This window comes from Sphingobium sp. 15-1, assembly GCF_013375535.1.
In the GTDB taxonomy this organism is placed as follows: Bacteria; Pseudomonadota; Alphaproteobacteria; order Sphingomonadales; family Sphingomonadaceae; genus Sphingobium; species Sphingobium aromaticivastans.
Window position 1 is genome coordinate 345,884 of sequence record NZ_JABXJG010000003.1, and the last position, 230,195, is coordinate 576,078.

At 59.7% G+C, this 230,195-nt stretch carries 205 protein-coding genes, 18 pseudogenes and 1 other annotated feature (1 of these 224 cut by a window edge); of the genes and pseudogenes, 117 read left to right on the forward strand and 106 right to left on the reverse strand.

What is annotated here, in order from left to right; translation table 11 throughout:
• The 3 genes and pseudogenes from HUK72_RS24605 to HUK72_RS24615 all read left to right on the forward strand — a co-directional run.
• On the forward strand, nt 1-415 hold the 3' portion of the coding sequence (locus HUK72_RS24605) for a conjugal transfer protein TraF (RefSeq protein ID WP_369806084.1). It extends 389 nt beyond the left edge of the window; only the last 415 of its 804 coding nucleotides appear in the window; the start codon falls outside the window, past its left edge; its stop codon occupies nt 413-415.
• A 65-nt stretch (nt 416-480) separates the two neighbouring features.
• A complete protein-coding gene (locus HUK72_RS24610; protein ID WP_176599461.1) occupies nt 481-1,881 on the forward strand; it encodes a conjugal transfer protein TraH in 1,401 nt (466 codons plus the stop codon).
• Between the two features lie 15 nt (nt 1,882-1,896).
• Nucleotides 1,897-4,680, forward strand: a pseudogene (locus HUK72_RS24615) (conjugal transfer protein TraG N-terminal domain-containing protein).
• Between the two features lie 7 nt (nt 4,681-4,687).
• On the opposite strand, the gene HUK72_RS24620 reads toward HUK72_RS24615, so the two are convergent.
• From HUK72_RS24620 to HUK72_RS24640, 5 genes are all read right to left on the reverse strand, one after another.
• The gene (locus HUK72_RS24620; RefSeq protein ID WP_176599149.1) at nt 4,688-4,891 is read right to left on the reverse strand and encodes a hypothetical protein; all 204 of its coding nucleotides are present in this window, start codon (nt 4,889-4,891) and stop codon (nt 4,688-4,690) included.
• A gap of 476 nt (nt 4,892-5,367) precedes the next feature.
• Entirely contained in the window at nt 5,368-5,625 is a 258-nt protein-coding gene (locus HUK72_RS24625; protein WP_255326004.1) for a type II toxin-antitoxin system VapC family toxin, read from the reverse strand.
• A complete protein-coding gene (locus tag HUK72_RS24630; protein WP_176599150.1) occupies nt 5,625-6,848 on the reverse strand; it encodes an IS256 family transposase in 1,224 nt (407 codons plus the stop codon). Before HUK72_RS24630 ends, HUK72_RS24625 begins: the two co-directional genes overlap by 1 nt.
• Nucleotides 6,849-6,869: 21 nt before the next feature.
• Nucleotides 6,870-7,085 (reverse strand): type II toxin-antitoxin system VapC family toxin, encoded by a 216-nt coding sequence (locus HUK72_RS24635; protein WP_218036276.1) that lies wholly within the window; start codon nt 7,083-7,085, stop codon nt 6,870-6,872.
• Complete coding sequence (locus tag HUK72_RS24640; protein WP_176599151.1) at nt 7,082-7,315, reverse strand: type II toxin-antitoxin system Phd/YefM family antitoxin; 234 nt, start codon at nt 7,313-7,315, stop codon at nt 7,082-7,084. The genes HUK72_RS24635 and HUK72_RS24640 overlap by 4 nt, the downstream gene beginning before the upstream one ends.
• On the opposite strand from HUK72_RS24640, the gene HUK72_RS27485 reads away from it, so the two are divergent.
• Both HUK72_RS27485 and HUK72_RS24650 read left to right on the forward strand, forming a co-directional pair.
• Nucleotides 7,314-8,048 carry an Arm DNA-binding domain-containing protein gene (locus HUK72_RS27485; protein WP_255326005.1) on the forward strand — a complete coding sequence of 245 codons (735 nt, stop codon included), beginning with the start codon at nt 7,314-7,316 and terminating at the stop codon, nt 8,046-8,048. The two genes, HUK72_RS24640 and HUK72_RS27485, sit on opposite strands and share 2 nt — an antisense overlap.
• Nucleotides 8,049-8,098: 50 nt before the next feature.
• Nucleotides 8,099-8,461: pseudogene (locus HUK72_RS24650) on the forward strand (helix-turn-helix domain-containing protein); the annotation flags it as partial.
• A gap of 112 nt (nt 8,462-8,573) precedes the next feature.
• On the opposite strand, the gene HUK72_RS24655 reads toward HUK72_RS24650, so the two are convergent.
• The 5 genes from HUK72_RS24655 to HUK72_RS24670 all read right to left on the reverse strand — a co-directional run bounded on the left by HUK72_RS24655 (nt 8,574) and on the right by HUK72_RS24670 (nt 13,445).
• Nucleotides 8,574-8,912 (reverse strand): transposase, encoded by a 339-nt coding sequence (locus HUK72_RS24655; protein ID WP_255326006.1) that lies wholly within the window; start codon nt 8,910-8,912, stop codon nt 8,574-8,576.
• A gap of 413 nt (nt 8,913-9,325) precedes the next feature.
• The gene (locus HUK72_RS24660) at nt 9,326-10,435 is read right to left on the reverse strand and encodes an IS110 family transposase (protein WP_176599464.1); all 1,110 of its coding nucleotides are present in this window, start codon (nt 10,433-10,435) and stop codon (nt 9,326-9,328) included.
• 108 nt (nt 10,436-10,543) lie between these two features.
• A complete protein-coding gene (locus HUK72_RS27080; protein WP_218036278.1) occupies nt 10,544-10,696 on the reverse strand; it encodes a hypothetical protein in 153 nt (50 codons plus the stop codon).
• Nucleotides 10,697-10,909: 213 nt separating this feature from the next.
• On the reverse strand, nt 10,910-12,139 hold the full coding sequence (locus tag HUK72_RS24665; protein WP_176599152.1) for an SRPBCC family protein: 1,230 nt from the start codon (nt 12,137-12,139) through the stop codon (nt 10,910-10,912).
• 43 nt (nt 12,140-12,182) lie between these two features.
• On the reverse strand, nt 12,183-13,445 hold the full coding sequence (locus HUK72_RS24670) for an aminoglycoside phosphotransferase family protein (RefSeq protein ID WP_176599153.1): 1,263 nt from the start codon (nt 13,443-13,445) through the stop codon (nt 12,183-12,185).
• 586 nt (nt 13,446-14,031) lie between these two features.
• Between HUK72_RS24670 and HUK72_RS24675 the strand changes: the two genes are divergently transcribed.
• The 4 genes from HUK72_RS24675 to HUK72_RS24690 all read left to right on the forward strand — a co-directional run bounded on the left by HUK72_RS24675 (nt 14,032) and on the right by HUK72_RS24690 (nt 16,694).
• Nucleotides 14,032-14,664, forward strand: a complete 633-nt coding sequence (locus HUK72_RS24675) for a TetR/AcrR family transcriptional regulator (RefSeq protein ID WP_176599154.1) — start codon at nt 14,032-14,034, stop codon at nt 14,662-14,664.
• A gap of 478 nt (nt 14,665-15,142) precedes the next feature.
• The gene (locus HUK72_RS24680) at nt 15,143-15,568 is read left to right on the forward strand and encodes an organic hydroperoxide resistance protein (RefSeq protein ID WP_176599155.1); all 426 of its coding nucleotides are present in this window, start codon (nt 15,143-15,145) and stop codon (nt 15,566-15,568) included.
• Entirely contained in the window at nt 15,565-16,077 is a 513-nt protein-coding gene (locus HUK72_RS24685; RefSeq protein WP_218036279.1) for a MarR family winged helix-turn-helix transcriptional regulator, read from the forward strand. The genes HUK72_RS24680 and HUK72_RS24685 overlap by 4 nt, the downstream gene beginning before the upstream one ends.
• A complete protein-coding gene (locus HUK72_RS24690) occupies nt 16,077-16,694 on the forward strand; it encodes a glutathione S-transferase family protein (protein ID WP_176599156.1) in 618 nt (205 codons plus the stop codon). Before HUK72_RS24685 ends, HUK72_RS24690 begins: the two co-directional genes overlap by 1 nt.
• Nucleotides 16,695-16,781: 87 nt before the next feature.
• Here HUK72_RS24690 and HUK72_RS24695 read toward each other — a convergent pair whose 3' ends face one another.
• Together HUK72_RS24695 and HUK72_RS24700 are read right to left on the reverse strand one after the other, a co-directional pair.
• Nucleotides 16,782-17,345 (reverse strand): nuclear transport factor 2 family protein, encoded by a 564-nt coding sequence (locus HUK72_RS24695; RefSeq protein ID WP_176599157.1) that lies wholly within the window; start codon nt 17,343-17,345, stop codon nt 16,782-16,784.
• 94 nt (nt 17,346-17,439) lie between these two features.
• Nucleotides 17,440-18,231, reverse strand: coding sequence for an NADPH-dependent F420 reductase (locus HUK72_RS24700; protein ID WP_255326050.1), 792 nt, complete (start codon nt 18,229-18,231; stop codon nt 17,440-17,442).
• A gap of 1,190 nt (nt 18,232-19,421) precedes the next feature.
• Here HUK72_RS24700 and HUK72_RS24705 point away from each other — a divergent pair.
• The 6 genes and pseudogenes from HUK72_RS24705 (at nt 19,422) to HUK72_RS24730 (ending at nt 26,032) form a co-directional block, all read left to right on the forward strand.
• Nucleotides 19,422-20,396 carry a hypothetical protein gene (locus tag HUK72_RS24705; RefSeq protein WP_176599159.1) on the forward strand — a complete coding sequence of 325 codons (975 nt, stop codon included), beginning with the start codon at nt 19,422-19,424 and terminating at the stop codon, nt 20,394-20,396.
• 238 nt (nt 20,397-20,634) lie between these two features.
• A pseudogene (locus HUK72_RS27090) lies at nt 20,635-20,874 on the forward strand (DUF427 domain-containing protein).
• 246 nt (nt 20,875-21,120) lie between these two features.
• Nucleotides 21,121-22,338 carry an aromatic ring-hydroxylating dioxygenase subunit alpha gene (locus HUK72_RS24715; RefSeq protein ID WP_176599160.1) on the forward strand — a complete coding sequence of 406 codons (1,218 nt, stop codon included), beginning with the start codon at nt 21,121-21,123 and terminating at the stop codon, nt 22,336-22,338.
• A 137-nt stretch (nt 22,339-22,475) separates the two neighbouring features.
• A complete protein-coding gene (locus HUK72_RS24720) occupies nt 22,476-24,740 on the forward strand; it encodes a TonB-dependent receptor (RefSeq protein WP_176599161.1) in 2,265 nt (754 codons plus the stop codon).
• A gap of 177 nt (nt 24,741-24,917) precedes the next feature.
• On the forward strand, nt 24,918-25,430 hold the full coding sequence (locus HUK72_RS24725) for a nuclear transport factor 2 family protein (RefSeq protein ID WP_176599162.1): 513 nt from the start codon (nt 24,918-24,920) through the stop codon (nt 25,428-25,430).
• 326 nt (nt 25,431-25,756) lie between these two features.
• Nucleotides 25,757-26,032: a hypothetical protein gene (locus HUK72_RS24730; RefSeq protein ID WP_176599163.1), complete on the forward strand. Its 276-nt coding sequence runs from the start codon at nt 25,757-25,759 to the stop codon at nt 26,030-26,032.
• A gap of 73 nt (nt 26,033-26,105) precedes the next feature.
• Here the strand turns inward: HUK72_RS24730 and HUK72_RS24735 are convergent, their stop codons facing one another.
• Nucleotides 26,106-27,011: an LLM class flavin-dependent oxidoreductase gene (locus tag HUK72_RS24735; protein ID WP_176599164.1), complete on the reverse strand. Its 906-nt coding sequence runs from the start codon at nt 27,009-27,011 to the stop codon at nt 26,106-26,108.
• A 62-nt stretch (nt 27,012-27,073) separates the two neighbouring features.
• Nucleotides 27,074-27,451, reverse strand: a complete 378-nt coding sequence (locus HUK72_RS24740) for an EthD domain-containing protein (RefSeq protein WP_176599165.1) — start codon at nt 27,449-27,451, stop codon at nt 27,074-27,076.
• A 652-nt stretch (nt 27,452-28,103) separates the two neighbouring features.
• Between HUK72_RS24740 and HUK72_RS24745 the strand changes: the two genes are divergently transcribed.
• Nucleotides 28,104-28,523, forward strand: a complete 420-nt coding sequence (locus HUK72_RS24745) for a nuclear transport factor 2 family protein (RefSeq protein WP_176599166.1) — start codon at nt 28,104-28,106, stop codon at nt 28,521-28,523.
• A gap of 88 nt (nt 28,524-28,611) precedes the next feature.
• Here HUK72_RS24745 and HUK72_RS27490 read toward each other — a convergent pair.
• Nucleotides 28,612-28,772 (reverse strand): annotated as a pseudogene (locus tag HUK72_RS27490) (IS481 family transposase); the annotation flags it as partial.
• A 96-nt stretch (nt 28,773-28,868) separates the two neighbouring features.
• Here HUK72_RS27490 and HUK72_RS24750 point away from each other — a divergent pair.
• Nucleotides 28,869-29,330: an SRPBCC family protein gene (locus tag HUK72_RS24750; protein ID WP_176599167.1), complete on the forward strand. Its 462-nt coding sequence runs from the start codon at nt 28,869-28,871 to the stop codon at nt 29,328-29,330.
• Nucleotides 29,331-29,411: 81 nt separating this feature from the next.
• On the opposite strand, the gene HUK72_RS24755 is transcribed toward HUK72_RS24750, so the two are convergent.
• The 3 genes from HUK72_RS24755 to HUK72_RS24765 are packed head-to-tail and all read right to left on the reverse strand — an operon-like array spanning nt 29,412 to nt 32,472.
• Nucleotides 29,412-30,158 carry an SDR family NAD(P)-dependent oxidoreductase gene (locus HUK72_RS24755; protein WP_176599168.1) on the reverse strand — a complete coding sequence of 249 codons (747 nt, stop codon included), beginning with the start codon at nt 30,156-30,158 and terminating at the stop codon, nt 29,412-29,414.
• Nucleotides 30,159-30,170: 12 nt separating this feature from the next.
• A complete protein-coding gene (locus tag HUK72_RS24760; RefSeq protein ID WP_176599169.1) occupies nt 30,171-31,241 on the reverse strand; it encodes a phosphotransferase family protein in 1,071 nt (356 codons plus the stop codon).
• Nucleotides 31,234-32,472 (reverse strand): acyl-CoA dehydrogenase family protein, encoded by a 1,239-nt coding sequence (locus HUK72_RS24765; protein WP_176599170.1) that lies wholly within the window; start codon nt 32,470-32,472, stop codon nt 31,234-31,236. Before HUK72_RS24765 ends, HUK72_RS24760 begins: the two co-directional genes overlap by 8 nt.
• A gap of 292 nt (nt 32,473-32,764) precedes the next feature.
• Here HUK72_RS24765 and HUK72_RS24770 point away from each other — a divergent pair, with 292 nt between their 5' ends.
• The 3 genes from HUK72_RS24770 to HUK72_RS24780 all read left to right on the forward strand — a co-directional run bounded on the left by HUK72_RS24770 (nt 32,765) and on the right by HUK72_RS24780 (nt 35,602).
• Nucleotides 32,765-33,712, forward strand: a complete 948-nt coding sequence (locus HUK72_RS24770; RefSeq protein WP_176599171.1) for an NAD(P)-dependent oxidoreductase — start codon at nt 32,765-32,767, stop codon at nt 33,710-33,712.
• A gap of 117 nt (nt 33,713-33,829) precedes the next feature.
• Nucleotides 33,830-34,924 (forward strand): NADH:flavin oxidoreductase, encoded by a 1,095-nt coding sequence (locus HUK72_RS24775; RefSeq protein ID WP_176599172.1) that lies wholly within the window; start codon nt 33,830-33,832, stop codon nt 34,922-34,924.
• 276 nt (nt 34,925-35,200) lie between these two features.
• Complete coding sequence (locus HUK72_RS24780) at nt 35,201-35,602, forward strand: putative quinol monooxygenase (protein ID WP_176599173.1); 402 nt, start codon at nt 35,201-35,203, stop codon at nt 35,600-35,602.
• Between the two features lie 176 nt (nt 35,603-35,778).
• Here the strand turns inward: HUK72_RS24780 and HUK72_RS24785 are convergent, their stop codons facing one another.
• Entirely contained in the window at nt 35,779-37,356 is a 1,578-nt protein-coding gene (locus HUK72_RS24785) for a class I adenylate-forming enzyme family protein (protein ID WP_176599174.1), read from the reverse strand.
• 403 nt (nt 37,357-37,759) lie between these two features.
• Here HUK72_RS24785 and HUK72_RS24790 point away from each other — a divergent pair, with 403 nt between their 5' ends.
• Nucleotides 37,760-38,509, forward strand: coding sequence for an NADPH-dependent F420 reductase (locus HUK72_RS24790; RefSeq protein ID WP_176599175.1), 750 nt, complete (start codon nt 37,760-37,762; stop codon nt 38,507-38,509).
• A 117-nt stretch (nt 38,510-38,626) separates the two neighbouring features.
• On the opposite strand, the gene HUK72_RS24795 is transcribed toward HUK72_RS24790, so the two are convergent.
• Entirely contained in the window at nt 38,627-40,765 is a 2,139-nt protein-coding gene (locus HUK72_RS24795; protein ID WP_176599176.1) for a molybdopterin-dependent oxidoreductase, read from the reverse strand.
• Nucleotides 40,766-40,931: 166 nt separating this feature from the next.
• Here HUK72_RS24795 and HUK72_RS24800 point away from each other — a divergent pair, with 166 nt between their 5' ends.
• The 21 genes and pseudogenes from HUK72_RS24800 to HUK72_RS24900 all read left to right on the forward strand — a co-directional run bounded on the left by HUK72_RS24800 (nt 40,932) and on the right by HUK72_RS24900 (nt 61,776).
• Complete coding sequence (locus HUK72_RS24800; RefSeq protein WP_176599177.1) at nt 40,932-41,798, forward strand: MaoC/PaaZ C-terminal domain-containing protein; 867 nt, start codon at nt 40,932-40,934, stop codon at nt 41,796-41,798.
• A 55-nt stretch (nt 41,799-41,853) separates the two neighbouring features.
• Nucleotides 41,854-42,780, forward strand: coding sequence for an SDR family NAD(P)-dependent oxidoreductase (locus HUK72_RS24805; protein WP_369806085.1), 927 nt, complete (start codon nt 41,854-41,856; stop codon nt 42,778-42,780).
• Nucleotides 42,781-42,784: 4 nt separating this feature from the next.
• Nucleotides 42,785-43,600 (forward strand): enoyl-CoA hydratase/isomerase family protein, encoded by an 816-nt coding sequence (locus HUK72_RS24810; protein WP_176599179.1) that lies wholly within the window; start codon nt 42,785-42,787, stop codon nt 43,598-43,600.
• Nucleotides 43,593-44,072: a hypothetical protein gene (locus HUK72_RS24815; protein WP_176599180.1), complete on the forward strand. Its 480-nt coding sequence runs from the start codon at nt 43,593-43,595 to the stop codon at nt 44,070-44,072. Before HUK72_RS24810 ends, HUK72_RS24815 begins: the two co-directional genes overlap by 8 nt.
• Entirely contained in the window at nt 44,069-45,229 is a 1,161-nt protein-coding gene (locus HUK72_RS24820; protein ID WP_218036280.1) for an acyl-CoA dehydrogenase family protein, read from the forward strand. The genes HUK72_RS24815 and HUK72_RS24820 overlap by 4 nt, the downstream gene beginning before the upstream one ends.
• 14 nt (nt 45,230-45,243) lie before the next feature.
• Nucleotides 45,244-46,227, forward strand: coding sequence for a thiamine pyrophosphate-dependent dehydrogenase E1 component subunit alpha (locus tag HUK72_RS24825; protein WP_176599182.1), 984 nt, complete (start codon nt 45,244-45,246; stop codon nt 46,225-46,227).
• Nucleotides 46,228-46,239: 12 nt separating this feature from the next.
• The gene (locus tag HUK72_RS24830) at nt 46,240-47,232 is read left to right on the forward strand and encodes an alpha-ketoacid dehydrogenase subunit beta (RefSeq protein WP_176599183.1); all 993 of its coding nucleotides are present in this window, start codon (nt 46,240-46,242) and stop codon (nt 47,230-47,232) included.
• A 1-nt stretch (nt 47,233) separates the two neighbouring features.
• Nucleotides 47,234-47,464 carry a biotin/lipoyl-containing protein gene (locus tag HUK72_RS24835; protein WP_176599184.1) on the forward strand — a complete coding sequence of 77 codons (231 nt, stop codon included), beginning with the start codon at nt 47,234-47,236 and terminating at the stop codon, nt 47,462-47,464.
• A 2-nt stretch (nt 47,465-47,466) separates the two neighbouring features.
• Nucleotides 47,467-48,219, forward strand: coding sequence for a 2-oxo acid dehydrogenase subunit E2 (locus HUK72_RS24840; protein ID WP_176599185.1), 753 nt, complete (start codon nt 47,467-47,469; stop codon nt 48,217-48,219).
• A gap of 45 nt (nt 48,220-48,264) precedes the next feature.
• Nucleotides 48,265-50,505 carry an acyl-CoA dehydrogenase family protein gene (locus HUK72_RS24845; protein ID WP_176599186.1) on the forward strand — a complete coding sequence of 747 codons (2,241 nt, stop codon included), beginning with the start codon at nt 48,265-48,267 and terminating at the stop codon, nt 50,503-50,505.
• A 28-nt stretch (nt 50,506-50,533) separates the two neighbouring features.
• Complete coding sequence (gene cofH / locus HUK72_RS24850) at nt 50,534-52,852, forward strand: 5-amino-6-(D-ribitylamino)uracil--L-tyrosine 4-hydroxyphenyl transferase CofH (RefSeq protein WP_176599466.1); 2,319 nt, start codon at nt 50,534-50,536, stop codon at nt 52,850-52,852.
• Between the two features lie 21 nt (nt 52,853-52,873).
• Nucleotides 52,874-53,518: an NADPH-dependent F420 reductase gene (gene npdG / locus HUK72_RS24855; RefSeq protein ID WP_176599187.1), complete on the forward strand. Its 645-nt coding sequence runs from the start codon at nt 52,874-52,876 to the stop codon at nt 53,516-53,518.
• Between the two features lie 259 nt (nt 53,519-53,777).
• The gene (locus tag HUK72_RS24860; RefSeq protein WP_176599464.1) at nt 53,778-54,887 is read left to right on the forward strand and encodes an IS110 family transposase; all 1,110 of its coding nucleotides are present in this window, start codon (nt 53,778-53,780) and stop codon (nt 54,885-54,887) included.
• 352 nt (nt 54,888-55,239) lie between these two features.
• Nucleotides 55,240-55,692, forward strand: a complete 453-nt coding sequence (locus HUK72_RS24865) for a transposase (protein ID WP_176599188.1) — start codon at nt 55,240-55,242, stop codon at nt 55,690-55,692.
• A 26-nt stretch (nt 55,693-55,718) separates the two neighbouring features.
• On the forward strand, nt 55,719-56,045 hold the full coding sequence (gene tnpB / locus HUK72_RS24870; RefSeq protein WP_218036281.1) for an IS66 family insertion sequence element accessory protein TnpB: 327 nt from the start codon (nt 55,719-55,721) through the stop codon (nt 56,043-56,045).
• 31 nt (nt 56,046-56,076) lie between these two features.
• Complete coding sequence (locus HUK72_RS24875; RefSeq protein ID WP_369806062.1) at nt 56,077-57,660, forward strand: IS66 family transposase; 1,584 nt, start codon at nt 56,077-56,079, stop codon at nt 57,658-57,660.
• Nucleotides 57,661-57,764: 104 nt separating this feature from the next.
• Nucleotides 57,765-57,947 (forward strand): hypothetical protein, encoded by a 183-nt coding sequence (locus tag HUK72_RS24880; RefSeq protein WP_176598934.1) that lies wholly within the window; start codon nt 57,765-57,767, stop codon nt 57,945-57,947.
• Nucleotides 57,934-60,003, forward strand: coding sequence for a recombinase family protein (locus HUK72_RS24885; RefSeq protein ID WP_176599189.1), 2,070 nt, complete (start codon nt 57,934-57,936; stop codon nt 60,001-60,003). Before HUK72_RS24880 ends, HUK72_RS24885 begins: the two co-directional genes overlap by 14 nt.
• Before the next feature lie 24 nt (nt 60,004-60,027).
• Nucleotides 60,028-60,252 (forward strand): annotated as a pseudogene (locus tag HUK72_RS24890) (transposase domain-containing protein); the annotation flags it as partial.
• A 228-nt stretch (nt 60,253-60,480) separates the two neighbouring features.
• Complete coding sequence (locus tag HUK72_RS24895) at nt 60,481-60,864, forward strand: hypothetical protein (RefSeq protein ID WP_176599190.1); 384 nt, start codon at nt 60,481-60,483, stop codon at nt 60,862-60,864.
• 45 nt (nt 60,865-60,909) lie between these two features.
• Nucleotides 60,910-61,776 carry a tyrosine-protein phosphatase gene (locus HUK72_RS24900; protein ID WP_176599191.1) on the forward strand — a complete coding sequence of 289 codons (867 nt, stop codon included), beginning with the start codon at nt 60,910-60,912 and terminating at the stop codon, nt 61,774-61,776.
• Between the two features lie 544 nt (nt 61,777-62,320).
• Here the strand turns inward: HUK72_RS24900 and HUK72_RS24905 are convergent.
• Both HUK72_RS24905 and HUK72_RS24910 read right to left on the reverse strand, forming a co-directional pair.
• Nucleotides 62,321-63,262 carry an IS110 family transposase gene (locus HUK72_RS24905; RefSeq protein ID WP_369806063.1) on the reverse strand — a complete coding sequence of 314 codons (942 nt, stop codon included), beginning with the start codon at nt 63,260-63,262 and terminating at the stop codon, nt 62,321-62,323.
• 26 nt (nt 63,263-63,288) lie between these two features.
• Nucleotides 63,289-63,930, reverse strand: a complete 642-nt coding sequence (locus HUK72_RS24910) for a TetR/AcrR family transcriptional regulator (protein ID WP_176599193.1) — start codon at nt 63,928-63,930, stop codon at nt 63,289-63,291.
• Between the two features lie 399 nt (nt 63,931-64,329).
• On the opposite strand from HUK72_RS24910, the gene HUK72_RS24915 reads away from it, so the two are divergent.
• The 5 genes and pseudogenes from HUK72_RS24915 to HUK72_RS24935 all read left to right on the forward strand — a co-directional run bounded on the left by HUK72_RS24915 (nt 64,330) and on the right by HUK72_RS24935 (nt 68,579).
• Entirely contained in the window at nt 64,330-65,280 is a 951-nt protein-coding gene (locus HUK72_RS24915; RefSeq protein ID WP_176599194.1) for an SDR family oxidoreductase, read from the forward strand.
• 77 nt (nt 65,281-65,357) lie between these two features.
• Nucleotides 65,358-65,744 (forward strand): nuclear transport factor 2 family protein, encoded by a 387-nt coding sequence (locus HUK72_RS24920; protein WP_176599195.1) that lies wholly within the window; start codon nt 65,358-65,360, stop codon nt 65,742-65,744.
• 120 nt (nt 65,745-65,864) lie between these two features.
• Nucleotides 65,865-66,251, forward strand: a complete 387-nt coding sequence (locus HUK72_RS24925; protein ID WP_176599196.1) for a nuclear transport factor 2 family protein — start codon at nt 65,865-65,867, stop codon at nt 66,249-66,251.
• A gap of 49 nt (nt 66,252-66,300) precedes the next feature.
• Nucleotides 66,301-67,050 carry a glucose 1-dehydrogenase gene (locus HUK72_RS24930; protein WP_176599197.1) on the forward strand — a complete coding sequence of 250 codons (750 nt, stop codon included), beginning with the start codon at nt 66,301-66,303 and terminating at the stop codon, nt 67,048-67,050.
• Between the two features lie 166 nt (nt 67,051-67,216).
• Nucleotides 67,217-68,579: pseudogene (locus HUK72_RS24935) on the forward strand (IS3 family transposase).
• Between the two features lie 694 nt (nt 68,580-69,273).
• Here HUK72_RS24935 and yghU read toward each other — a convergent pair.
• From yghU to HUK72_RS24955, 4 genes are all read right to left on the reverse strand, one after another.
• Nucleotides 69,274-70,149, reverse strand: coding sequence for a glutathione-dependent disulfide-bond oxidoreductase (gene yghU / locus HUK72_RS24940; RefSeq protein WP_176599198.1), 876 nt, complete (start codon nt 70,147-70,149; stop codon nt 69,274-69,276).
• A 67-nt stretch (nt 70,150-70,216) separates the two neighbouring features.
• Nucleotides 70,217-71,008: a hypothetical protein gene (locus tag HUK72_RS24945; protein ID WP_176599199.1), complete on the reverse strand. Its 792-nt coding sequence runs from the start codon at nt 71,006-71,008 to the stop codon at nt 70,217-70,219.
• Nucleotides 71,009-71,333: 325 nt separating this feature from the next.
• A complete protein-coding gene (locus HUK72_RS24950) occupies nt 71,334-71,936 on the reverse strand; it encodes a nuclear transport factor 2 family protein (RefSeq protein WP_176599200.1) in 603 nt (200 codons plus the stop codon).
• Complete coding sequence (locus HUK72_RS24955; protein ID WP_176599201.1) at nt 71,933-72,697, reverse strand: SDR family NAD(P)-dependent oxidoreductase; 765 nt, start codon at nt 72,695-72,697, stop codon at nt 71,933-71,935. Before HUK72_RS24955 ends, HUK72_RS24950 begins: the two co-directional genes overlap by 4 nt.
• Nucleotides 72,698-72,952: 255 nt before the next feature.
• Between HUK72_RS24955 and HUK72_RS24960 the strand changes: the two genes are divergently transcribed.
• On the forward strand, nt 72,953-75,148 hold the full coding sequence (locus HUK72_RS24960) for a molybdopterin-dependent oxidoreductase (RefSeq protein WP_176599202.1): 2,196 nt from the start codon (nt 72,953-72,955) through the stop codon (nt 75,146-75,148).
• Between the two features lie 514 nt (nt 75,149-75,662).
• On the forward strand, nt 75,663-77,939 hold the full coding sequence (locus HUK72_RS24965; protein WP_176599203.1) for a TonB-dependent receptor: 2,277 nt from the start codon (nt 75,663-75,665) through the stop codon (nt 77,937-77,939).
• A gap of 265 nt (nt 77,940-78,204) precedes the next feature.
• On the opposite strand, the gene HUK72_RS24970 is transcribed toward HUK72_RS24965, so the two are convergent.
• Nucleotides 78,205-79,140, reverse strand: coding sequence for an IS5 family transposase (locus tag HUK72_RS24970; protein WP_176599204.1), 936 nt, complete (start codon nt 79,138-79,140; stop codon nt 78,205-78,207).
• Nucleotides 79,141-79,309: 169 nt separating this feature from the next.
• On the opposite strand from HUK72_RS24970, the pseudogene HUK72_RS27495 reads away from it, so the two are divergent.
• The 8 genes and pseudogenes from HUK72_RS27495 to HUK72_RS25015 form a co-directional block, all read left to right on the forward strand.
• Nucleotides 79,310-80,256: pseudogene (locus HUK72_RS27495) on the forward strand (IS630 family transposase); the annotation flags it as partial.
• A gap of 1,049 nt (nt 80,257-81,305) precedes the next feature.
• Nucleotides 81,306-83,555 (forward strand): TonB-dependent receptor, encoded by a 2,250-nt coding sequence (locus tag HUK72_RS24985; protein WP_176599206.1) that lies wholly within the window; start codon nt 81,306-81,308, stop codon nt 83,553-83,555.
• A 188-nt stretch (nt 83,556-83,743) separates the two neighbouring features.
• Nucleotides 83,744-84,919: a serine hydrolase domain-containing protein gene (locus tag HUK72_RS24990; RefSeq protein WP_176599207.1), complete on the forward strand. Its 1,176-nt coding sequence runs from the start codon at nt 83,744-83,746 to the stop codon at nt 84,917-84,919.
• A 244-nt stretch (nt 84,920-85,163) separates the two neighbouring features.
• Nucleotides 85,164-86,258 carry a phosphotransferase gene (locus HUK72_RS24995; protein ID WP_176599208.1) on the forward strand — a complete coding sequence of 365 codons (1,095 nt, stop codon included), beginning with the start codon at nt 85,164-85,166 and terminating at the stop codon, nt 86,256-86,258.
• Nucleotides 86,259-86,448: 190 nt separating this feature from the next.
• The gene (locus HUK72_RS25000) at nt 86,449-87,570 is read left to right on the forward strand and encodes an SRPBCC family protein (RefSeq protein ID WP_176599209.1); all 1,122 of its coding nucleotides are present in this window, start codon (nt 86,449-86,451) and stop codon (nt 87,568-87,570) included.
• Between the two features lie 89 nt (nt 87,571-87,659).
• A complete protein-coding gene (locus tag HUK72_RS25005; protein ID WP_176599210.1) occupies nt 87,660-88,400 on the forward strand; it encodes an SDR family NAD(P)-dependent oxidoreductase in 741 nt (246 codons plus the stop codon).
• 749 nt (nt 88,401-89,149) lie between these two features.
• A complete protein-coding gene (locus HUK72_RS25010) occupies nt 89,150-89,347 on the forward strand; it encodes a hypothetical protein (RefSeq protein WP_066562783.1) in 198 nt (65 codons plus the stop codon).
• 105 nt (nt 89,348-89,452) lie between these two features.
• The gene (locus HUK72_RS25015; protein ID WP_255326009.1) at nt 89,453-91,408 is read left to right on the forward strand and encodes a recombinase family protein; all 1,956 of its coding nucleotides are present in this window, start codon (nt 89,453-89,455) and stop codon (nt 91,406-91,408) included.
• A gap of 23 nt (nt 91,409-91,431) precedes the next feature.
• On the opposite strand, the pseudogene HUK72_RS25020 reads toward HUK72_RS25015, so the two are convergent.
• The 9 genes and pseudogenes from HUK72_RS25020 to HUK72_RS25060 all read right to left on the reverse strand — a co-directional run.
• Nucleotides 91,432-91,873: pseudogene (locus HUK72_RS25020) on the reverse strand (IS3 family transposase); the annotation flags it as partial.
• A pseudogene (locus HUK72_RS25025) lies at nt 91,867-92,382 on the reverse strand (IS110 family transposase); the annotation flags it as partial. The pseudogenes HUK72_RS25020 and HUK72_RS25025, both read right to left, overlap by 7 nt.
• An 11-nt stretch (nt 92,383-92,393) precedes the next feature.
• Nucleotides 92,394-92,828 (reverse strand): hypothetical protein, encoded by a 435-nt coding sequence (locus HUK72_RS25030; protein ID WP_176599211.1) that lies wholly within the window; start codon nt 92,826-92,828, stop codon nt 92,394-92,396.
• 101 nt (nt 92,829-92,929) lie between these two features.
• The gene (locus tag HUK72_RS25035) at nt 92,930-94,141 is read right to left on the reverse strand and encodes an MFS transporter (protein ID WP_176599212.1); all 1,212 of its coding nucleotides are present in this window, start codon (nt 94,139-94,141) and stop codon (nt 92,930-92,932) included.
• A 50-nt stretch (nt 94,142-94,191) separates the two neighbouring features.
• Nucleotides 94,192-94,590 carry an EthD domain-containing protein gene (locus HUK72_RS25040; protein ID WP_218036282.1) on the reverse strand — a complete coding sequence of 133 codons (399 nt, stop codon included), beginning with the start codon at nt 94,588-94,590 and terminating at the stop codon, nt 94,192-94,194.
• A 455-nt stretch (nt 94,591-95,045) separates the two neighbouring features.
• A complete protein-coding gene (locus tag HUK72_RS25045) occupies nt 95,046-95,396 on the reverse strand; it encodes a non-heme iron oxygenase ferredoxin subunit (protein WP_176599214.1) in 351 nt (116 codons plus the stop codon).
• Entirely contained in the window at nt 95,393-95,803 is a 411-nt protein-coding gene (locus tag HUK72_RS25050; RefSeq protein ID WP_176599215.1) for a cobalamin B12-binding domain-containing protein, read from the reverse strand. Before HUK72_RS25050 ends, HUK72_RS25045 begins: the two co-directional genes overlap by 4 nt.
• Nucleotides 95,800-97,446 carry a methylmalonyl-CoA mutase family protein gene (locus HUK72_RS25055; RefSeq protein WP_176599216.1) on the reverse strand — a complete coding sequence of 549 codons (1,647 nt, stop codon included), beginning with the start codon at nt 97,444-97,446 and terminating at the stop codon, nt 95,800-95,802. Before HUK72_RS25055 ends, HUK72_RS25050 begins: the two co-directional genes overlap by 4 nt.
• A gap of 16 nt (nt 97,447-97,462) precedes the next feature.
• Nucleotides 97,463-98,863, reverse strand: coding sequence for an SRPBCC family protein (locus HUK72_RS25060; RefSeq protein ID WP_176599217.1), 1,401 nt, complete (start codon nt 98,861-98,863; stop codon nt 97,463-97,465).
• Between the two features lie 278 nt (nt 98,864-99,141).
• On the opposite strand from HUK72_RS25060, the gene HUK72_RS25065 reads away from it, so the two are divergent.
• The 3 genes from HUK72_RS25065 to HUK72_RS25075 are packed head-to-tail and all read left to right on the forward strand — an operon-like array spanning nt 99,142 to nt 101,872.
• On the forward strand, nt 99,142-100,302 hold the full coding sequence (locus HUK72_RS25065) for an acetyl-CoA C-acetyltransferase (protein WP_176599218.1): 1,161 nt from the start codon (nt 99,142-99,144) through the stop codon (nt 100,300-100,302).
• Nucleotides 100,302-100,736: a Zn-ribbon domain-containing OB-fold protein gene (locus HUK72_RS25070; RefSeq protein WP_176599219.1), complete on the forward strand. Its 435-nt coding sequence runs from the start codon at nt 100,302-100,304 to the stop codon at nt 100,734-100,736. The genes HUK72_RS25065 and HUK72_RS25070 overlap by 1 nt, the downstream gene beginning before the upstream one ends.
• Entirely contained in the window at nt 100,733-101,872 is a 1,140-nt protein-coding gene (locus HUK72_RS25075; RefSeq protein WP_176599220.1) for a thiolase family protein, read from the forward strand. Before HUK72_RS25070 ends, HUK72_RS25075 begins: the two co-directional genes overlap by 4 nt.
• Before the next feature lie 300 nt (nt 101,873-102,172).
• Here the strand turns inward: HUK72_RS25075 and HUK72_RS25080 are convergent, their stop codons facing one another.
• Nucleotides 102,173-102,940: an SDR family NAD(P)-dependent oxidoreductase gene (locus tag HUK72_RS25080; RefSeq protein WP_176599221.1), complete on the reverse strand. Its 768-nt coding sequence runs from the start codon at nt 102,938-102,940 to the stop codon at nt 102,173-102,175.
• Between the two features lie 94 nt (nt 102,941-103,034).
• On the opposite strand from HUK72_RS25080, the gene HUK72_RS25085 reads away from it, so the two are divergent.
• Entirely contained in the window at nt 103,035-103,835 is an 801-nt protein-coding gene (locus tag HUK72_RS25085) for an enoyl-CoA hydratase/isomerase family protein (RefSeq protein WP_176599222.1), read from the forward strand.
• 12 nt (nt 103,836-103,847) lie between these two features.
• On the opposite strand, the gene HUK72_RS25090 is transcribed toward HUK72_RS25085, so the two are convergent.
• Nucleotides 103,848-105,056 (reverse strand): acetyl-CoA hydrolase/transferase family protein, encoded by a 1,209-nt coding sequence (locus tag HUK72_RS25090; protein ID WP_176599223.1) that lies wholly within the window; start codon nt 105,054-105,056, stop codon nt 103,848-103,850.
• A gap of 143 nt (nt 105,057-105,199) precedes the next feature.
• On the opposite strand from HUK72_RS25090, the gene HUK72_RS25095 reads away from it, so the two are divergent.
• The 5 genes from HUK72_RS25095 to HUK72_RS25115 all read left to right on the forward strand — a co-directional run bounded on the left by HUK72_RS25095 (nt 105,200) and on the right by HUK72_RS25115 (nt 109,412).
• Nucleotides 105,200-105,652: a MaoC family dehydratase gene (locus tag HUK72_RS25095; RefSeq protein WP_176599224.1), complete on the forward strand. Its 453-nt coding sequence runs from the start codon at nt 105,200-105,202 to the stop codon at nt 105,650-105,652.
• An 11-nt stretch (nt 105,653-105,663) separates the two neighbouring features.
• Nucleotides 105,664-106,512 carry a CoA ester lyase gene (locus tag HUK72_RS25100; RefSeq protein WP_255326010.1) on the forward strand — a complete coding sequence of 283 codons (849 nt, stop codon included), beginning with the start codon at nt 105,664-105,666 and terminating at the stop codon, nt 106,510-106,512.
• Between the two features lie 2 nt (nt 106,513-106,514).
• Nucleotides 106,515-107,693, forward strand: coding sequence for an acyl-CoA dehydrogenase family protein (locus tag HUK72_RS25105; protein WP_176599226.1), 1,179 nt, complete (start codon nt 106,515-106,517; stop codon nt 107,691-107,693).
• A 140-nt stretch (nt 107,694-107,833) separates the two neighbouring features.
• The gene (locus HUK72_RS25110; RefSeq protein ID WP_176599227.1) at nt 107,834-108,400 is read left to right on the forward strand and encodes an SRPBCC family protein; all 567 of its coding nucleotides are present in this window, start codon (nt 107,834-107,836) and stop codon (nt 108,398-108,400) included.
• 145 nt (nt 108,401-108,545) lie between these two features.
• The gene (locus HUK72_RS25115) at nt 108,546-109,412 is read left to right on the forward strand and encodes an LLM class F420-dependent oxidoreductase (RefSeq protein ID WP_176599228.1); all 867 of its coding nucleotides are present in this window, start codon (nt 108,546-108,548) and stop codon (nt 109,410-109,412) included.
• Between the two features lie 314 nt (nt 109,413-109,726).
• Here the strand turns inward: HUK72_RS25115 and HUK72_RS25120 are convergent, their stop codons facing one another.
• Nucleotides 109,727-110,152 carry a nuclear transport factor 2 family protein gene (locus HUK72_RS25120; RefSeq protein WP_176599229.1) on the reverse strand — a complete coding sequence of 142 codons (426 nt, stop codon included), beginning with the start codon at nt 110,150-110,152 and terminating at the stop codon, nt 109,727-109,729.
• Nucleotides 110,153-110,361: 209 nt separating this feature from the next.
• On the opposite strand from HUK72_RS25120, the gene HUK72_RS25125 reads away from it, so the two are divergent.
• The 4 genes from HUK72_RS25125 (at nt 110,362) to HUK72_RS25140 (ending at nt 112,878) form a co-directional block, all read left to right on the forward strand.
• Nucleotides 110,362-110,874 (forward strand): SRPBCC family protein, encoded by a 513-nt coding sequence (locus tag HUK72_RS25125; protein ID WP_176599230.1) that lies wholly within the window; start codon nt 110,362-110,364, stop codon nt 110,872-110,874.
• A gap of 108 nt (nt 110,875-110,982) precedes the next feature.
• Nucleotides 110,983-111,444 (forward strand): transposase, encoded by a 462-nt coding sequence (locus HUK72_RS25130; RefSeq protein ID WP_176599231.1) that lies wholly within the window; start codon nt 110,983-110,985, stop codon nt 111,442-111,444.
• Entirely contained in the window at nt 111,441-111,794 is a 354-nt protein-coding gene (gene tnpB, locus HUK72_RS25135) for an IS66 family insertion sequence element accessory protein TnpB (RefSeq protein ID WP_176599232.1), read from the forward strand. The genes HUK72_RS25130 and tnpB (HUK72_RS25135) overlap by 4 nt, the downstream gene beginning before the upstream one ends.
• Before the next feature lie 64 nt (nt 111,795-111,858).
• The gene (locus HUK72_RS25140) at nt 111,859-112,878 is read left to right on the forward strand and encodes an IS66 family transposase (protein ID WP_369806065.1); all 1,020 of its coding nucleotides are present in this window, start codon (nt 111,859-111,861) and stop codon (nt 112,876-112,878) included.
• A gap of 250 nt (nt 112,879-113,128) precedes the next feature.
• Here the strand turns inward: HUK72_RS25140 and HUK72_RS25145 are convergent, their stop codons facing one another.
• On the reverse strand, nt 113,129-113,608 hold the full coding sequence (locus HUK72_RS25145; RefSeq protein WP_176599233.1) for an Lrp/AsnC family transcriptional regulator: 480 nt from the start codon (nt 113,606-113,608) through the stop codon (nt 113,129-113,131).
• A 217-nt stretch (nt 113,609-113,825) separates the two neighbouring features.
• Here HUK72_RS25145 and HUK72_RS25150 point away from each other — a divergent pair.
• Nucleotides 113,826-114,155 (forward strand): annotated as a pseudogene (locus tag HUK72_RS25150) (transposase); the annotation flags it as partial.
• A 17-nt stretch (nt 114,156-114,172) separates the two neighbouring features.
• On the opposite strand, the gene HUK72_RS25155 reads toward HUK72_RS25150, so the two are convergent.
• Nucleotides 114,173-115,804: a transposase gene (locus HUK72_RS25155; RefSeq protein ID WP_176596369.1), complete on the reverse strand. Its 1,632-nt coding sequence runs from the start codon at nt 115,802-115,804 to the stop codon at nt 114,173-114,175.
• Nucleotides 115,805-115,859: 55 nt separating this feature from the next.
• Here HUK72_RS25155 and HUK72_RS25160 point away from each other — a divergent pair.
• Nucleotides 115,860-116,927 (forward strand): annotated as a pseudogene (locus HUK72_RS25160) (IS1380 family transposase); the annotation flags it as partial.
• Here HUK72_RS25160 and HUK72_RS25165 read toward each other — a convergent pair.
• Both HUK72_RS25165 and HUK72_RS25170 read right to left on the reverse strand, forming a co-directional pair.
• Nucleotides 116,924-118,006: an IS630 family transposase gene (locus HUK72_RS25165; protein WP_176595971.1), complete on the reverse strand. Its 1,083-nt coding sequence runs from the start codon at nt 118,004-118,006 to the stop codon at nt 116,924-116,926. The pseudogene HUK72_RS25160 and the gene HUK72_RS25165 overlap by 4 nt on opposite strands.
• Before the next feature lie 253 nt (nt 118,007-118,259).
• A protein-coding gene (locus HUK72_RS25170) for an IS5 family transposase (protein ID WP_218036314.1) occupies nt 118,260-119,002 on the reverse strand; the annotation gives its coding sequence in 2 pieces (ribosomal slippage) (nt 118,260-118,691 and nt 118,694-119,002; 741 coding nt in all).
• On the opposite strand from HUK72_RS25170, the gene HUK72_RS25175 reads away from it, so the two are divergent.
• A protein-coding gene (locus HUK72_RS25175) for an IS3 family transposase (protein ID WP_176599234.1) occupies nt 118,995-120,223 on the forward strand; the annotation gives its coding sequence in 2 pieces (ribosomal slippage) (nt 118,995-119,283 and nt 119,283-120,223; 1,230 coding nt in all). The two genes, HUK72_RS25170 and HUK72_RS25175, sit on opposite strands and share 8 nt — an antisense overlap.
• Nucleotides 119,276-119,392: a sequence feature (AL1L pseudoknot), on the forward strand. It overlaps the preceding gene by 117 nt.
• A gap of 40 nt (nt 120,224-120,263) precedes the next feature.
• On the opposite strand, the pseudogene HUK72_RS25180 reads toward HUK72_RS25175, so the two are convergent.
• The 3 genes and pseudogenes from HUK72_RS25180 to HUK72_RS25190 all read right to left on the reverse strand — a co-directional run.
• Nucleotides 120,264-120,344: pseudogene (locus HUK72_RS25180) on the reverse strand (IS5/IS1182 family transposase); the annotation flags it as partial.
• 226 nt (nt 120,345-120,570) lie between these two features.
• Nucleotides 120,571-121,506, reverse strand: coding sequence for an IS5 family transposase (locus HUK72_RS25185; RefSeq protein WP_176599235.1), 936 nt, complete (start codon nt 121,504-121,506; stop codon nt 120,571-120,573).
• Nucleotides 121,507-121,611: 105 nt separating this feature from the next.
• Nucleotides 121,612-121,764, reverse strand: a pseudogene (locus HUK72_RS25190) (IS3 family transposase); the annotation flags it as partial.
• Nucleotides 121,765-121,998: 234 nt separating this feature from the next.
• On the opposite strand from HUK72_RS25190, the gene HUK72_RS25195 reads away from it, so the two are divergent.
• Entirely contained in the window at nt 121,999-122,571 is a 573-nt protein-coding gene (locus HUK72_RS25195) for a VOC family protein (RefSeq protein ID WP_176599236.1), read from the forward strand.
• 302 nt (nt 122,572-122,873) lie between these two features.
• On the opposite strand, the gene HUK72_RS25200 is transcribed toward HUK72_RS25195, so the two are convergent.
• Entirely contained in the window at nt 122,874-124,523 is a 1,650-nt protein-coding gene (locus tag HUK72_RS25200; protein ID WP_369806066.1) for an FAD-dependent monooxygenase, read from the reverse strand.
• A gap of 177 nt (nt 124,524-124,700) precedes the next feature.
• The gene (gene tnpA, locus HUK72_RS25205) at nt 124,701-125,120 is read right to left on the reverse strand and encodes an IS200/IS605 family transposase (protein ID WP_176596385.1); all 420 of its coding nucleotides are present in this window, start codon (nt 125,118-125,120) and stop codon (nt 124,701-124,703) included.
• A 301-nt stretch (nt 125,121-125,421) separates the two neighbouring features.
• Here tnpA and HUK72_RS25210 point away from each other — a divergent pair, with 301 nt between their 5' ends.
• Nucleotides 125,422-126,345, forward strand: a complete 924-nt coding sequence (locus HUK72_RS25210; protein ID WP_176599237.1) for an SDR family NAD(P)-dependent oxidoreductase — start codon at nt 125,422-125,424, stop codon at nt 126,343-126,345.
• Nucleotides 126,346-126,445: 100 nt separating this feature from the next.
• On the opposite strand, the gene HUK72_RS25215 is transcribed toward HUK72_RS25210, so the two are convergent.
• The gene (locus tag HUK72_RS25215) at nt 126,446-127,222 is read right to left on the reverse strand and encodes an SDR family oxidoreductase (protein WP_176599238.1); all 777 of its coding nucleotides are present in this window, start codon (nt 127,220-127,222) and stop codon (nt 126,446-126,448) included.
• A gap of 131 nt (nt 127,223-127,353) precedes the next feature.
• On the opposite strand from HUK72_RS25215, the gene HUK72_RS25220 reads away from it, so the two are divergent.
• The 4 genes from HUK72_RS25220 to HUK72_RS25235 are packed head-to-tail and all read left to right on the forward strand — an operon-like array spanning nt 127,354 to nt 131,545.
• Entirely contained in the window at nt 127,354-127,782 is a 429-nt protein-coding gene (locus HUK72_RS25220; protein ID WP_176599239.1) for a nuclear transport factor 2 family protein, read from the forward strand.
• A 3-nt stretch (nt 127,783-127,785) separates the two neighbouring features.
• Nucleotides 127,786-129,810 (forward strand): acetoacetate--CoA ligase, encoded by a 2,025-nt coding sequence (locus HUK72_RS25225; protein ID WP_176599240.1) that lies wholly within the window; start codon nt 127,786-127,788, stop codon nt 129,808-129,810.
• Nucleotides 129,811-129,833: 23 nt separating this feature from the next.
• Nucleotides 129,834-130,667 (forward strand): SDR family NAD(P)-dependent oxidoreductase, encoded by an 834-nt coding sequence (locus tag HUK72_RS25230; RefSeq protein WP_255326012.1) that lies wholly within the window; start codon nt 129,834-129,836, stop codon nt 130,665-130,667.
• A gap of 26 nt (nt 130,668-130,693) precedes the next feature.
• Complete coding sequence (locus HUK72_RS25235) at nt 130,694-131,545, forward strand: fumarylacetoacetate hydrolase family protein (protein ID WP_176599242.1); 852 nt, start codon at nt 130,694-130,696, stop codon at nt 131,543-131,545.
• 8 nt (nt 131,546-131,553) lie between these two features.
• Here HUK72_RS25235 and HUK72_RS25240 read toward each other — a convergent pair whose 3' ends face one another.
• Nucleotides 131,554-132,756, reverse strand: coding sequence for a CaiB/BaiF CoA transferase family protein (locus tag HUK72_RS25240; RefSeq protein ID WP_369806067.1), 1,203 nt, complete (start codon nt 132,754-132,756; stop codon nt 131,554-131,556).
• 47 nt (nt 132,757-132,803) lie between these two features.
• On the opposite strand from HUK72_RS25240, the gene HUK72_RS25245 reads away from it, so the two are divergent.
• Genes HUK72_RS25245 through HUK72_RS25255 form a run of 3 tightly spaced genes read left to right on the forward strand, consistent with a single transcriptional unit; the run spans nt 132,804 to nt 137,352 of the window.
• Nucleotides 132,804-134,012 carry an acetyl-CoA C-acetyltransferase gene (locus HUK72_RS25245; RefSeq protein ID WP_218036283.1) on the forward strand — a complete coding sequence of 403 codons (1,209 nt, stop codon included), beginning with the start codon at nt 132,804-132,806 and terminating at the stop codon, nt 134,010-134,012.
• A gap of 29 nt (nt 134,013-134,041) precedes the next feature.
• A complete protein-coding gene (locus tag HUK72_RS25250; protein ID WP_176599471.1) occupies nt 134,042-136,207 on the forward strand; it encodes a 3-hydroxyacyl-CoA dehydrogenase NAD-binding domain-containing protein in 2,166 nt (721 codons plus the stop codon).
• Nucleotides 136,195-137,352 (forward strand): acyl-CoA dehydrogenase family protein, encoded by a 1,158-nt coding sequence (locus tag HUK72_RS25255; protein ID WP_176599243.1) that lies wholly within the window; start codon nt 136,195-136,197, stop codon nt 137,350-137,352. The genes HUK72_RS25250 and HUK72_RS25255 overlap by 13 nt, the downstream gene beginning before the upstream one ends.
• Nucleotides 137,353-137,379: 27 nt before the next feature.
• On the opposite strand, the gene HUK72_RS25260 is transcribed toward HUK72_RS25255, so the two are convergent.
• Nucleotides 137,380-137,949, reverse strand: a complete 570-nt coding sequence (locus HUK72_RS25260; protein WP_176599244.1) for a TetR/AcrR family transcriptional regulator — start codon at nt 137,947-137,949, stop codon at nt 137,380-137,382.
• A gap of 195 nt (nt 137,950-138,144) precedes the next feature.
• Here HUK72_RS25260 and HUK72_RS27095 point away from each other — a divergent pair, with 195 nt between their 5' ends.
• The 10 genes from HUK72_RS27095 to HUK72_RS25305 all read left to right on the forward strand — a co-directional run bounded on the left by HUK72_RS27095 (nt 138,145) and on the right by HUK72_RS25305 (nt 147,546).
• On the forward strand, nt 138,145-138,288 hold the full coding sequence (locus HUK72_RS27095) for a hypothetical protein (RefSeq protein ID WP_218036284.1): 144 nt from the start codon (nt 138,145-138,147) through the stop codon (nt 138,286-138,288).
• A 131-nt stretch (nt 138,289-138,419) separates the two neighbouring features.
• Nucleotides 138,420-138,836 carry a transposase gene (locus tag HUK72_RS27725; protein WP_176599245.1) on the forward strand — a complete coding sequence of 139 codons (417 nt, stop codon included), beginning with the start codon at nt 138,420-138,422 and terminating at the stop codon, nt 138,834-138,836.
• A gap of 434 nt (nt 138,837-139,270) precedes the next feature.
• Nucleotides 139,271-140,470, forward strand: a complete 1,200-nt coding sequence (locus tag HUK72_RS25270) for an aromatic ring-hydroxylating dioxygenase subunit alpha (RefSeq protein WP_176599246.1) — start codon at nt 139,271-139,273, stop codon at nt 140,468-140,470.
• A 106-nt stretch (nt 140,471-140,576) separates the two neighbouring features.
• The gene (locus HUK72_RS25275) at nt 140,577-141,002 is read left to right on the forward strand and encodes a nuclear transport factor 2 family protein (protein ID WP_176599247.1); all 426 of its coding nucleotides are present in this window, start codon (nt 140,577-140,579) and stop codon (nt 141,000-141,002) included.
• Between the two features lie 55 nt (nt 141,003-141,057).
• Nucleotides 141,058-142,299 (forward strand): cytochrome P450, encoded by a 1,242-nt coding sequence (locus HUK72_RS25280; RefSeq protein ID WP_176599248.1) that lies wholly within the window; start codon nt 141,058-141,060, stop codon nt 142,297-142,299.
• Nucleotides 142,300-142,453: 154 nt separating this feature from the next.
• Nucleotides 142,454-144,823: a TonB-dependent receptor gene (locus HUK72_RS25285; protein ID WP_176599249.1), complete on the forward strand. Its 2,370-nt coding sequence runs from the start codon at nt 142,454-142,456 to the stop codon at nt 144,821-144,823.
• Between the two features lie 134 nt (nt 144,824-144,957).
• Nucleotides 144,958-145,740, forward strand: a complete 783-nt coding sequence (locus tag HUK72_RS25290; protein ID WP_176599250.1) for an SDR family NAD(P)-dependent oxidoreductase — start codon at nt 144,958-144,960, stop codon at nt 145,738-145,740.
• 17 nt (nt 145,741-145,757) lie between these two features.
• Nucleotides 145,758-146,468 (forward strand): hypothetical protein, encoded by a 711-nt coding sequence (locus tag HUK72_RS25295; RefSeq protein ID WP_176599251.1) that lies wholly within the window; start codon nt 145,758-145,760, stop codon nt 146,466-146,468.
• Nucleotides 146,469-146,665: 197 nt separating this feature from the next.
• Complete coding sequence (locus HUK72_RS25300; RefSeq protein ID WP_176599252.1) at nt 146,666-147,271, forward strand: cytochrome c oxidase subunit 3 family protein; 606 nt, start codon at nt 146,666-146,668, stop codon at nt 147,269-147,271.
• The gene (locus HUK72_RS25305) at nt 147,268-147,546 is read left to right on the forward strand and encodes a cytochrome C oxidase subunit IV family protein (protein WP_176599253.1); all 279 of its coding nucleotides are present in this window, start codon (nt 147,268-147,270) and stop codon (nt 147,544-147,546) included. Before HUK72_RS25300 ends, HUK72_RS25305 begins: the two co-directional genes overlap by 4 nt.
• Before the next feature lie 219 nt (nt 147,547-147,765).
• Here HUK72_RS25305 and HUK72_RS25310 read toward each other — a convergent pair.
• Nucleotides 147,766-148,254, reverse strand: a pseudogene (locus tag HUK72_RS25310) (transposase); the annotation flags it as partial.
• Nucleotides 148,255-148,268: 14 nt separating this feature from the next.
• Here HUK72_RS25310 and HUK72_RS25315 point away from each other — a divergent pair.
• The 3 genes from HUK72_RS25315 (at nt 148,269) to HUK72_RS27730 (ending at nt 150,386) form a co-directional block, all read left to right on the forward strand.
• Entirely contained in the window at nt 148,269-148,691 is a 423-nt protein-coding gene (locus HUK72_RS25315; RefSeq protein ID WP_176599254.1) for a tyrosine-protein phosphatase, read from the forward strand.
• Nucleotides 148,692-148,752: 61 nt separating this feature from the next.
• On the forward strand, nt 148,753-150,102 hold the full coding sequence (locus HUK72_RS25320) for an IS66 family transposase (RefSeq protein ID WP_176597181.1): 1,350 nt from the start codon (nt 148,753-148,755) through the stop codon (nt 150,100-150,102).
• A 44-nt stretch (nt 150,103-150,146) separates the two neighbouring features.
• Nucleotides 150,147-150,386 (forward strand): tyrosine-protein phosphatase, encoded by a 240-nt coding sequence (locus HUK72_RS27730; protein ID WP_369806086.1) that lies wholly within the window; start codon nt 150,147-150,149, stop codon nt 150,384-150,386.
• 133 nt (nt 150,387-150,519) lie between these two features.
• Here HUK72_RS27730 and HUK72_RS25330 read toward each other — a convergent pair whose 3' ends face one another.
• Nucleotides 150,520-150,804, reverse strand: coding sequence for a hypothetical protein (locus tag HUK72_RS25330; protein WP_176599256.1), 285 nt, complete (start codon nt 150,802-150,804; stop codon nt 150,520-150,522).
• A 210-nt stretch (nt 150,805-151,014) separates the two neighbouring features.
• Here HUK72_RS25330 and HUK72_RS25335 point away from each other — a divergent pair, with 210 nt between their 5' ends.
• The 4 genes from HUK72_RS25335 to HUK72_RS27520 all read left to right on the forward strand — a co-directional run bounded on the left by HUK72_RS25335 (nt 151,015) and on the right by HUK72_RS27520 (nt 153,471).
• Nucleotides 151,015-151,659, forward strand: coding sequence for a transposase (locus tag HUK72_RS25335; protein WP_218036285.1), 645 nt, complete (start codon nt 151,015-151,017; stop codon nt 151,657-151,659).
• 413 nt (nt 151,660-152,072) lie between these two features.
• On the forward strand, nt 152,073-152,396 hold the full coding sequence (locus tag HUK72_RS27510; protein ID WP_255326013.1) for a helix-turn-helix domain-containing protein: 324 nt from the start codon (nt 152,073-152,075) through the stop codon (nt 152,394-152,396).
• On the forward strand, nt 152,393-153,250 hold the full coding sequence (locus HUK72_RS27515) for an ISNCY family transposase (protein WP_255326014.1): 858 nt from the start codon (nt 152,393-152,395) through the stop codon (nt 153,248-153,250). Before HUK72_RS27510 ends, HUK72_RS27515 begins: the two co-directional genes overlap by 4 nt.
• A complete protein-coding gene (locus HUK72_RS27520) occupies nt 153,250-153,471 on the forward strand; it encodes a hypothetical protein (RefSeq protein WP_255326015.1) in 222 nt (73 codons plus the stop codon). The genes HUK72_RS27515 and HUK72_RS27520 overlap by 1 nt, the downstream gene beginning before the upstream one ends.
• Nucleotides 153,472-153,676: 205 nt before the next feature.
• Here HUK72_RS27520 and HUK72_RS25345 read toward each other — a convergent pair whose 3' ends face one another.
• The 7 genes from HUK72_RS25345 to HUK72_RS25375 form a co-directional block, all read right to left on the reverse strand.
• Nucleotides 153,677-154,891 (reverse strand): ATP-binding protein, encoded by a 1,215-nt coding sequence (locus HUK72_RS25345; RefSeq protein ID WP_176599257.1) that lies wholly within the window; start codon nt 154,889-154,891, stop codon nt 153,677-153,679.
• A gap of 58 nt (nt 154,892-154,949) precedes the next feature.
• Nucleotides 154,950-155,165: a PIN domain-containing protein gene (locus tag HUK72_RS27735; RefSeq protein WP_369806068.1), complete on the reverse strand. Its 216-nt coding sequence runs from the start codon at nt 155,163-155,165 to the stop codon at nt 154,950-154,952.
• Nucleotides 155,165-155,395 (reverse strand): type II toxin-antitoxin system VapB family antitoxin, encoded by a 231-nt coding sequence (vapB, locus tag HUK72_RS25355; RefSeq protein ID WP_176599258.1) that lies wholly within the window; start codon nt 155,393-155,395, stop codon nt 155,165-155,167. The genes HUK72_RS27735 and vapB (HUK72_RS25355) overlap by 1 nt, the downstream gene beginning before the upstream one ends.
• Nucleotides 155,396-155,577: 182 nt before the next feature.
• A complete protein-coding gene (locus HUK72_RS25360; RefSeq protein ID WP_176599259.1) occupies nt 155,578-155,823 on the reverse strand; it encodes a hypothetical protein in 246 nt (81 codons plus the stop codon).
• 75 nt (nt 155,824-155,898) lie between these two features.
• The gene (locus tag HUK72_RS25365) at nt 155,899-159,282 is read right to left on the reverse strand and encodes a DEAD/DEAH box helicase (protein ID WP_176599260.1); all 3,384 of its coding nucleotides are present in this window, start codon (nt 159,280-159,282) and stop codon (nt 155,899-155,901) included.
• 202 nt (nt 159,283-159,484) lie between these two features.
• Nucleotides 159,485-160,435: a sensor histidine kinase gene (locus HUK72_RS25370; protein ID WP_176599261.1), complete on the reverse strand. Its 951-nt coding sequence runs from the start codon at nt 160,433-160,435 to the stop codon at nt 159,485-159,487.
• Between the two features lie 162 nt (nt 160,436-160,597).
• Nucleotides 160,598-160,891: an integration host factor subunit beta gene (locus tag HUK72_RS25375; RefSeq protein ID WP_176599262.1), complete on the reverse strand. Its 294-nt coding sequence runs from the start codon at nt 160,889-160,891 to the stop codon at nt 160,598-160,600.
• A 46-nt stretch (nt 160,892-160,937) separates the two neighbouring features.
• Here HUK72_RS25375 and HUK72_RS27740 point away from each other — a divergent pair, with 46 nt between their 5' ends.
• The 3 genes from HUK72_RS27740 (at nt 160,938) to HUK72_RS25390 (ending at nt 162,487) form a co-directional block, all read left to right on the forward strand.
• Complete coding sequence (locus HUK72_RS27740; protein WP_176599263.1) at nt 160,938-161,201, forward strand: helix-turn-helix domain-containing protein; 264 nt, start codon at nt 160,938-160,940, stop codon at nt 161,199-161,201.
• Between the two features lie 148 nt (nt 161,202-161,349).
• Nucleotides 161,350-161,898, forward strand: coding sequence for a UPF0158 family protein (locus HUK72_RS25385; protein WP_218036286.1), 549 nt, complete (start codon nt 161,350-161,352; stop codon nt 161,896-161,898).
• Nucleotides 161,899-161,908: 10 nt separating this feature from the next.
• Nucleotides 161,909-162,487, forward strand: a complete 579-nt coding sequence (locus tag HUK72_RS25390; protein WP_176599265.1) for a hypothetical protein — start codon at nt 161,909-161,911, stop codon at nt 162,485-162,487.
• Nucleotides 162,488-162,796: 309 nt separating this feature from the next.
• Here HUK72_RS25390 and HUK72_RS25395 read toward each other — a convergent pair whose 3' ends face one another.
• Entirely contained in the window at nt 162,797-163,351 is a 555-nt protein-coding gene (locus tag HUK72_RS25395; protein ID WP_176599266.1) for a hypothetical protein, read from the reverse strand.
• 69 nt (nt 163,352-163,420) lie between these two features.
• Here HUK72_RS25395 and HUK72_RS25400 point away from each other — a divergent pair, with 69 nt between their 5' ends.
• Nucleotides 163,421-163,798, forward strand: a complete 378-nt coding sequence (locus tag HUK72_RS25400; RefSeq protein WP_255326016.1) for an HU family DNA-binding protein — start codon at nt 163,421-163,423, stop codon at nt 163,796-163,798.
• A gap of 118 nt (nt 163,799-163,916) precedes the next feature.
• Here HUK72_RS25400 and mobF read toward each other — a convergent pair whose 3' ends face one another.
• The 4 genes from mobF to HUK72_RS27745 form a co-directional block, all read right to left on the reverse strand.
• Nucleotides 163,917-166,979, reverse strand: a complete 3,063-nt coding sequence (gene mobF / locus HUK72_RS25405; protein ID WP_176599268.1) for a MobF family relaxase — start codon at nt 166,977-166,979, stop codon at nt 163,917-163,919.
• Nucleotides 166,980-166,982: 3 nt separating this feature from the next.
• Nucleotides 166,983-169,298, reverse strand: coding sequence for a type IV secretion system DNA-binding domain-containing protein (locus HUK72_RS25410; protein ID WP_176599269.1), 2,316 nt, complete (start codon nt 169,296-169,298; stop codon nt 166,983-166,985).
• The gene (locus HUK72_RS25415) at nt 169,288-169,578 is read right to left on the reverse strand and encodes a hypothetical protein (RefSeq protein ID WP_176593123.1); all 291 of its coding nucleotides are present in this window, start codon (nt 169,576-169,578) and stop codon (nt 169,288-169,290) included. The genes HUK72_RS25410 and HUK72_RS25415 overlap by 11 nt, the downstream gene beginning before the upstream one ends.
• A gap of 521 nt (nt 169,579-170,099) precedes the next feature.
• A complete protein-coding gene (locus HUK72_RS27745) occupies nt 170,100-170,198 on the reverse strand; it encodes a hypothetical protein (protein ID WP_369806087.1) in 99 nt (32 codons plus the stop codon).
• A 433-nt stretch (nt 170,199-170,631) separates the two neighbouring features.
• Between HUK72_RS27745 and HUK72_RS25425 the strand changes: the two genes are divergently transcribed.
• From HUK72_RS25425 to HUK72_RS25445, 5 genes are all read left to right on the forward strand, one after another.
• The gene (locus HUK72_RS25425) at nt 170,632-170,904 is read left to right on the forward strand and encodes a DUF6771 family protein (RefSeq protein ID WP_176598935.1); all 273 of its coding nucleotides are present in this window, start codon (nt 170,632-170,634) and stop codon (nt 170,902-170,904) included.
• 619 nt (nt 170,905-171,523) lie between these two features.
• Nucleotides 171,524-172,714 carry a DNA cytosine methyltransferase gene (locus tag HUK72_RS25430; RefSeq protein ID WP_218036287.1) on the forward strand — a complete coding sequence of 397 codons (1,191 nt, stop codon included), beginning with the start codon at nt 171,524-171,526 and terminating at the stop codon, nt 172,712-172,714.
• Entirely contained in the window at nt 172,711-175,227 is a 2,517-nt protein-coding gene (locus tag HUK72_RS25435; protein WP_176599271.1) for a hypothetical protein, read from the forward strand. The genes HUK72_RS25430 and HUK72_RS25435 overlap by 4 nt, the downstream gene beginning before the upstream one ends.
• Complete coding sequence (locus HUK72_RS25440) at nt 175,224-177,368, forward strand: hypothetical protein (protein WP_176599272.1); 2,145 nt, start codon at nt 175,224-175,226, stop codon at nt 177,366-177,368. Before HUK72_RS25435 ends, HUK72_RS25440 begins: the two co-directional genes overlap by 4 nt.
• A 19-nt stretch (nt 177,369-177,387) precedes the next feature.
• Entirely contained in the window at nt 177,388-183,213 is a 5,826-nt protein-coding gene (locus tag HUK72_RS25445) for a DEAD/DEAH box helicase (RefSeq protein ID WP_176599273.1), read from the forward strand.
• 3 nt (nt 183,214-183,216) lie between these two features.
• Here HUK72_RS25445 and HUK72_RS25450 read toward each other — a convergent pair whose 3' ends face one another.
• Complete coding sequence (locus HUK72_RS25450) at nt 183,217-184,134, reverse strand: HNH endonuclease (protein ID WP_176599274.1); 918 nt, start codon at nt 184,132-184,134, stop codon at nt 183,217-183,219.
• 344 nt (nt 184,135-184,478) lie between these two features.
• On the opposite strand from HUK72_RS25450, the gene HUK72_RS25455 reads away from it, so the two are divergent.
• Nucleotides 184,479-186,305: an AAA family ATPase gene (locus HUK72_RS25455; RefSeq protein ID WP_176599275.1), complete on the forward strand. Its 1,827-nt coding sequence runs from the start codon at nt 184,479-184,481 to the stop codon at nt 186,303-186,305.
• Between the two features lie 55 nt (nt 186,306-186,360).
• Here the strand turns inward: HUK72_RS25455 and HUK72_RS25460 are convergent, their stop codons facing one another.
• The 8 genes and pseudogenes from HUK72_RS25460 to HUK72_RS25495 form a co-directional block, all read right to left on the reverse strand.
• Nucleotides 186,361-187,164 (reverse strand): HEPN domain-containing protein, encoded by an 804-nt coding sequence (locus HUK72_RS25460; protein ID WP_176599276.1) that lies wholly within the window; start codon nt 187,162-187,164, stop codon nt 186,361-186,363.
• A gap of 128 nt (nt 187,165-187,292) precedes the next feature.
• Nucleotides 187,293-188,021, reverse strand: a complete 729-nt coding sequence (gene istB, locus HUK72_RS25465) for an IS21-like element helper ATPase IstB (protein WP_176595381.1) — start codon at nt 188,019-188,021, stop codon at nt 187,293-187,295.
• A complete protein-coding gene (gene istA / locus HUK72_RS25470) occupies nt 188,008-189,522 on the reverse strand; it encodes an IS21 family transposase (RefSeq protein WP_176597709.1) in 1,515 nt (504 codons plus the stop codon). The genes istB and istA overlap by 14 nt, the downstream gene beginning before the upstream one ends.
• A gap of 131 nt (nt 189,523-189,653) precedes the next feature.
• Nucleotides 189,654-189,839, reverse strand: a pseudogene (locus HUK72_RS25475) (nucleotidyltransferase); the annotation flags it as partial.
• Nucleotides 189,840-189,888: 49 nt separating this feature from the next.
• Nucleotides 189,889-190,218 (reverse strand): HigA family addiction module antitoxin, encoded by a 330-nt coding sequence (locus tag HUK72_RS25480; RefSeq protein WP_176599277.1) that lies wholly within the window; start codon nt 190,216-190,218, stop codon nt 189,889-189,891.
• A 9-nt stretch (nt 190,219-190,227) separates the two neighbouring features.
• Nucleotides 190,228-190,518 (reverse strand): type II toxin-antitoxin system RelE/ParE family toxin, encoded by a 291-nt coding sequence (locus tag HUK72_RS25485; protein WP_176599278.1) that lies wholly within the window; start codon nt 190,516-190,518, stop codon nt 190,228-190,230.
• Between the two features lie 73 nt (nt 190,519-190,591).
• The gene (locus HUK72_RS25490; protein WP_176599279.1) at nt 190,592-191,785 is read right to left on the reverse strand and encodes a site-specific integrase; all 1,194 of its coding nucleotides are present in this window, start codon (nt 191,783-191,785) and stop codon (nt 190,592-190,594) included.
• Nucleotides 191,782-193,095, reverse strand: a complete 1,314-nt coding sequence (locus HUK72_RS25495; protein WP_176599280.1) for a site-specific integrase — start codon at nt 193,093-193,095, stop codon at nt 191,782-191,784. Before HUK72_RS25495 ends, HUK72_RS25490 begins: the two co-directional genes overlap by 4 nt.
• Nucleotides 193,096-193,361: 266 nt before the next feature.
• On the opposite strand from HUK72_RS25495, the gene HUK72_RS25500 reads away from it, so the two are divergent.
• A complete protein-coding gene (locus HUK72_RS25500; protein ID WP_218036288.1) occupies nt 193,362-194,543 on the forward strand; it encodes a hypothetical protein in 1,182 nt (393 codons plus the stop codon).
• 55 nt (nt 194,544-194,598) lie between these two features.
• Here the strand turns inward: HUK72_RS25500 and HUK72_RS25505 are convergent, their stop codons facing one another.
• Nucleotides 194,599-195,735 (reverse strand): hypothetical protein, encoded by a 1,137-nt coding sequence (locus HUK72_RS25505; protein WP_255326018.1) that lies wholly within the window; start codon nt 195,733-195,735, stop codon nt 194,599-194,601.
• Nucleotides 195,736-195,739: 4 nt separating this feature from the next.
• Here HUK72_RS25505 and HUK72_RS27525 point away from each other — a divergent pair, with 4 nt between their 5' ends.
• Nucleotides 195,740-196,171 carry a hypothetical protein gene (locus HUK72_RS27525; protein ID WP_255326019.1) on the forward strand — a complete coding sequence of 144 codons (432 nt, stop codon included), beginning with the start codon at nt 195,740-195,742 and terminating at the stop codon, nt 196,169-196,171.
• A 308-nt stretch (nt 196,172-196,479) separates the two neighbouring features.
• Here HUK72_RS27525 and HUK72_RS25510 read toward each other — a convergent pair whose 3' ends face one another.
• On the reverse strand, nt 196,480-196,635 hold the full coding sequence (locus tag HUK72_RS25510) for a hypothetical protein (RefSeq protein WP_176599282.1): 156 nt from the start codon (nt 196,633-196,635) through the stop codon (nt 196,480-196,482).
• A gap of 404 nt (nt 196,636-197,039) precedes the next feature.
• Between HUK72_RS25510 and HUK72_RS25515 the strand changes: the two genes are divergently transcribed.
• Together HUK72_RS25515 and HUK72_RS25520 are read left to right on the forward strand one after the other, a co-directional pair.
• On the forward strand, nt 197,040-198,218 hold the full coding sequence (locus tag HUK72_RS25515) for a Fic family protein (protein WP_218036289.1): 1,179 nt from the start codon (nt 197,040-197,042) through the stop codon (nt 198,216-198,218).
• A 716-nt stretch (nt 198,219-198,934) separates the two neighbouring features.
• On the forward strand, nt 198,935-199,153 hold the full coding sequence (locus HUK72_RS25520) for a hypothetical protein (RefSeq protein ID WP_176599283.1): 219 nt from the start codon (nt 198,935-198,937) through the stop codon (nt 199,151-199,153).
• A gap of 110 nt (nt 199,154-199,263) precedes the next feature.
• Here the strand turns inward: HUK72_RS25520 and HUK72_RS25525 are convergent, their stop codons facing one another.
• The 14 genes from HUK72_RS25525 to HUK72_RS25590 all read right to left on the reverse strand — a co-directional run bounded on the left by HUK72_RS25525 (nt 199,264) and on the right by HUK72_RS25590 (nt 206,446).
• The gene (locus tag HUK72_RS25525) at nt 199,264-199,488 is read right to left on the reverse strand and encodes a hypothetical protein (protein WP_176599473.1); all 225 of its coding nucleotides are present in this window, start codon (nt 199,486-199,488) and stop codon (nt 199,264-199,266) included.
• A gap of 352 nt (nt 199,489-199,840) precedes the next feature.
• The gene (locus HUK72_RS25530) at nt 199,841-200,101 is read right to left on the reverse strand and encodes a CopG family ribbon-helix-helix protein (RefSeq protein WP_176599284.1); all 261 of its coding nucleotides are present in this window, start codon (nt 200,099-200,101) and stop codon (nt 199,841-199,843) included.
• Nucleotides 200,102-200,162: 61 nt separating this feature from the next.
• Entirely contained in the window at nt 200,163-200,741 is a 579-nt protein-coding gene (locus HUK72_RS25535) for a hypothetical protein (protein WP_176599285.1), read from the reverse strand.
• 186 nt (nt 200,742-200,927) lie between these two features.
• Nucleotides 200,928-201,914, reverse strand: a complete 987-nt coding sequence (locus HUK72_RS25540) for a DUF2493 domain-containing protein (RefSeq protein WP_176599286.1) — start codon at nt 201,912-201,914, stop codon at nt 200,928-200,930.
• 332 nt (nt 201,915-202,246) lie between these two features.
• Nucleotides 202,247-202,474 (reverse strand): hypothetical protein, encoded by a 228-nt coding sequence (locus HUK72_RS25545; protein WP_176599287.1) that lies wholly within the window; start codon nt 202,472-202,474, stop codon nt 202,247-202,249.
• Between the two features lie 128 nt (nt 202,475-202,602).
• Nucleotides 202,603-203,121, reverse strand: coding sequence for a DUF736 domain-containing protein (locus tag HUK72_RS25550; RefSeq protein ID WP_176599288.1), 519 nt, complete (start codon nt 203,119-203,121; stop codon nt 202,603-202,605).
• Nucleotides 203,122-203,444: 323 nt separating this feature from the next.
• On the reverse strand, nt 203,445-203,705 hold the full coding sequence (locus HUK72_RS25555; protein WP_176599289.1) for a hypothetical protein: 261 nt from the start codon (nt 203,703-203,705) through the stop codon (nt 203,445-203,447).
• A 148-nt stretch (nt 203,706-203,853) separates the two neighbouring features.
• Nucleotides 203,854-204,039 carry a hypothetical protein gene (locus tag HUK72_RS25560; RefSeq protein WP_176599290.1) on the reverse strand — a complete coding sequence of 62 codons (186 nt, stop codon included), beginning with the start codon at nt 204,037-204,039 and terminating at the stop codon, nt 203,854-203,856.
• 105 nt (nt 204,040-204,144) lie between these two features.
• Complete coding sequence (locus tag HUK72_RS25565; protein WP_255326020.1) at nt 204,145-204,291, reverse strand: transposase domain-containing protein; 147 nt, start codon at nt 204,289-204,291, stop codon at nt 204,145-204,147.
• 280 nt (nt 204,292-204,571) lie between these two features.
• On the reverse strand, nt 204,572-204,775 hold the full coding sequence (locus HUK72_RS25570) for a hypothetical protein (protein ID WP_176599291.1): 204 nt from the start codon (nt 204,773-204,775) through the stop codon (nt 204,572-204,574).
• 82 nt (nt 204,776-204,857) lie between these two features.
• Nucleotides 204,858-205,151 (reverse strand): type II toxin-antitoxin system RelE/ParE family toxin, encoded by a 294-nt coding sequence (locus tag HUK72_RS25575; protein ID WP_176599292.1) that lies wholly within the window; start codon nt 205,149-205,151, stop codon nt 204,858-204,860.
• Complete coding sequence (locus HUK72_RS25580; protein WP_176599293.1) at nt 205,148-205,414, reverse strand: CopG family ribbon-helix-helix protein; 267 nt, start codon at nt 205,412-205,414, stop codon at nt 205,148-205,150. Before HUK72_RS25580 ends, HUK72_RS25575 begins: the two co-directional genes overlap by 4 nt.
• Before the next feature lie 157 nt (nt 205,415-205,571).
• Entirely contained in the window at nt 205,572-205,847 is a 276-nt protein-coding gene (locus HUK72_RS25585) for a hypothetical protein (protein WP_176599294.1), read from the reverse strand.
• Nucleotides 205,844-206,446, reverse strand: a complete 603-nt coding sequence (locus HUK72_RS25590) for a hypothetical protein (protein ID WP_218036290.1) — start codon at nt 206,444-206,446, stop codon at nt 205,844-205,846. Before HUK72_RS25590 ends, HUK72_RS25585 begins: the two co-directional genes overlap by 4 nt.
• A gap of 162 nt (nt 206,447-206,608) precedes the next feature.
• Here HUK72_RS25590 and HUK72_RS25595 point away from each other — a divergent pair, with 162 nt between their 5' ends.
• Nucleotides 206,609-207,055, forward strand: coding sequence for a hypothetical protein (locus HUK72_RS25595; protein WP_176599475.1), 447 nt, complete (start codon nt 206,609-206,611; stop codon nt 207,053-207,055).
• A gap of 173 nt (nt 207,056-207,228) precedes the next feature.
• On the opposite strand, the gene HUK72_RS25600 is transcribed toward HUK72_RS25595, so the two are convergent.
• Nucleotides 207,229-207,783 carry a hypothetical protein gene (locus HUK72_RS25600; protein ID WP_176599295.1) on the reverse strand — a complete coding sequence of 185 codons (555 nt, stop codon included), beginning with the start codon at nt 207,781-207,783 and terminating at the stop codon, nt 207,229-207,231.
• Between HUK72_RS25600 and HUK72_RS25605 the strand changes: the two genes are divergently transcribed.
• Complete coding sequence (locus tag HUK72_RS25605; protein WP_176599296.1) at nt 207,772-208,455, forward strand: hypothetical protein; 684 nt, start codon at nt 207,772-207,774, stop codon at nt 208,453-208,455. The genes HUK72_RS25600 and HUK72_RS25605 overlap by 12 nt on opposite strands.
• On the opposite strand, the gene HUK72_RS25610 is transcribed toward HUK72_RS25605, so the two are convergent.
• The 7 genes and pseudogenes from HUK72_RS25610 to HUK72_RS25640 form a co-directional block, all read right to left on the reverse strand.
• Nucleotides 208,445-208,834, reverse strand: coding sequence for a type II toxin-antitoxin system VapC family toxin (locus HUK72_RS25610; RefSeq protein ID WP_176599297.1), 390 nt, complete (start codon nt 208,832-208,834; stop codon nt 208,445-208,447). The genes HUK72_RS25605 and HUK72_RS25610 overlap by 11 nt on opposite strands.
• A complete protein-coding gene (locus HUK72_RS25615; RefSeq protein ID WP_176599476.1) occupies nt 208,831-209,076 on the reverse strand; it encodes an AbrB/MazE/SpoVT family DNA-binding domain-containing protein in 246 nt (81 codons plus the stop codon). The genes HUK72_RS25610 and HUK72_RS25615 overlap by 4 nt, the downstream gene beginning before the upstream one ends.
• Before the next feature lie 190 nt (nt 209,077-209,266).
• Nucleotides 209,267-213,484 carry a strawberry notch-like NTP hydrolase domain-containing protein gene (locus tag HUK72_RS25620; protein ID WP_176599298.1) on the reverse strand — a complete coding sequence of 1,406 codons (4,218 nt, stop codon included), beginning with the start codon at nt 213,482-213,484 and terminating at the stop codon, nt 209,267-209,269.
• A gap of 74 nt (nt 213,485-213,558) precedes the next feature.
• Nucleotides 213,559-214,431 (reverse strand): toprim domain-containing protein, encoded by an 873-nt coding sequence (locus HUK72_RS25625; protein ID WP_176599299.1) that lies wholly within the window; start codon nt 214,429-214,431, stop codon nt 213,559-213,561.
• 343 nt (nt 214,432-214,774) lie between these two features.
• Nucleotides 214,775-215,185, reverse strand: a complete 411-nt coding sequence (gene vapC / locus HUK72_RS25630) for a tRNA(fMet)-specific endonuclease VapC (protein ID WP_176599300.1) — start codon at nt 215,183-215,185, stop codon at nt 214,775-214,777.
• Nucleotides 215,185-215,415, reverse strand: coding sequence for an antitoxin (vapB, locus tag HUK72_RS25635; protein WP_176599301.1), 231 nt, complete (start codon nt 215,413-215,415; stop codon nt 215,185-215,187). Before vapB (HUK72_RS25635) ends, vapC begins: the two co-directional genes overlap by 1 nt.
• 179 nt (nt 215,416-215,594) lie before the next feature.
• Nucleotides 215,595-216,472 (reverse strand): annotated as a pseudogene (locus HUK72_RS25640) (IS3 family transposase); the annotation flags it as partial.
• A gap of 2 nt (nt 216,473-216,474) precedes the next feature.
• Here HUK72_RS25640 and HUK72_RS25645 point away from each other — a divergent pair.
• A pseudogene (locus HUK72_RS25645) lies at nt 216,475-217,149 on the forward strand (IS630 family transposase); the annotation flags it as partial.
• 567 nt (nt 217,150-217,716) lie between these two features.
• A pseudogene (locus HUK72_RS25650) lies at nt 217,717-218,223 on the forward strand (FAD-dependent oxidoreductase); the annotation flags it as partial.
• Between the two features lie 93 nt (nt 218,224-218,316).
• Here HUK72_RS25650 and lpdA read toward each other — a convergent pair.
• From lpdA to HUK72_RS25690, 8 genes are all read right to left on the reverse strand, one after another.
• Nucleotides 218,317-219,729: a dihydrolipoyl dehydrogenase gene (gene lpdA / locus HUK72_RS25655; protein ID WP_176599477.1), complete on the reverse strand. Its 1,413-nt coding sequence runs from the start codon at nt 219,727-219,729 to the stop codon at nt 218,317-218,319.
• 72 nt (nt 219,730-219,801) lie between these two features.
• Nucleotides 219,802-220,932, reverse strand: coding sequence for a DUF2855 family protein (locus HUK72_RS25660; RefSeq protein WP_176599302.1), 1,131 nt, complete (start codon nt 220,930-220,932; stop codon nt 219,802-219,804).
• Between the two features lie 432 nt (nt 220,933-221,364).
• Nucleotides 221,365-223,428, reverse strand: coding sequence for a 3-hydroxyacyl-CoA dehydrogenase NAD-binding domain-containing protein (locus tag HUK72_RS25665; RefSeq protein ID WP_176599303.1), 2,064 nt, complete (start codon nt 223,426-223,428; stop codon nt 221,365-221,367).
• 22 nt (nt 223,429-223,450) lie between these two features.
• Nucleotides 223,451-224,596: an acyl-CoA dehydrogenase family protein gene (locus HUK72_RS25670; protein ID WP_176599304.1), complete on the reverse strand. Its 1,146-nt coding sequence runs from the start codon at nt 224,594-224,596 to the stop codon at nt 223,451-223,453.
• Nucleotides 224,597-224,666: 70 nt separating this feature from the next.
• On the reverse strand, nt 224,667-225,779 hold the full coding sequence (locus HUK72_RS25675) for an acetoin dehydrogenase dihydrolipoyllysine-residue acetyltransferase subunit (RefSeq protein WP_176599305.1): 1,113 nt from the start codon (nt 225,777-225,779) through the stop codon (nt 224,667-224,669).
• On the reverse strand, nt 225,776-226,786 hold the full coding sequence (locus HUK72_RS25680) for an alpha-ketoacid dehydrogenase subunit beta (RefSeq protein ID WP_176599306.1): 1,011 nt from the start codon (nt 226,784-226,786) through the stop codon (nt 225,776-225,778). Before HUK72_RS25680 ends, HUK72_RS25675 begins: the two co-directional genes overlap by 4 nt.
• A gap of 14 nt (nt 226,787-226,800) precedes the next feature.
• Nucleotides 226,801-227,772, reverse strand: coding sequence for a thiamine pyrophosphate-dependent dehydrogenase E1 component subunit alpha (locus HUK72_RS25685; RefSeq protein ID WP_176599307.1), 972 nt, complete (start codon nt 227,770-227,772; stop codon nt 226,801-226,803).
• Nucleotides 227,773-227,920: 148 nt separating this feature from the next.
• Nucleotides 227,921-230,164 (reverse strand): TonB-dependent receptor, encoded by a 2,244-nt coding sequence (locus HUK72_RS25690; RefSeq protein ID WP_218036294.1) that lies wholly within the window; start codon nt 230,162-230,164, stop codon nt 227,921-227,923.
• Nucleotides 230,165-230,195 lie beyond the last annotated feature (31 nt).

A 230,195-nucleotide genomic window follows, 5' to 3' on the forward strand; every position in this document is an offset into this window, starting at 1 on the left:
TCAGCGCCCGGTCAGCACGGTGGGCAAGCGCGCCTGGCTCGACAATCGCAAGGCCGATCGCGACGCGGTGCTCGAAAGCCTTAGCCAAAGATATGGCCTCTTCTATTTCTACGCCCAGAGCTGCGGCGCCTGCGATATATTCGGGCCGATCCTGCGGTCGGTCGCCGACAGCCATGGCATGGCGGTGATGGCCGTATCCATGGACGGAGGCCCCAATCGTGATTTCCCCAATTATGTGGTCGATGCCGGGCAGCGTGCGCGCATGGGTGTCCCCGGCAACGAAACGCCGGCGCTCGTCCTCTTCGATACCGCAACCCGGCGAACGATCCCGGTCGGGTTCGGCATGCTGAGCGCCGACGAGATCATGGATCGCATCTTCACGCTTACCAACACCAGGGTCGGGAGTGATTATTGATGGAGCAGGATAGCACGCGGGGCCCGGTGCGCCGCCTTCTCCGCGGTGCCGCATCGACGGTGACGATGCTCGCGGCCGCGCATTTCGCATTTATCGGCGTTGCCGACGCCAATGTCGCCTCGGAGATGAACAATTTCTTCAGCGAGGCGGGTGGCGCGGCGAATGTGACCGGCCCGTCGGCTTTCCAGGGCCAGTCCGCTGGCTATTATTCGCTGGGCAATGTCTGGACGCGCTTTCCGCAGAAAAGCGTCTCGCCGTTCAACCTGCAACTGCCCAGCGCCCGCGCGGGCTGCGGCGGTATCGACCTCTTCTCCGGCTCCTTCTCCTTCATCAATGCCTCGGAGATCGTGGCCATGTTGAAGGCTACCGCCAACAATGCGCTGGGATTTGCCTTCAAGCTGGCGATCGATTCCGTCTCGCCGGAAATCGGCAAGGTGATGGACGAGTTCAGCCAGAAAGCGCAGCTCTTGAACCAAATGAACATCTCCAGTTGCGAGACGGCGCAGGCGCTGGTCGGCGGCATCTGGCCTTCGATCGACACGGCGCGCGCGACGATCTGCGAGGCGGTCGGCAATTCCCAAGGCGTTTTTTCCGACTGGGCCGCCTCTCGTCAGGGCTGCAATAATGGCGGCAGCCGCGACAGCACGATTGCGGGCAATAGCGACGCAGCGATGAAGGATCAGCTGGTCGGCCAGGACCATAATTATACATGGGAGGCCCTCCAGAAATCCGCCAAATTTGGCGCGTTCGACCAGGATTTCTCGGAATATATCATGACGCTGGTGGGAACGATCGTCACTCGCGCGCCCACGGGCTCCAACAATGGCGGGAGCGTCGTCATGGTTGGGCCGGCAGAAGAGGCGGTCATCACCGCGTTGCTGGATGGCACGGCGGATGCACCGCCTGTGAAGGTCCTCAAATGCAATGACAGCAATTGCTATGATATCGGGGAAACGACGCTCAGCATCCCGGCGTCCGCGGCTTTGCGCCCGCGCATCCGGGACATGATCAGCGACATGAGCGCAAAGGCCCGGACCAACAGTGCGCTGACGGCGGCCGAGAAGCAGTTGCTCAATCTCGCAACCATCCCGCTCTACAAGATCCTGACCGTCCAGGCATTTGCCCATTATTCGTTGACGCAAGGGGAGATCGAGGCGCTCTCCGAGATCGTGGCGGTCGATATCCTGAACGCGATGCTCGACAATATTCTCGACCGGGTCGAGCAGGCGAAGGTCCATTATCAGACTGCCGACCAGGCCACCGCTGAGCAGTGGAAGGCGCAGATCGCCGCCACACGGCAAAAATTTGGCCAGCGCGAGGTGAAGCTCAGCAACAAGCTCCAACTCACCTATCAGGTCATCAACCGGAGCGTATTCCTGGAATCGACGCTGCAAAACTCCATGTCGCCGGGCATGGCGGCAGCCCTCAACTTCTCGCGCGGCCTTGGCGCGCAGGGCCTGAACTAGGAAAGGGCGCCGGCGATGCTGGAGGTCTTTACGGTCGGCGGCGGCGAATATCTCGTCAACAGCTTCAACGCCGTGGCCGCCTGGTCGGGGGGAGGGGGCTATCGCTCCATGATCCGCGTGGTCATGGTGATGGGGCTCATCTACTCCCTGTTCGTGGTCGCCTTCACCTTGAATTACAAGGCTTGGCTGAACTGGTTCCTTCAGTCGACGCTCATCTATATGTGCCTGATGGTGCCGACCGTCGACATCAAGGTGACGGACCGGATCAATCCCAGCCTGGCGCCGGCCACGGTCGCGAACGTCCCGCTCGGGCTTGGCATTCTCGCCAGTTTCACGACCCAGTTGGGAGACTATCTTACGCGGACGGCGGAAACCGTCTTCGTGATGCCCAGCGAACTCAATTACAGTAGCAACGGGATGGTCTACGGCGCGCGACTGTTCGATTCGACGCGCAATTTCAATATCCGCGATGCCGAATTCTCCGCCAATCTCGACCAATATATGAAGCAGTGCGTCTTCGGTGATATCTTGCTCAATCAGAAATCGCTGACGGATCTCGCCGAAGCCAGGGACCTTTGGGCGGCGATCGCCTCGGACGCGGAATCCCGGTCGCAGGAATATCTGGAGCGCAATGGCGGGACGGTCACTCCCTATATCGTGACGTGTAGCCAAGCCTACGCGCTGCTGGATAGCCAATGGACCATGATGATCAACGCCAACGCGAAGCTGTGGGGGCTGGAGCTGTATCCCAAGCTCAGCGATACGCTGGCCGAGGCCAAGCTCCGCCACGACATTCCCATCGTCAATCAGGCTTTCACCCAATCGAGCGACGGCTTTGTCGAAACGATGCGGCAGAATAGCGCGATCAATGCCTTCATGCAGGCCCGGAACAATATGAGCGGGAGCGCGATCGACGCCTTCGCGCAGACCCGCGCCGATATCCAGGCGCGCAACACCTATAACAGCATCGCGCAACAGGCGATGACTTGGGTGCCGATCCTGAACGTCGTGCTGACGGTCGTCTTCTTCGCGATGTTCCCGGTCATCTTTCCGCTCTTCCTGATGCCGCAGACCGGTGTGTCGGCGCTCAAGGGCTATGCGACGGGATTTTTCTATCTGGCCGCTTGGGGGCCGCTTTATGTGATCCTCCACATGATCTGCATGACGCGGGCCGAGGTGGCCGCCACAGGAGTTGCCAGGGGCGGGATGTCGCTTGGCACCTATGCGGGGATCGGCGCGGTGAATGCCGAAACCGCGACCATTGCCGGGTTTATGCTGATGAGCGTGCCGTTCCTGGCGGCAGGGCTCGCGAAGGGAGCGATGTCGATCGCGGGGCAGTCCATGTCGATGCTGGCTCCCGCGCAAAATGCTGCCGAGGCGGCGGCGCTGGAACAAACGACGGGCAATTATGCCTTCGGCAATGTAAGCTGGGCGAACCAGACATCGAACATGCGGCAGACGGGACAATGGAATATGGCGCCCAGCTATCAAGATGGGAGCGCATCCTTTGGCTGGCGGCATGACAATGGTGCGTCGGTCTCAAGTTTCGGCAACGGGGCCGAGGTGATCGACATGCATCAGGCCCTTTCCCGGCTGGATGTCGAGCCTCGTGCGAACGCCGGCTTTGTGTCTGAATTGCGCCAGCAGGCGAGTGTCGCGGAGAGGCAAGCCAAGGCTTTTGAAGCGGCGGCGTCGGACATACTCACCAGCACGCACACCAATCGCGGTGCGTTCGGCACGTCGAGCGAGCGCAGTTCCGGTTGGGACAGTGGCCGGGGACAAACGTCAGGAACGTCGATTGAGCGGTACGACCGCACCTCTGCGTCGAGTTCGCAAGGGATCGAGGAGAAATCATCGACGGGTCAGTCCCAAAGCCTGTCGCAGGGTCAGGAGCGATCCGCGAATATAATTGATAGCGTCAGCGGTCATGCAGGTTTGGGTGCAAGTGGCCCAGCGGGTGGCGGAAATGGCGGCCGCAGCTTTGGTTCGGGTAATTGCGGTATCACCGTGGGTCGTAATGGGCAGCAGGAAGAACGCCTTCGCTATGGGACGACGGATTAGCGGTCGTCAGATAATAGAAATTCTTCATCCGCCAGCTTCCGTGACGAACATTCTAATGGTGAGAATGCAAACGAAACCGATGGCACCTACGGCAAAAGCGGTGTCTTTGAACGCGCCTCGGCAACCACCTCCTCGTCGCAGAGCACCGAAGATGCTCTTTCACGAGCCCATTCGTATCAGGAGACGGCGCGAAAGCTTCATGAACTCTCGGAGCAACTCAGTCGCGATGCGAGTTATGCGGAAACCCACGGCATGCAGCTGAGTGCGAACCTCTCGCAGGAGCTCTCGGAATGGTACCGCGCGGAACAGACGCGTAACCCAGGCATGGGCGCCCCCGAATTGTGGGCTACGACCATGACAGACCAGCAACGCGATGCCAGAGGCGCGCTGATCAATGCATGGATGCAACATAAGCGGGCGGAAATTGGTAGCGAGGTGCGGGACTTCATTGACCGTCCTGATCTCGTCGATGTGCCGCACCGATCAATCGGCAGTTATGACGATGTGCGTTCGACCTATCATCCCCGCGGCGTGGCTCCCTTGGTGGATGGGCCGGGTTTAGGCGATCCCGATGCCGCTGGGCGGATCATAGATGAGGGTAAGGAAGTGATCGAAGTGGATCGTAAACGCGCCGAGACAAACCGCAATTCTGCTGTTCAAGGGTCTGTTGATGTCCAATCCGCCGTGAATGCTGGCATGGACAAAGGATTCTTCCACGACCCAGACTTGCGGAAGTAGCCTCGCTTCAAATTGCGAGCATCAGGTAAGCAAACAGCCCCGCGATTGCGACGATGGTGATCGAGTAACTGACCGCGCTGGCAAGGGTCACATTCCCGTTTTCGTCAATTGGGAGAGACATGGGCTCGATGCCATCATCGACATATTGGATGATGGGGCCACCGAGCCGATCCCTCGTCAGGGCGTACATGTCCATGTCTATCTTAAACATCGGCGCCTCCGAGTTTGACCTATAGGACATTCAGTGTTTAATTTCAATTTGATAGATCTGAACCGGACAGAAAAGTCTTTACGCCGCGTAAGCTCAGGGTCCTTCTATCCGGACTAGGTTTGATGCCGGGTTCGGGTGGTCAGTTTGACTTCCGCTGGCCTTTGCGGGGATTGACCTTGCTAATCTCTGCGTAAGATGCGGGGAATATCCCGCGAATGTCGATCATGACCCATATTCACTTGGCGAGATGAGCGGCCCAGTATCGAGGAAGAAGCCGGAGTGTGGACTGCCGAGGCAGCGGCTAACACGAAGCCGGGGGACGGCTTTGGCGCCCCCGAGCGGTGATTTTCTGGACCGGAAAGGAGAACGATCGATAAGATGGTATGCGAGCTGTTGCAGTCAAACTGCAGGGGCTGTGTACCCGGCTATAGGTGCAAGCGGATGAGAAGCAAGGCAGAGATGTTTTTTGTGGAGCGCTACCAGAGACGCTGGACGGCGAAGCTGTCGAACAAGGCCTCGTTAGAAACCAGCACCATGCCTTCGGCCAGCGCCTGCGCGATTAAGAAGCGATCGAAAGGGTCTTTGTGGGTGATGTTCATTTCGCCAGCGAGTCGGGCATGGTGGACGCTGATGGGCAATTCGGTGAACCCCTGTCCGGCGACGATGGCCTCAAAGTCCTGCGCCAGCAGCGCGGGACTGTCAGGAATTTCGTGTGCGACGAGGCGGTTGACCATCAGGCCGTCATGGCCCTGATGAAACGTTCGCCGAAGAGCACGGCAAATTGCGCCTTCGCCATGTTCCACTCACGCGGCGGCATTTTCCACTCTTTTTCCGATCGGTTCAAGATCAGATAGAGCAGTTTGGTTGCAGCCTCATCGTTGGGGAAATGCCCCCGCGCACGAACAGCGCGGCGAAGCTTGGAGTTCAAGGCCTCTATCGAATTTGTCGTATAGACGATCCGCCTGACCTCGTCGGGAAAGGCGAAAAACGGGATGACTTCGGGCCATGCCCGGCGCCAGCTCTGGCCGATGGCGGGATACCGCTGGCCCCAGAAGCTGGCTTCGAAGGCCGTCAGCGCTTCCTCGGCAGCTGCGGCATCGACGGCGCGGTAGATGGCCTTCAGGGCCGTTCCGAGCACCTTGCGGTCTTTCCACGCCACGAAATCCATCGAGTTGCGCAGCAGATGAACTATGCAGGTCTGGACCATCGCTTCGGGGAAAACGGCGGTGATGGCATCGGGGAAGCCCTTGAGGCCATCGACAACAGCCAGCATGATATCTTCGACGCCGCGGTTGCGCAGTTCGTTCATGACGCGCAGCCAGAATTTGGCACCTTCATTCTGTTCCAGCCACAGCCCGAGGACCACCTTGGTGCCGTCGGCCATGACGCCCAGGGCAATATGGATCGCCTTGTTGCGGACCATGCCCTCGTCGCGGATCTTGACCCGGATCGCGTCAAAGAAAACCAGCGGATAGGCAGGATCCAGGGGACGTTGCTGCCAGGCTGCGACTTCCTCAAGCACGGCGTCGGTGATCGTGCTGATCAGGTCGGGCGAGGCCTCAATGCCGTATAGTTCGCGCAGATGCCCGGTGATCTCCCGGGTGCTCATGCCGCGCGCATACATAGAGATGATCTTGTCGTCGAAGCCGGGGAAGCGTCGCTGATACTTGGCGATCAGCTGCGGATCGAAACTGCCGGCCCGATCGCGCGGCACTTCGATCTCGATCCGTCCCCCGTCGGTCGTCACCGTCTTGCGGCCATAGCCGTTCCGGCTGTTGTTCCCTTGCTCCTCCTGACCAAGATGGTGATCCATCTCCGCATTGAGCGCCCGTTCGGCAAAAGCCTTCTTCAATGTATCAAGCAGGCCGCCCTGGCTGAGCGCCGCCGCTGCGTCAGTGCCGGCAAGCAACTGATCGAGAATGTCGTTCGGTATCGAGGGTTCTTTGCGTCGTGACATACGGGGTCTCCTTGTTACCCATTATGCCTCGTCGCACACGAAATTCCTGACAGTCCCCAGCAGCGCCGCACCTGGCAGCTTGCCGATACGGAACTTGGTGGCAACTTCCATCGCCGAGGACGCGCTCACCGCAACAGAGTTGGTTTCATCGGCTATGGCTTCGCGGGCGCGGCGGCTCAATGCCTCGTCCCCTGCAAGCCACCAGATCAGCGCATGTGTATCAAGCAACAGCCTCAAGCGAGATTCCAGCCGCCCAGTTCATCGTCAGGCAGCGGCTCGTTGAAGCGTGCATCCATAGCGATCTTGCCTTTCATCGCCCCAAACACACGGCGGCCTTGCGGTTTCACAGGCACGAGGCGCACAACCGGGACAGAGCCTCGCGCGATCACCACCTCGCCGCCAGCCAAAGCATCAGCGATCAGGCGGGACAGGTTGGTCTTGGCATCGTGAACCGAAAACTGAGCCATGGGTATCTCCTTGGCTAACCGTATAGCTAACCACGCAGCTTTCGGCAAGAACCAACCCTCGCGTGCGGCGGGCAAGGGGATTGCGATGCTGTCGCATCGAGCCTGTAATAGCACACCCCACGCACCATATGGTGCATTTATGGAAAAAAGTACTGTAAAATCAAATTCTAACTCCATTTTTCTGCTCGGGAGTTCGACTGTTCCCGATGGTGATTGGGTCCCCCAAAACGCCCTGTTTCCCGAGGCTTTGGAGGCAAATGCGCCTAGCGATGATGGCCTTATGGTCCCCAATCGGCAAAACGCCGTTAAACGGACTTATCTCGACGGAAATTTTGCGCGGCGAAAGCTGCCGCTCCGCACGAGGGACTATTGCATCTGGGATGCAGAGTTGCCCGGCTTTGGCCTGCGTGTCCGGCCGACGGGTCGCTATTATTGGTGTGTCCGCCTCCGGCATCGCGGAACCCGAAAACGCGTTTCGCTGGGGCGCACCAGCGAAGTGGACGCGGAGACGGCTCGGGCCAAGGCGCGGCGCTTGCTGGCGGACGCAGCGTTGGACGGATTGCCCAAGCGGGCGGTGATCAAGGCCAGTCCCACAATGGCGGACTTTGTTGCCACCTATTGGTGCGACATGATCCGGCTTTGGAAGCCTTCCACCACCAAACGCAATCACGCTGCCTGGCGTCGGGATCTCGCACCCCATTTCGGGAAGATGCACCTAGTCACCTGGAACTGAAGTAAGTTATATTGTAGATTGATCCTGTCGGAACGACGGGAGCGAGCGAGATGGTGCGAGGTCGGCCTGTTGAGGCCCTGATTTTGACGGCGGACGAGCGTAGCTATTTGGAACGGCAAGTGCGGCGTCATCGGGTGGCGCGCTCGCTGTCGGAGCGTTGCCGTATTGTCTTGCGCTGCGCCGATGGCATGCAAAGCAAGCAGGTGGCCGGCGATCTTGGCGTGAGCGAGCGCACGGTCGGCAAGTGGCGCGCGCGGTTTTTGCACGATCGCATCGACGGTTTACTCGACGAGCCACGCTCCGGTCGTCCGCGCTCGATCGACGACGATGCAATGGCAGCGGTGATCGAACGAACGCTGCGAACGCTCCCTGCTGATGCGACCCACTGGTCGATCCGTTCGATGGCACCGGAAAATGCATCGCCGCCATAATCGGCGCTCACCAGCGCCGCCAGGGCATCAGGCCCTTTGCGAAAATCCACCGGGCGTGTCGCCACCATGACCCGCGTGCCCGGCCCGATCCCGATCACGGCTGTACCTGCAACGCCTGGATCACCGCCGCCACCAGATCGGCCTTAGCAGAACGTCCAATCCGAACGACGGCGCCTCCTACCTCAACCTCTATTGCGACATCGCTCGACAATGGCTTGGGACTGTCGGCCATGACCGGCACAAACTTCGGTTCCGCATTGCTGGTGGCCCGACCCGCTTCCAACGCATAGCGCAGCTCCCGGCGCCAAGTGTAGAGCAGCGACGTGCGAATATCGTGCTGGCGGGAGAACTCAGCGATGTTGCCGCAACGCGCCATCTCCCCGACTATCGCCAGCTTCTGCTCCAGCGTCCAGATCCGTCGCCGACCTGCCATGCTGCGGAGCACTTCAGGGCGGCGGATAGGCTCCAGATCAACTCCAGTGTGGGTGTCCAGTGCGCTCGTAAGGCTGTGGGCTTCCATACCGCCCACCGTCTGCCTCAATCACCACGCCGTGCAAGGTGGGTGGGAAACAGCGCTCTGATGTCCGCTGTCAACGCTTGAGGCGAGCGCCATGGGCCGCCGGATAGCGGGGCCTTGCAGATGATCGCGCATAGGTGGGGACAGGACCTGAAGGACGTCGGTGAACAAGCTCTGATGCGCGGGTTGGATACCGCAGTACCGATTGTGCGTCTTGGGGCCGTCCCAGTCTTACTGCGGGCGTCAGCCAATGGCTGGCCACAAAGCGTCTGACGGGCATTCCCCTGCCGTGGCCCTGCCCCCGCCTGTGCGCGCGGATGTTGAATCATTCAGGTTGGCTGCGCAGCCCGCCCAACTGACCACATGAAGGCGGCCAGTTCTCGCGCGACGGCCGTGCACACGACCGTTGTCCGCTTACCTCGGGCGCTCAACTTCCGATATCGTGATGTCAGCCGCGACTGTGCTTTCCAGGCGATCTCGCGCACCGCTGGCGAGAGCTGCTCATGGATGTAGAGTTTCTTCACGCCAATCTTCGGGGGGTGGCGATAGGTCCATGCACTTTCGACGAGCATGTGGCGGACGCGGCTGTTGCCGGCCTTGGTGATGCCGCCTCGCTTTACGGATGCTCCGGTCGATCGCTCGCTGGGCACCAGGCCGAGATAACCCATAAGCTGGCGTGGGTTTTCGAAACGCGTGATATCGCCCACTTCCGCAGCGAAGGTCACGGCAACGACGAGGTCAACGCCGCGCAACGCCTGTAAAGCCCGGACGAGTTGCTGAAGAGACCAACTCGGCAGAAATTCCTCGATCGCCTTCTCGATACGCCGGATGCGTTCGCCGGCGATCCGCACGGCATCGACCATCTTCTGCAATGCGATCTGATGGGCAGGATGATCGAATTGCTGTTCCTGAAGCCAGCGCATGTAGCGCATCGTCCAATGTGTCTTGCGCGGGTAAGTCCGGCCATGCTTGAGCATGAAAGAGGTGATGTGCTGGCGATGGACCCGGAGCGTCTCCACCGCCGCGGTTCGCGCTCGAACGAGATCCCGCATCGCCTCATGGTCCTCGTCAGGAACCCAGACCGCCGTAAGCTCGCCGGCGCGCAGCAATTTTGCAAGGCCGATCGCGTCGCGGCGGTTCGTCTTCACCTGGTCGCCAGGGCGGCGGGGAATCAGCGAGGGGGCCACGACCGTGCACTTATATCCCATCGAACGGATCAGGCGATAGAGACCGTAGCCGGTCGGACCCGCCTCATAGCAGAAATGTACGCAATCATGCTTGGCCGCGAGCCTCTTCACGACGCGGCGCATCGTCGCTTCACTGGCGTCAAACTCGCCCAGATAACGTACCTCGCCACAACGTGCACCGTCGGCGACGGCAATTGCGTTCCGCGCCTTTGCCACATCTATTCCGACGAAAACTTCTGTAGAATGCTCCACGGCTCGTCCTCCTGCGATGAGGATCGGCTCGGCCTCTCCGAGCAACCCTCGCCACCACAGTGTAGGGCGAGCCACCCTCAGCCAAAGAGCGGACATACGGTCTTACCTTCAGGGTCGTGTCCGCGGTGATTCTCTAATCGCCAAAGTCAAGTCTTCGATGAGTTTTGCGCGGTAGAGGTCGAGGAGGTCACGCGCTTCGCGGCGGCGGACTTCTAAGGGCGAGGCGACCTCGCGCTCCAGCGCCTTCACTTCATCAGCCACTCGGCCGGGACGCCAGCGCTTTAGCATAGACGTTTAAATCATGCCACACAATCGAAACGCCAGTACCCAGCGCCTTAATTTCGCTTTCCGCCTGTGGTCCGGATGCCGCTCGACCTATGGGGTCGAACGGCATCCGGACCAATCAAGAACGGTCAACGATGGCTGCGCTTCCGGTTCGATTGGCTCCGCATCCCCGTCAACGCACCGGCTTTATCATCCTACCGCCGACAAAGCAGGTTGTTTTGCGTCGCCTTCTGGTCCGTTACCGAAATACTCATGCAGCGACTCATGAAGGTGCTGCACTCCGATTTCATTACGGCCGATTACGAAATATTCCTGGCCTGGAGCCCTCAAATTATCCTGGGTGGTCTGAACCATGGGATAATCTTCAGTCCGGACTAGATTATGGGAATTGGCCGACCAGTTCCGGATTTCCTCTTCAAGCGGCGTGCCGACGAACTCGACATCGATCAGCGTGCGAGAGATTGTGATCGACTTGTCAGGGGCGTCACCTGGCCAGACCTGATTGGAGAAAATGCGCGTATGAGGCTCTCGACCCTCTGGACCGGAGGAAAATGCGGTGTCGCTGGCGAAGCTTATCTCCGTGCTGGGGAATAACGTAACCGCAATCTGCACATTGCGCCGCAGGTCCTCAATGGACGACGGATCGCACTCCCGGATGCCCAGCGCCGGCGTGTAAAAGCGCGTGTGAAGACCCATTTTCTCGAACTTCATGATCGATGGATACATGAAGGACGACAAGGTGGTGGGGTGCAAAGGCCCCAGATGATAGGATTCGCGGAACCCCTCGTCGGTCAGCTTCCAGTTCGCGGCGGGCATTTCTACGCGGCTGGCGAGCCTGTATCTGCCGTAATCGGCCTTTTCAATCGCTTCACTCATTTCAGGCCCGAGGAATTCATCGAGATCGAGCTTGACTCCGGGTGTCAATATTCCCCAGATGAGGCCCGCCCGCTCTTCGACGGGCAGCGCGATAAGTCCGAGGCAGTTTTTGTCGACCTCGCCAAAATTCTCCCTTTCCGCGATCGCTAGCAATTTGCCGTCCAGCCCGAAGGTCCAGGCATGGTAAGGACAGGTCATGCGCGGCCCGCTGCCGGAGCCATCTGGAACCACCTTGGCGCCACGATGCCGGCATGCATTGATGAACATCCGCACCTCGCCGGTTTTGAGTCGCGTTAGGACCACGGACACGCCCGCCCGCGTGATTGCCAAATAGCTTCCCGGTTCCGGCAGTTCACCCGAAAATGCCAGCATGGCTGGCGTCGTGCGGAACATCTCGACTTCCCGCTGCCAAAGATCGGGGTCGGTATATTCCTTCACCGGTATCTTCATCACGTCGTGTGCCAGCGTCGGCCCCTTCCGGTCCAGCAACTCAATAAGATTATCGTAATATGTACGGAGTTCCGAAAGTTCGTAACCGCGCATGATGTTTCTCCTTTCAGAAATTGAATTCCACTAACCAACAGACTTACGATGCGGAGCGTGCATGTCGTAAGTCTCCAACGTCAGGAGCCGAAGAGGACACGCGACCTTGGCCCCCATCGGCAACTTCAGGAATAAAGCTGTCAAGGCTTTCGAGATCATCGACAGCTGTCGCCAGACGGCCAAGGAAGCAAGCAATGCGGTGGTTCGCCGACGTGCTCTCGGGAATGTTTGGCGACGGGGTGACCTGGACCGTCCAATAGGCGAGAGCTGAGAGCATCTGTTGACGATACCAGAGGAATGCATCGTCCAGGGAGGGCACGGACGCCACGCCTCTCTCCCGCAACCGGTCGAGATAGCCGATCAGCAGGTCCCGTTCCCAAGCCCGTCGATTTTCTGGCGTCAGCCAAGTCCCAAAGCCATAGGCGAGGTCGCGAGACCAATGGCCAAGATTGGTGCCGCCCCAGTCGGTCAGCCCGACGCGATCGTCCGATGTGATATACCAGTTTCCTAGCTGAGTATCGCCATGGCAGAAGGTCGCCGGAAGCTGGTGATGCATTTCAACCGAGTCGAGCGTCCGCGGCCAGACTTCGGCAGCGCGTTTGAACAGCCGCGATGGGATCAGGTCCTGGGCGGCCAGAAATCCCTTATCGCAATAGGTTTCAAACTCGCTGGCGCGCAGCATGTCCCACATATCCGGCCAGCGAACGAAGCGGCCCTCCAGAATTTTGAAGGCGTCGGGATCTGAAAATGTCGCGTGCATGTTGGCGAGCAGCCGGGTCATGTCCTGCGCTCGTGAAAACGATATGTCCGTGTCCTCGGACATGAACGTGACTTGGCCTTGGACATCTTCGAACAAATTGATCGAATTGCCGCTTTCCATATCATAATTGCTGAACAGAGCTTCTATCACTTCAACGTCGAGACGAGGCCGAACGAAGTCATAGAAGTCCCCCTCCCGGTTGATGCTTTGATTGAGCGCATAGCTGATCCGATGGATCAGATGCTGAGACGCTTTGGCGAAGATGGAAGGAGGCAGGCCCAAGGCGCGACCCTGCTCGTTATATTCCAAGAAGATGCGGCGACGGTTGCTCGTTCCGTCGTCATTCTCGGACAGGCTGAAGCTCGTGACCGCCACCCCTGGCCGATCGGTATAGAGCACTTCGGTCAGCCATTCGGGCGTCATATGTTCGTAGCTGATCGGGATATCGTCGCGATGCACGGCCTTGCGATCGGCCGCCATGTCTTCCTCGTAGATCCGCGTCACACGAGCAACGATGTCTTCCCTTATCTTATCGAAATCTTTCACCTTCGGTCCTCTACACTCTCGGGAATATGGTCAGCCCGCGATCACACGAAACTGGGCAGAAATTGTCGAGGGCCGTGTATGGCTTGGCGCTGTCAGCAATTTCGGGGACGAGCCCGACCTAGCCCATGCAGCCCGCGATGCCGGCTTTGAGTGTGTATTGTTGGTCGAGCATATCGGTAAATTCCTAATACATGCGGGCCGGCAGTATATCGCCGGCCGAAAAATCGATCGGCTTCGCTTCGAGCAGCCGCACAGCGCGAGCCCCTCTGGCGTCGACGACATACCCCTCCCTCGCCTCAAGCCCGGAACGGCTCACTCTACTCAGTAGTTGGCCTCCTTGCTAATCGAGAGAGCAATTAACCTACACACATCATTCTGCTATAGGCGTGACATCAAACCGCATGAGCGATGTTTGCCGATCGCCGTGTGATTCGCTCCGATTTTAGCTACAACGTAACCCACCAAACCGTCAACTTATAAATGAACATTCATTTTATGTTGACGGTCGGTTGCGCTGCGTCCCCCGTATGATATGGCGAACTGCGAATTGATAAAGGTAGACAGCAGTGTCAGGGTTAGGTGTTTAATGGCTCGGTCTGCACAGGCAGAGTTGCGGAGCGAACAACGGGCAGCGCGTCGGCGAGCACAGATCCTCGATGCGGCTAGAGCTTGCGTCCGCGCTGAGGGCTTTCACGCGGCGAGTATGAGCCGCATCGCGGCAGCAGCAGGAATGACGGCTGGGCATATTTATCAATATTTCAAGAACAAGGAGGCGGTGATGTTTGCCCTCTCCGAGCTAGACTTTGAACAACTTATGCTCCACATCCGCCGAGCGGAGCCGCCCTCCGGCTGGAATGAAGATGTCATCATCGAGACGATCGTTGCTGAAATTCCTACGCTTCTTGACTATCACAGCGGTGCGATTGCGCTAGAAATTCAGGCGGAGGCGGGGCGCAACCCTAAGGTTGCAGACCTCGTCTCGCGCATCGACAGTCAGTTTAGAGACGAACTCCGTCGGATGCTGGCGCCTGTCATGGTGGGTCTATCAGACGAAGAAATTGTCGCGCGGACTGAGACCCTTCTGATCATGCTGAAAGCGACAGCGCTTTACGCGGTTACCCATCCCGTTGTCGATGTAGGTGCCGTGTCCTTAGGGTATAAACGCGCCTTACGAGGGCTGTTGTCACCGGCGACGTTGCCCCCGCCGATTGATAAATGACGCATCAGACCGTCTGGACATGGATCATCCGGCAGTTGCGAGCGTCCAAAACACTCTGACATTGGGCGCAGAAATAATTCACCTTCGGCCGCAACGTTCTATCCATCGTTACACGAGGCGCTCGTCGCGGTCTGGACGGAAAAGGCAGATAGGGTGCTGGGGGCGGCGACACGACGCCGCGCGGTCATCGCTGACCAATACCATGGACAATGCCAAGCGTTCTAAGGCTGCACGCCTTCTGTGATGGCGAGCATCCATGAGGGACCGGAAAATCCTGTCGTCGCCGGAGCGTGCCCGCAGGAAAAGCGTTCGAGGGGCGGAACGCTGGTCCGTGGTCCAGGCGATCAACGACATAGCCGGAATCATCGTCCGTGAACCTGAGGCTCAGTCTCTAAGTCTGAGAGAGACGAATTTCCATGGAAACTAGATTGCGCGCAATTAAATTGGTTACTATGTGGATCACGGAAGGAGTCTTACCATGAGCAAACTATACTCGACCACCGTCACCGCCGTCGGCGGCCGCACTGGCACTGTCAAAAGCGACGATGGCGTACTCGATCTGCAGCTCGCCCTACCTCAGGAACTCGGTGGCAAAGGTGGCGCGACCAACCCCGAACAGCTTTTCGCCGCTGGCTATGCGGCCTGTTTCGAAAATGCCGTAATCCACGTATCGCGCGGGCAGCAGGATAAGGTGAAGGACGACGATATCGAGGTGATCGGCACTGTCGGTATGGGGCAAAATGCTGAAGGCGGCTTTGAATTGTCGGTCGCGCTTGATGTCACGATCACAGGCATGAGCCAGGATGCCGCGCAGGCCGTGGTTGATGCGGCGCACAAAATGTGCCCCTATTCAAACGCCGTCCGTGGGAATGTCGATGTCGCCATCAGCGTGCATGTGAAATGACCGATCGCGGCATGAATGGTCCGGACGACGATGGTGACATGTTGCGTCTCGATCGTCAGGTCTGCTTTCCCATTTATGCCGCGTCGAACATGCTCAACCGGTTGTATCGGCCGGTGCTCGCCAAGCTGGAACTGACCTATCCGCAATATCTGGTCATGCTGGTATTGTGGCAGGATAATCCCCAGTCGGTGGGCTCGTTGGGTAATGCTCTGTATCTCGACAGCGGTACGCTCACGCCCTTGCTCAAGCGGATGGAGCAGGCGGGGCTGATCACCCGCACGCGCGATACCATGGATGAGCGGCGGGTGGCGATCGGACTGACCCGCAAGGGCCACGACCTGCGCGCCCGCGCCCTTGATGTTCCAGCGACACTGGCCGAAGGCCTTCATCTGTCGCTGGAAGATGCCCATATTCTTCGGGAAAGAGTGTCCGCTCTCATCGCGGCACTCAACGGCAAGGCGGCTTTGCCCCGCTCTCGCGCCCCTTCGCAAGCCAAGAGGGAAAAGTGATGCTGACGGTACATCATTTAGGAATTTCGCAGTCCGATCGCATTGTCTGGCTTTGCGAGGAACTGGGCCTGCCGTACGAGCTCATTCGATATGATCGTGATCCGGTCACCAAGATGGCGCCCCCAGCTTACAAGGCGCTTCACCCCTCGGGCACCGCTCCGGTCATCACCGATGGCGATGTGGTCCTGGCGGAATCAGCGGCGATCATCGACTATATCGTGGCGAAATTCGGCGACAATCGCCTCACCTTGTCGGCGCACGATCCAGAGTTTGCGCATTTTGTCTATTGGTATCATTTTGCTAACGGGTCGCTGATGCCGGCGATCATGGGTATGGCGTCGCCAGGCCCGATAGCCGATGTCATGAAAGCGCGAACCGATTGCGCTCTGGCCATGCTCGATGCGCATCTTGCCGATCGCATCTGGCTTGCCGGGGACAGCTTCACTGTCGCGGACATCATGATTGCTTTCCCGCTTACAACCATGCGTGAATTCATGCCGTACGATCTGTCGCCTTATCCGAACATCCTGGCCTATCTTGCGCGCTTAGGCGCACGTCCGGCGTTCAAGTCCGCCATAGCGAAGGCCGATCCTGGGCTGGAGATAAAGCTGAACTGATCGCATCGGCCGGATAAAGACGACGGGGCGGAACGATAGCGATCGTTCCGCCCCGCGTCATTCTGGCGAGAATCCTCGCCGAACGATTTACGAGCGCGGCACGGTATCTTGGTGCGGCGGACGGGCGGTCAGTGGGCTTCCAGACCAATCCTGATAGATTGGGTCGTCCGGATAACGCGCGCCCCAATTCGACATTTCGGGAACGCCGGAAATGGTCCAGTCCGTGGCGAATTTCCGCACGTCGCTCCAGTCCCAGATGCAGGTCCTGCGCAGGATTTTCCACACGCCGTCCCGCTTCTCGCACAGGTCACGATATCGGCCGCCGTGCATGAATGTGACATCCGGGTCCTTGAATGCGGAAACGCACAGGAACATGCTTTCCCGCTTCGCCATGTTGCCATCGATCTCGCACAGCACGTTGCTGGTGTGATGGCTGCAGGAATAGATCTTGTCGCGATACTGGCCCACCGCATCGGCCCATCCTGGACCATCGCCCATATAGCCGCCATGGTCATCGAAAGAATCCGGCCAATATGTGTCGCGAATACCTTCAATATCCATCCGGTCGGCTGCACGGCAATAAAGCATTAGATTGTCGTGCAGGCCTTTTTCGTCGTAAAGTTCCATCAACTGCGCGTCGGTGAGTGGCATGTTCCACCTCCTCAATATTAGTGTAAACGCTGCTAAAAGCGCGACAGGTCGCAACCTGTCGGCGGCCGGAATTTTCAGCCGGCCGCTTTCTTCTTCAGGCCGTCATCGACCGGTTGATTGCGATGATATCGTCATGCGACAATTCGGCATAGCGGGGGAAGACCTCCTGAAGAATCGCTTCTCGATTGACCGGCGCCTTGGCCTTGTCCGCCGACGCCAGGGCGGGTTCCAGTTCGTTGAGTGTCAATTCGGTGCAATATACCGGCGTTCCGGGCTGCTGCCGCCAGGAATCGGCCAGCGATCCCGAATCCACCGCGTCGAACCCGGTGTCATTCACCAGTTCGATGGCGACGCGCTTTGCCGCTGCGTCGTCGCCTGCGACTGGCAGGGCGATCCGCCCTTCCGCGCCCGCCGGTTTGCCCTTGTCAACAAGTGTCCCTGCTAGCACCGCGTTCCAGGCTTTGACGATCGGGCGGCCGATTTGCTTTGTCACCCAGACGCTCTCCGCGTCGCCCCCGTCAATCCCCTCCATCTGGCCGTCGCGGAACGGATAATAGTTTGAGGTGTCGATCACGACGACGTTGGCGGGAACGTCGGCGAGCACGGTCTTGAGGCTGGGATAGCTGAGGAAGGGGATGGACAGGATGATGACTTCGACATCCTTTACCGCATCTTCCTTGACGACCGTTTCGATGCCATCCACCTGCGCCAGCTCTGCAAGCGTCTCGGGACCCTTCGAATTGGCGACCTTCACGGCATGGCCTGCGCCGGCCAGCTTGCGAGCGAGCGTCGCGCCGATGCTGCCTGCACCGATAATTCCTATCTTCATGTCGGTTCCTTTAATGGCTACGGATGAATGTGATTGTTTTTTGCAATTGCCATGCAGTGCATCGCCATGATGACGCTATGCGCAGGCTCGAGTTTTTAAAGATCGCGGAACAGGCTATCTACTTCTGCTTTGAACCACAGGGGAATGTCGATCCTCGGTCGTGCAGAGCAAATATAAGGTCATGGGACCGATCCTCTGAATCGGCCCGTCATCGGGCCGATTTATCTATCTTGTTTTTCCGACATTTGAAAACCGCCGGTCCCTTGGACGCTTGTGCGAACAACAGCAGGGCAATCATCGGTCGTCGGTTAATAGTCGTACCTAAATCCTAGATCGGTTCCGCAATGTCAACATGAAAGGCTAGAGCACCTGGAGGAGGAACGCTCTAAGGCCGGAAACCGTGCATTTTCATGCCCAGGGGCGCCGTCTCCGCTGCCGCATCCCTGCCGCCCGCGATTAAATAAATGAGCAATCATTCATTGTTGACGTCCGTACGGGTAGAGCATACCAATGGGTCTAGCCAGCCGCGGTGATGAATCTCGGAGGGTGTAAATGCATCCACTATCCTTTCAGTTTCTGCCGGCGTTGCCAGCGCGAAACCGCCGATCGAACGAACGCGCGCTCTTCGCGAAACTGTGGCGCCAAGACCCCGTGAATGTCCTAAATCGGCAACTATTCGCACGGAATATTGCGCGAGAAACGGCAGGCGCAAGAGGGTCGGTGGAGATGCAATTATAGATTACCCGCGGGCGGCGGAGTTTTTGATGGCCGAAGTAAGCGGAAAGCCTTTCGGAACGTTGAAAAGGGAGAGGATTGATGAGGAAGGCTTTTGATGCGGTGCCTGCAACATCGATGCGCTGCGCGCGGATGGCTCTCATAGCCACGGGTGTGACCGGCATGAGTGGCCTTCGAGTAGAGCGCCACCGTGCCGGCGGGGCAGGCGACATCCTCTCATGGAAATGCGCCCGCGTCGGCGTCGGTCGGTGATACTATCATGATCGCTCAGCGTCGTTCGGTACGGCTTCAGGACGTGCCGGTCTCCATACCGCCGTCAGCCGAGAAGTCGCGCAGCGACCGGAGCTGCGCAACGTGCGCGATATCAAGGTGAGCTTCGGTGGGGGAGGGGGTCGGACCATTCTCGCTGCACCGGCCAACGCCGTCGCTTTCACGACTTGGCGCAAGCCATATAAGAATGATGTCCCTGCTGATGAATGTCAGACAGAAACGCTTTACTGAAAGGGTATGACATGACCACAATCCATGACGATCTTCCTCGTCCCGTTCCGCCGATCGCTCAGTTGCGGTACAAGGAAAATTTTTTCTTCATCATCACATGCCCCGAAGTAGGCGTATTCGGCGGAATGCATTTCAACACCGAACCGCTGTTTGGCCGGACGAAATTCCACTTTGATTTCCTGATCAACGGCGAACGCGTGACATATCATAATGTCGCTCCCATTTCCCCGTCCTTCGGCGAAGAACCGTTCGTGTCGGACGGCGTGGCGACGATGACTGTGCATGAATCGCACAAGCTGTTCACTATCGTCATGAAGACGCAAGACCTCACGCTCGACCTGAAGTTCGAAGGCCGCTTCCCTACCTTCGACTTCCACGTCTGCAAATTCGCCGCGCCTGAATTGACATCCTTCCGGGACGTTATGTCATTCGGCACCAACCTGCCGTACGATCATACCGAACAATCGATGCTGGTCAGCGGAACGGTGCAGCGTGGCGGGGACGATGCGATCGCGGTGAACGGCTTGGGCTATCGCGACCATAGTTGGGGGATGCGGGGCGACAACACCGTCGCGTGGCACACCTGGTCGGTCATCAACTTCCCCGATTATACGATTGCGCTCATGAACCAGCGCGCCTTGTACCGTTCGGGGCTTGAGGCCAAGGAAGGCTTCATCGTCGACGCGGCAGGCGCTCGGGTCCTGCGCAAGATCGAGATCACCGCGGCAGATTATTCGGCTGGGAATGTCCTTCCCGACCGCCTGCTGCTTGAAGGGACTGACGTGCTCGGCCAGGAATACCAGCTCGAGGCTGACGTCGCCGGGCGAATGGGTCATGTCGGCCTCATCCCCGAAGTGACGAACAGTAGCGCGCCCTATTCGGTCACGGACAATTTTTGCAACGTCAAGGATATCAAGACCGGTGCCTTGGGCCTCGGCCTGATCGAATTCGGCTTCAAGCCGGGCTGGGCTGACCCCTTCAAATAGACGGAGCGGGTCATGGATGAGGGATCGGCAGTTGCGCACCACCACCCTGCCGTTCCTTCCCGACCGATAAAGGATGGCCCTATGACGACCGACCTGTCGGGCAGGAGGACTAAGGTGCCGAGCGCGGATCACTCGATCGTCACGCGGCCCAACCCGCCTCGCGTGATCGTTAGGGTCGGCGACTTGAATCGCGGACACATTCGACGCCATTACCCTGATGGAAGCTTCCTATCCGCCAATGCAGTATATCCCGCGCCACGACGTGGATATGACGGCGCTTCGTTGATACGCAACGCTCAGCTACTGCCCCTATAAGGGCGAGGCGTCCTATTTCAGCATCCCCAGTGGCGGCGATCGCTTGATCGACGCGGCTTGGATATACGGGTTGCCCTATCCGGCGGTCCAATCGATCCAGGATCATCTGGCCTTCTACGCTGATCGCGTGGGCATGACGCGGCTGGCCGTTCCGATCGGCTGACAAGTGGAAGGGCAATGAGGCGCAGCTTTGTGAGAGGCGCGTGAACATGGTCGATATTTCGACCCGAAGACGGATCAGATCACCCTGGTTGCCCGCCGGTGGACTGGCTGAATAGCAAAAGAGCGGATATTTTTTTCAGTTGACTACCTTTGTCCGAATCCCTAGTACACGCCGATAGGATATGGGTACTAATAACTGGAGTTGTGCTGCGATGAGGGTGGCAGACCGTGACTGATGGAGTGTACGATGAGTGATCTTACCTATGCCGAAATGCGGTCGCTCTACGATGACCTCATGGAACTGGTCCGGCTGAAGCAGCCGACGATGGCGCCCGATGTCAAGCGACTGCCGGTCACGGAATATACGGACCCTGATCGCTGGCAGCGTGAAGTCAAACTGTTCCGGACGACGCCTCTCGTCATAGCGTTTTCTACCGAATTGTCGGAGCCTGGCAGCTATTGGGCGCGCACCATGGTCGGCGTGCCGATCTTGCTCACGCGGCAGAAGAACGGCGAAGTGCGCATGTTCCTGAACGCGTGTCGCCATCGCGGGGCGAAGGTCGCGGCCGAGGGGCAGGGCACGGCGGCGCGGCTCACCTGTATCTATCATGCTTGGAGCTACGGCCTGGACGGCAAGCTCCTATCCATTGCGGAACGCAATCTCTTCGGCGACGTGGACAAAGCCTGCCTTGGCCTTACGGAACTGGCTGTCGAGGAACGGGACGGCTTGATCTGGGGTATGCTGACACCCGGGCTTGCGCTGGATCTCGATGATTTTCTGGGTCCCGACATGGACGCCATGATCAGGAAGAGCCGCTTCGATCGCTTCCACATCGTCGATCGCATGGATTTGTCCGCCGCCAATTGGAAGCTTGCGTCCGAAGGCTATGCGGAATCCTATCATTTTATCAGTCTGCACGCGAAGAGCTTCGGGACGTTCGTATATCCCAACATCTTGAAATTTGATAGCTTCGGCCTGCATACGCGCTATCTGACGCCGGCGTTGGGAATCGAGAATTGTGATCCGACGTCAATGGACGATCTCAAGCGGTTTGTGCAGATCGCCTATACGCTGTTCCCCAGCATGGAGTTCGCGTTTGCCAGCGACACGGCCTTCACCGACCATGGCGGCGGCGACCGAGCGATCACCGAACGGCTGTTCGTCAATCAGGTTCTGCCCGGCGACAGCCCGGACAAGTCGATCACCTTGTCACGCACCATGGTCACGGAAGGCGGCCTTGCGCCTGACCGGGAAGCGGAAACCAGGAACTGGGCCAAGATGACGCACCAGACGGTCCGTGACGAAGATTATCCGGTCGTGCAAAGCAGCCAGGACACGCTCGATTGCGGCGCGCAGGAATATTTCACGTTCGGCCGTAACGAAATCGCGCTCCATCATTTCCACGATACGCTCCACCGTCTTCTGGACGAGGAAAGCGAAACCCCGCTGCAAGCGGCCGAATAAGTCAGCAAGCCGCGTTGCATCGTAACGAACGCCGCGGTCGCCCAGCGATCGCGGCGGAAATCATAATGCCTGAACGAATCGTTCGGCAATAAACGGGCGCCGGGGAGGCGCCGCCAATCAGCAAAATGGATAGGTTTATGACACACATTATGCGGGTGGCGCTTGCGCTCGGCACTTATCTCTCGACCGCAGCCTATGCGCAGGTCGTGCCTGACGCAGCGGCGGTCGAACCGGCAGCGTCAGGCACCGATACGGCCGTCCCCGGAGAAATCGTCGTAACGGCACAGCGCCGTACGGAACGGCTGCAGGACACCCCGATCGCGGTCACGGCCGTGACGGCCCAGGTGGTTCAGAGCCTTGGCCTCACCAACGTCATCGACATTGCGGCGGTTACCCCCGGCGCCAGCTTCAACTCTTCCAGCGGCGGCTTCTTCGCACCCCGCATCCGTGGCATCGGCGTGGATACCGTGTCGGTCGGCCTGGAAATGCCGGTCGCCATCTATGAAGACGGCGCATATCTCACCCGCAATCTGGCGCTGAACGAAATTCTCGAGAACTTCGACATCGGCAGCGTTCAGGTGCTGCGCGGGCCGCAGGGAACGTTGTACGGGCGCAATGCCACCGGCGGCGTGATCATCGTCAACAGCGCCGATCCGACCCCCCGCTTCGAAGGCCGCGTGCGGGCGGAATATGGCAATTATGATCATCAGCAGCTGAACGCGATGATCAACGTCCCCTTGGGCGAGGATCTTGCATTCCGCGCGACCGGCAGCTACAAGAAGGACGATGGGTTCGTTCACAACCTGAACACTGGCCAGGATGCGGGCGGTGGCCGCGCCTACAGCGTGCGGGCCAAGCTGCGCTGGCAACCGGGCAACGCCGACATCACGCTTGGCGGCCAATATTATAACACGAAATATGCGCTCGGTCCTTTGTCGACCCTCGGCCGCAAGGATTCGACCTGCTACGCATGCGTCCTTTCGCCGGGCATCGTTCGCCCCTCGACCGGTTTTTTTGAAACCGAAAACCGGACGTTCGTGCAGCCGCTTCGCACGGAATATATCGGCGTGAACCTCAACATGGTTTTCGATTTCGACACGTTCAAACTGTCGAGCACAACGACCTATCGCCGTCAGAAGTCCCGCGACAGCGGCGGCGACTCCGACGCGACGCCGCTGCCGCTGTTCGAATTCGCCGTTCCGGACTCGGGCGGCACGTCCTACACGCAGGACGTACAGGTCACCTCGACGCTCGATGGCCCGTTCAACTACCTGTTCGGCCTCAGCTATCTCCATGACAAGGGCTATCTCAACCCGAACTTCCTCGGTCTGGCATTCGGCGGTAGCGTCGATCCGGCGACGGCGCCCGGTTTCGATAACACGGCCACTACCAGCTCCTATGCGGCGTTCCTGGAGGGCTATTATCAGCTGACCGATCGCCTAAAGGTCACCGTCGGCGGGCGCTACACCTATGAAGAGCGCGGTGCGCACGGCTTTACCGACGCCGCGTTCGCCGCGGTTCTCGGCCTGCCGAGCAGCTTCTCGTTCGACCTCCAGACGTCACAGCGTGCGTTTACGCCGCGCTTCGTGCTGGCGTGGGACAATGGCCCGACCAACCTCTATTACAGCTTCACGCGCGGCTTCAAGGCGGGCGGCTTCCCGGGACCCTATATCTTCCCGGTCGCGCCGGTGCTGCCGGAAAAGATCTTCAGCCATGAAGTCGGCATCAAGCAGTCGCTGCTGGACAACCGGGTTCGCTTCAACGCAGCCGCCTTCTATTTCAAGAACAAGAACCAGCAGAGCCAGACGATCGACCTCAATTCCGGCGGGATCATCACCGCAAATGCGGGCGCGCTCGAAAATTACGGCATCGAGATCGAAGCGCAGGCGACGCCTATGGAGGGTCTCAACCTGGGCCTGAGCGGCGCATGGCAACATGCTCGCTACCAACCCTTCCGTGCGGCATCGCTGGTCTGTTTCGATCCCACCGGTCAATCCAATCTGGCCGCGCCAGGCGCCACTCTCTATCCCTGCACGATCGATATCACGGGCACGACGCCCCCTCAGGCGCCTGACTGGACCGGATCGTTCAACGCGAGCTATACATTCGCTGTTGGCTCTTGGAGCGCGTCGGTTTCTGGCCTCGCCCAGTATCGCTCGTCGATCAACTTCCTGCCGGCGGCAGGTGGAGAGTTGGGCTATGACCGCGACGGCGAGCGGTTCCTGGTCAATGCTTCGGGCTATGTCAGCCCTCCGGGCGACAATCTCCGCCTGGGCTTCTACGTGAACAATATCTTCGACAAGCATTACGCGACCCTGCGGTCTACCGCACAGCCTTATGGCACCTACTATGTCGCGGCTCGTCCGCGCACTTATGGGCTGCGTCTTGAATATAGCTTCTGATGAATGCTACGGTCTGCCCGGGATGCCCCTGCATCCTACGCAGACCGTACTGCCGTGATACGATCGGAGACTGTCGCTGCGGCGCGAGTCCACTACAACAACCATGCCGCGTCGTCCGATCGAGGAATCGCATAGGGAGATAAGCGAGCAGGGACAGGCACTGTGAGAGGATTTCATATGCAAGATGTCGGGCAGGTAAATAATTCGCTGAGCGATATTCAGGCGATAACCGACATCCTGCATCGCTATTGCCGGTCGATGGACCGGATTGATCGCCCAATGGGATACAGCATCTGGAGCGATGACAGTTTCGCCGATTATGGCGAAATTTTCCGCGGTTCCGGCCCGGAGTTCATCGATTGGGCCTGCGACCATCACAGCACTTTGGTGTCTACGTCGCATCAGATCTGCAACCCGATCATCAAGCTGATGGGCCAGCGGGCGGCCAGTGAATCCTACGTCACCGCAGGTCTGCTGGGTCAGGCCGACGGCGGCTATGTCCTAAGCACGGCGCGCGCCCGCTATCTCGACGAATGGATCTGCCAAGACGGCCGTTGGGGCATCAAGCGCCGCCGGTTCATGCTGGATTTCGTCTATACCCACGGCGTGGACCAACTCGTGATCGGCCCCGACAGCCGAAACCGTTCGGATCCGTCCTATGATCTGCTCGGCGATATATTCGAGGCTTGAGCGATATGCGGTCATATTGATCGCGAGCGTCATAATGATGCAGCGGCAACAAGAAGCCCGCGGCACATTCTGCCTGAAGTCCGCCTGGCCAGGCTACCCGCTGCAAAGCGGGAATATAGTCAAGCGCTCTCGTCGTCATCCCGACCCCGGTCGGGTGCGTGCTCACGTTCAGCATGTGACGCGCCTCGCGCCGGCGCATGATCCCCTCCGTCCGCGATAGGTGCGGGGAAGCGGCCATGAGGTTACGACCGCCCTTTAGAGCATTTTTGAGTTGCACCGAGTCATAGGTTCTGATTCGAAGATGTCGTTTAATCGGCGAGGCTGAAATGACGGCACCTTTGTCCCAGGATTTGCGCAAACGGCTTGTCGCGGCTGTGGCGGAAGGGAGTTCAGCCCGCGCAGCAGCGGCCCGGTTTCAAGTGAGTCCGGCAGCGGCGGTGAGCATCGTGCGTCGAGCACGGGAGACCGGTAGTACGGAGCCTGCACGGATCGGCGGTTATCGACGACCGCTTCTGGCGGATCATGAAGCCTTGTTGCGTGAGTTGATGTCCACCCGGAAGGGCATCACGCTGGCCGAGATCAGGGCAGAACTGGTGCCATAGCGCAGGATGAAGGCGGACAGGACGGGCCGCGTCGTGGCGGCGGGCCCGTCCTGTCAGCAACGCGCTGGAGCGCTTAACCGCGCAACAGCACCGGCGCCAGTTCGGTCAGGCTATCCAGGTCGGCGTCGGCATCCCATTCGGACCCTTCGATCTTCCCTTTGGACGCCCGGATCGGGTTGAGGACCAGGCGGGTCGCGCCGGCCGCGACATATTCGTCCGCGCGCGCCTTGATCTTTTCGGGGCTGCCCCAAGCGACGATGGCGTCGATCATGCGGTCGCTGCCGCCATTCTCGAAATCGGCGGTTTCGAACCCGATCTTGGAATAGGCCGCGCGATAATAGTCGATCTGGAGATAGGTCGCCAGGAACTCACGCGCGACGCTTCGCGCGGCATCCGCATCCTCGTTCAGCACGCAGGGGAAATTGGCGGTGATCTCGAAATCCGGTCCGACATGCGCTCGCGCCGTGCGGATGCTGTCGACTGGCAGGATCCATGTGATGATGCCGCTGGCATGTTGCAGGGCCAGGTTCTGAAGACCCGGCGCGTGCGCGGCGATGTGCAGCGGAGCCATCTGCTCGGGACGCGGATGGGCCAGTTTGACGTTGGCCATCGCCTCCAGATATTGCGTCATCTTCTTGACCGGCGGCACCCATGTCCCGCCGCGCATGTTGACGATCCATTCGTTGGAAGCGCCCAGTCCCATCAGGAACCGCCCGGGAAAATATTCCGACAGCGTTTCGCGCGCCTGCACTGCGGCCATGGCGTCGCGACTGTGGACGGTGGCGATACCGGTGCCGACATGCAGCGTCTGGGTGTTTGCCAGGATGAACGAGGCGGCGAGAAACGGATCGCGACTGAACGAGTCGAGCAGCCATACGCTCTCAAAGCCGAGCTTCTCAACGAATTTCGCGACGTCCGCCAATGCGGCAGGACTCAGATTATAAGCGTGCTGATCCAGAAGGACCCCGAACTGCGTCATTTTTGATCTCCAAATGGGTGGGGAATGTATGAGAATGCGGGCGACGGCTGCGTGATCAGCAGCTATCCGATTATGCCGTTGCCGAAAGACTCCGCCGCGCTTCCTTCCAACGTCGCAGCGCGGTCGCAAAATCTTTCTTCATCCTCGGTGATGAGGCGCTGAAATTCCGGGTCCGGCCCGATCCTGACAAGTTCCTCAAACGCCGCTGCATCCTTGACCGTGTAGATCGCAACCGCGTCATAGGGCGTACCATTGTCCACGCCCAACGCCGCGTCAGCGCGTCCATGGTAAAGATTGTTCAGATTCTCTGGGTAGTAGCGGCGATAATCCTGGATCAAGTGCCCCATATAGCGCGCGCACAGGGGAACATGTACCTCCTCATAATGACGGCGAAAGTCGGCGAAGGGCATATCCGCCTTTTTCTTGAGCAGCACGATCATCTTGTTCATGATGTCTCCTGTCCTCGTCGCTACAGATCGTTGGCATCCCCTGTGGTGCGCCGACGGCGTCAGCCATAGCCGAGTCCCCGCGTCGCACGGCAGTATCAGCCGGACGGTTTCGGGCACAGCACCCTAGAGCCTAGAATCCTGCAAAGTGTCAAGCTGCAGTTGACAAGCGCTATCTCGCCCGACTAGCTGAATAGTAGAAAAATCCTAACCAGCGGGTTGAACTTCACTGCGTGATGCGGCGCGCTTCCGAAGCGGAGTCGGTCAGCAGGACCGGGCGGTGGATCGGCGGCACTGGATGAGGAGAAGGCAATGCGGTAGCAGGATCGGGACGGATGGTGCACGCGGGCGGCATGTGGCAGCTGCTGGGCGAGCCAACGCTATCGTGCGGGCGGCCGCATCAATGAAGAACGGGCCGCCATGCTGATCCGTGCCCCGCATGTTCGTCGTTATTGCCAAATCAAGGATGCCCGGGCAGGCGGAGTCCGCAAACTGTGCATTGTGGGCGGTGCCAATGCGTTCCGCCGGCGCCACCCGCGATGGTGGCCCCCGACGATCAATGTCGCGGCTCGTCAGATCGCAACATCCGCCGTTCCTACGGCGCACGCCGATGACATTTCCACTCAATACCGAAAGGAACATTCCAATGTCCACAGAAGATCGTCAGCAAATTGAAGAACTTACCAATCTCTATGCCCTGCATATCGACCTGTTCGAAGTGGACGAATGGGCGAACGTCTTCTCGCCCAACGCGTTCTTCGACGAGCGGGAATTCGGCAACGGCCTATATGAAGGGCGCGAAGCCATCCGTGCCTACGGCCAGCTGCTTTCCGAAACCGTGCAACATGTCGTTCACCTGATGAGCAACCTGGTTATCAGGGACCTCACAGCCACCACCGCGACAGGGATCGTATTCTGCTTATGCGAGGCGGAGATGAAGACCGGTGAGCGGGAGCGGAACCATGTTCGGTACGAAGATGAGTATGTGAAGATTGACGGGGAGTGGAAGATCGACCGCCGTATCCTGCGCAAGACTCTGGCAGCCGAAAAGGTCGTCGTCGCATAAAGGAGCGCTGGGATGGCGGCGGGTGCATGCGCCCGCCGCCTCCCGCCATGAACGCTCATGGCGTCATGCGCGCCGCTCGATGAAGGAAGGAAGCAGCCTGGATCACCTTTTCTCCGCGTCTGCGCCACTTGCGGGCGGTTTTGTCGCGGATGGCAGAGCGCATTGGGAGGGCACTGGCGGGCTCGGTAGAACGGGCGATTGCCGCCCGCACAACAGGCGTGCTTCGGGCCTAGGATGTATCTGCACCATCACGAAACCTCATCAGGAAGAGCGGCAAAGCGCCACGCGTGATCCCAGATGGCGCTACTTACCATGTCCCAATGATGTGTCGCAACCAGACATGTAGTGAATGGCAATATCGACGCATTGTGGGACGTGTTCATGGATTGGGGCGACATCTCCTGGCTCGACCTTGGTGACCATGACGGCCCGGCTCTTGCCAAATCCTTTCCGGAAGGAGAGCCGGACGCTATTCTGCGGACCCGAGTCATGACTCGCCCCAACGCCGTGGATGCCGGTCTGCCGCTGAAAAATTGCGAAGTTGTCCTGCTGGCCGACCGGACAGGCTACAGGCTTTATTACAATGCGGATGATGGCATGATTGCAGGAAGCCGCAACTATATCGCCAGCGGGACGCTCGATCCCATTTCAGCGGACAACTGCAAGATGACCATCCAATCGAACTATGATGTCGACGAAACCGGATCGATGGAAGTGGCTAAGGGCTGGCTCGACGCCGTCTTTGAAATGATCGTGTGCGGCCTTGACAAGCACATGCTAAGGCTCAGGCAGGCGTCACCAGCCTGAACTTGTGCTCGCACCGCGTTTCCGGCGCTCCCGATCAATGACCGAGGGGCGCGCCGGAAGGGATTGTTGTGGACGCCGCAATCAGGGCCTGCCGCCGTCGACCTGGATAAGGGCGCCGGTGGTGAAGCTGGAATGTTCCGAGGCCAGATACATGACCGTTGAGACGATCTCTTCCGGCTCGCCATAGCGTTTGATCGCCGACTTGATGTTCTTTTCCTTTTCCGGCGACCATGCTTTGGCGATGTCTGTTCTGAAGCTGCCGGGAAGGATGGCGTTGACGCGCACCTTGGGCGCATATTCGAACGCATGGGCGATCGTCAGCGAGTTGAGCGCCGCCTTCGCGCCGGAATAGGGCGCATATTCGGGCTGTGGCCGGATCGACCCGATCGAGGAAATGTTGATGATGCTGCCGCCGTCGCCCTCGACCATGCGGCTCGCCACCAGCGACGTGGCCCGGAACGGACCCTTGAAGTTCACGCCGATCACCTTGTCGAACAAGGCTTCGGGCGTCGCGAGCGAACTGTCGGAAATCGGCGACATGCCGGCATTGTTGACCAAAATGTCGACCTTGCCGAAATGCGCATAGGCCGCGTCCACCATCCGGTCGATGTCGTCCCAGCGGCCCAGATGCGCGCCGATGCCCAGCGCCTTCACGCCGAACGTCGCCTCGATCTCGCTCGCAAGCTGCTCACAATTTTCCGCATTGCGGCTGGCGATCACCACATTGGCGCCCTGTTCGGCGAACGCACGGCAAATCGCCGCGCCCAGACCGCGGCTACCGCCGGTAACCAGCACGACCTTGCCGCTGAAATCGAAATATTGTTTCATGATCGTACCTTGTCAGGATTCTGTGAGGGTCTTGCGGGCGAGGGCGGCGATGGCAAAGACGCGGTCCTGCGTGTGCCTCACGTTCCGGTTCACGCCCGTGCCTATGCTCGCCCGCTTCAAAATGCCCTGGATCATCACCGCGTAGCGGAATTGCACGAAGCCGAAATAGAAGCCGAGATGCGGAATGGCGCTGATGCCCAAGCGCTGGCAATAGCGGTCGACATAGGAATCCAGGCTGGGGATGCCGAGGGCATCCAGATCATGGCCAAGGAGCGTCGTGGCGCTGCCCTCGGCGAAGCCCAACGGTTCCCACCAAGCGCGCGTATTGTGGGCCAGGTCGATATAGGGGTTGCCGAGCGTGGACATTTCCCAGTCCAGGGCTGACACGACCTTCGGTTCCGTCCGGTGGACCATGGCGTTATACAGGCCAAAGTCGCCGTGAAGGATGGCTTTGGGTTCGCTGTCGGGAAGACGGTCGTGCAGCGCCTGCATCAGCCAATCGATATCGGGCACGTCGACCAGCTTGGACTGTTCGTAATTGCTGCACCAGCGCTTGAGGTTACGCGCGGTGAAGCCCGTTTCCTTGCCGAAGCCTTCGAGGCCGACCGCCTTGTAGTCCAGCTTGTGCAAGTCGGCCAGATAGGCGTTCATCGAATCATAGATGGCCGTGCGGTCGGCCTTCTTTATGCCAGGCAGATCGGCGTTCCAGAACACGCGGCCGTCGATGAATTCAGTAATATAGAAAGCCGAACCGATGATGCTTTCATCGTCGCAATAAAGTGCGGGGCTCGGGACAGGGAAGCCCGCATCGGCCAGCGCCTTGGTCACGCGATATTCGCGATCAATCGCGTGCGCCGACGCGAGCAGCTGGCCTGGCGGCTTGCGGCGCAACACGTAGCTCTTGCCCTGGCCGACGAGCTTGTAGGTAGGGTTCGACTGCCCACCCTTGAACTTCTCGACGCGGAAATCGCTGCCCAGCCCCTCGACGCGCGATGCGAGGTAGGCACCGAGCTTTTGCGTGTCGAGCGCAAGATGTTCGGGCGGCGCTTCCGTCCCGGTGAGCAGTTCCTGCCGATCAGCCATTGGTTGCGACCTCGTTTTTGGGCGGAAGATATTTCTTGAGTTCATTGCGGGCGATGACGCGGTTGTGGACCTCGTCCGGTCCGTCGCCGATGCGCATCACGCGCAGGCGGGCGAAGGCATAGGCGAGGCCAAAATCATCGCACATGCCGGCCGCGCCATAGGCCTGCTGCACCACGTCGCACAGCTGCTGTGCGAGTTCAGGCACGATGACCTTGATCTGCGAAATCTCGCTGCGCGCGTTCTTGACGCCGACCGTGTCCATCAGCCACGCGGTCTTGTAGACCAGCAGGCGGCTCATTTCGATATTGATGCGTGCGCGGGCGATCCGCTCCTTCCAGACGCTTTCGTCCGACAGCCGCTTGCCAAAGGCGACGCGGGTGGTGAGGCGCGTGCACAGCTTTTCGAGCAGCCGCTCGGACACGCCGATGATGCGCATGGCGTGGTGGATGCGGCCCGGTCCGAGGCGCCCTTGCGCGATCTCGAATCCGCGCCCTTCGCCCAGGATCACGTTTTCAGTCGGCACGCGGACATTTTCGAACAGGATTTCGGCATGGCCGTGCGGACGGTCGTGATAGCCGAAGATGGGGAGCGAGCGCACGAGCGTAACGCCCGGCGTGCTGGGCTCCACCAGGATCTGCGTCTGCTGGAGGTGAAGAGGGGCCGTCGGATCGGTCTTGCCCATCACGATGAAGATTTTCGTGCGCGGGTTATAGGCGTTGGTGATCCACCATTTGCGCCCGTTGATGACATAATGGTCGCCATCGCGCTCGATGCGGGTTTCGACATTGGTCGCGTCGGAGGAAGCCACCGCCGGCTCGGTCATGGCGAAGCTCGACTTGATCTCGCCGGCCAGCATCGGCTTGAGCCATTTTTCCTGCTGCTCCGGGCTGCCGTAGAGCGAGAGCACGTCCATATTGCCGCTGTCGGGCGCGTTGCAGTTGAACACTTCCGACGCCCAGTGCACGCGGCCCAACGCCTCTGCGATGGGCGCATAGTCCAGGTTGCTCAGGCCCGGTCCATGGCGCGTGTCATGCATGTGCATGTTCCACAATCCCGCATCGCGCGCCTTCTGCTGCAATTCCAGCATCAGCGGCGGGACGCGCCACAGATCGTTGGTCTCGTCGCCAAGCTGCTCTTCATAGAGCGCCTCGTTCGGATAGACATTATCTTCCAGGAACCGTTGAACACGGGCCAGCCACTCCTGTCCCCGTGGACTGATCGCAAAATCCATACAAAGTTCCTTTTAGACATCATGTAAGCAGGTGGGCTGTGAAGGCCATTCAGCAGGTCGCCGCGTCTGTTTAAAGGGGGCGATCGTCCAGACAGTCGCCGCGTGCCCTGAAGCCGCGGGCGAACCCTGTTTGTGACCATGCGCCAGCTCTTGCCCTAAACTCGTCCGGCAGCACGCCACGCTCCCCCTTCCATCACTGCTAAATAGGTTGTAGGACCTAAAGGAGAAAGTCAAACATTTTCGATTTGGCGCCCCTCGCGCCAGAGCCGGGGCAGGCGGTGGAGGCAGCGATTTGGCGCATATATTGGTAACGGGCGGCACCGGCAACATCGGGATGTACGCGGTCGCCCAGTTCATCGATCGCGGTCATGATGTCGTCGTCTACGACCGGGCGGGCGACACGGAAATGCTGAACGCCGTCGCTCCCGGCGCCACCGTGATCGAAGGCGACATCGTCGATGCGGCCCATATCGATGACGTCGTTGCGTCGCACCACATCGACCATATCCTCCATCTGGCGGCGTTTTTGGGTCCGGCCTCCATGTCCGACCCGATCAAGGCGCTGGATGTGAATTGCCTCGGCACGGCCAACATCTTCGACGCGGCGCTGCGCCATGGGGTCAGCAGCGTCTGCTGGACCAGCTCAATCGCCGCCATCGGCACCATGCCCGACTATGATGGCCGCCTGCTCGATGAAGATTACCGCATCGCGCCGACCACGCCTTATGGCGCCAGCAAATATTATGGCGAGTTGATGAGCGGCATCTATCGCGAACGGGGCTTGGACATCCGCTGCATCCGGCCGGCCTTCGCCTTTGGGCTCGGCAAGCTGACGGGCAGCTGGGGCGCGAATTATAACCGGATCATCTATCAGGCTGCGCTGGGCCAGCCGTCCAGCTTTCCTGCCTGGTCGAAAAACGGCCTCCAGATCATATACAACAGGGACCAGGCGAAACTGTGCGTCGACGCCACCTTGTCGCCGCCCGGCGAACGGTGGCTTTACAACACCCCTACCGAAGCGGTCTTTTCGGAAGCGGATTTCATCGCCTTGATCGAAGATGTCGTGCCCGACGCGCGGATCGTCCGGGATCCTCGGCCGCCTTTCGGCTCGGCCTTTCCGCCGAATGTGGATGGCGCGCGCGCGCTTGAAGATTTGCGCTTCATACCCGATTATGGCGTACGTGCGGGGATCGCGGAGATGGTCGCCTATTATCGGGAGCACCCCGACCAGCCGCTTTAGCATGGGGTCCGCGCCGGTCGGTTGCGTGTCAGCCCGGCCCGGCTCGGCCAGATCCCGGTCAAATTTATTTCTATCGAGCAGGTTTGCGATCCGGCTCGTCCGGTACAGGAGAACAGCATGTCGGCCGCCACTATTTTCGATCCCGTCCCCCTGGCGCGTGGGCCCGCGCTCAAGAACCGGCTCATGCTGGCCCCGGTCACCAATCAGGAAAGCCATGCCGACGGCCGTCTTTCGGACACGGAGATCGCCTGGCTGACGATGCGGGCGGCAGGCGGTTTCGCCCTCGTCATGACGGCCGCCGCGCCGGTCCAGCTGGTCGGAACGGGCTATACCGGGCAATTGGGCATTTTCGGCGACGAACATATCGACGGTCTCACCCACTTGGCCCGCAGCCTGCGCGAACAGGGCGCCTTATCGGCGGTTCAACTCTATCATGGGGGAGAACGCGCCGACCGCGCTCTGATCGGCACGCCCGTCGCTCCGTCCGACAGCGAACGCAATGGCGCCCGCGCCTTGACGCTGGAAGAGGTGGAGCAGCTGCGGGAGGATTTCATCTCCGCCGCGCTGCGGGCGGAAAAGGCCGGCTTCGACGGCGTCCAGATCCATGGCGCGCATGGCTACATCCTTGCCCAGTTCCTTTCGCCCACCATCAACCGGCGTGACGATCGCTACGGCGGCAGTTTCGAGAACCGCTCACGCCTCATGCTCGAAGTCATCGACGGCATCCGCCGCCGCTGCCGGCCCGACTTCCAGGTTGGCCTGCGCCTGTCGCCGGAACGGTTCGGGATGCGGCTGGCAGAGGTGCGCGATCTTGCCGTCGACATCATGCAGAAGGGGCAGATCGACTATCTTGACATGTCGCTGTGGGACGTGACGAAGGAACCGCATGAGGGGGCCTATCAAGGGCGCTCGCTGCTCAGCTACTTCACCGATCTGCCGCGCGGCAACGTCAGGCTTGGCGCGGCGGGGAAGATCATGGACGCCGCCACCGCCGCCAGCGTGATCGAAGCGGGTTGCGATTTCGTGACCATCGGCCGCGCCGCCATCCTGCGCCATGACTTTCCCGAACGCGTGCGGCGGGACCCTGCCTATGTCTCTCCGCCGCAGCCGGTGGGCGTCGCGCATCTGCGCCAGGAAGGAACGGGGGACGAGTTTCTGGGCTATCTGCGCACATTTCCCGGCCTGGTCGCCGATGCAGAGGATGATGAATGAGGCGGCCCCGACGCACATTCGCAGGGTAGGACGGTGCCGCGGAAGAGGCGCATCGAAACTGCTGCACGCGCGGCGTTGACCGGCGAAGGTTTAGGGGGCAGGATACTACGTCCTACCCGCAGGCGGCGGCTCGTCCGTTCCTCCGTTCCTCGTCCAGGGGATCGGCGGTGTGGCGATCGCCTGCCACTGCAGTTGTGATTGCATTCCCCCGACAGGATAGGGAAAACTTGGAACGGCTGCGCCGTCCACCAGCATTGAAGAAGGAGAGCTTGTCCCATGACCGAAAAATCCCCCTTTACCCGCGATCGCAATCTGTTCGGCGTCCACTGGAAGGTCGATCCCGCCCGCCGCGAGGAATTCCTCCAGCTGTTCGAACAGGTTTGCGAAGAGGCAAAGCCCTTCTACTATCGCGGCTGCACCTTTGCCTTTCAGGGCTGGGCGCGTGATCCCAATGAGTTCGTCGTTTTCGCCTCCTGGGATGAAGAGGTGGCGCAGGAACTGCGCAACGTACCGGAATTCCAGGAAAACAACCGCAAGCTGCTGGAATGCTGCACTGAGCCCGTCCAGATGGAATGGTATAGCGGCATGAACAAGGATCGCGCTATTTTCGACGCCTTCCCTGTGGGCACATCGTCTGCCCATAAATTTGGCGACACCAACCCGTTCATCACCCGCTGAACCAGACGAGGCGCAGCCGCACATCGCGGCTGCGCCACTTAGCGCGGCTTCGGGATGCTCCGCCGGTATCGGTGGGCCGGTCCGGCTACCAGCTCATCGCACAAAGGTCAGGAATGGATGCGGCCATTCCCGTGAGCGGATCTCCCCGCGCCGGCAGGCGCGCCAACGTCACGGCGTCAGGACGCCGTTTCGGCCTCGGTGAACAGCTTCACCAATTCGAACTTCTGGATCTTGCCCGAAGGCGTGCGCGGGAATTCGTCCACGAGCCGCCATAGTTTGGGCACTTTGTGGCGGGCGATCCGGTCGAGCAGGAAGGCGCGGGCCTCTTCGACGTCGATCGTCGTGCCGGCATGGCAGCGGATCGCGACCGCGACCTCTTCGCCCCATCGTTCGTTGGGCACGCCGATCACGGCGCATTCGGCTATACCGGCAAAATCGCCCAACCGGTCCTCGATCTCGCGCGGATAGATATTCTCGCCGCCGCGGATGATCATTTCTTTGAGCCGTCCAGTCACCCGGACATACCCTTCCTCGTCCTGCGTTCCCAGGTCTCCGGTCCGCAAGAAGCCCTCCTGGTCGAACGCCGCCTCGGTCGCGACCGGATTGTCGAAATAGCCCTTGGTCATATAGGGACTGCGGATGCGGATCTCGCCGATCTGACCCGCGCCCAGCGTCTCACCGGTCACGGCGTCGGAGATTTTCAGTTCGGTATAGGGGTAGGGTTTACCCACGGTCTCGGCCACGATCTCGACCGGCGCGCCGCGCAGCGACTTGCACATCACGCCGCCGGCCTCGGTCTGGCCGAACATGACCTGGACATCCGCGTGGAAACTGTCCCGCAGCCGCCGGATGAATTCCGGTGCGACGGTAGTGCCGCCGGTCTGGATGACTTCCAGCGATGACAGGTCGGTGGTGGCGAAATCGGCATGTTCCAACATCGCGATCGCCATGGTGGGCACGCACGGGAACCAGGCGACCTGTTCCTTTTGGATCAGGCGCAGCACCTCGCCGGGCTCGAACGCGCGCAATATGACGTGGGTGCCGAACCGGGATATGCAGCCCAGGATCGTGGTCACCGAACCGCCGATGTGGAAAAACGGCATCAGGCCCAGCCAGCGCGCGCCATCCTCCAGCTGGTACAGTTCCGATCCGATCAACGCATTGTTGACAATGCCGCGATGGTGCAGCTTGACGCCCTTGGGCAACCCCGTAGTGCCTGATGTGTAGAGGATGAGCGCCGTATCGTCCGGCGTCACGTTCACGCCTGCGATCGCGCTGCCGTCGTCATCCATATGATCGCGCCAGTCGGCGGTATGCAGCACCGTATGCAGCGTGGGGAGTGAGGGGCGAACCATCTCGATGATGGCCGTCAGCGACGTGCCGCGATGTTCGCAGTCGGCGATCAAGCCGACCGACTGGCTCTGCCGCAACAGCGATTCGATCTCGGCATTGCGCAGGGCGGGATTGAGCGTCACGAGGATGAGGCCGGCCTGCGCGGCGGCCATCTGGTAGAAGACCCAGGGCGCGCTGTTCGAAGCCCAGATTGCGATATGGTCGCCCTGCTTGAAGTGGCGCAGGAGGAACCGGGCCATCCGTCGCGAATCGGTGCGCAGCTGCGAATAGGTCCAGGCCAGGTCGCCGTCCTTAATTGCGATGGCGTCCCCGGCTTCCTGCACCGCCCGGTCCAACAGCTGCCCGACAGTCCAATCCTGGATCTCCGATCGATGACTGACCGAAGTTTGTGCCTCGTTCATGTGATTTCCTCGTCTTCCATTCAGCCAAGGCGCCCATTGCAGCCGTTTGCGCTTGCCGCACGATTCCGCCGCTAGGGCCTAAGTCCTCTGAACGAGCGACTACATCAGTCGCGACCACATATCCAGCCGTCCGCGCACCAAAATCCTCGACTCCCGGAAAAAGCCGTAGCTCCCGGGGATCGCGAGAGGCAGGATCGATTGACTTCTCTTCACTTTCACTAGTATCTAGACTGCTAGATATTCGTGGACCACAGGCCGGTCGCGATCTGGCGTCCGGGCGCAATGCCGCACCGCGTTTACGGAGAGCGCCGGTCGCCGCATGGCTCTGCAAAGGGGGGCGCGCTGCCTCTCCCCGGCCGTGATCCGGCCGGAATATCACCTGTTATAGTGAAGGAGCATTTGGATGAAGATCGGCATTTTAGGTACGGGCCATATCGGCAAGACGCTGGTTTTGACTTTGAGCGCGGCCGGTCATGACGTGAAGGTCGCCAATTCGCGCGGCCCGCAGTCGATCGAGGCGGACATATTGGCGCATGGCGGACGGGCGGTCACCACGGAAGAGGCCCTGCAGGACGTGGACGTCGTCATCCTGTCCATACCCCTGCTGCGCCTGCCCGACATCGCGGCGCAAGTCGCGGCCCTGCCGGCCGACACGGTCGTGATCGACACGTCCAATTATTATCCCGTGCGCGACGGCCGCATCGCCGCCATCGACAACGGCCAGGTGGAAAGCCTGTGGGTGGCCGAAACGCTGGGCCGCACGGTCGTCAAGGCGTGGAACGCCATCGGTTCCGATTCCTTTGCCCGCTTTGGCAAGCCCGCCGGCAGTCCGGGCCGCATCGCGATCCCCGTCGCCGGGGATAATGATCGGGACCGCGCGATCGGCATGCAACTGGTGGAGGATAGCGGACTCGACGCGGTCGATGCTGGCCCCCTGAAGGACAGCTGGCGGCAGCAGCCCGGAGCGCCGGCCTATTGCACCGATCTCACGCGCGAAGAAATGCCCGCAGCGCTCGCCGCCGCAGAGGTCGAACGCCTGCCCAAGCGGCGCGATATCGCCTTCGCCGCCGCCATGGAAAGGATGAGCGGGACGGGCGAGCGCGATCCCAGCACCGACTATCTGGTTCGCCTGAACCGGGCGCTCTACACCTGATCGTCCGATCACCTCGGCCCACGCTCCGGCTCAACCAGGTCGTTTCGGTATCGAAACAGTGTTTTTCGCTGTTTATTCTATGCTTCGTTCATGCTTTTGCCTCGCGACGCGTGCGGCTCAGCCATCATGCCTACGCGCCTGCACTGGAACGGAGCTTTGTCGCGGCATGAAATTGATAGGCTCCAGATCCTGATCCAGCGACACCAGGCGCCCGGAAAAGCTGTCGCTATCCTGTTCGCCCGAAACCAACGGCTCGCCCCATCCATGACTCATGGAAATGACGCCGGGCTGCAACCCCCTGTCCTTGCGCACGCGTCCTATGACCACGCCACCGTTCCGGGCGGTCAGCCTGACGAGACCCCCTTCCGCCACATCTAACCCGGCCATGTCCGCCTCGTTCATATAAATGGGGTTGGTCGGAAAGCGCCGCCGAGTCTTCGACGCTTGCGTATATGCGCTGTTCAACGTGTCGATCAGGCGGCGCGTGATCACTCGATAGGGATAGCCGGTGACGTCGTCCCGATCCCCCAGCATCGCGGCGATTTCGGCTTCGACATCGACCGGACACAGATCGAGCCGGGCGCCGTCATCATCCCCGGCAGGCTCGACCGTGGCGACCGCGTCGGTGAAGTGTATGCCGCCTGGATGGGCCCGCAGCGTATCATAGTTGCTACGCCCGCCCTCCGCCAGCCAGCGCATCAGGTCCTCGCCGGTCATGTCGCCGGTGATGGTCAGTTCCGGGCCGGGAATGTCGCGATGCGCCATGCCGTAGATCGGGCGGCGCATCGGCAGCGTCATGCCCATGCGCTGCGCTAGGCCGCGAAAAAACTCCCAGTCGTCGATCACCCCGGCCGGCCGCTGCATGAACGGCTCTGCAACCTGAGCAAAGGTCGTCGTCAACATATATTCGAGGGCCAGGTTGAAATCATGATGCTCATAGGGGGCGGTCGTGGCGATCTGGTAGTCGGCCAGCCGGCCCGTCGCGTTCTCGCGCACGTCCAGGGACACGAACAGGTCGAGGTCGCGCAGCATCGGGATCGTGCGATCGGGTTCCGGCAGCGCCTTGACCAGATTGCCGCCGACATGGATCAGCGCGCGGATGCGCCCGTCCGGCCCGCCCGCAATCTCGGCCGGCAGGCGCGAGGTGGGATATTCGCCACCCAGCGGTCCGATGTCGACCGACCGCAATTTAGGTCCCGATTCCCAGCTGCGCCGCGGCGGGACGACGGTTTCACGGGTCGCCATATTGCCATAATAGCCGGTGTTGCCCAGCGGTTCTCCCGCCGTGCGGTAACCGCCGCACAGGGCATTCATCGCCTCGATCAGATGCTCCGACAGGTTGGAGTTCAGCGCCATTGCCGAACCGGTCCCGGTCAGAACCGACTGCCGTTTGGCTTGCGCGAACAGGCGAGCGGCGCGATGAAGCGCTTCAACGGAAATACCCGTTCGGCCGGCGACATGGTCGGGCGTGAATGGCTCTACCGCAGCACGTAGCCGGTCGACCGACGTCGTGAACCGAGCGCAAAAGGCTTTATTCTCCAGCCCTTCACTCAATATGATCCGAATCAATCCGGCGAACAGCGCCGAATCCTGTCCCGGCCGCACCGCCAAGTGAAGATCGGCCGCACGCGCCAGTTCGGTCGCGCGGGGGTCCACGACGATGAAGGTCGTGCCGTTGCGCTGCGCATCCCGGACCTGCTTGATGGGGTTGGCCGAGGGCATCCCGTAGCAGGCGTGGGATGCTGCGGGATTTGACCCGACGATCATCAGCACGTCGGCGTGGGGAAGTTTGTGCTTGCCGGTGGGAAACATGCCCATCCGTCCTGCCGTCACCCATTTGGCCGACTGATCCACGGTCATGCTGGAAAAGAAATAGGGAGAGCCGAGCGCGCTCAGCCAGCCCTTCGCCGCCGGAAGCGTCAGGACGTTGCAACTGGCTCCGGTGCCGCAATAGACCGCGACTGCTTCAGCCCCATATTCCGCGATAATTCCGCTAAGCTTGTGCCCGATCTCGTCCAGCGCCACCTCCGTGTCGATGGGGTCGAATGTTCCCTCGTCATTGCGGCGCAGGCTTCCATGCAGCCGATCCTCGCCATTGTGAAGATCCCGCGTTGCCATCCCCTTGATGCAAAAATAGCCTTGCGACACCGGATGCGCCTTGTCACCCCGGATGTCCTGGATCACGCCTGCCTCTTCGGCTACCAGCAGGCCGCAGGCTGCGGCGCAGTTACGGCAATAGGTCTGATGCGTCGCCATGATAGCTCTCCTGTCGAACTCATTTGTCGCAGCGGCTTCTCCTTAATCCCATTCGTGTCCCAAGGCTGGGCGAAGCGGACGGTCACAAAGGGCGCTCTATTCTTGTACCTAAATCCTAGATGGTATAAGCCAAGTCAACATCGAAGGTAGCGGGGAGAATGACGACGTGAACCTGGACATTTTGCAGCAATTCAAACTCGACGACAAAAGCCATGATTATGACGCAAAAGACACCATTCTTTATGCGCTGGGGCTCGGCTACGGCAGCGATCCGGTGAATGAGGACCAGCTTGCGTTCGTGTATGAAAAGGGGCTCAAGGCCGTCCCCTCGATGTGCAACACCATCGCGCATCCCGGCTTCTGGATCGATCGGCCTGAACTCGGCATCGACTGGGTGAAGGTGCTGCATGCGGAACAGGCGTTCGAGATCCATTCCCCCATCCCAGCCGAGGGCCAGATGCGCGGGGAATATGCGGTCGTCAGCGTGGAGGATAAAGGCGCGGAAAAGGGCGCGATCATGAAGATGCAGAAGCGTCTTTTCGATCGCGATACCGGTACGCTCTACGCGACCGTGAAGCAGACTCTGTTCCTTCGCGGCGACGGCGGGCAGGGCGGCTTCGGCGATGCGGGTCCTCCGCTCGCGCCGCTTCCCGAAGGCGAACCCGCGTCCGTGACGGATATTGCGACGATGCCCCAGATCGCTCTTGTCTATCGCCTCAGCGGCGACCTCAATCCCATCCATGCAAGTCCTTCGGTGGCGCGCAAGGCGGGGTTCGATCGGCCCATCCTGCATGGCCTATGCACCATGGGACTGGCGGCGCGTGCAGTCATCAGCGCGATGTGCGGCGGCGATCCGGCACGTCTACGCGCCATGAACGTGCGGTTCAGCAAGCCGGTCTACCCGGGGGAAACCATCCGTGTCGAATTTTTTCCTGACGGTGACGTGGTGCGTTTCAGGTGCCGCTCGGTTGAGCGCGACCTGATCGTCATCGACCGTGCGGTCGCCAATATTACTGCCGCTGACGCAAAATAGTATATTGACACTATCTACTGAAACTGTATTCGGTAAGGCTTGGAATTTGGACAGGGTGAAAATGGCTCAATCAGAGATTCTGGCCGGCAAGGTCGTCATCGTCACCGGCGCCGGCAATGGCGTCGGGGCGGAAATCGCGAAGCTGGCGGCGGCCAGCGGCGCCAGCGTGCTGGTTAACGATCTTGGCGGCAGTGCTGCCGGCGGCGGCGCGGACAGCGCGCCGGCGCAGCGCGTGGTGGACGAGATCACGGCAGCGGGCGGCATCGCTGCGCCCAGCTTCCATTCGATCGCCGGATGGGAAAGCGCCGAAGAAATCATCCAGGACGCAATCAAGGCATTCGGTCGCATTGACGCGGTCGTCAATAACGCCGGAATCCTCCGTGACGTCATCTTCCACAAGATGACTAAGGAAGACTGGGATCTGGTTCGCTCGGTTAACCTGGACGGCTATTTCTACGTATCACGCGCTGCCGCGCCTTATTTCAAGGAGCAGGGCAGCGGCGCATTCGTGCACATGACATCCACCAGCGGCCTGATCGGAAATATGGGCCAGGCGAACTATTCCGCCGCCAAGCTGGGTGTTGCTGGCTTGTCCAAGTCGATCGCTATCGACATGAAGCGGTTCAACGTGCGTTCGAACTGCATTGCGCCCTTCGCCTTCACCCGTATGGTTGGAACGATTCCGGCTAATGACGAAGCGAACCGCAAGCGGCTGGAAATTGCCAAGCGCATGACGCCGGATAAGATCGCGCCGCTGGTTTGCGGCCTGATCAGCGATGGCGCCGCCGACGTCACCGGGCAGATTTTCTCTTCTCGGATGAACGAGACGATTCTGTTCAGCCAGCCCCGGCCGATCCGCACAGCGCAGGCATCCGAAGGCTGGACACCTGAAACCATCGTCAGTCATGCGCTGCCTGCGATGAAGCCGAACTTCTACCCCCTTGATATCTCGTCGCACGTATTCACTTGGGACCCCTTCTGATCCCATGAGCGACGCCGCGCCCTATCTCGTCGACCGGGACGATGGAGTTCTCACGCTGAGATTCAATCGGCCCGCGCAGGGCAATGCCATTCCGCAGGCGGCCGTGCCGACCTTGACGGAGCTTTTCGCCTCGATCTCTGGCAATCCTTCGATAAGGGCCCTGCTGGTACGAGGCGAAGGCGCGCATTTCTCGGCGGGCGGAGATGTGCAGAGTTTTATGCGCTCTCTGGAGCAGCCTGTCGGCGCTCGGCGAACCGATTTTTCGGGACGCCTCAATGCGGTCCGGTCGATGGTGGAAGCCTATCTGGCGGTGCCGGTGCCGGTCGTGGCGGCATGTCAGGGCGCGGTCGCTGGCGCAGGACTGATGTTCGCCCTGGGCGCGGATTATGTGCTGGTTGATGAAACGGTGAATTTCCTCTTCTCGCATCAGCGGGTCGGCTTGCCGCCTGACGGCGGAGTCAGTCTGTTGCTGCCGCGTGTGGTGGGTCATCGCCGCGCCGCTGAGTTGATCCTGACGGCAGCGCGTGTCGGATCGGAAGAGGCTCTGCGGATAGGTCTCGCTTCAAGGGTTGTGGCTGCGGCTGATCTGGCGACGGAGGCGGACGCTCAGGCCCGCCGGTTTGCACGTGCGCCGGCGGGTGCTGTGCGTCAGGCCAAGCAACTGCTCGCTACGAGCGGATTGCAGTCGGATGCGCTTCAGTTGCAGGCGGAACGCGACGCCATCGTAGAGGCGGTCGGCACCGCGGATTTCGAGGAAGGAGTTCGCGCCTTCATCGAAAAACGCCCGGCCAAATTCCCCTCGGCGTCCCCTGATGCGTGATTGCACGCCGCGCCATCCGGCTTTGTCGGATGCGCATTGTTCCAGCGTTTCAAACGAAGCGGCCTGTGCGATCCTCACGACGCAGGAAATCGCGCGCACGCTCGGCATGAAGGATCTCGTCACGGTCAAGTCGATCCAGCTCTTGATCAGTTCCGGCATCGGGTCGCAGATTAACGTCTGGGATGGTAGTCATGTGCGTAACACCCGCAACGCTGTGGTGCGCGCCAATAAGGAAGCCGGCATCACCGATCCCACGACTCAGCTGGGTCTGATCGAAGTGCATGATTGCTTTTCGGTCACAGAACTCGCCACGATGGGGGACCTGTTCATCTTCGAAGAGGGGCGGGCCGTCAAAGATGTGCTCGACGGGTTCTATGATGCCGGCGGGCAGGTTCCATGTCAGATCGCTGCCGGTCTCAACTGTTTTGGACATCCCATCGCCGCAATCTCGATCCCGGGGCTTGGCTCATGAACCGGACGCTGTTTTCTACCGATCATGAAATGTTTCGCGATATGGTGCGGAGCTTCGTCGAGACTGAAATGATTCCCTATCATGCCGATTGGGAGAAGGCGCAGCGGGTTCCGCGCGAGGTGTGGCTTAAGGCCGGCGCGGCGGGGATACTTTGCTGCGACGTGCCGGAAAGCTATGGCGGCCCGGGTGCGGACTGGCTCTTCAACGTTGTTGTCATTGAGGAACTGGCTAAAGCGGGCATGTCGGGTCCTGGCTTCATGGTGCATTCCGAAATGGTCGCGCCTTATATTCTGGCTTGGGGATCGGAAGAACTCAAGCAGACATGGTTGCCGCGTATGGTCACTGGAGAGGCTATCGGTGCTGTCGCCATGACCGAGCCAAACGCAGGAAGCGATCTAAAGGCGCTCCGCACACGCGCGGCTCACGTGGAAGATGACCAGGGCGAAGCTTATCTGATTAATGGTCAGAAAACCTATATTTCGAACGGCCAGAATTGCGACTTTGCGCTGGTGGCGTGTAAGACGGACGTTTCAGCGGGGGCGAGGGGGGTAAGCATCATTCTGTCGCCTGCCGACACCCCTGGGTTTGAGCGCGGCCGAAATCTTGAAAAGATCGGCTTGAAAGCGCAGGATACGTCCGAACTTTTCTTTTCCGACATGCGCGTGCCGATCGCCAACCGTCTTGGTAACGAAGGCGCAGGGTTTTCGATGCTGATGACGAAATTGTCGCAAGAACGCCTGACACAGGCGATCCGCAGCATTTGCGTCTGTGAAGCGGCGATTCAGTGGACGGTCGATTATACGGCCGAACGCAGGGCCTTTGGGCATACTATATCGGACTTCCAGAATACCCAGTTTGTGCTCGCGCAGCTGTCAGCGGAAACCACGGCGTTGCGTGTATTCACTGACTGGTGCATTGCCAGCCACCTAAAGGGCGAACTCAGCCCCGTCGATGCCGCCAAGGTGAAGCTGCTGGTGACCGACCTCCACAACAAGGTCGTAAACGAGTGCCTGCAATTCTTCGGTGGCTACGGCTATATGACGGAATATCCAATTGCGCGCGCTTTCATCGATGCGCGCATTGCACGCATTGCCGGTGGCGCGGCAGAAGTTATGAAGCAGATTATCGGCCGAGACCTTTTCGCGTGCAAGCGATAAGCAAGGAGGACGGGATGTCAAACCTACCTAAAGCAGACGCGGCAACGCTGCTCGCCATCTACTGCAAGGCTTCGCTCATTCGCCATAATGATCTTCGGGTCATCAAAGCGATGAAAGCGGGCCTGCTGGTTACGCCCTATTATTCGCCTGCCGGACAGGAGATTATACCGTCTGCACTGTCGGTGAACCTGAACGATGGCGATACGATCTGCACAATCTACCGCGGCACGCATGATATGCTAGCCAAAGGCTTTCCGCTTGAGCCGCTCTGGGCGGAACTGGCCGGTCGCGTGACCGGCAGCTGCAAGGGGAAGGGCGGCACAATGCACCTTACGCATCCGGAAAGCGGCTGCATGGTGACAACGGGCGTGGTGGGATCGTCCATGCCGATCGCCACCGGGCTTGGCTGGGCCGCCAAGCTGGATGGCAAAGGACATGTCGCGGTCGCGAATTTCGGCGACGGCGCAGCCAACATCGGCGCGTTCCACGAATCGCTCAACCTGGCCGCTCTGTGGAAACTGCCGGTTATCTTCGTGTGTCAGAACAACCGCTATGCTGAACACACGAGCTTTGCCAATTCGACGGCGGTCGATCAGCTGTCGAAGCGGGCGGCAGGTTATGGCATGGCTGGCGTGACAGTAAACGGCAATGACGTTGATGAGATGTACGGCGCGGCCAAGATCGCTGTGGATCGTGCACGCGCGGGGGAGGGGCCAACGCTGATCGAAGCGCTTACTTTCCGATTCAATGGCCATCTCATCGGCGATGCCGCCGGCTATATCCCCAAGGAAGAACTGGTCGCGGCCAAGGAGAAGGACCCTTTCAAGACGCTGCGGAAGCGCGTGCTGGACGATGCGGCCGCGAGTGAGGCCGAACTGGGCGCGATCGACGCTGACATCAAGGCGCGGATCGAGGTCGCGGTCGAGGCTGCGTTCAAGGCCGATCTTCCAGACATAGCCGAGCTGAAGCGCGACGTCTTCGCGTATGAACTGACCTGAGGAATCAAGACGATGTCAGAACAGACCTTGAACACCATCCAGGCCGTAAATCTCGCGCTCCACGATGCGCTTGCCGCCGATCCGAAGATCATCGTTCTCGGCGAGGATGTCGCCGATCTCGAGGAAGGCGGCGTCGTCGGCGCGACCAAGGGGCTTTCGACCGCTTTCGGTGATGATCGCGTCAAATCGACCCCGATCGCCGAGCAGGCGATCATCGGTGCAGCGATCGGCGCGTCATTGGGCGGTTATCGCGTGGTGGCTGAGATCATGCTGATGAACTTCACCACGGTGGCGATGGACATGATTGTCAATCATGCCGCCAAGCTGCGCTTCATGTCGGGCGGACAGACCCATGTTCCAATCGTCATCCGCACGATGACGGGATCGGGTATGTCCAACGGCGGCCAGCACAGCGACTATCTGGAAGCTTGGTTCGCGCATACGCCAGGGATCAAGGTGGTCGCGCCGTCGAACCCGGCGGATGCCTATGGCTTGCTACGCGGCGCGATCGAGGACGAAGATCCGGTGATTTTCATCGAAAATCTGCCGACTTACTGGAATCCTGGTCCGGTGGAACGCGAAGTCATTCCCTTGGGCAAGGCAAAGGTCGTGCGCGAGGGCGCGGACGTCACCATCGTCTCCTACGCCTCAATGGTTGCGCCAGCGCTCGCTGCGGCAGAAAAGCTCTCAGGCGAAGGCGTTGATGTCGAGATCGTCGATCTGCGCACGATCGCACCGTGGGACCGGGAGACTGTACACGCTTCGGTCCAGAAGACTGGCCGCGCCCTGATCGTCCACGAAGCGGTGAAGCAGTTCGGCGTCGGAGCTGAAATCGCCGCCGATCTCAACGAGCATCTTTTCCGCAAACTCAAGGCGCCGGTGAAGCGTCTGGGCGGTGCTTTTTGTCCTGTGCCCTATTCGAAGCCGCTCGAAGTCGCGTTCGCGCCGTCGGTCGCGGGTATCGAAGACGCGGTGCGCGGCCTGCTGTCTGACAAGGAGTCTTGAAATGGCGACTGAAATACTGCTTCCCAAGCTCGGCTTCTCCATGACCGAAGGCCAGCTTTCCGAATGGCTGGTGGCCGATGGTGGCCAGGCTGTTGAGGGCGAGCCGCTCTTTTCGCTGGAAAGCGACAAGTCCGTAAATGAGGTCGAAGCGCCTGCGTCGGGCACCTTGCGGATCATCAAGGAGGCCGGCGAGACGTATGATGTCGGCACCGTTTTGGGCATGATTGAATAATCATGAGCCTGGAAAGCCTGATCGCCTCGTTGCCGCCATGGCCGGCCGCCGACTTTTCCGAATTTGGAGAGGTCGAGGTCAAGAAGCTTACCCCCATCCAAAAATTGACGGGCAAGTTTCTTGGCCGCAACTGGCTGGCGATCCCGCATGTGACTCATCATGATGAGGTCGATGTGACGGACGCAGAGGTGAACAGGGCTGCTTGGAACAGGGAAAATCCACAGGCCAAGCTGACGCCGGTTTCGCTGCTCGTCAAAGCGCTGGCGTCAGCCTTGTCCGAATATCCTCAGTTCAACGCGTCGCTTGGCAATGATGGACAATCCATCGTCTTGAAGAAATATTTCAACATCGGCGTTGCTGTGGATACGCCGGGGGGATTGCTCGTGCCGGTGATCCGCGGCGTAGATCGAATGAGCCTGCCAAATATCGCCGCGGCGGTGACGGCGGTGGCACACAAGGCGCGTACTAAGGGGCTGTCCGCGGCGGAAATGTCCGGCAGTTCAATCTCGCTGACATCGCTGGGCCATATCGGCGGTACGGCCTTTACGCCGATCATCAACGCGCCCGATGTCGCCATTCTGGGGGCGACGGCGATTCAGCTTCGTCCGGCGCCAGCTGCTGAAGGATCGATTACTTGGCGCAAAATGCTGCCGCTTTCGCTCAGCTATGACCATCGCGTCATTAACGGCGCCGATGCGGCCCGGTTCGTTCGGGCAGTTGGCGCCGCCTTGAGCAACAAGGCACTGTTTTCCTAATCTATCAGCTTATCGCATCCGGTGCGATTGAAGAGGCCTCCGATTATGACTTTCGCCAGGACGGACACGCAACAGATGTTCGGCGACATGCTGAGCAGGCTTCTCGACGCGGAGAATGACTTCGAGGAGCGTCGCCGTCGGCTATCTGGAGCCGAACCGGACCGTCTCGCACTTTGGCCCGCGCTTGCGGAACAGGGCATCATCGGTGCAACGCTTCCTGAAGACGCGGGCGGCTTTGGCGGCACGATGCGGGACCTGGCTGTGGTGATGGAAGATGTCGGCCGTAAGCTTGTCGTGGAGCCTGTCCTGGCGAGCGCCCTGTCGGGTGCCATTCTCCACGCGGCGGGCGACGATCCGGCGGGGCTGATCGCCGGTGAGACGCTGGTTGTCTTTGCGCATGAGGAAGGGTTTGATCCCTTTGCGCCCCCAGCCACGAGCGCGACCCGGGCGGGGGATGGGTTCGTCCTGTCCGGAAGCAAGCTGGCCGTACGTCATGCCGACTTGGCGGATCAATTTCTCGTGACGGCGACGTGCGACGGCGATTCAGGGATTTATCAGGTGGAGCGGGGCGCGCAGGGGCTGGCGCTCGACAGTTTCCGAATGATCGACGGTTCGTCTGCGGCGACGCTTGAAATGGCCGGTGTTCCCGCGCGCTATCTGGGCGGTGGCGACCTGATCCTTGAGACGATCGGACGGGGGATCATCGCGCTTGCCGCCGAAACGGTCGGCATCATCTCCGCGCTGAATGCCGCCACCTATGCCTATCTGAGTACGCGCAAGCAGTTCGGCGTATCTCTCGCGAGCTTTCAAGCTCTCCAGCACCGTGCCGCAGATATGTTCGCGGCCGCCGAAGAGGCGCAAGTGCTGACCGAACGCGCGATCGAGGCATTTGACGAAGACATGGCGGATCGGTCCGGCTTGGTATCGGCGCTTAAGGCGCTGGTCGACGATGCCGGGCGCCGCGTCGGGCATGAAGCTGTCCAAATGCACGGCGGCATGGGCGTCAGCGATGAACTGGACGTCAGCCATTATATGAAGAGGCTGGCGGCGATCCGCGCCGAATTCGGCAGCGCCGACCTGCATCGTGCGCGCTATGCCGGGCTTGGCGTCAATTTCGTGCGGGAATCGCCCTTCAGGGCCGAGGTCCGGGACTTTGTGCGTCAACATCTGCCCGCTGACATTGCCCGGAAGGGTGCGCTGGGCCTTGAAATTGACAAGGATGACTATGTCTGCTGGCAGAAGATTCTGCGCGACAAAGGCTGGTTCGGCGCCGGCTGGCCGGTCGAACATGGCGGTGCAGGCTGGACCATCGACCAGCAACTGATTTTCCTGCAGGAATCGGCGTTGAACAACGCCCCGATGATCATCCCCTATGGCGTCAACATGATAGGGCCGGTGTTGCAGGAATTCGGCACCGAAGCTCAACGGGCGCGATATCTGCCCGGCATATTGTCGAGCGATACATGGTGGTGCCAGGGATATTCGGAACCCAATTCCGGCTCCGACCTGGCCTCTCTGAAGACCACAGCCGTACGCGATGGCGACCATTATATCGTGAACGGCACGAAGATGTGGACGACCGAGGCGCACTGGGCGGACATGATGCATTGCCTCGTGCGGACCGATCGGGAGGTGAAGGCGCAGCGGGGAATTTCGATGCTGCTGATCGATATGGATAGCCCCGGCATTGAAGTCCGGCCGATCGTCACGATCGACGGTCAGCATCACACGAACCAGCTTTTCCTCGACAATGTCCGCGTTCCGGTTGAAAATCTGGTCGGCGGCGAAGGCCAGGGATGGACTATCGCGAAGTTCCTGCTTTCTCACGAACGGGTTGCGATTGCCGATACAGGGCCGAAGCTTCGCCTGTTGCAAAATATCAAGGCAATGTTCGCAGATGTTCGCCCCTCTCCCTCGCGCGATCGGCTGGCGGAAAAACTAGCGGGGGCAGAGATCGAGCTGCTGACGCTGTGCGCTCTGGAGCAGAGCTACATCTCCGGTTGGGCGCAGGGCGCATCCCGGGACGGACCGGAAGCATCGGTGCTGAAAATCCGCAGCACAGAGATATTGCAGAAGCTTTCGGAAATCGCGCTGGAGATCGAAGGCCCGCTAGGCGGAGCCCACGATCCCCACGATCTTCATCTGGAGCCGCATGGGCAATTTAGTGCGGCCCAACGCGCTAGCCTGATGGCGCATCAATATCTATATGGGCGTTGCTGGTCGATTTTCGGCGGAACGAATGAAATCCAACGGAACTTGATCGCACGGACATTGATGACGGCGTGATATGAACATTTTGGTCGGAAATATCGCGATGCATGACTATCATCACGGCCTCGACCAGCAGACCCGAACAGCGATTGACGGCCCCCTGGCGGACCTCCTGGCCCGGGCGCAGGCGATGACGCTTGACCGGTTCGGTCCGGTCGTGACCTATTCGCGCAAAATATTCATTCCGTTGACGAAACTGTGTCGCGACGTCTGTCATTATTGTACGTTTGCCTCGACGCCTGCGGGGGTTGGTTCGGCCTATCTGTCGCGGGACGAGGTTCTCGCGATCGCGCGGGCGGGCGTTGCGGCCGGGTGTCGGGAGGCGCTCTTCACGCTGGGCGACCGGCCGGAGGCGCGCTACTCCGCGGCGCGCGCCGCGCTTGACGCGGTGGGCCATGACAGCACCCTGTCCTATCTTGCGGACATGGCCGGCGCGGTCCTCAGCGAAACTGGCCTGTTGCCGCATCTCAATCCTGGGCTGATGGACGACGCCGATTATGCGGCGCTGCGCCCCGTCTCCGCCTCGATGGGGCTGATGCTGGAAACAGTGTCGAAACGATTGTCGGAAAAGGGCGGCCCCCATTACGGATCCCCCGATAAATGGCCCGCAAAAAGGCTCGCGGCGATCGAAGCGGCAGGCAGGGCGTCCGTTCCTTTCACGACCGGCCTGCTCATTGGCATCGGCGAAACGCGTGCTGAACGGGTGGACGCGCTGCTCGCGATCCGGGACCTCCACCGCCGCTTCGGGCATATCCAGGAAGTCATCATCCAGAATTTTCGTGCCAAACCCGGCACGAGGATGGTCAATCATCCCGAACCGTCGCTCGACGAGCATCTTTGGACTATTGCGACGGCACGATTGATCCTGGGCGCTGACATGGTAATTCAGGCGCCGCCGAACCTTCATGAGCCCCACGAGCTGGCAGCATTGCTCGGAGCGGGAGTGAACGACTGGGGCGGTGTGTCGCCGGTTACCCCCGATCATGTCAATCCCGAAGCGCCATGGCCGCACCTTGCCTTGCTCGATGAAGCTACGTCCGCAGCCGGCCGGGTGCTGCGAGAACGGCTGGCGGTCGGGCCGGCTTATGCTCTGAACGCCGAAAAATGGACGGACCCAGTTGTTGCAAAGACCGTGCGCCGATCGATCGACGGACGGGGGCTGCCTGTCACTGACGGATGGCATGCGGGCGCCGATGCTATCGCGCCGCGCTTGGCGGTGACCGGCGCGGCGGATGGATCCGCGCAGATCGAGGAGATCATCGCAGCGGCCCGGGTGGGCGAACGGCTGGATGAACAGTCGATCGTCAGACTGTTCCAAGCCGATGGATCGCATTTGGGGCAGTTGATCGATGCCGCCGATGCGCTGCGGCAGCAGGTGTCAGGCGACGCCGTCACCTATGTTGTCAACCGCAACATCAATTATACCAATATCTGCCTCTACAGATGCGGGTTCTGCGCTTTTTCGAAAGGCAGCACCAAGGCGATGCGCGGCCCGGCATACCGGCTTGATCTTGAAGAAGTCGGCCGCCGTGCGGCAGAAGCTTGGGACCGGGGCGCGACGGAAGTCTGCCTTCAAGGCGGTATTCATCCTGAATATGACGGCGACACCTATCTGTCTGTGCTGGCTGCGGTGCGGGCGGCGGCGCCTGACATCCACATCCATGCCTTCTCACCACTCGAAGTCACGCATGGCGCGTCGACGCTGCGCCTCCCGCTGAAGGATTATCTGATCCGCCTGCGCGACGCCGGGCTTTCGACGCTTCCGGGTACGGCCGCTGAGATATTGCATGATGACATTCGCGCCATCATCTGTCCGGACAAGCTCGACACGCGCGAATGGCTCAATGTGATGCGCACTGCACACGGCGTTGGCCTCCGGACAACTGCGACGATGATGTTCGGGCATGTGGAAGGGTATAAACATTGGGCTCGCCACCTCCTACATATCCGTGACCTGCAGGTGGAAACGGGCGGCTTCACTGAATTCGTACCGCTGCCTTTCGTGCATATGGAAGCGCCGATCTGGAGAAAAGGGCAGGCACGCTCAGGCCCCAGTTTCCGCGAAACCATGCTGATGTACGCCATTTCCCGCCTCGTGCTGCATCCGATAATTCCCAACATACAGGCTAGTTGGGTAAAACTGGGCGCGACCGGCGTAGCAGCGGCCCTCCGCGCAGGCGTGAACGATCTCGGCGGAACGCTGATGGACGAATCCATCACCCGGGCCGCAGGCGGTTTGAACGGCCAACTCTGCGACCCGGCGCAAATGGCGGCTTACGCCATGGAAGCGGGACGCTGTGCTGTCCAGCGCACAACATTATATGGAACGGTCACCGCGCGCGAATTGCAGGCGGCGGAATAACTTAATCGAAGGATTTCTAACATGGTCGAAACGATCGCCGTCGTCGGCGGGACCGGCAATCTGGGCGCAGCCATCGCCCGCCGTCTGGCAAAGGCGGGACATCCTGTCATCATTGGATCCCGCTCGGCTGAGAGCGCCGAGCGCGCTGCTGCCGAACTCGGCTTCGGCCTGACCGGCCAATCCAATGCGGAAGCGGCGCAGGCGGCGGACATCGTCATCATCACCGTGCCTTTTGCTGCACAAGACGCCACACTTGCAGACATTGCCCCCTATTGTGCCGGTAAGATCGTCGTCGATACAACCGTTCCGCTGGTTCCGCCCAAGGTCATGCGGGTACAACTTCCGGCAGAGGGCAGCGCGGCGCAGCGGACTCAGGATCGGCTGGGCGAGGGTGTGACCGTCGTGTCGGCTTTCCATAACGTGGCCGCCCACAAACTGGCGACCGATCTCGACGTCGACTGCGACGTCTTGGTCTTCGGAGACGATAAGTCAGCGAGGGAAAAAATTGTGCAGCTTTCCGAGGCGATGGATCTGCGGGCATTTCATGCAGGCGCGCTCTGCAATTCGGCAGCGGCCGAGGCGTTGACGTCGATCCTCATCTTCATCAACAAAAATTACGACGTCGGGAATGCCGCGGGCATTCGCCTGACGGGGCCATCATCCTGAGCGCTATGGCGGCTCAGCACATGGGGTAAACCGCGAGGCGCCCGTTCGGGATCATGCCCTCTCGCAAGTGGCTCCGACGCCGCCAAGACTGCCGCCCTGAAGGCGGCAGACGAAGACGCCTACGCTGAAGCGCAAAATATCCTTGAAACGCTGGTAAGACCGTATGTCCGCTCTTTGGCTGAGGGTGGCTCGCCCTACACTGTGGTGGCGAGGGTTGCTCGGAGAGGCCGAGCCGATCCTCATCGCAGGAGGACGAGCCGTGGAGCATTCTACAGAAGTTTTCGTCGGAATAGATGTGGCAAAGGCGCGGAACGCAATTGCCGTCGCCGACGGTGCACGTTGTGGCGAGGTACGTTATCTGGGCGAGTTTGACGCCAGTGAAGCGACGATGCGCCGCGTCGTGAAGAGGCTCGCGGCCAAGCATGATTGCGTACATTTCTGCTATGAGGCGGGTCCGACCGGCTACGGTCTCTATCGCCTGATCCGTTCGATGGGATATAAGTGCACGGTCGTGGCCCCCTCGCTGATTCCCCGCCGCCCTGGCGACCAGGTGAAGACGAACCGCCGCGACGCGATCGGCCTTGCAAAATTGCTGCGCGCCGGCGAGCTTACGGCGGTCTGGGTTCCTGACGAGGACCATGAGGCGATGCGGGATCTCGTTCGAGCGCGAACCGCGGCGGTGGAGACGCTCCGGGTCCATCGCCAGCACATCACCTCTTTCATGCTCAAGCATGGCCGGACTTACCCGCGCAAGACACATTGGACGATGCGCTACATGCGCTGGCTTCAGGAACAGCAATTCGATCATCCTGCCCATCAGATCGCATTGCAGAAGATGGTCGATGCCGTGCGGATCGCCGGCGAACGCATCCGGCGTATCGAGAAGGCGATCGAGGAATTTCTGCCGAGTTGGTCTCTTCAGCAACTCGTCCGGGCTTTACAGGCGTTGCGCGGCGTTGACCTCGTCGTTGCCGTGACCTTCGCTGCGGAAGTGGGCGATATCACGCGTTTCGAAAACCCACGCCAGCTTATGGGTTATCTCGGCCTGGTGCCCAGCGAGCGATCGACCGGAGCATCCGTAAAGCGAGGCGGCATCACCAAGGCCGGCAACAGCCGCGTCCGCCACATGCTCGTCGAAAGTGCATGGACCTATCGCCACCCCCCGAAGATTGGCGTGAAGAAACTCTACATCCATGAGCAGCTCTCGCCAGCGGTGCGCGAGATCGCCTGGAAAGCACAGTCGCGGCTGACATCACGATATCGGAAGTTGAGCGCCCGAGGTAAGCGGACAACGGTCGTGTGCACGGCCGTCGCGCGAGAACTGGCCGCCTTCATGTGGTCAGTTGGGCGGGCTGCGCAGCCAACCTGAATGATTCAACATCCGCGCGCACAGGCGGGGGCAGGGCCACGGCAGGGGAATGCCCGTCAGACGCTTTGTGGCCAGCCATTGGCTGACGCCCGCAGTAAGACTGGGACGGCCCCAAGACGCACAATCGGTACTGCGGTATCCAACCCGCGCATCAGAGCTTGTTCACCGACGTCCTTCAGGTCCTGTCCCCACCTATGCGCGATCATCTGCAAGGCCCCGCTATCCGGCGGCCCATGGCGCTCGCCTCAAGCGTTGACAGCGGACATCAGAGCGGGGCTGCGGCCCCACCTTGCGGACGTAAAGTGTAGCCGTGAGTCTGCGCCTCCTGATCAGGATGGAGGACGCTGGTGCTATGACGATGCCATGTGACGATGCTGGCACCAGCAAGGTTCAGCGGTTCGAGGTTTTCACCGGTGCAGGCCAGCGGCGGGACTGGGCGCCCGAAGTGAAGGCCGCGATCATCGCGGAGAGCTATTCTGAGCAGGAGACGGTCTGCGCCGTTGCCCGTCGGCATGGCCTTAGCCCGTCGCAGCTGTTCACCTGGCGGCGGCAGCTGCGCAAGCAGATGGAGGCCCGCGGCGTTGCGCTGCCAGTCGCCCCTACGATGGCGCCCGCGTTCGTCCCCGCGATTATCGAGGAGCCGCCGTCGATCCAACCGGCTCCGGCGAAGCGCCTGCGCAAGCAGGCGCGTGCAAAGGACAGCGCGGTCGAGCTGGAGATCGACGGAGTGGCAGTGAAGATAGGCCGCGGTGCCGATGCCAACATCATCGCCGCAGTAATCGAAGCCCTTAGGGCGACGCGATGATCGGACCAGGAGTTGGTGCCCGCGTCATGGTAGCGACCCGCCCTGTGGATTTTCGCAAAGGGCCGGACGCCTTGGCCGCATTGGTGAGCGCGCAATATGGCGGCGATGCATTTTCTGGCGTGATCTACGTCTTCCGGGCCAAGCGTGCTGACCGGATCAAGCTGATCTGGTGGGATGGGACCGGCCTGTGCCTGATGGCGAAGCGTCTGGAGCAGGGCGGCTTCAAGTGGCCCGGCATTCAGGACGGCGTAATGCGTCTTTCCGCCGCCCAGTTGGGTGCGCTTCTGGAGGGATTGGACTGGCGCCGGGTCCATGGCGGTCGCCGACCACAGGCGCCGCAGATTGCCGGTTGACGGGGCTTTGCTCCACTGATTCACTCTTTCCATGCTTACGCAAGCGGACCTGCCTGACGATATCGACGCGCTCCGCGCGCTCGTGCTGGAGCAGTCCCGGATTTTGGCGGAAGAGCGGGCCGCAGCTGAAGTCAGACTGGCGGACCTGAACGTCGCCAAGGGCGAGGCGGACGCCGAGATCGAGCGTCTTCAGTCGATTATCGACGCCTTCATGCGGCACCGTTTTGGCCGCCGGTCCGAACAGCTCGATGCCGATCAGCTCCAACTGGGGCTGGAAGATGTCGAGATTGCCGTTGGGCACGCCCGTGCTGCCAGAGAGGCTGTTGCGCCGCGGTCCCGCGGCGATCAGCCCCGCAAGACCAACCGTGGCTCATTGCCTGCGCACCTCGAGCGGATCGAACAGATTGTCGATCTCGACGACAAGGCCTGCCCTTGCTGCAAGGGGCCGCTCCATCAGATCGGCGAAGATGTCGCCGAGCGCCTGGACGCCGTGCCCACCACCTTCCGCGTGCTGGTGACGCGCCGCCCGCGCTATGGCTGTCGCTCCTGTGAAGGCGCGATCGTCCAGGTACCCGCTCCGGCGCGGATAATTGAAGGCGGGATTCCGACCGAAGCGCTGATCGCCCAGGTGCTGGTGTCGAAGTATGCCGATCATGTTCCGCTATACCGGCAGGCTCAGATCTACGCCCGGCAGGATATAAGGCTCGATCGCTCCACCCTGGCGGACTGGGTGGGCCGGGCAGCGTGGTATCTGCGGCCGCTGCGCGACCGGACCCTTGAGGAACTGCGTTGCTCCGAACGCCTGTTTGCCGACGAGACCACCGCGCCGGTGCTCGATCCCGGGCGAGGCAGAACGAAGACCGGCCAGCTATGGGCCTATGCCCGCGATGATCGACCATGGGGTGGCGCAGGTCCACCGATGGTCGCCTATGTCTATGCGGCCGATCGGAAGGCTGAGCGGCCCGACATCCACCTCGGAGACTTTGCAGGCATCCTGCAGGTCGATGGCTATAGCGGCTATACAGCTCTTGCAAAGCGGCGCGGGCAGCAGCTCAGCCTCGCCTTCTGCTGGTCCCATGTCCGGCGCAAATTCTATGATCTAGCAGCCAGTTCTCCGGTCGCGACCGAGATATTGCGTCGGATTGCCATGCTCTATGCCGTTGAAGAGGAGGTCCGCGGCTCGGCCGCTGAACAGCGCCGCCTTCAGCGCGTCGAACGCAGCCGCATCATCGTCGAGGATCTCAAGCTCTATCTTGATGGCCGACTCCGCCAGATCAGCGCCAAGAGCAAGTTGGCTGAAGCCATTCGCTATGCGACAAGCCGCTGGGACGGCCTCGTCCGCTTCATCGACGACGGCCGCATCGAACTCGACACCAACACCGTCGAGCGCTCAATCCGCCCCTTGGCCATCTCGCAGACATTCTGCCCATGTCGGACACGACGTCGTCGTCTGGTATCGGTGGCACCCCTATTTCGGACGCACGGTACGGTGCGAGTACACCGAGGAACGGGCGACTGGGAGCGTCGCCCACATTGTCGTGCGTCTCGGCGAAGTCATCGTCGTCCCGGCCTGGATGTTGGATCGGGAGGTCTGCGACGCATTCAGCTTGGGTAACCCTCAGGTTACCGTGGACGCGTTGACCAATCTTCACAGGCTCTTGATCGACTCGAGCCTTCGTAATGCCTTGCTGAACGGTTTAAACGCTCAGGAGGTAATTGATGAAGGCTTTGTCCCCACCAATGCGGCTGCCGGCGCTTCGCCAGTTGATCATGCCGCTGGACACGCAAGCTCTGGACGGTCTGACGAGGGGCCAACGCGTTGCCGCGGTGGCCAGCCTCGCCAAGCTGTTGATGGCAGCCTCCGGCGTCTCGGACGAGGAGATGTCCAATGACCGGCGGTAACCTCCTCCCCGTAGCGCTGCTGAGGCGCAAGGCGGTTGTTTACGTGCGGCAGTCGACGAGCCAGCAAGTCACCGCGAACCTGGAGAGCCAGCGCCGGCAGTACGAACTAGTTGAGCTCGCGCGGCGTTGGGGTTTCCGGGACGTCGAGGTGATCGACGAGGACTTGGGACGCAGCGCGAGCGGTGCTGTGGATCGTCCGGGCTTCGAGCGTCTCGTGGAGGATCTATGTACGGGGCGCGTTGGCGCAGTGTTATGCCTTGAAGCCTCCCGCCTTTCTCGCAACGGACCTGACTGGCACCGGCTTCTCGAACTTTGCGGTCAGGTCGATGCCCGTGTCATTGACGTCGATGGCATCTACGATCCCGCCAAACCAAACGACCGGCTCCTGCTCGGCATGAAGGGTAGCATCAGCGAGTTCGAGCTTTCTGTGATTCGTGGGCGGATGTACGAGGCTGCGCGGCAAAAAGCTCAGCGCGGCGAACTGCGTATCAGCGTTCCGATCGGCTACATTTGGCATCGTGATTACGGGCTGAGTTTTGACCCTGACCTTCGCGTTCAGGAGGCCATCAGGCACATATTCGCGCGGTTCCGCGAGATCGGCAGCGCCCGTCAGGTACTGATCGCCTTGAGCGCTGAAGGCATGCATTTCCCGCGTCCGTCGGACGGCAAGATGATGGTCTCCTTCGATTGGGTTCCGATCCGATATCGCAACGTGGTCAGCGTGCTGAAGAACCCGTTCTACGCCGGTGTGTATGTCTATGGAAAAACTGAAAAGCGAACTGAGATTGTCGATGGCCGGGTGCGCAAAAGTTATGGGCACCGCAAGTCATATGGCGACTGGGGCGTCATGCTCAAGGAGCATCATGACGCCTATGTCAGCTGGGATGAGTTTGAGCGGAATCAGAAGGTCTTGGCTATCAACGCCTATGGGAAAGGCGGCGGCGTAAAGTCCGGTCGCGGCGGGAAAGCTCTCCTCGCAGGAATGCTCACTTGCGGGCATTGCGGTCGCCGCCTGTGCGTCGTTTATGTCGGTCGCGGTATCGGTTACCATGTCTACCGCTGTGACCGTTCAAACCATATGCTGGCCCGGCCCCGATGCATGACCACGAATGGTGCTCGAACCGATGCAGCGATTGCGGAGGAATTGTTGCGCGCCGTGGCGCCTCTGGCAATCGACGCGGCTTTGGAGGCAGAGCGTATGTATCTGGAAGGCGAAGCCCAGAGGCGACAAATGGTTGAGCTGGATTTGCAGCAAGCCCGGTATGAAGCCTCGCTTGCCGAGCGGCGTTACGCTGCCTGCGACCCTGATAACCGGCTGATCGCCGCTCAGTTGGAAAAGAGCTGGGAAGCGACCCTGCGCCGTGTCGAGGCTTGCGAGGCCCGGCTCAACGACCGTCAGGTGCGTGATGACGCCATCAGACCAGAATACGCCAGCCTGGCTCACGACCTCAAGGCAGCATGGGATGATCCAGCCGTTGATATGCGATTCCGCCAGCGCCTGCTGAGATCCTTGGTTAAGGATATAATCGCGACCGAGGACAAGGAAGGGAGGGAAGTAGAACTTACTATTCACTGGCAAGGCGGGCAGCACTCCCAGGTCCGGATTAGAAAGCCCAAGCCGGGCGAACACACCAAAAGCACACCCGCAGAAGCGATGGCGATCATCCGATTGATGGCGACACGCTGGTCCGATGCTGATGTCGCAGCCACCCTCAATCGCATGGGTATGCGAACAGGTCAGGGCAAGACATGGACCGGGCATCGTGTCAGCTCGCTACGTCAGGTCCATAAAATCGAGGGCTATCGCGCGGCAGGCAACACCGACGGTGAATGGCTCACCATGTCGCAAGCCGCTACGAAGTTCGGCGTCACCAATCACAAGATTCGCCGTGTCGTCGAAGCCGGCTTGCTCCACACCAAGCAGATTATGCCCGGTGCGCCTCACCAAATCCGCGCCACGGACCTTGAAAAGCCCGATGTGAAGGCAGCGATCTCGCAAAAAGGCCCGTGTCGCACTCAGGACCAGAACCAGGAATCCCTGTTTTCCGCCATATAAAAGGAGCAGCATAATGAATCAGGCATTGCCCGCGGAAGGAAGAGTTGGCTGTTCGTGGGATCGGATCGGGGAGGAGACCGCGCCGCGATGATGTTCAGCCTCATCGGCTCCTGTCGGCTCAACGACGTCGATCCGCTCGCCTGGCTGACCGATGTCCTCACCCGCATCGCCGACCTCCCCCAGAACCAGCTGCATGAACTCCTGCCCTGGCACTGGAAAACCCTCCTGAACAGCGACCGGGCCAAATAGCCGCCTGACCAAACCGTGCCGTCGCTAGCCACAGTGCAAACTACGGTGCTTGCACTGCCGCTAACTCGCGCGACTGCTCCTCTCTCGCAAGGCGGCCGCTATCGGATGCGTACTTCCCAAAGAGATGAATTTCTGAATCTATGGCTGCTAGTTGGAGGGCAATGCCAAGGGTGCAGCTATCGGATTGCAGGACGACTTCGACGCGGCGGGCTTGAGGCGATTGGCGCGGTGACGCTGCAGATCGTGCGCGACCGGGTCGTGCGGTTCAATGATCGGCGTCCTGGTGGACTCCTCGACGGCAAGGTGCCGGGTATCGCTGGACACTGGCTGTCGGTATGGCGGGAATGGATAGCCGATGTGCGATCGCCGTCAATAAAAAATAAACAATCATTTATTATTGATGCCTACGGGGCACTCCTTGATATCGATTGCGGTGTGACGTCGGCTGTCCCTGCGGCCAGCCAGCATTGGCGCTGCTTGTGGTCCTGGCCACAGGTATTCAACATGCTTCGGTCCGCGGGCGGTTCGCTCTTCGTCTCGAGCCTTTGCACTCATTCGAAAGCGACAGCAGGAACATTGGTTGGATTCGAGTTCCAAAGCCCGCCACGCTGAAGCTACATCGTTGCGATCGGACCGGCGTTTGACAAAGGAGCAGGCATGACAGCAGATGATCTTCAACACGAGCGTACAGTGATGCTTGAGGGCGGCTCTAACGTCCGCGAGCTGGGCGGCTATCGCACCGAAAGCGGTCGGCTAGTGCGCTGGGGCACATTGTATCGGTCGGGCTCGTTATGGAAGCTGACGGCCGCAGATTGGCAGTGGATAGCAGAACGGCGCATCGCTACCGTCTGTGATCTGCGCACGCATGAGGAGCGGGAAATTTCGCCGACCTTCTGGCAAGGTGGTGATCATACGCGTCACGTCGGCGATCCCTATCCAGCCGATCACCGGCTGTTCAATCCCGTTGAATATCAGCCCCCAGAGGGGCTGGAGCAGACTGGCGCCAACGACCGAGGTGCCGGACCAGAAGGAAAGGAAGGAGGGGTCTATGGACTGCTGGCCGATTTGCTCGCGCCCTCGTTCCGCATGTATTTCGATGCCATAGCCGAAGGGCATGTGCCGGTAATCGTCCACTGTACGGCGGGGCAGGACCGCACCGGGCTCGTGGTAGGCATCCTGCTGACCATCCTGGGCGTGCCCCGCGAAACCATCCTCCACGATTACAGCCTGTCGACGATGCTGCGCAGCACAGAGAATGAGATCGACCATGACGCGATCGAGCGGCTCAAGGACAGCAATTTCGTCGCGGGTTTCTACACTGACCTGGTCGCGCAGAGGGGGTCGGAGGTGCTCAAGCCGCGTCCGCTCTTGAACAGCCGGGGCGAACTCCTACTGCTCGATGCTTTCCGGGCAATTGAAAGGCGCCGGGGGAGCATCGGAAACTATGTTCGAGATGTCTTGGGGATCGATGATCAGGCTGTAGCTCGTCTCCGGGAAGTTTGTCTGGAGGACGAGCCTGCCTGAATCTGGGGATGTCAGAGTGTCAGATTAGCATCCCCGCTTCGTCGGCCCTTCATGATGGGAATGGGCCGTGGGAAGGCGGGTCGTCTGGCCGAACTGGGATCTGCTCGTCGCAACCAGGGGGCGAACGAGACAGGCGCTGTCCCTGTGCCGATGCGATCATGGAATAACCTGGCCTATGTCAGAGCGGTTTCCACAGGAAATGGATCGCTGGGGATTCCTTTTTCGGTGGTTTTGTAATTCTCATGTGCGCATTCAAGAGTGAGGTCGCGAGATTCCGGCCGCCTCTTTTGGCGTGAGGGGGGAATTGGCTGTGCAGGGTCGGACGCGGCGGCAGTAAGACGACGGTTGCTCAGACTCTGATACGCGGGTTGGATACCGCAGGACCGTGGTTCGTCTTGGGCCTTCCTCTGTCTCACGTCGCGCGAACTGAAGATCGCCGAATCACATCGAGGGTTACCCTGACCGGCCATCGCGCCCGACGCTGCACAGCATGGATAAGAAATTTGCTGCTCCTTTTTGCCTGGTTGGGGGGGCTCAAGCGGTTTCAAGCGGTTTGCACTGGGGCGGGATTCTGGATGGCTATCGCCCAGACGAAGGCGGCGAGTTCGCGTGCGATGGCGACTGTCACGACATTCTTAGGCCGCCCTGGCCGCAGCAATCGGCGGTAGCGCGCGCAGAGGCGAACCTGTGCCTTCCACGCGATGTCCCGCGCTTCCTGGGAGAGATTGGCGCTGCGACGGAGGAGGTCTCCGGCGACCCGCGCCGGGAGCCGATAGGTCCAGGCGCTCTCCACCAACATGCGTCGGGCCCGGCTATTGCCTGCCTTGGTGATTTTTCCTTGCGAGCGGGTTGACCCCGACGACCGTTCGCGTGGCACAAGTCCGAGCCATCCCATCAGTTGCCGGGGATTGGCGAAGCGCCGGAAATCACCCACTTCCGCGATGATGGTTACCGCCGCGATGAGTGATACGCCACGCAATGCCTGGATAGCCGCCACCACCGGATGGAGAGACCAACAGGGCAGCAGTGCTCCGATTTGCTCAAGTCGCGAACGGCGATCCTCGGCCTGCTCGATGGCGCGATTATATTCCTCGAACGCAATCTGCTGAGCCGGGTGATCGAAACGCTGGTCGCCGAGCCAGCGACGGTGCTTCTTGCTCCAATGTTTGATGCCATCCTTATAGATCCGGCCATGGCGTAGAAGGAAGGACAGCAGTTGTTGTCGTGCCCGGCGCACCATTTCCACCGCCGAAATCCGCGCCCGAACGAGATCACGCATGGCTTCATGCTCCGTGTCGGGTACCCAGATCGATGTCAGTTCACCGGCTCGAAACAGGCTGGCGAGAACGACGGCATCGCGGCGGTCAGTCTTGACCTGGCTGCCAGGCCGGGCCGGCGTCATCGAAGGCGCTACTACGTGGCAAGCATAGCCCAGTTTGTTGATTATGGGATGGCTCGCTCCTTTCCTCTTCAGCACCGACATCATATCCGATGTCAGGGAAAAGGGGCGAGCTATCCCATACTCAGCAGTTCGCGAATGGCGTCGTGCAGGCGGGAAATATAAGTCGGGCTGGCATAAGGCTGGATCAGGCTGATATGGTGGATGCAGCAGTCGTAGATGGCCAGGCTCCCGTCGCATCCCTCGTCGCTACTCGATCGTGCAGCGCTCAAGCGATTGACCCACACTGCCCACATATTCTCACCGAGGATTTGGGGACTGTTGGGCGGAGAAATCGGAGCGATGTCGCCAACGGCGATCGCACTCTCGATCCGCTGGATGGAGACGCCCATCGCGATCTTCATGATCCGCTGATAGCTTTCCGCAAGATGGGCATCGGTCGCAGTAAAATATGTGAGCGATTCGAAAAAGAAATGGTAGCGCCACATCAGGCCGAAAAGATTGACCATATACTCGGCCAGATGTTTGGCACTCGGGTTGCGCGGACTGCCCAAAACCTGTGCGGCCTCCGCCTCAAGTCGGTCGATTAGCGAATAAATGATGTCCTGCTTCCGGGCGAAATGGTAAGTCAGATTGCCTGGACTTATACCCAATTCTGATGCGATCTTGTAGATAGCAACCCGATCGACGCCATTGCTGTTGAATAGTTTCAACGCTGACGACAAAATCCTTTCAGGCGTGGATTCGCTGCCCAATGCGCAAGCCTTTGTCAATTAGTAATTAGTAATCACGCATAGCAGCATGCTTGCCGCCGTCAAGCTCGGCAGAGCGTGCGACGACCATGCCCGTTTCTGATCCGTGACAAACCAGCAACAATGCCCGGTTGGCCAAGCGCAGCGGCAATGCGCCTACATCTTGGATCGAGGCGCCTTCCCAGCCAGGGATACCATCGCGCACCTTGGAGGGGCCGATGGGCAACTACGCCCAGCTCAGCGAAATCTGAATGGGAGCGATCAAGAATTTTCATAGGCACTAGCTAAAAAAAAAGATAGGCACTATGCTCCTAAATATTGGTGTATCCGACATGCCGGCAGGGCCGCAATCATGTCGACTGCTGGCCCGCGGATACTCTCAGGCTGATGAGCGAGGACAGGATGTCGGACAAGAAGACGATCGCAGTGACATGCGCAAGCAGCAGGATGGGGCAGGCAGCCGTACGGCAATTGATCGAGAGCGGTTTCGCCCCTCGCGCGATCTCCAGGAGTGTCGGCGTTTTCGGGCGCGAAGAATTCAGCGGCACGGCCGTTGTAGACGGCGATTTCAGCAGCGTTGACAGCCTACAGGCTGCATTCACCGGCAGCGCCGCCATTCTGAGCGCTATCCCGTCGCTGGCAGCCGAAAAGTCCCCGCAATATGCCCAGAACCTCGTGGACGCCGCAAAAAGGGCAGGGGTGCGCCGGATTGTGCATAATTCCATGATGTGGGCGCCTGACGAACCCTGCGGACAGCCTTATTATGACGCCGTTCTCGACCTCGAAAACATCATCGTCGGATCGGGATTGGAGGTCACTATCTTTCGCCCAGTTCTGTTCATGGACAATCTCCTGACGCGCTTTGCCAAACCCAACCTCGTCGAACATGGCCTTTACCGCTATTGTCAGAAGCCCGGAATGCTAGCCAATTGGATCGCGATGGACGATGTAGCCAAATTCATGGTTGCAGCGATCGATCGTGACGACCTGGTCGGCCGGCGCATTGCGATCGGCGGGCCGGAAACCTTGCCGGTGGAAGCGGTGGTCAGCACCTTGGCCAACGCTATTGGTCGGCCGATCACCTACGAATATGAAGATCCCTATGATTGGGGTTACCGCGTCCATGGCGAAGTGGGTCTTGGCGACCTAATGCCGCGTGACGTTTATGCCCAGGCGATGGGCGCTTTTTACACCTTCAACAATGAATCCCCGTTTCGGCCATTTCAGGTCGACATGGCTCCTGTGCTCAAGGACATTCCGGTAAAGCTGGTTTCCTTGCGCGCCTGGGCGTCGGCCCAGGATTGGTCGCCGGAGGAGGACGGTGCGGGGAAGGTGGGGTCGGTAACGGCCTAAGAACGCCATTCAGGATGATGACGGCGCGACAAGCGCCGCATCGGCGACCGGCGCCATGGGTGAATCGGAGTAGATCGATGGAAAGTGCGAAGAAGCAGGCCATCCACCAATATTGCGACGCGGTGGGAAGAGGGGATGTAGAGCAGATCCGCAGTCTGGTGACCGAGGATTATACTCACACCTTTCTGGGTTCGACAAACTTTGCCGGCACGCGCACGCTCCCGGAACTCATCGCGGTGCTTGAGTCATTCTCCGCTGCCCTGGCTTCGCCTGGTACGTTCACCTTTCATGAAATGGCGGAAGAGGGCGATCTCGTCATAGCGATCTTTTCGGGCAAGTGCGAGCTTGCGAACGGCAACAGGTTCGACGGCGACTATGGTGCAGCGTTTCGGTTCCGTGGCGACAAAATCCTGTCGCTGCGGGAACTGGTCGACACTAAATTGGCCGACAGCGCATTCGGCTAACCGCCTCAGTTGACTGCTAGCATAGTCATGCGGCGAGCAACTTGCCCACGCATGGCATAAGCTGCCGGCGGATGGGAGCATGATAGGTTATGGAGCGGCCGCACTGACGGGAGCAGCAATATGGACGGCTTTAAAAAACAGGTTGTGCAACAGTTTTTCGACGCCGTTGCGGCAGGGGATGCAGCCCGGTTGCGAAGCCTCGTCACCGATGATTTTACACACCGCTTTTTGGGTACGACGGCGCTCGCCGGCACGCGCAATTTTGCCGAACTTTCGGCGATGCAGACCGCATTTTCCGCAGCCCTGGCAGGACCCGGCGCATTCACGATTGACGAAATAGCGGAGGAGGGCAATCTGGTGCTGGCGGTCTTGTCAGGCAGTTTCGCTCTCAAAAACGGTAAGAGATATGACGGCGATTATGTTGCCTCGATCGGATTTCGTGGTGACCATATTCTCTACATGCATGAACTTGGCGACACCAAATTGGCTGATGACGTCTTCGGATGATCATAAGCCGTCCATCATCGATGCAGATAGATATTGAAAAGGATGACTCATGTTTGATCTTCACGGCAAGGTAGCGATCATAACTGGCGGCGCCAGCGGCATCGGCGCGGCTGCGGTGCGGATGTTTCAGGAATTGGGCGCCAGCGTTACAATTGGAGACATTCAGGAAGAAGCCGGGAATGCGCTGGCGCAGGAATTAGGTGATAAGGTGCGCTTCTCGCGGCTTGATGTCACGAAGCCGGGCGACTGGGAGCGTACGGTAGCAGATACTGAAGCCGCCTTCGGCCCGGTGAACGTGCTCGTCAACAATGCAGGTCATTCCGGCCACTGGAAACCGATGTCGGAGATGACTTTGGAAGAATATCGCCTGGTTTGCGCAATCAACCAGGATGGCGTGTTTCTCGGCACGAAGCTGGTCCTGCCATCAATGAAGCGGGCCGGCGGCGGCTCTATTGTCAACAACTCGTCGGGCTACGGATTGGTCGGCGCTGCGAACAATATGGATTATTGCGCATCCAAATTCGCGGTTACGGGAATGACCAAGGCTGCGGCGGTCGAGCTCGCGCAGTTTAAAATCCGCGTCAACTCGGTTCATGCCGGCGTCGTGCTGACGCCAATGGTGAAAAGTACGATGGCGCAGCTTGGGTCGGACGCCGACGTCTACATCGCGCGGATGCCGCTGAACCGTGGTGCGCAACCGTCCGAAATCGCCAGTGTCTTCGCATTTCTCGCGTCGGAAGCGTCCAGCTTTGTCACGGGCGCAGCGCTTCCTGCAGATGGCGGGCTTACGGCGCAATAGCGCGCAAGCCCCGGGGAAGGCGTGATTGGAATAGCCATACTGTAGCCGTATTCGGTGCCCGGGAACATGAGGTGGCGGAGCTGTCCGCCGTCAGCGCCCATGGCACAGATTCGAGGCTGTGATTTAAGGAGGATTGGGGCTTCGTCGTAGTGACGAAGGAACGAAGATGAAGCTCCAATCCTCCTTGAAAAAATCGCCGGTGAAGGCCCCTGCGGAGCAGGTGGTGAAGGACATCCGGCGGCAGACCCGGCGCCATTTCTCGGCTGAACACAAGATCCGCATCGTACTGGAAGGCCTGCGCGGTGACGACAGCATCGCCGAACTGTGCCGCAAGGAAGGCATCGCCCAGAGCCTGTAATACACATGGTCGAAGGAATTCATGGAGGCGGGCAAGCGGCGCCTGGCGGGCGACACCGCCCGCGCTGCGACTACCGGCGAGGTGCAGGATCTGCGCCGCGAAGCCCGCGCCCTGAAGGAATGCGTCGCTGACCTGACGCTGGAAAACCGCCTGCTCAAAAAAAGCATGATCGCGGATGGGGGCGACGACGAATGAGGTATCCCGCATCCGAAAAGCTGGAGATCATCCGGATCGTTGAGCAGTCGCACCTGCCGGCCATGCGCACGCTGGACCAACTCGGCATCCCCCGCCGGACGTTCTACCGCTGGTATGATCGCTTCCTCGAAGGCGGGCCGGAGGCGCTGGAAGATCGGCCATCAGCGCCGAGCCGAGTGTGGAACGGCATCGGCGATGATATCCAGGACCAAATCGTCGAGATGGCGTGGATTACAGCGAGCTGTCACCGCGCGAACTGGCGGTGCGCTTTACCGACGAGAAGCGCTACTTCGTGTCGGAGGCCACGGTTTACCGCCTGTTGAAGGCCCATGATCTGATAACCAGCCCGGCCTATGTCGTGATCAAGGCCGCCGATCACTTCCACACCAAGACCACGCGCCCGAACGAGATGTGGCAGACCGACTTCACCTACTTCAAGATCATCGGCTGGGGCTGGATGTACCTCTCGACCGTGCTCGATGACTTCTCACGCTAGATCATCGCCTGGAAGCTGTGCCCCAACATGCGGGCCGAGGACGTCACCGACACGCTGGACCTCGCCCTCAAGGCTTCGGGCTGCGACAGCGCCACCGCGCTGCACAAGCCCCGGCTGCTGTCGGATAATGGCCCCAGCTACATCGCCGGCGAACTGGCGGAATACATCGAGGCCCAGAAGATGAGCCATGTGCGCAGCGCCCCGTGTCACCCGCAAACACAGGGCAAGATCGAACGCTGGCACCAGACCCTGAAGAACCGCATCCTGCTGGAAAACTACTTCCTGCCCGGCGACCTTGAGACCCAGATCGAGGCCTTCGTCGAGCACTACAACCACCAGCGTTACCATGAGAGCCTGAACAACGTGACGCCTGCCGACGCCTACTTCGGCAGGGCCCCGGCCATCATCAAGCAGCGCGAAAGGATCAAGCGGCAGACCATCGAGCATCGGCGCTTGCAGCACCGCAAGCTCGCCGCCTAACATCAAACCCCAGACGAGGCCCGCACTCCGCTAATTTACGCCGCGATCTGCGCCAAATGTTCTGACGACGGACATGCCAGTACGATCTCCGCTTCACGCAGCTTGCCGATAATCTCCTCCGGCTTGTGCTTCTTGAATGGCATTCCTTGTCTCCTTCATTGACCTGCTCCCTAGAAACTGGTCCGAAATTGGTGAGAAATTCCCGGTTAGGTTTGAGCGATGCTGGACAAGGGAATCTGTAGATGAAGACGTCGAGATTTAGTGAGCAGCAGATAGCGTTCATTCTCAAGCAGGCGGAGGATGGGACGACGGTTGAGGAGTGACCGGCGCTCGATGTGCGAATGAGTTATACCAGCGCGCGCTGGTATTAGTCTGGCCGCGACGTTGCCAAATCGCTTCGAATTATGCGTGGCTGGCGCGGTTGGTCAATTGGCGTCGGCAGGCGCGACCGAAGGCGGCGCTCAAAGGGTTTCGCGCGGGGGCGGCTTCTCAACAGCTTTGGGATTCAACTATTTCTAGATTGCAGCTACGCCAAAGATCGCTTCACCATGCGAGGAGCTGCCAAGGAAAGGCGGCTGTGTCCCCCTGCATCGTCATCGACCAATCAACGGCGACTGCGTCTGCGGTTCGATCATTGGTGCAAAGGGGGCCACCGGGCGCAGCTGGACCTGCCAATTGCGCGGAGCGTGGCCGATTACGATTCGATCTTGTCCTGCGTCCTCGTATCGAAATCGCTCGCATTATGCCGCTCGTGCAATTGCCCGGAGGGGTCGCCAAAGTTGCGGTTCACCATACATCCGCGCTGAACCGCAGGCCGCTCGGCGATCTGCGCGCACCAGCGCATGACATGCCTGTACTCTTCCATGCCCAAAAATCCGCTCGCTTCATAAATATTTCCGTTAATCAGGCCATTATACCAGGGCCAAACCGCAATATCCGCGATCGTGAAATCGGCGCCGGCCAGATACTCGTTTTGACCAAGCCGCTGGTCAATCACGTCCGTCTGCCGTTTGACCTCCAGCGCGAAGCGGTTGATCGCATATTCAATCTTGACGGGGGCATAGGCATAGAAATGACCGAAGCCGCCGCCCAACGACGGCGCGGCTGCGACCTGCCAGAACAGCCATGACAGGCATTCGGCTCGTGACGGGCCGTCGGCCGGAATGAACGCGCCGAACTTTTCAGCCAGATACAGGAGAATGGCGCCGGACTCGAAGATACGGACCGGCTTCCCACTGCTGCGGTCGACCAGCGCGGGAATCTTCGAATTCGGATTGACCGCTACAAAGCCACTGGTGAACTGGTCGCCTTCGCCGATGTTGATGAGCCAAGCGTCATATTCCGCCTTGCTGATGCCGAGGCTCAGCAATTCCTCCAACAGGATCGTTACCTTTTGCCCGTTGGGGCTGGCCAGTGAATAAAGCTGCAACGGATGCTTTCCGACCGGCAAGGACGCTTCGCTGATCGCTCCAGCAAACGGCCGGTTGAACCGGTTTATATTATTGAACGTGCCGCTGCTTGCCGAGTCCCAAACCCATTTCGCCGGGGGAACATACTCATCGTCAGCCATCGTTCACTCCTGTTCGTCGCGGAAACCACCGCCTGGCCTGCCTACCATAGACATGATGTCGCGGGCGCTAGAGCGATATCGGGGTGCGAAAATATCGGCTCGCAATATGATCGCGGTGGTCGAGCAGGATTTGCGGCACCGGTGCCTCGAGATAAAGCTCGAGCAATGGACCGAAGGTCCGGAAATAATCGGGCATCGTGCACAATTCCGCCCGCATCGGCGAAAATAGGTTGCTGAAAGCGGTCCAGTAAAGATCAGCTGCGGTAACAGTGTCGCCCATGAAATATCGCCGGCCCTTCGCATATTGCGCTTCGAGTTTCCGGATCATCAGGTCGAGGATCGACCACACCCGCCTGCGGGCGTAGTCATTGTCGACCGGCGAGTTGTATTTTTGCCGCAACAGCCGATTGCCGTCTTCCTCATCATTAGGCCCGCGCTCGCCGGACAAAAGCATCAGGCGTACATTCCAGCCCAGCCCGTCTTCTCCGCATATTTCATGGCACAGCCCCATCAGTCCCACGCGCTCATCCTCATCGACCGGGATTAGACGCGGCTCGGGTTGCAACTGCTCGGCCAGCACCAGCATCTCGGACCAATGGGTGCGTGGTCGGTCCTGGCCGAACATCAGTGCGGGCGCAGATGTCTGGCCCGTCCACTCCTTGAGCATCTCGTTGGTCCCGCCTGGCTCCTGCGGAACCGCGATATACTCCAGGCCCTTTATGTCGAGGATCGCCTTGACCGCGACGCTCCAAGCGCCAGGCACCCCGCGCGTAAAGGCGACCCGGAGTCCCGGCATATCTCTTGCCTCTTCGACAGCCACATAGTCGAATCGCCCGTTCCCCATGATGTCAGCCTCCACATTGGCGCATCGCGCCTTCCTCGCCAGTGACAATAGCCCCCACGGCCACCGCTGCCATCGCGTTGGCAAGGCTTATCAGCGGCCAGCGGAGCAACGGCGACCCCTCCCGGTAGGTGGGTGGTCCAAAATAGCCGGATCGATGATCATAAAGAAACAGCTTTGCTCAGGCGTGGGCAATGATAGCCTCCCAATGTCGAGCGCGCGGCTACTACAGATGCGATTACACCATGCTAAACCGTCTGTGGGATGCCTATACTAAAATATTGTCCGAGCAAGGGGCGCTGGCCGAATTCCGCGTTGGGTTGGCCCTCGTCTGATAAGATTTTCAGTCACGCCGATAGACGGGGTCCTCGCGATCACGCGAGGAACGGTGCTGCAGCAACTCATATTGGCCGCCCGTGGAAATTCCGGTATAGAGAGCGACGCGGTTCCATTCGGGTACGATCTTGCGACGCAAAATACGCCACTCGCCGTCTCGCCGTGCGAACACGTCGATGTAGCGTCCACCCAAGGTGAATTCGATTGTGTCGTTCGACTTGAAGTTCAGGGCACGCGCATTGTCTTCGCCGATAAGGGCGGCACGGCTCGCATGGGTCCCATGAGACACATGAATCGCCGTCAGATATGTCTCGACATAGGCCCTCTGTTCACCTTCGAACTCGATCAGGATGTTCGACACTATATGTTGGCTCGCCAACCACATTTCGGGCAGGACTGCTTCGAACAGCGTCGGAATGATCTCCAGGATCGGCCCTTCGGCCGGTCCTCCGTCGAAAGCGCCATCTTCCCAAAATGCCGTCTTGATAAGTTCCAGGTCTAGTCGATCGGCAGCGCGGCAGTAGCGATAGATGAGATCGATGATCTGCTGCCTGTCTAACAGTCTCGCGAGGCTGCTCTGCGCCGAACCCTCAGGCAGGGGCGCAGTCATTGCGCGGTCATCCCGCCATCGACAACGATCGCGCAGCCATTGCAATAGGCAGCATCGTCCGACGCCAGAAATGCGATTGCTGCCGCCATTTCCGTGGGCTGGCCCAGTCGACCGGCGGGAACGACCGCCGCCATCTGAGCGATGCTTGCCGCAGGATCTTCGGCGGAATCGGTAAACATCTGCGTCTCAGTATAGCCGGGGTTTACCGAATTGACCCTGATGCCGAATTTGGCATTCTCGATGGCCAACACTTTCGTAAGCATCTGCACGGCGCCCTTACTCGCACAATAGGCGCCACCATATTCGCCCGCAACGATCGCCGCGATCGACGCGACATTTACGATCGCTCCACCGCGACCTGCGGCCTGCATCTCGCGCGCCGCCATCCGGCACCCCAGAAAGGTCATGCTGCCATTGACGTCCAGCTGACGCCGCCAGTCCGCCAAAGACATATCGATCAGATGCGACGTAATGCAGATCGCCGCGTTGTTCACCACGATGTCCAGTTGGCCGAACTGCGCCTTGGTCGCCCGCAGCACCTCGTCCCATTCCGTTTCCCGGGTCGCATCATGGCCCAGCCCGATCGCCTGATAACCCGCGTGCCGCAAAGCCTCCGCGCGGTCCGCGACGGCGGCCGCGTTGATGTCTGTTAGCACGACGCGTGCGCCTTCTTCGGCAAGCCGGCTGGCTGCGGCAAAGCCGATCCCGACGGGAGACGCTGCACCTGTTATAACAGCGACCTTTTCGCTTAATCCTCTCATGACATACCCTCCCGTAGTTGCTATTAGGACGTTGGCACTAGTATCACTGATTCGAAGCTAAGCGTATTCACTTGGGGAATGCCAGCGCAAAAGACCGACACCTCAGCATGGTTGGCGTTTCGCCCAGCCAACACTTACAGTCGGGAAGCGCGAAACATAAGACGGTCCGACAGGGATGGTCATGCGGGCCTGAGAAAGCGCGACGTCGATCGCAGCCGTGCAGTTGAACGAAGTTTTCGAGAGGATTGGAATCTCATGGGTCAGGCGGCCGAACTGGCTAATATTGAAGCAAGTCGCCATAGGAAGGTGCCTGCCACCTGCAAGGTCTGTCATGGGGCGTGCGGAACAATTCTCACCCTCGATGAAAATGACCAAATCCTTCAGATAGCGCCCGACCGGGAAAATCCGCTGACGCAAGGCTATGCGTGCTTCAAGGGTTTGCAGACCGACCTCCATTCGCATCCGGGCCGTCTGCTTCATCCACTCAAGCGTCTGCCCGATGGCTCATTTCAGAAGATCAGCGCCGAGCGGGCGCTGGATGAGATTGCCGATAGGCTTGGCGAATTGCTACAGAGCGACGGCCCGTCGTCGATCGCCGGATATTACGGAACCGGCAGCACGTCTAATATTCTGGCTCGTCCTATCCTGTTGTCCTGGCTAACAGCATTGGGATCTCACCTGCTGTTTTCGAGCATGACCGTAGACCAGCCAGCAAAGTGGGTGACGCCATTGCGTCTAGGCACCTGGAGTGCGGGGAAGCATCGCCTACCCGACTCGGATGTCTATCTGATCGCAGGCTCCAACCCGATCACAAGCCATCTTCTTTACTTCGGACTGTTCGTCAATCCGATCGCGGAGCTTAAGGCTGCCAAGGCGCGCGGCATGAAGCTGATCGTGATCGATCCCCGGCGGTCCGAGACTGCCCATTATGCCGATATTCTGCTGCAGCCTTATCCGGGAGAGGACCCTACGGTTGTCGCGGGTTTGATTCGGATAATTCTGGACGAAGGACTGGAGGACAAGGCGTTTTGCGCTCGCTATACGGAAGGTCTTGATGCCTTGCGCAAGGGTGTCGAGCGTTTCACGCCCTCCTACGTGCAAAAGCGCGCCGGCGTCCCCGTCGACCAGTTGCACGCCGCCGCGCTGATGTTCGCGAAGGCGCGACGGGGTGCGGCCTACACCGGGACCGGGCCAAACATGGCACCCCATGCCAATTTGGCGGAGCACCTCTATGAATGTCTGAATGTCATTTGCGGCCGCTATTATCGGGAGGGTGACCCGATCATTAATCCGGGAGTGCTGGTTCCGCGGACTACGATGCGAGCCGAGGTCGTGCCGCCCACGCGGCCGTGGGAATCGGGCAAAATGAGCCGCGTGCACAATGTCGGCATGATGAACGACGAAATGATGTCGGCTGTCTTGCCCGACGAAATACTCGCCCCTGGGCCAGGCAGGATAAAATCGCTATTCATTCTCGGCGGCAATCCCGTCAACGCCTTGCCTGATACTCACAAGGTGATCAAAGCTCTTGAGGCGTTGGATCTCCTTGTGGTGATTGATCCCAACCTATCCACAACGGCGCGCTACGCTCACTATATCCTGCCGCCCAAACTCAATTATGAGTATCCAACTATTCCGCATTACGAGGTCGCCCGGTTCTTCGAGCCCTTCTCCCAGTTCTCGCCAGCGGCCGCAAAGGTGCCCGCGGGTTCAGACGTTCTTGATGAACACCATATTTTCTGGGCGCTTGCCAGCAGATTAGGGAAGAAGATGCACCTGAATGGCGTCGCATTGGATATGGAAGTTGCGGCGACGGTCGACGACATGCTCGACATCCTTACAACCGGGTCTCAGGTACCGCTGTCTGATGTAAAGAAATATCCGCACGGCCATATATTTGATGTAGAAGCGCAGTTCGTTGAACCCGGAACGAGCGGGAATAGATTTGACGTCTTTCCGACCGATGTCGAAGCCGATCTGAACGAGGTGGCGGCAGAACCGTTCGATGAATCGGGCCAGCAGGTTGACCATGGTGCCACGTTTACTCATCGCCTGACTTGCCGTCGGATGCGAAACGTAATGAATTCGGTGACCTATCTCCCAACTACGCGCAAGAGGCACCCGTTCAATGCGGCGTTTCTCCATCCCGATGACATTGCGATGCTGGATGTTTCACCGGGTGCTGAAATAGATATTGAATCTGCCCACGGCAGCATAACCGGTATCGTGATGCCCGACGATAGATTGCGACCCGGCACCTTGTCCATGACACATGGATTTGGCGGGCTTCCTGGTGACGGCACCACGCCTAACGATGGGGGAGCCAATGTCGGTTTGCTGATCAGCCTCGAACAGGATCTGGACAAGATTACGGCTATGCCCCGGCTATCTGCAATTCCGGTCAACCTGCGCAGGAAAGTAGATGTGAAGGCGGAAATAGTCGATCGCTGAGGCGGATGAGGTCAACTGCCTTCCCGGCCGAGCGTTGTGAAGCGAGGAAACGGCGTCGACAGTATCGAGCTCCGTGTTCGGCTAAGCCCTTGATGCCGTGCGGCCGCGCTAGCGACGAGAGCAGCGGGGCCGCCCTAGGGCAGCGGTATCTACTCAGCAGGGTCAAGCGTGAGGAGGACGCAAAATGCGTGCACCATCGCCAACTTTTTCCGGCTGCCGCCCGGCGCAGCAGGCGTGCTGGGAACGCTCTGACCTAGAGAACGAGCCAGTTCACGATGTTGAAAGGGGTGTAGGCGGAGCAGCGTCTAGGATTTTATGCCAAAATGGTGTTGCAAATTGATTATGCTTTGATCATGTCTAGGATGCGTTGACAAATTTCGTGTCTGTAGGGGAAACTTAGATCCGAGGCGGCGTCTACTATTCAGATGTAGCCTGGGAGGAATATGGTTATTCCGCGCACGAAGGCGCGCACGATATCGTCAACGTTATACTCATCGCAAAATGGACGGGCAGTATGCACAACAAAAAAATGAGGGGATTGAAGCGCTTTTCTCTGGCGCTCGGGGCTCTACTTTCGTCCGCTTCCTATGCGCAATCGCCAGCCGCTCAGGCGCGCACGGCGTCACCCGTCATCGACGGCGCAGCTGATACGGGCACGGAAATCATTGTCACGGCACAGCGGAGATCGGAGCGGCTGCAAGACACGCCCATCGCCGTGACCGCCGTAACAGCAGAGGTGGCGCAAAATCTTGGGCTGAATCAGATCCAGGATATCGCCGCGATCGCGCCTAGCGCGAGTTTCACGACGAGCAACAATTTCTTTTCGCCCTATATTCGGGGAATTGGCACTGCCTATGTCTCCATCGGTATCGAAGCGCCAGTCGCTATCTATGAGGATGGTGCTTATTTGACTCGCACCCTTTCGGCCAACGAGGTCCTAGGAAATTTCGACGTAGGAAGCATTCAGGTGCTGCGCGGGCCGCAGGGAACGCTATACGGGCGCAACGCGACCGGCGGCGTGGTTATTATCAATAGTGCTGATCCCGTCGACGAGATCCAAGGTCGAGTGCGGGGCGAGTTCGGCAATATTGATCATCGCCGCTTGGACGCCATGGTCAACGTGCCGCTTGGTCAAGACCTCGCTCTTCGCGTTACCGGGGGATACAGGCACGAAGGCGATTATATGCACAGCATCGTCCCCAACGCCCGGGACATCGGCGGCGGGCGAGCCTATAATGCTCGCGCGAAACTGCGTTGGAGCCCAGGTCGGGCCAATATCGTGCTTGGTGGGCAATATTATAACACGGCGTTTCGCCTGGGACTTGCTTCTTTAGGCCGAAATGATTCTACCTGTTACGCCTGTACGTTGGGTCCTGGGGTAGTGCCAGAGCCGCGTGACTTCTACGACTATACGGGAAACCAGACGGTGGCGCCCCTTCGAACCGAATTTTACGGCGCTAACCTGAACATGACGTTCGATTTTGATCAATTTGATGTATCAAGCGTCACGACCTATCGTCGCCAGAAAATCAGGGACAGCGTGGGGGATTCTGACAACACGCCAGCACTCATCTTCGAATTTGGCGTGCCGGAGTCTGGTGGTAAGTCAATTACGCAGGATTTACAGGTATCTTCAAAGCTTGAAGGCCGTTTTAATTATCTTTTCGGCCTTAGTTATCTGAACGACAATGCCTACTTCGATCCTTGCTTCTTAGGCGCGGCCTTTGGTGGGTTCAGCACCCCAGAAACCGGCGGCTGCTTTACTAATACGGCGAAGACTGTGTCTTATGCCGCGTTTCTCGAGACCTATTATGAGGTTTCGGATCAGCTGAAGGTGACGCTTGGCGGGCGTTACACCTATGAGGAGCGCAGTGCTTCCGGGAACACGAATGCAGTGCTCGGGACCCTGTTCGGCGCTGGAGGTGCTTTTTCATTCAAGCTGAGGGAGGCACAGCGTGCTTTCACACCTCGGTTTGTGTTGGCTTGGGACAATGGCCCCACCAACATCTACTACAGCTATACCCGTGGATTCAAAGCCGGCGGGTTTTCGGGACCGTTGGTGTTCCCGGCGGCCGCAATCAAGCCGGAGAAGATTTTTAGCCACGAAGTCGGTATCAAGCAGTCCATGTGGGATCACCGACTGCGCCTGAACGTCGCCGCCTTCTATTTCAAAAACAAGAATCAGCAGGTGCAGACACTCGATCCCCAGACGAGCAGTGCAACGGCGGAGAATGCAGGCGCTTTGGAAAATTACGGTGTCGAAGTCGAAGCGCAGGCGACACCGCTGGATGGGTTGAACATCGGTCTTAGTGGCGCATGGCAGCACGCGCGCTACAAACCATTCAGGAACGCCGCGGTCATCTGTTTCGATCCTACCGGCACGGCTGACCCCACCACACCCGGCTCCACGCTCTATTCTTGCTCTCGCGACCTGACGGGAACTGCGCCACCGCATGCACCTAACTGGTCGGGATCTTTCCACGCCAGTTATAAATTTGCTGTAGCGTCCTGGATCGCATCACTTTCGGGCATTGCGGAGTATCGCGGTCCGATCAACTATTTCTCGGGCGCAGGCGGCGATCTGGGATATGATCGGTCTGGAAGGCGAATACTGGTTAATGCTTCCGGTTATGTCAGCCCTCCCGGCGAAAATCTGAAGATCGGCTTCTACGCGAACAACCTCTTCAACAAAAAATATGCGGACTATCGGCAGACGGCCGCGCCGTGGGGTACAAGCTACACCCCTGGCCGTCCGCGCTCCTACGGCCTGCGGTTGGAGTATAGCTACTGAAGATAGCGAAGGAGGGAGCGTCGACTTGCCGACGGTCCCTCCTCGCACCTATGGCACATCTAGGGCGTTATCTCTTGGGGCCAGACTTCGGCGTAGTGCCAAGAAATTAGAATAGGCCAAGCGACAACGACAGTGAGCTTCGGCACGGTCGGCGCTTCTGTGCCGGAATAATGAGACCTGTGCGCGGGTGGGCGTAGAGCTATGAAATCGCGTAGATATTTGGTGATTTATCGATCCGGCCTGCGATCTGCGGTCGGAGGCGATATCATGCTGGAGCCGAGAGAATATTCATCGTGCGCTTGAGGTTGTAGGCGATGGCGGTGAGGTGGACTTGGACGGCGGCTTTGGCGAGACCTCGCCATCGCATTCGACGCAGGCCATAGCATCGCTTCCATGTACCGAAGATCTTCTCGATGCGGGCGCGCATGCGATGGATCGGTTGATTCCATTCATGGAGCTTGCGCAGCGTTTCAGCTTCGTCGCGGCCCCACATGCCGGTGGCGACGATCCGGGGAGTGCCGCCCTTTGCCAGCACGGCATCACAAAAGTGATTGCCGCGATAGGCGCTGTCGGCAAACACCTCACCGGGATTGTCGGGCAAGGCTTGGGGACCTGCTTTGCCGTCATTGATATTTGCCGGTGTGATGGACACTTCCTCGACCAACGCGGTAGCGGCATCGGCGCCCACGTGGGCCTTGAAGCCGTGAACAGCCCGTTTTCTTTTGTGCTTCATCCAGCGCGCATCATCATCGTCTTCACTGGCCGAGGCAATGATGGTGGCATCGACCAGTGTACCGGTCTTGACCGTCACCGCTTTGGCCTTGAGCTGCATGGTCACGGTTTCAAACAGCGATCGGTCCAGTTGGTGCGCGACCAGCAGCCGACGGAATCTGACAAACGCGGTACGCTCGGGCGTCGCCTCATTCGCGGAAAACCCACAGAAGCGGCGAAAAGAGGCCCGGTCGTCCAAGGCCTCAGCCAGCTTCACATCGGACAGATCATACCAGATCGACAACAGGAGCGCTTTGAATATTGCCAGAGGCGGCCAGGCGGGTTCACCTTTGGAGGCCGGATAAAGCGGATCGAGAAGAACCGTGACCGCGCGCCAATCAATCAGCGATACAAGCGCGTCCAGGGATGACGTCGTCCTCTCGGACCCTGAAAACCCAAACCGCTCCTGCCCAATTGAACGCTGCGCCACGGCCACTCTCCTCATTGGAAAGCCCATAGAATCAGCAATTCACGCGCCTGTCTACGCCCACCCGCGCACAGGTCTCCATAATACCAGCGCGCGCTGAGGCTGACTCACATGAAGGATTCCCAAACGGCTGATGATCTGATTCGATGTTGCAGGCACATGGAGGCTTGCAATGGCGGCAGCGATAGGCGTTCGATCTGACTATACATCGGAGGATTTGCGTCGGTTTGCACGACAAAGTGGTGATGTTGATCAGGTTCGGCGGCTGTTGGCGGTGGCCGTGATCCTGGACGGCGGGAGCCGGAGCGAAGCGGCGAAGGTTGCCGGCGTCACTCTGCAGATCGTGCGCGACTGGGTACTACGGTTCAACGCGCGTGGTCCCGATGGTCTGGCGACGCGCAAGGCGCCGGGGCGGGCCTCGATCCTGAACGACGAGCAGCGCGCCCGGCTTGCAGCACAAGTCGAAACCGGGCCGATCCCTGCCGCGCATGGCGTGGTGCGCTGGCGACTGTGCGACCTGGCGCAGTGGATCCGGGACGAGTTCGAACTGTCGGTTACGCGCCACACCCTTGGCCGTGAACTTCGCGCGATGGGCTACCGCAAGCTCTCGGCGCGGCCACGCCATCGGGGCCAGAATGGCGATGACATTGCCGATTTTAAAAAAGCTTTGCCGCCCGTCTGGCGCAGATCAGGCGGCGGCTCCCGAGAGGAACGTCGATAGAGCTGTGGTGGCAGGACGAGGCCCGCGTCGGCCAGCAAACCAAGCTCACCCGGCGTTGGGCCAGGCGCGGCACCCGCCCCTCGGCGCCCAAGGATCAGCGACGAGCCTCGGCTTGGCTCTTCGGCGCGATCCGCCCCGCTGAAGGCAAGGCCGCCGGCATCGTCATGCCCCGCTGTAACAGCGAGGCCATGAGCATGCACCTCGAGGAAATCGCCTTCCATGTCGCGCCGGGCGCGCATGCCGTGCTCATCCTTGATCAGGCCGGATGGCACGGCTCCGCCGAACTGGTCGTGCCTCCCAACATCACCCTGATGCCGCTGCCCCCCAGGCGCCCCGAGCTCAACCCAGTCGAGAACGTATGGCAGTTCATGCGCGACAACTGGCTGTCGAACCGCATCTCCATCGCGCGCTGCCAGTTTCAGATTTTGTTTCTGTTCTTCACGGTGGCGGAGCAAAATGGCCAAACCCTTGCGCGGGTCGTCGCCTCGGTGGAGCGATACGGTGGCTGTGAGGGACGGGGGGCACCAGCGTTCCGCCGGCGATCTGAAGCTTGGCCGGCCTTGCCGCGAAAGCCTGGGCAACGCCTAGTTTGGCAATGTCACCCGATCTCCAACGAGCGGTATATTACTGGGAAGATCTGATCGATGGCTTCGATACGATGGGCATCCACCGGACCCGCCGTGCCGGCAGCGCTCGAGACATAAGCAGCTCAGGCTGCACATAGCTCGCGACGGGCTAGCAGCAGCTCTCCAGATAGGGGTCCAATGATACCAGGCTTATTTTAGCCATGCTGAGAGAGGGTAGAACAGCAAGGGATATTGTCTCGTCTGTTTCGAGAAGCCCGTCTACGTTTCCTGGGGAAGCCGTGCGACAAACTCACTTGACTTGCCGCTGGAAATGCTGATAATAGGACCTATTACCTACATGCGAATTGGTATAAAGATACTATCTGCCGCCGCGTATCGACCTTTTTAACAGGTCGCCGCGCTCCACGCGCAGCAATGGGACTAGCGGGAATTTACCCGACCAGGAGGATTGTTTTGGAAAGGCGAAGCGAATTGCGATCGGATTGGGCGCCGTGCTTTCCGGGATTTACGCAGGGTTCGCACCAACCTTAGCAGCTGGCCCTCTTGTAAGCCGGGTTATCTGCGCAGGGGCTGTCTCCGCCTCTGGGGTCAGGCGACCCCAGCTGCCACGGTGGAAGCGGTTCCGCGAAAACTGTTAGCGAAGAGGCGTGGTGCGAGGTTGAGCAGCGAACTTCGGAGTGGACGCAAAGAGAGCCGACATGACGCGCGTAGCACGGAGTTTTGTTGTTGAGCCGTTAACATGGCTCACTGTTGCAAGTGATGCGGAGGCGTCAACGCCACGCGAAGCAGCCATAATCCTGCACTATGCTTGGGTTACTATCAACTAACTGCGACATCGGAATATAAAGGGGAGTGATAATATGAAAAGCAACTTGAAATTCGCGCTTCTGGTTTGTGCATCGGGCCTCGTTTTTGCGGCCAGCGCCTTGCCTGCTTACGCACAAGGGGTCGCTTCGGCGGAAGGCTCCGGGGCAGAAAATGCGGCGCCCTCAACGGGCGACATCATCGTCACGGCCCAGCGCCGGTCCGAACGCCTCCGGGATGTTCCCATTGCTATAACGGCTATATCGGCGGAATCAGCGACGCAACTTGGCCTCCGCAACTTACGAGATCTCAAGCTAGTGGTTCCCAACGTGGATTTCGGGATCACAAGTGGATTTCTTGCACTGTCCATGCGCGGTATCGGTTCCCCTGTAGCCAATCCCGGACTCGAAGCACCCGTGTCGATCTATGTCGATAACGTCTATCTGGCGCGGACTGGAGGCCTTAACCAGCTGCTCGATGTCGTCGACGCCGGCACGTTAGAGGTTCTTCGTGGTCCCCAGGGTACCCTTTACGGCAGAAACGCAACGGGAGGTGTCCTCCGTATATCCAGCGCCCAGCCGACCAACAATTTCGAAGGCCGCATTCTTGGCGAATATGGCCGTTTTGATCACAAGCAACTGGAAGCCATGCTGAACGTCCCCTTGACGGATACTTTGGCTGTGCGCTTCGCGGGTCGCTATGCGAAAGAAGACGGCTATGTGACCAACATCTTCAACGGGAACAAGCTTGGCGCAACCAATAACTACACGGCCCGCGCCCGGCTCAAATGGGATCCAAGCGAGACCGTCAGCGTTACGGGGGGCGTTGAGTGGCAGCGCAGCAGAGCTCGGACCTTCGTAGGAGCGCTGGCTGAAGGCGCGCCCACCTGCTATGTTTGCCTGCGAAGTCCGGTTACCGTGCCGGGTCCCTTTGAGGCAAATCAGGATACGGATATTCCTTATTACAACCGGATGTTCCGGGCCGACCTGCGTATCAACGTTGAGCTTGGTAACTTCGACCTGACCAGCACGACCGGCTACTTCAATAATTTCAGCCGTCAGTTGGCCGAAGCCGACACGACGCCCGTCGCTGCTTTCAACTTCCTCGTATCTGGCAATGGTGGCAAAAGTTATTCACAGGAACTTCAGCTCGCCTCGAACCTGGACGGCCCGCTAAATTTCGTGGTCGGCGGGAACTATTACGTCGATAAGCCTTACATCAACATCGCCTTGGCTGGTTCTGATTATGGTGTTGGTCCTCTCGATGAGTTCACCTTCCGCAACAGCAACTCCGTGAAGACGACCTCGAAATCGGCGTTCCTCGAGGCGTACTATAAGTTCAACGATCGGATAAAAGCGACGGTTGGCGGCCGCTATACCAGTGATCGGCGCGTACTGAACGTGAGCAATGGTCCCGGCTTCATAGGTTTTGGTGCCGCCCCAAGTTATACGCGCAGCGCAACCTTCAACGCCTTTACGCCCCGCTTTGTCCTCGCTTGGGAGAATGGTGACACCAACGTATATTACAGTTACACTCGCGGTTTCAAAGCCGGTGGTTTCAACACTCCGGCGCCTTTTCCTCCCGCTCCCATCCGTCCCGAGAAGGTATTCAGCCACGAAATTGGCGTGAAGAATAGTGCTTTTGATGGAAAGCTGCGATCCAGTCTCGCGGTCTTCTACTATAAGAACAAGGGCCTGCAGCAATCGGTGATCGATGCCCAGAGCGGCGGCACAAGCACGACAAATGCCGGCTCGGCCGAAGGCTATGGCGTGGAATTGGAGCTCAATGCTACGCCGATGGATGGCCTCAACCTCGGCGGGTCGGCAGCGTATCTCCATGCCACCTATTCGGATTACAGGAACGCATCGATCATCTGTTTCGATCCTACCGGTACGTCCAATCCTGCAGCTCCCGGCGCAACGCTCTACAGCTGCTCGACTGACCTGACCGGCACCACTTTGCCACATGCGCCCCGCTTCACGGCGTCGCTCAATGCCAGCTACACCTTCGCGGTGGCCGACTGGACCGCGAACTTGGCGGGCGTGATGCAGTACCGCTCCAAGTTCCTGTTCTATCCGGGGGCTAGTGGCGAGGCGCAGTTCGACAAGGAAGCGGGATATGCGGTCGTCAACTTCTCGGGCTATGTCAGCCCGCCTAGCATGGACAAGTTGCGTGTGGGCTTCTACTTGGACAACGCATTCAACAAGGATTACGCAATTCTGAAAACCACTTTCCAGCCCTATGCCTTGATACGCGATGCGGCCAAGCCGCGCACTTACGGTATTCGTGCCGAGTATAGCTTCTAATTCTAGACGGGAGCCGCCAGCGTTTTAGCGCCGGCGGCTCTCCTTTTACGCATTGGAAGCTTTCAGAACAAAGCGGGCAAGGCGATGTCCGACGCATCGACGATCCGGTTAGCTCGCCTTGAAAGATGTCGAATACCATGCCTACCGCTGGGCGCGGCCAAGAGTCAGGCTATAATTGCGAGGGATCGATGACGTTTGACGGAACTACTGGATCGGCTTCCTCATCAGGCCAGGTCAATGGGACCGTTGCTCCGGGCTACGATGCTGTGCGTGCCGCTTTCGAAGATAATCTCGCGTCCGGCCTCGAAATCGGGGCCTCCTTTGCGGTCTATCGCGGGGGCAGGGCGGTGGTGGATTTATGGGGTGGCCAGGCAGTCGGAGGTGCTGGCAATATCGCCGAGGACACGCTCTACGGCATTTTCTCTGCGACCAAGGGGGCGACCGCGATTTGCATCGCAATGCTGGTGGACCGGGGCAAGCTTGATTACGAAGCGCCGTTATCGTCCTACTGGCCTGAATTCGCAGCGGGCGGCAAAGCTGCGATTACCGTGGGCGAAATGATGTCGCACCAAGCCGGGCTGACCGGTCCGCATGCGCCCGTGACGTTGCAGGACTTTATCGATCATGACTCGGTAGCCGAGCTGCTGGCGGCGCAAACCCCCTGCTTCCGGCCGGGGCTTTTTGGCTATCACGCACTGACCTTCGGCGTCCTTGCGGACGAGCTAGTCCGGCGGGTGGACGGACGCGCCTTGGGGCACTTCTTCGAAGAGGAGGTGAGGAGCGAATTAGAGATCGACGTTTTCCTCGGCCTGCCGCTCGAGCAGGACCACCGCTATACGACCATCGTGTCGGCCATGGACGATAGCACGATGTTCTACGATTGTCCCAATCCGAGTGCTTTGCAGGCTATGGGGAACCCCCCCATCATTCCCGAATGGCCCAACGATCGGATCTGGCGGGAAGGAGGCATACCTGCTGGCGGCGGGGTAGCCAGCGCACGTGGCCTCGCTGCTCTTTATGACGCGCTTTTGAGCGATAACGGGCCCAAGCTTATCAGCCCATCCGCGCTGAAACAGGCCACGCGCGAGCGGGTCGCAGGAATCGACCAGTGCTTTGGCGGCGTCAACCGATATGCCGCGGGCTTCAGCTTGAATGTCGGGACCATGGGATCGAACCCGGCGTCGTTTGGGCATGCGGGCTTTGGCGGAAGTATGGCCTTTGCCGATCCGACCCGCAGACTTGGCGTCGGCTACACGACGAATCAGATGTTGAATCCCGACTGGCAGGCGGCCGATCCGCGTCTCACATCGCTCTTGCGAGCGCTATACAAAGCGGAGGCAGTTATCGGTAGCAGCCGGGTATAGTCGACGGTGACGGAAAGTCAGCCTGTGGCAGATATTTACTCTCCTGCGCTTATCAACAGCTCCTGGGCGAGGCAATTTGGTGTGCGGGTCGGACCGCGTGCGACCGTCGAGCTAGGCAGCGGGAATCTGCGCATTTACAAGTGAGGAAAGTGCTCGCCGCTAGCGTGGGACGGAGCCAAGCCCTCAGCCCACCGATGCCGAATAACAGCTGATAAGGTTGACAACGAATATCTGGAGAGAATCGATGTTGTTCCCGCAACGGCCCGATGATATCACGCCCGCTCTGCTGAATGCGTTGGCGGCGAAACAACATCGCGGCGTGACCGTCGAGAATGTCGAGATCGTTGACGTCAAGGATAGCGGCTCCACGGCCGCCTCAAGCTCTGCTCTCGTTACGATTAAGGTCGACTATGCAGGCACCGGTCATGGACTGCCTGAGAACCTTTTGATCAAGACGACACAAAGTGATTCGTCTCTTTGGTATAGTAACCTGCGTGCTCTATATGTGAATGAACTCGATTTTTATAGCAAGCTGAGGCCGGAACTTCATTTCGAGGCGCCAGTGTCGCTTGGCGGTGCCATGCGCGAGGATGGGCTCTACGTTCTGGCAATCGAAGACGTTCGCAAGCGCGGCGCGAAGTTTCACACGGTTCTCACCGATGACGTCACCGCTGAACATGCCTTTAATGTGCTGGACACGCTCGCCCGGCTTCATGCCCGCTACTGGGATACGCCGCGGTTCAAAAGCGACCTATGCTGGCTGCAGACCCATGTTGGCGGCGAACTCGAGACTTTCCTTCGTCAGCAGACCAGCCAGAGCAATGAGCTTAAAATCAGCCGGTACAAGCGCGAGCTTCTGAGTATTTTGAAGTTAACTGAAGCCCAGCTTCACACATATTCGATTGCCGTCAATGAGCATCAGTCCAGCCAGCCGAACACGATCGTGCACGGCGATCCGCATTTAGGCAATATTTACTTTCTTCCCGATCGCAAGGCGGGACTGGTCGACTTTCAGTGCGTTGTGAAAGGGCATGCCGCACATGATCTTGGCTATTTTATCAATGTCGCCCTGCCGGTGGAAGTGCGCCGTCGTGAAGAGCGTCACCTCCTCGACTTTTACCGCGAAAAGCTCATCGAATATGGCGTCAGAAACGCCCCGGATCGGGACACGCTGTGGCTTGAATATCGGCGGGCGCTTATCTGGGGGATATATCCAGCCTGGCTGCCTGTTCCGGCGGAGAATTACGGTATGGAACATACGGCGGTGGTCCTCCTCCGGTTGGTTGCCGCATTCCAAGATCACGAAGGTGTGAAGTTGCTGGAAGAGTTAGTCGCTTAATGAGACGCCTTTGTCACAATGATCGTCGCTTTCGCTCGTCCTTCACGAGCTGGGCGATTACGAACCGTCAACGCCAAGGCGCTGTGGCTCGGCAAGCTTTTCTGGAAGCTATGGGGTCGGCCGTTTGCTCGTCGGCAGAAGATCTCCGGCGCAGGTCTCTCATCTCCAGCGCGCGCGAGAGCGCAGGACTGTGGCACATCTCGCTAACGGTCGGACGACCGACCTTGCCGATGCGCCGCTTGCCATTCCGGCAAGCGAATATACTGATCCGTCGAGGTTCGAAGCGGAGCGCCAGAAGATTTTCGGCAGTCTTCCACTCCTTGCCTGCCTGTCGGGTGATGTGGCTGAACCCGGCGACAAATTCATTTTCGATGCAGTGGGTCCCTCGATCCTCATTATGCGCGGCAAGGATCGTAAGGTCCGTGCCTTCCTCAATATGTGTACGCATCGCGGCGCGCGGCTCGTCGCGACGTGCGAACGGCGCAAGCTTGTGGTCTGCCCGTTCCACGCCTGGAGCTTCAATTTGGAAGGCAAGCTTGTCCGTATACCGAAGAAGGACTGCTTTGACGAAGGTGGCCGCATCAGCCGGGATCTGATTTCGGTACCGATCGGTGAATGGGGCGGCATGATATTCGTCAAGGCCCACGCAGGCGAAGAAGAGATCGACATCGAGGAATGGCTCGGGGACCTTGGCCCGCAGTTGCTCGCCCTCGACCTGGGAAGGGCCAAGCCAGTTATTTGTCAGCAGGTCGATACCGCGGCTAACTGGAAATATTGCCTCGATACCTTTGGAGAAGCCTATCACTTCAAAGTCTTGCACGCGACGACAATTGCTCAGATGTCGGTCCCGGACGTCGCGATATTCGACGCTTTCGGGCCGCACCACCGCGTCTGTTTCACCGACAATCATTATAAAGACTGTGTCGGACAGCCAGAGGCGAAGTGGCCTGAGGTGCCGTATACCGGCAGCCACCTGATTTTTCCCAACACTATCCTATATCCGGCGGCGCATCAGGGAGGGGTGGGCATGTACCGACTCTTTCCCGGAGAAAGCGTTGGAAAATGTTTCACGCATATGTCGGTATATCGCACGTCGGATGCGGCGGAGACGGTGACCGATCAATCGCTTATTGAGGGCCATAACTGGAACGTCGAGATCGTGGCGGGCGAAGATTATAGTGTGTCCGAAAGCGGCCAGCGGAATCTCGAACACGCACCGAAGGACTTCGAGCTGATATTGGGGCGCAACGAGATAGCGTTGCAAAATATGCACCGCCATATCGACGCCATCGTCGGGCCGTCCGAGCGTTAAACCTGACTACGGCGCCTGCGGGTCCGGCGCCGTCTGCCCAGGAGGCAGACGCAGGCTGCTCAAACAAAGAATATGTGGGAGAATTTTGGATGAAGCGTTTTTCTGGCAAAGCCGTCATCGTAACCGGTGCGGGTTCGGGAATCGGCCGGGCGACAGCACTTGCTTTCGCACGCGAAGGTGCGCGGGTGCTCATCGCTGACATACGGGAGGACCGCATTGCCGAAACGGTCGACCTTATTCACCAAGAGGGCGGCACAGCCAAGCCATTTCGCGTCGACGTTTCAGTGGCAGCGGAAGTCAACGCCATGGTCGATGCGGCTGTGAAGGCCTTCGGGCAGCTTGACGTCCTCTTCAGCAATGCTGCGATCGTGGACAAGGGCGCAGCATGTGCTGATATCGACGACGATTTGTGGGCAAGGATTATGGACGTAAATGTGGCAGGAACATTCTACGCGATCCGCGCCGCCCTGCCGTATCTGGTTAAAAGCAAAGGCAATGTTGTAGTGACAGCGTCCATCGCGAGTTTTGGAGGGTTGGGGGGCGGTGCGGCCTATACTGCGTCGAAATTTGGCGTGGTCGGCCTGGTGAATCAGCTTGCCGTCGAGACTGCGGCAGACGGCGTTCGGATCAATGCGGTGGCTCCTGGCGGTGTCCGCACGAACATCTTTGACTTCGACAGCGTTGAGGACATGGTGGTCGCTGTGACGCCCCTGGGACGATTTGCCGCGCCTGAAGAAATAGCGGCGCCCGTTCTGTTTCTGGCGTCGGACGCCGCTAGTTATATCACGGGTACGGTGTTGCGCGTCGATGGGGGCTGGCGCTCTAAATAAATAGAGTTTGCGGGCCACAGGTCCATTTAAGGCTCGGAAGATCGAAAATGCCCATGCCCCTGATATATAACGGGTTTTCCCAACGATTCAGCGCGTTGAGCGGTGTCTTGGTGCGCTTGCCAACATTGCAAAGCTGCCGGGTATATGCGACCTGGCTTGACGTCGAGCTTGTCGGACGAGTGGGGATGTGATCGATCCTGCTGCTGATGCCCGCTGAGGTGGTCCCGCTTATTTGGACAGGTTTGCGGCGAATTTAAGCTCATCCGTGTTGTCGTTCATGCCGCCATTTGGGTGACCAGATCATGGGGGGCATGCCCCCCATGATCTGAAGCGTCGATTTGCCCATATGCCTCGGCCGGGGTTTTGCCCGCAAGGCGCTAATGAGGGCGGTGATGATTGTACAACACGGCGACGCAACGCCCACGGGACCGATATCCGGGAAGTTATCTATCAATGGCACCCCTGGAGGGGTCGGCCGATCCACGTGCATCAAGCCGTGGAACGCGCCGGGGGGATTGTTTTTCGGTGCAACCTCACAGGTACGACGTCCGATCGCTTGCTTGAGATTCCGGCGTGGATGTTTGACCGCGCTGTTTGTACCATGACGTGCCTTGAAGCTGCATCTCGCGTGGATATCGGCGCGCTGAGCGCGCTGTCCAGACTCCTGCAGGTGGCAGCCAAGAAGATTTCGGCTTCATCGGTTTCGAGCGCAGCATTCAGCCCTCACGACTCGTATTCGGGAGGTCTTGATGGCACGCAAGCCGATGACAGTGCAGCTCGATCTGTTCTCCAGCCCCAGCGGTTCCGGGATCGCGCAGCTTCCGCGATGGCAGACCCTGCCGCCGCCGACACGCCAAGCGTTGATGCCGCTGATCGTACGCCTGCTACTCGAGCATATCGACAGCGATCCCGTCGCGGAACCACGGGAGACGTACGATGAACTTTGAGAAGATCGGCCCGCAGCATCTCGAGCGCAAGGCGATCCTGTATGTGCGGCAGTCCTCCCCCATCAGGTGCTTCACAACCGGGAGAGCAGCGCTCTGCAATACGCAATGCGCGATCGCCTGGTCACTTTGGGATGGTCTCGCATCGAGACCGTCGACGAAGATCTTGGCCGATCAGCCGCAGGAGGTGTGACACGCGCTGGTTTCGACCGGATGGTTGCCAAGGTCTGCCTTGGCAAAGTCGGTGCAGTCGCTGCACGGGAAGTTTCGCGCTTCGCCCGCAACAGCCGTGACTGGCAACAGCTTATCGAGATGTGCCGGGTCGTCGACACGGTTTTGATCGACCAAGAGACCGTGTACGCCCCGCGCCAAGGTAATGACCGACTGCTGCTGGGCCTGAAGGGAAGCCTCAAAGAGTATGAACTGGATCTTCTGCGCCAGCGTTCGCTCTCGGCCCGCTACGAGAAGGCTCGACGCGGCGAACTAATCGTTGCGGCCCCGGTCGGCTTCGTGAAGGTCGGCGACCGGATCGAGAAGGATCCTGATCGTCGGGTCCAAGAAGCCATCGCCCTGGTGTTTGACAAGGTCGCCGAGCTCGGCAGTGCACGGCAAGCGCTGCTCTGGTTTATCGAGCATGGGCTGGACCTTCCCGCCAAGCGCAACAACGGCGATGTCGAGTGGCGCAAGCCGAACTACGCAACCATTCACCGGATGATCGAGAACCCGATTTACGGTGGCGCCTATGCCTATGGTAAAAGCCGCACCGCCACCGGATATAATGGCGGCGGTATGCGATCGCAGAGTCGCCGCAAGGCGCGGGACGAGTGGCTGGCGCTCATCCCTGGTTCGCACGAAGGCTATGTCAGTTGGGAGCGATCGGAGATTATCCGCAAGATGGTGAGCGACAATGTTCCCACTAGTCGGCATCATGGGGCGCCCAAGCATGGCGATGCACTGCTCACCGGGCTCGTCCGATGCCGGCGGTGCGGCCGCAAGCTGACCGTGCGTTACACTGGTGCCAGGCATGATATTCCCCGCTATTCCTGCTGGCGGGGCCTGCTCGACAATGGCGAGCCGCGTTGTATCGCATTCGGCGGATTACGCGTCGATGATGCGATCGAGCAGGCGCTCATTCCGGTCCTCGAACCCGGAGCGATTGCGGCCGCGGTTGAAGCCGAAGCACAAGCAGCCAGTCGCCGCGATCAGGTCCGCGACGCGCTGATGCGCGATTTCGAAGCGGCCCGTTACGAGGCCGATCGGGCCTTCCGACAATATGATGCGGCCGATCCTCAGAACCGGTTGGTAACGGCGGAACTGGAAGCCCGATGGAACCGCGCACTCACGCGCGTCAGTGAAGTGGAAGCCAGGATCGCCGCGCATGATGCCGCGATGCCGCAACCAGCGTCGACGTCCCTGAAGGAGATCGACGGCCTTGCCGCCGATCTCAAAGCCGTCTGGAAAGACCCGCAGACCGATGCGCGCTTGAAGAAGCGCATCGTGCGCACTCTCATCCAAGAGATAATCGCTGACATCGACGGCGACGCATCCGAGATCGTGTTGCTGATCCATTGGGCGGGCGGCGTCCATACCGAGTTACGACTGCCCAAGCGCCGCAAGGGACAGCGTAACAGCACCCCGGCCGACGTCATTGTCGCCGTGCGCCAACTCGTGCTCATCGCCAATGACGACCTGATCGCTGGGATCCTCAACCGGAACGGGCTGATGACCGGGCACGGCAACCGCTGGACGCGTGAACGGGTCACCGCGCTGAGGTCGCATCACAAGATTCCGGTCTTCCGCGCAGGAACCGATGGCGATGTTCCATGGCTGAACTTGAGCCAGGCGGCCCGCCAAATCGGCGTGACCCCGAAGACGCTCCGGGTCGCAGCGGAAGCCGGCGAGATCGAAGGCATCCATCCTCTACCAGAAGGACCATGGATATTCAGCCGGGCCGAACTTGGTGGATCTGCCGCCCATCAACTCGTAAACCGCGCCCGGGAAAACCCAAAATACCCCACGGGATCGCATCCCGATCAGCAAAGCCTATTTACTTCAACAACATAGACAGATGGGTGTTATGAAGCAGGATTGTAATAGACAAACCACCGCTCCAGGCCGCGCCGTAGTTCGGAACCCGTCTCGAAGGCGTGCAGGTAGACGCATTCATATTTCACCGATCGCCACAGCCGCTCGATGAAGACGTTGTTCATCCAACGCCGCTTGCCGTCCATGCTGATCTTGGTCCGCCGCGCGCAGCACGCCGGTGAAGGCATAGCTGGTGAACTGGCTGCCCTGATCGGTATTAAAGATCTCGGACTTGCCGAAACGGGCCAGCGCATCCTCCAGGGCCTCGACGCAAAAGCCCGCGTCCATGGTGTTCGATAGCCGCCAGGCCAGCACCTTGCGGCTCGCCCAGTCCATGATGGCGACCAGATAAAGGAAGCCGCGCCGCATCGGCAAATAGGTCACGTCCGCGCACCAGACGTGGTTGGGCCGCGTGATTTCCAGATCGCGCAACAGATAGGGATAGTCTCATCTGCCGCTATCCGCTCGAGGAGCGGCTCGATCCGGCACATCCCGGTTGCTGCGGTGATTCCGAACTCTGCCGCAAAACCGCGGATTGCATTAGCAAGCTGCGTTCGCCTCTGAACAAGTCTGGTCCGCATTCCCACGAGCATCAAGGCTGCCTGTTGCTCTGCGCTTTTCGTCGGGACGAACCGCATTGATGGGCGGCTCATCGCTTCACACAGCCCTTCGGCGTCTGCAGCATCATTCTTGCCGCGCTTGACGTACGGTTTTGCTAACTGTGGTGCGATCAATTTAACGTCGTGGCCGAGCGAACCGAGAAAACGCGCTCAGTGATGGGCACTGCCGCAGGCCTCAATGCCGACAACCGTCGGAGGCAGCTTCTCGAAGAATTTGATCATTTCCCGGCGTGCCAGCCTTCGGCGCAGGACCGGCTGCTCAGCAGCGTCAACGCCGTGCAGCTGAAAAACGTTCTTTGACGTGTCCATCCCTATGCGGATAATCTGGTCCATGGGCGGCTCCCTCATGTGAGTCCTACAACGACATCACCTTGGCACATCGCGATGCCGTTGGGAGCCGTCCAACCCAACACCTCAGTGCCGAAGGGTCTGACGACGGACAGGTGCCAGGATAAACTGCGTATGACTACCGCGTCGAACGCGACCCTCAACATGCTGTACGCAATCTCAAGATCGAGGAGCGCTGCCGGGGCGACCGTGCGGTCGTAGTTGCGCTCTGTTCCGGAACATTTAGTAGTGCAGGAGGAAGGTGCCCGCAGCACGTCGCTGATTTCCGGTGCAGCACGTGCCGAAATCGATGAACGCGGCGTCGCCGAAAAGAAGAAGAGCCTGCCGCGCAAAGATATGGAGCGATCGACCGTGGCATTGACTTCGGCCGTATCGCTGACGCCGACCCGGTAGTCATGCGCCGTTCCATGAGCATCGGCGATGATGCGCATGGCTCCCTCCGCACGATCCTCAATTGGTGTCGGCGACCCGAACATATGCGCCGGTGGCCAAGGGCCGCGCGGTGGCGCAACCAATGCCCGAGCGGCCGCGATCATAACGGGGTCGCGCGTCGGACGTCGACCGGTTCCGCCGCCAACGCTTCTACTCGCTCCATCCGTTCTCGGCGCGCGCGATGCGAAAGGACGAAGAGAACTGCCAGGAGCTGACCGCAGGTGACCAGTGCGATCAGCATGGGCCGTTGCCCGCCCACCAGCTGCGCAAAGGGAATGGCGACGAGCGGGAATAGGATCATCGCCCCGTAAAGCAATGCATTAACCAGTCCAAGCGCAGATGCCGGACTACCGGGCGACGCCTTGATTGCGGAGGAATAGAGAAGCGGCGCGAGCAACCCGCTCCCGATGCCGGCCAGCAAGCTGCTGGCGCCCACGCCCCACACTGAATGGCTCAGCGCAATCCCCACAAGCCCGGCACCCTCCACCACCAGCGTTAGCGCGAAGGCATAGGAGCTTCTGAGGCGATTGGACAAGGGTACGAACAGCCAGGAGCCGATCGCGCTGCCCACGACGGTCGCGGTTGGCGGGATGGATAGGAGCTGCGCATTGGTCACGCCCAGTTGCACCAGAAAGAGCGGCGCGAACATCGCGATGGTGAAGACAACCATACCGCCGAAAATGGCGGCAGATCCCGTCAACGGTCCGACATATTTGAGCGCGGCACGCAGAACGACCTTGTCTTCGGCATTCTCGGAGGCGGGGCGCGAGGGCGGCAGCATCAGCACCAATGGAATGAACAGGATGGCGATCAGATGGCCGGCAAAGGCAAGGCGCCAGCTTATGCCTGACAGAGCGCCGATCGCAGGAAAGAGTCCGATGGCCGCACAGCTGCCAATGAGACCCTGGAGCCCAAGGGCGCGGGTCTGCCCTTTCCCGCTCAACAGGCGATTGATACCGACGAGGGAGGCATTGACGATACCGGCGCAACCCAGGCCGACGACCCCGCGGGTCAGGATGATGGCATAAAGATCGTCCAGAAGCGCGGCGGTGGGACCGACGACGCCCAGCAACAGCAGCGAAATCAGATAGACCGAGCGGTAGCCGAGGCGATCGATGGCGCGGCTGCTGAACAGACAACCCAGGGCAAAGGTGAACGCCGCTGCGGCCCCTACCACCTGTGTCAGCACATCAGCATTTGCGACGGCTTGGAAATGTTGGCGGACACCCGGCAGCGCAGGCGCGAGCGAAAATAATCCGAGGAAAATCAGTATGCCCGCGCCGGGCAGGGACAGATAGGCGAGCGGGCTCAACCTTGGCGGTGCGGATGCATCGAGTGATGACCGTGCTGAGTCATGCGCCATCAGATCAGGCCCTGACCGGATATTTCGTCGACCAGAACTTGCCGCGATCTTGCGCGATCGGCGAAGTTCGCCTCGTCATCGGTTACGGCACGGGTGAACGCCGGATCGCTGGACACACGCATGATGCCTTCCAACGCAGCTTCATCCCTGATCGTGTAAATCGACACTGCGTCATAATCGACGCCGCCGTCATTCTCCGGCGCTTCGTCCGCGTCAGGGCGGCCGACGTAGAGATTGATTGCGTTTTGCGGATAATAACGTTTGAAGTCGGTCATAAATGGTCCAACCCATTTGGCGACCATGGGGATGTGGACATTCTCATAATGCTGACGGAAGTCTTCGAAGGAAATGCCTTCCTTCCGCTTCATGAACATCATCAATTTCTGCACGTCATCCATCCTCTCTCAATTGGCGGGCGCGGTGATGGACCATCACACATGCCATGAAGGCGCACGGGTGTTGGGGGGCGTTGAGCGCTGCGGCGAGGGCTCCGTCGCGACCATTCACTGCACCGTCGCGCATCGCATTGATTACCTTCGCACCGGCGGTTGGCAGAAAAGACGGAGGCACGGCTTTCACACGGCATCCGAGCGCAGGATCCGGGTCGCATAAAGGCAACCGCTGGATGAATCCGTCCACTCATGACTCTCTCCATTGCCGCCAACCAAGCGATTTCTACGATCGCCTCATAGTCCAACGGTCCTACCTACTAACCCAGGGGCTCGCGCGTCAAGGAGTTGTTGGCGAGCAAAGGATGATGCCGAAGCAGCCCCTAGCCGGGCACGGCATTGCGTACCGGCATGTCCATCCTCATGCGCAAGCGCGGCGCGTCATTGCCACGCGTCTGGGACAATCATGGTCCCTGCCGGACAAAAGGATTAGGGTCACCGAACTTCGTCGCCTGCACCTCGATCCGGCCCGAAAGCACACGCACCGGGAACCGACGTAGCGGATCGACCGCGGGGCCAGCGGTGGCTTTGCCCGTCCGAATGTCGAAACGCGCGCCATGTTTGCGGCAAATGATGTCTGATCCGATCTGTCGCCCGCCATCGAGGGGAAAATCGAGATGGGTGCAGCGATTCTCCAGCGCATGAACCTCCTCGCCCAGGCGAAAAATCAGGATCGACCAGCCGCCGATGGTAAACGCGCGGTGCTTGCCGTTAGGTATATCTTCCAACGCGCAAACATCGACATAAGGGATCATACAGGCGGAGCGCCGGCGGCCTGAATGAACTGGATGATGTCCTCCGTCTTGGACCCTGCGCCGAACAGACCCGCGACGCCCATCGCCTTGAGTTCGGGAATGTCGTCGGGATGAATGATGCCCCCTAGGATTACGGGAACATGGCCTACGCCCTTTGCCTTCATAGCCTCTATCAGCTGCCGCGTATATTCGACATAGGCTGCCGACGAGAAGCTGACGCCGACGATGTCGGCCTTGCCCGCCGCCACCGCGTCGGCCATTCCTTCGACGCTGTTATGTTCGCCCAGATAGTTGACGTCGATGCCGCCCGCTTCGTCTAGCAAGCGCGCCAATGTGCGGATCCCCTTCGAATGTACGTCGGTGCCCAGCATCCCCAGGATGCAGTGTACTGTGTTGGATTTGCTCATGTGTAGCTCAAAGGCGCCTTGATGTGACCATAAGGATCGAATGCATGACCATAAGCGACGCGCACCGTTCCCCATATTTCGCCGATACTCGCATCGGCGATGAAAGCGTCGATCATCGCCTGCATCGGGTTGTTGCCGTCGCGCACCACATTGTGAACCGCCTTGAGCGCCGCGGACCAGTTGCCCTGATCGCGCTGCTGCTTCAGTTCCGAGAAGCGACGAATATGCGCATAGGTGTTAGTCCGGTCGAACTTGAAGCGAGTAGGTGCGGGCTCGTCTTCCGGTACGAACCGGTTGACGCCGACCATGATACGTTCATCGCTGTCCAGTTCGCGTTGGAAGTCGAAATTGAAGTCATCCATCATGCCTTCGATCTCGCCGCTGGCGATCGCATCGATCAGGCCTTTTTGCTCGATCCGGGCCAGCATCGCTGCGGCGGCCGCTTCCACCTGATCGGTCAATGCCTCGATATAGTAGCTGCCGCCAAACGGATCGGCGACGCGCGCCGCGCCGACTTCGTTCGCCAGAATTTGCTGCTGCCGCGTGGCGAGTTCCCGCGCCTCATGAGTTGGAACGCAGACAGGCTCGTCGAAAGTGCACGCCTCCAGCGACTGAACGCCGCCGCAAAGCGCCGCCAAGCCCTGTATGGCAGTACGGGTCAGATTGTTGAGCGGCTGCTTGTACACGAGCGACTTGCCCGAAGTGTGACAAGCGATCCTCAGCCGTTGCGCGCGCATGTCCTTTGAGCCGAACCGTTCCTTCATCGTGCGCGCCCAGTAGCGGCGCAGCGCCCGGAACTTGGCGACTTCTTCGAAGAAGTCGATGTCCGAGGTGGAAACCCATGCAAGGCTGGGAGCCACTTCATCGACGGTCAGGCCGCGATCAATCAAGTCTTCCATCGTCTTGTTGATGATAGCCATGCCGAGCGCGATTTCGCCGGCCGGCGACAGGCCGCGTTCACGCAGATCATAGGCCTGCGGCATTCCAAGCGCCCAGCGCGGGCTGTTGCGCACGCTGAATTCGATTTCATCCACCGCAATCCGATGTCCGAAATCGGCCGGAACAAGATGCTTACCCCAGCCGCATAGTGTTTGTTGCAACATGTCGGGCATGTTGGAGCCCTGCAACGTCGCCAGTGGCTGACCGCGTTTGACATGCAGCGAGGCGACCAGCGGATAGGCCATGGCCGCCCAGTGCCAGGCCGTGTCGACCTTTGCCAAGTCGACCTCGTTAAGCAGACGCTCCATGTCTCGCGTCGTCGGGAGCGAGCAACCTTCCAGCCCGACCTCTGGTCCGAAGGCGGGGTGATCCGGGTCGATGCTTTGCGTCGTCAGCGGATCGGGCACGATGCTGACGCCAGTTCCGCCCGATGCAAGGACCATTTCCAGCCCTTGGCGTGTGTCCTCCGGCGCGCCATAGCCCACGATGTTGCGCAGCGTCCACATCCGGCTGCGATACATGCTCGGATAAGCGCCGCGAGTGAACGGGTAAGCGCCGGGATCGCCGATATTCTGCTGGTAGGCCTCATCACGTTCACGCGGAAAATAGGCCACGTCGGTTTCCAAGCCGCTCCAAGTCTTGGTGCGACTAAGCTTGATCTCGACGTTCTCAACGCTTTCGAACAGGTTGGTTGTTTCGGTCATTATTATATATATCCGCTCAGGTCCGGCCAATCAGCCGGTCGATTTCGGCAAGGTAGTGGCGGATACGATTTTCTGATTCCGACAAGACATAGCCGTCGAAAGCGGACGATTCGATCCCCTTCTGAACTTCAGGAACGCGGACGGCGTCCTGCGCTAGAACCGAACCAAATTCCTCTAGCGTCTGCGGGACGATGATGGGCGGGCGGATCGACCCGTCCCAACCCGGTTCCGAAACCGCCGCTGGGCCGAACTGGCCGGGGTCCATCACCATGTCCTGCGTTCCGCCAACGGGCAGACACAGCGAAATAGCGCGGTAGTAGCTTTTGCTAGGGTTGGTCGGGTGTGGGCTGAACACCTGGATCAATAACGCATCGCTGAACGCGTTGATCGTGATGTTGGGGAACACGAAGTAGTTCCAGTCGTCATTGACCTGCTCGTCGGTCAGGTTGTCGAAATGATCATAATTGTGGCGCTTGGCCCATTTGCGCCGCGTTTCGGCGATCGCAGAGCTATATTGATGGCCCTTAAGATGGGTGAAGTCGTCCGGGTTGCCACCGTAGAACTGAAGGAAGCCCTTCAGCGCTTCGGTCACTGTATCCCGGTCTTCGTTGCGGCTGGTGACATAACCGACCGGAATGATCATCCGGCTGTTGCCATTGCCATACAGATCATATTGGCATTCGAGCGTCTCGGTAAAGCCCAGCAGCTGCGGATGCACGTCATCGGCATGGTAAAATTCGATGAAGGCGTCGAGCGCAGTTTTCCAGTTCGCATCCCAAGGCGTGTAGATGTCGCGAATGACCCGGTATTTTTCAAACGGATAGGGCGCGAGATGGGAGGGAATGACGTCGAGATGCTCGAGCAGCGACTTGCAGTCCGGGTCCATGTTGATGAACACGAAACTGTTCCAGACGCTGCACCGCACCGCCTTCAGCCCGGGACGATGTGCGACCGCTTCGGGACGGAAAATCATTTCATCGCGGATTTCGGCATTCTTGCCGTCGAGCCCGTACTTCCAGCCGTGGAAATCGCAGGTAAATACGCAGGCGCCGCCATCGGCGGCCGCGCCCGCGCTGCCGAAATCGGTGTGGACCAAGCGGTTGCCGCGATGCGGGCAGACGTTGTAATAGGCAGCGACGCCCTCATCACCTTCCCCATTGCGCACGATGACAAAGGATTCCTTGCCATACTCCGCCTTGAACCAGTCGCCGATTTCGGCAAGATCCTGGGTTAGGCCGACGAACAGCCAGCTTTTCGTCCACATCTTGTCCCATTCGAGTGCAGCCTCTTCCGGGCTGTAGAAACGCTTGGGGTCGATTCGAGCGGTGCCGTGATCGATATAAGGGGCCTTCGCGCCCGGACTATCGGGTGCGGCATCGGGGTATGCTACGAAACCCCTCCGGTAATCGTAATCCATGGCATCCTCGTCAATTCGGCAAAAAACAGTATGTAGGACCTAATCGTTTGCACAGTCGAATGCAATGGGTTTATGGAGCAATAGAAACGGGCGATGGGGCGTCATTCACGCCGGATTGGGCCCTTTGCGAGGTAACACGTGACCCATGCTGGCTTCAACATTGCGGTATTGGCTGGCGAGCATGGAAAGCGTGCGAATGCGCGATGCCAAAACCTCCAAGCCTGGATAACGGCCTGGGATTTCTCATATAACAGACACAGGAGCGAAAAGGAACGCATATGAACGCCTATATCGTGTCCGCTGTTCGGACCGCTGGCGGCCGGCGCAACGGGCGACTCGCGGGAAAGCATCCCGTCGAACTCGCCGCGCAGGTCCTGAACGCGGTAGTTGCCCAATCGGGCGTGCCGGGCGAGGCGATCGACGACGTCATCCTGGGCTGCGTCACGCAATATGGCGAACAATCGCGCCAGATCGCGCGGTTCGCCGTGCTGGCCTCCGACCTTCCTGAATCCGTCCCTTCGGTGACCATCGACCGCCAGTGCGGATCGTCCCAGCAGGCGGTCCAGTTCGCCGCTCAGGCGATCATGTCCGGAACGCAGGACATTGTGATAGCGGCCGGGGTCGAAAGCATGAGCCGCGTGCCGCTGGGTTCGGCGACTAACAGCGCGCAAGGCGCGACGCCGATGATTCAGTCCATCCGTGACCGCTACGGCATCGAGGATTTCAGCCAGTTCAACGGCGCCGAAATGATCGCGAAAAAATGGGGCTTTACGCGCGATGACCTCGACTCATTCGGCCTGGAAAGCCATCGCCGTGCGATAGCCGCCACCAATTCGGGCGCCTTCGACGGCGAGATCGTGCCGATCGCCATCACCCTGCCCGACGGCACGGGCGACATGCATGTGAAGGATGAGGGCATTCGTTGGGACGCCTCGCTGGAATCGATGGCGGGCGTTAAGACGATCATCGAAAACGGTCTTATCACGGCGGCGACTGCGAGCCAGATCACCGATGGTGCGGCTGCGGTCATGATCGTGTCCGAAAAGGCGCTGAAGGAATATGGACTGACCCCGATCGCACGGATCGCCAGTTTCATGGTGACGGCCGGCGACCCGATCCTGATGCTGGAAGAACCGCTATATGCGACCGACAAGGCGTTGAAGCGGGCGGGTATGACGCTGGATGACATCGACCTGTTCGAAGTGAACGAGGCGTTTGCGCCGGTGCCCTTGGCATGGCTGAAGCATACTGGCGTGGATCCGGCGAAGGTGAACGTCAACGGCGGAGCGATCGCCTTGGGTCATCCGGTCGGCGCGTCGGGTGCGAAGCTGATGTCGACGCTGATCCATGGCCTGCGTGCGCGTGGCGCCAGATACGGCTTGCAGACGATGTGCGAAGGAGGCGGCCAGGCCAATGTTACTATTTTGGAGGCGCTGTAATGACGACTAATGGACAAAGGGCGGCTTTTCCCTTCATCGTTATAGACGATGAAGGCCTGCGGCTGACGGCGCTGCGCTGCTCCGCCTGTGGCGCCAGCTTCGCCGAAGCGGAGCGGCTTGCCTGCGCCCGGTGTGGCGCGGACGCGGGCGCACTCGACGCGTTCACGCCGGCCGTCAGCGGAAAACTTCATGCCGCCTCAATCGTTCGCCGCGGCTATCCGGGCGTGGCCGTTCCCTTCATTTCCGCGATCGTGGATCTGGATGGCGGACCGACGTTGAAGGGTGTGCTGCGGTCCGCAACATTCGAGCCACATGAGATCGTCCATGGCCGCAGGGTCCGCGTGGTCTTCGACGATTCGGGGCATGCCGACGCGGAGGGCAACCGCTTCATCAGCCATTTCTTCGAGCCCGCTGACCAGGAGCCTGCGCAATGAGCGAAGATGTTTATATCGTTGGGATCGAAATGACCCATTTCGGCCGCTATCCCGAAAAATCGGCAGCGCAGATCGGTGCCGAAGCGGCGCTGGGTGCACTAAAGGAAAGTGGCCTCACCATTCACGACATCCAGGCGGTCTATGGCGGAAGCCGTTTCACCGGAATGATCGGCCAGAAGATCCTGCAGCAGATCGGGCAGACCGGCGTCCAGGTGGTCAATGTCGTCAACGCCTGCGCCACCGGCGCGACGACCATCCGTGAAGGGTGGACGGCGATCCGCGCGGGCGAATATGATACCGTGCTATGTGTCGGCACCGAAAAGATGACGGGCATGGGAATGCTGGGCGACCCCGCCGCCGGTCTGGTGCCGACCGAAGGCCTGCTGGGTTCCGCGTCGATGCCCGCGATCTTTGGCGAGGCGGGCATGGAATACGCGGCCAAGCACGGCGCAACCTTCGCCGATTTCGCGCAGGTGGCAGTCAAGAACCATCATCATGCGACGATGAATCCCAAGGCGTTCCTGCGCAAGGAGACGCCGCTCGACATGGTGATGGAGGCGGAGATCATCGCCTATCCCATCACCAAGCTGATGTGTTCGATCAACGTCGACGGCGCGGCCGCAGCGGTGTTGATGTCCGAACGCAAAGTGCGCGAGCTCGGCCTGATGGATCGTGCGATCCGAATCCGTGCCACCGCCATCGCGTCGGATCCCTGGCAGGAACGCGACCCGACGATGCCGGACATTAACAGCGCGTCGCGCCTTGCCGTCGACAAGGCCTATGCCATGGCGGGACTGACGCCGGACGCGATCGACCTGGTGGAGTTGCACGACTGTTTCGCTCCGGCCGAACTTCTCCATTATGAAAATTTGCGTTTGTGCGGCGAAGGTGAGGCCGTGCGGATGCTGTATGATGGTGAAACCACGCTCGGCGGGCGCATCCCGGTTAATATGTCCGGCGGACTGCTGTCTAAGGGGCATCCGATCGGTGGAACGGGGGTCGCCAACCTTTACGAGATCGTCAGTCACCTACGTGGGCAGGCCGGTGCACGACAAGTCGAGGGCGCACGCATCGGCATGACCCACGTCGTGGGACTGGGAACGGCGTGCGCGGTTCATATCCTCGAAAAAGCCTGATCGCTTCCAGGGCAGCCTTCGTGCTTCGCTCGATAGCTGCCCTGGACGATGGAAATGGTGAGGCCGCTTGGCCGTTCAATGCGGCTGCGCGTCGACATCGCCTTCTTTGATCGGAAGCCTGATGTTGAGCATCCTCTTCGGGAAGCTAGGCCAAATCACCCGATCCGGTACGGGCGATACGAGTTGCGTTCCTCCCCGACGCGACTTCATCCTAATCCGATGCGGGTTGATCCAGATTCTTGTTCATGACACCATCCTTCCTCGTCGACCGGGCCGGCCTTCAAGCAGCTGGTTTCGCGTCTAAAGCTGCAGGCCGCCATCGACGGCAAGCGACTGGCCGGTGACATATTTTGCCCGGTCTGAGAGCAGGAACAGCACAGCGTCGGCAATATCCTGTGCAACGCCGAACTTCTTCATCGGCAGCATCCGGCGGATGCCGTCGACCCATTCTTCTATACCCGGCTTTGCGATCAATTCATGACCAAGGCCCGCATCGATGAAGCCGGGCGCAACGCAGTTCGCGCGAATCCCGAATCGTCCTTCCTCTAAGGCGATGCCGCGGAACAGCATTTCGATCGCGGCCTTGGGCGCTGCCGAACACAGGTCGCGCATGGGCACTTTTTCAACAGCAGCGGTGATCACGGCGATCAACGACCCGCCGCCACCCGCCTTCAGATGCGGGAGCGTCGCCCATACCAGATTGAACGCCCCATTTACGTCAACGTCGAATACCTGCTTCCATTCCGCAGGCGTAATTGCGTTCAGGAATTTCATCGGGATATGTGGGCCAGCGGCGTACACAACCGAATGGACACGGCCGAAACGTTCCGCTGCTGCATCGACAAAGCGCTTCATCGCGTCCGGATCGGTGTGATCCACCGACATAGCGAGCGCGTTGCGTCCCGCTGCCTCCACCGACGCCACGACGGCGTCGGCCGCGTCCTTGCGCGAACGATAGGTGAATGCGACATTCGCACCGGCAGCCGCCAGCGACGCGCAAATCGCCGAACCAATGCCGCCGCTGCCACCAGCGACAATCGCCACGCCGTCCGTGAAATGCTGTTCCATCCGTCCTCCTTCTTTCCCACTTAGTGTCTTGCAGCTTGCGCGAATATCGGGCACGGCTGGTTTAGTTCGAGCATACTATACGATGGATATTGCAATGCCCAACCCCGAAATACTCATTTCCGAAAATGACGGCATCATCCAAGTGACGTTCAATCGTCCCGAGAAGTATAACGCGATCAGCGTGAAGATGCTTGAAGGGCTGCGCGATGCGACTGCGCGACTGCGAGATCGCGACGATCTGCGCGTGATGCTGCTCACTGCCAATGGAAAGTATTTTTCTGCCGGGATCGATCTCAACGGTGGTCTCGCGCCCGACAAGAATTTGAAGGGCCCCAGCGCTTTCCGCCGGTGGTATCGGCAGGGCGCGGGCAGCCTGCACGGCTTGGGTGATGAATGGGAAGCGATCGAAAAGCCGATTGTCGTCGCTTTTCAGGGACCATGCCTGGGCGGCGCTCTGGAACTGTCGCTGTGCGCGGATTTTCGCTTGGCGAACGCGGATGCGCGGTTCGGTCTGCCCGAAATCGCGTTGGGCATGTTGCCGGGATCAGGCGGCACCAGCCGGCTGGTTCGACTGGCAGGTTCACACTGGGCGCGATGGCTGGTGCTGGCCAATCGCCAGGTCGACGCGGAACGCGCCCTGACGATCGGCATCATCCACGATATATTGGAGCAGGATGCGTTCACGGACAAGGCGCTGGAATTCTGCCGGTCCTTGGCTGTGCTTCCGCCTGAGGCCTTTGGCGCTGGCAAGATAGCGCTCGAATTGGCGGCCGATCTCGACCGCAATCAGGGTCGCAATGTCGAGCGGCTGGCGGTCAGCGGGCTGTTCTTCGGCGACGAATTGCAGGACCGGATGCGCGCCATGCAGGAGAAGCTGGCGGCGAAAAAACGCTGAGCGCGGAGCGCGTCAGCTTTTTTCCATAAACGCCTGCCATGCGGCCGTCAGTTCGGCGCGGTGAGCCGGGGCGGCGACGGCGATGATCGACGCGGCGCGGTCGGCGTGGCTCGCGGCGCGCAGGTCCGCCACGCCATGTTCCGTTACGACAAGGTCGATATCCGTGCGGCTGAGCGACACCGGACCGGCGCCGGCATTGGGTGGCACGATCCGGCTGATCGTCCCCCGTGCCGCACTGGCCGCGAGCGCAACGATGCGCAGGCCGCCCGCCAGCCGCGCGGCGCGCGCGAAGTCGATAGCGCCTCCGGGGCCGGACATGAAGCCTTTGGGTCCGACTTCCGCATAGGCTTGGCCGAACAGATCGACTTCGGTCGCCGAATTCACTGCGACAAAGTCTGATATCGCGCCGATCACCCCGGCGTCATGCGTAACCGAGACTGGCGCAAAGCGATAGGAAGCGCCGCCGATCGCACGGTATAGCCTCTCTGAACCGATAGCCACACCGGCAGTGACCGGCACGCCCGAAGCCAGTGCCCCCGCCTCTTCCAGATCGACGACAGGGTCCCCGATGAGGCCGGAATGAATACGCAGGTTCCGCCGGTTGGTCAGGGCCCGGAGAACGGCCCCCGGAACCTTGCCCAGCCCGGTTTGCAAGGTCGCGCCATCCTGCACGAACGGGGCGATGTGGCGTCCGATTGCATCGGCGACCGCGTCGCCGCCGCTGTCGGCCATCCCCAGCAAAGGCTGCGGCGCGTAGGTGACGGCACTGATTTCGGCGAAGGGGATGACGGCCTGTCCGCGCGTGCGGGGCATCATCGGATTGACATGGGCCAGCCGCACCGAAATGCGCGGCCATAGCTCTGCCAAAAAATCCACCGTCGGGCCGAAACTGCACAATCCGTCTTCGTCGGGGGGCGACACCATCATCAAGGCGGCGTCCGGCGGGTTTTCCAACAGGCGTTGCCGGATATCCGCATAGCAGAGCGGAAGGAAACGGACCCGGTCCCCTGCAGCCTTCAGTTCGGGCGTGAGGAAAAAGGTTTCGGTGGTAGCTGAGGCGCTAGCCAGATAGGTGCGCTGGTTCAAGCCTGGCACAAATATTCCGGTGAACGTCATCCCAACCAGGCCGTCGCCAGCCCGTTCGGTAGCGTCAGCCAGCACCAGCGATTCGGACGAGCAGCCCGACACCAGCACCCGCCCGCCCGCAGGCAGCATCGCCATGAGCGCATCCGCATCCAATATCATCGGCATTTAAGAAGTCCCCGCAGCAGCTGAAATACCCGCCGATAAATGGATTATTTACAAGCGGAGCACATGCTGTCAATCAGCATCTAGTATATAGACACTAGACAGGACCATGGCAAATGGCAGGCTTGTATTTCGACGCCTTCGAGGTGGGCCAGGTATTTCAGCATGAAATCCGCCGCACGGTGACGGACATGGACAATATGCTGTTTTCGTCGATGACGTACAATCCCGCGTCCATCCACATCGATCACGCCTATGCAGCGGGCACGGAGTTTGGCAAGCCGCTCGTCAATTCGATTTTTACGCTCGGCCTCGTGATCGGTCTTTCGGTGCAGGATACCACTTTGGGCACCACCGTTGGCAACCTCGGTATGACCGATACCGTATTCCCCAAGCCCGTATTCGCAGGCGATACGATACGCGCCGAAACCCGCGTCGATGCGGTGCGGCCCAGCAAGTCGCGCCCCGGCCAAGGAATTGTAACTTTCGAGCATATCGGCTTTAACCAACATGGGGATGTCGTCTGTTCGACGAAGCGCAATGCCTTGATGATGGGACGTCCCGCATGAGATTGCGGTCGATGCTGTTCGTCCCGGGCGACAGCGAACGCAAGTTCGCCAAGGGCGCGTCTGTGGGAGCAGACGCTCTCATCCTGGATCTGGAAGATGCCGTGGCGCCCTCGATGAAGGCTGCCGCACGGGCGCACGTGTCGGAGCTGCTGGACGACCGGAGTGAGCGTTCCTGGCGCTTTTTCGTGCGCGTCAACCCGTTCGACACGGGCATGACCTTTGACGACATGGCTGCTGTGGTCAAACCCGGGCTTGACGGCCTGCTCATTCCCAAGGCGCATTCCGCCCAGGATGTGGCGCGCGTCGCCGCCGAGCTGGACATGCTGGAGCAGCGGGCGGGGATAACGCACGGCACGGTTAAGCTCGCCGTCGTGGCCACCGAAACAGCGCACGCCATGTTCAATCTTGGCAGCTATGCGCCGCCGCCGCCCCGCCTGATCGCAATGACCTGGGGGGCGGAGGATCTGGCAGCCGCGATCGGCGCGACCGACAACAAGGACGAGGACGGCAGATGGACTTTCCCCTATCAGGTCGCACGGGCGCAGTGCCTGTTCGCCGCGACGGCAGCCGAGGTCCTCCCACTGGACACACTTTACGCCGATTTCCGCGACATGCAGGGGCTGGAGCAAGACTGCAAGCGTGCGCGCCGTGATGGCTTTGTGGGACGGATCGCCATTCATCCCGACCAAGTCGGCGTCATCAACAGGGCTTTTTCGCCCACTCCCGAACAAATCGCAGAGGCGCAGGCCATAGTTGCCGCCTTTGCCGCTTCGCCGGACGCCGGTACGCTCGGCATCAACGGCAAAATGTACGACATCCCTCACCTTAAGGCCGCACGCAGAACGCTGGCAGGAGCATGACCATGTCCACCCCTCGACCCCTACCCACTCAGGAAGAACGCGACGCCATCCGCGAGGGCGTACGCGCCGTCGTATCGCGCTTCGATGATGAATATTGGCTCACCCGCGACGAAGACGGTGTATTTCCGTTCGAATTCCACAAGGCGATGGCGGATGGCGGGTGGTTGGGCATCACCATGCCCGAGGAATATGGCGGGGCCGGACTTGGCGTTACCGAAGCGGCGATCATGATGAACGAGGTGGCAAGCCACGGCGGCGGCATGACATCGGCATCGGCCGTCCACATTAACCTGTTCGGCCCTCATCCGATTGTGGTGAAGGGTACGCCGGAGCAGAAGGCGCGCTGGGTTCCCCGGCTGATTTCGGGTCAAGACCAGGTCGCTTTCGGCGTGACCGAGCCTGATGCGGGGCTGAACACGACGCGGATCAAGACCTTCGCCGAAAAGGTGCCGGGTGGATATGTCGTCCACGGCCAGAAGGTGTGGACATCGACCGCGCAGGTGGCAAGCAAGATCCTGCTGCTCACCCGCACGACGCGGTTCGAGGATTGTGCCCGGCCCACGGACGGCATCACCATATTTTACACGGACCTAGATCGATCCAAGATCGACGTACACAAGATCCCAAAGATGGGCCGCAAGGCGGTGGATTCCAACGCGATTTTCATAGACGGACTGTTCATTCCCGAAGAGGACCGAATCGGCGAGGAAGGCAAGGGGTTCTCCTATCTGCTGCACAGCCTGAACCCCGAACGCGTGCTGATCGCCGCCGAAGCCATCGGCCTCGGGAACGACGCCATACGCCGCGCCTCTAAATATGCGCGGGAGCGTGTGGTGTTCGATCGGCCGATCGGGCAGAACCAAGGCATCCAGCATCCGCTCGCAGAACGCTGGATGTATCTGGAAAGCGCCTGGCAGATGGTGATGCGGGCCGCCGAACTATATGACAGCGGATTGCCGTGCGGGGCCGAAGCGAACACCGCCAAATTCCTGGGTGCCCGCGCCGGGCAGGAAGCCTGTTGGCAGGCGATGGCGACGCATGGCGGCTTCGGCTATGCCAAGGAATACCATGTAGAGCGCCTGTATCGCGAGGTTGCGATCACCCGGCTCGCGCCGATCACCGAGCAACTCATCATGAGCTTCATCGCGGAGAAGGTTCTTGATCTGCCAAAAAGCTATTGACCGCCAAGGCCAGCCCCGCAGCGGCGCTGGCCTTGACACTGATAGATAGTAGATCGATACTATTCGCCGCTTGGCAAGATGCTGAAGACCGCTGTGCCTCGCAATACAGTATCGCTTGATGCTTTGCAGAGGTCGCGGAATTGGACCGTCGCGCACGAGGAAAACTGGAGGCACCAATTATGCAAGATTATAAAAGAGGCCATGCGGAGTTTCGCGGCATCGTCAACGCGCCTCTTGACGATGTCTGGGAATTGCTCACGGACTGGGGCGGGTTCGAACGCTGGTGGGTGAAGCCCGAAGATGGCGGGCGCCCCGGTCCGGAAATCGCTAGCGTGGAATTGATCGGAGAGCCTGATTCCGTGCCTCGCACGCGTGTAGTGCGGCATGTGACAGGATCTGCGGTTGATGAAAAATTGTGGCTGCAGGATAATGAGACCAAGCGTATCGTCTATGACATGAAGCCGCGTCCCAATCCGGGCGGTGCTGTCTTGCGCAGCGAGTTCCGAAATTATCTTGCGACGACGATGCTGGACAGCCTGCCCACGGGCGAAACGCTCATGACGTTCAAGTCGGAATTCGACATCGTCGGAGATGCCGACCTCAACTATATGATATCGCTGATCGAACGCACCTATTCTGACGCCATCCTCAAGGGATTTCGGCGTTATTTCGAAAAGCGGCAGGCAGCTGACGCTGTTCCAGCTTGAGGATCGTGACCGGGCGGACGTTGTGCTTCGCCCGGTCGGGTCCCACCGGCCACCGTTGAGAAACTACGGCGCGCAATTCGCGCGCGCGGGTCGTCACAGCCATCCGCGCCCAAGAAAAAAGAACATGAAGTAGGGAGATGAGGGGATGAAGTACGCCATCAATTGTAGCGCCATCCTGGGTCATACGCCTGATCCTGGTGACATCATTCGGCTGGCTCAGGAAGCCGAACGGATCGGTTATCATTCGATTCTGGTAGGCGATCATGTCCTTACCCCGCCTAGTTTCGATGATTCCAACTATCCTGCCGGTTTGTTCGATTCGCTGACGCCTTGGTATGATCCCTTCATACTGCTTGCGACGATGGCCGGCGCGACAAGCCGGATACGGCTTGGCACGGGGATCGCCGTGGTCCCCTATCGCTCGCCGGTCCAACAGGCGCAAGCAATCTCAACGCTCGATTTTCTCAGCAACGGTCGCTTCGTCTATGGTGCGGGGATCGGCTGGATGCGTGAAGAGTTCCACGCGCTGGGTGTGCCCTTCGGCGAGCGCGGGCAGCGGGCGGACGAATATCTGGAAGTGATGAAGCTGTTGTTTTCAGGTTCGGGCGATGCCTATCGCGGGAAGTTCATTGATTTCCCAGGCGGACGCCTAAACCCTCTGCCAATCCAGCGACCGGGCCCGCCAATCATCGTGGGGGGCGAAACTCCGCCTGCGATGCGCCGAATCGCGAAATATGGCGACGGCTTCCACATCAATTGGAAAACGCCATCGGAATTTCAGCGGTTTCTTGACGAACTCGCGCCACATATGGCGAACAACGGGAAAGAGATATCGAGCCTCTACAAGCAACTGGCTGCGATGGACGTCGCGCTCGTGCGTGCCCAGAAGGACCGCCTTCCGGACTATGAGGCTTTGGGTGTGGATGAACTCGTCTTTAGTCCCAAATGTGACACGCCCCAGCAGGGGTTGGACACGATTCAGGAGTTTGCCGACGAATTTTTCGCGCTGTGACCAGCATATGACAGCGACTTGCCCAATTGTCCGGCGCAGCGGGGATGATGTCTGGGCGTAGCAGCGAAATGGAATCGTTTTATCTTGCGTGCTTTGCCAAAGCGCCATGATGCCCTGTGCGACGTTTGCAATATAAGCATGCCTATGTTGGCGGCAGCTTGTGCCTCAGCGGCAACACGAATGTGGGATCGCCGCCCGGACTCGGTCACGGGGAAGCCATGATTCCGATCGAATGATAAGAGAAATGGCGACGCGGGAGCTCCCGTGTCGCCGCTTTCCCCACGTCATCATTGGGCGATGATCGGTAACTGCGATCACTCGTCGATGCGCACATTCTCAAACGGGAAGGATTTACGCAGTGTTTTGTTAGCGATCAGCCAAGAATCGCCGACTTTGACAAATTGATCCTCATATTTGACGTGGAAACGGATGCGTTCGCCATTTTTGCGCATGGTCTCCACCAGGCAAAACGCAAGACCCCGTGCTCTGGTCGGCGTTAACTCCAGCAGCAACTGGTTGCTGATGAGATGGACGATATTGTCGACTGTTTCGCTGATCTTGACGCCATAAGCGCGGATGGCGTCGCGCCCTTCGAAAAGAGCGTCGGGAAAGAAGTCGCTTTCATTCAAGATGCCATCAGGTGTGAACAGTTGCGCCCAAGCGTCAGGCTGAAAACTATCTACATAATAAGCATATTTATAGTTCAGCTCCTGCAAAGCAAGGCGATCGTCTGCGCTCATGGCATATCTCCTTTGATGTCCGCGCCTTGCCCATCGGCGCTCTCCTCAGCATTCGGGCCTTAAAATCCACATGCCGGTCAGGCAAGGCTGATCTCGGCGGCGGAACAGCTTGCAGCGCGACGCGGAATATCGCGATAGCTCAATCACAGATTGAAAGTCTAGTATGGATCGACTAAACTCTGCCGGTGTTTTAGCGATGGAGGGATGCTGTGTCCGATGTTTACCGAGTAACTGGATATTACCAAGGAAAGATCGGCGCGAACATAGAGGATGTATGGGCCCTGATCACCGACTGGGGCTCGCTGGCCTGGTTCGATGACGGCTCTAATACCGAGGGCATGAAGATGATGGAAAGCTGGCTCGAAGGCGAGCCGAACGCCATTCCGCGCACGCGGGTCATGTCGCGCGGAGACGGCGCCGTGAAGAACGGTGCCCCTCTGGAAAATCGTGAAGTGTTATTGCTGGCCGATCCTGTGGCGCATCGCCTATATTACGACGCCACAGACGATTTTGCAGCCGGTATTCGCAATTATATCGCGAGCTGGTGCCTGGACGAAACTGATGACGGCGGCTGCTTGATGACGATCTCTTCCAACTTCGACTGCGTCCCGGCCAGCGTCGGCGAGCAGCAGAGCGCGATGTTGCACGGTGTCTATATCGCGATTGTCTCCAGCCTCGATAAGCATTTTGCAAAGATTAAGCAAAGTAAGAAGACAGACTGATCGAACCTAATGGTGCCCCAACGGCATGCCCAGATGGTATGAGGTTAAATCTGCAATGTGGCTGAGCCTTTGGTGGACCGCCTTTGCCTTAGATAGGTAGGGTGGGAGATGGGGCGAATGGAGGTTATCACTCGAACGGAGCGGCGGCGGATCTACAGCGATGCGGAGAAGGCGGCTGTAGTCGCGGAAGCGTCTGCGCCGGGTGTGACAGTGCGCGAGGTATCGCGGCGGCTCGGCATAGCGGAAAGCCTCATTTACAACTGGCGCTCGGCGCAGCGGAAGGGGTCGAACGTCGCCAGCGAGCCATTGCAGTTCATTCCCTATGGCATGGTGTCGGACTCGCCGCCGCCTGAGCCCAGCATGGCGCCGACGCCGGCATCGCTCGAGCGATCACCCGCGAACCCTTCGTCATCTGCCGGACCGATGGAGGATCTGGTCCGTCCCCATCCAGGAGCGCGTCCCGGTGGCATAGACATCGACTTGCCGAGCGGCATTCGCCTGTCGGTGGACAGCTATGTCAACGAAAGGGCGCTGGCCCGCGTGCTGCGGGCGCTGCGGGAAACGGCATGATCTCGCTCCCACCCGGCACCAAGGTGTACCTGGCCAGCAAGCCGGTGAGCATGCGGCTCGGCTTCGATGGCCTGGCGGCGCAGGTGCGTCCGCTGTTCGTCCAGGAGCCATATGGCGGGCACGTCTTCCTCTTCCGCAGCCGGAAGGCCAGCTATCTCAAGGCGCTCTATTGGGACGGCACCGGCCTCTGCCTGTTCTCCAAGCGCCTTGAGCGTCATCGCTTTGTCTGGCCGCCGCTGGTGAATGGCGGCGTGGTCCTGAGCGCGGCGCAGTTCGCCCTGCTGATCGAGGCGATGGACTGGCGTCGCACGGTCGCCCCGGAGGCACCTCGATCGCCCGTCCAGATGTAGCGGAAAACTGCAGAAAACCGCGCATTTCGCTTGGGCGAGAGTCGCTGTTCTGGTATGGAAAATCATGTCTTCCGATGCGCTGGACATCCCCGACAATCCTGATGCGGTGAAGGCGCTTTTGGCGGCGATGCAGGCCAAACTTGCTGCATCCGAGCAGGCGCTGGCGGCCGAGCGATCTGCGCATCAGGACACACGGCAGCAGCTCGCCGCAGCCGAAAATGCCATCAAGCTCACGACGCTGCAGATCGAGAAGCTGAAGGTCCAGCTTGCCCGCCTGCGCCGGATGAAGTTCGGCCAGTCCTCGGAGCGGCTGTTGCTGCTGGCGGATCAGCTGGAGTTGTCGCTGGAGGATCTGGAGGCCGCACAGGCGCATGCCACCTGCGTGGTCGCTGGCAGGACGGCAGAGGAACCTGCCTCAGAAAGCAGTCAGCCTAGCCGTAAGCCGCTCCCTGCGCATCTCCGCCGCGAAGAGGTGCTGCACCCGGCGCCGGCAGCGGACGATTGCACCAGCTGCGGCGGCGCCATGGCGCGGTTGGGCGAAGACGTGAGCGAGGTGCTGGAATATGTTCCGGGACGCTTCCACGTCGTGCGGCACGTTCGGCCGAAGCTGGCCTGCAAACGCTGCGATGCGATCAGCCAGGCACCGGCACCTTCGCTGCCGGTCCCCCGCGGCCGAGCCGGACCGGGTCTGCTGGCCCATGTGGTGGTTTCGAAATTCGCGGACCATCTGCCGCTCTACCGCCAATCGCAGATCTTCGCGCGGGAGGGGGTCGAGATCAGCCGATCGACGCTGGCAGACTGGATGGGCCAGGTCAGCTGGCTGCTCCAGCCATTGGTCGATCGTATCGCCGAGCATGTGATGGCAAGCCCCAAGCTTCACGCCGACGACACGCCGGTTCCGGTGCTGTCGCCGGGTAGCGGCAAGACGGCGACGGGGCGACTCTGGGTGTATTTGCGCGACAATCGACGATGGCGGCCCAGCGACAAACCCGCAGCGCTCTACCGCTACAGGCGTTTACGGATGATCGTATCTGTGTATTTCATCCGATGCAGCGTCACGTATCGCTTCATCCCGCGGTCATAAGCCCGTTGATCAGGATCGGAGCGGTTTACCGTTTCTCTTGATATGTGGATCGGCGCCGAAGCTGCGCCGTGTCGGCTTTCTGTTCTCCGCTGTTTTAAAACGAGAAATGTCCAGAGCCGGGGTAAGGATAAGCGCTGATTGGAACCCTTCCAATACACGTCATTCCAAAACTTTAAAGATGGTTGCGCCGGGTTGAGGTGGGTTCGACTTGGACGGCGATACACATATCCTCGCGTTATGGCGCCGCCGATCATGCGCCAATGCGCACCGGGAGCGCAGTTCTGTAGACGACCGGCCGCAGCGCGAAGCTGGTAGTTACCTGCGAGACGCCGACGATCTTGGTTAGTTTATGCCGCAGGAAATCCTCGAACTCCCCCAGAGAGCTGACGAGAACGCGAAGTTGATAATCGGCTTCCCCGGTCATCAGATAGCATTCCATAACCTCGGGAAACTTGGCCAAGGCGGTTTCAAAAAGGGTTAGGTGCGTATCATCCTGTTGGTCAAGGCGTATACGAACGAACGCAGTGACGCCGAGTCCGACCGCCTCGGGTTTTACGAGCGCCACATAGCCCTGGATGACCTCCCTCTCCTCCAAGAGGCGAACTCTTCGCAAGCAAGGGCTCGGTGACAGGCCAACGGCCTCGGAGAGCTGCTGGTTGGTGACTCGGCCATCTGCCTGCAGCCGTCCAAGGATTCTTACATCTATTTCATCTAACGGCTGAATTGGCATAAAATCACCATCAAAGGCCCCACGAAATTATAATATGCTAATATGTGCCCTAAATTGGGCAATGTCCGCAAGGATTTCTCGTGCAATCGCCGTTACAAGGCATGCACTAGCCCGTCTTATTCATCAGGCTGGACATGAAGGGTTGGCGTGAGTGGCCTAAGCCCTTGACTTGCTGTAGGAAATTGGATGTCTAGACCAACCTGCAGCGAGGCAAAAAATGCCACAGGCCACTCCCGCCAAGAGCCACGATAGCGCGGCGGTGATTTCGTTTCCAGCAGTGTCGCGCAAGAAAGTGGCAGGGGCATTCGATGGAGGGCGATTGACCTCGGACGGTGGTGTTCTGCTGCTGGCTCAGGCCGAGCGTGCAATGGGTGTCTGCCGGCAACTCGCGGCCTGCATTGCCGACCCGCGCGATCCTTCGCGGGTCACCCATAAGCTTGATGATATCCTGCGGGCGCGGATCCTGGCGATCGCCTGCGGCTACGAAGACGCTAACGACCTTGATGCCCTGCGCGACGATCCTGGCTTTCGCCTGGCGCGTAACCGGGGCAGATTCCCGGGCGTTCAGGCTGGGGCGTGCCGGACGAGGTCTGGTAGCCATTGGACGTGTGGTGCGCCGGGGACAGCGAAGCGGTCGCCGAGGAATTGGTAGAAAGAGATGCGCAGCTTGGCGCATGTCTTGAGCAGGCCAATCATGGTGTCGCGGGCGATCCTTCCGGCCTGGCTGACGGTGCCGCCGGAGATTTTGCGCTTGGTGACGAAGGCGCGGATATCGTTTTCCGAACCATTGGTGTGCAGGGGGATTTCCGGGCGCTCGAGGACGCGAAGCAACTGTGCCTTCTGGCGATGGAGGCGCGTGAGCAGCCGGTCGAGCATCACGTAACCGGTGCGCCTGGTGAAGATACGGTCGAAGCGGACCCGCAGGGCTCTGGCCCGTTTGGGATCGGGATAGCGCTGCCATGCCTTGAGGTCGGCATAAAGCCACCAGATCAGGGTGCGTTTGAGCTCGACGGCGTCACGATCTTTCTTCGAGCTGGGCTGGAGCTTGTGCACCAGCCGCTCGCAATGGACCCAGCACAGAGCATGATTGTCTCCGACCCGGAACTGGCCGGCACCATCGGAGACGATCGCCGTGTCGCCCAGCAAGCCTTGTTCGCTGATGGCACCCCACAGGGCACTTTCGGTAGCGACCTTGACCGGATCGGGCTGGACGTTGAGCTTGTCGAAGTCCAGCGCCGCAAGGTGGGCAGCCCAGGCCTCGGCACAAGCGAAGCGCTTGTCACCATGGCTTGCAAGGGCATCGATCTGGGCCGCCGCCATGTTCATCTCGCGCATCCGGGCCACTGCCACGTCATTGACGACATGCTCGCTGCGCCCGGCCTGGAGCAGACCCAGAAAGGCGGCACGGGACTTGGACACGCCACTCCGGAACACCGCAAAGCGCTGGTCACCCAGTTGCGTGACATAGCCATTGCGCCGGGCATGGGGAGCGCTGGTGTCATCGACGCTGATCCACCGGGCGGTCTCCAGTCCTGTGCGCAAAACGGCCTGATCTTCAGCCACCAGGGCTTCAAGTCCCCTGCTCAGAAGACGGACAACTTGCCGCTTGGAGATTTGCAGGCCCATTCCGTTCAAGATGGCTGTCAGCCGTTCACTCGTCATCTGCCCCTGGAAGTGACCTGCGGCAATGAAGCGGCGAAGCTCGGAGCCAAAGCCACCCAGGATGCCCGGCGGCAGAGGCGCCAATATCCGCTCGCCCGTCGCCGCCTCCCAGCGTTCCCGGCGATAGCGGACCACCTCGACGCTGATCTTCAGATCCTGCACCAGCACGTCTTCGTAGCCGCGAAACCTCGATCCGGCAGGCGCATCCGCCTTCAGCTTCACTTCTGACGTTACAGCCAGCTTGTCACGCACCGATCCCCGGCCGCGTTTACGGCCTTTCTTGCTCTTCGGCTTCGATGTTGCCTGCTCCATCCCCGATGGCTTCGTCTTGAACTTCGGTCGCGGCGGCAGCCCTTTCAGCCGCGCGATCTCGTCCTTCAGGGCCGCAATCTCGGCATCTTTCAGTGCTACTACCGCAGCATGCTCGTCCTGAGAATCCTGAAGCGACTTCACCTGCGCCGCCAGCGCACCAACCACACGGCGTAAATCGGCAAAACCGCCATCGTCGTCAGGGCCAGATCCACCGGGAGTCATCCAAAGTGTGAATCACAAACCGTGAAGCTTGAAAAGACCCCTGCACGGAAATTTGCCCCGCTTACGCCTGGCGCTGGGCAAGCTGCTGGATTCAGGCGCGGGTCTGGCGAGCCAACCGACAATGAGCAGGTGGGAGAATGCGCCGACGACGCGCCAATTGGCGCGGATGATGGTCGCGATGGTTCGCATCTATTGCGCCAGCTACCCCGAACCGCCCAAGGTAGTGACGCTGGATATCGATGATACCTGCGACGTCGTGCACGGCTATCAGCAGCTGTCGTTCTGGAACGGCCACCACGGCGAGCGCTGCTTCCTGCCGATCCATGTCTATGACACGGCAACGGGGCGACCCGTTGCCATGCTGCTGCGTACCGGCAAGACGCCGTCGGGTGCGGAGGCTGCAGGGCACATCCGTCGCCTTATTCGGCATATCCGTCGGCATTGGCCCCAAACGCACATCACCATCCGCGGCGATGGGCATTATGGCCGGCCAGAGGTCATGGCCTTTTGTAAGGCGCACGGTATCGACTATGTCTTTGGCCTTCCCACCAATGCCGCCCTGCGCGCTAACCCTGACATCGCCGCCGCCGCCGATGCCTGCGCGGTCAAGCGTGCCGAGAAACAGCGCGTGGTCCTGCGTAGCTATGCCGAGATCCGCTATGGGGCGAAAAGCTGGAAATGCGAGCGCCGCGTCGTCGCCCGGATTGAAGCCAGCACCCTGGGCATGGATATCCGTTACGTCGTCACTTCCCTGGCGAACGGCTCCGCCGAACATATCTACGACAGCCTTTATTGCGCCCGGGGCCAGGCCGAAAACCTGATCAAGCGGCACAAGAGCCAGCTCAGCAGCGATCGCACCTCGTGCCGATCGGCCAACGCCAACCAGATGCGGCTCATTCTGCACACCGCTGCCTACTGGTTGATGTGGCGCATCCAGCAGGCTGTCCCCAAAGCAGCAGCCATTGCCGATGCCGAGTTCGCCACCCTGCGCCTGCGGCTTCTCAAGGTCGCCGCCCGCGTGATCGAAACTGCAACCCGAATCCGCGTCGCCTTCGCATCCGCCTGTCCCGACGCCAACACGTTCCGAACCGTCGCCGCCGCGCTCAGGACCGCACCCACCTAGTGGATTGATTCCAACGTTTGGAACCCTCGGTTTCGGGCTGCGATGATGTCGTCGGGATTGGCTTTCCAGATGAAGGGTTTGGGGTTTGCGGCGTTGTATTCGCGGATGAAGCGATTGATGGCGGCCTGGAGATCGACGAGGGAATGGAAGACCCCGTGTTTGAGCCGGCGTCGGGTCAGCTTGGCGAAGAAGCCCTCGACGGCATTGAGCCATGAGCTGGAGGTTGGCGTGAAATGGAAGGTCCAGCGCGGATGGCGGGCGAGCCATTGCTGGACCTTGTCCTTTTTGTGTGTCGCATAGTTGTCGAGGATCACGTGGATCGCTTTGTCCGCCGGCACTTCGCGCTCGATACGGTTGAGGAAACGGATGAACTCCTGATGACGATGGCGCTGCATGTTCTGCCCGATGACCGTTCCGTCCAGCACATTGAGAGCGGCAAACAGCGTGGTCGTGCCGTGCCGCTTGTAATCATGGGTCATGGTGCCTGCGCGGCCCTTCTTCATCGGCAGGCCGGGCTGGGTGCGGTCGAGCGCCTGGATTTGCGACTTCTCATCGACGGACAGCACCACCGCATGAGCCGGCGGATCGACATAGAGGCCGACGATTTCGGTGAGCTTCTCGGCAAACGCCGGGTCGTTCGACAGTTTGAAGCTGCGCCAGCGGTGCGGGCTGAGACCGTGCGCCTTCCAGATCGCCTGCACCGTCGAGGCGGCAACGCCAGCCACCTTCGCCATGGCGCGCAACGTCCAGTGGGTCGCCTCGTGCGGGGGCGGCTCATGCGTCAGGCGGACGATCTCGGCGACATGCGTGGGCGGGATCGGCGCCTTGCCGGGCGGACGGGATTTATCGCGAAGCAGACCCTCGACGCCTTCGTTCATGAAGCGTTCCTGCCATCGCCAGACGCAGGTCTTGGACTTGCCCGTCGCGGCCATGATCGCCGAGGTACCCAGACCATCGCCGCTCAGCAGCACAATACGGGCCCGCCAAACGTGCTTCTGCGGGCTCTGCGGGGCCGCTGTAATGTCGCACAATCGCTGACGGTCGGCGGCGGACAGGGTGAAAGTGATGCCATCGCGCATCCTCTCAGACTCGCACGCCAGCAAGCCGATGGGAATCCCCCATCGGACTCTTTTGTTCCGGTCAATCCACTAGACCACGCGGCCATGCCGCTGAACCGTACCCCGTCCTTCAATCTCGCAAACCTCTCGAACATCCGCGGTGAAAAAGACGCAGCGCGATCACTCGTCCTGATCACCAAGCAGATGACTCCTGAACCCGGCGATCGGCGGAACGGACATCGTCACGAATAAGACGGGCTAGGGCGTAGACTCATTACGCATTGCACCACAGTCGCACGCAGATGAGCTTGATGGCAGCGAGATAGTTGGCGGCGTCCTTTTCGTATCGAGTGGCGATGCCGCGGAACTGCTTGATGCGATTGAAGAAACGTTCGACGAGGTTGCGCTGGCGGTAGAGCCACGACGAGAACCCGAAGCGTTGCTTGCGGTTAGAACGGTTGGGAATGTTTGCCCAGATGTTCCTGGCCGCAGCTGCCTCGCGGATGACGATGCTGTCATAACCCTTGTCGCCCAGAAGGGTAGCGCCCTCGGGAATGGCCTCGATCAGCGCTTCAGCTTCGCAAGCATCGTGGACCTGGCCGCCCGTCAGTCTCAGGCTGACAGGACGTCCATTAGCGTCGACAAGAGCATGGAGCTTGGTCGTAAGACCGCCCCGGGAACGTCCCATGCCATGATCTCCAGGCCCCCTTTTTTGCCCGACGCACCATGCTGGTGGACGCGCATGCAGGTGGAATCAATCATCACCAATTCGCCGTTGAAGCCGACGGAAACCGCCGCCAACAGCCGGTCCCACACACCAGCCTTCCGCCAGCGGACGAACCGGTTGTAGCAGGTGGTCGATGGGCCATAGCGTTCCGGGATTTCCGCCCAAGGCGCACCAGAGCGGAAACGCCAGAGAATACCGTTTAGGACACGACGGTCGTCAACCCGAGGAATGAAGCGCCCCGGCTTTTCAGGAGGCTCCAACTTGTGAGAAGGAGCATCCGTGATGAGCAAGACGACGAACAAATTTTCTCCTGAAGTCCGCGAGCGCGCGGTCCGTATGGTCGCGGAGCAGCGTGCTGAATATGGCTCGGAATGGGAAGTGATGAAGTCGATCGCGGCGAAGATCGGCTGCTCGCTGGAGACGCTGCGCCGCTGGTGCCGCGAGGAGGCGAGCCGACGAGCGGGACCAGCGGCGCTGGCTGCCGATGACCGCGAGCGGCTGAGGTTGCTTGAGCGCGAAGTGAAGGAGTTGCGCCGGGCCAACGAGATTTTGCGCAAGGCATCAGCATATTTTGCGATGGCGGAGCTCGACCGCCCCGGGAGATGATGATGGCGTTCATCGACGCCCATCGCGAGGATTTGGGGATCGAGCCGATCTGCCGCGAACTGGCGATCGCCCCTTCCTCATACCATGAACATGCTGCACGCCGTGCCGATTCCGGGAGGCGTCCGGCACGTACCCGGCGCGATGAGGAGATCAGGGAGCAGATCAAGCGAGTCCATGAGGCCAGCTTCGGCCTCTATGGCGCACGCAAGGTCTGGCACCAGATGCGGCGGGACGGCATCATGGTGGCGAAATGCACGGTGGAACGATTGATGCGGGCCATGGGACTGGCGGGCGTCCGGCGTGGAAAGAAGACAGTCACCACTGTCAGCAACCCGAAGGCGCCGTGTCCGCTGGACAAGGTCAATCGGGAGTTTCGCGTCAGCCGGCCCAACGCTCTGTGGGTTGTCGATTTCACCTACGTGCATACCTGGGCGGGCTTCGTCTACGTCGCCTTTGTGATTGACGCTTTTGCTCGGCGGATTGTGGGGTGGAAGGTCAGCACGTCAGCCACTGCAGGCTTCGTTCTGGATGCCCTGGAGCAGGCGATTCATGCCCGCAGGCCAGGTCCCGATGATGGGCTGATCCACCATAGCGACAGGGGAGTTCAATACCTTGCGATGAACTATACCCAGCGCTTGGCCGAGGCCAAGCTCGTTCCCTCGGTTGGTAGCGTCGGCGACAGCTACGACAACGCCTTGGCCGAGACGATCAACGGCCTTTACAAGGCCGAGGTCATCTGGCGGCAGCGGTCATGGCCAAGTGTTTCGGCCGTGGAAATGGCAACGCTGCGCTGGGTCGATTGGTACAACAATCACCGGCTCTTCGGCCCTATCGGGCACATCCCGCCCGCTGAGGCCGAAGACAATTACTATGCAGCCCTCGAGAACCTCGATATGGCTGCATAGCCCAATGAAAACTGCCTCCTGAAAAGCCGGGGCGCTTCAGAACGCCGCGCGGCTTGTTGGGCAGCAATGGCTCGATGATCAGCCATTCCTTGTCCGTCAGTTCGTATCGCCGTCGCGTCATGCATCCTCCATTTCCGAAGGCCACCTGAATCACGCCAATGCCGACAGCTCAACCCAATTTATGAGTTCGCGCCCTAGTGAGCGTATTGCGAAAGCTGCCCTGCAGCTTCGTGATCTCGGCGGAACCGCTTTATGAGACCTGTGCGCGGGTGGGCGTAGAGCTATGAAATCGCGTAGATATTTGGTGATTTATCGATCCGGCCTGCGATCTGCGGTCGGAGGCGATATCATGCTGGAGCCGAGAGAATATTCATCGTGCGCTTGAGGTTGTAGGCGATGGCGGTGAGGTGGACTTGGACGGCGGCTTTGGCGAGACCTCGCCATCGCATTCGACGCAGGCCATAGCATCGCTTCCATGTACCGAAGATCTTCTCGATGCGGGCGCGCATGCGATGGATCGGTTGATTCCATTCATGGAGCTTGCGCAGCGTTTCAGCTTCGTCGCGGCCCCACATGCCGGTGGCGACGATCCGGGGAGTGCCGCCCTTTGCCAGCACGGCATCACAAAAGTGATTGCCGCGATAGGCGCTGTCGGCAAACACCTCACCGGGATTGTCGGGCAAGGCTTGGGGACCTGCTTTGCCGTCATTGATATTTGCCGGTGTGATGGACACTTCCTCGACCAACGCGGTAGCGGCATCGGCGCCCACGTGGGCCTTGAAGCCGTGAACAGCCCGTTTTCTTTTGTGCTTCACCCAGCGCGCATCATCATCGTCTTCACTGGCCGAGGCAATGATGGTGGCATCGACCAGTGTACCGGTCTTGACCGTCACCGCTTTGGCCTTGAGCTGCATGGTCACGGTTTCAAACAGCGATCGGTCCAGTTGGTGCGCGACCAGCAGCCGACGGAATCTGACAAACGCGGTACGCTCGGGCGTCGCCTCATTCGCGGAAAACCCACAGAAGCGGCGAAAAGAGGCCCGGTCGTCCAAGGCCTCAGCCAGCTTCACATCGGACAGATCATACCAGATCGACAACAGGAGCGCTTTGAATATTGCCAGAGGCGGCCAGGCGGGTTCACCTTTGGAGGCCGGATAAAGCGGATCGAGAAGAACCGTGACCGCGCGCCAATCAATCAGCGATACAAGCGCGTCCAGGGATGACGTCGTCCTCTCGGACCCTGAAAACCCAAACCGCTCCTGCCCAATTGAACCCTGCGCCACGGCCACTCTCCTCATTGGAAAGCCCATAGAATCAGCAATTCACGCGCCTGTCTACGCCCACCCGCGCACAGGTCTCATTAGATGTTCCGGAGATGCCACAAATCATCCCTCCCTGCGCAGCAAAAGGTAGATCCTGAAGTAGCCGTACCGCGTCCGCGCCGCCGCAAGATCGCGGATGCGCATTACAAGCGGCGTTTAGTCGGGGCGGTACGACACGTAGCGCACCGAAGACCACTCGACGGAGCCGCGGCGGGAGGCGGCTGTCAGTCGACGCCACCCGCTTTATCTTCGATCAGTTGAAAGACTTGCTGATCGGGGCCATGCGCCCCATCCGTATTTGCTCGGACCGTAGGCTGACGCTTGAGATATCGAAGACTCGTGCCAGACGGGCGTTCGTGCTGATTACAGGAACTCTCCGTTGACTCGGACTGGGGGGCATTGTAGTGCTGATCTATTGACAAGTTATAGGGTTGACCTTGTATGGAGCACAGAATGCCCACGGCGACTAAGCAAACGGAGGATGGGCGGCAGGAGCGAAAGATCGTGCCGGTTCGGCTTGCACATTTCGTAATCCGTACGAAGAATGTGCGCGCCCTCATTGACTGGTACAAAAAGGTTTTTCACGCCGAGCCGATCTACGACAATGGCAATCTGGCGTTTTTGTATTTTGATGATGAACATCATCGGATCGCGATCGGGAAGATTCCGGGTCTCGAAGAACCCAATCACAAAGCTTCCGGAATCGACCACGTCGCCTTTTCCTATGGCTCTATAGAGGATCTTCTCCATACTTATGCCCGATTGAAGGAGATCGATATCTTGCCTTATTGGAAGATCGATCATGGCCTGACGACGTCCCTATATTATAACGATCCGGACGGGAATCAGATCGAGCTGCAGGTCGATAATTTCGAAACATTGCAGGAGGCTCATGATTATTTCCGCTCGGATGCCTTCGCAAAAAACCCGATTGGCGTTGAGATCGACCCTGACTTGTTGATCGCGCGGCTTCAGGCCGGGGAAGCTCCGCATCTGCTCTTGAGTTCGGGCACTCGCCCGGCCTGACCGAACCTGGGAAATTACTGTGGCTCAGCGCCCATCTCGCGATCCGTGATATGGGCGAAAGCTCAGGCTGGCCGGTCTGCGCGCCGGACCAATGGCAGGATGTGGACGCAGCTTGGGACGCAGGCGTGGCCGCGTTTGCGTTGCACCCGTAGCTCTATTCGCGTGTCAGGCAGCATACGCGCTGAGCCGACGATCTACGATCTATATGACATCGTCTCGGCCCAGCATGCAGCGCTGAAATGATGCCGCGAAGTAGGTCCGACAAGTTTCTTATTGGGCGACGAGCATTTGCGCAGGCGCCGTCACGCTGCGGCCAAGTTGGAATCCTGACCCAATCCTGCAGCCATCGCAAATATGCTTGTCCAACTGTCGGGCGCGGCGGTTCCGAGCCACGCAACATGTTGATCCGGTCGGACCAGCAGCAGGCGGGCGCCCAAATTATTCAGAATTTCTTCGGACTGCAAAATGATCGTCGTCAGGGGGATGCTCATCTCGGCGGCGGCGCGAACGGCTGGATCAACATCCTGATGGCCGATCACGATCAGGCTGAATTCACGTCCCAATCGGTCGAAAAGCGCGCTGCCATCGGCGAGATAATAGTGCGGCAGCCTGCCCCCTGCGACGGCGAAACTGGGGCAACGTACGGGGTCGAACGCTGGCAGGTCGGCACTTGGCTGCACGACGGGAGAAGGTTGGTAGCGGTAGCCATGCTCAATCCCCCAGCTTTCGTTCTCCGCATTGCCAAGCTTTGCGATTTTCCGGCCGACTTCGATGCGGACGGTCGAGAGATCGGAAGTGTTCAGGTCGCCCAGCGCTTCACCGCCTGCTATCGCGTCGGCGATGGCAAGGCGTACTTCAAGATTCTGAAGGGCCGTCGCGGCATTTTGCTCGGCAATGGGCCTCCGTTCAGCTTCATAGCTGTTCAGGAGGGTCTCGCCCCCCCAGCCATTTACGAATGCAGCCAGCTTCCAGCCTAGATCGACGGCGTCTCCAACACCCGTGTTCATGCCGTAACCGCCGGTTGGGATCACCTGATGCGCTGAGTCTCCGGCCAGGAAAACGCGCTCAGACCGGTAGCTGTCAGCCGTCACCAGATGGGGCGTCCAGGGGTTGGCCACCAATATCTCATATTCGAAGTCGCGGCCGACAAAGGCGCGTAGCAGTTCGTCAGGATCGGAATCGGGCGGCGCCAGCGTCTGCAAGGTCCAGATATCCTTGCCATTCTGCGCGATGATGGTACCCCGTGCCGTCTGCAAATGATAGCTAATGCCAAATTTCGCCAGGACGTCGTAAGCGGTGGACCGGAAATGCACCATATAGGCTTCCGCCACGGCATGTTGGCCTGTGAGCGTGATCGCAGCGTCTCTGCGAACCGCGCTGCCGCCACCGTCGCATCCTGCGAGGAAATGGCTACGGATCAGCTGCGTTTCGCCGCTCCCAGCGTTGCGGACAGTTGTCGTAACGCCATCCGCATCCTGTTCGAACGCTTCATAAGCGCACCCAAATCGCACATCCACATAGCGTGAGGCATCGATCTGGGCCTTAAGCACCGGTTCGAGAACGATCTGGGACACCCGCATTGAGGGTTCGAGCGTACCCGTCCCGTCGTTGCATACGCGGACGCGATCCCGATAACCGTCGGCGCTGGGATAGGCAAAGCGATGCAACACATATCCTGTTGCCGAAGTCGCCCAGACGACATCGTGCGGTTCGGACGGTGGTACGCCGGCGGCACGCAGGGCCTGAACGACTCCCAGCCGCCGGAAATGCTCCATGCTGCGGCCATTGGTGAGGTCCATCTTGGGATGACGTGTCGTGGATGCGTTTCGCTCAAGAAGGATCGAATGAACGCCATGGTGAGCTAGTTCCAGAGCCAGGGTCATGCCCACCGGCCCCCCTCCGGCGATTACGACCTGCGTCGTGTCATGTGCCATTCGAACCTTCTCCTTCACACACCCACGCCGTTCTGCGACGGTATTCGCCACTCCGTGGAAGCAACTTCGATCATCTGGAGGGGAGCAAAGATATCGCAATGGCGCTAAATTGCCCGACCACTATCCTTCAATTACGGCAGGCAAAGTCCTTGTCAACTGAAAAGCTGAATAACTGACCGGCTGACGCCGGTAGGATCATGCGGAGGGGCTGAAGCCATTTTTGTGGCCATGCTTGTCGAGATAACGCAGGATGGTGTCATCGGTGATGTTGCCGGATGTCGTCGAGAAGTAGCCCCGCTGCCAGAAGCGTTGGCCCCAGTAGCGCTTGCGGATATGCTCGAACTCCTGCTGGATCTTGCGCGATGACCTGCCCTTGGCGCGCCGCACGAAGTCGCTGACCGAGACGTGGGGCGGTATCTCGACGAACATGTGGACGTGGTCGCGAGACAATACGCCATGGACAATGGTCACGCCCATCTCGGCGCAGACCTGTCGGATGATCTCGCGCACCCGCAGGCGTACCTCACCATGGAGCACCTTGAACCGATATTTCGGCGCCCAGACCAGATGGTAGCGATGATGAAATGTTGTGTGACAACCGCTGCTGTAGCCCATAGCCTGTACCCTCGGAGAAAAATGAACTCTCGCCCTTCGGGCTGTTCATTTTTCTCCGAGGGTACAGGCTACTGGCCGAGTCTGTGGCTGAAGCCAGTATCCGACTGAAGTCGGAGGGGTTTCTCCCGATGGAGGACTCTAAATGGCTATGATGCCATTCCTCGTCACGGTTTGCGGTGGCATCCCGACTCAGGCCGGAGTTTCGAGGATAGTTGCTGGTCGGGCAGGTATCTGAACGGCTGCAACTTCGCGTCACCGGCGCGACAGTGCTTTGCTCGCCATATTATCAGGAGCATTGCTTATGCAGGACGGCAACTCGATGAAGGGTCGCGTGGTGGCCGTAACCGGCGCCGGCCGTGGCCTGGGGAGGGCATATGCACTGCAGCTTGCTGCCGAGGGCGCGGCGGTGCTGGTCAATGATCTTGGCTCCCAAGTCGATGGAAAGGGGGCCGATGCCAGCGTGGCGCAGGCTGTCGCAAGCGAGATCGTCGCGCGGGGCGGCAGGGCAGTGACCAATCTTGGCGACATTTCAGACCCGTCTGCCGCTGCTGAGATTATTACGCAGGCGATGCACGAGTTTGGGCGATTGGACGCGATCATCAATAACGCGGGAACGTTTGAGGTGAAGAGCTTCCAGGAGACAGAGGCCGCCGACTTTGAGCGCCTCTGGCGCGTTCATTTTCTGGGCCACTACCATGTCACCAAAGCAGCGTGGCCCATCTTCGTTTCCCAGAATTTCGGCCAGGTGGTCATGACCGGGTCGGGAGCAAGCTTATTCGGCGCCAACGGCACTGCCAGCTATTCGGCCGCCAAGGGAGCGGTCCAGGGACTCATGCGCGTCCTGGCGATCGAGGGGCTGGCCAACAACGTTTTCGTCAACACTATTGCACCCGGAGCTTTCAGCAGAATGCATTTGGCGGATGGTTTGTCACCGGAACAGCTGAAACAGATCGATCTGACCAAGAAATCAATGCTGCCTGAGCTTGTCGCTCCGCTTGTTACATGGCTTGCGAGCGAAAGGTGCGACGTGACGGGCCAGACCTTCTCCGCATGGTCCGGTCGTGTGGCGCGGGTTGCGCTGGGAACGGGCCGGGGCATGATAGATCGCGAGCTTTCTGTAGAGGCGATTGACGCCGGCTACAGCACGATCGCCGGGATGGATCAGTTTTACGAGCCGACCAGCGTAGGTGACGAAATCGAGCATTGGCTTCCATTTTGTCTCTAAGTTTTCGCGCTTGGTCCAAAGGAAGGCAAGCTGCTTGCGGGAAGCCTGAGTTTTCCGCGCGTCTCAATAACTTGCTGCCCCCGCCGTCTGCGTGACATTCTCAACCACAGCCCATCAGCCCCCCGTCAACGGGAATATGAGCGCCCGTTATGTAGCTGCCGCCGCGCGATGAAAGATATATGATGGCCGCCGCGATGTCGTCTGGCCGGCCTAGGCGATGTAAGGGAATATGGGCGAGCGTCGCTGGATCGACCTGTTCGTCATCACGCAGATGCGCGGTCATCTTGGTCGGAAAATAGCCGGGAATGATCGCATTGACCGTTATATTGTCGACGGCCAGATCGGCCGCCAGTTCTCGCGTCAACATGTGGATGGCGGCTTTGCTAGCGGTGTAGCTGTACGAGTTGAGCCGTTCCACCTTTGCACCGGCCACCGAGCCGATATTAATGATCCGCGCCGGATCATCGGGCGTGCCGCTCGCGCGCAGCAGGGGCAGTAATTCGCGGATCATGGTGAACGGGGTCTGGACATTGACCGTCATCACGCTGGACCAGGCCTTGTCTGGAAAGCTGTCGATCGATGCGCCCCAGGTCTTGCCCGCATTGTTCACCAATATGTCGCATCTGCCAACATCCGCGGAAAAGCGCGCAACCAATTCGACAGCAGCCTCGGCCGTTGAAAGGTCGGCCCCGTAGCCGGTGCAAGGACCGAGCGCCGACATTTCGGCGGCGTTCGCTTGGGCCAAATCGGCCTTGCGCGACGTGATGGCGACGGCAGCACCCGCCCGCAGCAGTCCCTCCGCGATCATTCTGCCCAGTCCCTGCGCGCCGCCGGTCACCAGACACTGCTTTCCACTCAAATCGAATAGGCCTGCCATAAACACGTTCCCTTGAAAGCCACGCCCGTAGCGCTATCAGCGATATTGATCGATTGACAAGTAAAAACGAACATGGTCAGTATGGGCTGCCGAGAGAATTGGAAAGGTCGAGAGAGGAAATGCAATCCAAGATGATGGACTTGCGCGAGCGCATGGCGATTGAAACCGAATGCGGGCGGCTGGTGGCAGGCTATGTCTTTCTCGTGGACCGCCGGAGATATGACGAACTGGTCGATCTTTTCACCGACGATTGCGTCTTTGAGCGGCCCGACGCCAGGGTCGAAGGGGCGGCCGCGCTCCGCGACCTGATGGCCGCTCGCCCGGCTCATATCGCGACCAGGCACCTGTGCGGCTTGCCGTTTTTTGAGAAGGTCGAGGCTGATGAGGCTGTCGCAGTGACCTATACGGTCATGTTCCTTGGAGAAGGGACCGACGAGGGCCCCAACGAGGTCGCCGGAGCAGCGGGCCTTGCCGAGTTTCATGACCTGTTCCGTCGTACGGCGGATGGTTGGCGGATCGCGCAACGTACGGCGAAACCTGCCATGATCGTGAAGAAATAAGCTATGTTGGCCGAAGGAGAGATTTGCTGGAATCCACCTGCCGAGCAATTCGATGCATCCTGCATGGCAGATTTCATGCGTTGGCTCGAAACGGCGCGTGACTTGCACTTCGACGACTTTGAAGCGTTGTGGCGTTGGTCGGCCGATGATGTCGAGGGTTTCTGGGCTGCGCTATGGGCCTATCTCGATATTCTCAGCGACGGTCCTTACGAAAGCGTGATGAGCGGAACGGAGATGATCTCCACCCGATGGTTCGTCGGCGCCAGGATCAACTATGCCGAACATGCGTTGCGGCATGAGGCGAGGGCCGCGCCTGACGAGATCGCGCTGTGCCACAGCAGTGAAATTCGCCCGCTCGACACCATGACCTGGTCTGCGCTGGGGGATGCGGTTCGCAATGTGGCGACGGCGCTGCGGGCCCTCGGCATAAAGCCGGGCGACCGGATCGTGTCCTACATGCCGAACGTTCCCGAAGCTGCCATCGCGATGCTCGCAACGACCGCGATTGGAGCAGTGTGGTCGGCGGCCGCGCCGGAGTTTGGGGTCAAGACGGTCGTTGATCGCTTTTCACAGATCGAGCCAAAATTGATCTTCGCCGCTGACGGGTACAGCTTCGCTGGCAAGCGTTTCGACCGTCGGAGCGAAGTGGCGGCGATCGTTGCACAGCTGCCAAGTGTTCAGGATGTCATCTGGCTGTCCTATCTCGGAATGGACCGACCGGAAGATCTAGGGCGCAGGATGCTTGTCTGGGAAGAGCTGCTCTCGCAGCCGGGGCCGTCGCGGGAGGCTTTCGTCTTTGAACGCGTGACCGCCGATCATCCGCTCTGGATATTATTCTCATCCGGCACCACCGGTTTGCCGAAGGCGATCGTCCACAGCCATGTCGGCATGGTCCTTGACCAGTCGAAAGCGATGCGGCTGCATTTCGATCTGAAACCCGGCCAGTCCATGTTCTTCTACACGACCACCGGATGGATGATGTGGAACTCGGTCATGGGATCGCTGCTCGCAGGCGCCACCGCCATACTTTATGATGGCAGTCCGACCTGGCCTCGTCTCGACAAACTCTGGGATCTGGCCGAAGAATGCAGCGCAACGATGTTCGGCGCCAGCCCGACTTTGATCGGTATGATGAAAGAAGCCGGCATCCAGCCGCGTGGTGCCCGGAATTTGGCCTGTCTCAATAAGGTCGTTCTCGGCGGTGCGCCTTCGACGCCATTGACTTTCGAATGGCTTTACGACCAGTTGGGGCCTGACATATGGGTCATGAACACGTCGGGTGGAACGGACCTGTGCGGCGGCCTCCTCGGCCCCGTGCCGTCCAAACCTGTCCGCGCGGCGGAGATGCAGGGGCGAATGCTGGGCATCGCGGTGGAGGCATGGGATGATTCCGGCGCAGCGGTGATCGACGAGATCGGCGAGTTGGTCGTTGTCCGTCCTTTTCCCTCGCAGCCCCTGTTTTTTTGGGGGGATGAAGGAAACGCCCGTTACGATAGTACATATTTCGACACCTATCCAGGGGTGTGGCGCCATGGCGACTTCATCAAGATCACCCCAACCGGCGGCGGCTATATCTATGGGCGGGCGGACGCAACGCTGAACCGTTTCGGAATCAGGATCGGTACATCCGAGATTTACGACGTTCTTGCGGGGATCAGCCGGATCGCCGACAGCGTGATCATCTGCTGCGAGACGGCGGACGGCGGGTACTATATGCCCCTGTTCGTCCAGCTTCGCGCCGGCGACGTTCTTGACGACAAGCTGGCCGATGAGATCAAGCTCAGCTTACGGAATCAGACAAGTCCGCGTCATGTACCCGACGTGATCCTCCAGGTTCCGAAGGTCCCTTATACCCTCACCGGCAAGAAGATGGAGGTTCCGGTCCGCAAGCTTGTGATGGGGACTCCGGTTGGGAAGGTCACGACATCAGATGCGATGGCGGACCCGGGCGCCATGGACTGGTATGTGCAATTCGCCGCTGATCCTGAGATCCGGTCGAAATTCCATCGATGCGCGGCGGCGACATGAAGTCGCGAGCGACCTAGAAGGACATGACGTTGAAAATTCTCCACGACAAAGTCGCGCTGATATCTGGTTCCGGACGAGGCATTGGCAGGGCTATAGCGCTCAAACTGGCTGAGGCGGGCGCCAATGTCCTGATCAATGATCTGGACGAGGATTTCGCTCAGAAAACGGCGCAGGAGATAGAGGCTTTGGGCGCCCGGGCCGCCCTTTACGTCGGCGATGTTACTGCGCCCGATTTCGGGGAAAAATTCGTCGCCGCCGCAATAGATGCCTTCGGAACGATCGACATCATCGTCAACAACGCCGGCTATGCCTGGGATAGTGTGATTCAGAAGATGGGCGACGAGCAATGGATGGCGATGCTTGACGTCCATCTAACCGCGCCCTTCCGGATACTCCGCGCGGCTCAGCCCGTTCTAGCGGCTCTCGCCAAGGGTGAAATGGCTGAGGGAGGCCGTGCGGTGCGGCGCACGGTCATCAACATTTCTTCAGTGGCAGGGCTGGGTGGCAATGCCGGCCAAGCCGGCTACGCCGCGGGAAAGGCGGGCATAGTCGGCTTGACCAAGACGTTAATGAAGGAGTGGGGGCGATACAATATCACGGTCAATGCCGTCGCCTTCGGTGCGATAGCCACGCGCATGACAACCGGCGAGCCAGGCCGTGGGACGATCTCGATGAAGGGCAGGGAAATTAGGGCCGGCGTCAGCCTGGAGATCATGGAGGCCATGGAAAATGGCATCCCATTGGGCCGGGCCGGAACGCCGGAAGAGGCGGCGGGGGCGGTTTACCTGCTTTGTCTGCCGGAGGCTGATTATATCAGCGGCCAGGTCATCGTTGCGGGCGGTGGCTGGTCGCTTTAGAACATAGCCGGATCAAGGAGGAAAATATGAAGCTGCTGCGCTTTTCCGTGGGAGGTGAACTTCCGAAGCTGGGTGTCCTGGAAGGGGATGCTGTCGCGGACCTGACTTCCCGGATTGCAGCGATCGGCGATCGGATGGAACTGCTGATCGCGGACTGGGAAATCCACCGTTCCGCGTGCGAAGCGGCTCGCGGCACCGTCGATTATCGTCTTTCCGATGTGCAGCCCTGCGCTCCAATCGCAAGGCCCGGCAAGATTTTCGGCATCGGCCTGAACTATGCCGACCACGTTGCCGAGGCGAACATGGAATTGCCGGCCGGGCAGCTTTGGTTCAGTAAGGCGGCGACGGCTGCAAACGGTCCCTACGACCCGATCCAATTGCCAAAGGTGTCCAGCGCGCTCGATTATGAGGCCGAACTCGTTTTTGTGATCGGCAAGCGTTGCCGTCACGTTTCGAAGGAACGGGCCAAGGATGTGATCTTCGGTTATTGCGTCGGCAATGATGTGAGCGTGCGCGATTGGCAATTCCGCTCGTCACAATTCGTGCTCGGTAAATCCTTCGATAGCCATGCGCCCTTTGGCCCCTGGATCGTGACGTCCGATGAACTGGATCCCGTCAGTCTAGGAATTCGTACCTTCGTTAATGGCGAAAAGCGGCAAGATTCGAATACGCGGCATCTCATCTTCGATTGTGCTGCGCAGGTAGAGGAGCTCAGCAAGGCTATGACGTTGGAACCGGGCGATGTCATCTTTACCGGCACACCCGGCGGGGTAGGGGGCGCCATGACGCCGCCCTGCTTCCTTAAGGCCGGCGATCGGGTGCGCGTGGAAATCGACGGGATTGGTCATATTGAGAATCCCGTCGAGACGGAGCGGTAATGCTCCGTTTATCCGACAGCGCCCTCCTCCTGTAGGGCGGCGATCTCCGTCTCGGAAAACCCGACGTCGGCCAGGATGGTGCTATTGTCCTGCCCCGCCCTTGGGATCGGCGCAGGTCCCGAAGCGATGCTGCGGCTGAACCGCGGTGCCGATACAGGGTGCCAAACGCCGTCTACTTGCCTGAACAGGCCCCGGCTTTGGACATGCGGATGATGTCGCGCCTCATCCATCGTCAGCACGGGAGTCACGCAACAGTCCGTGCCTTCGAGCAGTTCGATCCATTCCTTCTGGCTGCGAGACTTGAAGATTTCCGTCATGGCCCTACGAATGTCCGGCCAGCGTGATCGGTCCAGCTGGGCAGCGACCAGAGCGGGATCAAGGCCGATCTTCTCGCCGAGCTGACGGAAGAATTTCGGCTCGATTGGTGCCACCGCCATGTAGCGGCCATCGCTCGTTTCATAGCTGTCGTAGAACGGTGCGCCCCCGTCCAGATAATTATCGCCGCGCTGAAGGCTCCACGCGTCGCCGGCGCGAAGGCCATAGAAGACAGACATCAATGAAATTGCGCCATCCAGAATTGCCGAGTCGACTACCTGTCCGAGGCCGGAACTTGCACGTTCGACCAACGCGGCAAGGACGCCCATCACCAGATACAGCGATCCCGCGGCGTAATCGCCGACAAGATTGAGCGGCGGCAGCGGTTTTCCATCCCTTTCGCCGATCGCCTCAAGGGCCCCGGTGAGTGAGATGAAATTCAGGTCGTGGCCGGCCGCCTTCGCGAGCGGACCGGTCTGGCCAAAACCGGTTATACGGGCATAGATCAAGCCGGGATTGCGGGCGCATAGTTCGTCCGGTCCAAATCCCAGCCCTTCCATTACGCCGGGGCGAAAGCCCTCGATCAATATGTCGGCCCGATCCACGAGCCGAAACAGGATTTCCGCGCTGGACGAATTCTTCAGATCCAGTGCGATGGATCGCCGTCCGCGCGCATGAACGTCGAAGCGCGCATCGAACGGTACACCAAGGTTCGCTGGTTCAAGCCGATCGACGCGAATAATCGTCGCGCCAAGATCGGCGAGCAGCATTCCGGCCATCGGCCCGGGTCCGACACCAGCGAGCTCGACGACAGTCATGCCGGACAGCGGACCCATAATCTTCTCCTTGCTCTCGAACAGGCGACCTTGTTCGCCGATGGTCGCGATGTATCTCACTATTGACCATTTGCAAAGTAGCTGTATGTCAGGGGTGAGGAGATACAATGATGACGGACGTATATATTTACGACCATGCCCGCACACCCCGGGGCAAGGGCAGGCCCGACGGAGCGCTGCACGAAATTCCCGCCGTCCAGCTGGCGACCCAGGTGCTGGAGGCGTTGCGCGACCGCAACGGTCTCGATACTTCCCTTCTGGATGACGTCGTGATCGGCTGCGCTCAGCCAGTGGCGGAGCAGGGCGGCGTACTCGCACGGGCTGCGGTTCTGAACGCGGGCTATGCCCAGTCAGTGGCGGGACAGCAGGTGCATCGTTTCTGCGCTTCGGGGCTGGAAGCCGTCAACAATGTTGCCGGCCAGATCGCGTCCGGCATGAGCCAGGCCGGCATTGGCGGCGGCGTCGAATCGATGAGCCGCGTGATTATGGGCTATGACAGCGGGGCCTGGTCGGCCGATCCGCGTGTCGCCCATCATAATTATTTCGCGCCGCAGGGCATAGGTGCTGACCTGATCGCGACGCTTGATGGCTATAGCCGCACCGATGTCGATGCCTACGCCGTTGAAAGCCAGCGCCGCGCGGCTTTGGCCTGGGACGAGGGGCGCTTCGATAGGTCTGTCGTTCCGGTAAGGGACGTGATTGGCGAAGTCATACTGACGCATGACGAACATCGCCGGCCAGGCTCCACTGTCGAAAGCCTTGCGGCGCTGAAGCCTGCCTTTCCGGGCATGGCCGCGTTGGGTTTCGATCGTGTCGCGCGCGAACGTTATCCAGAGATCGAGGATATGGAATTTGTCCATACGGGCGGCAACAGCTCCGGCATAGTCGATGGTTCCGGCGCGATTCTGCTGGGCAGTGCCGATTTCGGTAAGGCCGCCGGACTGACGCCCCGTGCCAGAATCCGTGCGTGGGCTTCTATCGGTTCGGAGCCGACGATCATGCTGACGGCGCCCGCCGACGTCGCGAACAAGGCACTGAAAAATGCCGGCATGACGAAGGATGAGATTGATCTGTACGAGCTGAACGAAGCCTTCGCGAGCGTCGTTCTGCGGTTCATGAACCGCATGGAGATCGACCATGCGAAGGTGAATGTGAACGGGGGCGCGATTGCTCTGGGCCATCCGCTCGGCGCCACCGGCGCGATGATCCTGGGCACGGCCCTCGATGAACTGGAACGCACCGGGAAGGGCACCGCGATGGCGCTGCTGTGCGCGGGCAATGGGCTCGGTACTGCCACCATCATCGAACGCGTTTAACTCCTCCTATTTTCAAGAAAGCAATCAACATGCGTCACATTCGACTGGACCGTTGCGACGACGGCATGGCCATCCTCACCCTCGACAATGCCGATGAGAGCATGAACGTCGTGTCGCAAGCCTGGCTTGACGAGATGAATGAGGCGATCGCAGCGGTGAAGGCCGACGACGCAATCAAGGGTCTCGTCATAACATCGAGCAAGAAGGTGTTCATGGCCGGCGCGGATCTTAAGTTCCTTGTCAATTGCTATGGGAAAATGACTGCTGCGGAAGCTTATGAATTCAGCCAAGCCGCGACCCGTATGCATCGCGCTCTGGAGACGATGGGAAAGCCGGTTGCGGCTGCAATAAACGGCACGTGCCTGGGCGGCGGGTTCGAACTCGCGCTCGCTTGCCATTATCGGGTAGCGGTTGACGATCCAAAGCTGGTCGTCGGATTGCCGGAGGTTAATGTCGGACTCCTGCCAGGGTCGGGCGGCACCCAGCGGCTACCACGCGTGACCGGCGTGAAGGTCGCGCTCGACCTGCTGCTGTCCGGCCGCGCGGTGAGATCCGCCGAGGCGTTGAAACTGAAGATGGTGGATGCTGTCGTCCCCGCAGACGAACTGATCGCCAAGGCAAAGCAGCTGATCGAGGCCGCTCCCGATATGCTGCGTGACTGGGACCGCAAGGGTTTTGCGCTGTCCGAGTCCCGCGGCATGGTGCTGCCGGAAACCGCGGCCATGTTCACGATGGCGACTGCCGGGGCCGTTAGGAAGGCAGGCTATAACCTGCCCGCGCCCACGGCGATCCTCTCTTGCGTGTTTGAAGGAGTGCAGCTGCCATTCGACCGGGCCCTGTCGATCGAAAGCAAGTATTTCGCGAAGCTTCTGACGCATCCATCGGCGCGCAACATAATCCGCACCAGCTTCATTTCGAAGCAGGCGGTAGAGAAGGGAGCGCGGCGTCCCGAGGGTTTTGAGAAGGTGGCGGTCAAGAAAGTCGGGATCCTCGGCGCAGGAATGATGGGTGCGGGCATCGCGCTGGTCGCCGCGCAGGCCGGAATCGACGTGGTGTTGATTGATCGCGATGCCGCTACTGCAGAAAAGGGCAAGAGCTATGCTGCAAAGGTTCTCGGCAAAGCGCTGGAGAGGGGCAGCACGACCCAGGAAGCGGTCGATGCAGTGCGCGCGCGCATTCTCCCCACGCCGGATTATGGGCCGCTGGCTGACGTCGACCTTGTGATTGAGGCGGTGTTCGAGGATGTGGCAATCAAGGCGGACGTGACCCGCCGGGCGGAGGCGGTCATTCCGGCGACAGCCATTTTCGCGACAAACACGTCGACGTTGCCGATCAGCAACCTGTCCCAGGCCTCGACGCGGCCCGACCAGTTCATCGGCATGCATTTCTTTTCTCCGGTGGATCGCATGGCCCTGGTCGAGGTGATCCGCGGCAAGCGGACTTCGGATGAGACTCTGGCGAAAGGCCTCGATTTCATCGCGCAAATCCGCAAGACTCCGATTGTCGTCAACGATAGCCGCGGCTTCTACACCAGCCGCGTCTATCAGACGCTCATCAACGAGGGCGCCGCGATGCTGGCTGACGGCGTGAAACCTGCGCTCATCGAAAATGCCGCACGTTCGGCAGGCTTCCCGGTGGGGCCGCTCGCCTTGCTCGATGAGACCTCCATGGACCTGCCGATCAAGATTGTGGAACAGGCCATCGAGCAGGAGGGTCCGCAGTTCGTGCCCCCACCGGGCATGCCCGTCATGTATCGGATGCGCGATATCGGGCGCACCAGCCGAAAATCGGGCAAGGGTTTTTACGATTATCCGGATAGCGGCAAAAAGCGACTTTGGCCGGGGCTAGCCGAAGTTTTCCCGCCGTCCGACCAGCAGCCATCGGTGGAGCAACTCAAGACCCGGCTCTTCTACGCGCAAGCTATCGAAACGGCGCGGTGCATCGAGGAAGGCGTGATCGAGACGCCCGAGGATGCCGACATCGGGGCGGTCTATGGCTGGGGCTTCCCGCTCTGGACTGGTGGTCCGATCAGTTATATCGATACGGTCGGCATCGAGCATTTCGTGCGTGAGGCTGATCGGTTGGCGCAACGCTATGGCGCCCGGTTTGCGCCCTCTGCTTGGCTGCGGGAAAAGGCGGCTTCGGGAACGGGTTTTTATGCGGATGCCAAGGAGAAGCAGGCATGCGCCGCTTGATCTTCGAATCTGAGCACGAGCAGTTTCGCGACAGCGTCATCCGCTTCATGCAGAATGAAGTCGGACCTCATGCCGACCGCTGGCGCGAGGCGGGAATCGTCGACCGCGAAATATACCGAAAGGCAGGCGCGCAAGGGTTGCTGTGCACCTGGGCGGACGAGAAATATGGCGGCGCCGGCATTGATGATTTCCGCTTCGAGCAGATCATAATAGAGGAGAACATGCGCCACGGAGACATTGGCTTCTACATAAACCTGCACAGTAACCTGGTGGCCCCTTATATCGCCAAGCTTGGCAATGAAGAGCAGAAGAGCCGACTGATGCCGGGAATCATCAGCGGGGAGGCGATCCTCGCAGTGGCAATGACGGAACCGAGCACTGGCAGCGACTTGGCGGGTATCAAGACCAGCGCCCAGGACAGGGGCGACCATTGGCTTCTGAACGGCGCCAAGACCTATATTTCAAACGGAATATTGGGCGACGTCATCGTGGTCGCAGCACGCACGGATCCAAAATCACGTCATGGTCTGGGGCTATTCCTGGTGGAACGCGGCATGGAAGGCTTCGAACGGGGGCGCAAGCTCGCCAAGATGGGCCTGAAAGCGCAGGATACAGCCGAACTTTTCTTCAGCGATGTCAAAGTGCCGAAGGCCAATGTGCTTGGCGAACCGACGCAAGGCTTCGCTTATCTCGCGCGTTTTCTCGCGCAGGAACGGCTGGTCGGCGCGATCGGCTTCATGGCGACGGCACAGACTGCCTTCGACCTGACACTGGACTATGTGAAGCAGCGCAAGGCGTTCGGGAAGCCGATCGGCGCATTTCAGAACAGCCGCTTTGTCATGGCGCAGATGCGAGCAGAACTCGACGCGCTGCAAACCTACGTCGATCAGCTTGTCCTGCTTCACAATGCCGGACAACTCACAGCGGAAGACGCGTCATCGGCGAAACTGCTGTGCAGCGAACTGGAGGGACGCGTCATGGATGCTTGCGTGCAACTTCACGGCGGCGCTGGTTATATGGAAGAATATCGTATCAGCCGCATGTATACGGATGCCCGCATAAGCCGAATCTTCGCAGGAACGTCGGAGATCATGAAGGAAATCATCGGCCGGAGCCTGGGACTGGACGAGCGCAAGCTGAGCTGAACTCTGCTTGCTATCTCCGGCTGAACCTCAGTCTTCGAACACCATATGTAAAATCAGGTTGATCGTCTGCTCGATTTCACCCCGGGAGAACGGGTCCTTCCCGGTGAAATACTCATACTCTGCGGATACGGAGAAGGGAACCGACGCCATCGCGACGACAGCGAAACGCAGGCGTTCGGGCTGTATGTCGCTTCGAATGGACCCTTCTCGCTGCGCTTGTGCTGCCAATGCTACAAATTCTTCATAAGCCGGACGCGTAAACTTCTCGCTGAGCCAGGCAAGCCTTGGTGATGGTTGCGCACCTTCCTGTGTCATGATCCGGTGGAGCTTGGGTTCGCTGGCGCTATATCGCACAATATCCGCGATCAGGCGACGAAGACGAGCAGAGGCGCTGGCGTCTTGCGGCAGCGTCTTTGTATCCGTGCGGAACAGTTCGTAGTGAGCGAGCATATGCTCCATCACCATTTCCCACAGCCGCTCCTTGTTCTTCACATGATAGGTCAGCAATTGTATGGTAATGCCGGCATCGCTCGCGATCGAGCGCATGCGGGCGCCTTTAAAGCCGTCACGGGTGAAGGCTGCCGTGGCTGCCTCCATAATGCGGGCCAATACCTCCTGCGGCCTTCTTTTGTGAGGTGCGCGTGGCGCCTTCGCAGGCGCGGCGCCAGCGCCACTTTCCTCCGCAGTTTTCGCAATGTCGGCGGGCTGGCTTGAGGTTCGAGGCATGATTCATCCGTAACTTTTCAGAGACTCAGTACGTTAAATGATCTGTAAAGCCAAGCCTCGCCAAGGGTGCGGCGTCCGCCAAAGTCGCAACATCACGCCACGCGGCGGCTGGCGCCATCGGGTTCGATCTATCAAGAGATGATCGGCGTCAGGCGGTCCAATGCGATCTCCGTCACTTGTGTCGAGGTCGTGCCCCCGGTGATGGTGTAGCTCGGCGGTTAGCGAAGCTGACCGGACGCGCGCTCATCGATCAAGCGCAGTAGCGGCCGGTCAGTTTCGCGGGTGGCCATCGGAGATCTCGGATAGATTTGGGTTGCGAGACTCAAGCTATGGAGATCCCGATGACCAAGGAGATGATGGACGTTCAGGCGCTGCTGGGAAAGAGCGCCGACAGCGATTTTCTACGCGAGATGATCGGCTTTGCGGCGCAGCGGCTGATGGAACTCGAGGTCGGTGGGCTGACGGGTGCCGCTTATGGCGAGAAGAGCGCGGAGCGGCAGGCCCAGCGCAATGGCTACCGCGATCGGGATTGGGAGACGCGCGCGGGCACGGTCGAGCGCCTCAATGGCGAAATCAAGCGGCGCACAGAGGTGGTCGGCATCTTCCCCAACGAGGACGCCATCACCCGCCTCGTGGGGGCTATCCTGCTGGAACAGAATGACGAATGGGCGGTCCAGCGCGCCCGCAACATGACACTGGAAAGCGTCGCTCAAATCGGCGATGATCCGTACGTCACGCTGCCGCCCATGGGTGCGTGATCAACCCGGCTCTAGCCGGAGATCGCCATGGCTACGCCGGCGAACCTACACCATGCGTTGGGACACGATCTGTTGTCGACATGGCGAAGGGCACTCACTCCGGAAATCCGGCTCGCCGCCGAGCGGTGCAGCAGCTTCAAGGGGTGCCTCAAAAGAGAGCCCGGGCTCAATCGACGTAATCAGCAAAAATGTGATGCGTTGTCGTTTCTGCGCGGATCCGCCCTCGGTGACGGACCCGAATGGCTCGCACGATCTGCAAGGCACACCTGCAGGACGCCAGGGACAACCAAGCCCTTGACTCGTCGTTGATGCACCATTACTGTTCAATCGACAAGGATGTTGATACGGTCACGCAACCGCGGCCCGGCTTATAGCCGGATCAGAATGAGAGCGGCGCCTATATCGGCAATCAGAATTAGACGTCGGAGGATGAGATGCACGAGTTGAGCGTTGATGAGCTTGAAAAGAAGTTCGCTCATGAGCGTGCACGTACTTCGGCGCCGCCGGACTTCCATTTGCCAAAAGAGCTTCCCGCCGGTCGTTATACAGACCAGCGTTTCTGGGATCTGGAGCAGAAATATTTCTGGCCCAAGACCTGGGTATGCGCGGGCCGGGAAGAGCAGGTGCGCACGCCCGGCGATTATCTCCAGTTCCAGAAATTGGGCCGAGACATCGTCATTGTGCGTGGGCAGGATGGCAATCTCCGTGCTTTCTACAATACATGCCAGCATCGCGGCGGGCCTGTCGTTCCTGAGAAATGCGGCCATGCCAATCGGCTGACTTGTGGCTACCATGCCTGGACCTATGATCTTGAAGGCTCTTTGGTTGTCGTTCCCAATGAGCGTGAGTTTCCGGGCCTTGACAAAAAAAAGAAGTCGTTGAAGCGGGTCCGGGTGGAGTGCTGGGGCGGGTGGATCTTCATTAATGAGGATTTGTCGGCTCCTTCACTTCTGGAGTATCTCGATCCAATCCCGGCCGAACTGGCGGTGATGAAGAGCGAAAATCTTCGTTTGGTATATGAATATTCTTTCGAGGTTCCTTGTAATTGGAAGGTGAACTCAGACGCCTTTCTCGAGGTTTACCATATCAAGACAATACATCCGCGCACCATCACGCCGATGGTCGACACAGATGCCACTGTGGTCGAGATGTACCGGAACGGTCATGGCATGTTCGCGATGCCATACAAGAACGGAATGTCCGATCCCTACCGGGATCGCACGGATCAGACAGACCGCGCGCCCACCCTCGCGGCAGACAATGATCTCCGTACTATCGCTTCTTTGACATATGTCGCATTTCCGAATTTTCACGCTCCGCTCACGTTGGACGGCTATCATATTCTCCTCATGTGGCCGATCTCTCCCGACCGAACGGAGCTTCAGGTTTATCAGCTCGGCGCCGACTGGGGTAACGGCCCCCCCCCTGCTCACTGGGAGCAGTCCAAGGCCGGACTTGAGGTAGTAGTCGGCGAAGATGTGTCGCTATTCGGAAAGCTCCAGCGTTCGCTGGGAGATCATGGTGTCTCCAGCACCCCTTTGGGATATCTCGAGCGGCGCATCCATCACTTCCACGTCCAACTTGACGAGTTCATCGGCCGGGACAGGATTCCCCCTGAACTCCTCGCGAGCTAACGGAATAGAATAATCATCAACGACAATAATCTACACATCGAAAAGGGGTGCGGCATAATTATCGTCTAATGCTGTACGCCCGACGATCTATGCCATGGAGAGGGTTATGCTCAACTATGAAAGCAGCAGGGAGTCGTGCCTCGATATCTCTCGCTTTTTGTCGGAAGCATTTTCGAAAAAGGACGTCAGCTCGATCGAGGCGCTCTACGGCGACGGCATTATAGTGTGGCATAATCACACCAATTCATATGAGAACAAGAGCGAGAATATTGCATCTCTTGAGCAATTCTTTGGCCTGTTCTCAGAGATATCCTACCAGGACATCCGGTTTACCTGGACGGAAGAGGGGTTCATCCAGCGCCATGTCATCACAGGCAAGCTGGAGTCCAATGGCGCCATTGTCGAAATCCCTGCCTGCTTGGTCTTCTCTGTCCGGGACGGCAAAATAGTCAGACTGGATGAATTTGGTGATCCGGCTCCGCTTGTCGCGGCGCTTGGCGTTCCCGCGGCAAGGCGGTGCAGTGACGGGTGAGCAAATCTTCGGCGTAGCTGGGCTAGCTGCGCTCTTATTTTAGAGGAAATGAATAATGATCGGTCGTATCGAGCGGGAGTTGGACTTCGACTGGCTGGCGAAGAACGCCGTTGGTCCTGACTTTATCCCGAAGCTCCTCAAGATACAGGAAGCTACGCCGGTTTTCTGGAGCGACTGCCAGCGAGGGTGGGTTTTAACCCGGTATCCAGATGTCGAAGCTGGCCTGCGCGATCCTCGTCTCTCGAACAAACGGACAGAACCCTATCTGGAGCGGGCGCTGGGCGCGTCCATCTGGGAGCGTTATCCGGCGTTCATGGACAATATCGGGCGCTGGGTGTTTAATATTGACGCGCCCGAACATACCAGGATCAGGCGTTTGCTCATCAAGCCTTTCAACAAGGGTTCGATTGAACGCCACCGCGGCAAAGCGCAGGCAGTGCTGGACAAATTGATAGAGGAAGTGGCCGAGCGCGAAACCTTCGATTTCCAGAAAGATTTCGCCTTGCGTTACACGGCGACAGTCCTTCTTCACACACTGAATCTGGGCGGCATCATCGATGTCGATCGCGTGCTCAATTGGGGTGACATTTTTGCAAGCGCCGTAGCTACCGCGGATCCTGCACAGTTGGATCTGGCTGAACGGGCAACTCTCGAGATGACCGATCTGTTGGCACATCAGATCGACCTGCGGCGCGCTGATCCCGGGGATGATCTGCTGAGTGAGCTGGCGACGGCGTCAGATGAAGGAAAGATGTTAACCGTTGCGGAAATTGTTTCGCTTTTCCAGCTGATGTTGATCGGCGGATTCGAGACAACTGCTAACACGCTGACTTTGGCAGTATCGGCGTTGCAGGATAAGCCTGCTCATCAAAAGTACATTGCGTCCAATCCTTCAGCGCTTCCACGAGTTGTCGAAGAACTGAATCGTTATACGGCAATGCTGGGAACAATGTTCCGGATAGTGAAAGAGGATCATGTTCTGCATGGCCAAAGCATAAGTGCAGGCGACTTTGTTTTTCTCATGATCGGTGCGGCTAACTGGGACCGCCGTGTTTTTGAGAACCCGGGCCAGATAGATTTCGATCGTAAAGGGCCACAGGCGCTGTCATTTGCGCCGGGGATCCACATGTGCATCGGTCATAACCTCGCCCGTTTGCAGCTCGAAGTCGCCTATAGCACATTATATTCGCGCTCAAGAGCTGTAGAAATCGAAGACCAGCAATTTCAGTATATGGCTAATTTTACAGCGAGAACGCCGATCGATGTCAGAGCGAAAATAGTAAATGTGGATAGGTAGTGATATCGTTAGACTATATCTCCACGTGTAATTGTTAATTGATGTTTATTGCTTTGCGTTATCCAAAGCTTATGGCGTTCCATGACACTGAATTACCTAATGAAAGTTGCCAGGGCGCACACACGCAGCTCGGCACGACAATGGGAGAGTATTTATGAAAGCCTATTTTCTAAAGATGTATCGTTTGGGTCTGTTGGCGACCGGCATGACCGTCATGGCGAGTCCGACATTTGCTCAAGATGCTGGAAAAACCGAGCAGAACGCTGACGGAATGGGCTTTCGGGAAATCATCGTCACGGCGCAGCGGCGCGATGAAAGCCTGCAGAAAGTGCCTGTTTCTGTTTCGGTCTTGACGGCCGATGCCCTCGTGAAACAGGCCGTCACCTCCGAACAGGATCTCCGCGTGAACACTGCGGGCTTGACGGTTCGGGCCACCGGTGGATCGAATCAGCTCAACTACGCGATCCGCGGACAGTCGCTCGACGCCTTTAGCGACGCGCGACCGGGTGTTCTTCCCTATTTCAATGAAATCCAGATCGCTGGAGACGCCGGTTCCTCCGCGTTTTACGACTTGCAATCCGTTCAGGTCCTGAAGGGCCCTCAGGGTACGCTGTTCGGGCGCAGCGCCACGGGCGGGGCCGTCCTGTTCACCACCGTCAAGCCCAAAGAGGACTTCGGCGGCTATGTGAGCGGGGCGCTGGGCAATTATGATCTTCGCAAGATGGAAGGCGCGATAAATGTGCCGGTCGTCAAGGATGTTCTGCTCGCCCGTGTCGCCGGATTCTACCAGAAGCGGGACGGCTACCAGTACAATATCCTGACCGACAGCCGGCTGGGCGGCTTTGAACGTTTTGGATTGCGCGGCAGCCTGGAGTTTCGGCTGGGCGACAGCTTCACGAACAATCTGGTGGTGGATTATGCGCACTTCGACGGCCAGAGCATGACAGGCCTGATCGCGGGCCTCAAGCCGGACGCCGCGACGCCCGCTGCCTCCGCGCTGATCTATTCACCGCTGCTCGATACGATTTTCAATTTCCCGGGGGCCTTCGCCACCGTTAACGCCGCCAATCCGGGGACCAGCCCGAGCGGCCTGGCGGGCGATCTGGCGGACCAGCAAGCCCGCGGGCCCTTCGTCACGAACGTGGACTACCTGCCGCTGTTCAATGCCAAGAACGTGGTCGTGACAAACAGTTCCGTTTACGACATCAGCGATAGTCTGCAGATCAAGAATCTGTTCGGCTATGCCCATATCAAAAGCTCGCGCCAGTTCGATGTCGATGGAACGGCCTATGCGATAGACAACACGTTCAATGCCAGCACCACCGCCCAATATACGAACGAACTGCAGCTGCTGGGTGATGCCGGTCCGTTGAAGTATGTCGTTGGCGGGTATTTTTCGAGCGAACGGACGCAGACCTTCATCGAAGGGGCTTTCTTTGATCTGCTGCCGCTCGCACCGCCGGCCAATGTGGTCTTCGATTATACGAAGAAGAACCGCACGCTGGCCGCATATGCCCAGGGCACGCTGGACCTGAGTGAAATCACGGGCCTGGAGGGCCTGGGATTCACCGCAGGCATTCGCTACACCAATGAAAAGGCGGAGATCGCGCTGGATCCGGCCCACGGTTCATTCGGATGTGCTACGGATGGCTGCGGTACGGGCCTCCCCCCCTCCAGCTTCAGTAACAATCAGTCGACGACCAGCAAGAATCTGAGCTGGACCGTCGGTCTTCAGTATCAGGTGAACTCTCAGCTCCTGCTGTACGTCACATCGCGCCGGGCCTTCAAGGGCGCAGGCTTTAACGGCGGCCTCGCCCCGCTCATCGGGACCGGTAGCGTCGGTGGGAACCGCTATGAAGAGGAGCGCCTGACCGATGTTGAAGCCGGGTTCAAGTTCCAGGGGCGCGTGGGCAGCATTCCCTTCAGATTCAATGCTGACGTGTATCAGAACTGGGTGAAGAACGGCCAGCGCGTCGCCTTCGCCTTCGTCAGTGGTGGTGCGCCGGGGGCGATTACCGTCAACGTACCGAAGTCGCGCGTGCGTGGCCTGGAAGCAGACATGGTAGTCAACCCGACCGAGTGGCTTTCGATCGGCGGAACATTTGTCTATACCGACGCCAAATTCCTGAGCCAGACCGTCTCGATTCAGGGCACTCCCACGCTGTTCGGTCCCTATCCAGACACGCCGAAAACGTCTGGATCAATCTTTGCGCAGGTCGAGGCGCCCCTGAGTGGTGGCCTCAAAGCCGTTGCCCGGGGCGATTACTTCTCGCAATCGGCAACGGTTTATACCTCGACGCAAAGGACCAATACAGGCGCCAGGATTCCTGGCTACGGCATTGCAAATTTCCGGCTTGGCCTAGAGGATGAGGATGCCGGGTGGTCGGTGAGCGCCTATCTGAAAAATGCGTTCAAAAAGACCTATTATGTCGGCGGCCTCGCGACAGCTGAACTCCTCCAGATCAATACGATCGTCCCCGGCGATCCGCGTACTTTCATGGTGGAAGCCCGATTTAAGTTTTGATCCCTCGGCGGGGCCGCGGTAATTTCAGGATCGCCGCGGCCTGATCGACTGGCCTGCTCCTGCGGGAGCGGGCCAGTCTCGCCTCGCTAACACTGATTTTGCTGCTGCGGGACGGCGACAGGAAAAAGGAAACAATGATGCAGGTTTTGCGGGGAAGGCGCGCTGTCATTACTGGAGCGGCGCGCGGAATAGGCGAAGCCATTGCAAGGCGGTTCGCTGCGGAAGGGGCTGAACTGGTTCTTATCGATCGTGACGGTGAGGCCCTCCACGCCGCAACCGCGAAAATCGTCAGTTCGGGGGCAAAGGCCGTAGCCTTGACTGCAGACCTGGGAGACATCCAGTCGATCCCCCGGCTCGCGGCCGACATCCTTTCGAGTTATGGCGGCGTCGATATCGTAGTGAGCAACGCCGGCATCGCCGGACCGTTTGCTCCGCTTCAAAATCTCGCCTTCGACGAATGGCGGCATGTGCAATCGGTTAATCTCGAAGGCCCCCTTGTTCTTTTGCAACAGCTGGCGCCGACCCTCTTCGAGGCCACAGATGCGGCCGTGATTATGATTTCAAGCATCCGCAGTCTGAACGGTGTGCCGGTGGGCGCCCCCTATGCCGCCGCCAAAGCAGCGATCAACAGCGTGACAAAATCGCTGGCTTGTGAATGGGGCGTTGCGGGCGTACGTGTGAACGCCATCCTGCCGGGTCCTGTTGAAACTGACATTATCCGTGAGTCCATTGGCGACGATCCTGCACCCAGGCAGATCCTGCGCGACATGTCTCCGTTGAAGCGCTGGGCGGTCCCGGACGATATCGCCGGTCCAGCACTTTTCCTGGCCAGCGGAGATGCCAAACATGTTACCGGGCATCTTCTCGTTGTCGATGGCGGTCTTACCATTCAGTCGCCAGAACATTATGCCGTCTGACGCGCAGCGGAGGTCTTATGAAGAATAGCAATGGTGGCAGCGTGAATATCAAGCACCAAATGTTATGCGCATGGAGCGGCGTGTTGGCCATGGTCTTGTTCGTGTTGGCCCTGTGGCCGCTGGCATCATTCATTCCACCATTGTCGCCCACGATGACGCCTGCCGAGGTTGCGACCTTTTATCAAGAGCATACCAATGGCATCCGTATCGCAGCCGTAATCATTCTCATGGTGGCTGGTTTGAACGGTGCGTTCGCGGCTGTGATATCGGTACAAATGAAGCGCATAGAGAAAGTGAATCCGGCGCTGACCTATACGCAGATGATCAATGGTTGCGTGGGCAGTGTGATCTTCATCATTCCTGCAATGGTGTGGACTATCACTGCATTTCGTCCTGACCGCCCCGTTGAAATTACGTACGTTCTTAACGACATGGCTTGGTTGTTTTTTATCATGCCGTTCGGACAACTGGTGGTGCAATGCCTATCCATCGGCTTGGCCATTCTGAGCGACACAGCAGCAATTCCTGTGTTCCCGCGCTGGATAGGTTTCTTCAATTTCTGGATTGCGTTACTGGTTCTTCCGGCGGGGGTGGTGACTTTCTTCAAGACGGGGCCTTTTGCCTGGAGCGGCATTGTGTCCTTCTGGGTGCCGGCAATTGTTTTCGGAATCTGGTTCATTGTCATGTTCGTCGCGCTTCGCAAGGCGATCATGCAACAAAGCGAATAGGGTGCCGGGAGGACGAGCGGTGGCGAAAAATCGAATGACTGCCGGCGCTGTAACCCATAGTCTGTATCTTCGAGGCAACGGTCGAAGCCTCTTCCCGAAGTTGGGGGGGCTCCAACAGCGGGACACTAAACGGATTAGCCGAAGCTCAACCAAAATAATAGGGGAGAGAGCTTCCTTCTATGAAGAGGCGGTACTTCATGAATGATTCCGCATTTCATTCTTTGAAGAGAAACAACCATAGCCATCTCCGTCTCCCCGGCGAGCCAGGCATCTGGGTATTTATCTTCGGGGATTTATTAATTTTTTCCCTGTTTTTCGGTACTTTTCTGTTTTACCGCGCCGAGGATGTTGCCCAGTTCACATCATCCCAGGCTATGCTGAGCAAATCATTTGGGGTATTCAATACTGCCCTGATGCTGTCCAGCTCCTGGTTTGTCGCCATGGGGGTGAATGCGGTCAAAGAAAACCGGGTAAAGGTGCCGACAGCCCTCTTCAGTCTCGCTTTTCTCTGCGGGGCTGGATTTGGGGTGGTCAAGGTATTCGAATACAGTGAGAAGATCAGTCTCGGGATCACGCTCAACACCACCGAATTCTACATGTACTACTATATGTTCACCGGTATCCATATGGTCCACGTGATTATCGGCATGGGGGTGCTGGCCTTCTTGGCGTTCAGCTGCAATGCTCGGAAAGGAGTCTACGCGGAAAAGGATATTCGCAACATTGAAAGTGGTGCCTGCTTCTGGCACGTAGTGGACCTATTGTGGATTGTACTTTTTCCCATACTTTATATGGTGAAATGATGAAATCCCTAATTCTCTCCCGCGTTACCCTAACCTGGATTGTTCTACTCGGTGCCACCCTGTTGTCTTGGGAGATGGGCCATGGCATGGGCTTTGAGTCCATCGAGCACGCCAGTATGGCGATCATCTTGGTATCATTCGTCAAAGTCCGTTTTGTGATGCATGAATTTATGGAATTGCGCCACGCACCGCTGTTCATGCGCCTACTGGCGGACGGGTGGATTGTGGTGGTGACCCTGCTGTTACTAGGACTGTATCTCCGGGTCGGGGGGTGATGCATGGCTGATAGCTGTAGTTTGGAATGGTCGACCACGTTACGGCATCTAGCCCGCATTATTCGCGACGCGGGCTTTTCCGGCGATCCTCGGTCTCGAGCCTCCACTTCGGCGTCATGAGGACGAGCGATCGCGGTGCGTCTTTTGCATCGCGGTAGTTCGATAGGTTTGCGAGATTGAAGGACGGGGTTGATCGGCTCAGCGGCACGGCCGCAACGGTTATGTTGGGGCTTGTCTGAATGCGGCTGCGACGGCCCGGAACGTGTTGGCATCAGGGCAGGCTGACGCAAAGGCTATGCGGATGCGGGTGGTGGTCTCGATGACGCGGGCGGCGACCTTGAGAAGCCGCAGGCGCAGCGTGGCGAACTCGGCGACGGCGAGCGCGCTTGTCTTGGGGATGGCCTGCTGCATCCGCCAAATGAGCCAGTAGGCAGCGGTGTGGAGGATGAGCCGCATCTGATTGGCGTTGGCCGATCGGCATGAGGTGCGGTCGCTGTTGAGCTGGGTTTTATGCCGTTTGATCAGATTCTCGGCCTGGCCGCGGGCGCAGTAGAGCGTGTCGTAGATGTGCTCGGCGGAGCCCCCCGGCAGGGACGTGACGACATAGCGGATATCCATGCCCATGGTACTGGCTTCGATCCGGGCGACGACGCGGCGCTTACACTTCCAGCTTTTCGCCCCATAGCGAATCTCGGCATAGCTGCGCAGGCTATCCGTCCGACTTGGGGGGCAGGGTTCGCAAGGGCCTGATTTTCAGATCCGAAGCTATATCTTCGCCGAACGATCAAGATGATCAAGCGCTTGAGGAGCTGAAAATCGCCTTGATATGCGATCTCAGGAGCCTGAATGAACGAGAGCGCATTCCCAACTCTTATTGGGTCAGCAGGGGCGTCGAGCTTCTCAATCTCGATATTCTTGCGGATGTTCGGGAGTCGCACGAGGCTTGGGAGAAGTTGCGCGTGGACCCGTCCGCTCAGGGCGGGCGAGACATCATGGTCAGCATATATCGCACCCTGCCATTCGCCGCCGCCGCGCATCTCAAGACGATCTGCGAGAGTGTGGCGGCGGGCCATGCACCCTTGCTGATCCACTGTGCGGCAGGCAAGGACCGAACCGGATTTGTGTGTGCGGCTCTTCTCCGGTAATTGCTCACGGGGTTGGCAAAAAGGGGTTGCGTATAACCGCACGCTCTGATTCATCCTGTACATGGCGACGCCACCGCGCATAGGGCTGAGTGAGGCCGAGAAGGACGCCCTGCTGGTGCAACAGCAGAAGATGATTGAGCGTCTGGTTTCGCGGATATCGGAGCTCGAGGCGCTGGTAGGCAAGCCGCGCAAGACATCGTCCAACTCGCATATTCCGCCTTCGAAGGATGGCTTTGGTAAGAAGAAGTCGCGCAAGCGCACAACGGGCAGGCGTCCGTCGCGGGAAGGCAAAGCGCGGCCGCTTGCCGAGACGCCGGACAAGACCGAGCGGGTCATCGCCGCCGCCTGCGGCCATTGCGGAACGGACGTATCTGGTCAGGCGCAGCGATGCCGCCATCGCTACGATCATATCGATCTGCCGCCGATCCGCCCGATCGTGACGCGCGTAGAACTGTTCGGCGGCCGTTGCGGGGGATGTGGCAAGCGCTATCGAGCCGCAGCCCCGGCAGGCATGGAGCCGGGGACGCCATTCGGCCCCGGCATTCGTTCCTTGCTGACCTATCTGCATCATAGCCATCATGTCGGTTTCGAGCGCCTGTCGCGTATCTCTGCGGAGTTGTTCGGCCTGACCATCTCCGAAGGCGCCATCGCCAATATCTTCAGGCGCATGGGCCAGAGCATGGCCGCGGCTACCGGGGCGATCCGGGACAAGCTGCTCTCGGGCACGGTCATCGCATCGGACGAGACCACTACCCGCACCAATGGCGTCACTCAGTGGCAATGGGTGTTCATCTCGGACCAGGCAGTGCTTCACAAGATCGCCCCGCGCCGGGCCCGCAGCGTTGCCGAAGAGGTGCTGGGAGACCACCAGCCCAAGGTGTGGGTGTCGGATCGCTATGCCGGCCAGCAGGAACTGGGCAAAGAGCATCAGGTCTGCCTCGCCCATGTCCTGCGCGACGTTCAATACGCCATCGACTGCGGCGATACGATCTTTGCACCGAAGATCCGCGATCACCTGCGATGGGCGATCCGGGTCGGAAAACGACGACACGAACTGAAGGACACGACCCTGGCGACATACGCCGCCAAGGCCGATCACAAGCTGACCACCCTCATGCGGGCGCCTGTCGCGCACCCTGCCGGCAAGACCCTTCTCAAGCAGATCAAGGCGTGGCGGGCGAAGTTCTTCGTCTTCCTCACCAACCGCAGCGTCCCGGCAACCAACAACATATCCGAGCGTGAAATCCGTTCCTCCGTCGTGTTCCGCAAGGTCACCAACGGCTTCCGATCAGACTGGGGCGCTCAGATCCATGCCGGATATCGATCCGTCACCGGCACCGCTCGCCTCAACGGAAAATCAGCACTCGCTGCAATCCGCGAGCTCGTCGACGGAACATTCGCCGTCGCCTGAGCAGCCCTCCACCGGCCAACCCGGTGAGCAATTACCTTCTCCGGATGGTGGGCGTCCCTTATGCGATGATTATGCAGGATTATCTTTCCAGCATGGGGAATATCGGGTCCGAAATAGTGGAGGCCACACGCCTGTTGATGAGAGATCGTGTGGGGCAGGAGATAAGTAGCGGAGCATTGAATGCAATCATAAGCGTTGAGCCAGATTATATCGACGCAAGTTTTACGGCTGTCGAAAGGCAATATGGATCATTCGAAAATATAGTTCATGCTGCATCGGACTAAAGGAAGATGAGCTTGCTGAGTTTCAGCAGAACTTGATTTCATATGAGAAATTATAACTTTTGTGGAAAAGCGGCATCAATGTTTTGCTGTCGAAGAGATTTAATGATCTTAGCTTGGCTTTGCACGTTTTTGGTTAGGTCCAGGTCCAGAAAATGCCGTTGTTAGCGATATGGTTGAGGGCCTGATCGAGGGGTCGAACGCATCCGCCCATGTCGTCGATATCTTCCCATTTTCGTCGATGTGACCAGTAGGCGATTCTGACGTCGTCCCCTGTGCCGGTTGGCATGAGGCGAGCGATCGGTGCTTCGGTTGCCAACAAGTAAAGGTGGTAAGCGCCTTTGTCTTCGTACCATCCCACGCCGCCGCCATTGGCTTCGTCAAACGCTTCGATGCGCAGTGCGATCTTGTCCATTTCCATGCCGTAGCCATAGCCGCCTTCGAGTCACGGCGGAACTGATTCACTTCGCCGCACGGTCAAGGCGATTGTCTTGCAACCTGTGTTGGTCGGGATTCGAAGCATGGGATGGTGCACCATCCCAGGGCCACTTTCGGCGATCCCGTTCCCCAGATACTGCGGCAGTAGCTGCAACCATGGCGTACTTGCTTCACGGCGCCCAGTTGGGAGCATGTGCTCGTTCTGGTGATGGGGGCCCTGCTGGCCCCAGGCAAGCGAACCGTCAGTTCCTGTCTGCGCATGACGGGCCGGGCCGAAGCCACCAACTTTGCGAGCTATCATCAGATCCTAAGTCGGGCCCGCTGGAGCCCCCGGGCCGTCGCCAGACGATTGCTGGGTGTTGTCGTCGAACGGCTCGTGCCAGATGGCCCTGTCGTCATCGGTATGGACGACACCATCGAACGCCGATGGGGACGTCGCATCACTGCACGGGGAATATACCGGGACCCGGTCCGTTCGAGTCACGGCCATTTCGTCAAAGCCAGCGGGCTGCGTTGGTTGAGCTTCATGGTGCTCACCCCGGTGCCATGGGCCAGCCTGATCAAGGCCTTACCGGTCCTGACCCTGCTCGCCCCTTCGGAGCGATCCGACCTTCAACGTGGCCGCCGACACAAGCTACTGACTGAATGGGCTCGGCAGGGCGCCTTACAGTTGTGCCGCTGGCTGCCAGGCCGTCGGATCATCTTCGTGGGCGACAGCGGCGCGCAACACTCATCAGCCGACTGCGGTTGGATGCCAGCCTATTCGCACCGTCCGCGGAACGAACATCACGCTCCATGGGGCGGCCAGCGCAAAAAGGCCCGGCGCTGCCGAAGCTGAAAACCCTGCTCTCCAACCCCGCTACGACCTGGACAAGGATCATCGTCTCCGCCTGGTATGGCCATGTCGATGGCAAGGCCCTCGATATCACATCCGACATCGCCTTGTGGTACAGGCCCGGGCAATGCCGACGCTATCTTCACCCGCGGCGAAGAATTCTTGCGTAAGACCGTCGATCGGTCGTCGAAAAGCGGCGTCGGGAATGAGGGCCATGCAGGAAGCTACCCGATGACAATTTCGCGCTCGAATGTCCGGTTCCAGGACGGCTCCGTAGATAATAGAATATTAGTTTTGTTTATGGATTAACATAATGCGGATTATCAAACTTTTATCGTGTAAGCGCCGGATAGAAATGACACCCCTCTGCTGAATAGAAATGACACCCTCGGGCGTCCTTAGCAGAGCTCGGTGGCATGGTCCTCCTGGCAGTTCGGGAGGACACGCTTATGACGGTGGTGGCGATGAGCCATGGCGAGCTTTCGCGGTTTGATACATTGTCGCGTGCGGATCGCGGCGAACTGCGGGTCGAGGATGCTGCGCAACTGCTGGGCTTGAAGCGCCGGCAGATTTTCCGGTTGCTTGACCGACTGCGAACCGAAGGCGCTTCAGGCCTGGTGTCGCGCAAGCGTGGTCGGCCGAGCAACCGGCGTCACAGCGATGCCTTTCGCGAGCGCGTCCTTACGATCGTCCGCACGCATTATGCGGATCGGTGGGCTGTGAGACGCTGCGACAGATGATGATCGCGGCGGGAATCTGGCAGGATCGCGCCGCGCGTCGTTCTCGCCCCTATCAACCGCGTCACCGGCGGGACTGTCGTGGGGAGCTGGTCCAGATTGACGGTTCGAAGCATGACTGGTTCGAGGAGCGTGGCCCGAAATGCACGCTGCTCGTCTACATTGACGACGCGACCAGCGAGCTGCTGCATCTCCAGATGGTCGAGAGCGAAAGCACCTTTTCCTACATGGAAGCGACGCGCGAATATATTGAGCGGCACGGCAAGCCGGTGGCCTTCTATTCCGACAAGCACTCGGTCTTCCGCAATGCCAAGGCGACGGCCAAGGGCGATGGCATGACGCATTTCGGCCGCGCGCTTGATGCGCTGAACATCGAGATCATCTGCGCCAACTCGCCACAGGCCAAAGGCCGGGTCGAACGAGCCAACGGCACATTGCAGGACCGGCTGGTCAAGGCGATGCGGCTGGAAGGTATCTCGTCGATCGAAGAAGCGAACGCCTTTCTGCCAAGCTATATGGTTCGGCACAATCGGCGCTTTGCTCGCCCAGCGGCAGACAGTCGTGATCTGCATCGCCCTCTGGCACCGCAGGACGATCTACGTGCGATCATGGTCTGGCGCGAAAAGCGGAAGATTTCAAAGGCACTGACGCTGCATTACAACAAGGTGTTGTTCATTCTGGAGCCTACTGCGATGAGCAAGGCTCTGGTAGGTAAGCGTGTCCACATCTGCAAATATCCTGACGGCAAGATCGAGATCCGTCATGAGGGGCAGGTGCTGCCCTATCGCCTGTTCGACAAGATGCCCCGGATCAACCAGCCCGCGATTGTCGACAACAAGCATCTGGACCGGCACTGATGCTGGCAAAGCAGATCCAGGCGATTGCGCCACATCACCGGCAGCGCAACAACAATGCCCCTGCCCGCCGTGATCAGCCCGCCCATCTCTTTCCCGAGCCCGAAGCGCTGGTAAAGGTTGATCGCCGTCGCTTGGGCGGTCCCAAGCTCAAGCGCGGCCCACGGCTCAGCCAGGCTGAGTTGCGGGCGCGCGGCACGCTGGAGTTTGTGAAGGCCCGCTGAGACTGTTCGAACGGCTCTGACCGAGCCCGCTGCCTGCGCAGCGGGTCCACGTCCCTCCCCTCCATGTTGCGCCCTCAGCAGGCTCTGCGCTGCGCTAGGCCGATGGCTCCGCGCAGCCCCTGCTGTCCTCAAAGAGTGTCATTTCTATCGGGGACAGAAAGTGTCTTCTCTATCCGGCAGGAACATATCGTTTTAAATCAATAGCTTAAAATTTTTGGTGTTGCTTGCTTGGATCGCCATCCGATCCCGTAGCGGGCATCACCCTCATCATGTAAGCGTCAAAAAGCGGCACTGTGAACGCAGTGTCTCCATGTGCCGGACTGTAGAGCATGCCTTTTGCTATGAGGCTGTTGCGAGTTGGCGCGAGGGTCGTGACTTTCGCGCCCATGGCTTCGGCAATGTCACCAGATCGATGGGGACCAGGTCCGAGGCTCGCCATAGCGCGCAGATAGCGCTTCTCTGCTGGCGTCAGCCGGTCGAACCGCACGCGGAAGAAGCTGGCGTCCAATTCAGCCAAGGCACTTGCTGTTGCCGCCGTCACATCTGCTGCGGTTATCGGCGACGCATCTGCACAGTCCCAGCTATGTTTTCCCCACTCCTGTAGAAAATATGGATATCCTTGGGTCTGTTGGAGGATCGCGCGCAGTGCCGCATCTTCGATGGATTCTTCCTCGCGCTCGACCGGTAATCGAATGGCATCTTTGGCAGCAACGTCGTCCAGGGGCCCCACAGCAACGAATTCAAACAGTCGCTCCGCATAAGATTTGGCTCGACCCATCTGCCCCAGCAACTGCGGGAGGCCCGCCGCAAGCATTGTGACCGGAAGCTGCTTTTGACTGGCCCGATGAAGTGCGCTTATCAGCGCGGCGAGCTGCTCTTCTGGCACATATTGGAGTTCGTCGATCACCAACACAACGGCGCTTTTTCGCTCCTTGGCTGCCTCCCCGACTGCGACAATCAGATCCGCGAGATCTGCCTCAAGATCGCCGCTATCGGCAAGTCCTGGTTCCGGCTCAAAGTCGAGTGCCACTTCAAGATCGTCATATTTGACCTTCAGCTTCGCAAAACCCGCCAACGCTTGCAGCGCGCGCTTTACACCTGCCGACGCCTGTTTAAGTCGATCCAACCGCAACAAGGCCGCCCGCAACGCGGGCACGAGAATTCCAGGCAAGGATCTGTTTTCAGGCGCCTCGATGGTGACGATCGTCATCCCCTCTCCCTCTGCGGTATCCCGCATGGTGGAAAGAAGAACGGTTTTCCCAACACCGCGCAGCCCATAGAGGATACTTGGGCGCGCAGCTCGGCCCATACGAATACGATCAAGCGCTACGGCATTGCGCTCAAGCAAAGCACTGCGGCCAGCAAGCTCGGGAGGGGGCGTCCCCGCACCAGGGGCAAAAGGGTTTCGACGGGCATCCATAGAGAGTTTATGCCAGTTTATAACTTTCCTGTAAACTCGATAAATTCCCTATACTCGCCTACAGCGCATGAGAGATTCGATGTGCCACAAAGGCCAAAAGCGTACAGCAAAGACACCCTCTAGAGGACTTCTCTGCACCATAGATCAGTTCCATCAAGGTGACCGTACTGATGCACATTTGGCCGTGGTGCCGTTTGAAAGCCGCTCGGACCTCTTGAGGGCGATTTTTGATGGTGAATATGCAGATGTTGGTGTCGAGCATGAACTTGAGCATCAGAAAGCCTCGCGCTCCTGATCATCGGGCTGTTCACGCTCCGACATGAAGTCAGCAGTCACACCCTCGACATCGAACCAGCTATCCCAAGACTCGCCAGCAGGGGTGATGATTCGGACTCGACCTAGGGCGACCACATCAACCCGCTTTACGTCATCAGGAAGCGCAACCGCCTTAGGCAACCGCACCGCCTGACTGCGATTGCTCTGAAATACAGCACCTTGTTCCATGGCCCGCCTCACGGGATATGTCAATGGGATATGCCAAACTGTGTGTTAAGGGGGCGTCCTCTTCAGTTAAGATAAGCGATATTTTCCTCGAGAAGATCGGCAGAGTGTGGCGGACAATCCGCACAATTCCTCACTCAAGACCGCTACCCAACCGAACCTCACGGAGATCGGTGCCCAGTTTTTCAGCGAGCGCCGAACCGATCGCGCACAACGGCTTGCGCCATGCTCGTAGAAAGGCCCTTTGCCATGTAAAGAAGCTGGAACCCGTTTGTGGAACTGGCAAAGCACGTCATCCCATAGCCCATCCCAAGCGGAATGACGCGATGGGCCAAGCGCGTGCAGCGCAGATAGGCGCTCGGCTGAAACCGCCGGATCAGCGAAGCAAGATTCCTCCCTCTCAAAAACCATTCATCAGTAGAAATCGCCATCGGCAGACCACTCCCCCAGCTTGAAGCGTTCCACTGATTGCCCGGTCTCGGTTTTTCGGAACAGCAATACTGGGCTCACCCCAGAAGAAACGCGATGTCGTCGTCATCGAGCCCAGGCCCGCCCGTGTTCGCCTGTTCGCTCCAGAGCATGTCAGCAAGGCCCTGCTTACGCTCCTGGAGGACCAGGATCTTTTCCTCGATGCTGCCCGTCGCGATCATGCGATGGACGAACACCGCCTTTGTCTGACCAATGCGGTGGGCGCGGTCTATCGCCTGCGCTTCGACCGCCGGATTCCACCAGGGGTCATAGAGGATGACGGTGTCCGCGGCAGTGAGATTGACCCCTGCCCCGCCTGCCTTGAGGCTGACGAGGATCAGGGGAACCTCGCCTTGCTGGAAGCGGCGGACCGGACGCGCGCGATCGCGGGTGCTGCCGCGCAACTGCTCATAGGGGATGCCTATCGCGTCGAGGTCGGCGGCGATGCGGTCAAGCATGGCAGTGAACTGGCTGAAGAGAATGACCCGTCGCCCTTCTTCGACAAGCTCGGGTAGCATTTCAAGAAGCCGCGCGCGCTTCGCAGACGCAACGCCTTCGCCAAGCCCGCGCGGCAGCAGGGAAGGATCACAGCAGATCTGGCGCAATTTGAGCATGGCGTCGAGCACGATGATCTGCGATCGCATCAGCCCGACACGATCAATCTCGTCGCGCACCCGCGCCTGCATCAGCAGCCGCTGACTTTCATACAGCCGCATCTGCGCCTCGCTGAGTTCGATGCGTTCAGGGATGATCGTCTTGGCGGGCAGATCGGCTGCGACCTCATCCTTGGTCCGGCGCAGCATGAACGGCCGCAACCGGCGCCCAAGCGCTGCCTTGGCCGCCGGATCCCCCTGTTTCTCGATCGGCGTTCGATAGCCGTTCCGGAAGGCTTCGAATGATCCGAGCAGGCCAGGATTGGCAAGACTGGCCAGCGCCCAGAGGTCATTCAGCCGATTTTCGATCGGCGTGCCCGAGAGCGCGACGACCTGCCGCGCCTTGAGGGTGGCCGCCGCCTTGAAGCCTGCAGTCTTGGGATTTTTAAGGACATGGGCCTCGTCGAGCACGATCAGCGCATAATCCTGCTTCCCGAGCAAATCCTTATCGCGTGCAAGCAAGGCATAGCTGGTGAGCAGAATCGCGCTCCGGCCAAGCTCATCGGATCGCCCCTGGCGGTCGGCGCCGTGCCACAGCAGGCACTCAAGCCCAGGCGCGAAGCGCGCCAGTTCGGCCTGCCAGTTAGGAAGGACAGATGTGGGCGCGACAATGAGGATCGGATGAAACGCCCCTGCGTCCGCAGTCTGCCTGACATGCAGGATGTGCGTGATCGCCTGCAACGTCTTGCCAAGGCCCATATCGTCCGCGAGAATGCCGCCAAACCCCGCGTCATGGAGCGCCTGCAACCAGGCGACGCCGGTTTCCTGATAGGGACGCAACTGGGCCTGGAGACCATCGGGCGCGATATAGCCGGCGCGATCGGGTTGGTGAAGCGCGCCTGCAAGCTGGCGTAAATTCGCTTCTCCGGTCCAGGCCAGGCCGCTGCCGGCGATTTCATAGATGGTGCCAAGATCATAGCGGTTGAGCCGCAGTGGTCCCGCGCTCCGGTCGGCTACCGCAAGGCGCAGCAAGGTCTCGAGCAGCGGACGTACGAGCCCCAGGCGAATAGCCGTGAACCGCCCGTTCCCCAGCATCAAGGGTAGGCGGTGGTCATCATCGCGTGCGAGCAGATCCCCGCCGTCCTCGGCGATTAGGCGACGCAGCGCGGGAAGGATGTTCACGCGCTGGCCGTCCACCAGCGCGGCAAGCTCGACGTCGAACCAGTCGATCGGCTCCCCGGATGCAGCGGAAGGTGCCGCCTGAGGCGCCAGCGCCAGGCTGGTATCCTCGCTATCAAGCGGAACAAAAGCGTGGTACCAGTCGGGGGCGTATTCGATGAGCCAGCCCTCGGCTTCGAGAGCGGTCTTCTCATTGATAAGAAAGTCAGGATAGTTGTCTGCGGCCGTGTCCTCCAGTTCGCGGCTCATGAGGACATGATCCCATGCCTGATGATCCTTGGGCTGGAAATCTTCGAGCAGGGAAATGGGCAGGAGCAGCGTCTCGGCAAGGCGATCGGCGGCCGCCTGCTCGGCCTCGAGATCGCGTGGAAAGCATATCAGCCCTTCCTCTGTCCGTACCACCACCTCGCGCGCGGGCATGTTCGCGCGGACGCGATGCCCCTCATAATCGAACTCAAGCCGGGCGAGCTCGACGGGGGTCGGGCGAGCCTGGGTGCGGCCCCAGCTCAAAAAGCTGTCGACATAGGGTATCTTGTCGGTGAGGAAATGCAGTACTGGCCGCGGAGTTATCGGCTTGAACCGCTGAGGCATCATGATCTGGGGCAGGTGCAACGCGCCCCCGGCAATCTCTTCCCAGCGCGCGGCAAGCGCCGGGAGCTGGGCAGGCTCGATCGGCGGCATCGCAAGCAGGCGACCGGCAATCAACGGGGCTATGCCGGTATCGACAAGGCCGAGCATGTACCGGTCCTCATCGAAAAACAGGGGAGGATCGCCGGCAAAAATCTTGAGCGTCTCGTCAATGTCCTCCAGCACCAGCATCTGCCTGCCATCCTCGAGCAGCCGCCAGGCAAGACGCGCCTTCAAAGGGTCCTGCGTGACAGTGACCGCCGGTCCATCGGGGCGCTTCCACCGCAGCAAACCGGCTTTGGCGGCCTCGAACAGCCATTGCCAGCCATGCTGGCCGATGGGCGTACCCTTGGCCGCGAAATCGCCGCCCAGTTCCTTGGCATTCATTCGCGCGAGGAGGCGCAAGCCACCCGGTTCGAAATGGGTGGATCTGTGTTGCAGCACATAGGGCTGTATGATCTGCCAATCCCCGCCCTGTGCACGGCGTTGCCTCGCACGGACCTGAAGGATGAAGCGCGATGGCTCAGTTCCGGTCGCGGTCTTGGCGCCCTTGGGACCCTTCGCCTGCCGGAAAGCTCGCGCCGGTTCGATGACAAAACATAGTTGATCAGCAACAATGCGCGCGGCGAGATTATCGATGCTGACCCCTTCGAGCCATTCGCCCAGAGGACCCGAAACCATGGATGGCGCTGCGGACGCAGCCGTAATCCTGAGGCCTGAACCTTCAGGCGAGCCGAACCGGCGCAGCGCATGGAGCAAAGCTGCGGCATGCTTGCAGCCATAGCCCACTGGACAGGTGCAATCGCTTTCGGCAAGATTTTTGGGCAATTCCGGATCGAAGATGATGGTGGTCACATAGCTGTTTCGACCGCTACCCTCGACGATCGCGGATACCGAGTTGAATTGCGGATCGAACGCGAGATCCCCCACCCTGTCCTCCAGAAAATAATCGAGGCCCGCGCGAATCATGCGCTCGTTCTGGATGGAATTGGTCAGGAGATGATCGGTGATGGCGGGGATCATCCAGCACTCTTCGCCGCAATTCACGGCCTCCGCAATGGTTTCTGCTGGGATACATGCTCGCTGCTGACATGTCGGCGCGGGGCGGCAGAAGATAGCCGCCTGTGTCGACGCACGCCTGGTCGTAGTGAGGGGCATCGCGGAGACGCGGATGACTGTGATGGACGCCTGGTGATCTTGGGAAAACGACAGACCCCGAGGGACGTTATCCGATTGATCGCGATGAGGTCTCCTCCATCGCCAATATGGCTTGCGTGCCCCCGTCATTGCGGACCTGGAGGTCAGCATGGATGGATTGAGCGAGCATCTGTATAAGCCGTGATCCACGTCCACCGGCTCCCTCGACATTCGCCCCGATGCCATCGTCGGCCACCATCAGTTCAAGTCGATCACCTGCCCGAGCCAGCCGGATGTCAATCGATCCAAACCCCTCTGGGAACGCATATTTAACGGCGTTGGTGATCCATTCGTTCATGATGAGCCCGATGTTCACCGCGCGGCGAGCGTCCATGACTGTCGGGTCGCCGGAAAATGTCAGGACAATGCCTCCCGGTAGCAGCCCATCGCGCAGTTGCGCGCAGATCTCCCCCAGATACTCATCAAGCCTCACCTCTGAGATCGACTGGCTGGAACCGGAAAGATGACTGTAGGTGGCCGCGATCATCATCAGCCTTGCCGCGGCATTTTTCAACTCCCCTGCCACCTCCGGTTGTGCCTGCGACGCCTGCGCCGTGAGAAGCGAAGCGGCGATCATGAAATTATTCTTCGTGCGATGATCCAACTCGTTGAGCGCAAGCCGGAAAAACTCGGCTTGCGCAGCCGCGTCGCGATGGGTCCTCTCGCTGGCCTCGCGATATTTGACGACAACGGCAAGCGCAATGAGCTGAGATACCGTTGACACCGCCAGGCTGACGGCATCGCTCGGAGCAAGGGGTGTGAAGGAACGAACCGGCGGGATAACAAAATACCATATCAGCAGTTCGCATCCTGCGATGCTGATCAAACCGGCTTCCCAGCCGCCGAGCAATCCAGCCAGGATGATGGCCGGATAGGTGAGCGAAAACGGCACGACGCCGGGAACCAGGCTTTGGATCAGCAGCCTGCCGACGATCGCAAAACCGATGGCCGCGAAGGCGATCACGATGCCGCGAAACATGGAGGGCAGCCTTGATAAGGAATCCCAGCCCTCAACCACCTCTCGCCTCCCAAGGCCGTGCAGCCGATCCGATCGACGACCCCGCTGCCACTGACCGCTGCACGGCACTCTTCTGAACGGACGTCGTAGTCGCAGGATCAGCTGAATCGTCGCGCGGCATATTCATGATGTCGCCTTGTCGACATTCAGCCTCTCGCGCATTTCCTTGCCCGGCTTGAAATAGGGTACGCGCTTCGCCGTCACGACGACCGCTTCCCCGGTCCGAGGGTTTCGACCGGTGTGCGCTTCCCGCGCTCGGGTCGTGAACGAACCAAATCCACGCAGTTCCACCCGGCCACCGGTCGATAAGCGGTCAACAATCTCCTTGAAAAAGAGCTCGACGATCCTCTCGACATCCTCCTGCGAGAGGGATGGATTTTCCTCAGCCAATTTTGCGCTCAATTCCGAACGGATCATCTACCCCTCCCCCTTTGTTTACCCACCGTTCCAATCTCTGCCAGAAATGCAATGGGCGACACAATCCTTAGGTGTACCGCTAGCCTGCCCGCTTATTCGGAACGTTTGGAGCCTCTTCAACCAACATGGACGCACCGTTGAGGAAATCGCCAGTCGCCTGGGCGTAAGCAGACGTGCGGCGAGACGACGGATCGACAGTTGGAACCTATACCGTTTGCGGGTCGCGCATCTCTTTCCTGGCATCCTGGCTGTCCTTCAGCATCAAGTGTCGGTGGAAGCGGCGACGAGGGCAGCACTGGAGCGCCGTTGATCTTTCGCACATAGTGCAGTCGTGGGGGAAAGCCGCTATGGTATGTCAGCAGGCCGATTGAACGGCTATGGTGAGATTCTGGCTATGCGGCTCCGCGAAGTAAGGATTGGAAGGATGGACCTCCGTTCAATCGCTCCTCGCGTCGCGCATGAGCGTTCATTTTGTTGCCTTTCTGCCGCCTGCGTTTCCGAATGCCCCCTTTGATAGGCGAGGCGTGCCTATGAAACCGGAAACTGGTCAGGCCGCGCCCCTACTCCTTAGCGACCTCATCGAGGCGCTCGAGTTTGTCAGCGCGTCACAATATGACGAACATCAGGCCTATATTTGCAGGCAATCGGGCCGCATTCTCTTTGTGTCCGACAACCTGGACATGGACGATGCTGAGGAATTGTCTGACGATCCGGAGGGGACACGATATTTTGTCGTACCCCATCGACGCGATCTCCATCTTGGAAAAAAGCTCGCGCTCGCATTCGTCGCCGAAGAGTTGCCAGAAATGTGGGAGGAAGCACGGGACATTTTCAGCCGGAAAGGCGCCTATAGGCGTTTCAAGCATCTGCTCGCGGCGCAGGGCGCGCTCGAGAAATGGTATGCTTATGAGGAACGCGCGGTCAAGGCAGCCCTATGCCAATGGTGCGACGATGTTGGATTGACCTGGACCCGCGACACCCATTCAGCTGCGACAGACAGGAATTGAGCGGAGAACCATGGCGGACATTGCATGCGACCAGTGCCATATAGGCGTTCCAGACTTCGAGATCACGCACTTCGGAAGCATCGAGACGGGTTACCGGGATCTTTGCAGCCGCTGCTATAATGAGGAGGTCGCCCGCCGGAGCGGGGTAAGGTTCAGCCATGTCGGCTTCCAGCCAATGGAATTGCCCGATGCGAACGGGGACAGCCATTGGTTCCACTTTGTGCTACGGCACCTCGGCACGACGCTGACGCTTGAGGCCCGTGAGGTCAGAGCCGACGAACGGGAGGGCTACGCATTCCAGGTCCATGGCGGCGTAGACGCCGATCCGTTTGCGCTTATGATGCGCCTTCTCGAACGGATGCGACATGATCTTGCCACGAACCATCTGGTCGAAGGAGATTTGGGGCTGGCCATTTCGGGGAGGGCAGTCCGTGGTCACATCACCTGCGACCTTGAATCCCCCGATTATCTGCCCCTGCTGGTCATCGATGGGCGTGAGGTGAGTTGGGAGGAATTTGGTCGCATGCTCATCACCTTCGAGGGATGGCGGATCCACCTTGAGATCCAGGACCCCAGCGAGGAAGTCTGAGAACCTCCCAATGGTCGATGCCTATCCCTTCCCAGTACGCTTGGGGAGGAATATGGTCGCTGTCCAACGACTCGAAGGAGAGGTCGTAATGAGGACATCCGACGGCGCCGGCTATCTGCTACCGCCACCTCACGAGACGCGAAACGCGATCGATACCCTGGTTCGGGAAGGCCCGGAGTCCATCACCATTCAAAGAGATCTGGTCATCCGCCGTTGCGCACGCGCCATGGCGACCATGCGTCCCCCCTCCAATTTCCACTGACCAGCCCGTCTGCTGAGCCGCTTCGCAACAGGACACTCCAACGCCCTTCAATGGCGTTGGAGCGCCCGCTTAACTTCGGGCGTGATCGTATAAACCGCCTCCCGTTGCGCACCGCGATTGGGATGGTCGATCCGGTATCCCTGATAGTGACGACGAAGGAGACCCGCCCGGACCAGATCCGAGACAACCCGGCTCACATTGCTCCGGCCTGATCGCAGGATACGCGACTGGACTTCCGCTTCGAGCCGTTGCTCGATGTCGCGGGGATCAGCCCCCTGTCCTGCCGTAGTCTCCAATCCCGCCCTGACGGTTTTGATCATCGCCCGACGCCGGCAATCTCGTTGCGCCAGCGGCGCCAGCGCCTGGCACAGCCAGTCCCGTACCGGCACTCTCCCCTTCGCGCTGCGAACATAGGGTCCGACGCTCCCGTTGCTCCCGGCTTCCTGCGCAATCAGTTTCAGGACCAGCAACGCGTAGCGCGGGCGCCGGGAAACGGTCGATATTCGTTCCACGAGATCCGGCAACTCAGCCGCCATCATCGGCGATGGCGGTGACGCCGGCGCTATCTGTGGTTGCTCGAAAAGGTCAGGCTGATAGAACATATCAGGAATCTAGCACATGCTGAGTCAGTGTGAATCCCCCTTTGCAACCGCGCCAAACAAAAAGCATGGATGACACTTTACCGGCCCAGACCCCCTGTTTTCGGGCAAATCCCTCTTCCGGCCGGAGATTTTCCATCCTATGCACGCAACTCCACCAGAGGGAGCCTGCACATGAACAACACCGATCTCGCTGAAGCCCTGGCCGCCGATCATGGCCTCACCAAGGCTGATGCCCGCAAATATGTTGACTCGGTCTTCACGTCGATCGCCGCCGCTGCCGTCGAGGGCAACGAGGTCTCGCTGAACGGATTCGGCAAGTTCAAGGTCAAGGACAGCCCGGCCCGGGAAGGCCGCAACCCCTCGACCGGCGCGACCATCCAGATCGCTGCTTCGAAGAAGCTGACCTTCACGCCCGGCAAGGCGGTGAAGGACCAGCTCAACGGCTGAAGCATGGAGCGCCGCCGATTCCGGTCGGTGGCGCCCCTTCGCTCATAAAGAGTCATCCATGACAGTTTACCGCGCAGCATCTCAAAGCCGGTAAAGTGTCACAAGTGCCATTTCTCCATTATAGATCCAGCCCCATGCTGCGTTCCGGCAATGGCGGCAGGATCTCCGCACGATCAATCTTGTCGGGCGCCTGGCCCGCTGCGCTGGATGGGACAGCCGCGGCCGCATTGCTGTCAGGCAGCGGCGGCAGATCTGGCGGCAGGCCAGACGGATCGCTCCCTCCCGGTAAAGTGTCACCATCTATTGGCCCTGGATTGAAAGGCTCGCGCGGCGCACCGGGTTTCTTCCCGTCGATATCGAGACGCCCCAGGGTTTCCAGAGACGAGGTCTTGTTGCCCGAGTTGTGATCCAGCTGGCGGGCCAGCTCCTCCTTGTCATCTACGATCATGGTGAGGTCTTCACGCACGCGGGTGACGCCGACATTGAACAGCCGCTGGTTGGAGAGATTCCGCTCCTGGCTGGACATGACCGTGATCGCCTTGTCGGTGGTGATTCCCTGCGCCATGTGCATGTTGAGGCTGTAGGCCAGGTCGAGCCGGGACAACATGGGATCGCCGACCGGCAGCGTCAGCCGCTTGTCACCCCCCAGATCGACGGTCACGCCATGGGCATCGACACCAGCCACGCGCGCGATGGCGGCGTTGAGCAAATCCCGCGGCTTGTCATTGGCGGTCCAGCGGATCACATCGCCCTCGCGCAGGGTCAAGATTTTCGTCTCGGAAAGCTGGAGCCGATCGCGCGTCTCGGTGGGCGAGAGCTGCTGCGGATGGAAACGGATCTTTGATCGGCCGCGCAGCAGGTCGACCCGTCCGTTGGTATGGACCTTGGCCACCTGGTAGCGCCCACCCTTGAGGCCGACATCGCGAGCTCCGCCGCGCCCGACCTCCAGCGTCTGCCCTCGTCGGTAGTTGGCTGAATAACGTAGTTCCTCGCGCGTCATGTTGACGCGCTCATAGACGAGGAGACGAATAGCCTCGCCTTTGAGCGTCCCTTCACTCGCCAGTCCCAACTGGATGCGCTCGTTGATGAGCGTCCGCGCTTCGCGGCCCGAAGCGAACACTGCCGTGACATCGCGCTCTTCCGGCGATAACCCAAGCCAACGATCGGCCGCTTCCTCGGCCGGTGCATCGGACTCGATGACCTTGTTGCCAAGCACCCGCATCGCCTCGCTGGACTCGCCCCGGCTGGCAAGCTTGGCGACGACCAGCAGTTTCTCCTCCTGGGATGTGAGCGGCTGGCCCGGTTTACCGATGCGGACATTCTGGTCCATACGCGCCATGGTGCCGCCTCCCGCCTGGATCATGGCAAAAGCCTTGCCGGCATCGATGGACGATAGCTGCTGACGATCGCCAACCAGCGCCAGCTTGTCGATGCCGAGCGCGTCAACGATCTGGTGGACCTTCAGCATATCGTTCGACGACACCATGGAGGATTCATCGACCAACAGGGTCGCACCGGCGAGCCTGGCGCGTGCCTCCTCATAGGCAGGGCCCTCCCGCCAGGTCACGAACCGGTGGTTGGCAAGGACGAAGGAGGCGATGGTCTGCGCCTCGATGCCGGCACCCGCCTTCATGTCGGCAACCATCTTGTTCTGGAAGGCGAGGCCCAGGATCGTCCGGCCCTCGGCTTCTGCCACCCGTGCCACAGCGGACAGCATCGTCGACTTGCCCGCACCGGCATCGCCCTGCACGGACACCGTGCGATCGGAGGAGGCGATGATCAGCGTGGCCGATGCCAGCTGCCCGGGATTGAGTGGCTTCTCGCTGACTTCCTGGAGCCGGGCCGGCGCGGCGGCGGAATCGAGCATCGGGATCGCCTTGCCATTGCCCGCTTCCATGAGAGCGAGGATCTTTTCCTCTGTCTGGAGCGCATCACGGGTGGTCACCATATCGGAGGCACGGCCCACGCCGCGCAGGAGCAGACCCTTGTCGACCAATTCCTCGATCCGCCGCTCGACATGCTCGATGGTGACACCCTTCAGCCCCAGATCGAGCGCGGTCTTGGCGATCTTATGCTGTTCGAACGCCGCCTCGCGCTCGGAATGGATGCGCGCGGCCGAGGCGACCACAAGCTGAGCGCGACCGGCGGCCGGGGTCTGCACGATCCGCGCGATCCGATGATCGACGAGCGGATCGTCGTGGCCAAGAAGTGCCCCAAGCTTGATCATGGCATTTTCGACGGCGTCCTTGACCGCCCGATAGCCCCGCTCCAGCGGTCCCTCCGCCTGAATGACGCCGGCCCGGGCAAGGGCGGCATCGACCAGTTCCTTGCCGGTGAAGCCAAGGCCCTCAGCCTTGTCCTTCCAGCCTTTTACAAGCGCCGGCCGGTCTGCGACATTAAGCTTGGGGTCGCGGCTGTTGATGGTGATCTGGTCCCGCGCCTTGTGCGAAGTGACGCCCAGTTCCGCGGCCTTCTCCCGAATATGAGCGCTGCGCTGGCTGAAGGCCTCCAGCACCGCCTTCGGTACCCCCGCTATCTCGAAGGTGCCATGCTTGCCCTTCAGATCGAGGCTATAGCCAAGCTTCTCGATCTCGCCGCGCAGAAAGGCATGGTAGATGGCGCCGATCACGCTGTTGTGGCTCCAGATCTTGTCGGCATGGAGCGCCTGCCATTTGCCGTCCGGCATCTTCGTCAGATTGGCGATGACGGCATGGATATGACCCTGCGGATCAAGCGCCCGGCTGGTGTCATGTTCGAACAGGGCATAGACAAGGTTGCCCGTCGCAACCGGCACCTTCCGTCCCTCCACATCCTTGCGACCCTCCGCGAGGTTCTTCTCCACCCACGCCATGCTCGCCTGCACCGCGGTCATGTTGGCGGCGAGGATGCGTCGATCGCGCGCGACATAGGCCATGACCGAAGCAGACTTGGGCATGGAGAAGGTGAGGTCGATACCAGCCCGCCGGTTCTCATGCCTCGCCACGTTCTCGCCGCTCGGCAATTCCCCATTGAGGATGGCCTCGAAACTCTCCTTGCCGACGTCGCCGGCGAGACCTAGGTTCCGCGCGCCCTCACCGGCCCAGAGGCTGACCTCGGACGAACCCTCCACCGTGTAAAAATTGTCCTGCGCGAAATAGCTGGCGGCGCCTGACGCGGAGCGGACCGGAGCGACCGAGAGCATCGATCAGATGCCCATGTCCGGGTTGTCGTCGATCCCTCCGGAGAAATCCTGTCGCAGCTCGACCAGCGATTGATCCTCCACTGAAGCCGACTGCGGAATATTGGATTCGGCGAGGTCCGCAGTCCGGTCGCGCTGTTGGAGATCGGCCTGCTGCGTGCCACCGTGCTGCGCATGCGAACCCACATCCTGTCCGTCGCCCACCAGCGCAGACGGTGCGGCCGGGCTGACCCGATCACCATGCCCCTCCCCTGCCCTGTCCGCCGCGCGGCTATGTTCGTCCTCCACCCCATCGATGAGGATGCGGGCAGCCAGTTCCTTCGCGAGATTATAGGCTGGATCGCGCGCCTCCTCAGCGACCTGCGCGGCGCCATCCCGACCGCCCGCCTCCTCTTCCTCCTCCGCGAAATAATCCTCGGCAACCTTTGAGCGAACCGGCTCGACATGGGCGCGGCGGAGGAAGCCTTCGGCCACCTTGGGATAGGCTTTCCACTGGAGCAGAATGCGCGCGGCAGGAAAGCCCTCGGGGAATTTCACAAAACCATGAAGCGCGGGCAGATTGGTGATGTCATCGGGCAGAACAAGGGGCTCGACCTGCTTGCGCGCGGTGAGCGTCGAGGCGTCGCGGGTCTGGTTGTAGCCATAGCTGTATGCCTCATCCATCTGCCGGACTTCGCGGCTGCCGATATAGTGCGAACATTCCTCGGCGGTCTTGATGTCGCCTGTCGCAAGGATGAGCTTGGTGCGCGCAAGCGACGACAGATTGCGCGCGCCTTCCTCGCCATAGACCTCGACCAGCTTCTGGAAGCTGTGCAAGCCAAGGATCATGGCGCCGCCGAAATTGCGCGCCGTCTGCAACCCCTTTTCGATCGCGGGCAAGCGGTGCAACGCGCCGACCTCGTCGAACAGGAACCAGGTGCGCAGCGAGCGCGTGCGCGGCAGCGTCATCAGGCTGTTGATGGCGATGTTTATCCACAGCGTCAGCAGCGGCTTATTCATCTCCAGATCGTCATAGTCGGAGGTGACAAAGAGGATCGACCCAGGCGCCTTATCCGTCGTCATCCACTGCCGGATCGAAAAGGGTTCGCCCTCATCGGGGAGGAAGCGCAGCACCTGCGCATTGGTGTTGAACACCGCCCGGATGGACTCGGCCATGCGGGCGGCTTCCGGCGCGGTCAGCGGATCGGCGATGGTGTTGGCAAGGGTGCGATGAACCCGCTTCAGATCGGCGGTCATCAGGTTCTCGGCCAGCGCCAGATTGCTGGTCTGGCCGCGCTCGATGAGGCGCATGCACATTTCGATGAACAGGGTCCGGGCGGCGAGCGCCCAGAAGGGTTCTGACGATCCCCCGTCGGACGGGATCAGCGCCACGGCGGCCGAGGTGAAATGGCTGTAGGTCGAGCAGTCATTGAAGATCGACCAGGCCGGACAGCGCACGTCCATGGGATTGAGGATCGTGTCGCGGTCGGGATCGTAGAAGGCCTCGACATAGGCGCCGGTCAGGTCGAAAACGACCGCCGTATCGTGGCGCTGGCGCATCTGCGTGATGAGGCTGCGCAACTGCGTGGTTTTACCCGCGCCGGTGGTGCCAAGCAGCATGGCGTGGGATTGCTCCATCCGATGCGGATAGGAGATACCGGCGAGCGAATAGGGATGATGAATTCCCCTCGCCTTCCGCTCGCCAAAGGGAAGGTTCAAAACCTGCTCCGGCGTCATGCCGGGACAAAGCTCGGCGACATCCTCTTCGAATGCGGCATGGTTATGCTGGTCGACCTCCGAACGCAGCAGTTCGACATCGACCAGCATGGCGCCGCGCTCATGGCGCTCCTCCAATATGGTCTTGCCGCGCCGGCGCGACATATCGACGAACCAGATGGCGATTGGCACGGCAAGGAACAGAGAGATGAGGACCGAGCCGAACAGCCCCCGCATCGCCTCGGCCCAGGCCTGCTTCACCTCCGGGATCGCGGGCACGACCGCCATGATCGTGCGCAGGATCTGACCGCTGGGCAGGGTCACATTGACCCGCTTGATGGGGCTCAGACCCACCCAGTTCCAAAGCTCGGCATAGAGCTTCATGCAGATCATCTGAAAACCATGCTCGTCGAGCTTGATCGACATGATGGCGAACCACGACCCGACGAACAGCAGGAACCACAGGATGATGGGCAATTTGACGCCCGAAAACCACATCAGTATCTCATGGGTGACGAGCTGGCTGCCGCGGGTAAAATTACCCGAGTTGCGCTGCACTTTCCCGCGTGCCGAATGATGGGTCAGGGGCACGGCCTGGCCGTTGGAGCGGATGTCCTTACGCGCCATGATATTGCACCAGGCGCTTGTCGGTTTCCGCGATGATGCGGTCCCGCAACTGGGGATATTGTTCGCGGACAATGACGTCCAGGGCGAGGTGCTGAAACTCGGCGATGCGGGCCAGCCGCCGCTGCGAAAGACTGCCCTGTTTATGACTGGCGAGATAGGCCTCGACCGCGCTCCGCAGGACTTCGGCGGGCGTCATATTGCTGGTGCCGGCAAGGGCACGAATTGCTGCCCATTGCGCGTGGTTCAGCCGGATCGTTGCCGGGTGATAATCTCTGCTCAAAGCCCAAGCCTCCTTGATGGAGACTGGTGGGAAATGCGGAAAGCACGTCGGCTATAGCATGGGCATGACGACACAACAAGGAAAGCGCGCGCGCCAACTTGCGCGGTGCCGCGAGCACCGCTCGAAATCGCTGAAATCCGGCAATCTCGAAGTCCCCAATGGGAAGGTGCTATGCGCACCGCAAATTATGGCGATATGAATTACGCTATTTCAATAGCTTAACTGCACCCCTTGGTGCGTGGGGTGTGCTGTCAATAGACAGCGTTTTTGGGCACTTCGAGGACGGACAGAAACTGGTCGTTCAGGGCAAGAAAACCCTTTTACAATAGTGGTTTAGCCGCGCGTTAGCGCGCACGATCCGTCTTCCCGGCGTCGGCCCAAAATCCCTTTTGTTCTTCCTTTGGACCGAATTGGGGACCAAATAGCCATCACGACACCCCGAACTGTCCAAAGCCCTTACGCGTCCGAAAAACGCGCAAAGAAAATGCCGAAATCTAGACACATGCGGTCACGACGCAGGCTCAGAACTGGTCGAAAATCGACGCCATCCTTGGGCCGAAAAGCCGATCATTGGTCTTGAGCAAAGCATCGTTCGTCATGCCCGCGATATAGTCGCAGATGACCCTCGGACATCCTCCTCACTCCCACCAACGCAAGCTGGTGACCAGGCAAAAATATGTCCGGTTCGGAGGCTAAAGCTTGGAAAACCAGGACCACCATTTTCCGCGCCTTGAACTCCAGTTGCTGTACCCCCGCGCTCTGAATGACTGCCTAATAATCTGGGTCTTCCCCGCAAGCGCTGGAAGGACGCGGAGTGGATGACGCGGACATAGTCGATGTGCGCCTCATTCCACGCTTCCTCGTTCTGCGCTTGCCAAGTTTCTTGTTGTGCGTACCCACTCATTCCTCGCCTAACCGCCTTCCAATCGACCCGTCACAAACCCTCGTCGCCGGCAGTAGCCAACGGCCGGTCGCAACGTCTGATCAGGCGTGCACCTTCGCAGCACCCCGCACATTCGGTGACATCCGGGGGAACACGCCATAGGCCAACCGATGAACGAGAGTATCACATCAACTATACTCCAGGTGCTGGAGCGTGCCCCGCAATGGCTGCGCCATGACCTTCAGGGGAAGGATGCAGTGGCACGCACCCGTGCCGAAGAAACCCTGGCGACAATGATTGCAACGGCGCTGGCTGAACAACCGGCACAAGACCAGGCGACTTACCACCAGCTGCGTGAGGAGCTTCCCCGGGGAATTTCAACCTTGGGCCACAAGCCTCCGGTTTCTCAAGCTTTCCAATTCAGAACCAACGGATTATCGTGAATACGGAGTGATTGGCAGGCTGACCGACTCTGCATCCCATCCATGTTGATGCCAGTTGACATTGCGTCTTCATCGACCCGGCCTAGAAAATTTCCGTCCCTCTTCCCCCTCAAGCGCCGCCCCTAACCGAACTCCGCCCCGTCGTTGAGCTTGCTCCGGCGGGGCGATTTTCCTTCCGGCACACACGTAATGGTGATGCCCGCATGCCGATCTGCGTTCCGCCTGAATGGGAGCGGTCCGGCGAGTTTTAACTGGGTCTGGGACATTTGTGCTCGGTTCAGTCTTGAGGTTTCGTTCGCGAAAAACGGTCGTTCCTGGGAAAACCCTACGGCGGCTTTGGGGCAGAGACGGGAATATTCTGCTTGGTCTGTTCAACATTTCCACCCGGTTTGCTTTGCAAATTGGAATCCCGACTAAAAACAACACTCCCAGGCCGACACCAACAAGATCTTTCCCAGTGCGCTGGTCGGACGGATGATCTGCCTTGTTGGTTTGTGCAATCGTTTCTAAAGCAGATCGGTATGGGAGCGAATGTCGATCTAAAATTAACTCTGATTCCGAGACAAAAAACTGTCGATCCAGATCGTTACAAATGTTAGGGCCAACGTGGGGGGTAAGCTTGAAGTCGACCAAGTTGCGATACTATGAATTCTTCGCCGGCGTCGGTATGGCCCGTTTGGGCCTCGGCGGTGGATGGACTTGCCTGTTTGCCAACGACTGCGACAAGCTTAAACTGACTTCCTACGCGGACAATTGGGACGGTGGCCACTTGGACAGCCGCGACGTGGCAGAAGTGTCTGCGACGGAATTGAACGAATTCGCGGATCTGGCTTGGGCTTCGTTCCCCTGTCAGGATCTCTCGCAGGCGGGCTCCAAAGCCGGGATCGGCGATGCCGGAGGTATCGCACTTACGCGATCGGGCGCGGTCTGGCCGTTTCTGAACATTATCAGAGGACTCGCCGAGGAGGGCCGGCATCCGACGATTCTTGCCCTCGAGAACGTGGTGGGTCTGCTAACCTCGAATGGTGGTGCGGATTTCCGCGCAATCTGCGCCGCCCTGAGCGACATCGGATACCGCTTCGGCGCGGTCATCGCGGATGCGGCGCACTTCGTCCCCCAGTCGCGACCACGCGTCTTCGTAATCGCGGTGCGACAGGAGGTCCCCATCCCGGCGTCTCTCCAGACCGACATGGGCAAGGGGCCTTGGCATTCCCAGGTGCTTCTCCGCACGCGGGCGGCGCTCCCCGTGGAAGACGCGGAAAACTGGGTCTGGTGGTCCCCAGGGGATCCGCCGGCGGCTAAGGAGTTCGAGCTGGAAGACATAATCGACCTGAGCGACGACGCCGATTGGAATAGCGATGAGGCGACCGAACGGCTTCTCGGCATGATGAGTGAGGCCCATCGGGAGCGCCTTGCCGCCGCGAAGGTCGCAGGCCATCCGATGATCGGTAGCCTGTACCTGCGGATGCGGCCGAACGGCACGACAGGAAACATCCAGCGTGCCGAGATCGCCTTCGGTCGGACGCTCGGATGTCTTCGGACTCCAAAGGGTGGGGCTTCGCGCCCGCGTATCATCGTAGTCGAGGGCGAGCGGGTTAGGACGCGCCTCCTCTCGATCCATGAGGCTGCACGCCTCATGGGTCTCGACGACTTCATCCTTCCGCCGACCTACAACGAATGCTTCCGCCTAATTGGCGATGGCGTGGTTCCCGCCGTCGTGCGGTTCCTTGCCGACCGGCTCCTCGAACCGTTGGCGAAGCATGCGAAGGTGTTCATCACCGCTCCTGCGGATCGGAAGGCCTCTGCGTGACGAGCGGCGTGCAGGTGGCGACGTCGATTCCGACGACCCTGCATGATTGGGAGCGAACGCTTTCCGCCGCGCTGCTCCGTGCCAATGAGGGGAATAGCGATCCGATCCGCTCGTTCGAGATCACTCCTGAGACTTTGGCCCTCCATTGCGGCCTTGGACCGGAGCACGCAGTAGATGCCGAAGCGGCCTTCAGGAAGGCACTGCGGTTGGACCCGCATCTGAACTGGTGCCTCCAGCACGGGACGTGGAGGGCGCACGGTAGGGACCAGCCCAACTGCCTAGCGATGCTGGTGCTCAGCCTGCTGGTCGATAGCCTGCTTGATGGCATCTACGAGGACAAGGGCCAGTATAGGGCCAAACTGTCCGAATGGCTCGGCGTTGAACGGTCGTTCACGGACCTTCGCGGCATCGCGACAATGTGGAAGGAGTTGGTGGCGTGGCTCGATAGTCGGATCGCCGAGGGTGCGCCGTTCCGACGTTTGGTTCTCCCCGAGATCCCGGTCACCTGGACGCACATCGGATACACACGGTATCTGTCCTTTCCCACGAGGCGGGACGTTCGCCTGCTCGTGAAGCATATTGAGCGGATCCCACGCGCCGGCTTCGACCCGCATTCGCTCATTGTCCAGCTTGAACCGGTCATCCGCGCATCGTCGGCCTCGCACGGAATGAAGATCGCATTTGACGACTTCAAGACAGCGCTGCGCTCGGGCGCGGCCTCGATCGATCACCGCTTCTGGCGCCTGGTGCTCAGGGCGCGCGAGCAGTGCGGGCATTCGATCCCGTCTTCGGTGTCCTTGGTCATGGAATTCGATGAGGATGGTGGCCGTCGCTACCGAGTGGGCCAGGCTGCTGATGAGGTCGATGCGACGTCCGCCGTCCTAGGCGATGCGGTGGCATTCCGATCCGTCACCGAAAGTTCGAACATCGGGGCCGCCGTCCGGCGGGGGGTGATCTTCTTTCGATCCAGCGGCATGGCGAGTTGGAGCGCAATTGGCGAACCACCACCCGGCAACGGCCTGTTCCACATGGGAATCGCCGGCCGCCACGCCCGTCAAGCCGCTGGTGCCATCGTCAAATTTGTGCCCACTGGAACCTGGCTGGTATCATTGGAGCCAGTGGCGATCGGCGTGATCAACGACGTGCTTCGCCGGCTCGGCATCAGCGACGCCCGGCAGACGGTCCGTTCTATCGGTCTGGTGGATGGCATTCGTGTTGGATCTGCATGGCTCGGCCAACCCAGATACCTGCCTTACCTCGAGGGAGCATCGGGGCAGGTCGAGGTGACCGCCCTCGATGGTGGCGGTGGAAACCTAGCCTGGGCGAATGGGGATCTGTGGTCGGATGCGCCGGTCGATGGCCGGTTCATGCTATCCGATGCCGATTTGCGCTGGTCACGCCGCGCGACGTTCGTTCCGGTGGCGGACCTACATCCCACCAAGGAAATCGCCTCCTACTCCATCCCCGTTCAGGAGGAATGCAGAACGACATCCGGTCATGCACCGTCTCGGACCATGGCCGTGGCCGCAGGATGGGATCCCGTATCTGATCCCAATCAGGATGTGATCGAGGCCCTCTACGCCTCTTCCCGTTCGGGCATCGGAGAGGGTGAGGCGGTCGCGATCATCGGACGCGCGCACGGACGGCGCGAATGGGATGTTCTCCGGTCACTCCAGGAAGCGGGCTTCTTCGATGCACGCCCGCGGGAGCGTTGGAAGGGGCGGGTCTTCACGCTTAGGCGGCCGACGCTCACGCCGCTGCGGCTGGGGTCGGTAGACGGCGTCCTCGTGTCCGGTGCCATTCCAGCTAGGTTGGAGGCTGACTTCCGCGCAACCGTTGAGCTGCAGGGCGGGAAAGCATTCCGGCATCGTGTCGAGGACGCGCTTGCGCCACCGACTCTCGGAGCCACCGGATTGGATCCGGTCGGCTTGGCCAAAGCGCTCGGATGGGGTCTCGTCGCTCCGGTCGTCGAACCTGCTGGATCCGCCGTCAAGCGTTTGATCGAGACCAAGATCCGGGGAGACGGATACATCGCGAATTCGGTTTGGGATTGGAGCCTGGGGCGATTCCGCCTCGGTGCTACAACCACCGGGGCGGTGTCGCTGATGCGCCTCGTCCATCCTGATGGTCGTGATCACGACGTTTACAGGGTGATGGGACGTGCGGTGAGGTCCTTCCACTCGCGGCACGCGGCGATCCTTGATGCCCATGCCGAGGCTGGCATTCCGTTGTTCCGGTATGCGTCCGGCAGAATCGAACGCATCGCGCATGAGGGCGCACTGCCGTTGGAGGTTTCGGCGGCTTTGAGGCAGCGGACGCTCCTGAATTCTGGAGCGATGGTTGGGGGCTGGAGCTACGCCGCTTCCGCTCCCGACGCGCGCTGGCTGAGCAATCTCCTACCCGGATTGATCGCTGACGCTCCAGGTGGAGCGGATGGAGACCCCTCAATGACCATCAGACGTGGCCGTGGAAGCCGACGTCCGATGTGGATCAACGGTGGAATAGCAGCATGAAGGCCAGCGTGGAGACCGAATCAACAAACCCTTCCGACGCAGAAACAAAGCTCCTTGTCGGGCACTTCGTCCGCCGACAAGGCACGTTCGGGACCGTGGCGGTGGTGGGTTGGCTGGGTGCCGAGGGCGTGCAGCTCATTCCCGACCCGAAGCGACTATTCCCCCGCGACGGACAGGTGGAAAGCCATGGCGTTGCTCAGCATACCGGGATCAATCCAGGCGACTGGGTCGAGTTCGACGTCGCGAAGAACCAGCGCCCGCGCGCTCCCGAATACAAGGTGATCCAGATCAGGCGCATGCCGCGCTATGCTGCGCTGCCGGAAGCGACCATGCAGCATTATAGCGTCCTGCTGACTCGGGAAGGCTGGAGCGGGGATTCGCGGCCTGGTCTCTGGGCATTCCGCATATCCGGCGACAAGATTCTGGTCGCCGAGATGGAGCTGGTCGGGAAGACGAAGCGGCTACGTGTGACGCGGGCGTCGGCCCGGGATTTGAGATGCTACGATTATCAGGATGAGCGCGTTGTCCAGCTCTCGAACGGCAAGTCATCGGATTTTGTGTTCCTCATGCCCGAGGGGAATCCGCAGACTTCGTTCGATTGGTCGGACGAGGCAGATTTCATCGCGCGCGTGATCCGATCCCTCGCCGATGCGAACGATCCGCGCATTCCCGAGATCATTACCTGGCTCGATCTTCATTATGAGGAGGGCATTGGGAAGATCTCGGCCTCTTCGGGCGATACCGGCCCTGCCCTCGAGGCGCTTCGTTCCGGTGCGCTCGCGGCCCGCCTCCGTGCGGATCGCGAGCTGATGAAGCAGTATCTCGACGCGGCGCTTGAGAATGAGGCGGTGCGCGAGGCGGTCGCCGCTTACGCGCGGGAGGGGCAGGGTGCTGAGTGGGACCGGTTGCGGGCCGAACTGGCGGAGGAGATCGCCGCCGAACGCACCGAGCTTCGCAACGCCCTCGACAATGAGATGCAGATCGAGCGCAAGGCAGGCGAAGCCCGGATCGAACAGCATCTCGCGCAGCATGAGGATCAGAGGCGCAAGGAGCAGGCTGCCCGGATCGAGAAGGCCGAGCTTGAGGCGACCGCGCGCGTTGAAGCGCTGGATGCGGGTGTGACGGTTCGCCGCGAGGAGATTGAGCAGCAGATCGCGGAGCAGGGACGAATCATCGACGCTTCGAAGTCGGAGGCGGTCGCGGCCGAGGCAGCGCTTCAGCAGTTGCGCGACGAGACTGATGTCGCTCGCGGACGCCTTGATGAAGTGAGGACGGAAATTGACCGCCTGCTTGCGATCGCCGAGAAGCTCGAGCCCACCAACCGGCCGGCTGTCGGCACCGTAGTGGCCCGCGGTGGAGGAATCTCACGGGCCTTCCCGCAAAACCCGCTCGTCAATATTGCTGCGAAGGGCGACCTGATCTCGCGAAGCATTCTGCTGTCGGACGCCGGCAAAGCTCATCTTCGGGGTCTGCTGGTGATGTTCCTCGCTGGGGAGCTGCCGATCCTGACCGGAGATGGGGTCGGTGATCTCCTGCGCGTCGCGGAAGCCACGATCTGTCCGGGGCGGTGCGTCACGATCGAGGCGGATCCCACCCTGATCTCCCTGGACGATCTGTGGTCGCGACCCGGTTCCGGGATGCCTACGCTCTTCGCGTCGGCCGCTGAGGCCGCGAAGGATCACGGGGCGGTAATCGTCGTCATTAGGGGTATCGAACGTTCCGGAGCGCGCTTCTGGATGCCGTCGCTCGTCGATGCGCTGCGCTCGGGCGGGCTACCGCGCGGATTATTCGTGTGCTGCACCGTGAATGACGGCGAGCACGAGGAAGTTGATTTCGTTCCTGACGGAGCGCCGTGGTTCGAGATCTCCGATGTGCTTCGACCAGAGGCATTCGCGGTCGCTGCAGCGATTCTCAGCAGTGCGCGTGTTGCCCAGGAGACACTTGATCCGGGTCCGATGCCCACGGATCTGTCCGGAGTAACCGCCATGGCGCTCGGGTTAGAGCAGCACCGAAGCCTAGAACTGATGATGCGGGCAGCCCGCCTGTTCGTAGAGGCGAAGTGCCTCTTGGGCGACGAGCAGGAAGCTGCCCGACTTGTCCTCAACATAGTGAGTCCGCTGGCGAGCCAGTCCGATCAATAGGGAAAAACAGGGAAATACCATGCTGGATCCGATCGGCGGCTTCAACCGCATCCGCGACTTTTTCATATCCTACGTGGAGACGAGCTTCCGTATCGCTGATCAGGCGGTCACTGCCCAGCGCCGGCACCTCCTCGAGACGACAAACATCTTCGCTACGGCGTCGTTCGTCGAGCCGGTCCTCCGCTACAAGACTCACGACCTCAAGATCGACGAGATGGTCGGTGTCCCTGGCGGCCCCCTGCAAGGCCTTCCGCACGACGTCCAGGTTGCGTTCGCGGAATTGACCCTTTCTGGCCTGTTCGACGGCGACGACGCAACGGGCGAGGTCAAGCGTGCTGGACGCTACGCGCCATACAAGCACCAGATCGAGATGCTCCAGCGGGGCATTCAGCCCGGCAAGCCCGGCATCGTGACTTCTGGCACTGGCTCCGGCAAGACCGAGAGCTTCATGCTTCCAATCATGGCTGCACTCTCGCGCGAGGCGGTGGGCTGGGCCAAGCCGACGTCGGGTTATCTGCAGTCGCCCTGGTGGCAGGCCCAGCGATCTCCTTGGAGCCCGCAACGTAACGGGGAACGGCGACCGGCTGCGGTCCGCGCCCTCGTGCTCTATCCTATGAACGCGCTCGTCGAGGACCAGATGGTCCGTCTGCGTCGGACGCTGGACTCCGATGCGGCGCGGGCAGTGATGGACGACCGGTTCGCGGGCAACCGGCTCTTCTTTGGCCAGTACACGTCGTCCACGCCGGTCACCGGTTATGAGAGCCATCCGCGCATCGCCGGCGGGGATGTCGAGAAGAAGCGCCGCCAGCGTCGTCAGCGAGAGCTGCGGACGGCGATGAAGAAGGCGGACCGCGAGCAGATCGATGCGCGCGCGCATGATGCTGCTGAGCTGAAGAAGGCGCAAGAGGAGGGCACGAAGGCCCCGGATTCGACCCGCTTCATCTTCCCTTCACTCGACGGGGGCGAAATGTTGTCGCGCTGGGACATGCAGGCGACGCCACCAGACCTCCTCGTCACCAACGCTTCAATGCTTGGTGCTATGCTGTCACGCGAAGTCGAGGAACCGATCTTCGAGAAGACCCGGCAGTGGCTGCAGGACAACGACGACGCCTATTTCTACCTCGTCTTCGACGAGCTCCACTTGATCCGAGGATCCGCTGGCACCGAGGTGTCGTATCTCATCAAATCTTTGATCCAGCGTCTGGGCCTTGATCAACCAGCCCATCGCCACAAGCTGCGCATCCTTGCGTCCTCCGCGTCCCTTCCGATGGATGGAGAGCCCGGCGTCCAGTCCCGCCGCTATCTGCGCGACCTTTTCGCCCCGTTCGGAACCAGTCCGAAGCCCGGCGATGCGGGTTCAATCGAAGAGGATTTCTGGTCGGATTGCGTGGTGAAGGGCGAAGCGGACCTGCCGTCATGGACGAGTGAAGCACTGCCCCCAGAGCCTTTTGTCCGTCTTTTGAAGGCGGCGCGACCAGCGGGCCGGGACTTCATCGCAAAGATCGCCAGGTCGGACGATCTTGATGCGGTGATTGCGGATGTTGCCGATGTGCTCGGGGTGATCGCGACCGGTGACGACCGGATTGGGGCTGTAGCGGAGGCCGCAGCCACCGTGTTGACGAACGCGTGCCGAGAAGGCGACGGCGTCCGGGCAACGAGCATCGCCGAACTGGCCCAACGCCTCTTTGACGACGCAGCAGAGGCCGAGACCGCAGTCCAAGGGCTTATGCTCGCCCGCGCCTTACCCGAGAGTGGACAATGGCAGGCTCGGGTCGCTCAGGGGACGCCGTCCTTCAGGATCCACGCCTTCGTCCGGAACGTCGAGGGATTGTTCGGCGCGCCCACTGTCGTGGACGAGAAAGTTACGTTCACTGACTTGAGCGTCGAGCGTGGCCTATCACATGGCCAGCCGGCACCTGGCGAGGTCCGGGGACGCCGCCTCTTCGAGATGCTCTACTGCGAGGCGTGCGGTGATTTGCTTCTGGGTGGGCAGCGCGGCCGGCGGGTCGGCACCGGATCGTCGACCGAACTGCTTCCCTCGACTGCGGAGCTGGAGAACCTGCCGGAGCGGGCGGCGTCGGAATATTACGACCGGATGTCGTTCGACCAGTTCGCCGTCTTCTGGCCGAGCCGCCGCCCTCCGATCACTGACGGCAGGAACTGGGATTCTTGGGAGGCCGCACACCTAGACCCGGGATCCGGCGTGGTCGCGCTCGGCGAGGACGTGCCGGACGGGCGTATCGCAGGACGGCTGTACTTCCAATCCACATCGGTGAACTCGAACGGCTATCGTACCGCGCAACCGTTCTGCTGTCCGAACTGTGGCACCGACTATTCGAATAGGCCCTCGTCATCGCGATCGCGATCGCCAATCCGTGCGTTCCGCACCGGTGTCAGCAAGGCTTCGCAGCTTGTCGCGACCGAGTTGTTCGAACTCCTTCACGCGGTCGGTGCGGAAGCCAAGAGTATAGTGTTCTCCGACAGCCGCCAGGATGCCGCCAATCAATCGCTCGAGATCGAGCGGCTCCACCTACGGGATCTTCGACGCGAAATACTCGTGACCGTTGCCCGCGATTACATCCAGCGAGCTAAGGACGCGAAGGTCGATACGAAGGAGGCTTTGGATAAGGCGAACGAGCTCTACGAGATTGGATCGGAGGAATGGGCGAAGGCGGTCAACGCCATCGCCCAGCAGGCGCATGATCCGCAGATGTCGCTTGAGGCGCGAAAGGTCCAGATCAGCAGGCTGTTCGATTACAAGGATGCAACCGAAGGTGTCGGTGCCCTGATCGCGGAATATGTAAATCTCGGTATCCACCCGTTCGACGAGGTGGGCCTCAAGCCATACAAGAAGCGTCCGTGGTTCGAGGCGTTCGAGAAATCTGGCGATCTCGTTAAGTATGCTTCGTGGCTTGAAGACAATGAGCAGCAGCAGCTCGGTATCTATATCCGTGATCAGCTGATGGAACTGGTGGACGACGTAATCTTCGCGAACACGTTCTTTGCACTTGAGGAGACGGGATTGGCGTATCCTTCGATCAGCCGGACTGAGGGGGCGGAGATCGACCGATGGGATGCCTGGCTCCGCGTCTTCGCGAGCGCGACGCGCGTCCAGGAGAACAAGTTCTTCGACAAGAGTCCGAAAACCGAGTGGGATCAGGCGAGTAAGATCAGGCCCTCCAGTCGGGTCTTCAAGTTCGCGGACGCCATAGACGGCGATACGCAGGCTCATCTGCGTGAAGTGTTGGATGCATTGAACAAGCACGGCCACGTGAACGGCGTCGTCCGCGTGGGCAAGATCTTCCTGCGCATCGCGGCCGCTGGTGATCCGTTCTGGCGGTGCCAGTCGTGCGAGCGCGTTCACCTCCACAAAGGTGTGGGTCAGTGCACCCGCTGCTATGCTTATTTGCCTCTTGAACCGACCGGAAACGTCGAAGAACTGTGGGAGACGAACTTCCTCGGTAGGCGCATCGTCCGCGGTCAGGAGGACGATGTCGCCCGTTTCCGCCTACGATGTGAGGAACTGACCGGGCAGACGGATGACTTCTCCGACCGCCTTCGCAAGTTCAAGAGTATCTTCGTCGACAAACTCGGCGAGGTCGCGAGACTCGCTCGCGAGATCGACATGCTCTCGGTAACGACGACGATGGAGGTAGGAATCGACATCGGCTCCCTTCAAACCGTTTATCAGGCAAACATGCCGCCACAGCGATTTAATTATCAGCAGCGAGTAGGCCGAGCGGGGCGTCGCGGCCAAGCATTTTCCTTCGTCATCACCTTCTGTCGCGGTCGCAGTCATGACGCGTACTATTTCGCGCATCCGGCTGCGATCACGGGTGACCCACCGCCGCCGCCGTTCCTGGCGACTGGTCACAATCCGATTCCGCAGCGATTGCTCACCAAGGTGTGGCTGCGCTCTGCGTTTCAGCGTGTGCGCGAGGAGATCGTGAATGAGGGCGCGACCTATCCGGGTGACCTGCTAGTGCCCCCCGATGTGCACGGAGAATACGTGCCGACCGACGAGTTCTATGACGATCCGCAAAACATCGACTGGCGCAAGCGGCTGATCGCTGCGCTCGAGGCGACGATCGATATACGCGACGCCTATATCGATGCCGCGTGCATCGACCCTGTTCAGCGTGAGCAGTTGCGCGCGGACACATCAGTGGAGAAGCTGATCGCACGGATTGACAAGCTGAAGGCTGACAAACCCGTCAATCCGCAGGGGCTCGCCCAGTTCCTTGCTGAACGGGGCCTCCTCCCGATGTATGGGATGCCTACCCGCGTGAAACAGCTATATTTGGGCGTTCGCGCGGACTCCGAGGACAAGAACCCGGACTATTCTTGGTCCACGATGGACCGTGACCTTGACACGGCTGTCTTCGAGTTCGCACCCGGCGCGGTTCTTACGAAGGACAAGCAGCGGCACAAGGTGATCGGTTTTAGCGGTACTTTATCGCCGCCAGAACGTCGCGGTGCCGATGTCATCATTCAAAGCCTGTCCCGCTGGGGCGAGTCCGAACATCAGGTCGCGCTATGCCCGACTTGCGGATCCGCGCGCTACAGCATGGGAACGCCGCAAAGCGCTTGCGAATGCGAGGACTGTGGCAGCGACATCGAGCCCGAGCAGTTTCAGGACTACATCACTCCGGCAGCGTTCCGGACTGATTTCAAGGCGGCCGACACCGACCTGGACACGGTTGGCCGGATGGCCGTCCGGACCGTCGCCACGGTTCTTCATGCGGGAGAGAAGGCGTTGGCGGGAAACCTCAGCATTCGTCGCGGTGCCGGTGTCACGATCATGCAACTGAATGACGGCGCGGACGACGATCTGGGCCAGCCAAGCCGCTTTTCTGTAAGGGAAGCCGAGGATAGCTATGTCCGCATCCCGCGGTCGGCACCGACGGTACTGCCGAACGACCAGGCGATCGAGACGTCCGAGCTGGCGGCACCTTCGAGCCGCTGGACGGAGAAGCCGGGCACTGATCGCACCTTCGGCCTGATCGCCAAGAAGGAGACCGACGCGCTATACCTCGAACTCATGGAGTTCGATGACCGGCTGACGCTTAATTATGTAGCCCGCAAGGGGGCGTTCGATCATTTGCCGACGAGGTCGGCGGCGATCAGCGCTACGCAGATACTGGTTCAGAAGGCAGCGCTCGATCTCGACGTCTCTTCGGATGAGTTCGAGGCCCTCGAACCGCGTCTGCGCAAGGGAAGGCCGATGCTCCAGATCGCGGATTCACTCATAAACGGCTCCGGATTGTGCCGCCGGCTCGGCGATGACCGCAGTGATGGAACGCCACATATTGTGCATCTAATTGGAGAGATTCTGAAGGATGAAGCCAAGTGGCCGCTAATTGATTTCCTGCGATCCGAAGGTGACGACGATCACGCCGCGCGTTGCCAGAGCTCGTGCTATCGCTGCATTCAGCGGTATGGCAACCGCTCCTACCATGGGCTCCTCGATTGGCGACTGGGGCTAGCATATCTGCGAGCGCTTGTAACGCCCGGCTATTCTGCCGGCCTGGATACCAAGGACCAGGATTTTCCGGAGACCCGCGGTTGGCACGATCGGGCGTTCGCGTTGGCGAAGGCCATTGCGGGGATGCGACCCGACTCGCTCATCGCCGAGATCAATGTGCCGTCGAAGCTGCCGTCTCTCAGAGAAAGACGTGCAGATGGGGATATCTTCCTGATCGTCCATCCGCTTTGGCGCACGGATGGGGCTTTCGGAAGGAATTTGAGCGGCGGCGCTGACGTAACGTTTCTCGACACGTTTAATCTTGAGCGACGCCCGCTTAGAGCGATCGAGTTGGCGCAAGCGAGGACGGCGCAGCCATGAACGCTACGGGATGAACACGCTCGTGCGATGATGATGAAGGTAGGCCCGGCTGTCGTCACCTAGGGGACGTGGCGACGGTCGCTGCACGTGGTGCATGCCCAACTTGTCGGCATCCGCGTTGGTTAGTTGCGAAGAGAATAACGCTCGTCCGTCGTCCTCGAAACCGAGGAGTCCGCGATCGAACAGGAAATCGGCATGAGGTGCCATCATCAGGCCATTAGCCCCGTCTAGCCGTTCGGCAACCGTCGCGCACGCACGCCACGGCTTGATGTGGCTGGCTATGAGAAGGTTCGGTTTGTCGACTCCGGTGATTCGACAGACCGGCTCGATGTCGAGCACCCGCTTCCGGAAAATGCCTTGGCCACGCCGAGCCCTGACGAGTTGTTCCCGGATCGTCTGGTCCAACGAAGCGTCATGCTGAATGCCGCGCTCGACGATGTCATCGAGCCGGGTTGCGAAGTCGGCAACCGTGAGATCGGTCTTAGAGATCAGCGCCGCTGCGGGCAGATGCGCTGCTTCCAGGATGAGGTCTACGACCGCCTCATCAACCTCGGCGAGATAAGCTTTCTGATTGCCGTTGCCCGTGGTTGGCTGGATGGGTGAGTGCCTCGCAGGCAGAAGCGGAGATAGTCGAGACAATATTTCCTTTGGACGTACCGCCAACTGGCCGTCGAGCCAATCAACTGGCAGTAGCCATCCGGACGAGTTCCAATAGGCACCGATAGAACCGAATTCCTCTGGTTTCGGAGCGCTGATGGCGAAGTCGGCAACAATGCCCACCCGCCCGACCCGGCCCTCTGCATACGAAAGCACCACATCGCCAGGAGAGGTTCGACGCATGTTGTCGTAGAATCTACTTCGTGAACCATTCGCCTCGGTCACCGGGGACCATAGGTAGCCACCCATCACCTCTTGGCGCATCGTCTGCGCATGGTTGACCCACCAGTATCGCACTGCTGTATTGTGACACATCGCCAGCCGAATTAAACTGAAATCGTTTCGAGGTCAGGGGCGCTCATTCATGTCATTCCAGCGCCGAAGTGAGTGGGCGGATTGCTAAAAAGAAGCGTCGGTCGATGAGAATGGTTAAACGCAATGGGACCGGTTTAGTAGAGTAGCACGATCTTTATCACCGAGAAGAAGTTGGGATTGGACAGCAGGTGGTGTATGGGCAAGAAAATTTGGTGACGAAAATCTCGCTATCCTATTGACAACGCTACGAACGCAATGGAATGCCCTGGCGCGACGGGCTAAGGGGGGATTCAGTGGCAGCGACGATTAAGTCGATTCACATCGAGAATTTTCGTTCAATCAAGTCGATCGATGCTAATCTCGCACAGCTTGCCGTCTTCGTGGGAAGGAACGACTGCGGTAAATCCAACATTCTGCGAGCGCTCAATCTCTTCTTCAACGACCAGACAAATCCGGGCGTCGAGTTCGCCTTTGCAGAGGACTACAACTTTTTTGCCCCGGTGCGCGCGCGCAAGGCAAGGGAAGTCGTCGTTCGCTTGGAGATCGCGTTGCCCGAAACCTACCACGCGACCAACGGGCACGTGATCATCTGGACCAAGCGCTGGCGAGAGGACGGGCTGTGGAGTGAGGAGTACGACTATTACGGTCAGCGCATTAAGAAAGGGAAGCGCGGTCAGGAGATCCGCGAGGATGTAAAAATCCCAGAAAAGTCGAACGTCCACACGCTTCTTCGCAAGATAGAATTCGAGTATGTACCAGCCATCAAGGATTCGGACTATTTCGATGACCTGCGGGGCAGGATCTACGGGATCATCTCGGAGGTCGCATCACGTACTTTCCACGAATCCAGCACGGCGTTCGAGCAGTCAATCGGAAATCACTTGAATGAACTGACTGCCAGCATCTCGGCTTCTTTGGGCTTCACCACCCGGTTAGCCCTACCGAGGGATCTTTATCACATCTTCGAGCGGCTCGACTTTCTCAGCGGTGAGAAGTCGGTGTCGCTGAACAACCGCGGGGACGGCATCAAGGCGCGCCACATTCCGTTGATCCTTCGCTTCATGGCGGAGAAGAAGGCCGCGCTGCAGAAGCGCGGTGGCCAACCGATAAGCAGCATCTGGGCTTATGAAGAGCCTGAGAATAATCTTGAGATTGGAAGTGCGGTGCAACTCGCCGATGAGCTGCACGCCCTGGCAGAGGCGGGGACGGCGCAGATCCTCCTCACGACGCATTCGCCTGCCTTCTACGATCTCGGCCAGCGAGAGAAGGCGATCGCCTTGAACTTTGTGACACGAACCACGGATGTTGAGGGTACCGTCTGCAAGACAGATGCAAAGGGTATCGATGAAAGCTTGGGTACTCTGGCCATGCTGGCACCGCGAATCTCAGAAATGGTTGCGCAGGTCCGCCAGCAGGAGGAGGCGAAGGCAGCCGCTGCACAGCTAGCGCAGGAGAGCTGTCCACGAATCTTCGTCGAGGGCGAAAGTGACAGGCTCATCCTCAATCGGGCACTCGGAGTATTCTTTCCAGCAGCCGTCGACCAAGTGCGCTTCGAGACCAAGCGAGAAGGTGCTGGGCACAGTTATGTGATCGACATGCTGGTCGGCTGGCGCTCGCAGCACAAGCATCATCCGGAACGGCCAAAGGCAGTCGGCATCGTCGATGGTGACGCTGACAAGGCGAAGGAAGATTTCAACAAGCTTCCTGACAATATAAAATCAGCGAAGTGCTTCAGCTATCCTGAACCCCCTAATCTTCGTGCAGCCCGGGCCGCGCACTTCAACGTTCACGCATCCCTGGAGACTTTATATCCAGCGGCTGTTTGGACTGATGCAAGTGCCAAGAACCGCCTAACCAGACGTAATCCGATTAAGGTGTGTCACCCAAAATTGGTCAATCGGATCCTGCTTGGCGAGACGACTTTTGATGAGCAACTCCACCCAGATTGGGCTTATCTTGTGACAGATGATTTTGCGCCAGTTCACAAGATTTCGACTGCTCAACGTCTCTGCCAGCAGCCCGACCAGGCGTGCAGGGAGACATTGGCCAACTTCGAACCTCTCCTTCGTGACGCACTGAAATTCCTCGGGATCGAACCGGTGCCCGAAAGCGCGGACTAAACCCGCGGATTAGTTGCAGAGCTTGGAAATTATCTGCTTCTCAATTCGAGGTACCTTATCCCTCGAGCCACCGCTCGCAAACAAGCTTGACCAACTCTTTGAGGCGCGAGACTCGCTCACCGAGCCAGTGCAATTCTTCGTCCGTCACCTTGTAATGCGGAGAGTAGCGGGCATTCACATAGGCTTGGCGCAACAGCTCGAAACAACGGCGGCTGAACTTGTCATCGCGTGGCCACGCCTCGATCAGATCGGGAGCGATTTCTTCGGCATGGCCGCGCAGGAAATTGAGCTTGTGGGATTTGGGCGAGTACAGCGTCAGGGTAAGCATCACGCAATGGTATAAACGTTCACATGCTTGGTGCAGCGTAAATGCTGCGTCGTTCATCCAAGTTTGCGTCATCCCTTCGGATCTCTGCAGTTCGAACGTCCGATAAGACTGCTGAGCGAGAGTGAACCATTGATCGAAATTCGCCTGCGCCTCGGCTCGTGCCTCTGCCGGCGGAAGCTTTTGAGGCGTAGCCAGTCCGAAACCCTCAGCCTCATATAGCGCGATGCCTTGTTTGACGATGTCGACGAAAAAGGGCCGGCCCTGCTCGAGCTTCTTGTTCACGTCCTTGAAGCAATGAACGATAAAGCCGACCGGCGCACTGAGGCTGCCCGTTATCGTGACCTCGCGCATGAGCCGGTCTTCGGCGCTTGCCCAATAATCCACCACATCCGTCAGCCGCTCGTCATTCACGACAACCAGAATGTCATAGTCGGATTTATAGCTGTCAACCGGCGCGCAAAGTTGACCCCCTATCGGCGCCCAACATTGACCCCCTTTTTGTGAGTGCCGGCGGTTATCCCGGTAGTCCATAGGAGGGACCCGCGGACGCCGCCGCGCGCCGTCAGGAGCGCTGGCGGCGGCGTCCGCGGGAGGTGCCTGTGGACCCACCGGGGTAACCGCCGGGGATGGGGGTCCGGGGGAAGGGGTTTTTCCTCGTCTCAGCTTCGGTTTTTGAACCGCCAGCTATCGTTGCCGGTCTCGATAATGTCGCAGTGGTGGGTGACGCGGTCCAGCAGCGCCGTTGTCATTTTGGCATCCTGGAAGACGCTCGGCCATTCGCCGAAGGCGAGATTGGTGGTGATGATCACCGAGGTCTTTTCATAGAGTTTGCTGATCAGATGGAACAGCATCTGCCCTCCTGAACGGGCGAACGGCAGATACCCGAGTTCGTCCAGCACCACGACGTCCAGGCGGGCCATCTGGGCGGCCAGGTTGCCAGCCTTGGCCTGCCGGGTTTCCTCCTCCAGACGATTGACCAGGTCGACAGTATTGAAGAACCGTCCTCTCGACCCGGCACGAACCACGGCAGCGGCGATGGCAAGCGCGAGATGTGTCTTGCCGGTGCCGGTGCCACCAACCAGTACGATATTGCGCCTTTCCGGCAGGAATGAACCGGCATGGAGTGAACGCACCAGGCTTTCGTTGATCGGTGTATCGGCGAACACAAAGCCGTCGAGATCCTTGATGGCCGGCAGCCTGGCCGCAGTCATGCGGTATCGGATCGAAGCGGCTTCTCGATGCGCGCCTTCAGCGCGGAGCAGGTCGCCGAGCATCTCCATGGCGGTCCGGTCACGACGGACGCCGTTGGTAACGGCATCGTCGAACGCGGCGATCATGCCCTTTAGGCCCAGCCCCTTCAGGGCTGCCAACATCTCATGCCGCTGCATCGAGGCCTCGCACCATGTCATAACGCGCGCAGTCGGCGATGGGCGGATGCTTGAGCTTCAGATCGACCAGGACGCTGATGGCCTGGGTGGGCTGGGGTTCGCGTCGGCGCGACAGGATGTTGAGGATCACTTCGTCATTGGCCGTACCCGCCATCATAGCTTCGCGGACGGCAGCTTCGACCGCCTCCAGCCCATCTTCGGGCACTGCTGCCAGCACCCGGACGAAGCGCCGATCTGCGTCATCGCTTTTGCCCAGCTTGCGGCGCAGTTGGGCCAGGGCCGGCGGAAGATCCCAGTCCTGGAAGGGAGCGCCGTTGCGCAATGCTCCCGGCTTGCGGATCAGGACCGGCAGATAATGCCAAGGGTTGAACGCCGTCTGGTTGCGGCCGAACACGCGAGCATGCTCGGCAACCGCTTGGCCTGCACAACGGATGACGATCCTGTCGGCATAGGCGCGCAGTTGCACCGCCTCCCGGGCCGCACTCGCCATGACCGAGTATCGGTTGCGATCGAAGCTCACCAGGCAGGTTGCGCTCGCCACATGTTCGCTCTCGAAGAAGCCGTCAAAGGGCGTGGCCAATGACTGCAGCGAGGATCGTTCCATCTCCAGCGCCTGCGCAATGGTCATGTCTTCCAGATCTGGATGGGCATAACGCTCGGCCCACCGTCGGCACTCGGCCTCCAGCCAGGCGTTCAGCTCTTCGAGGCTGGCAAAGCGCAACCGGGGCTTGAACAGCCGCTCCCGGCTGGTCTGGACCTGGTTCTCGACCTGTCCCTTCTCCCAGCCTGCCGCCGGGCTGCAAGCCACAGGCTCGACGCCATAATGATCCGTCATGATCAGGAAGCGCCGGTTGAACACCCGCTCCTTGCCGGTGAACACGCTCGTCACCGCGGTCTTCATGTTGTCGTAAATGCCGCGCGTCGGCACCCCGCCAAAAAAGGCAAAGCCCCGGGCATGCGCGTCAAAGAGCATCTCCTGGGTCTCGCGCGGATAGGCCCGCACATACGGCGCCCGCGACCAGCACAACCGCATATGAGCTACCTTCACCCGCATCGGCTTGCCGGCGATCTCCACGTCCTCGTGGCTCCAGTCGAACTGATAGGCCTCACCCGGCCGGAACATGAGCGGGATGAACACCTTGCTCATATCGCCGCCGTCGGTCCGGCGTTCGCGCTTCCAGCGTGCCGCATAGCGCCGAACCGCATCGTAGGAGCCGGTGAAACCCTCACGCTCCAGAAGATCGTGTATCCGTGTCAGCCGTAGCCGATCACGCCGGGGCCGTTCCTCGTTCTGCACCAACAACTCGTCCAGCCGTTCGCGAAATGGCCCGGTCTGCGGTCGAGGCTGCTCCTTGCGTTCGTAGCTGAAATCCGCCTCCGGCGCACGGATCGCCTTGCGCACCGTGTTGCGCGACAACCGTAAATCACGCGCGATCTCTTTGATCGGCTTACCTTCCCTGTGCTCCCTGCGAATCTTGGCAATAGTCTCCACAATCAACATCCCCATCCTCGCCGCCTGGAAGTCCAAGCCGCGACGCCTCACACTCTGGAATGATGGGGGTCAATTTTAGACGCCGATCACCCCGCTAAGGGGGTCAATTTTGCACGCCGCTCCACATTATAGCCGCCGATCGGGTCATCCACCCAATCGCCGCGCGCATAGGAGCCATAGAGGATGACCTTGAGTATGCGCGCCTGCTTCTTCCAGGGCGCGGTGCTCTCGCCAATAGCGGCGGCAAATTCCTCAAACAGGATACGCACGACCTCTTGCAGCTCCTGCTGTTTGGGTGCCGGAAGATGGTCAAGGTCGGTTCGCATCACATTTTCACACTGTCGGGGGAAGCGCTGCAAAGCAAGGGGTTACGCGTCAGACTGACGTATGCGGCTCCACCGGCTTGCCCTTGAACGGCATGACCTTGATTTCGCCCTCACGCTTGCGGGCCTGCGCAATGTCATAGCTGTTCTGCATCCGCATGAGCGTGTCCATCGACACGCCGAACGCTTTCTCGATGCGCAGCGCCATTTCCGACGAAAGGCTTGCACGCTCGTTGAGCAGGGTCGAAAGGGTCGCCCGCGTCACACCCAACACTTCGGCCGCCGCCGTGACCGTCAGGTCCAGCGGCTCGATGATTTCATGCTTGATAAAACCGCCGGGATGGGCCGGGTTCTTCAAGCGCATGCCTGCAATCGCACTCATGGCCACCTCCTAGTGGTAATCCTCATAATCGAGGTCGATGATCTCGATCTCATCACGGTCGATCCGAAACGTCATCCGCCAATTCTTCGTGACGAACAGGCTCCATGTTCCCTTGCGGTCGCCAGTCAGCATGTGCGCCTTCCAGCTCGGCACGGTGCGCAGTTCATCCTCCCTCTCCATATCCTGGAGGAAGGACAACATGCGCCGGACCTTGCCGATGACCACGGGTTGCAGCCCGCTTTCATCGTCGTCCTCCATGAGCCGGCGCAATCCCTTGTGGATCACGTTTCTGATCTTCATATCGACCTCTACTCTTCAAATCCGTTCGGTGTCAAGTGACGCCATACAGTGCAGGCCGCGCATTATGGCCGGTTCAACCCAACATCCGCTCAATAGCAGCACCAATCTGCTCCGCAGCATCGAGCAGATGGGCATCGTCAAGATGAGCATAGCGCGCGGTCGACTGGATCTCGCTATGACCGAGCAGGCGGCCGATCATGGGCAGGGTTTCCTGGCTCATGGCCGCATGGCTGGCGAATGTGTGCCGCAGGTCATGCAGGCGAACGCGGCGAAGACCTGCTTCGGCCTGGAATTCCGTCCAATAATAATCGACGGCCTTTAACCGACGACCATAGTTCCGGTTCCAGAACAGCCATGGACTCCTCATGTAGCGCGGCAAGCCGTCGATCAGCGCCCTCGCCTCATCCCCCAGCCAGACCGTGCGCGGCCCCGTCTTGCTATCCCGGAGCTTGAGCCTGTTCCCCCGAACATCTCGCCATTGCAGGTCCATGATCTCGCCGGCCCGGCAACCCGTCAGCAGCATGAGCGTGATCGCGGTCGCCGCGATGGGCCGGACCGCCTCGTCACAGGCCCTTACCCTGGCGAGAACTGCGCCGACCCTCTGCAACTCCGCATGGCTGAGGAAGCGATCGCACTTCCGCTTACGGTTCAGCCGGATCGCCTTGCAAGGGTTGCTGTTCTCCAGCCGATAGCCCCATGCCTCAGCCTTGTTCATCATGCTGCTGAGGATCGTCATCACCCGGTTCGCCCCACCGGGACCAAGGCGGTTGTTGAGATCGGAAAACCAGTTGGCGACATCGGCCTCATCCAGTCCATCGATGGTCCGGTCCGGAAACGCACGATCGAGATACAGCCGGCGATATTTATTGTGGGTGTCGAGGGTGGATGGCTTCCAGCGCGGAGACCAGCGTGTCCAATATTCCTCAAGGAAATCGGCAAAGCCCGGCGCTGCCCTGATCCTCTTGCGTTCCGCTGCCGCATCAAGGCCAAGCTGCGCATAGGCGATAACCCGCCGTGCCACCGTGGTGGCCTGGTGGCGGGACAAGACCGTGGCCGGACCGATGGTGACCGTGCGCAGGCGGCCCGCCATCCGGGCCTGGACGATATAGACGTTGCGGCCGGATGGATAATGGCGGATGCCAAACCCCTGCCCGCCAAGCCAGGTCGTTGTCCGCGCCTTGCCCCTTGGCAGGCGGGTGAAGTCGAATGCGACGCCCACCTCCGCCAATGCCTCGCGGACCACCTGCTTGAGTGCAAGCGCGGTCATGGGCGAAGCCCGATCGCCTGGGCAAGATTGCCGGAAATCCGCTGTGCCGCATCGGCTATGACATCATCGGAGAGATGGGCATATTTGGCGGTGGTTTCCGGCAGAAGATGACCGAGCAACGCGCCGATCGTCGCCAGCGGAACATTATCCATGATGGCTGTCGAAGCAAAGCTGTGGCGCAGGTCATGGAGGCGAACATCGGGCAAGGCACAGATCCGCCGAAATTTGAACCACCAACTGTTAGGGTCCAGCGGACCCGAGCCATCCCGGTTGGGAAAAACATAGGGGCAATCTTCCCGCCGAGGCTGCGAATCCAGGATCGCACGTGCCTGCCTGTTCAGCCAGATCGTCTTTGGGCCGGTCTTACTGTCGGGCAGCGCCAAATGCGGCGTTCGCACCCATAGCCATTGCAGATCGCGAATCTCGCTAATCCGCGCCCCGGTATAGAGCAGCAGGCGAACGATGGCGACCTCGGCGGGATTGTCCGCCTCGGCTTCTCGCAATGCCGCCCCCATGCGACGATATTCCAGCGGCGACAAATAGCGCTCACAAGGTTGCCGCTTGTATCGCGGCAGGCCGCGCGCAGGGTTCGAGCCCGTGCGCCGCAGATGCAGCGCTTCGGCATAGTCGAGCAGCGCTGAAAGGACTGGGACAGCGCGATTGTAACTCGCCTCTCGGCTCCCTGCGCACTCATCCCGCCAACGCCTGACATCCGCCGACACAATGTCGGCTAGGTGCATTTTCCCGAAATGGGGTGCGAGATCCCGACGCCAGGCAGCGTGATTGCGTTTGGCGGTGGACGGCTTCCAAAGCCGGATCATGTCGCACCAATAGGTGGCAACGAAGTCCGCCATCGTCGGACTGGCCTTGATCACCGCTCGTTTGGGCAAACCGTCCAGCGCCACGTCCGCCAGCAACCGCCGCGCCTTCGCCCTTGCCGTTTCCGCATCCACTCCATTGGTACGCCCCAACGAGACGCGCTTGTGGGTTCCGCGATGCCTGACGCGGACACACCAATAATAGCGGCCCGTCGGCCTGACACGCAGGCCAAAGCCCGGCAATTCCGTATCCCAGATGCAATAGTCCGTCGTACGGAGCGGTAGCTTTCGCCGCACGAAATTGCCGTCGAGATAGGCCCGGCGACCAGGCTTTTGCCGGTTGGGGACCGTAAAGCCATCATCGATAGCCGAATGCGCCTCAAAAGTCTCCGGAAACAGGGCGTTTTGGGGGACCCAATCGCCAGCGGGAGCTGCCGGACTCTCGGGCAGGTCCAGGAACTCAAATGGCGGTTTTACTGCATTTTTTTCCATACATGCACCATATGGTGCGTGGGGTGTGCGCATGCAAAATGCCCCTGTAGCTGGAGTGCGGCGAGAGACCTGCCATCGCCAAAAACTGGCCGGAAACCGCGCTTCCGGCGGGGATTCCATAGTCCATCCGGCGCCTGAGAAGCAAGCCCGTTCCGGCCCGAAATCAGCAATCCGTCAGCAAATAGCCATCATCTAGGGCGAAACTCCCTGTGGCCCGAAGGACATCGCTGGCTGCGCCAATTTCTAACGAAAGGAAGGACGATTTCATGGCTGTGATCCATTCCCGCGAGGAACTGTATGATCTCGTCTGGCGGACCCGTGTCCGCGATCTGGTGAAGCCCTTCGGGCTATCGGAACCGACGATCAAAAAGCGTTGTAGCGAGAAGGACATTCCCCTACCCAGTGCCCGCTATTGGACGCAGCGGGACAAAGGGAATCAGCCCCCTATTCCTCACCTCCCTCCGCGCGGTCCCGGCATGGACGAACTGGTCAGCATCGCACCAAATCCGCAACGCCCCGTGCCCCTATATTTGACGGAGGAAGAGTTATTGGGGCCGGTGCCCGATCCACCTGTTTTTATCGAGCCGCTGGAGGATATCCGGCAACGCTACCTGACCGTCGTGGGAGACCCAGACGTGCCCCGCGACCTCACTGGACCGCATCATAAAATCCGTGCGCTGTTGGCCGAAGACGCCGAACGTAAGAGGCTTCAAATCGAACGGGGTTACGCCTACGGTTCCGACGCCCCACGCTTTGAAAGCGCCTTCGAACGACGCCGCCTGCGCGTCCTCAATGCGCTTATGATGTCGACCGCCAAGGCGGGCGGGTTGATCAAGATTTGGGACCATTATGCCCGGTCGACCATGCTCCATATCCACGACATAACCATGCACCTGCATCTCGATGATGCGGCCGTGTGCGAGAAGCGTCAGGAGCGACTTTATTCAGGCGATCCAGCTAAGACGGGCGTCCTTCAACTTGACCTTCAACGAAGCTGGGACCAGCGCACGCCCGACGCCTGTTGGTCGGACGACAAGGGCGGGCCGATGGAAGAAAAAATCGGCGCGATCGTCGCGGAATTTTTCGTCCAGGCAGAGACCGCCTATCGTGCGTTCCGCATCTCGGAGAACAGCCATCGCGCATACCGCAAGGCCGCCCATATCGAATGGATCGCAAAGGCCAAGGAGAAAGCAGAAAAGGAGAGGATCGAACGGACCGAAAGGTTACAAAAGGAACGGATCGATCATCTCATGGGAATGTCGGCCGACCATCAGCGGGCACAGACCATCCGCGCCTTCGTCCACAGCGCGGCGGACACTCTTTCCCCTTCCCCGCAATTGGAGAATTGGGCAGCTTGGGCGCTCTCAGTCGCAGCTGATCTGGACCCCATCAGCAACGGCCAGTTCTCCGCAACGTTGCCGAATATTGCCACGACGAAGCCCGGCTGATCGTCTCTGAATGGGCAGGCACGGCTAGCCGAAAACGCCGCGCCTGCCGATCAACTTATGCCGCTTCCCAAACCCGGTTGAGTATCTGGGCGGCCATCGCCGCCTTGTCCTGTGGGAGAAAGCGCCCGTAATGTTTGGCGACCATTTCCGGCGTATCCTGGATGGCGTAGCTCGCCTGTTCGTAGGAGCCGGTCTGCTTCAAGATATGGGTCGCCAGCACATCCCGCACATTGTGCGGCCCATGAGGGAGCAAGCCCTTGATTGCTCCCCGCCCGGTGTATGGATTGAATACACCATAGCGTTGGATCACGAGCCGCCATGCCTCATAGAAAGTGTTCTGGTCATAGGGGGCTTCCCGGCTGTTGCTCTTCATGCTTTCCACGAAAAATGTGCCGGGATCGGCAGCGCCGTTCAGCAAGATCGCCCGATCCCGCTCGATATAGGCGTCGATGTGGTCGTACAGCCCTCCCAGGTCGGGCAGGAGCAGGCGGAAAGGTTGCCCGGCAAAGAAGGAAGAGTGCGCGTTCTTGAACGCGACGGAGGGCACAAAGACCTCCCATCCCTGGTTCCGGTTGCTCCATCGGATTTCACCGCGCTTCCATGCCTCAAGCTGCCGTTCCGGTCGGGGAACCTCCCCGCGTGGGCATACCATGAGCTGGCGCAGATTTTTCTGTCTCAGGCCCAGATGAAGACCCAGGCGAAGGAGCAGATAGGACCGCACGGTTTCGGCGGCGGCACGGGGATAGCGTCGCGCGTCGGGCCGGTATTTCAGGACCTCCTCCGCGATCTTCAGATATTCGGACACCGGACTTGGCGCTTCGAGAATGGGCAATATCGGCTCGAATGGATCACGGTGAATCCGTGCCACCCGTGCGATCTGCTTGACCCGCGCGGCTGCGTGCGCGTGCATGGTATCGCAGGCCTGATGCCAGTCCGACTGGACGGCCACCACATCCTCTTCTGTCACCAGCCCGTTGATCGGCGTCAGCCGCTTGGCCAACTCCGGGTGCTGGCGGAGCCAACCCGTCTCGGCGCGGACCAGTGCCATGCAATTTTGGAGCATGTCGCACTCCCAGCGCGTGAAAAATCCCCGCCTCTGTTCGCGCCATTGTACATACCAATCCCACACACGCGGCAAGATCAGCATCGCAAAGCTCAGGTCGCGGAGCGGCACGCCCAGGCCCGCGACCAATCCCTTGCGCCTGAAAGCGCCGGTACTCGGTCGCGCCGGAAATCACCACGGTCTGGACCCAATCAAGAATTTCCTTCTGCTCCTTCAAGGATCGCGTGTTGAAATCGTCTGGAAGATGCCAGGCCAGCCGCCGCTGCTCGGCTGGCGACACACCTTTCACTTCGAGGCCCGATGCCGCGCGGGCGGGATGGGGGAGTTTGGATTTGAAATACCCGGCCGGGAGGCAGTAGCGGGTTTCTATGCGTGCGAGAATTTGCAGGCTGACCGCGCCATGTGGTGTACGGCGCTCATTCACCCAAGACTTGAGCGTCGCGCCGTTGAACGTTTCGCCCGGTCGGACAACAGCCTTGTGGAGTTGATAGTAGCTTTCCGAAAAGCGGCCCAGATGGAGGATAAGGGCTTCACGGAAACCAGGCGGGTCAATCCATTCGGCTGAATTGGGAATTGGCTTTTCCACGATCAGGGTGGGCTTCGGTCCACGCCTGGAGGGAAGGCAGTCATTCGCATCGCGACAAGCGCGGCGTGACTCAATTGGCATTGCTGATCTTTTCCATTTTCTGATGTGAGTGGCCGGGCCGGATGGCACGGCTGCGAGCTAGCGCCTGCGCCACATCATATTAAAATGTTGTCATTTCAATATTTTATAGAATCCATGCAAAGGCGGCCCGGTTCGGCCCCACCGCCTTGCTTGGTTCGGGAGGTCTTCCGAAATGGTGGGCGGCGCCATTGCGCCGCCCAGATCGTTCAGAAGAAATCCATCTTGTCGGCGATGATCTCGCAACCGTAGCGGGTCTTGCCGTCCTTGAGCTTCACCCGGTCGGTGGCAACGATCAGGGTGGTGACGTTGTTGCGGATTTCGGGGTCTTTGGCGACGCGGCCGGTCAGGTTGACGACGTTCATGATGCTGTCTCCTTCGTTGGTTCCGGCAGCCTTCCCGCCGGTGACACCGAAAGAGCGGCGTGCGTTGACGGATCACACCGGAGCGCAGCGCAGGGAAACCCCTGGAGGGTGCTGGCGCGGGCCGCGAAGCGGCAACACGGGCGCACGCAGGGGGTTGTGATCCGTCGGCGTCTCGCCGCAGGTGTCACGTCAAAGGCGGAAAGGTTGTTGGAACCAAGGGAGGCTCAAGACTGATCGCGGCCGATCACGCTGACCTAGCTTTGGCACACGGTATCAGGATGAATCTTCCACCTCGCCCCTGCCCGTCTCCCCAAGGAGAGCGATGTTTCCAGCTTTGGGTCAATTGGGACCAGATAACAATCACCCCATTGCAAACACACACACCTTTTGCATGTCCAACCGACATGCAAAGAAAGTTAGAAAATCTTTACATATTGAGCGGACGTGCTAAGCATCAGGCGTTTTCTTTACACAAGGCGATCTGCGTGCTTCAACCAACCTACGACCTCCCTGATCTCCCCCCTCCGGGAGTAATCGAGACGGCCGCAGTTCTAAAAGCCTTGGCGCGCGCCCACCGTTATCTCGCGGAATTAAAAGGGCGGGCCGCAACCATCCCTAATCAAGGCATCCTGATCGACACGTTATCACTCCAAGAGGCGAAGGCCAGCTCCGAAATCGAGAATATCGTAACCACCCAGGACGAGCTATTCCAGATAAACGCCTTCCCTGAAAATCCGGGTCCGCCTGCCGCCAAGGAGGTGGCCCGCTATCGGGATGCACTGCATTATGGTTTCAACGAACTACGCCGGCTCGACGGCCTGCTGACCAACAATATGATGATCGCGATGTTTCGCATCCTTAAAGGGACCGATGGCGGCTTCCGTGAAACCCCCGGTACGGCGCTCAAGAATGAGGGCACCGGGGCGCTGGTGTATGTACCACCACAAGATGCCAATGCTGTGCGCGATCTGATGACTGCGCTGGAGCGCTTCATCCATATTGAGGACGTCGAAACCGACCTCGATCCACTCACACGCATGGCCATCATCCATCACCAATTCGAAAGCATCCACCCCTTCCCCGATGGCAATGGACGACTGGGCCGGATCATTAATGTGCTGTTCCTGACCCGGTGCGCTCTGCTCGACATTCCAATCCTTTATCTCAGCGGCTTTATTACCCAGCACAAAGCAGACTATTATCGCCTATTACAGACCGTCCGCGACACCGGTGAGTGGGAGCCTTGGCTGCTCTACATACTGCGCGGCGTGGAGGAAACGGCGATTGAAACTCTGCGCTTGGTCGAAGGTATCCGCACGCTCATGGCAAATACCAAGAAGCGGCTGCGCGAAGAGCATCCGAAGCTCTATTCGCAGGACCTATTAAACAACCTTTTCCGCCATCCGTATACCCGGATCGAGTTCGTCCAACAGGAACTGAATGTGTCGCGGCCCACTGCCACCAAGTACCTCGACGAACTAGCAGAAAGTGGGATGCTCCTCAAACATCGCGCGGGGCGAAATAACTATTATATCAATCAGCCGCTGGTGGAGCTGTTCGTGGAACGCGAAGCAGCAAAATGATAACGGACTACCATTCCAAATATCTGGCCACCGATCTTGTGAGGCGGCGGTCATCGGACAGCAATGAGAAGCTTGCTGTTGCCGTAGCAGGTGCCCAGGTGGATATGAATCCCCATCAGGTCGATGCTGCGCTTTTTGCATTCGCTTCGCCTTTATCCAAGGGGGCGTTGCTGGCCGATGAAGTCGGTTTAGGAAAGACCATTGAGGCCGGGTTGGATGGTTCGCGCTTCCGGCGGGGCAAGGTTCCGCCCGTCGGGCGGAACGAAATAAGGCCTGCTGACAGGCGAATGGCGAGGCCATTGACGCGCAAAAAAGCGCTGGGAGCGAAGCCCCAGCGCGGGTCATCCGTCGGGCCTTCAGGACCGACGGTCCGGCAGGGGATCGACACCAGGCAGGGCGGAGACAAGGCATCGCCTTGGCTCCGTGAGCCTGGGTCGACGGCGTCCCTGAAAGGGGCGTCGGAGGCCCAAGCGAATAGAGCCCCGGTCGGCGGTGAGGAACGAACTGCCGAGCCACCAGCCTTTCCCTTTGATCAGCTCGATTAGCGAGCGCCGAGGCGGCAATCCCCATCGCCACAGCAACGCCCGGTTCGTGGCGGATGGACAGTGGGAGATTTTGGTGGTCGAGAAGCCGATGCCGTGGACTTGGCATGGAGCTCGATCGTGGGTTATAGAGGGGGTGTCCGGAGCCCTATCTCATGGACAAGGAACGCCAACATGGCACGCACATTGGAACAGGAACGCGCCGCGATCGAGGAGGAGCAGCAGAAGCTGGCTGGTCGCATGAAGGCGCTTGAAGACAAGGAGCGTGAGGTCGCGATTGCGACCGTCGAGAGGTCGGGATTGCTGAAGGTCGAGGGGAAGACGCTGACCGGCCTGATGGACCGGATCAGGACGCTCGGAATCGACGAAGTCCAGAAGCGATTGGGAAGCTGAAGCCACCACGGCGCGGCATCGGGCCGCGCCTGGTCATGGCGGGCTCGATGCCCGTCATGACCACATGTCCGACAGCAAAAAAAGGGAGAGCCGCAGCCCTCCCCTGTCGTTCAATAATCATCCAGCAGTTTGCCGGTGACGGTATAGACGATCCGGTCGATGACGGTCATCGGCAGCGGATCATGATCGCCCTCGTCGAGGACGATATAGCCCACTTCCTCATCGACGATCACATGCTGGTCGAAGAAGCTGTGCAGGGCGCGGCGTTCGGCATTGGCGCACGCGGCGAAGTAGGCGGCGTGATCGGCGCGGAACTGGTTCGTGATCGTCTGCATCATGATCCTCCTGTCTTGAAATGACAGGGTCAGTGCGCGCGGGCGGAGCGGGGTCGGGTCAAGGACGCGGGCCACCGGCCCGCGCCGCGAAGCGGGGAGTGGGGGAACCGATTTTCTCATGGGTGGAACGGAGCAAAGCGCAGTGGAGGCCCTGTGAAAATTGGGGGTACCGCTCCTCCTTGAGGCGGCCCCGCTCCGCCTGGCACAATGGGAAGTCAGTGAGATTTTCTCTCTCGTCGGGAGACCTCCGGCAAGGCGTAGCTAGCCAAGCGGACCGAATGGTCCGTGCGGCACGCGAGCGAGCCATTCAGCTTTCGACCTCGCGGCAAAGTCGATTGATCGAAGACGACTGTTACCGGCTGGACGAGTCCTTGAGCCCGATCATGGCGTCAATCTGATCCATGACCTCGTCATGAGGGATAGTCCGCCCGGCATCGACATCAGCCAGTCCCTGCTGAACAGCCTCAAAGATACGGATTTCTCTGTCGACATAGGCGGTCAGGACATCTGCTGCGAGAGAAACCCTGTCTCGTCGCATCACCCGTGCGATCCGCTCCAGCTTTTCGGCGGATTCATCGCTTATGCTGATGGTCATGGTTGTGGCAGCAGTCATACACATTTCCCTTGGGGTCCACTGAATTGCATAGCTGCGTCAGCCTGTCTTGTCCTGCAAGTTAAGCCCATTCGAGGCGGGAAGACGCATCGGCGTTACCCAGTTGGAGAAGCCGGTCGAGCCGCCCAAGATAATCGGCGACGCCCGTCTCCTGACCGCGGCGTTTGACGGCAGGGTTGGTGATCCGGGCGCGGATGTCCGCGATAGCGATTTCCCCGACGCTATGGGGACGCAGACCGAGGCTTTCGAACAGCGCATAGGCATTGCCATTTGCCAGGTTGAGTTCCAGCCCCTGGTCCGACGCGAGTGCGACGCGCATCCGGATGCTGCGATCGGCATCGACACGGTAGACCATGACGCGCCAGCCACGGAACTGGGCCTCTTCAATGACTGCAAGGGCATCTGCATCATGGTCAAAGACTCTCGCCACACTGGCAAGTGCAAGCGGGCAAATGCGCGCTTCGAAATGATAGCAGAGATAATCATCGCCCAGCGCGTCTGGATCGAGCAGCGCGATGCCCAGCCGGTCGCCCTCGGCGCGCAGATAGCGTTGGAATGCTCCGAGTTGGGGCGCCGTGATCTTGGCCATTGGACCTGACCGGTCATCGGCGTCGGTGGCGATGCGGAATGTGATGGACATGGGCTTTGCCTTCCCTTGTTGAGCCGGAAGGCCACTCCCCTCTTTCCTTTTTGTCTCCGTCGCAGCGGTGCCGACATGGGAGGGGAGGCTTCGCGGCGCGACGGGGATCGATGCCCCCGAGCGCCGCATTTCCAGCGCAAAGAAAGAGGAGAAACCCCGGCGGCTGCCGGGGCTTCTCCGATGGGCTCACGCCCGGCGTTCGGCGCGCTGTGCCGTGCTGCCGCCGTTGTTCTTGACGACGTGCAGCGGCACGCCGGCCGCGCGGAGCTTCTGGGCGAGATTGGCCTGGATGCCGGTGCCTTCGCAGATCACCGCCTCGACGGGCTTCAATGCCAGCATCCGGTCGTTGCGGACGAAGGCAGCGCGATTGCCAAGGTTCCGGTCGAGACGGAACTGGATGACCTTGACGCCGCGTGATGCGGCCCATGCCTGCGCGATCGCGTCGCACCCTTTGGTCTGGGCCGTGGTGGCGAGGATCATCTCGGGGATGCGGGTCTTGATCGCGTCGAGCCCGCCCCAGAGCCGGTCGCTGTCGTCCCAGTTCGAGCCGCCGGAAAAGACGACCACCGGGCCTTCAGGGGTGAACTGCTCGCGGCGTTCGCGGGCGCGTGCGGCGAGATAATCGCGCGCATCAATCATGGAGGCGGTGGTCGCACCAGACACCTTGCTGCCCCGCACCGGCGAGAAGGGCCTTCCCGTTTCCACGCGATAGACTTCGCCGGCATGGTCGCGCATGCATTCCATCGCTTCCCGGCAGCCCTGGAGCGTCTGGCAGAGGATCTGGGTTTCCTCCAGCTCGACGGCATAGATTTCGGACGGATCATATTCGCGGGCCAGTTCGCCGAGCTTCTTGGCGGTGTCATCCTCACGGCCTTCGATCCGCTTGGCGACGACATGGAAGCTGTTCGCGAAGCCCCAGGCAAGGTCGGCGGCATATGGCTCCATCCGGGTGTCGCGCAGCACGTCGAACAGCGTCTGCATCACCATCTCGACGGCGGCGCGCGCCTGATCGGGATCGGGCATGTCGCGCTGCTCGGGCTCGTCGACGATGCTGAGCTTGGCCATGTCCGAGTGTTCGATGAAGGCCTGTCCGTAGGTGGAGGAGAGATCGGTATTGGCCGTCTGCGAGGCGATGAAGCTGGCGAGATCGGAGAAGTTGGTGAAGCTGGTCATGAAAACCTCCAATGATTGCTCTCTCACCTGCGGATCAGATGAAAGATGATCGTCATCAGGAGGATCGGGCGTGCTTTAGTCAGGGACGCCGGGCGTTCGCGCCCGGCGCCGCGCAGCGGGGAGCGGGGGAACCGATTTTGTCGGGGTTGGAACGAAGCGCAGCGCAGTGAAGGCCCCGGCAAAATTGGGGGGACCGCTCATCCTTGACGAAAGGGCGCGGAGATCCTCACACTTTGGCGATGAAGCTTGTCTGATGCCGAGATGTGAGAGAGTATTCGATTTGCCCCGCGCTCGTGCGGGTTAACAGCAAATCGGCCGCAGTCTGTTGGGCGTTATGAGCAACATCCCGTTCGCCATTCCAGATGGCGGACATAAGTGGTGATCTCGAATATATTGCAGGCAAGTTCTTCGTCATTCAACGCGGCCTGTCTCGTGAATTCCAACGTCATGGCGGACCAGTCGAGGCCTTCGAGCAACTGATCGCGGCGGAAGACGAAGCGTTCGAGCGAGACGAGTTCGCGATAGGCGCTGGTAAACAGCGGGCTGATGTCAGTTGGCATGACCAAGGCTCCGATCTGATAGACAGGCATAAAAAAGACAGGGCCCGCTTCGCGACTGAGGAGAGCGAAGCGGACCCTGTAGGGCCGCGCATGAAGGGCAGGTCATGCGCGGTGGAGAGGCGGTAAATTCAGGCAGCGACGGATTGGTCGGCATCCGCCCCTTGACGGCGCTTGCCGCGGCCGGGCTGGGACGAATCTTCGCCGAAGGCCGCGGGCGCGGTGCTCTCGCCCAGGCCATCACCGCTTGCGGGTGCTGCTTCGCCACCGGGCAACGGCGGCAGGCCGGAATCGGTCTGGCGCGGCGCCATCGCGCTATCCACGTCACGCTTGCGATTGGGGCGCGACCAGACGATGTTGTACGAGCCGTCTTCCTGACGGAAGGCCGAGACGTAGAGGGGCTTGTCGAGGCTGGGATCCTCGATCTTCCCGTTCAGGAACATCTCGCCCGTGCCATTGGCCGGCAGTTCGAAGAGCGCACCGACCTGGACCCATTCCTTGGCGGCCGAGAGCGCGAACACTTCATATTTGGGCGCCTTGGGATTGGCCGAGTGCAGTTCGCGCAACGCGATCGTCAGGCTGACGCTGAGGGTCGAGATCTTGCCGAGGAAGGTGCCACTGGCGTTCTGCTTGATCGAACCGATATTCATGGGACTTCTCCTTGAGGTGATGCTCCCGAACCCCTTGTCCGGGACACCATCCTCTCTCCCCCTCCCCTCCTCGGCCGTTCGGCCGAGCAGGCGCGCCAGCGCCCCTCCGTCAGCGGCGACGCGCTGACGGGATGTCCTGGAGCGCAGGAAAGGCTTGAGGCGAGCGAAGGCAGATTGAGCCGGTTAGCCGGTGCCCAGGTTCAGCCCGCCATCAGCTTATTTCGTTTGAAGAAGTGGCAATAGCGCCGCCGGCAGCGCCGGTGCGAACCGATCGATGCTCAGACCGCCTTGTCCTCAAAATTGCGCCAGCGCTCGATCAGCTCCTACTTCCTGCCGAAGGCGTCCGGATAGATGGCGCCCTCATGTTGGCCGAGAAAACCGATGATCGTGGTAATATGGGTGGCGATCGTGCAGTCGAGCCCAAACAGATCGGCGATCGGGAAATGGCCGCAATCCTCGCCGTTCCACCATGCAAGCAGGAAGTTCGCGACGCGACGCGCCTGACCCGTTTCTGATCGGGCAACGGCAATTAAGCGATCAAGGGCTTTTTCTGCCACCACCCGGCTAAATGGGGTCACGTCCATGATCGGCCTCTCTGCTTATCACACGATAACGGGACTGGCGCGCATGCAAGCTCGCCGGGGCTGTCTGGAAAGTAAGCGCGGCCTGGGAACCGCAGATTTAGGCATGAGAGGTCTACGTGTCGTGCTCTCTCAGTGCACGAATTATAAATCACGCTGGTGTCACCACCTCGTCAATGAGATGAAATTCCTCCGACCAATCGCTTAGGTGGTCACGCACACTTTCGTCTGCTTCTGCTGCCCCAATTGCGTCTTCAAGCGTATCAGCCTCCACACTAACGATCGCCGTTCGTTCAAAGCGAAACCGTTGTGTAACTTTCATCTCAAACTTTGGCATTGGACGTTCCTTAAATCATACGACTCGTCAGCTACGCGGCTTTATCATATCCTAAGTCAATGGATGCCATCTCCCTGGCATAACTTCCTCCCATCGCGAGGCGGGCTAGGCGCCAGCGATCTTCTCGATGACATCGGCGATGCAGGCTTGCGGTTCGAGGCCGTTGAGTTTAGCTGTCTCGATCGACGGAATAGATGGCGGCTGGGCGTTCACCTGACGCGCGGCCAGGATTTCGATCGCGACCGCACTCATTTGCTTCAGATAGGGAAGGTCGGTTTCCGGGCACGAACTGCCTGAGGTGAGCAGAGGCCGCGAAATCCCATGCGGCCTGCATGATATCCGCAAGATCAATGTCACGCCGAAAATCGTTCATGAATGGGAAGCCAATTGAAGATACTCTTTAACTGTCTTCGTCGAGATCAGTGCTGAATTGTGCGGTCAGTATCGCGTCCAGCACTCAATTCACTGGGCGCGATGGCGATGTGGTCGAAGTTCATTGGTTCCGCTGGCGTTCGGTCCCTTGCATTTTCGATTACTCGGCTTCTCCTTTAGTAAGCCCATCTACGCCCCAAATTTCGACAAGCGCTGCGCCCGTGAGGTGTCGACTTTCCAGTGTAACCGCCTGCTCCAGAATTGAACGAACCTCTGTTTCCAGGCTGGGTCTATGCCGGTCGGCGCTTTCAGGCAATGCCCGATGAACCTCATCAACAATGTCCCAAACAGTGATAGTCGCCATTGCTTTTTAAACTCCCAAAATAACCGAGATGCAATGACGCCGTGGACTATGCGGCGGACCGACCTTTATGACCCCCGGACCGTCAGTTTTCGGGCTCGAAACTGCGATTCTCCCGGCAATGCCACAGCCGCAGAATTAAGATGGTATCCGCCGCGATCTCATAGCGCATCTCGTAGTTGCCCACGATCAGTCGCCGGATTTCGCGCGGCTCATATGCGTCGAGACGCTCACCCAGCCTGGGGAAATCGAGAAGCCTGCTCGGTGCGCGCACCAACTGCTGGATTACCCGCGCTGCGGCCTCGGGTGCGACTGGCTTCAGATGATCGTAGAGACGGACCAGGCCTGACGAGCCCTTGCTCGTCCACTGAATCTTCATCGGGTCGGCGGAGGCAGCGGATTATCAGTCGACAGGCTATCAGCCCAGGCCAGGACACTTCTGTGATCGATCACCCGGCCGGCATCGACATCGTCCATGGCCTCAAGCGTTAGCTTGTGCCGTTCTTCTTCTTGGTCGATCCAGGCAGATAGTGCCTGTTTCATGATCCAGCCCCGCGACCGGTCCATGCGCTGCGCCAGCACATCAATCTTGTCCGCAAGACCGATCGGCACATGCGCGGTAAGCACTCTCGTATCGGCCATGTGATTAACTCCTAATCGGTTCGATTAGTGTATAATCACTGTTGCAGCGAGCCGCAAGCTGCAACGGAGCAGCAATCGGGAACGTCCGTGCATTCTTCTGATCAAGCCAGCCCAATTTTTTCTGCCGACACCGCCTGAAGCATCCAGCGTTGCCCTTTCAGGCGACGCAACAGGTCGGAAGCAGCGGGCAGGGGAAGGCGCCATAGCGAGAGGTTGCAACGAAACCCGCACTGTCGAGATGGCGTGCAGGCACCCGACGAGCATGACGCAATTGCCCCTTTCGCCAGCCGGTCCATTCTCGCCAGCCCCGCCGGTTCGACCAGCGCGACATACAGTTGGCGGAAATGAGCGCGGGCTGCCTCAGTTGCGCGACCCGCTCGAGGATCGGTCCGTTGTTGAGATGTGGCAGGCCCACGATGATCTCGATCGTCATGGCACAGGCACAGCGCCGATCGCAGAAAAGCTGTTGACGATCTGGCCATCGTCATAGCGGTCGGCATCAACCAGCGCCCGATGGTCGATCTGCTCATAAGTCGCACGGCCGAGATGATCGACGCTGAGAACACGCCGACCGATCACGCCGGTCTTGCCGTCCGGCACCCAGTTCGCATGAGAACCGAATGCAGCAATGACGACGATCTCGCCTATCATGGCCTCATAAGCGGCGATGGACCGCAAGACATGGCTCTCCCGTGACGTGACGTCCGTGCCGGTGAAAGCGCCGTACGCCTGCGGGCGCCAGGCGCGGGCGGTGTCATGGGCAAGCAGGACCGCCGCGCCCATGCCCGGCCGATCGACCCGCCTCAGTTCGGCCTCGAACGCGATGTACACAAGGGACCAGTTGACGTCCTCTTCATAATAGACCTCGTCGCGCCGAAGGATCGGCGGCATCGCTGCCTGCCGCTCATCGGACAGGATGATGCCGCCGTGGCTGGCCGTCGATACATGCCAGATGCCGGCCAGAATCTGATCCGCGCTGATGATCGCGCCCCAAATGCTCGTTGCCGGCTGGGGTGAAGGCAGAAAGGCCATGATATTTCTCCTATATTGGGTCAGCAACCCTGCCCCCTATCCCCTTTCACGCCCCAGATGCTGGGAGTTGACGGAGCGCATTGTTCACTATATGTTCTTATCGAAGGAGATTTTTCCGTGAGCCACGAGAAGGAAATCCGTCGCTTTTTCGATCTCGACATCATGCTGCGCGACGCGGCGCTTGATCCCGAGAACCATCCAACGCGCCGGATGATCGCCAATGCCTGCATCGGCATGCCGGCCAACGATGCCTATTATTCCGTGCGCGAGCTGCGCGAAGCCGCGCATTGGGTCCATGAAGGCGAGGCCGCCGGCAAGACGAAACTGATCTCGGTGTTGTCCAACGACAATTGCGACGATTTCCAGCGCTGCATCTATTTCTGCCTGGCGGGGCGCGGCATTGTCGAGATGCTCGACGATCTCGAATGGCTGGAGGAACTGCTGGAACATCGAGGCCGCATCGCGGGCGAACAGCTTCGCATGAAGATCCCGACCATGCCGGTAAAGCATCCCTATGTCGCGGATGAACCCGATGGCCCGATGATTGCGATGGATCGCGACTTCAGGCAGGGATCATCCTGGTGGTTGGATGAAGCGCTGAGGGGCTGAGGCGAAGCTTGGAGAGCTTGATGGATTGGATCACGGAAATAACTCCTGCTGGCATCCGGATCAGCCCGGACACCAGCCCCGCTCCCCCTCCCCTTTCTTCTGTGCGCTGGACGAATTCACACAGCTGAGGGCGCTTCAATCCGTCATCCGGTTGCCCTACGATCCGCGCCATGTCAGCAGGTGAACATTGGCGCGCCGGTTTCGAAATCGAGGTCATTCTCGGAGACCTGGACGAATCGTCTTTTGCAAAACAGCTGAGCATGTACGGTCCGATGGACGAGGCCTCTCCGGCCTTCTGCAAGGCCGTCGCGGCAAAGCTTCGCGCGCAGACGGGCCGTCCATGGTCCGCGCCGATCCGATCGCCGAGGAAGCCCGGCTTTTATGTGATCGCGGAATATGGACTCGATCCGCTGGTCTGGCCTGACGACCGCCTTGCCGGGGTCGAACTGCTTACCCCGCCCCTGCCTTTCGATGAAGCCGAAGCCGTCCGGCGCGAGATCATCGAAGCCATCGACGTGATGGACGGGGACTATAATTTCACAGGCGACGAATCCACCAGCGATTGCGGTTGGCACATCAATATCGATGCAGGTGACAGGCATCGGCTGGACGCCAGCCGGTTCATCACCGGTGTCGACGAACTGTTGCTGCTGGCGCGCAACGATCGGCTCTTTTCGCCCTATACAGGACTTCAGCGACACGCTGTCGGGATAGCGTTGCTGCGCCATCTGGCCCATGATCCAACGGCCAAGCTTCTGGCCGGCGGGTCCCTCGACAATCTGCTCAACCAACGCGCCGGCCGGGATAAAGGCTATGCCGCCAATTTTGCAAAGACACTGAACGGCTATGTGGAATTGCGCCATTTCAGCGCGGACGCCTTCTTCAATGGCCCGCATCTCGTCGAGCAACTTGACAGGATTCCGGCGGCCTTCGAGATAGGACATAATCGCAGTGCTACCTTCGACACGGCATATCTGCGCAAATTTGCGATACTGTCGAACTGGCTGGCCGGCATTCGGGACAAGCTCTCATGGAATGTGAGCCGGGGCATCATCTGCGCCGAAGGCGAAATCTGCCTTGAAGGCCATCCGATCGGACGTCTGCTGGCCAATGGCCTAGTCGAGCTGAGCCTGTATCGCGGCGGCGTGCCTGACGCGCTCGCGGAAATCCGCAATGTCGGGCTGGCCGACATTCCCGAGGCCGTTGCCCTACTGGCGCTCGATCTCGCCGAATTGCGCAACCTTGGGTTCACGTCGCGAACCATTGAGAACAAGGCGTTCCAGCGGAGCATCGTCCAATTGGCCAATCGGCTGAGGCGAGAACCAATGCTTTCGAGTGAAGCCCAACTCTCGGCGCTTGCCGCGGCTCGCGAGAATCCGCCGTGGCAATTTAGCGAATAATCACGACCTCGACGCCCACTTGTCTGGCAATGGACGCCCACTGCCGGTCCGCAGTCCAGGCAGGCAAGCCCTCCCGCTTCGCGAGCGCCAGGCAGAAGCGATCGCCAAGCGATAGTCCGGCCTTGGCGGTTACAGCCCGCAGGTGGCCGGCCGATCGCGCGAGCTCAGCGTCGACGTCCACCAGCATCACCGGCAGGGGATGCAGCATGGCGTCTACTTCCGATGGCGGCATGTCGTTATGCACAAAGTGGCTCGTCACCTCCGCAAGGTTGACCACGCACATGTGCGATCCGGTCAGGACCTCCGCCACCTTGTCGCCGCCCGCTTCCGCGCGCAGCATGGCCAGCAGAGCTGATGCATCAAGGACGACAGACGTCATTCGCCGCTTTCAACACGCCGATTGGCGAGAAACGCATCGACCGAAGCCTCAGCCTTGTTGGCCGTATATTTGCTCGCGAGCGCGCGGGCATGGGCGATCGACTGCTCAACCGTCCGCAGGATGATACCGTCCGGCGTTTCCTCGACCAGCAGGGAGCCTCCGCGAGAAAGGCCTAGGCGCTTGCGAAGGTCGGCAGGTAGGCTCATCCTGCCGCTGGGGGTGATATTTACCTGTACAGTCATATCCTTCCCTTTCGAATTCGATTTTTCTGAATGGGTCACATAGATCATCTTATGCCACAAATTTAGCCCTATGTCACTAAACTGAACATGGGGCATCGCGTACCAGATCAGGTTCCATCTCTCCGGCGAGCCGGCCAGTTCCTCGAAGGGAGCAAATTGGTCAGTCTCGCAGGTCCGGACAATCTGGTTACTATCCGTCGATCAGCCGTCCAATGATTGCTTCGGCCTCCGTCACTGGAAGAAAGGCGCGCGTGCGAAAACCGATGATCTCGGTAAATGCGCCAAGCGATTTGAGCCAGGGCAGTTGCGCCGCAGGGCAACCGACCAGTTCGATGCGCGGCTTCCCGTTAACGATCGCGCGCTTGACCGTCATCGGGAATGGTCGGGTCAGATCGATGCTGCGGCCCGACAGCGCTGACTGGGCGATCTGGTCGGCAGGCAACGTCTCTGCCTTGGCGACACCCAGCTTGGTGTAGAGATGGGCGACATGCTCGTCGTAGACGAGACGCCCGAGCCAGGATCGCCCATCGGCGGTTGCGATCCAGTTGACGGCCAGATGGTCGCTCGGCAGCGCCGACCAGATCGGCAGCAGCAAGCCTGTCGCCTGGCGGATGGTCTCGCGCTCGAGGGTGTCCGCCACCTCCTGGGCCTCGGCAGCCCATTTCTCGCCAAATTCCTCCTGTTCGATCGGTTTCCAGGCCGTTTCGAACATATCCGCCTCACGATGATATTCATTGCGGATCGGCCGCATGAGCTCGACGCGCGGGATCGGCGCCCCGTCTTCCTCTCCCATCAGCGAGCGGGCATGGACCAGGAGCGCGACCTTCCCGGATTTGCCGTTGATCATATACTGTGCTGACGGGTCGGCCTCGGCGATCCGCAGGATGCGTTCGAGAGAAACCGGATGCCGGCGGCGCCCGATCTCGATGGTCAGCAGATGGGAGGTTGCGCCGCTGACCGGATCGGTGCGCAGCAATGTGTCATCGATGATGGTTGCGTCCTCCACCATGATGGTCTCGACCCCGATATCGAGCCTTCCGGCCTCACGAGCGGCGGAAATGCGCGTTTCCACCAGCGAGAGAAATTCCTCGAAAATCTGGTTCTGGAGGTGGATGGGCAAAGCCAGCAGCCGATTGAGCCAGCGCTGGATCGGCGGAAGTTCGTCTTTCAGCACCGCGTCGTTGTCGAGTAGCTCAAGTCCGGTTCGCTCTTCGAACTCGGAAAGTGTCACGCTGCTGAGCTTGCCGTCGACCAGAAGATGGAACCAGCTGTTGAGCGCAGCGCAGGCATATTCGCTTTCGAGATTGTCGGCCGGGTCGAACATATTTTGGCCGCCGGTCTGCCGCTGTCCCCGCGTCAGCGCGCCGAGGCTGTCGAGCCGCCGCGCGATCGTGCTGGTGAAGCGCAATTCGCCCTTGCAGTTGGTGGTGACCGGTCGGAACAGCGGGGAACTCGCCTGGTGCGTGCGATGGGTTCGACCCAGGCCCTGGATTGCCCGATCGGCGCGCCAGCCCGGTTCCAGAAGGAAATGGACGCGCTGCTCCTGGTTCACCGCATCGAGCGACGCATGATAGGAGCGACCGGTGCCGCCGGCGTCAGAGAAGATCAGGATACGCTTGCGGCCCGCCATGAAGGCTGCGACGTCTGCCTGGGACGATCGGAGGGAGCGGGTCTCCAGCTTCTGCGCACCCGAACTGTCGGACACTAGACGTCTGGTTCGGCCGGTGACCTCGGCGACATTGTCATGGCCGAAATGCTCCAGCAGCCCATCCAGCGCCGACATGATAGGCGGCAGGGCGCAGATATGCTCGATCATCGAGGCTCGGGCCGCTTCGGCTTCCGGATTGTAAACCGGGTTCCCGGCCTCGTCGGACATGGGCTCGGATCGCACATGGCCGGTGTCGTCCGTGAAAACGCGCATCTGGCGCGTCGGGAAAGCGCGCTCCAGATAGTCCAGCATGTAATCGACGGGACTGAGATCAATCTCCAGCATCGCCCGTTGGTCGGGAGCCAATGCATCGAGGCGACGGTTGAGGATGGATTCAGCCGTCGTGACCAGTTGGAGGACGACAGACTGTCCCAGTTGCAGATGGGCTTCGACGGCAGCAATGACGGTCGGCAATTTCATGGCCAGGAGAACCTGGCCGAAGAATCTCTGTACCGTTGATTGCAGGCGTGACCGCGCGGCGGCCTTTGCTCCACTGTTGAGTGTCGCGTTTTCCAGGGCATCGACGACATTGGTTGCTTCAAGAGCACGCTCCATGTTCCGATGAATCACGGACCAGGCCTCAGAGTAAGTGTCGTAGATCTCGATCTGCGCGGGCGTCAGTTCGTGCTTGAGGATCTCATATTCGACGCCGGCAAAACTGAGCGCGCGGGCGTGGTAGAGACCCATGGCTTTGAGGTCGCGCGCCACCAGTTCCATGGCCGCGATCCCGCCGGTGCGGATTTCGCTGATGAACTGCTCGCGATCGGCAAAGGATGTCTCTGGTCCCCAGAGGCCCAGGCGCACGGCATAGGCGAGATTATTGATCTCGGACGCGCCAGTGGCGGAGGCATAGAGGACGCGCGCGCGCGGAAGATGATTTTGCAAGCGAACGCCGCAAATGCCCTGTTGGGAGCCTGACTTTGCGCCAAGGGCGCCCTCCCCGCCTGCAACGCCGCCCATTTCATGGGCTTCGTCGAACGCGATGACACCTTCGAAATCAACGCCCGCCCAATCGATAATCTGCTGCAATCGGCTGTGATCGCCGCGCATCGAGCGCAGCGTCGGATAGGTGACGAACAGAACTCCATCCTGAAGCGTGATGGGTTCGTTGATCTTCCAGTTGTTGACCGGCTGGATATCGGCGGCGACGCCTCCAAGCGCGGTCCAGTCCCGGCGCGCATCTTCGAGCAGGGGTTCGTTCTTCGTCACCCAGATATTGCGGCGGCGGCCTTGCAGCCAATTGTCGAGAATGCAGGCGGCGACCTGACGCCCCTTCCCCGCCCCAGTGCCGTCCCCTAAGAAGAAGCCCTTCCGATAGGCAGCGCCATCGGGCGAGATGTCGAGGCCGACGCCCTCCTTGCTGGGGACAAAGCGGCCGGCAAGATCCTGCGACCAGGCATGTCCGGCATAGACCACCGTTTCGAGCTGGGAGGCGGAGAGCAGGCGCTCGATGACGGTCCGGTCCGGCAGGTGGGGCACATAAGTCGGGATCGGTGCCGGGATCGAGCCCATGGCGATCGATTCCACCAGCGCGGTCGGATGCTCGCCTGCTTTGGAAAAGACGATCCGGCTTGGTCGATAGGGAAGATAGATGCCGACCTGGTCGAGCAGCGGCGCAGGAATTTGCAGCGCGTCATATTCGACTGGCAGAACCTCGTTTTTGACCGGCGCATGCCATGTGCGCGGCGCTGGTCGGCTGCTTTTGACTGCACGAAAGAGGGAAATGCTCGAGCCGCGTTTGGATGTAGGCAGTGCTGACGGAGCTCTCGCCTGTGCGCGGGGGTGGACGGTGACGCAGTCGAGGAAGTCGGTAAGGCTGGTTCGCGAGATAGTGGCCGGGATCGTTCCACCAGGCACCTTGTCGATGACGAACAGGCGGACCGCGATCGAGGTGCCATGCTTGGTGTAGCATTTTTCCAGCCGCAGCGAGGTCAGCACGCTGACGTCGCGCAGCGTGGTTTCGAATGTGTCGCGCATCCGCGCGGTGGGACCGAACCAGTCCGGCATGATCGCGACCAGACGGCCGCCCTGTTCGAGCCGCCGCAAGGCTGCCTGCAAATGGCGTACAGCGGCAAAGTCATCCGCACCGCGACCGAGCGATCGGGCGAAGGGCGGATTCATCAGCACCAGGGTGGGACGCGGAAGATGTGAGAGGGTTGAATTAAGCGCCGCGCCGTCATGGCCGGTGATCACGGCCTCGGGAAATGCAGCGGCGAGGCGGTTGCGGCGGCGCTCGTCGATTTCATTGAGGTGGAGGGAAGTGTGCGGACCACAGTGGGCGATCAACAGTCCGTTACCGGCGCTCGGTTCGAGGATATGGTCCTCCGGTTGGACATTGCCGAGAAGGACGGCCAGTGCGGCAATGTCGATGGGCGTCGAAAATTGCTGCCATTCAATCTGTTCCTCGCTTCGAACGGTTTGTGTGGGCAGGCGATTGGCGAGATCTATCGCGCGTTGGATGTCTGCTGTGTGCAGCAGTCCGATAGGCGTCGCCCGCAGGTGAAGCGCCAGCGCATGTTCGAGAGCCTCGAAACTGTCGCGCTGCGTCCAGCGGCCATCGGCATCGCTGCCGCCGAAGGCTGCGATCATGGCGGCGTTGATGTGGGCTCTCGCAACAGGGTCACTTCCAGCTAAGGACTGGCGGATCTGCTCGGCTGCTAAGGTGAAAGGACGCGCGGCCGCTTCGAAAAGGTCGGTCATCTGGGAATCTCCGGGGTTTGGCTGCTCCGATCGGCAGCTCCACCCCTTCGATCCCCCTCCCCTCTTGCCCTGGGTCAGCGGTCGCGGACATCTTCGGCGATACTCAAACGCACGCGGTGCGCCAGGATATTGGCCCAGTCGTCGAACGGTGGTGCGGGAGGGTGGCGCACTATCTGGAGGCCTGGTCGGCGATAACGTTCCTCGGCCTTATTCCCTGCCAGGAGGCCTGGACCGTCATTATCCTCGGCGAGGATGAGCTTCTCTACGGTGTCGGGGATGAGCAACTGGTCAAGTCGATCGGCTCCCAGGCTTGCCCAACACGGGATGTCGTGAAGGAGGGTATAGGCCCAGGCGGTTTCGAAGCCCTCGGCAATAGCAAGGGTATCGGAAACGCGGCTGCCCTGCCATGCGCCTCTCGCTGGCACGCCGATCATGCGCTTGTGGGTGTAGCATCCGGTCTTTGGGTCGAGGAAAATCCGTTGCACTGCGGTCAGCCGCCGACCCTCCCGGACTGCGACAAGCAGCGCGGGCAGATAGACGGTATGCGGCCTCGGGCGATAGGGGCAGCGTGGATGATACCGGATGTCGGGTGGCAGAACATGGAAGTTGCGGATGCCGCAATAGGTCGCTGCCAGGGTGTCGCGAACATCGAGGGCTTCAGCCCAGAGGCGAGAAGGATTGCCTGAGAGGGCGGACATTTTCGCCTCAGGTGGTCGGCCGCGCTCGAAAATCCGGACCCGTTGCAGTTCGCGCAGCACATTCTCAGCCGAGCAACCGGCAAAACAGTGGACGATAATGCCGCGTTCGCCCTGGCGCAGCGAAAGGCTCGGACTGCTGTCATCATGAGCGGGGCATAGGCACATGGCTCTCCACCCGGACCAGTGCCCGCGCAGGGCGTGAACGAGGTCGATGAGTTCCTGTGTGGGTTGTTTGGCGACGAGTGGCATAAGCTTACCTCCGGCTTATGCTTCCTCTCCCCCTCCCCTTTTTGTCGGTTCGACTGTGAACGCCTACTTCATAAGCTTTAATATGGAGCCTCCCTGGCGGTTCATATTAAGGCTTTTTGGTCTGCTCATCGAATTTGGGCTGCCCCGAAGCACGATGCCGAGCGCTTGGGTCGGTAATGGAATGGCGACGGCTTCCGGGAACGCGGCTTATGAGAAGCAGTTCATTCCTGCTCTACCCGGAATACCTACTGGCTAGTCTGGCACAGGGGATCTACCTCTTTGCCGTCAGCAGCATTTCAACGAAGCTTAAGCGATGGCATAGCTACCATGCAGGATTGGGACTTCACTCTGACCCCGACACCCAGTCTTCAGCCCGCAATCCGGGCACGCGATCGAACTCCCGCAGATTGTTGGTGACGACTATCAGTCCGCACGATCGCGCATGGCCGGCGATCATTTGGTCATACGGACCAATCGGTGTGCCAGCACGTGCGAGCTCCGCACGAAGCTGGCCAGTGTGCGCAGCTGCTTCCCGGCCGTAGTCGAGCACATCGAGACGTGCGGCGAAGCCTTCCACGTCTGCAAGATTGCGCTCGGGATTGCCAGACTTCTCCGCACCATAGATCAATTCCATCAGGGTGATGGAGCTGATGCACATCTGGCCGTGGTGCCGCTTGAATGCTACGCGCACTTCTTGAGGCCTGTTCTTGATCGTGAAAATGCAGATATTTGTGTCAAGCATGAACTTGAGCATCAGAAAGCCTCTCGCTCCTGATGGGCCGGCTGCTCACGCTCCGACATGAAATCGGCCGTCACACCTTCTCCATCAAACCAGCTGTCCCAAGCCTCGCCCGCAGGGGTGATGATGCGAACCCGGCCCAAGGCGATCACATCGACGCGCTTCACCTCATCGGGAAGGGCGACCGCCTTGGGCAGCCTCACTGCTTGGCTACGATTGCTCTGAAATACTGATCCTTGTTCCACAACATTCTCCCGGGATACACCTTGCGTATATCCCAATTTATGACATGCCTGGGATATGTCAACTGTATATACATATTGATTGAGGTGGTCGGTTTCTCCTGGACAGCGGATCAGTCGTTATAAGTGAGCCACTGGCCTATCCTCGTATGGGTGCCGAAGCCAGACCGGCGGCGAAAAATTCATGCGGCCAGAGCCATCGGTTCGGGTCCGAAATAGACCTGATCGGGCGTTCGTCCCTGATGGGAAGAATGAGGCCGTTGCCATTGTAGAAGATGAAATAAGCGGCGAGCGAAGCCCGCTCTGCGCTGACTGTATCGTATGCCCGGAGATAAACCTCTTCGTATTTGACCGAGCGCCAGAGCCGCTCAACGAAGACATTGTCGCGCCAAGCGCCTTTGCCATCCATGCTGATTTCGATCTTGTGGCTCTTGAGCAACTCGGTGAAGTCGCTGCTGGTGAATTGGCTGCCTTGATCGGTGTTGAAAATATCGGGCTTGCCGTAACGCGCGATGGCCTCCTCGACGGCCTCCAGGCAGAAGGCGGTATCCATCGTGATCGACAAACGCCACGACAACACGCGGCGGGTGAACCAGTCCACGACGGCGGCGAGATAGACAAAGCCGCGCGCCATGGGGATGTACGTAATGTCCATCGCCCAAACCTGGTTCGGCCGATCGACCACGAGGTTACGCAACAGATACGGGTAAATCCGGTGACCTGTTGCCGGCTTGGATGTGTTCGGGCGCCGATAAATCGCTTCCACGCCCATGCGCTTCATCATCGTGCGAACCGCGTCTCGCCCAATCTCGAAGCCTTCACCACGCAACAGATCGCGCAGCATCCTGCTGCCCGCAAACGGATGCTCGAGATGCAGGGCGTCAATCCGGCGCATGATCACCAGATCCCCTGCCGATACCCCGCAGGACTGGTAATAGAAACTGCTGCGGCTGATACCCAGGATCTTCGCTTGTCGCGTCACCGACAAGGCATGACTGCGGTCGCTCATTTCTTTGCGCACAGCAGGCCGGCCTTGCCGAGCGCGCCGGATAAAAAGATCCTATGAGGGCGGTTGGGAATTATCTCAAGCGGTGGGGGTTCACACCGCAAAAGCCGATCCGTCGCGCCTATGAGCAAAACCCTCAGGCCGTGAAGGCCTGGCTGGAGACAAGTTATCCTGCGATCGAAAAGCGGGCAAAGGCCGAGGACGGCGAAATCCACTGGGGGGACGAGACCGCTGTCGTCAACACGGACGTGCGCGGTCGATCTTATGCTCCAAAGGGAGAAACTCCAGTGGCCTACGCGCCTGGGAGCCGTGCCAAGTTGTCGATGATCTCAACGGTCACCAATCAGGGCAAGACGCGTTGGATGATCATCGAGGAGAACTTTGGCGCCGAACGGCTGATCGAGTTTCTCGAAGCCCTGATCAAGGACGCTGATCGCAAGATATTCCTGATCCTCGACAATCTTCGGGCCCACCACTCAAAACTGGTCAAAGCATGGCTCGAAACGCGCAAGGAAAAAATCGAGATCTTCTATCTCCCCAGCTACTCGCCCGAATTGAACCCGGACGAGCGGCTCAATGCCAGCCTGAAGCATGCCATCAGCACCACCGTGCCGGAAAAAACCAAGGCCAAACTCAAAGCCGCTGCGCAAAAGCATATGACTGGCCTCGCGAATTCTCCAGAAAAAGTCTGCGCTTTCTTCAGGGACCCCCGTTGCAAATATGCCGCCTAACTATCAACGTGCCGGATCAATAGTCAAGCCTGACTCACAGTTCCCTCACCACCGTGAATCGGTGCAGGATATGCAAGCTGTTTGCTTATCGCTATGCTGCGGCGATAGGGGTGTCGCGGAGGTTGATGATCTGACCCAGTCGTTTGATGACCTTCTCATATCGGCCGAGTCCTGACCCGTCTGGAGACGATCAGCAGTTCCTTTATCAAGGGGACCAACTCCACAGTGGAAGACTACCGAGTCTTGAGGAACAGATCGAGTTCGCACCGCTCCGTGGCGCTTCAGTTCCCTGACCATGCCGCCGATCTCGAGCAAGTCGAGCCGGTGGCGCGTGATACTCGGTCTCAGGTTGGTTTCGAATAACGGCAGAACCGGGTCTTCGGTGCACATGAAACCTTACGGATCATGAAACGTCCGTTTGGCACGGTCACCCCATGAGCAATATGGACACTCTGTCGCGACCTTTTGGTCACTGCTTTCTGATTTTTTTCGGCAGGCGCCGTCAAACGGTGGTACCCCGCACGGCGCAGCAGCGAAGTTGGGCTGGAACTGGTCGAGGTTGCCCTTGACGATCAAGGCGCGATCATCGTTGACGAGTACAACAAATCGAGCGTCGACAGCATCTACGCTGTTGGCGACGTTACCAACTGGATTCAACTGACGCCTGTCGCAATCCGTGAGGGTCATGCCTTCGCTGACTCGCTGTTCGGCGGCAATCCGCGCACGGTTGACTATGCCTTCATCCCATCGGCCGTATTCAGCCACCCACCACTCGCGGGCGTCGGCCTGACCGAAAGTCAAGCGCGAGAGCAATATGGCGCCGTGAAGGTCTACATGTCCGACTTCCGGCCGATGAAGAACGTGCTGGCAAATCGCAATGAACGCGCACTCTACAAGATGATCACCGATCCGGTAACGGACAAAGTGCTGGGCCTTCACATGATTGGCCCCGATGCGCCGGAAATTCTCCAGGCAGCGGCAGTCGCTGTCAGGGCGGGACTCACGAAGCAGGATTTCGACGATACCGTCGCATTGCATCCAAGCATGGCCGAAGAACTTGTGCTGCTCAAATAGATCCTTTTCAACAAGATCCTGAATGTCGCGAAGCACCGTATCGGTCGACGGGTCCCCTCATCCCGTTATCAACGATGTGATGTCATTCATGAATCACACATGGAGCGCTCTTCCGTTGGAGGCGAGCAAGCTTTCATGCAGCATTTCCGATAGGGTCGGGTGCGGGAAAATCGTTGCAGCCAGTTTCCTGTCGGTTGCGCCCAACTCTCTTCCAATCACATAGCCGTGGATCAGTTCGGTAACTTCCGCGCCCACCATATGGGCGCCCAGCAGCTCGCCCGTCTCGACGTCCACCACTGTCTTGATGAAGCCTTCTGCCTGGCCAAGTGCGATGGCCTTGCCATTTCCAGCGAAGGGGAAGGTGCCGACCCTTATGGAATAGCCGTCTTCCCTCGCCTTGGCTTCGGTCAGTCCGACCGATGCGACCTGCGGATGACAATAGGTGCAGCTCGGGATGTTGCGCTTGTCCATCGCATGGGGCGCTTCCGCTTCCGCCTCCAGCTCATATGCGATCATTTCGGCGGCAATCACACCTTCATGGCTCGCCTTGTGCGCCAACCATGGCCCTGCGGTAACATCGCCAATAGCCCATATGCCAGGAATATTTGTCCGCCCGAAACCATCGACCTCGATGATCCCGCGGTCGATTTTTACGCCAAGCTCCTCCAACCCGATATTCTCCGTATTGGGCAGGATTCCAATCGCGACGATGACATGACTGAATTCGGTTTCCTTGACCTTCCCTTCCCTGTCCTTGATCTTCGCAAAGACGCCCTCTTCGTCGACGTCCAGCGCCTCGACGCGCGCTCCGGTCATAACAGTGACGCCCTGTTTCTCGAGCGCCTTTTCAAGGAAATCAGAAATGTCGACATCCTCAAGGGGCATGATGCGGTCCATCATCTCAACGACCGTAACGTTCGCGCCCATGTCGTTGTAGAAGCTGGCAAACTCAATACCGATCGCACCTGATCCGATCACAAGCAGATCTTCGGGCATTTCGCCTGGCGTTAAGGCATGGCGATAAGTCCAGACCCGGTGGCCGTCCGCCTGTGCGGAAGGAAGGCCCCGCGCGCGCGCGCCGGTCGCCACAATGACATGCTCCGCCTTCAGTATATTCGATCCTTGGTCGCTTTTCACCTCGATCTCGCCGGGAGCGACCAGCCGCCCCTCGCCCATGTGCACGGCAATGCGGTTCTTCTTCATCAGGAAGGAAACACCCCGACTCAACCGGTCCGCGACCCCGCGCGAGCGATTCACCACCTCGTCGAGATCCGCCGTGATGTCCTTGGCGGCCAGGCCATAGTCCGCCGCGTGCTTCATGATGTTATAGACTTCGGCGGATCGCAGCAGTGCCTTGGTCGGGATACAGCCCCAGTTCAGGCAGATGCCGCCGAGATTTTCGCGCTCGACAATAGCCGTGTGCAGGCCGAGCTGGGCGCAGCGGATCGCCGCGACATACCCACCCGGGCCGGACCCCAGGATGACGACATCATAGTTCCCAGAAATAACGTCCTCCTTCAATTTCAGTGACCATATGGGAAGGAGCCAGACTGGCCACCCACCCGGATGCCTTCTCTTTCAAGGGCGAACAATCATGCCCTGAGAAGGATGAATTTTACCCGCGACCAGCTTGCCATATGTCGCCAAGGTAGCTTCTGCGCCATCGACATAGGCAACATCCATCCACTGGCTGCTGCCGGCCACGAAGTCTGTCGAAGCCCGGTCGACACGCTCCTGGAACACTTCCTGTCCCCATGCTCCGACACGGTCACGGACATAGTCCGGTCCAAAGGCGAATTGCGGTTTCGGTCCGGGCATGGAGGCGGCCTCTTCACCCTCCGCCACGTCGCCAGGAACCGCCGACAGCATCCGGCCGCCCCAATGCGTTATGCCAACCAGAAAGCTGCGCTTGAGCTTGTCGCCAAGCACTTCGTGAACCTGTCGCAGAATATCCTCATTGCCGGACATGTCGACCGAAACCACGGATTCCAGCGCCGCCAACGCACCGATCTCATCATAGGAAACGACTCTGTCGTAAAAGCCAGTCGACCGGGTGAACTCGACATTTGCCGCGCCGGTAAGGCCAACCACTTCCCCTGCATTCCTCCGCTTCAGAAGATAGGCAAGGCCGAGAGAGGTTTTGCTCGAAGCGCTGATGATGAGGATCGACTTTGCACCATATTCGCCATGCTCCTTTATGTCGTCATCCATGACAAACGACATGAGGAAGACCGGCTCCAGCAGCGACCGGCGATTGCGCTGGTCTTCGTTCCGCAAAGGATCGCGATGGTAGAGATTGTAAACCGCCGGCAAATGCGCCCGGTGCCGCGAGCCGTCCGATACGGTTTTGGCGGAAGGTGCGCTCACGGTGATGACCAGATGACTCGACATCGGCATATAGCCGAAAATGCGTTCGCCGGCCTTGAACTCCGGGTGAAGGCTTTCAACGACTTCGGCATAGCCCCAGCTCGGCACCCGCCCCCAGCCATCGGGTGCAGGGAAAAATTCCCAGAAGCCAAGTTGATCCGCAGATGCCGCATAGCTCAGCGTGTTCCCGGTCATTGCATAACGCTCGATCCGCAAGAGCGCCTGACCAGGCTGCAATTGCGGAATCTCAGCACCCGCCACCATGGCACTTGATAGATCGTCGCGGCGAACCAGGAAATTATAAGCTCCCGTCACTGTCGCGGATTTCTCTGCCACCTGCATGGTTCGTCCTCTCTCGGTATCGAGTTGTAGCGATTATTCACATCATTGCGCGCGCCGATATTAAGACCGCAATCGACCGGCCCGCCCTGCCGCCAAACGTCAGCTTTTTGTCCTTGCGCGACATTCCTCCACACAAAGTTTGAACCCATTCGATCGCGACAGCGTCCCCGACGACGCCGACGCGCATAATCACCAGTGCGCGGCATCCGGCTCCTGACGCGATGACCTCGCCGCCGGATTGACGAACCGCCAGCGATGATCATGTTCTTCATCATTGCCTTGCGCAACAAAGCGGTTGTGGCCCGCCCATGACAAATGGCGCACGTCAAGCTATGGAACGCTTCGAGCAAGCCTTGATCGGCATAGCAGCCAGATCGTCAGCCGCAAATGAAAGCCGATGTTTCATCAGTCCCTTCTTAACCTGTGTCCGCTTCAGAGCTGGCAGAACTCCTTACCCCTGTCGGCAAGGTTACAGAGCAGCTTAGACGGCTGAAAGTCCTCACCATGGATCGCGGCATAGTGGGAAAGGCGGTTGCGAATCTTCTCCAGGCCGACCGTGTCCCCAAAAAACATCGGCCCACCGCGATAGGCCGGCCAGCCATAACCATGGACCCACACGACATCGATGTCGGATGCGCGAAGGGCAATGCCTTCGTCCAGGATTTTTGCGCCCTCGTTGATCATCGGATAGACGCAGCGCTCCAATATCTCCTCGTCGCTGACCGCGCGCCGCTTTATGCCCTGCTGTGCCGACATCATCAGGATCATCTCCTCGACCACCGGAGAGGGCGTCGGCCGGCATTTCTCGTCATAGTCGTAGAAGCCCGCGTGGGTCTTCTGTCCACGCCGGTCAATCTCGCACAAACGCTCGCGGATAGTCTCGCCCCTGGAGCTTTCCTTGCTCCACCCGAGATCCAGTCCAGCAAGATCGCTGATCTGGAATGGCCCCATCGGCATGCCGAACTCATAATTCACGCGATCGACATCCCACGGCATCGCGCCTTCCAATATCAACCTATCCGCCTGACGCCGCCGCTGCGCCAACATGCGGTTGCCGATAAAGCCATGACAGACGCCGGAAACCACGGCCACCTTGTCGATCGTCTTCGCAAGCTTCATTGCCGTTGCAAGTACGGCGGGATCAGTCTTTGCGCCGCGTACGACCTCCAGAAGCCGCATGACATTGGCGGGCGAGAAGAAATGGAGACCCACGACCGATTCCGGTCGTGAAGTCGCTGCCGCGATTTCATCGAGGTCGAGATAGCTGGTATTGCTGGCAAGGATCGCGGATGGCTTGCAAATGCTGTCGAGCTTACCGAAAATATCGCACTTTACATCCATATTCTCGTAGACCGCCTCGATCACCAAGTCGCAGTCGGCCAGCTTTCCAAGGTCGAGCGCCGGGTCCAGCCGGGCCATGCTGGCATTGAGGGCTTCCGCCGTGATCCGTCCTTTCCTCGCACTCGCCTCATAATTGTCGCGGATTATGGTCATACCCCGATCGAGCGCATGTTGCGCCGTCTCGACGATGGTCACCGGAATACCCGCGGACAGGAAATTCATGGCGATGCCACTACCCATCGTACCGGCGCCGATGACCCCGACCTTCGCAATGGGGCGTGGCTGGATATTCGACGACAAGCCCGCAATCTTGGCGGCTTCCCGCTCGGCAAAGAAAATGTGGCGTTGCGCTTTAGACTGCGTGCCTGTCCGCAATTCCTCAAACAGCCGGCGTTCAAGCTTCATGCCTTCGTCGAAGGAAAGACTGGATGCCGCCTCTATAGCCTGAATATTAGCTTCCGGCGCCTCAAACCCGCGGAATTTCTTCCCATTTGCCTTTCGGAACTCGGAGAAGAGTTCGGGCGTCACACCTTCGACGTGCAAATCCCGCACGCGCCGGAGCGGCCAATTTTCGGCCATGACTTTTCCGGCAAATGCAACCGCTACCTCGCGCAGCCTTCCGGCAGGCGCCAGTTCATCGACCAGCCCAGCGACCAGCGCGGCTTTCGCGCTGATGGGCAACCCGCTCGTCACCATTTCCAGCGACCGGGCGGCACCGACAAGCCGCGGAAGCCGCTGTGTCCCCCCCGCGCCCGGCAGGAGGCCAAGCTTGACTTCGGGCAGTCCAAGTTTCGCCGACTGATCGATCACGCGATAATGGCACACCAGAGCGGTTTCCAGGCCTCCTCCCAGGGCCGTGCCGTGGATGGCGGCGATCACCGCTTTGGGTGCGTTCTCGATTTTGCAGAGTAAATCAACCAGGCTGGGTTCCTGCATCACCTTGCCAAATTCGGAAATATCGGCCCCGGCAAAAAAGGTGCGGCCTTCGCAGATGAGGATGATCGCCTGGACATTATCGTCCGCGAATGCCGTTTCAAAAGCCTGCCACAATCCCTGGCGAACCGCGAAAGATAGCGCATTTACCGGCGGGGCATTGACGCTGATCACGGCAATGCCACCATCGATTGTCAGGGACAGGATATTCGACTCACTCACTTTGTTTCCCCGTATCAAATCATCATTTACCGCGCTTCACCGTTTCCCGCGCGATCACGATCTGCTGAATCTGACTGGTGCCCTCATAGATGCGAAGAGGCCGGACATCGCGATAGAAGCGCTCGATCCCCGGCCCGGCGATATAGCCCGCCCCGCCGTGAATCTGCACTGCACGGTCCGCGACGCGCCCCACCATTTCGGAAGCGAACAGCTTCGCCGCGGACGACTCCAGCGTCACGTCCACGTCCGCATCGCGCTGACGCGCGGTCTCCAGAACGAGCGCACGCGCAGCCAAGGTTTCTGTCTTGGAATCCGCGATCATCGCCTGGACCATTTGATGCTCGGCAAGCGGCTTTCCGAATTGATGTCTGCTCGCCGCATGCGTGACGCTGTCGACGATCAGCCGCTCCGCGATACCCACGCACAGCGCCGCAATATGCAGGCGGCTGCGGTCCAATATCCGCATCGCGATCTTGAAACCCTCCCCCTCCTTCCCAAGCAGATTTGCCGCAGGAACCCTGGCATCCTCGAAATGAACGTTGGCAATGGCCGTACCACGCTGGCCCATTTTCTTCGCGGGCGCGCCCACCCGCACGCCCGGTAAATCGCGCGGCACGAGGAAGGCCGAGATGCCGCGGGTGCCCGGCGCGTCGCTGGTCCGGGCCATCACCGTGAAAAGACCTGCCTTGTCGGCGTTGGTAATATAGATCTTGGTCCCGTTCAGCCGATAAACATCCGCTTCCCGAACAGCTCGGGTCTTGACATTGCCAGGATCCGATCCAGCTTCAGCTTCGGTCAAGGCAAAGCTGGTCAGGATTTCGCCTCGGGCGATCCTTGGCAACCAATAGCTCCTTTGCTCGTCGGTCCCCGCCAAAATGAGACCCTGGCTGCCGATCCCCACATTCGTGCCGAAAGTCGCCCGGAACGAGGGCGACGTCTTTCCCATTTCGAACAAGATGTGGGCTTCCTGCTCCATGTTGAAGTTGAGTCCGCCATATTCCGTCGGGATCGATAAGCCGAAAAGCCCGAGATTGCGCATCTTGTCCACAAGATGCTGCGGGACTTCATCCTGCTCCTCGACCTGCGTTTCGGCGGGCCTCAAGCAATCCGTCACCAGATTCCGGACATCCTCAAGGAAGAGGGCGAATATCGCTCCAGGAGGAACCACGTCATTCTCCAGCACATGTTTCCTTCAGGCTAAAAAGGGGGAGCAGCCTGGTATCTTGGCGACCGCTTGCCTAATCCACCAAAAAGTCGGCAACCAATATGTTGACTGCAGCGGCATCTTCGAGATGCGGCATGTGCCCCGAGCTCGGAAGAATTTTGACTTTACCGCCGAATCCGTCGACATTGCTGCCGGTGACGATCTGGTCCTTTGCACCGAAAACAACCAGTGTAGGAGCCGTTATGCCCAGGACTTTGCTGCGCAGGTCAGCCAGTGCGGCATCGCTCAAGCCATTCTCCGCTATTTTACGCAACGCGTCGTTCGCCCCATCGACGCGCTTGGCAGCGATAAGGTCGTCAAGCATTTCGCGAGTCACCAGAGCAGGATCAGCGAACAACATCTCCACGAAAGGCTGAATGGCCTTGCGACGTTGCGCTGAAACGAAGCCCTCAATATAGTCTTGATTCAGCGCCTGCGCAAATGCCGGCGGACAAAGCAGAGCCAGCGATTTGACGCGGCCTGGCGCCTTCAACGCCACCAACTGAGCAACCGCCGAACCCATCGAGTGGCCGACGACATGGAAAGAGTCGAGGCCAACCGCATCCGCCCAAGCCAAAACGGTATCGGCAAGCGTATCGAGCGTGCCGTCACCGACATCCTTCGAAGAACCGCCATGGCCGAGCAGATCGACCGCATAGGTATCACGCGTCCCCGCCAGATCAGCCTGATTGAACATCCAGTTCGCGTAATCCCCGCCAAAGCCATGGAGTAGAACCATCGGGGTTTCGGCATCTTCCGAAGCCGACGCAACCTTCATAAAACGGATACGCTTGCCTCCGGCATCAACGGTTTCCGGTTCCGGTGCAGCAACAGTGTTGGCTGCCTCCAGGGCTTCGCGGTTCTTATATTCGGCAATGAACGCCTCTACGGCGGCGTCATCCTCATCGGCATCGGAAACGACGGCGATCAGATTGCCGACACGCTTAACTTCGCCTTCGTCCGCCGTCAGCACACGCAACGTACCCGATACCGTGGCTTCCAAAACATTGGCGATCTTGCTCGTTTCGATGTCGACGACTTCCATGCCTGGCCTGATCTCCGCGCCAGGCTGGACTTGCCATTTTGCAATCGTCCCCTCTTCCATGGCAAGGCCCCATTTCGGAACCAATATAGCGTGAAGGCTCATTTCATCACCTTTTTGACAGCAGCAATAACCTTGTCGACCGAAGGCATGTAGAGATCCTCCAGCGACGGAGAGAAAGGCACTGGTGTATGCGGGGCTGTCACAGTCGCGATCGGCGCCTTCAAATCATGGAAGGCATGCTCCGCCACCAATGCCGCAATGTCGGCGGCCATGGAACACCGCGGGGGGCTTTCATCGACCACCACGAGGCGTCCGGTCTTTTCCACGCTTTCAAGGATGGTGTCGACGTCCAACGGACTGGTGGTCCGCGGGTCGATAACCTCGACGGAAATCCCGTCCTTGGCCAGCACGTCCGCTGCCTTGGCGGCGCGTTTGGCCATCATGGAGAAGGCCACGATAGTCACGTCGGTTCCGTCACGGGTTACCGCGGCTTCACCAAAGGGAATGACATATGGTTCGTCCGGAACTTCCCCGGTCATGTCGTACATCGCCTTGTGCTCCAGGAAGATGACCGGATCATCGTCACGGATCGCCTGGATCATGAGGCCCTTCGCATCATAGGGGTTGGACGGCATCACGACCTTCAAACCCGGCACCATGGTGAACATCGGATGCAGCGTCTGGCTGTGCTGGGCCGCCGCGCGGAAGCCACCGCCGATCATCGCGCGAACGACGAGCGGAGTGCGAGCCGTTCCGCCGAACATGTACCGGAACTTCGCCGCCTGATTATAGATCATGTCGAAACACACACCCAGGAAGTCGACGAACATCATTTCGGCCACCGGGCGCAAGCCTGTCAGCGCCGCACCCGCGGCGGTGCCCATGATGGCGCTTTCGGTAATCGGCGTGTCGATGACGCGTCGGCGGCCATATTTGCCCACCAGACCCTTGGTGACGCCCAGAACGCCACCATAGGCGTCTTCCGCATCGGGGCCTTCGCAGCCCGCGCCACCTGACACATCCTCGCCGATGACGATGACATTCTCATCGCGCGCCATCTCGTGGTCGATCGCTTCATTGATCGCCTCACGGTAAGATTTGGTTGGCATGTCTGCCTACTCCTTCAGTAATAAGATACGTAGACGTCAGTCTCGAGTTCTTTGGGGTCGGGGAACGCTGCCGCCGCTGCGCTGTCCGCAGCGTCCTCGATCGTCTTCACGGCTTCCCTGTCGATCTCGTCGAGCTGCGCTTCCTCCAGCAGTTTCGCGTCGAGCACCTTCTTCCGAAAGATCTTGATCGGGTCCATGAACTCCCGCGTATGTTCACGCTCATCTGGGGTGCGGTATAGCATCGGATCACCCACAAAATGCCCCCCGAAACGACGGTTGACGGATTCGACGACCGATGGGCCGCCACCAGTCCGGCCGCGCTCGACGGCTTCCCTCATCGCATCATGCATGGCGAAAAAGTCCGTTCCGTCTACCTTTACGTGTGGCAGGCCAAACGCACCGGCACGGCCGGCAATGTCCTTGGACCCCACCGCATAATCGTGCGACGTACCCTCGCCCCATCCATTATTCTCGTAAAGGAAGATGACCGGCAGTTGCAGAACCACGGCCATATTCAACGCTTCGAAGACCAGCCCCTGGTTCGAGGCGCCATCGCCCATGGAACAAACTGAAACGCCGTCTTCGCCGCGCGTCTTGATTGTCAGCGCCGCGCCGACCGCCAGCGGCGCGGTCCCACCGACGATGCCGTTAGCTCCGAGCATTCCGCGCGAAAGATCAGCGATGTGCATCGACCCACCCTTGCCGCCGCAAAGGCCCGTGCTCTTGCCATAGAGTTCCTGCATCATGGAATTGATGTCGCAACCCTTGGCGATCGAGTGTCCGTGGCCACGATGGGTAATGCTCAGCTTGTCGCGATCGGTCAGGTTCATGCCCGTGGCGACGGCCGTCGCTTCCTGACCATAGCATAGATGGACAAAGCCGGGCACGTTGCCATTCTCGAACTCTATGAACACCCGTTCCTCGAACTCGCGGATAATCCGCATCAAGCGGTAAGCCCGCAACATGTCTTCGCGACTGAGCTGCATTTCATATTCTCCCTTACATCGGTCAACGCCGTTCCTTGCGGGCCGGCGCCTCCCCAACATTTGTCAGGCCCGCGCAACACAAAGGACGTGCGCCGTGGAGTCCCCGGAATTTTTAGCTATCTGGAGGCGTAACGCTCCGGACCCGGCATCATTGACGGAACTTGTATCCGATCGAGATGCCCCACCAGCGCGGCGGCGCGAACTGCTCGTTCACCGTGCTGAAGGATGTCGTCAGGTCAAAAGCGCTGACGCGATATTTGCTGTTGAGCAAATTCTTGCAGAACAGCGCGATGCGATAGCTGTCACCTGGACCGCGATATTCGATACGACCGTTAAACACCTCATAAGAGGGGATGACGGTCGCCGGATTGTTAAGAATATCCGTCTGATATTTGGACGTCGCCTTGAAATCGCCCTGGACCGCCATCGTGCCGCTTCCCAGACCGAATTCATAGCGCACAAGACCATTCAAGCTCCACGCCGGCGCCAAAGCCATTTCGCGCGTATGATAGGTCACATTGGACGGAGCCGGCGTGGTGACGTCGTAAATGGTCGAGTCGAGCAGACCCAGGCCGATATTCGCCATCAGCCCGTCGAAAGGACGTGCCGAAAGCTCCAGCTCAGCGCCATAGAGGCGGGCCTTCTTGTTGGTGATGAACCCACCAATAACCCCGAAACCGAAGGCGTGGTAATTCTTGTAGTCATAGTAGAAGACCGACCCGTTCAGAGTCAGCTTGCGGTCCAGAAGATCGGTCTTGACACCAGCTTCATACACATAGGCAAGTTCCGCCTTATAGGGCACGGCGCTCGGCGCTGCACTGATTTCAATGAAGCCGTTGTTGAAACCGGCGCCTTTCGTGCCCCTGCTGACCGAAGCATAAACAAGGCTATTATCGGTCGGCTTGTAGTTCAACTGTGCCTTCGCTGAGAGGCTGCCCTTCTTCAGCCTGGTCAAATCACCGACAGCCGCATCGGTAAAGATGTTCGACGCGAACACACCAGTGACGCTAGATCCGAAGGGATTATCAGGCCAGAAATCGGTGAGGTTATCGTCCGTGAAATTATAGAAAAGATCTTGCTGGAAATGCTTGTTGTCCTTGGTCCAACGGGCGCCGACCGCAACCGATAACTGGTCTGTCAGATGATGTTCAAGGTTGCCGAACAGGCCGTAAGAGCGAAGCTGAAGCGTTCCTTGCGCATCGGCAACGAAGAATGGCGGACCAGCCAATCCTCCACCCAGATCGGCTGCAAAAACGGGTGCCGCATAATGGATCGAACCATTTTGATGAAGATAATAAAGCCCCATCGTCCAGTCCGTTGTCGGCCCGGTCTTGGAAAGACGCAGTTCCTGCGAATAATGCTCGCTCCGCGACTGATAGCGGGCCTGACCGTCATAGGGACCGAATGTATAATCCTCAATGCTGTCACGGCCATAATGATTGAAGCCGGTAACGGAAGTCAGCGTTACATCACCGAAATCATAGCTCATATTGAGCGCGCCATTGTAGGAGCTGGCACCGATCAGCTCCTGCACGGTGTTGTTGTTGCAACGCCTCCAGGGATTCAGCTTGTTGCTTGGAGCTGGCGTTTCAGCGAGACCAGTCACCGGATCGCGGAAAGATTGGACATGGTGGTAACAACTGGCGGGCCCTTCGGCATGACCATATTCGAACTTGGCTATCGCCTTGAAGGGGCCACCGTTATCGAAACCGAGTTGGCTGCGAACGGCATATGTCTCGACCGCCCCTGAATCCGGCTGTCCAAAATCATTTTTGATCCAAGGATCGTTGTTCTGATAGATGCCGGCAAACCGGACGGCGATGCCATCGCCCAAGGGGGCGTTGATTACCCCAGTGAAGCGGCGGGACTCAAAGCGGCCATATTCGGCTTCTGCGTCGATCAACAGCTCATTGGAAGTCGGCTTGTTGCTGATAAAATGCACAATTCCGCCGGTGGTATTCCGGCCGAACAGGGTACCCTGCGGGCCGCGCAAAACCTCCACGCGGTTAAGGTCGAACGCCGGGAAGCTGCCAGCGCCGTTGGCCACCAAATAGATTTCGTCATTATAGGTCGAAACCGAGGATTCGGTGAAGTCGTTGAAATCGGGAAGCGACACACCGCGAATGGAAAAGTTCGGATTCATGCCAGGACCATAAACCGAAATATTCTGCACGTTGGGCACCTGAGCGACCACGTCGACGCTCTCTCGCACACCCATCGACTGCAGCATATCGCCACCCAAAGCGGTGATTGAAAGGCCGACATCCTGCAGCTTCTGCTCACGCTTTTGCGCTGTAACGATGATGTCGCCAAAGGTCATAGCAGTTTCGCCGGATTCTCCGGTCGCCTGGGCAAATGCCTGCGAGGACAGAAGCGCGATGGCAGAAACCATTCCAACGGCTAGACATCTGTATATCACAGAA

What these genes read in the sequence shown, in the direction of transcription:
- HUK72_RS24610 (WP_176599461.1), top strand. Translation starts at nt 481, where the DNA reads ATGCTCGCGGCCGCGCATTTCGCATTTATCGGCGTTGCCGACGCCAAT.
- HUK72_RS24620 (WP_176599149.1), bottom strand. Translation starts at nt 4,891, where the DNA reads ATGTTTAAGATAGACATGGACATGTACGCCCTGACGAGGGATCGGCTC.
- HUK72_RS24625 (WP_255326004.1), bottom strand. Translation starts at nt 5,625, where the DNA reads ATGGTCAACCGCCTCGTCGCACACGAAATTCCTGACAGTCCCGCGCTG.
- HUK72_RS24630 (WP_176599150.1), bottom strand. Translation starts at nt 6,848, where the DNA reads ATGTCACGACGCAAAGAACCCTCGATACCGAACGACATTCTCGATCAG.
- HUK72_RS27485 (WP_255326005.1), top strand. Translation starts at nt 7,314, where the DNA reads ATGGGTATCTCCTTGGCTAACCGTATAGCTAACCACGCAGCTTTCGGC.
- HUK72_RS24640 (WP_176599151.1), bottom strand. Translation starts at nt 7,315, where the DNA reads ATGGCTCAGTTTTCGGTTCACGATGCCAAGACCAACCTGTCCCGCCTG.
- HUK72_RS24655 (WP_255326006.1), bottom strand. Translation starts at nt 8,912, where the DNA reads ATGGCAGGTCGGCGACGGATCTGGACGCTGGAGCAGAAGCTGGCGATA.
- HUK72_RS24665 (WP_176599152.1), bottom strand. Translation starts at nt 12,139, where the DNA reads ATGCGCGGTTACGAACTTTCGGAACTCCGTACATATTACGATAATCTT.
- HUK72_RS24675 (WP_176599154.1), top strand. Translation starts at nt 14,032, where the DNA reads ATGGCTCGGTCTGCACAGGCAGAGTTGCGGAGCGAACAACGGGCAGCG.
- HUK72_RS24680 (WP_176599155.1), top strand. Translation starts at nt 15,143, where the DNA reads ATGAGCAAACTATACTCGACCACCGTCACCGCCGTCGGCGGCCGCACT.
- HUK72_RS24685 (WP_218036279.1), top strand. Translation starts at nt 15,565, where the DNA reads ATGACCGATCGCGGCATGAATGGTCCGGACGACGATGGTGACATGTTG.
- HUK72_RS24690 (WP_176599156.1), top strand. Translation starts at nt 16,077, where the DNA reads ATGCTGACGGTACATCATTTAGGAATTTCGCAGTCCGATCGCATTGTC.
- HUK72_RS24695 (WP_176599157.1), bottom strand. Translation starts at nt 17,345, where the DNA reads ATGCCACTCACCGACGCGCAGTTGATGGAACTTTACGACGAAAAAGGC.
- HUK72_RS24705 (WP_176599159.1), top strand. Translation starts at nt 19,422, where the DNA reads ATGACCACAATCCATGACGATCTTCCTCGTCCCGTTCCGCCGATCGCT.
- HUK72_RS24715 (WP_176599160.1), top strand. Translation starts at nt 21,121, where the DNA reads ATGAGTGATCTTACCTATGCCGAAATGCGGTCGCTCTACGATGACCTC.
- HUK72_RS24720 (WP_176599161.1), top strand. Translation starts at nt 22,476, where the DNA reads ATGACACACATTATGCGGGTGGCGCTTGCGCTCGGCACTTATCTCTCG.
- HUK72_RS24725 (WP_176599162.1), top strand. Translation starts at nt 24,918, where the DNA reads ATGCAAGATGTCGGGCAGGTAAATAATTCGCTGAGCGATATTCAGGCG.
- HUK72_RS24730 (WP_176599163.1), top strand. Translation starts at nt 25,757, where the DNA reads ATGACGGCACCTTTGTCCCAGGATTTGCGCAAACGGCTTGTCGCGGCT.
- HUK72_RS24735 (WP_176599164.1), bottom strand. Translation starts at nt 27,011, where the DNA reads ATGACGCAGTTCGGGGTCCTTCTGGATCAGCACGCTTATAATCTGAGT.
- HUK72_RS24740 (WP_176599165.1), bottom strand. Translation starts at nt 27,451, where the DNA reads ATGATCGTGCTGCTCAAGAAAAAGGCGGATATGCCCTTCGCCGACTTT.
- HUK72_RS24745 (WP_176599166.1), top strand. Translation starts at nt 28,104, where the DNA reads ATGTCCACAGAAGATCGTCAGCAAATTGAAGAACTTACCAATCTCTAT.
- HUK72_RS24755 (WP_176599168.1), bottom strand. Translation starts at nt 30,158, where the DNA reads ATGAAACAATATTTCGATTTCAGCGGCAAGGTCGTGCTGGTTACCGGC.
- HUK72_RS24760 (WP_176599169.1), bottom strand. Translation starts at nt 31,241, where the DNA reads ATGGCTGATCGGCAGGAACTGCTCACCGGGACGGAAGCGCCGCCCGAA.
- HUK72_RS24765 (WP_176599170.1), bottom strand. Translation starts at nt 32,472, where the DNA reads ATGGATTTTGCGATCAGTCCACGGGGACAGGAGTGGCTGGCCCGTGTT.
- HUK72_RS24775 (WP_176599172.1), top strand. Translation starts at nt 33,830, where the DNA reads ATGTCGGCCGCCACTATTTTCGATCCCGTCCCCCTGGCGCGTGGGCCC.
- HUK72_RS24780 (WP_176599173.1), top strand. Translation starts at nt 35,201, where the DNA reads ATGACCGAAAAATCCCCCTTTACCCGCGATCGCAATCTGTTCGGCGTC.
- HUK72_RS24785 (WP_176599174.1), bottom strand. Translation starts at nt 37,356, where the DNA reads ATGAACGAGGCACAAACTTCGGTCAGTCATCGATCGGAGATCCAGGAT.
- HUK72_RS24790 (WP_176599175.1), top strand. Translation starts at nt 37,760, where the DNA reads ATGAAGATCGGCATTTTAGGTACGGGCCATATCGGCAAGACGCTGGTT.
- HUK72_RS24795 (WP_176599176.1), bottom strand. Translation starts at nt 40,765, where the DNA reads ATGGCGACGCATCAGACCTATTGCCGTAACTGCGCCGCAGCCTGCGGC.
- HUK72_RS24810 (WP_176599179.1), top strand. Translation starts at nt 42,785, where the DNA reads ATGAGCGACGCCGCGCCCTATCTCGTCGACCGGGACGATGGAGTTCTC.
- HUK72_RS24815 (WP_176599180.1), top strand. Translation starts at nt 43,593, where the DNA reads ATGCGTGATTGCACGCCGCGCCATCCGGCTTTGTCGGATGCGCATTGT.
- HUK72_RS24820 (WP_218036280.1), top strand. Translation starts at nt 44,069, where the DNA reads ATGAACCGGACGCTGTTTTCTACCGATCATGAAATGTTTCGCGATATG.
- HUK72_RS24825 (WP_176599182.1), top strand. Translation starts at nt 45,244, where the DNA reads ATGTCAAACCTACCTAAAGCAGACGCGGCAACGCTGCTCGCCATCTAC.
- HUK72_RS24830 (WP_176599183.1), top strand. Translation starts at nt 46,240, where the DNA reads ATGTCAGAACAGACCTTGAACACCATCCAGGCCGTAAATCTCGCGCTC.
- HUK72_RS24835 (WP_176599184.1), top strand. Translation starts at nt 47,234, where the DNA reads ATGGCGACTGAAATACTGCTTCCCAAGCTCGGCTTCTCCATGACCGAA.
- HUK72_RS24840 (WP_176599185.1), top strand. Translation starts at nt 47,467, where the DNA reads ATGAGCCTGGAAAGCCTGATCGCCTCGTTGCCGCCATGGCCGGCCGCC.
- HUK72_RS24845 (WP_176599186.1), top strand. Translation starts at nt 48,265, where the DNA reads ATGACTTTCGCCAGGACGGACACGCAACAGATGTTCGGCGACATGCTG.
- cofH (WP_176599466.1), top strand. Translation starts at nt 50,534, where the DNA reads ATGCATGACTATCATCACGGCCTCGACCAGCAGACCCGAACAGCGATT.
- npdG (WP_176599187.1), top strand. Translation starts at nt 52,874, where the DNA reads ATGGTCGAAACGATCGCCGTCGTCGGCGGGACCGGCAATCTGGGCGCA.
- HUK72_RS24865 (WP_176599188.1), top strand. Translation starts at nt 55,240, where the DNA reads ATGACGATGCCATGTGACGATGCTGGCACCAGCAAGGTTCAGCGGTTC.
- tnpB (WP_218036281.1), top strand. Translation starts at nt 55,719, where the DNA reads ATGGTAGCGACCCGCCCTGTGGATTTTCGCAAAGGGCCGGACGCCTTG.
- HUK72_RS24875 (WP_369806062.1), top strand. Translation starts at nt 56,077, where the DNA reads ATGCTTACGCAAGCGGACCTGCCTGACGATATCGACGCGCTCCGCGCG.
- HUK72_RS24880 (WP_176598934.1), top strand. Translation starts at nt 57,765, where the DNA reads ATGAAGGCTTTGTCCCCACCAATGCGGCTGCCGGCGCTTCGCCAGTTG.
- HUK72_RS24885 (WP_176599189.1), top strand. Translation starts at nt 57,934, where the DNA reads ATGACCGGCGGTAACCTCCTCCCCGTAGCGCTGCTGAGGCGCAAGGCG.
- HUK72_RS24900 (WP_176599191.1), top strand. Translation starts at nt 60,910, where the DNA reads ATGACAGCAGATGATCTTCAACACGAGCGTACAGTGATGCTTGAGGGC.
- HUK72_RS24905 (WP_369806063.1), bottom strand. Translation starts at nt 63,262, where the DNA reads ATGATGTCGGTGCTGAAGAGGAAAGGAGCGAGCCATCCCATAATCAAC.
- HUK72_RS24915 (WP_176599194.1), top strand. Translation starts at nt 64,330, where the DNA reads ATGTCGGACAAGAAGACGATCGCAGTGACATGCGCAAGCAGCAGGATG.
- HUK72_RS24920 (WP_176599195.1), top strand. Translation starts at nt 65,358, where the DNA reads ATGGAAAGTGCGAAGAAGCAGGCCATCCACCAATATTGCGACGCGGTG.
- HUK72_RS24925 (WP_176599196.1), top strand. Translation starts at nt 65,865, where the DNA reads ATGGACGGCTTTAAAAAACAGGTTGTGCAACAGTTTTTCGACGCCGTT.
- HUK72_RS24930 (WP_176599197.1), top strand. Translation starts at nt 66,301, where the DNA reads ATGTTTGATCTTCACGGCAAGGTAGCGATCATAACTGGCGGCGCCAGC.
- yghU (WP_176599198.1), bottom strand. Translation starts at nt 70,149, where the DNA reads ATGGCTGACGATGAGTATGTTCCCCCGGCGAAATGGGTTTGGGACTCG.
- HUK72_RS24950 (WP_176599200.1), bottom strand. Translation starts at nt 71,936, where the DNA reads ATGACTGCGCCCCTGCCTGAGGGTTCGGCGCAGAGCAGCCTCGCGAGA.
- HUK72_RS24955 (WP_176599201.1), bottom strand. Translation starts at nt 72,697, where the DNA reads ATGAGAGGATTAAGCGAAAAGGTCGCTGTTATAACAGGTGCAGCGTCT.
- HUK72_RS24960 (WP_176599202.1), top strand. Translation starts at nt 72,953, where the DNA reads ATGGGTCAGGCGGCCGAACTGGCTAATATTGAAGCAAGTCGCCATAGG.
- HUK72_RS24965 (WP_176599203.1), top strand. Translation starts at nt 75,663, where the DNA reads ATGCACAACAAAAAAATGAGGGGATTGAAGCGCTTTTCTCTGGCGCTC.
- HUK72_RS24985 (WP_176599206.1), top strand. Translation starts at nt 81,306, where the DNA reads ATGAAAAGCAACTTGAAATTCGCGCTTCTGGTTTGTGCATCGGGCCTC.
- HUK72_RS24990 (WP_176599207.1), top strand. Translation starts at nt 83,744, where the DNA reads ATGACGTTTGACGGAACTACTGGATCGGCTTCCTCATCAGGCCAGGTC.
- HUK72_RS24995 (WP_176599208.1), top strand. Translation starts at nt 85,164, where the DNA reads ATGTTGTTCCCGCAACGGCCCGATGATATCACGCCCGCTCTGCTGAAT.
- HUK72_RS25005 (WP_176599210.1), top strand. Translation starts at nt 87,660, where the DNA reads ATGAAGCGTTTTTCTGGCAAAGCCGTCATCGTAACCGGTGCGGGTTCG.
- HUK72_RS25010 (WP_066562783.1), top strand. Translation starts at nt 89,150, where the DNA reads ATGGCACGCAAGCCGATGACAGTGCAGCTCGATCTGTTCTCCAGCCCC.
- HUK72_RS25015 (WP_255326009.1), top strand. Translation starts at nt 89,453, where the DNA reads ATGCGCGATCGCCTGGTCACTTTGGGATGGTCTCGCATCGAGACCGTC.
- HUK72_RS25030 (WP_176599211.1), bottom strand. Translation starts at nt 92,828, where the DNA reads ATGCGCATCATCGCCGATGCTCATGGAACGGCGCATGACTACCGGGTC.
- HUK72_RS25040 (WP_218036282.1), bottom strand. Translation starts at nt 94,590, where the DNA reads ATGGATGACGTGCAGAAATTGATGATGTTCATGAAGCGGAAGGAAGGC.
- HUK72_RS25045 (WP_176599214.1), bottom strand. Translation starts at nt 95,396, where the DNA reads ATGATCCCTTATGTCGATGTTTGCGCGTTGGAAGATATACCTAACGGC.
- HUK72_RS25050 (WP_176599215.1), bottom strand. Translation starts at nt 95,803, where the DNA reads ATGAGCAAATCCAACACAGTACACTGCATCCTGGGGATGCTGGGCACC.
- HUK72_RS25055 (WP_176599216.1), bottom strand. Translation starts at nt 97,446, where the DNA reads ATGACCGAAACAACCAACCTGTTCGAAAGCGTTGAGAACGTCGAGATC.
- HUK72_RS25060 (WP_176599217.1), bottom strand. Translation starts at nt 98,863, where the DNA reads ATGGATTACGATTACCGGAGGGGTTTCGTAGCATACCCCGATGCCGCA.
- HUK72_RS25065 (WP_176599218.1), top strand. Translation starts at nt 99,142, where the DNA reads ATGAACGCCTATATCGTGTCCGCTGTTCGGACCGCTGGCGGCCGGCGC.
- HUK72_RS25070 (WP_176599219.1), top strand. Translation starts at nt 100,302, where the DNA reads ATGACGACTAATGGACAAAGGGCGGCTTTTCCCTTCATCGTTATAGAC.
- HUK72_RS25075 (WP_176599220.1), top strand. Translation starts at nt 100,733, where the DNA reads ATGAGCGAAGATGTTTATATCGTTGGGATCGAAATGACCCATTTCGGC.
- HUK72_RS25080 (WP_176599221.1), bottom strand. Translation starts at nt 102,940, where the DNA reads ATGGAACAGCATTTCACGGACGGCGTGGCGATTGTCGCTGGTGGCAGC.
- HUK72_RS25085 (WP_176599222.1), top strand. Translation starts at nt 103,035, where the DNA reads ATGCCCAACCCCGAAATACTCATTTCCGAAAATGACGGCATCATCCAA.
- HUK72_RS25090 (WP_176599223.1), bottom strand. Translation starts at nt 105,056, where the DNA reads ATGGCGATGCTGCCTGCGGGCGGGCGGGTGCTGGTGTCGGGCTGCTCG.
- HUK72_RS25095 (WP_176599224.1), top strand. Translation starts at nt 105,200, where the DNA reads ATGGCAGGCTTGTATTTCGACGCCTTCGAGGTGGGCCAGGTATTTCAG.
- HUK72_RS25100 (WP_255326010.1), top strand. Translation starts at nt 105,664, where the DNA reads ATGCTGTTCGTCCCGGGCGACAGCGAACGCAAGTTCGCCAAGGGCGCG.
- HUK72_RS25105 (WP_176599226.1), top strand. Translation starts at nt 106,515, where the DNA reads ATGTCCACCCCTCGACCCCTACCCACTCAGGAAGAACGCGACGCCATC.
- HUK72_RS25115 (WP_176599228.1), top strand. Translation starts at nt 108,546, where the DNA reads ATGAAGTACGCCATCAATTGTAGCGCCATCCTGGGTCATACGCCTGAT.
- HUK72_RS25120 (WP_176599229.1), bottom strand. Translation starts at nt 110,152, where the DNA reads ATGAGCGCAGACGATCGCCTTGCTTTGCAGGAGCTGAACTATAAATAT.
- HUK72_RS25130 (WP_176599231.1), top strand. Translation starts at nt 110,983, where the DNA reads ATGGGGCGAATGGAGGTTATCACTCGAACGGAGCGGCGGCGGATCTAC.
- tnpB (WP_176599232.1), top strand. Translation starts at nt 111,441, where the DNA reads ATGATCTCGCTCCCACCCGGCACCAAGGTGTACCTGGCCAGCAAGCCG.
- HUK72_RS25140 (WP_369806065.1), top strand. Translation starts at nt 111,859, where the DNA reads ATGTCTTCCGATGCGCTGGACATCCCCGACAATCCTGATGCGGTGAAG.
- HUK72_RS25145 (WP_176599233.1), bottom strand. Translation starts at nt 113,608, where the DNA reads ATGCCAATTCAGCCGTTAGATGAAATAGATGTAAGAATCCTTGGACGG.
- HUK72_RS25155 (WP_176596369.1), bottom strand. Translation starts at nt 115,804, where the DNA reads ATGACTCCCGGTGGATCTGGCCCTGACGACGATGGCGGTTTTGCCGAT.
- HUK72_RS25165 (WP_176595971.1), bottom strand. Translation starts at nt 118,006, where the DNA reads ATGCGCGATGGCATCACTTTCACCCTGTCCGCCGCCGACCGTCAGCGA.
- HUK72_RS25195 (WP_176599236.1), top strand. Translation starts at nt 121,999, where the DNA reads ATGCCCACGGCGACTAAGCAAACGGAGGATGGGCGGCAGGAGCGAAAG.
- tnpA (WP_176596385.1), bottom strand. Translation starts at nt 125,120, where the DNA reads ATGGGCTACAGCAGCGGTTGTCACACAACATTTCATCATCGCTACCAT.
- HUK72_RS25210 (WP_176599237.1), top strand. Translation starts at nt 125,422, where the DNA reads ATGCAGGACGGCAACTCGATGAAGGGTCGCGTGGTGGCCGTAACCGGC.
- HUK72_RS25215 (WP_176599238.1), bottom strand. Translation starts at nt 127,222, where the DNA reads ATGGCAGGCCTATTCGATTTGAGTGGAAAGCAGTGTCTGGTGACCGGC.
- HUK72_RS25220 (WP_176599239.1), top strand. Translation starts at nt 127,354, where the DNA reads ATGATGGACTTGCGCGAGCGCATGGCGATTGAAACCGAATGCGGGCGG.
- HUK72_RS25225 (WP_176599240.1), top strand. Translation starts at nt 127,786, where the DNA reads ATGTTGGCCGAAGGAGAGATTTGCTGGAATCCACCTGCCGAGCAATTC.
- HUK72_RS25230 (WP_255326012.1), top strand. Translation starts at nt 129,834, where the DNA reads ATGACGTTGAAAATTCTCCACGACAAAGTCGCGCTGATATCTGGTTCC.
- HUK72_RS25235 (WP_176599242.1), top strand. Translation starts at nt 130,694, where the DNA reads ATGAAGCTGCTGCGCTTTTCCGTGGGAGGTGAACTTCCGAAGCTGGGT.
- HUK72_RS25245 (WP_218036283.1), top strand. Translation starts at nt 132,804, where the DNA reads ATGATGACGGACGTATATATTTACGACCATGCCCGCACACCCCGGGGC.
- HUK72_RS25250 (WP_176599471.1), top strand. Translation starts at nt 134,042, where the DNA reads ATGCGTCACATTCGACTGGACCGTTGCGACGACGGCATGGCCATCCTC.
- HUK72_RS25255 (WP_176599243.1), top strand. Translation starts at nt 136,195, where the DNA reads ATGCGCCGCTTGATCTTCGAATCTGAGCACGAGCAGTTTCGCGACAGC.
- HUK72_RS25260 (WP_176599244.1), bottom strand. Translation starts at nt 137,949, where the DNA reads ATGGAGGCAGCCACGGCAGCCTTCACCCGTGACGGCTTTAAAGGCGCC.
- HUK72_RS27725 (WP_176599245.1), top strand. Translation starts at nt 138,420, where the DNA reads ATGACCAAGGAGATGATGGACGTTCAGGCGCTGCTGGGAAAGAGCGCC.
- HUK72_RS25270 (WP_176599246.1), top strand. Translation starts at nt 139,271, where the DNA reads ATGCACGAGTTGAGCGTTGATGAGCTTGAAAAGAAGTTCGCTCATGAG.
- HUK72_RS25275 (WP_176599247.1), top strand. Translation starts at nt 140,577, where the DNA reads ATGCTCAACTATGAAAGCAGCAGGGAGTCGTGCCTCGATATCTCTCGC.
- HUK72_RS25280 (WP_176599248.1), top strand. Translation starts at nt 141,058, where the DNA reads ATGATCGGTCGTATCGAGCGGGAGTTGGACTTCGACTGGCTGGCGAAG.
- HUK72_RS25285 (WP_176599249.1), top strand. Translation starts at nt 142,454, where the DNA reads ATGAAAGCCTATTTTCTAAAGATGTATCGTTTGGGTCTGTTGGCGACC.
- HUK72_RS25290 (WP_176599250.1), top strand. Translation starts at nt 144,958, where the DNA reads ATGATGCAGGTTTTGCGGGGAAGGCGCGCTGTCATTACTGGAGCGGCG.
- HUK72_RS25295 (WP_176599251.1), top strand. Translation starts at nt 145,758, where the DNA reads ATGAAGAATAGCAATGGTGGCAGCGTGAATATCAAGCACCAAATGTTA.
- HUK72_RS25300 (WP_176599252.1), top strand. Translation starts at nt 146,666, where the DNA reads ATGAATGATTCCGCATTTCATTCTTTGAAGAGAAACAACCATAGCCAT.
- HUK72_RS25305 (WP_176599253.1), top strand. Translation starts at nt 147,268, where the DNA reads ATGATGAAATCCCTAATTCTCTCCCGCGTTACCCTAACCTGGATTGTT.
- HUK72_RS25320 (WP_176597181.1), top strand. Translation starts at nt 148,753, where the DNA reads ATGGCGACGCCACCGCGCATAGGGCTGAGTGAGGCCGAGAAGGACGCC.
- HUK72_RS27730 (WP_369806086.1), top strand. Translation starts at nt 150,147, where the DNA reads ATGGTGGGCGTCCCTTATGCGATGATTATGCAGGATTATCTTTCCAGC.
- HUK72_RS25330 (WP_176599256.1), bottom strand. Translation starts at nt 150,804, where the DNA reads ATGGAAATGGACAAGATCGCACTGCGCATCGAAGCGTTTGACGAAGCC.
- HUK72_RS27510 (WP_255326013.1), top strand. Translation starts at nt 152,073, where the DNA reads ATGGTCCTCCTGGCAGTTCGGGAGGACACGCTTATGACGGTGGTGGCG.
- HUK72_RS27515 (WP_255326014.1), top strand. Translation starts at nt 152,393, where the DNA reads ATGATGATCGCGGCGGGAATCTGGCAGGATCGCGCCGCGCGTCGTTCT.
- HUK72_RS27520 (WP_255326015.1), top strand. Translation starts at nt 153,250, where the DNA reads ATGCTGGCAAAGCAGATCCAGGCGATTGCGCCACATCACCGGCAGCGC.
- HUK72_RS25345 (WP_176599257.1), bottom strand. Translation starts at nt 154,891, where the DNA reads ATGGATGCCCGTCGAAACCCTTTTGCCCCTGGTGCGGGGACGCCCCCT.
- HUK72_RS27735 (WP_369806068.1), bottom strand. Translation starts at nt 155,165, where the DNA reads ATGCTCAAGTTCATGCTCGACACCAACATCTGCATATTCACCATCAAA.
- vapB (WP_176599258.1), bottom strand. Translation starts at nt 155,395, where the DNA reads ATGGAACAAGGTGCTGTATTTCAGAGCAATCGCAGTCAGGCGGTGCGG.
- HUK72_RS25360 (WP_176599259.1), bottom strand. Translation starts at nt 155,823, where the DNA reads ATGGCGATTTCTACTGATGAATGGTTTTTGAGAGGGAGGAATCTTGCT.
- HUK72_RS25365 (WP_176599260.1), bottom strand. Translation starts at nt 159,282, where the DNA reads ATGATCCCCGCCATCACCGATCATCTCCTGACCAATTCCATCCAGAAC.
- HUK72_RS25370 (WP_176599261.1), bottom strand. Translation starts at nt 160,435, where the DNA reads ATGTTTCGCGGCATCGTGATCGCCTTCGCGGCCATCGGTTTTGCGATC.
- HUK72_RS25375 (WP_176599262.1), bottom strand. Translation starts at nt 160,891, where the DNA reads ATGATCCGTTCGGAATTGAGCGCAAAATTGGCTGAGGAAAATCCATCC.
- HUK72_RS27740 (WP_176599263.1), top strand. Translation starts at nt 160,938, where the DNA reads ATGCAATGGGCGACACAATCCTTAGGTGTACCGCTAGCCTGCCCGCTT.
- HUK72_RS25385 (WP_218036286.1), top strand. Translation starts at nt 161,350, where the DNA reads ATGAGCGTTCATTTTGTTGCCTTTCTGCCGCCTGCGTTTCCGAATGCC.
- HUK72_RS25390 (WP_176599265.1), top strand. Translation starts at nt 161,909, where the DNA reads ATGGCGGACATTGCATGCGACCAGTGCCATATAGGCGTTCCAGACTTC.
- HUK72_RS25395 (WP_176599266.1), bottom strand. Translation starts at nt 163,351, where the DNA reads ATGTTCTATCAGCCTGACCTTTTCGAGCAACCACAGATAGCGCCGGCG.
- HUK72_RS25400 (WP_255326016.1), top strand. Translation starts at nt 163,421, where the DNA reads ATGACACTTTACCGGCCCAGACCCCCTGTTTTCGGGCAAATCCCTCTT.
- mobF (WP_176599268.1), bottom strand. Translation starts at nt 166,979, where the DNA reads ATGCTCTCGGTCGCTCCGGTCCGCTCCGCGTCAGGCGCCGCCAGCTAT.
- HUK72_RS25410 (WP_176599269.1), bottom strand. Translation starts at nt 169,298, where the DNA reads ATGGCGCGTAAGGACATCCGCTCCAACGGCCAGGCCGTGCCCCTGACC.
- HUK72_RS25425 (WP_176598935.1), top strand. Translation starts at nt 170,632, where the DNA reads ATGAACGAGAGTATCACATCAACTATACTCCAGGTGCTGGAGCGTGCC.
- HUK72_RS25440 (WP_176599272.1), top strand. Translation starts at nt 175,224, where the DNA reads ATGAAGGCCAGCGTGGAGACCGAATCAACAAACCCTTCCGACGCAGAA.
- HUK72_RS25445 (WP_176599273.1), top strand. Translation starts at nt 177,388, where the DNA reads ATGCTGGATCCGATCGGCGGCTTCAACCGCATCCGCGACTTTTTCATA.
- HUK72_RS25450 (WP_176599274.1), bottom strand. Translation starts at nt 184,134, where the DNA reads ATGCGCCAAGAGGTGATGGGTGGCTACCTATGGTCCCCGGTGACCGAG.
- HUK72_RS25460 (WP_176599276.1), bottom strand. Translation starts at nt 187,164, where the DNA reads ATGGACTACCGGGATAACCGCCGGCACTCACAAAAAGGGGGTCAATGT.
- istB (WP_176595381.1), bottom strand. Translation starts at nt 188,021, where the DNA reads ATGCAGCGGCATGAGATGTTGGCAGCCCTGAAGGGGCTGGGCCTAAAG.
- istA (WP_176597709.1), bottom strand. Translation starts at nt 189,522, where the DNA reads ATGTTGATTGTGGAGACTATTGCCAAGATTCGCAGGGAGCACAGGGAA.
- HUK72_RS25480 (WP_176599277.1), bottom strand. Translation starts at nt 190,218, where the DNA reads ATGAGTGCGATTGCAGGCATGCGCTTGAAGAACCCGGCCCATCCCGGC.
- HUK72_RS25485 (WP_176599278.1), bottom strand. Translation starts at nt 190,518, where the DNA reads ATGAAGATCAGAAACGTGATCCACAAGGGATTGCGCCGGCTCATGGAG.
- HUK72_RS25490 (WP_176599279.1), bottom strand. Translation starts at nt 191,785, where the DNA reads ATGACCGCGCTTGCACTCAAGCAGGTGGTCCGCGAGGCATTGGCGGAG.
- HUK72_RS25495 (WP_176599280.1), bottom strand. Translation starts at nt 193,095, where the DNA reads ATGGAAAAAAATGCAGTAAAACCGCCATTTGAGTTCCTGGACCTGCCC.
- HUK72_RS25500 (WP_218036288.1), top strand. Translation starts at nt 193,362, where the DNA reads ATGGCTGTGATCCATTCCCGCGAGGAACTGTATGATCTCGTCTGGCGG.
- HUK72_RS25510 (WP_176599282.1), bottom strand. Translation starts at nt 196,635, where the DNA reads ATGAACGTCGTCAACCTGACCGGCCGCGTCGCCAAAGACCCCGAAATC.
- HUK72_RS25515 (WP_218036289.1), top strand. Translation starts at nt 197,040, where the DNA reads ATGCAAAGAAAGTTAGAAAATCTTTACATATTGAGCGGACGTGCTAAG.
- HUK72_RS25520 (WP_176599283.1), top strand. Translation starts at nt 198,935, where the DNA reads ATGGCACGCACATTGGAACAGGAACGCGCCGCGATCGAGGAGGAGCAG.
- HUK72_RS25525 (WP_176599473.1), bottom strand. Translation starts at nt 199,488, where the DNA reads ATGCAGACGATCACGAACCAGTTCCGCGCCGATCACGCCGCCTACTTC.
- HUK72_RS25530 (WP_176599284.1), bottom strand. Translation starts at nt 200,101, where the DNA reads ATGACTGCTGCCACAACCATGACCATCAGCATAAGCGATGAATCCGCC.
- HUK72_RS25535 (WP_176599285.1), bottom strand. Translation starts at nt 200,741, where the DNA reads ATGTCCATCACATTCCGCATCGCCACCGACGCCGATGACCGGTCAGGT.
- HUK72_RS25540 (WP_176599286.1), bottom strand. Translation starts at nt 201,914, where the DNA reads ATGACCAGCTTCACCAACTTCTCCGATCTCGCCAGCTTCATCGCCTCG.
- HUK72_RS25545 (WP_176599287.1), bottom strand. Translation starts at nt 202,474, where the DNA reads ATGCCAACTGACATCAGCCCGCTGTTTACCAGCGCCTATCGCGAACTC.
- HUK72_RS25550 (WP_176599288.1), bottom strand. Translation starts at nt 203,121, where the DNA reads ATGAATATCGGTTCGATCAAGCAGAACGCCAGTGGCACCTTCCTCGGC.
- HUK72_RS25555 (WP_176599289.1), bottom strand. Translation starts at nt 203,705, where the DNA reads ATGGACGTGACCCCATTTAGCCGGGTGGTGGCAGAAAAAGCCCTTGAT.
- HUK72_RS25560 (WP_176599290.1), bottom strand. Translation starts at nt 204,039, where the DNA reads ATGCCAAAGTTTGAGATGAAAGTTACACAACGGTTTCGCTTTGAACGA.
- HUK72_RS25565 (WP_255326020.1), bottom strand. Translation starts at nt 204,291, where the DNA reads ATGAGTGCGGTCGCGATCGAAATCCTGGCCGCGCGTCAGGTGAACGCC.
- HUK72_RS25570 (WP_176599291.1), bottom strand. Translation starts at nt 204,775, where the DNA reads ATGGCGACTATCACTGTTTGGGACATTGTTGATGAGGTTCATCGGGCA.
- HUK72_RS25575 (WP_176599292.1), bottom strand. Translation starts at nt 205,151, where the DNA reads ATGAAGATTCAGTGGACGAGCAAGGGCTCGTCAGGCCTGGTCCGTCTC.
- HUK72_RS25580 (WP_176599293.1), bottom strand. Translation starts at nt 205,414, where the DNA reads ATGGCCGATACGAGAGTGCTTACCGCGCATGTGCCGATCGGTCTTGCG.
- HUK72_RS25585 (WP_176599294.1), bottom strand. Translation starts at nt 205,847, where the DNA reads ATGACGATCGAGATCATCGTGGGCCTGCCACATCTCAACAACGGACCG.
- HUK72_RS25590 (WP_218036290.1), bottom strand. Translation starts at nt 206,446, where the DNA reads ATGGCCTTTCTGCCTTCACCCCAGCCGGCAACGAGCATTTGGGGCGCG.
- HUK72_RS25595 (WP_176599475.1), top strand. Translation starts at nt 206,609, where the DNA reads ATGCTGCGCGACGCGGCGCTTGATCCCGAGAACCATCCAACGCGCCGG.
- HUK72_RS25600 (WP_176599295.1), bottom strand. Translation starts at nt 207,783, where the DNA reads ATGGCGCAGCAACGCTATCCCGACAGCGTGTCGCTGAAGTCCTGTATA.
- HUK72_RS25610 (WP_176599297.1), bottom strand. Translation starts at nt 208,834, where the DNA reads ATGACGTCTGTCGTCCTTGATGCATCAGCTCTGCTGGCCATGCTGCGC.
- HUK72_RS25615 (WP_176599476.1), bottom strand. Translation starts at nt 209,076, where the DNA reads ATGACTGTACAGGTAAATATCACCCCCAGCGGCAGGATGAGCCTACCT.
- HUK72_RS25620 (WP_176599298.1), bottom strand. Translation starts at nt 213,484, where the DNA reads ATGACCGACCTTTTCGAAGCGGCCGCGCGTCCTTTCACCTTAGCAGCC.
- HUK72_RS25625 (WP_176599299.1), bottom strand. Translation starts at nt 214,431, where the DNA reads ATGCCACTCGTCGCCAAACAACCCACACAGGAACTCATCGACCTCGTT.
- vapC (WP_176599300.1), bottom strand. Translation starts at nt 215,185, where the DNA reads ATGCTCAAGTTCATGCTTGACACAAATATCTGCATTTTCACGATCAAG.
- HUK72_RS25660 (WP_176599302.1), bottom strand. Translation starts at nt 220,932, where the DNA reads ATGCAGGTGGCAGAGAAATCCGCGACAGTGACGGGAGCTTATAATTTC.
- HUK72_RS25675 (WP_176599305.1), bottom strand. Translation starts at nt 225,779, where the DNA reads ATGAGCCTTCACGCTATATTGGTTCCGAAATGGGGCCTTGCCATGGAA.
- HUK72_RS25680 (WP_176599306.1), bottom strand. Translation starts at nt 226,786, where the DNA reads ATGCCAACCAAATCTTACCGTGAGGCGATCAATGAAGCGATCGACCAC.
- HUK72_RS25685 (WP_176599307.1), bottom strand. Translation starts at nt 227,772, where the DNA reads ATGCAGCTCAGTCGCGAAGACATGTTGCGGGCTTACCGCTTGATGCGG.
- HUK72_RS25690 (WP_218036294.1), bottom strand. Translation starts at nt 230,164, where the DNA reads ATGGTTTCTGCCATCGCGCTTCTGTCCTCGCAGGCATTTGCCCAGGCG.